This window comes from Clostridium ljungdahlii, assembly GCF_001636845.1.
GTDB classification, from domain to species: domain Bacteria; phylum Bacillota; class Clostridia; order Clostridiales; family Clostridiaceae; genus Clostridium_B; species Clostridium_B ljungdahlii_A.
On the sequence record NZ_LITT01000046.1, the window covers coordinates 1 to 230686 of the forward strand.

Annotated in this window: 180 protein-coding genes, 8 pseudogenes, 2 CRISPR repeat arrays, 11 riboswitches and 4 other annotated features (1 of these 205 cut by a window edge); of the genes and pseudogenes, 37 read left to right on the plus strand and 151 right to left on the minus strand. The window is 32.1% G+C overall.

What is annotated here, in order from left to right; translation table 11 throughout:
* Positions 1–421 precede the first annotated feature (421 nt).
* A complete protein-coding gene (locus WY13_RS14235) occupies positions 422–1066 on the minus strand; it encodes a hypothetical protein (RefSeq protein ID WP_242866511.1) in 645 nt (214 codons plus the stop codon).
* A gap of 86 nt (positions 1067–1152) precedes the next feature.
* Positions 1153–1536 (minus strand): helix-turn-helix transcriptional regulator, encoded by a 384-nt coding sequence (locus WY13_RS14240; RefSeq protein WP_063556281.1) that lies wholly within the window; start codon positions 1534–1536, stop codon positions 1153–1155.
* A 192-nt stretch (positions 1537–1728) separates the two neighbouring features.
* On the opposite strand from WY13_RS14240, the pseudogene pduB reads away from it, so the two are divergent.
* Positions 1729–2463: pseudogene (gene pduB / locus WY13_RS14245) on the plus strand (propanediol utilization microcompartment protein PduB); the annotation flags it as partial.
* A 212-nt stretch (positions 2464–2675) separates the two neighbouring features.
* Here pduB and WY13_RS14250 read toward each other — a convergent pair.
* The 4 genes from WY13_RS14250 to WY13_RS14260 all read right to left on the minus strand — a co-directional run bounded on the left by WY13_RS14250 (position 2676) and on the right by WY13_RS14260 (position 5327).
* Positions 2676–3257: a YdcF family protein gene (locus WY13_RS14250; RefSeq protein WP_242866512.1), complete on the minus strand. Its 582-nt coding sequence runs from the start codon at positions 3255–3257 to the stop codon at positions 2676–2678.
* A gap of 247 nt (positions 3258–3504) precedes the next feature.
* Positions 3505–4428, minus strand: coding sequence for an aminoglycoside phosphotransferase family protein (locus WY13_RS14255; RefSeq protein WP_063556284.1), 924 nt, complete (start codon positions 4426–4428; stop codon positions 3505–3507).
* A gap of 134 nt (positions 4429–4562) precedes the next feature.
* Positions 4563–4802, minus strand: a complete 240-nt coding sequence (locus tag WY13_RS21385; RefSeq protein ID WP_192845044.1) for a hypothetical protein — start codon at positions 4800–4802, stop codon at positions 4563–4565.
* Between the two features lie 174 nt (positions 4803–4976).
* Positions 4977–5327, minus strand: a complete 351-nt coding sequence (locus WY13_RS14260; RefSeq protein ID WP_063556285.1) for a four-helix bundle copper-binding protein — start codon at positions 5325–5327, stop codon at positions 4977–4979.
* 391 nt (positions 5328–5718) lie between these two features.
* Here WY13_RS14260 and WY13_RS14265 point away from each other — a divergent pair, with 391 nt between their 5' ends.
* The 3 genes from WY13_RS14265 (at position 5719) to WY13_RS14275 (ending at position 9013) form a co-directional block, all read left to right on the plus strand.
* Entirely contained in the window at positions 5719–7767 is a 2049-nt protein-coding gene (locus tag WY13_RS14265; RefSeq protein WP_063556286.1) for a methyl-accepting chemotaxis protein, read from the plus strand.
* A gap of 170 nt (positions 7768–7937) precedes the next feature.
* Positions 7938–8462 carry a peptidylprolyl isomerase gene (locus WY13_RS14270; RefSeq protein ID WP_063556287.1) on the plus strand — a complete coding sequence of 175 codons (525 nt, stop codon included), beginning with the start codon at positions 7938–7940 and terminating at the stop codon, positions 8460–8462.
* Between the two features lie 29 nt (positions 8463–8491).
* Positions 8492–9013, plus strand: a complete 522-nt coding sequence (locus WY13_RS14275) for a metal-dependent hydrolase (protein ID WP_063556288.1) — start codon at positions 8492–8494, stop codon at positions 9011–9013.
* A gap of 118 nt (positions 9014–9131) precedes the next feature.
* On the opposite strand, the gene WY13_RS14280 is transcribed toward WY13_RS14275, so the two are convergent.
* Complete coding sequence (locus WY13_RS14280) at positions 9132–10847, minus strand: methyl-accepting chemotaxis protein (RefSeq protein ID WP_063556289.1); 1716 nt, start codon at positions 10845–10847, stop codon at positions 9132–9134.
* 53 nt (positions 10848–10900) lie between these two features.
* On the opposite strand from WY13_RS14280, the gene WY13_RS20665 reads away from it, so the two are divergent.
* A complete protein-coding gene (locus WY13_RS20665) occupies positions 10901–11095 on the plus strand; it encodes a winged helix-turn-helix domain-containing protein (protein ID WP_242866527.1) in 195 nt (64 codons plus the stop codon).
* Positions 11086–12465, plus strand: a complete 1380-nt coding sequence (locus WY13_RS14285; RefSeq protein ID WP_063556290.1) for a sensor histidine kinase — start codon at positions 11086–11088, stop codon at positions 12463–12465. Before WY13_RS20665 ends, WY13_RS14285 begins: the two co-directional genes overlap by 10 nt.
* Before the next feature lie 17 nt (positions 12466–12482).
* On the opposite strand, the gene WY13_RS14290 is transcribed toward WY13_RS14285, so the two are convergent.
* Together WY13_RS14290 and WY13_RS14295 are read right to left on the minus strand one after the other, a co-directional pair.
* Complete coding sequence (locus WY13_RS14290; RefSeq protein ID WP_063556291.1) at positions 12483–12929, minus strand: TM1802 family CRISPR-associated protein; 447 nt, start codon at positions 12927–12929, stop codon at positions 12483–12485.
* A 139-nt stretch (positions 12930–13068) separates the two neighbouring features.
* Complete coding sequence (locus tag WY13_RS14295) at positions 13069–15486, minus strand: type IA DNA topoisomerase (protein WP_082848526.1); 2418 nt, start codon at positions 15484–15486, stop codon at positions 13069–13071.
* 274 nt (positions 15487–15760) lie between these two features.
* Here WY13_RS14295 and WY13_RS14300 point away from each other — a divergent pair, with 274 nt between their 5' ends.
* Positions 15761–16870, plus strand: a complete 1110-nt coding sequence (locus WY13_RS14300) for a DEAD/DEAH box helicase (protein WP_063556292.1) — start codon at positions 15761–15763, stop codon at positions 16868–16870.
* A gap of 368 nt (positions 16871–17238) precedes the next feature.
* Here WY13_RS14300 and WY13_RS14305 read toward each other — a convergent pair whose 3' ends face one another.
* The 11 genes from WY13_RS14305 to WY13_RS14355 form a co-directional block, all read right to left on the minus strand.
* Positions 17239–18372 carry a nitrogenase component 1 gene (locus WY13_RS14305; RefSeq protein ID WP_063556293.1) on the minus strand — a complete coding sequence of 378 codons (1134 nt, stop codon included), beginning with the start codon at positions 18370–18372 and terminating at the stop codon, positions 17239–17241.
* On the minus strand, positions 18369–19715 hold the full coding sequence (locus WY13_RS14310; RefSeq protein WP_242866513.1) for a nitrogenase component 1: 1347 nt from the start codon (positions 19713–19715) through the stop codon (positions 18369–18371). The genes WY13_RS14305 and WY13_RS14310 overlap by 4 nt, the downstream gene beginning before the upstream one ends.
* Positions 19688–20458, minus strand: a complete 771-nt coding sequence (locus tag WY13_RS14315; protein ID WP_063556295.1) for an AAA family ATPase — start codon at positions 20456–20458, stop codon at positions 19688–19690. Before WY13_RS14315 ends, WY13_RS14310 begins: the two co-directional genes overlap by 28 nt.
* A gap of 206 nt (positions 20459–20664) precedes the next feature.
* Positions 20665–21033, minus strand: a complete 369-nt coding sequence (locus WY13_RS14320; protein WP_063556296.1) for a four helix bundle protein — start codon at positions 21031–21033, stop codon at positions 20665–20667.
* A 241-nt stretch (positions 21034–21274) separates the two neighbouring features.
* On the minus strand, positions 21275–22279 hold the full coding sequence (hypE, locus tag WY13_RS14325; protein WP_063556297.1) for a hydrogenase expression/formation protein HypE: 1005 nt from the start codon (positions 22277–22279) through the stop codon (positions 21275–21277).
* Complete coding sequence (hypD, locus tag WY13_RS14330; RefSeq protein WP_063556298.1) at positions 22272–23330, minus strand: hydrogenase formation protein HypD; 1059 nt, start codon at positions 23328–23330, stop codon at positions 22272–22274. Before hypD ends, hypE begins: the two co-directional genes overlap by 8 nt.
* The gene (locus WY13_RS14335; protein ID WP_023161800.1) at positions 23330–23536 is read right to left on the minus strand and encodes a HypC/HybG/HupF family hydrogenase formation chaperone; all 207 of its coding nucleotides are present in this window, start codon (positions 23534–23536) and stop codon (positions 23330–23332) included. Before WY13_RS14335 ends, hypD begins: the two co-directional genes overlap by 1 nt.
* Entirely contained in the window at positions 23499–25898 is a 2400-nt protein-coding gene (hypF, locus tag WY13_RS14340; protein WP_063556299.1) for a carbamoyltransferase HypF, read from the minus strand. The genes WY13_RS14335 and hypF overlap by 38 nt, the downstream gene beginning before the upstream one ends.
* Positions 25895–26956: a nitrogenase component 1 gene (locus tag WY13_RS14345; RefSeq protein ID WP_063556300.1), complete on the minus strand. Its 1062-nt coding sequence runs from the start codon at positions 26954–26956 to the stop codon at positions 25895–25897. Before WY13_RS14345 ends, hypF begins: the two co-directional genes overlap by 4 nt.
* On the minus strand, positions 26957–28261 hold the full coding sequence (locus WY13_RS14350; RefSeq protein ID WP_063556301.1) for a nitrogenase component 1: 1305 nt from the start codon (positions 28259–28261) through the stop codon (positions 26957–26959).
* Complete coding sequence (locus tag WY13_RS14355; RefSeq protein ID WP_063556302.1) at positions 28258–29019, minus strand: AAA family ATPase; 762 nt, start codon at positions 29017–29019, stop codon at positions 28258–28260. The genes WY13_RS14350 and WY13_RS14355 overlap by 4 nt, the downstream gene beginning before the upstream one ends.
* Before the next feature lie 424 nt (positions 29020–29443).
* Between WY13_RS14355 and WY13_RS14360 the strand changes: the two genes are divergently transcribed.
* The gene (locus WY13_RS14360; RefSeq protein ID WP_063556303.1) at positions 29444–30010 is read left to right on the plus strand and encodes an isochorismatase family protein; all 567 of its coding nucleotides are present in this window, start codon (positions 29444–29446) and stop codon (positions 30008–30010) included.
* A gap of 78 nt (positions 30011–30088) precedes the next feature.
* Here WY13_RS14360 and WY13_RS14365 read toward each other — a convergent pair whose 3' ends face one another.
* The 12 genes from WY13_RS14365 to WY13_RS21885 form a co-directional block, all read right to left on the minus strand.
* Positions 30089–30649 (minus strand): hypothetical protein, encoded by a 561-nt coding sequence (locus WY13_RS14365; RefSeq protein ID WP_063556304.1) that lies wholly within the window; start codon positions 30647–30649, stop codon positions 30089–30091.
* 113 nt (positions 30650–30762) lie between these two features.
* Positions 30763–31644 (minus strand): DUF4351 domain-containing protein, encoded by an 882-nt coding sequence (locus WY13_RS14370; RefSeq protein WP_242866514.1) that lies wholly within the window; start codon positions 31642–31644, stop codon positions 30763–30765.
* 449 nt (positions 31645–32093) lie between these two features.
* Positions 32094–33736: a CRISPR direct-repeat array (repeat unit 30 nt; unit sequence GTTTCAATTCCTCATAGGTATTCTAAAAAC).
* A gap of 173 nt (positions 33737–33909) precedes the next feature.
* The gene (cas2, locus tag WY13_RS14375; protein ID WP_063556305.1) at positions 33910–34173 is read right to left on the minus strand and encodes a CRISPR-associated endonuclease Cas2; all 264 of its coding nucleotides are present in this window, start codon (positions 34171–34173) and stop codon (positions 33910–33912) included.
* A gap of 3 nt (positions 34174–34176) precedes the next feature.
* Positions 34177–35169, minus strand: coding sequence for a type I-B CRISPR-associated endonuclease Cas1b (gene cas1b, locus WY13_RS14380; protein WP_063556306.1), 993 nt, complete (start codon positions 35167–35169; stop codon positions 34177–34179).
* Between the two features lie 9 nt (positions 35170–35178).
* On the minus strand, positions 35179–35670 hold the full coding sequence (gene cas4, locus WY13_RS14385; protein WP_063556307.1) for a CRISPR-associated protein Cas4: 492 nt from the start codon (positions 35668–35670) through the stop codon (positions 35179–35181).
* Positions 35671–35680: 10 nt separating this feature from the next.
* The gene (locus WY13_RS14390; protein ID WP_063556308.1) at positions 35681–37993 is read right to left on the minus strand and encodes a CRISPR-associated helicase/endonuclease Cas3; all 2313 of its coding nucleotides are present in this window, start codon (positions 37991–37993) and stop codon (positions 35681–35683) included.
* Between the two features lie 11 nt (positions 37994–38004).
* The gene (gene cas5b, locus WY13_RS14395; protein ID WP_063556309.1) at positions 38005–38727 is read right to left on the minus strand and encodes a type I-B CRISPR-associated protein Cas5b; all 723 of its coding nucleotides are present in this window, start codon (positions 38725–38727) and stop codon (positions 38005–38007) included.
* Positions 38728–38738: 11 nt separating this feature from the next.
* Complete coding sequence (cas7b, locus tag WY13_RS14400; protein WP_063556310.1) at positions 38739–39614, minus strand: type I-B CRISPR-associated protein Cas7/Csh2; 876 nt, start codon at positions 39612–39614, stop codon at positions 38739–38741.
* A gap of 1 nt (position 39615) precedes the next feature.
* A complete protein-coding gene (locus WY13_RS14405) occupies positions 39616–41535 on the minus strand; it encodes a TIGR02556 family CRISPR-associated protein (RefSeq protein WP_192845038.1) in 1920 nt (639 codons plus the stop codon).
* Between the two features lie 395 nt (positions 41536–41930).
* Positions 41931–42707, minus strand: a complete 777-nt coding sequence (cas6, locus tag WY13_RS14410) for a CRISPR-associated endoribonuclease Cas6 (RefSeq protein WP_063556312.1) — start codon at positions 42705–42707, stop codon at positions 41931–41933.
* Positions 42708–42961: 254 nt separating this feature from the next.
* Positions 42962–43180 carry a DUF4351 domain-containing protein gene (locus WY13_RS21880; protein ID WP_063556313.1) on the minus strand — a complete coding sequence of 73 codons (219 nt, stop codon included), beginning with the start codon at positions 43178–43180 and terminating at the stop codon, positions 42962–42964.
* 50 nt (positions 43181–43230) lie between these two features.
* Positions 43231–43389, minus strand: a complete 159-nt coding sequence (locus WY13_RS21885) for a hypothetical protein (RefSeq protein WP_242866516.1) — start codon at positions 43387–43389, stop codon at positions 43231–43233.
* A 464-nt stretch (positions 43390–43853) separates the two neighbouring features.
* A CRISPR array of direct repeats spans positions 43854–47112; the repeat unit is 30 nt; unit sequence GTTTCAATTCCTCATAGGTACTCTAAAAAC.
* Between the two features lie 684 nt (positions 47113–47796).
* Positions 47797–48012: a binding site (T-box leader), on the plus strand.
* 304 nt (positions 48013–48316) lie between these two features.
* Here WY13_RS21885 and WY13_RS14420 point away from each other — a divergent pair.
* Complete coding sequence (locus WY13_RS14420) at positions 48317–49738, plus strand: sodium:solute symporter family protein (protein WP_063556314.1); 1422 nt, start codon at positions 48317–48319, stop codon at positions 49736–49738.
* A 36-nt stretch (positions 49739–49774) separates the two neighbouring features.
* On the opposite strand, the gene WY13_RS14425 is transcribed toward WY13_RS14420, so the two are convergent.
* Positions 49775–51157, minus strand: coding sequence for an FAD-binding oxidoreductase (locus WY13_RS14425; RefSeq protein WP_063556315.1), 1383 nt, complete (start codon positions 51155–51157; stop codon positions 49775–49777).
* A gap of 171 nt (positions 51158–51328) precedes the next feature.
* Positions 51329–51530, minus strand: a binding site (T-box leader).
* Between the two features lie 217 nt (positions 51531–51747).
* Between WY13_RS14425 and WY13_RS14430 the strand changes: the two genes are divergently transcribed.
* Positions 51748–52725: a 3D domain-containing protein gene (locus tag WY13_RS14430; RefSeq protein WP_063556316.1), complete on the plus strand. Its 978-nt coding sequence runs from the start codon at positions 51748–51750 to the stop codon at positions 52723–52725.
* Positions 52726–52822: 97 nt separating this feature from the next.
* Here the strand turns inward: WY13_RS14430 and WY13_RS14435 are convergent, their stop codons facing one another.
* From WY13_RS14435 to WY13_RS14450, 4 genes are all read right to left on the minus strand, one after another.
* Positions 52823–54454, minus strand: coding sequence for a M20/M25/M40 family metallo-hydrolase (locus WY13_RS14435; protein ID WP_063556317.1), 1632 nt, complete (start codon positions 54452–54454; stop codon positions 52823–52825).
* A 145-nt stretch (positions 54455–54599) separates the two neighbouring features.
* On the minus strand, positions 54600–55673 hold the full coding sequence (locus WY13_RS14440) for a 2,3-butanediol dehydrogenase (protein WP_063556318.1): 1074 nt from the start codon (positions 55671–55673) through the stop codon (positions 54600–54602).
* A gap of 190 nt (positions 55674–55863) precedes the next feature.
* Entirely contained in the window at positions 55864–57804 is a 1941-nt protein-coding gene (locus WY13_RS14445) for a sigma-54-dependent Fis family transcriptional regulator (RefSeq protein ID WP_063556319.1), read from the minus strand.
* Positions 57805–57813: 9 nt separating this feature from the next.
* Entirely contained in the window at positions 57814–59121 is a 1308-nt protein-coding gene (locus WY13_RS14450) for a ClC family H(+)/Cl(-) exchange transporter (protein WP_242866517.1), read from the minus strand.
* Positions 59122–59474: 353 nt separating this feature from the next.
* Between WY13_RS14450 and WY13_RS14455 the strand changes: the two genes are divergently transcribed.
* Together WY13_RS14455 and WY13_RS14460 are read left to right on the plus strand one after the other, a co-directional pair.
* Positions 59475–60200 carry an ABC transporter ATP-binding protein gene (locus WY13_RS14455; protein WP_063556320.1) on the plus strand — a complete coding sequence of 242 codons (726 nt, stop codon included), beginning with the start codon at positions 59475–59477 and terminating at the stop codon, positions 60198–60200.
* Entirely contained in the window at positions 60193–61857 is a 1665-nt protein-coding gene (locus WY13_RS14460) for a putative ABC transporter permease subunit (protein ID WP_063556321.1), read from the plus strand. Before WY13_RS14455 ends, WY13_RS14460 begins: the two co-directional genes overlap by 8 nt.
* A gap of 45 nt (positions 61858–61902) precedes the next feature.
* On the opposite strand, the gene WY13_RS14465 is transcribed toward WY13_RS14460, so the two are convergent.
* The 6 genes from WY13_RS14465 to WY13_RS14485 form a co-directional block, all read right to left on the minus strand.
* Positions 61903–63168 (minus strand): efflux RND transporter periplasmic adaptor subunit, encoded by a 1266-nt coding sequence (locus tag WY13_RS14465; protein ID WP_063556322.1) that lies wholly within the window; start codon positions 63166–63168, stop codon positions 61903–61905.
* Between the two features lie 3 nt (positions 63169–63171).
* On the minus strand, positions 63172–66312 hold the full coding sequence (locus WY13_RS14470; RefSeq protein WP_063556323.1) for an efflux RND transporter permease subunit: 3141 nt from the start codon (positions 66310–66312) through the stop codon (positions 63172–63174).
* A 33-nt stretch (positions 66313–66345) separates the two neighbouring features.
* On the minus strand, positions 66346–66804 hold the full coding sequence (locus WY13_RS14475) for a MarR family winged helix-turn-helix transcriptional regulator (protein ID WP_063556324.1): 459 nt from the start codon (positions 66802–66804) through the stop codon (positions 66346–66348).
* A gap of 492 nt (positions 66805–67296) precedes the next feature.
* The gene (locus WY13_RS21390) at positions 67297–67452 is read right to left on the minus strand and encodes a hypothetical protein (protein WP_192845039.1); all 156 of its coding nucleotides are present in this window, start codon (positions 67450–67452) and stop codon (positions 67297–67299) included.
* A 131-nt stretch (positions 67453–67583) separates the two neighbouring features.
* Positions 67584–70001, minus strand: coding sequence for a VIT and vWA domain-containing protein (locus tag WY13_RS14480; protein WP_063556325.1), 2418 nt, complete (start codon positions 69999–70001; stop codon positions 67584–67586).
* A gap of 219 nt (positions 70002–70220) precedes the next feature.
* Positions 70221–71036: a DUF166 domain-containing protein gene (locus WY13_RS14485; RefSeq protein WP_063556326.1), complete on the minus strand. Its 816-nt coding sequence runs from the start codon at positions 71034–71036 to the stop codon at positions 70221–70223.
* Positions 71037–71198: 162 nt separating this feature from the next.
* Positions 71199–71258: riboswitch (Fluoride riboswitch) on the plus strand.
* Positions 71259–71306: 48 nt separating this feature from the next.
* On the opposite strand from WY13_RS14485, the gene WY13_RS14490 reads away from it, so the two are divergent.
* Both WY13_RS14490 and crcB read left to right on the plus strand, forming a co-directional pair.
* Positions 71307–71762 carry a fluoride efflux transporter FluC gene (locus tag WY13_RS14490; RefSeq protein WP_063556327.1) on the plus strand — a complete coding sequence of 152 codons (456 nt, stop codon included), beginning with the start codon at positions 71307–71309 and terminating at the stop codon, positions 71760–71762.
* A gap of 27 nt (positions 71763–71789) precedes the next feature.
* Positions 71790–72152 carry a fluoride efflux transporter CrcB gene (crcB, locus tag WY13_RS14495; RefSeq protein ID WP_063556328.1) on the plus strand — a complete coding sequence of 121 codons (363 nt, stop codon included), beginning with the start codon at positions 71790–71792 and terminating at the stop codon, positions 72150–72152.
* Between the two features lie 119 nt (positions 72153–72271).
* Here the strand turns inward: crcB and WY13_RS14500 are convergent, their stop codons facing one another.
* From WY13_RS14500 to WY13_RS14530, 7 genes and pseudogenes are all read right to left on the minus strand, one after another.
* Entirely contained in the window at positions 72272–72502 is a 231-nt protein-coding gene (locus WY13_RS14500; RefSeq protein WP_063556329.1) for a hypothetical protein, read from the minus strand.
* Positions 72503–72556: 54 nt separating this feature from the next.
* Positions 72557–73000 carry a C-GCAxxG-C-C family protein gene (locus WY13_RS14505; RefSeq protein WP_063556330.1) on the minus strand — a complete coding sequence of 148 codons (444 nt, stop codon included), beginning with the start codon at positions 72998–73000 and terminating at the stop codon, positions 72557–72559.
* A gap of 45 nt (positions 73001–73045) precedes the next feature.
* Positions 73046–74026, minus strand: coding sequence for an arsenosugar biosynthesis radical SAM (seleno)protein ArsS (gene arsS / locus WY13_RS14510; protein ID WP_063556331.1), 981 nt, complete (start codon positions 74024–74026; stop codon positions 73046–73048).
* A gap of 11 nt (positions 74027–74037) precedes the next feature.
* Positions 74038–74370, minus strand: a complete 333-nt coding sequence (locus tag WY13_RS14515) for an arsenosugar biosynthesis-associated peroxidase-like protein (protein WP_063556332.1) — start codon at positions 74368–74370, stop codon at positions 74038–74040.
* Between the two features lie 191 nt (positions 74371–74561).
* A pseudogene (locus WY13_RS22220) lies at positions 74562–75065 on the minus strand (methyl-accepting chemotaxis protein); the annotation flags it as partial.
* Positions 75011–75442, minus strand: a pseudogene (locus tag WY13_RS22225) (MCP four helix bundle domain-containing protein). The pseudogenes WY13_RS22220 and WY13_RS22225, both read right to left, overlap by 55 nt.
* Positions 75443–75609: 167 nt before the next feature.
* Complete coding sequence (locus WY13_RS14530; protein ID WP_063556335.1) at positions 75610–76023, minus strand: CGGC domain-containing protein; 414 nt, start codon at positions 76021–76023, stop codon at positions 75610–75612.
* Positions 76024–76128: 105 nt separating this feature from the next.
* Between WY13_RS14530 and WY13_RS14535 the strand changes: the two genes are divergently transcribed.
* Positions 76129–76785 (plus strand): PLP-dependent aminotransferase family protein, encoded by a 657-nt coding sequence (locus WY13_RS14535; RefSeq protein WP_082848528.1) that lies wholly within the window; start codon positions 76129–76131, stop codon positions 76783–76785.
* A 172-nt stretch (positions 76786–76957) separates the two neighbouring features.
* Here WY13_RS14535 and mnmA read toward each other — a convergent pair whose 3' ends face one another.
* Together mnmA and nifS are read right to left on the minus strand one after the other, a co-directional pair.
* Positions 76958–78034, minus strand: coding sequence for a tRNA 2-thiouridine(34) synthase MnmA (gene mnmA, locus WY13_RS14540; RefSeq protein ID WP_063556508.1), 1077 nt, complete (start codon positions 78032–78034; stop codon positions 76958–76960).
* 32 nt (positions 78035–78066) lie between these two features.
* The gene (gene nifS / locus WY13_RS14545; RefSeq protein ID WP_063556336.1) at positions 78067–79236 is read right to left on the minus strand and encodes a cysteine desulfurase NifS; all 1170 of its coding nucleotides are present in this window, start codon (positions 79234–79236) and stop codon (positions 78067–78069) included.
* A 169-nt stretch (positions 79237–79405) separates the two neighbouring features.
* On the opposite strand from nifS, the gene WY13_RS14550 reads away from it, so the two are divergent.
* Together WY13_RS14550 and WY13_RS14555 are read left to right on the plus strand one after the other, a co-directional pair.
* Positions 79406–79792, plus strand: a complete 387-nt coding sequence (locus WY13_RS14550) for a hypothetical protein (RefSeq protein ID WP_063556337.1) — start codon at positions 79406–79408, stop codon at positions 79790–79792.
* A gap of 80 nt (positions 79793–79872) precedes the next feature.
* Positions 79873–79989: riboswitch (THF riboswitch) on the plus strand.
* Positions 79990–80120: 131 nt separating this feature from the next.
* Complete coding sequence (locus tag WY13_RS14555) at positions 80121–80912, plus strand: folate family ECF transporter S component (RefSeq protein WP_063556338.1); 792 nt, start codon at positions 80121–80123, stop codon at positions 80910–80912.
* Between the two features lie 51 nt (positions 80913–80963).
* Here WY13_RS14555 and ilvB read toward each other — a convergent pair whose 3' ends face one another.
* From ilvB to WY13_RS14570, 3 genes are all read right to left on the minus strand, one after another.
* Entirely contained in the window at positions 80964–82640 is a 1677-nt protein-coding gene (gene ilvB / locus WY13_RS14560; RefSeq protein WP_063556339.1) for a biosynthetic-type acetolactate synthase large subunit, read from the minus strand.
* 203 nt (positions 82641–82843) lie between these two features.
* Positions 82844–83043: a binding site (T-box leader), on the minus strand.
* A 181-nt stretch (positions 83044–83224) separates the two neighbouring features.
* Positions 83225–84643, minus strand: coding sequence for an amino acid permease (locus WY13_RS14565; RefSeq protein ID WP_063556340.1), 1419 nt, complete (start codon positions 84641–84643; stop codon positions 83225–83227).
* 469 nt (positions 84644–85112) lie between these two features.
* Positions 85113–86525 (minus strand): amino acid permease, encoded by a 1413-nt coding sequence (locus tag WY13_RS14570; protein ID WP_063556341.1) that lies wholly within the window; start codon positions 86523–86525, stop codon positions 85113–85115.
* Between the two features lie 965 nt (positions 86526–87490).
* Between WY13_RS14570 and WY13_RS14575 the strand changes: the two genes are divergently transcribed.
* Positions 87491–88165, plus strand: a complete 675-nt coding sequence (locus WY13_RS14575; protein WP_063556342.1) for a hypothetical protein — start codon at positions 87491–87493, stop codon at positions 88163–88165.
* An 88-nt stretch (positions 88166–88253) separates the two neighbouring features.
* On the opposite strand, the gene WY13_RS14580 is transcribed toward WY13_RS14575, so the two are convergent.
* The 23 genes from WY13_RS14580 to ygeW all read right to left on the minus strand — a co-directional run bounded on the left by WY13_RS14580 (position 88254) and on the right by ygeW (position 118232).
* A complete protein-coding gene (locus WY13_RS14580) occupies positions 88254–89429 on the minus strand; it encodes an iron-containing alcohol dehydrogenase (protein ID WP_063556343.1) in 1176 nt (391 codons plus the stop codon).
* Between the two features lie 58 nt (positions 89430–89487).
* Positions 89488–91692 carry a DNA topoisomerase III gene (locus tag WY13_RS14585; protein ID WP_063556344.1) on the minus strand — a complete coding sequence of 735 codons (2205 nt, stop codon included), beginning with the start codon at positions 91690–91692 and terminating at the stop codon, positions 89488–89490.
* Positions 91693–92205: 513 nt separating this feature from the next.
* Positions 92206–92685, minus strand: coding sequence for an S-ribosylhomocysteine lyase (locus tag WY13_RS14590; RefSeq protein WP_063556345.1), 480 nt, complete (start codon positions 92683–92685; stop codon positions 92206–92208).
* 60 nt (positions 92686–92745) lie between these two features.
* Positions 92746–93312 carry a class I SAM-dependent methyltransferase gene (locus WY13_RS14595; protein WP_192845040.1) on the minus strand — a complete coding sequence of 189 codons (567 nt, stop codon included), beginning with the start codon at positions 93310–93312 and terminating at the stop codon, positions 92746–92748.
* 124 nt (positions 93313–93436) lie between these two features.
* The gene (locus WY13_RS20685) at positions 93437–93595 is read right to left on the minus strand and encodes a YezD family protein (RefSeq protein WP_081442060.1); all 159 of its coding nucleotides are present in this window, start codon (positions 93593–93595) and stop codon (positions 93437–93439) included.
* A gap of 84 nt (positions 93596–93679) precedes the next feature.
* Positions 93680–93789, minus strand: a riboswitch (SAM riboswitch).
* A 264-nt stretch (positions 93790–94053) separates the two neighbouring features.
* The gene (locus WY13_RS14600) at positions 94054–95406 is read right to left on the minus strand and encodes a nitrogenase component 1 (protein ID WP_063556347.1); all 1353 of its coding nucleotides are present in this window, start codon (positions 95404–95406) and stop codon (positions 94054–94056) included.
* Positions 95407–95417: 11 nt separating this feature from the next.
* Positions 95418–96929, minus strand: coding sequence for a nitrogenase component 1 (locus WY13_RS14605; RefSeq protein WP_063556348.1), 1512 nt, complete (start codon positions 96927–96929; stop codon positions 95418–95420).
* A gap of 38 nt (positions 96930–96967) precedes the next feature.
* On the minus strand, positions 96968–97795 hold the full coding sequence (nifH, locus tag WY13_RS14610) for a nitrogenase iron protein (protein ID WP_063556349.1): 828 nt from the start codon (positions 97793–97795) through the stop codon (positions 96968–96970).
* A 96-nt stretch (positions 97796–97891) separates the two neighbouring features.
* Positions 97892–99163 carry a nitrogenase cofactor biosynthesis protein NifB gene (gene nifB / locus WY13_RS14615; RefSeq protein ID WP_063556350.1) on the minus strand — a complete coding sequence of 424 codons (1272 nt, stop codon included), beginning with the start codon at positions 99161–99163 and terminating at the stop codon, positions 97892–97894.
* Between the two features lie 566 nt (positions 99164–99729).
* Positions 99730–99830: riboswitch (SAM riboswitch) on the minus strand.
* Between the two features lie 75 nt (positions 99831–99905).
* Positions 99906–101129 carry an NAD(P)/FAD-dependent oxidoreductase gene (locus WY13_RS14620; protein ID WP_063556351.1) on the minus strand — a complete coding sequence of 408 codons (1224 nt, stop codon included), beginning with the start codon at positions 101127–101129 and terminating at the stop codon, positions 99906–99908.
* A 5-nt stretch (positions 101130–101134) separates the two neighbouring features.
* On the minus strand, positions 101135–101542 hold the full coding sequence (locus WY13_RS14625; RefSeq protein ID WP_063556352.1) for a 4Fe-4S dicluster domain-containing protein: 408 nt from the start codon (positions 101540–101542) through the stop codon (positions 101135–101137).
* Between the two features lie 5 nt (positions 101543–101547).
* Positions 101548–103644: a molybdopterin oxidoreductase family protein gene (locus WY13_RS14630; RefSeq protein ID WP_431602468.1), complete on the minus strand. Its 2097-nt coding sequence runs from the start codon at positions 103642–103644 to the stop codon at positions 101548–101550.
* A 50-nt stretch (positions 103645–103694) separates the two neighbouring features.
* A complete protein-coding gene (locus WY13_RS14635; RefSeq protein WP_063556354.1) occupies positions 103695–104987 on the minus strand; it encodes an MFS transporter in 1293 nt (430 codons plus the stop codon).
* Between the two features lie 31 nt (positions 104988–105018).
* Positions 105019–105966 carry a sulfite reductase subunit C gene (asrC, locus tag WY13_RS14640; RefSeq protein ID WP_063556355.1) on the minus strand — a complete coding sequence of 316 codons (948 nt, stop codon included), beginning with the start codon at positions 105964–105966 and terminating at the stop codon, positions 105019–105021.
* 15 nt (positions 105967–105981) lie between these two features.
* Entirely contained in the window at positions 105982–106773 is a 792-nt protein-coding gene (asrB, locus tag WY13_RS14645) for an anaerobic sulfite reductase subunit AsrB (protein ID WP_063556356.1), read from the minus strand.
* A complete protein-coding gene (gene asrA / locus WY13_RS14650) occupies positions 106774–107775 on the minus strand; it encodes an anaerobic sulfite reductase subunit AsrA (protein ID WP_063556357.1) in 1002 nt (333 codons plus the stop codon).
* A 166-nt stretch (positions 107776–107941) separates the two neighbouring features.
* Complete coding sequence (locus tag WY13_RS14655; protein ID WP_063556358.1) at positions 107942–108631, minus strand: Crp/Fnr family transcriptional regulator; 690 nt, start codon at positions 108629–108631, stop codon at positions 107942–107944.
* Entirely contained in the window at positions 108612–110024 is a 1413-nt protein-coding gene (gene hydA, locus WY13_RS14660; RefSeq protein WP_063556359.1) for a dihydropyrimidinase, read from the minus strand. The genes WY13_RS14655 and hydA overlap by 20 nt, the downstream gene beginning before the upstream one ends.
* 401 nt (positions 110025–110425) lie before the next feature.
* Positions 110426–111376: a carbamate kinase gene (arcC, locus tag WY13_RS14665; protein ID WP_063556360.1), complete on the minus strand. Its 951-nt coding sequence runs from the start codon at positions 111374–111376 to the stop codon at positions 110426–110428.
* Between the two features lie 18 nt (positions 111377–111394).
* Positions 111395–112603, minus strand: a complete 1209-nt coding sequence (locus WY13_RS14670; RefSeq protein ID WP_063556361.1) for a YgeY family selenium metabolism-linked hydrolase — start codon at positions 112601–112603, stop codon at positions 111395–111397.
* A 27-nt stretch (positions 112604–112630) separates the two neighbouring features.
* Positions 112631–113959: a putative aminohydrolase SsnA gene (ssnA, locus tag WY13_RS14675; RefSeq protein ID WP_063556362.1), complete on the minus strand. Its 1329-nt coding sequence runs from the start codon at positions 113957–113959 to the stop codon at positions 112631–112633.
* Between the two features lie 30 nt (positions 113960–113989).
* Positions 113990–117004 (minus strand): putative selenate reductase subunit YgfK, encoded by a 3015-nt coding sequence (gene ygfK, locus WY13_RS14680; RefSeq protein ID WP_063556363.1) that lies wholly within the window; start codon positions 117002–117004, stop codon positions 113990–113992.
* A 31-nt stretch (positions 117005–117035) separates the two neighbouring features.
* On the minus strand, positions 117036–118232 hold the full coding sequence (gene ygeW / locus WY13_RS14685; protein WP_063556364.1) for a knotted carbamoyltransferase YgeW: 1197 nt from the start codon (positions 118230–118232) through the stop codon (positions 117036–117038).
* 733 nt (positions 118233–118965) lie between these two features.
* Between ygeW and WY13_RS14690 the strand changes: the two genes are divergently transcribed.
* The 3 genes from WY13_RS14690 (at position 118966) to WY13_RS14700 (ending at position 123866) form a co-directional block, all read left to right on the plus strand.
* Positions 118966–120321: a nucleobase:cation symporter-2 family protein gene (locus WY13_RS14690; protein ID WP_063556365.1), complete on the plus strand. Its 1356-nt coding sequence runs from the start codon at positions 118966–118968 to the stop codon at positions 120319–120321.
* A 394-nt stretch (positions 120322–120715) separates the two neighbouring features.
* Entirely contained in the window at positions 120716–121897 is a 1182-nt protein-coding gene (dpaL, locus tag WY13_RS14695) for a diaminopropionate ammonia-lyase (protein WP_063556509.1), read from the plus strand.
* Positions 121898–122261: 364 nt separating this feature from the next.
* On the plus strand, positions 122262–123866 hold the full coding sequence (locus WY13_RS14700; RefSeq protein WP_063556366.1) for an N-acyl-D-amino-acid deacylase family protein: 1605 nt from the start codon (positions 122262–122264) through the stop codon (positions 123864–123866).
* Positions 123867–124019: 153 nt separating this feature from the next.
* Here the strand turns inward: WY13_RS14700 and WY13_RS14705 are convergent, their stop codons facing one another.
* The 35 genes and pseudogenes from WY13_RS14705 to WY13_RS14870 all read right to left on the minus strand — a co-directional run bounded on the left by WY13_RS14705 (position 124020) and on the right by WY13_RS14870 (position 173306).
* On the minus strand, positions 124020–124838 hold the full coding sequence (locus tag WY13_RS14705; protein WP_063556367.1) for an FAD binding domain-containing protein: 819 nt from the start codon (positions 124836–124838) through the stop codon (positions 124020–124022).
* Complete coding sequence (locus WY13_RS14710) at positions 124832–125299, minus strand: (2Fe-2S)-binding protein (protein ID WP_063556368.1); 468 nt, start codon at positions 125297–125299, stop codon at positions 124832–124834. The genes WY13_RS14705 and WY13_RS14710 overlap by 7 nt, the downstream gene beginning before the upstream one ends.
* On the minus strand, positions 125299–127413 hold the full coding sequence (locus WY13_RS14715) for a xanthine dehydrogenase family protein molybdopterin-binding subunit (RefSeq protein WP_063556369.1): 2115 nt from the start codon (positions 127411–127413) through the stop codon (positions 125299–125301). The genes WY13_RS14710 and WY13_RS14715 overlap by 1 nt, the downstream gene beginning before the upstream one ends.
* Before the next feature lie 168 nt (positions 127414–127581).
* Positions 127582–130147: pseudogene (gene xdh / locus WY13_RS14720) on the minus strand (selenium-dependent xanthine dehydrogenase).
* Between the two features lie 106 nt (positions 130148–130253).
* Positions 130254–131180, minus strand: a complete 927-nt coding sequence (locus tag WY13_RS14725) for an NTP transferase domain-containing protein (RefSeq protein ID WP_063556370.1) — start codon at positions 131178–131180, stop codon at positions 130254–130256.
* 76 nt (positions 131181–131256) lie between these two features.
* Complete coding sequence (locus WY13_RS14730; RefSeq protein WP_063556371.1) at positions 131257–131844, minus strand: TetR/AcrR family transcriptional regulator; 588 nt, start codon at positions 131842–131844, stop codon at positions 131257–131259.
* A 79-nt stretch (positions 131845–131923) separates the two neighbouring features.
* Entirely contained in the window at positions 131924–133633 is a 1710-nt protein-coding gene (gene ade, locus WY13_RS14735) for an adenine deaminase (protein ID WP_063556372.1), read from the minus strand.
* 245 nt (positions 133634–133878) lie between these two features.
* Positions 133879–135303, minus strand: coding sequence for an NCS2 family permease (locus WY13_RS14740; protein ID WP_063556373.1), 1425 nt, complete (start codon positions 135301–135303; stop codon positions 133879–133881).
* Positions 135304–135368: 65 nt separating this feature from the next.
* The gene (guaD, locus tag WY13_RS14745; RefSeq protein WP_063556374.1) at positions 135369–136652 is read right to left on the minus strand and encodes a guanine deaminase; all 1284 of its coding nucleotides are present in this window, start codon (positions 136650–136652) and stop codon (positions 135369–135371) included.
* 472 nt (positions 136653–137124) lie between these two features.
* Complete coding sequence (locus WY13_RS14750; RefSeq protein ID WP_063556510.1) at positions 137125–139035, minus strand: sigma-54-dependent Fis family transcriptional regulator; 1911 nt, start codon at positions 139033–139035, stop codon at positions 137125–137127.
* A pseudogene (gene cobC / locus WY13_RS14755) lies at positions 139035–139621 on the minus strand (alpha-ribazole phosphatase). The gene WY13_RS14750 and the pseudogene cobC overlap by 1 nt, the downstream one beginning before the upstream one ends.
* Positions 139614–140720: a DVU_1551 family NTP transferase gene (locus WY13_RS14760; protein ID WP_063556375.1), complete on the minus strand. Its 1107-nt coding sequence runs from the start codon at positions 140718–140720 to the stop codon at positions 139614–139616. Before WY13_RS14760 ends, cobC begins: the two are co-directional and overlap by 8 nt.
* Positions 140707–141765 (minus strand): XdhC family aldehyde oxidoreductase maturation factor, encoded by a 1059-nt coding sequence (locus WY13_RS14765; protein WP_063556376.1) that lies wholly within the window; start codon positions 141763–141765, stop codon positions 140707–140709. Before WY13_RS14765 ends, WY13_RS14760 begins: the two co-directional genes overlap by 14 nt.
* A 2-nt stretch (positions 141766–141767) precedes the next feature.
* Positions 141768–143081: a DVU_1553 family AMP-dependent CoA ligase gene (locus WY13_RS14770; protein WP_063556377.1), complete on the minus strand. Its 1314-nt coding sequence runs from the start codon at positions 143079–143081 to the stop codon at positions 141768–141770.
* 506 nt (positions 143082–143587) lie between these two features.
* Entirely contained in the window at positions 143588–143776 is a 189-nt protein-coding gene (locus WY13_RS21905) for a C-GCAxxG-C-C family protein (RefSeq protein WP_242866519.1), read from the minus strand.
* The gene (locus WY13_RS14780) at positions 143773–143979 is read right to left on the minus strand and encodes a DVU_1557 family redox protein (RefSeq protein WP_063556378.1); all 207 of its coding nucleotides are present in this window, start codon (positions 143977–143979) and stop codon (positions 143773–143775) included. The genes WY13_RS21905 and WY13_RS14780 overlap by 4 nt, the downstream gene beginning before the upstream one ends.
* A gap of 2 nt (positions 143980–143981) precedes the next feature.
* Positions 143982–146255 carry a pyridine nucleotide-disulfide oxidoreductase/dicluster-binding protein gene (locus WY13_RS14785; RefSeq protein WP_063556379.1) on the minus strand — a complete coding sequence of 758 codons (2274 nt, stop codon included), beginning with the start codon at positions 146253–146255 and terminating at the stop codon, positions 143982–143984.
* A gap of 514 nt (positions 146256–146769) precedes the next feature.
* A complete protein-coding gene (locus WY13_RS14790) occupies positions 146770–149493 on the minus strand; it encodes a molybdopterin-dependent aldehyde oxidoreductase (RefSeq protein ID WP_063556380.1) in 2724 nt (907 codons plus the stop codon).
* Positions 149494–149687: 194 nt separating this feature from the next.
* On the minus strand, positions 149688–151586 hold the full coding sequence (locus WY13_RS14795; RefSeq protein ID WP_063556381.1) for a sigma-54-dependent Fis family transcriptional regulator: 1899 nt from the start codon (positions 151584–151586) through the stop codon (positions 149688–149690).
* Between the two features lie 103 nt (positions 151587–151689).
* Positions 151690–152769 (minus strand): XdhC family aldehyde oxidoreductase maturation factor, encoded by a 1080-nt coding sequence (locus WY13_RS14800; protein ID WP_063556382.1) that lies wholly within the window; start codon positions 152767–152769, stop codon positions 151690–151692.
* Positions 152770–152823: 54 nt separating this feature from the next.
* Positions 152824–154203, minus strand: a complete 1380-nt coding sequence (trsS, locus tag WY13_RS14805) for a radical SAM (seleno)protein TrsS (RefSeq protein WP_063556383.1) — start codon at positions 154201–154203, stop codon at positions 152824–152826.
* Entirely contained in the window at positions 154200–154661 is a 462-nt protein-coding gene (locus tag WY13_RS14810) for a DVU_1555 family C-GCAxxG-C-C protein (protein ID WP_063556384.1), read from the minus strand. Before WY13_RS14810 ends, trsS begins: the two co-directional genes overlap by 4 nt.
* Positions 154654–155388: a DVU_1556 family methyltransferase gene (trsM, locus tag WY13_RS14815; protein WP_063556385.1), complete on the minus strand. Its 735-nt coding sequence runs from the start codon at positions 155386–155388 to the stop codon at positions 154654–154656. The genes WY13_RS14810 and trsM overlap by 8 nt, the downstream gene beginning before the upstream one ends.
* Positions 155388–155594, minus strand: coding sequence for a DVU_1557 family redox protein (locus WY13_RS14820; protein WP_063556386.1), 207 nt, complete (start codon positions 155592–155594; stop codon positions 155388–155390). Before WY13_RS14820 ends, trsM begins: the two co-directional genes overlap by 1 nt.
* A gap of 2 nt (positions 155595–155596) precedes the next feature.
* Positions 155597–157870, minus strand: a complete 2274-nt coding sequence (locus WY13_RS14825; RefSeq protein ID WP_063556387.1) for a pyridine nucleotide-disulfide oxidoreductase/dicluster-binding protein — start codon at positions 157868–157870, stop codon at positions 155597–155599.
* Positions 157871–158084: 214 nt separating this feature from the next.
* Positions 158085–160814, minus strand: coding sequence for a molybdopterin-dependent aldehyde oxidoreductase (locus WY13_RS14830; protein WP_063556388.1), 2730 nt, complete (start codon positions 160812–160814; stop codon positions 158085–158087).
* Between the two features lie 347 nt (positions 160815–161161).
* Positions 161162–161326 (minus strand): annotated as a pseudogene (locus WY13_RS20690) (helix-turn-helix domain-containing protein); the annotation flags it as partial.
* A 524-nt stretch (positions 161327–161850) separates the two neighbouring features.
* Complete coding sequence (gcvPB, locus tag WY13_RS14835; RefSeq protein WP_063556389.1) at positions 161851–163308, minus strand: aminomethyl-transferring glycine dehydrogenase subunit GcvPB; 1458 nt, start codon at positions 163306–163308, stop codon at positions 161851–161853.
* Entirely contained in the window at positions 163308–164651 is a 1344-nt protein-coding gene (gene gcvPA, locus WY13_RS14840; protein ID WP_063556390.1) for an aminomethyl-transferring glycine dehydrogenase subunit GcvPA, read from the minus strand. Before gcvPA ends, gcvPB begins: the two co-directional genes overlap by 1 nt.
* A 5-nt stretch (positions 164652–164656) precedes the next feature.
* A complete protein-coding gene (gcvH, locus tag WY13_RS14845; RefSeq protein WP_063556391.1) occupies positions 164657–165037 on the minus strand; it encodes a glycine cleavage system protein GcvH in 381 nt (126 codons plus the stop codon).
* Between the two features lie 16 nt (positions 165038–165053).
* Positions 165054–166160, minus strand: coding sequence for a glycine cleavage system aminomethyltransferase GcvT (gene gcvT, locus WY13_RS14850; RefSeq protein ID WP_063556392.1), 1107 nt, complete (start codon positions 166158–166160; stop codon positions 165054–165056).
* A gap of 66 nt (positions 166161–166226) precedes the next feature.
* A riboswitch (glycine riboswitch) is annotated at positions 166227–166320 on the minus strand.
* Between the two features lie 168 nt (positions 166321–166488).
* Positions 166489–167757 carry an NAD(P)-dependent oxidoreductase gene (locus WY13_RS14855; protein WP_063556393.1) on the minus strand — a complete coding sequence of 423 codons (1269 nt, stop codon included), beginning with the start codon at positions 167755–167757 and terminating at the stop codon, positions 166489–166491.
* A 302-nt stretch (positions 167758–168059) separates the two neighbouring features.
* Positions 168060–170354: a hydratase gene (locus WY13_RS14860; protein ID WP_063556394.1), complete on the minus strand. Its 2295-nt coding sequence runs from the start codon at positions 170352–170354 to the stop codon at positions 168060–168062.
* Between the two features lie 42 nt (positions 170355–170396).
* The gene (locus WY13_RS14865) at positions 170397–171230 is read right to left on the minus strand and encodes a DUF6282 family protein (protein ID WP_063556395.1); all 834 of its coding nucleotides are present in this window, start codon (positions 171228–171230) and stop codon (positions 170397–170399) included.
* A 642-nt stretch (positions 171231–171872) separates the two neighbouring features.
* Entirely contained in the window at positions 171873–173306 is a 1434-nt protein-coding gene (locus WY13_RS14870) for a gluconate:H+ symporter (protein WP_063556396.1), read from the minus strand.
* A gap of 1209 nt (positions 173307–174515) precedes the next feature.
* Between WY13_RS14870 and WY13_RS14875 the strand changes: the two genes are divergently transcribed.
* Positions 174516–175499 carry a sugar-binding transcriptional regulator gene (locus WY13_RS14875; protein ID WP_063556397.1) on the plus strand — a complete coding sequence of 328 codons (984 nt, stop codon included), beginning with the start codon at positions 174516–174518 and terminating at the stop codon, positions 175497–175499.
* 143 nt (positions 175500–175642) lie between these two features.
* On the opposite strand, the gene WY13_RS14880 is transcribed toward WY13_RS14875, so the two are convergent.
* The 7 genes from WY13_RS14880 to WY13_RS14910 all read right to left on the minus strand — a co-directional run bounded on the left by WY13_RS14880 (position 175643) and on the right by WY13_RS14910 (position 183456).
* On the minus strand, positions 175643–176941 hold the full coding sequence (locus tag WY13_RS14880) for an SLC13 family permease (protein ID WP_063556398.1): 1299 nt from the start codon (positions 176939–176941) through the stop codon (positions 175643–175645).
* 429 nt (positions 176942–177370) lie between these two features.
* A complete protein-coding gene (locus tag WY13_RS14885) occupies positions 177371–178366 on the minus strand; it encodes an NADH:flavin oxidoreductase (RefSeq protein WP_063556399.1) in 996 nt (331 codons plus the stop codon).
* A 178-nt stretch (positions 178367–178544) separates the two neighbouring features.
* Positions 178545–179396 (minus strand): transporter substrate-binding domain-containing protein, encoded by an 852-nt coding sequence (locus WY13_RS14890; RefSeq protein ID WP_063556400.1) that lies wholly within the window; start codon positions 179394–179396, stop codon positions 178545–178547.
* Positions 179397–179428: 32 nt separating this feature from the next.
* Positions 179429–180751: a CapA family protein gene (locus WY13_RS14895; RefSeq protein WP_063556401.1), complete on the minus strand. Its 1323-nt coding sequence runs from the start codon at positions 180749–180751 to the stop codon at positions 179429–179431.
* A gap of 130 nt (positions 180752–180881) precedes the next feature.
* Positions 180882–181640, minus strand: coding sequence for an amino acid ABC transporter ATP-binding protein (locus WY13_RS14900; protein ID WP_063556402.1), 759 nt, complete (start codon positions 181638–181640; stop codon positions 180882–180884).
* A complete protein-coding gene (locus WY13_RS14905) occupies positions 181633–182355 on the minus strand; it encodes an amino acid ABC transporter permease (protein ID WP_063556403.1) in 723 nt (240 codons plus the stop codon). Before WY13_RS14905 ends, WY13_RS14900 begins: the two co-directional genes overlap by 8 nt.
* Positions 182356–182746: 391 nt before the next feature.
* Positions 182747–182857, minus strand: a riboswitch (SAM riboswitch).
* A 215-nt stretch (positions 182858–183072) separates the two neighbouring features.
* The gene (locus WY13_RS14910; RefSeq protein WP_063556404.1) at positions 183073–183456 is read right to left on the minus strand and encodes a hypothetical protein; all 384 of its coding nucleotides are present in this window, start codon (positions 183454–183456) and stop codon (positions 183073–183075) included.
* A 352-nt stretch (positions 183457–183808) separates the two neighbouring features.
* On the opposite strand from WY13_RS14910, the gene WY13_RS14915 reads away from it, so the two are divergent.
* The gene (locus WY13_RS14915; protein ID WP_063556405.1) at positions 183809–185176 is read left to right on the plus strand and encodes a sigma-54 interaction domain-containing protein; all 1368 of its coding nucleotides are present in this window, start codon (positions 183809–183811) and stop codon (positions 185174–185176) included.
* A gap of 131 nt (positions 185177–185307) precedes the next feature.
* The gene (locus tag WY13_RS14920) at positions 185308–186096 is read left to right on the plus strand and encodes a dimethylarginine dimethylaminohydrolase family protein (protein WP_063556406.1); all 789 of its coding nucleotides are present in this window, start codon (positions 185308–185310) and stop codon (positions 186094–186096) included.
* Positions 186097–186148: 52 nt separating this feature from the next.
* Here WY13_RS14920 and WY13_RS14925 read toward each other — a convergent pair whose 3' ends face one another.
* The 8 genes from WY13_RS14925 to WY13_RS14960 are packed head-to-tail and all read right to left on the minus strand — an operon-like array spanning position 186149 to position 195315.
* Positions 186149–187297 (minus strand): RuBisCO large subunit C-terminal-like domain-containing protein, encoded by a 1149-nt coding sequence (locus WY13_RS14925; RefSeq protein ID WP_063556407.1) that lies wholly within the window; start codon positions 187295–187297, stop codon positions 186149–186151.
* A gap of 23 nt (positions 187298–187320) precedes the next feature.
* Entirely contained in the window at positions 187321–188328 is a 1008-nt protein-coding gene (locus tag WY13_RS14930; RefSeq protein WP_063556408.1) for a transketolase family protein, read from the minus strand.
* 15 nt (positions 188329–188343) lie between these two features.
* Positions 188344–189270, minus strand: a complete 927-nt coding sequence (locus tag WY13_RS14935) for a transketolase (RefSeq protein ID WP_063556409.1) — start codon at positions 189268–189270, stop codon at positions 188344–188346.
* A 22-nt stretch (positions 189271–189292) separates the two neighbouring features.
* A complete protein-coding gene (mtnA, locus tag WY13_RS14940; protein ID WP_063556410.1) occupies positions 189293–190342 on the minus strand; it encodes an S-methyl-5-thioribose-1-phosphate isomerase in 1050 nt (349 codons plus the stop codon).
* A gap of 19 nt (positions 190343–190361) precedes the next feature.
* A complete protein-coding gene (gene mtnK, locus WY13_RS14945; protein ID WP_063556411.1) occupies positions 190362–191585 on the minus strand; it encodes an S-methyl-5-thioribose kinase in 1224 nt (407 codons plus the stop codon).
* A 23-nt stretch (positions 191586–191608) separates the two neighbouring features.
* Positions 191609–192610 carry an ABC transporter permease gene (locus WY13_RS14950; protein WP_063556412.1) on the minus strand — a complete coding sequence of 334 codons (1002 nt, stop codon included), beginning with the start codon at positions 192608–192610 and terminating at the stop codon, positions 191609–191611.
* Positions 192611–192613: 3 nt separating this feature from the next.
* The gene (locus tag WY13_RS14955) at positions 192614–194128 is read right to left on the minus strand and encodes a sugar ABC transporter ATP-binding protein (protein WP_063556413.1); all 1515 of its coding nucleotides are present in this window, start codon (positions 194126–194128) and stop codon (positions 192614–192616) included.
* A gap of 35 nt (positions 194129–194163) precedes the next feature.
* Positions 194164–195315, minus strand: coding sequence for a sugar ABC transporter substrate-binding protein (locus WY13_RS14960; RefSeq protein WP_063556414.1), 1152 nt, complete (start codon positions 195313–195315; stop codon positions 194164–194166).
* A gap of 272 nt (positions 195316–195587) precedes the next feature.
* Positions 195588–195697: riboswitch (SAM riboswitch) on the minus strand.
* Between the two features lie 333 nt (positions 195698–196030).
* Positions 196031–196139: riboswitch (SAM riboswitch) on the plus strand.
* A gap of 173 nt (positions 196140–196312) precedes the next feature.
* Between WY13_RS14960 and WY13_RS14965 the strand changes: the two genes are divergently transcribed.
* Both WY13_RS14965 and WY13_RS14970 read left to right on the plus strand, forming a co-directional pair.
* Positions 196313–197713, plus strand: a complete 1401-nt coding sequence (locus tag WY13_RS14965; RefSeq protein ID WP_063556415.1) for an APC family permease — start codon at positions 196313–196315, stop codon at positions 197711–197713.
* 33 nt (positions 197714–197746) lie between these two features.
* Positions 197747–198481: a cyclase family protein gene (locus WY13_RS14970; RefSeq protein WP_063556416.1), complete on the plus strand. Its 735-nt coding sequence runs from the start codon at positions 197747–197749 to the stop codon at positions 198479–198481.
* Between the two features lie 108 nt (positions 198482–198589).
* Here WY13_RS14970 and WY13_RS14975 read toward each other — a convergent pair whose 3' ends face one another.
* Positions 198590–199741, minus strand: a complete 1152-nt coding sequence (locus WY13_RS14975; protein ID WP_063556417.1) for a metallophosphoesterase — start codon at positions 199739–199741, stop codon at positions 198590–198592.
* The gene (locus WY13_RS14980; protein WP_063556418.1) at positions 199735–200073 is read right to left on the minus strand and encodes a winged helix-turn-helix transcriptional regulator; all 339 of its coding nucleotides are present in this window, start codon (positions 200071–200073) and stop codon (positions 199735–199737) included. The genes WY13_RS14975 and WY13_RS14980 overlap by 7 nt, the downstream gene beginning before the upstream one ends.
* A 156-nt stretch (positions 200074–200229) precedes the next feature.
* Between WY13_RS14980 and WY13_RS14985 the strand changes: the two genes are divergently transcribed.
* A complete protein-coding gene (locus WY13_RS14985; RefSeq protein WP_063556419.1) occupies positions 200230–200634 on the plus strand; it encodes a pyridoxamine 5'-phosphate oxidase family protein in 405 nt (134 codons plus the stop codon).
* A gap of 69 nt (positions 200635–200703) precedes the next feature.
* On the opposite strand, the gene WY13_RS21910 is transcribed toward WY13_RS14985, so the two are convergent.
* From WY13_RS21910 to WY13_RS15000, 4 genes are all read right to left on the minus strand, one after another.
* Positions 200704–200922: a hypothetical protein gene (locus tag WY13_RS21910; RefSeq protein WP_242866520.1), complete on the minus strand. Its 219-nt coding sequence runs from the start codon at positions 200920–200922 to the stop codon at positions 200704–200706.
* A gap of 30 nt (positions 200923–200952) precedes the next feature.
* Complete coding sequence (locus WY13_RS14990; RefSeq protein ID WP_242866521.1) at positions 200953–201642, minus strand: sugar kinase; 690 nt, start codon at positions 201640–201642, stop codon at positions 200953–200955.
* A 2-nt stretch (positions 201643–201644) separates the two neighbouring features.
* Positions 201645–202664, minus strand: coding sequence for an SPFH domain-containing protein (locus WY13_RS14995; RefSeq protein ID WP_063556420.1), 1020 nt, complete (start codon positions 202662–202664; stop codon positions 201645–201647).
* A 260-nt stretch (positions 202665–202924) separates the two neighbouring features.
* Positions 202925–204337: an APC family permease gene (locus WY13_RS15000; protein WP_204377969.1), complete on the minus strand. Its 1413-nt coding sequence runs from the start codon at positions 204335–204337 to the stop codon at positions 202925–202927.
* Between the two features lie 187 nt (positions 204338–204524).
* Positions 204525–204632, plus strand: a riboswitch (SAM riboswitch).
* 189 nt (positions 204633–204821) lie between these two features.
* On the opposite strand from WY13_RS15000, the gene metA reads away from it, so the two are divergent.
* Complete coding sequence (gene metA, locus WY13_RS15005; RefSeq protein WP_063556421.1) at positions 204822–205739, plus strand: homoserine O-acetyltransferase MetA; 918 nt, start codon at positions 204822–204824, stop codon at positions 205737–205739.
* Between the two features lie 100 nt (positions 205740–205839).
* Here the strand turns inward: metA and WY13_RS15010 are convergent, their stop codons facing one another.
* A complete protein-coding gene (locus WY13_RS15010; RefSeq protein WP_063556422.1) occupies positions 205840–207375 on the minus strand; it encodes a methyl-accepting chemotaxis protein in 1536 nt (511 codons plus the stop codon).
* A 407-nt stretch (positions 207376–207782) separates the two neighbouring features.
* Positions 207783–207870: riboswitch (cyclic di-GMP riboswitch) on the minus strand.
* 218 nt (positions 207871–208088) lie between these two features.
* Positions 208089–208209, plus strand: a riboswitch (SAM riboswitch).
* Between the two features lie 170 nt (positions 208210–208379).
* Between WY13_RS15010 and WY13_RS15015 the strand changes: the two genes are divergently transcribed.
* Together WY13_RS15015 and WY13_RS15020 are read left to right on the plus strand one after the other, a co-directional pair.
* On the plus strand, positions 208380–209000 hold the full coding sequence (locus tag WY13_RS15015) for a hypothetical protein (RefSeq protein ID WP_242866522.1): 621 nt from the start codon (positions 208380–208382) through the stop codon (positions 208998–209000).
* 218 nt (positions 209001–209218) lie between these two features.
* Positions 209219–210721, plus strand: a complete 1503-nt coding sequence (locus WY13_RS15020; protein ID WP_063556423.1) for an amino acid permease — start codon at positions 209219–209221, stop codon at positions 210719–210721.
* Positions 210722–210801: 80 nt separating this feature from the next.
* Here the strand turns inward: WY13_RS15020 and cysK are convergent, their stop codons facing one another.
* The 9 genes from cysK to WY13_RS15065 form a co-directional block, all read right to left on the minus strand.
* Positions 210802–211716 (minus strand): cysteine synthase A, encoded by a 915-nt coding sequence (gene cysK / locus WY13_RS15025; protein ID WP_063556424.1) that lies wholly within the window; start codon positions 211714–211716, stop codon positions 210802–210804.
* A 34-nt stretch (positions 211717–211750) separates the two neighbouring features.
* On the minus strand, positions 211751–212893 hold the full coding sequence (locus WY13_RS15030; RefSeq protein ID WP_063556425.1) for a bifunctional cystathionine gamma-lyase/homocysteine desulfhydrase: 1143 nt from the start codon (positions 212891–212893) through the stop codon (positions 211751–211753).
* Between the two features lie 160 nt (positions 212894–213053).
* Positions 213054–213692 carry a class I SAM-dependent methyltransferase gene (locus WY13_RS15035; RefSeq protein ID WP_063556426.1) on the minus strand — a complete coding sequence of 213 codons (639 nt, stop codon included), beginning with the start codon at positions 213690–213692 and terminating at the stop codon, positions 213054–213056.
* Between the two features lie 98 nt (positions 213693–213790).
* Positions 213791–214042 (minus strand) — a binding site (T-box leader).
* A 221-nt stretch (positions 214043–214263) separates the two neighbouring features.
* Positions 214264–214467 carry a hypothetical protein gene (locus tag WY13_RS15040; protein WP_156499058.1) on the minus strand — a complete coding sequence of 68 codons (204 nt, stop codon included), beginning with the start codon at positions 214465–214467 and terminating at the stop codon, positions 214264–214266.
* Between the two features lie 49 nt (positions 214468–214516).
* Positions 214517–215347, minus strand: coding sequence for a carboxylating nicotinate-nucleotide diphosphorylase (nadC, locus tag WY13_RS15045; RefSeq protein ID WP_063556428.1), 831 nt, complete (start codon positions 215345–215347; stop codon positions 214517–214519).
* Positions 215348–215353: 6 nt separating this feature from the next.
* A complete protein-coding gene (gene nadB / locus WY13_RS15050) occupies positions 215354–216919 on the minus strand; it encodes an L-aspartate oxidase (protein ID WP_242866523.1) in 1566 nt (521 codons plus the stop codon).
* A gap of 25 nt (positions 216920–216944) precedes the next feature.
* Entirely contained in the window at positions 216945–217859 is a 915-nt protein-coding gene (gene nadA / locus WY13_RS15055) for a quinolinate synthase NadA (protein ID WP_063556429.1), read from the minus strand.
* Positions 217860–218074: 215 nt separating this feature from the next.
* On the minus strand, positions 218075–219229 hold the full coding sequence (locus tag WY13_RS15060) for a methyl-accepting chemotaxis protein (protein WP_063556430.1): 1155 nt from the start codon (positions 219227–219229) through the stop codon (positions 218075–218077).
* A gap of 141 nt (positions 219230–219370) precedes the next feature.
* Positions 219371–220147, minus strand: coding sequence for an N-formylglutamate amidohydrolase (locus WY13_RS15065; RefSeq protein ID WP_063556431.1), 777 nt, complete (start codon positions 220145–220147; stop codon positions 219371–219373).
* Positions 220148–220244: 97 nt separating this feature from the next.
* Between WY13_RS15065 and WY13_RS15070 the strand changes: the two genes are divergently transcribed.
* From WY13_RS15070 to WY13_RS15095, 6 genes are all read left to right on the plus strand, one after another.
* A complete protein-coding gene (locus WY13_RS15070; RefSeq protein WP_156499059.1) occupies positions 220245–220514 on the plus strand; it encodes a hypothetical protein in 270 nt (89 codons plus the stop codon).
* Between the two features lie 190 nt (positions 220515–220704).
* Entirely contained in the window at positions 220705–221250 is a 546-nt protein-coding gene (locus WY13_RS15075) for a biotin transporter BioY (protein ID WP_063556433.1), read from the plus strand.
* The gene (locus WY13_RS15080) at positions 221244–221642 is read left to right on the plus strand and encodes a DUF1284 domain-containing protein (protein WP_082848531.1); all 399 of its coding nucleotides are present in this window, start codon (positions 221244–221246) and stop codon (positions 221640–221642) included. Before WY13_RS15075 ends, WY13_RS15080 begins: the two co-directional genes overlap by 7 nt.
* A 123-nt stretch (positions 221643–221765) precedes the next feature.
* Positions 221766–222245: a dihydrofolate reductase gene (locus WY13_RS15085; protein WP_063556434.1), complete on the plus strand. Its 480-nt coding sequence runs from the start codon at positions 221766–221768 to the stop codon at positions 222243–222245.
* A gap of 13 nt (positions 222246–222258) precedes the next feature.
* A complete protein-coding gene (locus tag WY13_RS15090) occupies positions 222259–224064 on the plus strand; it encodes a DUF2207 domain-containing protein (RefSeq protein WP_063556435.1) in 1806 nt (601 codons plus the stop codon).
* Between the two features lie 113 nt (positions 224065–224177).
* Positions 224178–225407 carry a 4Fe-4S binding protein gene (locus WY13_RS15095; RefSeq protein WP_063556436.1) on the plus strand — a complete coding sequence of 410 codons (1230 nt, stop codon included), beginning with the start codon at positions 224178–224180 and terminating at the stop codon, positions 225405–225407.
* Between the two features lie 43 nt (positions 225408–225450).
* On the opposite strand, the gene WY13_RS15100 is transcribed toward WY13_RS15095, so the two are convergent.
* From WY13_RS15100 to WY13_RS15110, 3 genes are all read right to left on the minus strand, one after another.
* Positions 225451–226407 carry an anti-sigma factor domain-containing protein gene (locus WY13_RS15100; protein WP_063556437.1) on the minus strand — a complete coding sequence of 319 codons (957 nt, stop codon included), beginning with the start codon at positions 226405–226407 and terminating at the stop codon, positions 225451–225453.
* The gene (gene sigI, locus WY13_RS15105) at positions 226397–227083 is read right to left on the minus strand and encodes an RNA polymerase sigma-I factor (protein WP_063556438.1); all 687 of its coding nucleotides are present in this window, start codon (positions 227081–227083) and stop codon (positions 226397–226399) included. The genes WY13_RS15100 and sigI overlap by 11 nt, the downstream gene beginning before the upstream one ends.
* Before the next feature lie 148 nt (positions 227084–227231).
* On the minus strand, positions 227232–229184 hold the full coding sequence (locus WY13_RS15110; RefSeq protein WP_063556439.1) for a GTP-binding protein: 1953 nt from the start codon (positions 229182–229184) through the stop codon (positions 227232–227234).
* 129 nt (positions 229185–229313) lie between these two features.
* Here WY13_RS15110 and WY13_RS15115 point away from each other — a divergent pair, with 129 nt between their 5' ends.
* Entirely contained in the window at positions 229314–229835 is a 522-nt protein-coding gene (locus WY13_RS15115) for an excisionase family DNA-binding protein (RefSeq protein WP_063556440.1), read from the plus strand.
* 123 nt (positions 229836–229958) lie between these two features.
* Here the strand turns inward: WY13_RS15115 and WY13_RS20695 are convergent.
* The 4 genes and pseudogenes from WY13_RS20695 to WY13_RS15120 form a co-directional block, all read right to left on the minus strand.
* Positions 229959–230156 (minus strand): annotated as a pseudogene (locus WY13_RS20695) (TrmO family methyltransferase domain-containing protein); the annotation flags it as partial.
* Positions 230157–230183: 27 nt separating this feature from the next.
* Positions 230184–230318: a hypothetical protein gene (locus WY13_RS22125; protein WP_278321794.1), complete on the minus strand. Its 135-nt coding sequence runs from the start codon at positions 230316–230318 to the stop codon at positions 230184–230186.
* A gap of 33 nt (positions 230319–230351) precedes the next feature.
* Positions 230352–230456: pseudogene (locus tag WY13_RS22130) on the minus strand (XdhC family protein); the annotation flags it as partial.
* A 27-nt stretch (positions 230457–230483) separates the two neighbouring features.
* Positions 230484–230686 carry the 3' portion of an ABC transporter permease gene (locus WY13_RS15120; RefSeq protein WP_063556441.1) on the minus strand. 520 nt of this gene lie beyond the right edge of the window, so 203 of the gene's 723 nt are visible here — the last part of the coding sequence; its start codon lies beyond the right edge, outside the window — the gene reads right to left on this strand; the stop codon is at positions 230484–230486.

Genomic DNA, 230686 nt, shown 5'->3' on the forward strand with positions numbered 1-230686 from the left:
TTATAATATAGGTAATCTGATTTTATTATAGGACTTGTTAAAAATCTAAATATTCTTTTTATCTTGCTGGCTTCACCAGCTTCTGTATAATCATTTTTCAGTTTCTCTGATATTTCTGATAGTACAACTGATTTTGATAGTACTATTCCTACTACAATATATACCAATTTTTTTAGTTTGTTGGATGATATGGGTAAAATGTTATATAGTATTTTTCTTAATTATGTTGTAATATATTCTTGACTGTTTAGCATAGCTAGTCCTCCTAATTTAGTTTTATAACTCATATTTTAGGACTTGGCTATGTTTTTTTGTACCATTTTTTATTGGTAATTTCAACTCATGTATGTGTTTTTATCCTTTATTTCTAAACTTACCTTTTTTACTGTCCGTAGGTCAGATGGATGTCCCGCGTCTGAACCTAAAAATCACTTGATATTTCATATTCTGCATCTTCAAATAGTTTTCTTATACTTTTTACTGATAATCCACGACTTTTTTCAGTATTGGATATACTATCTCGAGGATTAGCACCTGCTTCAGCATACAACTGATTTACTCCACAAATTAAACTCATCTGAATGGTCTCATGTGCATTCATAGCCCTATGAGGTCGTGTAACTATTCTTGTAACTGCCGCAATTTTAGAAAGCTCAACCGATGAAATTTGGCCCTTTTCATACAAAGGAGTCCCTTTAACTGGTATTCTTCTCATGGCAGCCATAACTCCTACATTATAATCTCTAGCTCTTAACATTTCATCAACTATTTCCTCATAACTGTGCTCTGGACCAATAGGTTCTACACAATAATATAATTCCAATCCTGCTTTTTTTATTGAATCGAGAGTTGCAATTCTAGTTTCAGGTTTAATAGTTGTGTCTATTCCTTCCCTTAAACGCTTAATGTGGTATGCTCCAGTAAATCCCACCTCTTTTAATTTAATTGCTGTATCATAGTTAAAGTCTCCAATATTGGCTACTAATCTTACATTTTTAGGCAAAATGTTTCTTACATTTTTTGCTATGCTTAAAAAATCATTTATTGGATAGTCAGCAGTTGTCATTAGGAATTAGTCATATAGATCCCTCCACCCATTAAAATAATTTGTACTAATAAAGTATTCACTTTGTAATGCAAAATGATATATTTTTACTTGGCTGATTTGTCATTACTAATAACACTTTTTACTTCATTAAGAAATGTGTCAATTGTATTTTTATAGTCTTCTAATGTTGAAATCCATGTACATAAGCATTGATAGCCATCTTCTGTAATTTTAAAAATTCTTTTAGCTGGACCAGAATTATTTGTATCCCAACTTGATATAATGAGTCCCATACTTTCCATAGTTTTTAAATGGCGATATACTCCTGTCGGGTCAGGTTTATTTCCATTGAACATGGCTGTTTGTGCAATTCTCTGGATAATCTTATAACCGTGTAATTCTTCTTTTACAAGAGCTGCAAGTATAGCGGGCTGAATCATTTTATCCAAATTACTACCTTTACATGGACACTGCTTTAAATTGTTCATTAGATCACCTCCTGTATTAGATTTCATCTAATAACAAATATAATTATACTATTTATATTCTTCATATACAAATTATCTTAACAAGCTAAACTTTCATAGAGTAGTTTTAAAAAAATTTGACTCTGAAGAAATAAATTAGTAAAATTATAAAATCAACACATAAAAATTTAACAGAGGTAAAAAAGCACAAGAAAGTATCGACCTCAAAAGGAGACATATGTAATGAGTGTACTATCATCAATAACTGAATTTGTGGGAACAGTAAAATATGGAGATACAGTAGGTCTTGTTATAGCAAATGTGGATAGTTCTTTGCATGAGAAGATGGGATTAGATAAGAGACATCGTTCAATAGGAATTATAAGTAACAGGACAGGAGCAGGTTCTCAAATCATGGCTGCTGACGAAGCAGTAAAGGCTACTAATACAGAAGTTGCAAGTGTTGAACTTCCAAGAGATACAAAAGGTGGGGCAGGACATGGTTGTTTGATCACACTTTCAGCAGAAGATGTATCTGATGTAAGAAGGGCAGTAGAAATCACCCTTAGTAAAACAGAAAGAAATTTCGGAGATGTTTATGGATTTGATGCAGGTCATATTGAATTACACTATACTGCAAGGGCGAGTCTTGCTTTAAACAAAGGTTTTGGTGCCCCTATTGGAAAAGCTTTTGGAATAATTGTAGGTGCTCCAGCGGGAATTGGTGTAGTAATGGCAGATACTGCACTTAAAACTTCAAATGTTGAACTTATTAGTTATTTAAGTCCAAGCCAAGGAACTGCTCATTCAAATGAAGTTATCATAACTGTTACAGGAGATCCAGGTGCTGTAAGACAAGCGGTAATTGCTGCTAGAAAAGTAGGATTGTCTATTGCCAGATCAATGGGTCAAAGCCCTGTATCCACTACAGGAAAACCTTATATTTAATATAGTATTTATCCGATGACTACCTGCTCTAATACTCCCACGCACACAGCGAAAGCGACTATCACCAAATTAAAAATTTGGGATATCTGCAGCAGCTACGTCTCTGGATAACGATTTTTCCTAAAGGATAACGCATTCTAAATGCTGAAGCACTAAGAAGTCTGTTAATAAGCATAAGGTGTCAAAACTCCACCTAATGCCAAGAACTCTGTTTATCTATCAAAAATAAAAGATTTAACAACCCCAAAATATTCTCTTACACAATAATTAGGCAGCAATAAATAGTTTACAGGTGCAGGAACACCTTCAACTTGAAATCCATATCTTTTAGCCAAAAACTTAGCTCTAAAAACATGAAAATTACTTGTAACAACAGCTAACTGTATATTTTCCCTACCATCTATTTTCTTCAAAATCTCCCTAGTATATTTCATATTTCCCAAAGTATTTTGGGATTTTTCTTCCTTTATTATATCTTCATTCTTTACTCCATGCTGAACAAGATATATCCTCATAGCTTCTGCTTCCGATATATCTTCTCCACGTCCTTGTCCCCCTGAAGCAATAACCTTTATACCTGGATTTTGTTTTATATATTTAAGTGCTTCTTGAGTCCTCTGAAGCTGAACTAGAAGCATATTTCTTCCGCTGATTCCACCACCTAAAATCATAATATAATCAGGCTTCTTATTATGACTTTCATTAGCACTTACAAAAATGCATCCTTCAACAAAAATAAATGAAATAATAATTATGGATGTAAATACTTTTAAAGCTGTCAAAAATCTTTTCATCACTTTATTAAAATTATTTTCATGAAACCTTATTTTATAAATTCCTAAGATCACGCAAACAATTCCTAACACAACAAAAAATTCTGAGAAATTCACAAACCTGCTAAATGCTATGAAGCAACTAATAAAATATAGTATGTTAATTATTCCAAAGGCCACTAGGAAGTATCCTATACCCTTGTGATTTTTTAAATTTTTCACGCTAAACACCATCCTAAAACATAATATTTTACTATTAAACTATATATCATAACCTGTATTTGTCCTTATTTTGTGAGTACCATTTTGGAATTGTCAAGTTGAAGTCATCATAATCTCGAAAGGCTTGAAAACATCTTTTCTTCATTTCATAGACTTGTTCTTGTCCAAATTTCTCTGCCCATTTAATAGAATACAAAGATGAATGTGCCACATATACCGCCTGAGTTTTCCAAAAATCGATTGGTGGATCTCCCTTAAAATATCCTTGAATTTGTCCTACTGAAAAAGCAATGCTATTTTCTATATCAAAGCTTTGAACCTTGTAAAATTCTTCGTATCTGTCACCACATTCCCAACGATTAAAATCTATAACTCCTATATTTCTATCTGGTGTATATATTAAGTTTCCCATATGAAAATCACCGTGTTCATAAACTGGATATAATCTGCACATCATATGAATATTATTTTTTATAAAGTCTATAGCAATTTCATCATTTGGAATGCGAAGGGATGAATTTTCATATCTCTGCAATTGTAACAATTTTTTAGGAATTTTGTTTACAAGGGCAATATCTTCTCGATCAACCGGAATGCTGTGAATTGCTTTCAAAATTCTACCTGCTTGTACCCCAAGTTCATATTGTTCCACTTCAGGTAAAGAGTCCACCTTTTCTTCAAGTGAAGAGCCTTCTACCCAACTTAAAAGCATGTATACATTTCTACATTCATTGAAATATCCAAAATCTATAACCCTAGACATTTCAAAATCAAGATTATTGAACTTCTTAATTACTTCAACTTCTTTCTGTTTCTGTTTATAACTATCTCTAGTGCATACACGAAGCAAGTACTTCTTGCTTTTATCATCCTCTATATAATATTTTTCATCACAAGACCATCCATAATCTATTTTCTTTACCTTTACCCAGTTTTTTGAACCATCTACATCATTAAAATTGTAATCCATCATATCCCTCCAAAACTATATTCACTAGATTTTTTATTTTTATACATTTCCATTATATACTATATTGAAGCAGTTATAATAGTAAAAATATCTAGAATATAAGTCAAAATTTTATATGTGTGAAAGTTGAGTTATTAATTTATATAACATCTCATACAAATATCTGCTGTAGTTTGTAAATTTTTATACCATTCTACATCATTTCTTTTTAAATAAAACAAATCAGTTCCAACATTAGTAACTACTTTATCGTTAGGTCTGGGAGTACCAATAGTTAAATAATAGCTGCTCATAGTAACTATATAATACTCTTTAATAGGGACAAAATTCCAAGGTTTAATAAAAATACTACAAAAACCTCTTCGTGAAAACACAAAGAGGTTTCTTTTTTGTCACTATACTTTTATCCGATGACTACCTGCTCTAATACTCCCACTTCTCCAAGTGTGAATAAAGAGCAGCTATGTCCCTGGATAACGATTTCTAAGCATCAGATGGAGTCAAAACTCCATCTGATGCCAAGAACTCTGTTTATCAATAAGTTATTTTTACATAGTTCTCATTCTTCTGCACTCATCAGCACATTGACGACATGCATCTGCACATATTCTACAGTGTTCATCGTTGAATTTGCTGCATTCGGATGCACATTCATCACAAATTGTTGCACACAAATTACAAATATCATTTGCATGATATCCTCTTCTAGCCATAGTAGTTGCAGCTGTTCTACAAATTTCTGCACAATCAACTAAATCAACTATACAATGCTCTCTTGCCTTTACATCTGGCTCTGACAGGCACATTCTGAAACATTCCTCACATAATTGCATACATTTATTACAAGAATCAATACATGATTGATACTGGGCATTTGGAGCCATTAAAGTTGAATTCATAATCTAAACCCTCCTTAAAATTTTTATGTCTATATCTTATAAACTTTATTTTTCTCTAAATATTTAACTTTATGCATTTAATAGAATCTCTTATTACTCTTGTACATTCTAAATTCAGTAGATAAAGCAGCCTTAATATAATAAAATAAACAATTTTCATGACTAAATTTAAGAAAATGTTAACAAATATAGAATAATTGTTACAATATATTTGAAAATATATACTTTCTTTCAAATATAATTGAGTTAAAATTTCCCTTATGATATGGTAGAAAGGGGATTTTATAATACTAAACTAATTGCACTTTTATATGTACAACCCATAAATAATATACGCAATCTACATTAATATTAAAGAATCCATAATAACATTTGAAAAGAGGTAATTTAGTTGAAATTAAGAAATATGCAAGGAAAAATTTTAGCATGTATCTTACCATTAGTTTTCCTAGGAACATCTATAGTATCCTTTATAGGATATACTAATTCTAAAAACATGATTAATTCTCAAATTGATGAAAAAATGGACTACAAATTACGTGAGTCTGTAGAAAACATGCAGAAGCTTCTATTAAAGAATGGTAAAGTAGCTGAAACATTAGCTAAAGTAGCCGAAACTTCAGGGGGCACTTTAAGCCAAGATGCTTATAAATCTTTATTGGAGAATTTTGTAAAAACCAATGAGGAAACATACGGTTCAGGAGTCTGGTATGAGCCAAATAAATATAATACAACTCTAAAATATTATGGTCCTTATGCCTATAGAGATAATAGTAATATAGTATATACTGATGAGTATAGTAATGAAACTTATGATTACTTCAAATATGACTGGTATAAAAACGCAAAAAATACTAATAAGAGCTTAGTTTGGTCTCTACCATACTATGATGACACTAGTAAAGTTACCATGGTTACTGCAGCATCACCTTTCTACGACCAAAACAAGCAGTTTATAGGTGTTACTACAGCAGACATGGATTTAACTAGTCTCCAAAAAGCTGTACAAGATATGAAGTTTGGTACAAGTGGTAGAGCTTTTCTTTTAAGTAGTGATGGTACATATATATCAGCCCCAGATAAAAGTAAAATTATGAAAGTTAAAATTTCAAATGACAGTAATAGTAGTTTAGCAGCTATTGGAAATGACATTGTAAAACAAAAAAGCGGTGAAAACACTTTCTACCAAAATAATGATAAATATAGAGTGTATTATACTACAGTCCCAGAAACAGGTTGGACAATAGCTGTAACTGTTTCTGAATCAGAATTATATACTCCACTTAGGTCTTTTCTTTTTAAAACAATACTTACATTTTTGATAATTATTGCGTTAAGCATACTTGTAGCAATCTGCTTTAGTAGACAAATTAGGAAAAACATATCAAAAGCCAATGAGTTAGTACATGCTGTTTCTAAGGGAGATTTAACAAAAACATTAGAAATAAATACAAAAGATGAGTTAAATATTATGAGTAAAAATTTAAATAGTATGACTGCAGGCTTAAAAAATATGATTTTAGGGGTTTCTGAAAGTATAGAGCAAATAGTTTCTATTTCAGAGGAATTAGCCGCTAGTTCTGAGCAAACAGAAACCACTGCAAGTCAAATAGCAACATCTGTCTCCCATATAGCTGAAGGCAGCAGCAGTCAAGTAGCAGATGCAGATAAAACAGTAAATAGTATGACCAATATTTATGGAGATATAGATAAAATATCCGAAAAGGTACAAGACGTTACAAATCATTCTGTTCAAACTTATAAAAAAGCCGAAGAAGGTACAAGCGTAGTAAATAATGCTGTAGAGCAAATGGAAATCATAGATAATAATACTACAGTATTGTCAAAAGTTGTAAATATACTAAATAGTAAATCAGGAGAAATAGGAAATATAAGTTCTATTATTATAGATGTATCAGAACAAACTAATTTACTTGCCTTAAATGCAGCTATAGAAGCTGCCAGAGCTGGAGAACATGGAAAGGGATTTGCCGTTGTAGCAGAAGAAGTCAGAGTATTAGCAGAACAGTCATCTAATTCATCTACTCAAATTAATGTACTTATTAAAGAAATTCAAAATGAAATTCAAAAAGCAGTTACTTCCATGCAAGAAAGCAGTAAATCAGTTAAAGTGGGTATTAATTTAGTTAAAAATACAGGAGCTTCTTTTGATGAAATATTAAAAGATATAAGTAGTGTTTCTAATCAAATACAATATGTAGCTAAGGGAGTACACCAAATTACAACTTCTATACAGGATATGGTTAATTCAGTAAACAAAATATCAGATATTTCTAAGGAATCATCAGAAAGTATACAAAGTATAGCAGCTTCCTCCGAAGAACAAATGGCTATTATGAAAGAAGTCGCAGAAGTATCAGAGAATTTATCTAATATGGCTGTAAAATTAGGCTCAGATATAAATAAGTTTAAGATATAAAAATAATTGATATATAAGAACGTGCCTAGATTAGTGTAAATTAAATCTAGGCACGTTCCTCTTTTCACTTATTAAATATTCATTTTATTTGCCATATTACTTACTTGACAGAAGCTGTAATAAAACTTATTGTATAAATACATACAAATTTAATGAAAGAAGGAACATAAATGAAAAATCCTATAGTTACAATTAAAATGGAAAATGGTAAATTAATAAAAATAGAACTTTATCCTAACACCGCTCCAAATACAGTAAATAATTTTATATCATTAGTTAAAAAAGGATTTTATAATGGTACAATTTTTCACAGGATTATACCTGGATTCATGATTCAAGGAGGAGATCCTGAAGGTACAGGAATGGGCGGCCCAGGTTACTCGATTAAAGGTGAGTTTTCAGCAAATAATTTTGAAAATAATTTAAAACATGAAAAAGGTGTAATATCTATGGCTAGAACTATGGCTCCTAATTCTGCAGGCTCACAATTTTTTATAATGACAAATACTGCACCTCATCTTGATGGTCAGTATGCTGCTTTTGGAAAAGTTGTAGAAGGAATTGAGGCAGTAGATGAAATCGTAGCACAAGAAAGAGATTACAACGATAAGCCTTATGAAGACCAAAAGATGAAAAATGTAACTATAGATACTTTTGGCAAAGAATACGATGAACCACAAAAGACAAATGATTAAAATAAATAATTAGGTTAGGAGATAAATATATGGTTTTTTTCGGACACCTTGGCCCCACAACAGCAGTTTTCAAATTCTATGAAAAGATGAGTAAAAAGGAAACAATTGATTATAGATTTGTTCTTGTTGGGGCAATACTTCCTGACCTCATAGATAAGCCCATAGGAGCATTTCTATTTCGAAATACCTTCCATAATAGTCGTATATTTGGACATACCCTTTTATTTTCCCTTTTGCTTCTATTAATAGGTATAGGTCGTATTAAAAGGAATAAAGGAAATCGTGTTTTCACACTTGGCATTTCAACTTCAATCCATCTAATACTTGATAGTATGCAGCTATATAAAGGAATACTTTTTTGGCCATTTTTAGGACTTAAATTTCCTGAAAGACCAGAAGGAAATTGGGCAGAAGGAACACTTCAAAGACTTCTCACAGATCCCTCCTACTACCTAACTGAAATAGTAGGCTTTGTAATTATTATGTATTTTTTTATAAAGCTTATAAAAAATAAAAGATTAAATGAATTCATACGAAATGGTAAACTTTAATTAAACACAGCATAAGAACTCTAAATCGCTGAAGCTCAAGAGTTCTTATATCTCCCACTTTGATAGAAGTGGGAGTGTTACAGTAGATAACCATCAGATAAAATAAATTTTTAAATATCTATACAGTAAATTTATGAATCATTTCATCAAGATTTTGTGCAAGTTCCGATTGAGTTTGTGCAGATTTTGCTATATCCTGTATTGCAGTGGAAACTTCATTTACACTACCTAATATTTCTTCAGACCCTGATGCAGATTCTTGCGTAGTTGAGGATATATTATCAATAGCTGCTGTTACTTGATCTACAGTTTGACTCATTTTATTTGCAGCTGATGCTATACCTACAGCCATATTATTCATCAATTCAGAATCCCTATCATATGCTATACCTGTTTCCAGAAGCAGTTTCTGACTTGGTTTTACATTATTATTTATGTACTCCAGTATATCTTTTGCACTGTTAGATAAATTGTTAAAAGCATCTTGAACTTGTGTTACCATACTCTGAATTTGTGTAACAGCCTTTGCTGATTCCTCTGATAGTCCCCTTACTTCTTCCGCCACTACTGCAAATCCTTTACCGTGTTCTCCAGCACTAGATGCCTCTATTGCTGCATTTAAAGCCAATAAATTTGTCTGTTCTGCTATATCTCCTATGGAATCAGCCATTACTTTTACCTTATCAACAACTTTTCCTGCTTCTATGGCATTTATAATGTTCTCATGCTTTTCACTATAAATTTTATCTCCATTTTCTATATCCACTTTAGCCTTAGCTTTCACCTCAGCTGCCCGTATTTTTATTTCTTTTACTGAAGATAATGCATTATCAGCCTTATTTGCAAGTTCAGCTGTAGTTGAGTTTATTTCCTGAACAGCAGCATCTACTTCTTCTGTTACAGCACTTAAATTTTCATTCCCCTTTGCTATTTGTTCAGTGGACTCATTTACAGTTTCTATACTGGCATAAACTTCTTCTGTTGTTGCAGACAGTTCTTCACTAGAAGCACTTATATCTGTAGAACTATTACTAATTTGTAAAATTAAATTTCTTATATTTTCTATTGACTTATTTAAAGCTTCAGCAAGCTTACCAATTTCGTCCTTACTATTAACATTTATTTTTTGCGTTAAGTCCCCTCTTCCAATAGCTTCTCCCAATTGTAATATCTCTTTTACTTTCTTCGATATCAATTTAGCTATTAGTATTCCTAGTAAGACAGTAACAACCAACCCTAAAACAGTTACAATTACAATAAAAGTAAAAGCACTCGCTGTCATCTTATCATTAACTGCATCCTTATCATCAGCGTCCTCGATATTTATCTTGATTATACTGTCTATCTGATTATTTAATTTTTTTCCCACAGGTGTAATCTTTGGAAAATCTTTAACTGCTTTATCATAGTTATTTTCACTAACAAGTTCTATAGTTTGACCACTAATATCCTTATATTCATTTACTGACTCCTGCAATTCTGTAAATATCTTTTTATCTCCAGCACTTTTAATAGAACTTTTGTAACTATTCATTACTTTAGTATTATCTTTTTCTAAATTATTTATTTCATTAATTGTTTTGTTAAATCCAGCTCTATCTCTTTTATATACAATAACTAGTAAATCTGCTCTAATTTGTGTTTCATTGTCTTTTAAAGTTTTAATAGCATTTACTTTAAATAAATTATTATTGTACATACTGGCGGCATTATTACCTATTTGTTTTATATAAATTCCTCCAATTATGCCTACTATTATTATAAATAAAGATGTTAAAATAGATAATGACATTATTTTTTGAGCCATCTTTAAATTGTTAAACCACTGTTTCATTTAAATTATCTCCTTTTTTTAATATAATATCTATTTTAATAAATGAATATAATATTTGCGAATTTTTAGCGCTTAATCGAGGCAAAGTATTTACAAAGCAGGCAATTTTTGAGGCAATTTATGATTTGGACAGTGACACTCAATTTTCAGTAATCACTGAATATATAAGATTAATCCGCAATAAATTTAAAGAATATAAATGTTTTCCTATAGAAACAGTGTGGGGAGTTGGATACATGTGGAAGTAAAAAAAACATCCTTTCAAATCTATATTATCAAATTTATCTTAAAAGTGGGATTTTCTTTTATTATACTTTTACTCGCTTTACTTTTTATTTTTAGTTATATCTCTAATAATAAAATGCTGCTGCCATCTAAATATTCAGAGCAATTAGTGGAAAAAGTAACGCCAAGTATAAAAAATGCTAAAGAAGTAACTTCTGAATTAATACCTGAAAATTTAAAATATATGATTTTAGACAAACAAACTTTAGATGTAAAAAAAAGTACCATGAATAAGTCCCAAATTAAAAAAGTAAAATTACGTATTAAAAATCACCAATTTACAGGAGCTGATTTTTTCGGAAATGTTTATGCTGTAATCGAACGTCCAAAAGAATACTGCGTAATTCATTACAAATTGATCATGCAATTTGCAAACCCAACTCTTCGGAATCTGATACCTTATCCTGGATTAACTATTACTTTGCTTTTTACTATTATTTTGTTAATTATACTGTATTTTCTTTCACTGCAGTTTTCAAATAAGATAAAAAGAGAATTAAACAATTTTAGTTTCATTACTCAAAAAATTGAAGATAAAGATTTGGATTTTGAGGTGCAAAATTCTTACTTTATAGAACATCAAAAAGTTATGGATTCCTTAGATAGTTTACGCCACAGCCTTAAAAAATCCTTAACCTGCCAATTTGAGCAAGAAAAAAACAAAGGTGAACAAATTGGTGCATTGGCTCATGACATTAAAATACCTATTACTGTCATTAAAGGAAATGCAGAATTATTAAGTCTTACACAAAAAGAGGAAAAGGCATTAGATTATACAAATGAAATCATAGAAGCAGCAGGTGAAATAGAGCATTATACTGAGCTTTTAATTGAAGCTTCTAAAAATGATCAAGCCATTGCCCTGCACAAAGAAAAAAGCAATGTAAATAAATTTTTACATGTAATTGAAAAGGATACATTAGCCTCTATTGGAAACCGTCATATTCATTTTATACTTGACATCAGTATTCCAAAAGAACTAATGTGGAACATTGACCTTTCCTCAATGAAACGAGCATTTATGAACATCATTATAAATGCACTTGAGCATACTCCAGACGAAACATCCTTAAGTTTGCAGGTCCATTTGAAAAACAATTTAGCTTCTTTTATATTTACTGACTCTGGAAATGGATTTTCACCTGAAGCACTCAAAAAAGCTGCAGAACTATTTTATACTGATAATAAAAGTCGAAGTCAAACAGGTCATTATGGTATTGGATTAACTTTTGCAGATAAAGTAATTAGGGCTCACAATGGCAGTCTTCATATACAAAATGATGCATATATGGGCGGTGGGCAAATTGTAATTTCATTGCCTATAGAGCTGTAGATCTAAAAACTTAAATGTCAAACTGCCCTCTTCCCCTTTTTATCACTTAACATGATGCTTGCTGTATTGTATACATAACCGGACAATACATAAAACAAATTTTCCTGCTTATTCATCTTCCACTTTTTAATATTTGAATCTAGAATTCTCTTTAGTTCATTAAAAATTGCCCTAGTATATCCTCTGACTTTTCCTTGTTCTAGCTTTTCAAAAATTTCTTTAGTAAGTCCCATTATTTTTATTTCATTTATGCCAGTACAATTGAGTTTATTAAATATAGATTCCCTATCTTCTGCATTAATTGAATTTTTTTGAGAATTTTTATGGATATCTTTCCATTGTGCATTTCTCATTTCTCCCATAAGATACCCTAATAAAAACATAGCTACTTCTTCTTGGTCGTATTCCATTTTTTCTAAATAACTTTTAATGTCGCCCTTTAGGTGGAAACTTCCCCTATCCATAACCTTTCCTCCTTCATATACCATTTTTGCTTCTCACTATGTTCCTATATTTTCAAATAATATAGGAACATAGTCTATGACTTTACTTGTATTATTCTATAAATAACCATGTTTTCCTTCTTTTTGTTATATAAAACTACTATTTTGTTATTTGCATTTTCCACTTATATGGATATTTATCCTTATTTTCATTTTCATTTTTTATTAACATAAAATAGGCATCAAAAATATTTCCATCTTTGCTTTTTAAACCTTTAATTTTAACCTTACCATTTTTGAGAAGTTCCCTAACTACAGTTTTAGTAGGTTTTTTGCCCATACAAGCCAAATACTTATCATCCTTCCATATAGTAAACTTGCATCCTTCTTTCCAATTACTACATCCAAAAGCCTTTTTCCCTTCTACAATATCGTGTCCGCAACATGGACATTTTCCTAAAACTTCATTTTCAAAATTAAATACAATTTTTCCTTCTTTATCAATTACCAAGGAAGCATTAAACTTCTTTCCGCTTTTACTCTTAAATCCTTTTATGACGTTGGTTCTACAATCTTTAATAAGTTTTTTTACATGGGTTTTTAGAATCTCTTTTCCTGCTATTTTATTGCCTACAAAAAACTTACAACCTTCTTTCCATCTATTACAGCCATAACCTGATTTATTTTCCACAACTTCTCCTTCATGACATACAGGACACTTTCCAATGCTTTCTATTTTAATTTTACTATCTAATTTATTGTTATATAGATACAGCTTTTCTATTTTAATTTTATTACCATTTTGGACAATGCTATTTAATTCATCTTTTACTTTATCTATTATTTCACTTATTCCTATTTCCTCTTTATAAACTTTTTTAAGCTGCTTGCCAAATTCAACTGTTTTTTCTTTATTCAAATCAATCTTTAATTTTTCAAGTGCTTCTATAAGTTTTTTACCCTTATTCTCACATTCTAAGTGACCTTTCAGCTCTTTTATATACTCATATTTTTTTGCATTTTTAATTATCCCTGCCCTTGTTGCAACAGTGCCTATCTCACAACCTTCAAGTATCAGTTTGTATTCTTCATCATCATTTTCACCCTGTAAATCTTCTACCTCCTGCTTTTTAAAAGGATTTTTGAGGAAATTGTTTAGTTCAGATTCTGTTACTCTACCAGGCTTTTGGGTTTCTTTCTGATCTACTGAGAATTTAGTATCTAACTCCTCTCCTTCTACAAATTGAGGCAATTCATTTTCCCTTTTAGATTTTTCATATTTTAAAAAACCAGGACTTTTTATAACATTTCCCTTTAATTGAATAATTTCATCATCTATTTTTATTACTACACTTGTTTCTTCTATTATTGTTTCTTCATTTAAAAAATTACTTATAAATCTATTTTTTATTGCAGTATAAACCTTTTTTTCACCTTCCGATAATTTTTCCTTTGGTGGAATTTTTATGGTTGGAGTAATTGCACTGTGGCTTTCTACTTTTTTACTATTAAAAATTTTCTTGTTATCTTTAAAAGATATATCTGCATTAAAATTTTCTTTTACTGCTGCAATTACACTTTTTATTCTATCCTTTTCATTTTCCGCCAGATACTCTGTATTAGTCCTTGGATATGTAGTATATCCATCTTCATATAGTTTCTGCAAATTTTTTAAAGTATCATCCAAAGACATTTTTTCTTCCTTAAACATTTTATTTTGTAAAGTATCCAATGAAAAAAGCTTAGGCGGCTGCTTTTTAACTTTTTTCTTTTCAACTTTATCAACTATAGCTTTTTTATCTTTCAAGTTATCCAATAATTTTTCAGCTTTATCTCTTTCATTTGCTGCAAATTTTCTATCCTTTAATTTAGCTTTTATATGTAAGTTATCCTTATTTATGACAGCACCTATCTCAAAATAAGTTTCTGGCTTAAAATTTTCAATTTTTTCATCTCTATCATATACATATTTCACAATAGGAATTAAAACACGTCCTACAGGTAAAAATGAACCCGATTTTATACTTAAATACCTGGTTAAATTTATTCCATAACTCCAGTCTAAATATGTTCTTGCCAGTCCTTCATCATATAGATTTTTGTATTCTATATCATCTCTTAAATTTTTTAAATTTTGTATAATTGTTTGTCTTGTTTGTTCTGGCAGCCATAATCTTTTAACAGGTTTAGTAACATGTTCTTCTTTAAAAGCTCTAAATATTATATTATTTACAATTACTTCCCCTTCTCTATCTGCATCACCACAATTCACTATCTCCTGGGCATCATTTCTTTTTATTAGTGATTTTATTATTTCATATTGCTTTTTTACTCCTTCATCTTTTCGTAATCTAAATTTAAATTCTTTTGGTACAAAGGGCAGTTCTTCTAAACTCCACTTTGTCTTTTCTCTTCCAAAATAATCATCTACGTCATAAAGTTGAAGTAAGTGACCATAGGCAAAAGTAACTATATAATTTTTATTTTCAAAATATCCATTATTTCTTTCCATATTACCAATACTCTTGACAATGCTCATTGCCAGGCTTGGTTTTTCAGCTATAATAAGTGACTTCAATTTAGTTGATACCTCCAAAGTTTATGTCTTTGACTTTATTTACAATAAATTTATCCAATAATAATTATAAATAATAAGTTCCCATATAAAAATATACCATTGTACTATCATAATGTAAAAACTTAAGGGCAAGATTAGTATTAATTGCAGTAATATGCTATTATTAATTGACTTAACTAAATAAAAATACACATTAGGCATTTGAAAGAAAATAGACTAGCATACTGACTGGTTATTTCTTTGAAAATGCCTTAATAATGAAAGGTATGAAAAAATGGATTTTAAGGAACTAGAACTTAGTGAAAATATAATAACTGAATTAAAACACATGGGAATTACTAAACCAACACCAATTCAACAGAAGAGTATTAATTTTATTATAGAAGGAAAAGATGTTATAGCTGAAGCACAAACGGGCACCGGAAAAACTCTTGCTTTTTTGCTTCCTATTTTTGAAAATATATCACCTAATATAAATTCAACTCAAGCACTGATTGTAACTCCTACAAGAGAACTTGCTATTCAAATAACTGAAGAAGCTCTAAAACTTAAAAAAGCTAAGGATATAAATATTTTAGCTGCATATGGTGGGAAAGATATAGGTTCTCAGTTAAAAAAATTGAAGAGAAACATTCATCTAATTATTGCAACTCCAGGTAGACTTTTAGATCATCTTCATAGAAAGACTATAGATCTTAGCAAATTAAAAACATTAGTATTAGATGAAGCAGATCAAATGCTGCTTATGGGATTTAAAAATGATGTAGAAGATATTATAAAAGAAGTCTCTAAAAAACGTCAAACATTGTGTTTCTCTGCAACTATGAATTCTGATGTTAAAAAATTAGCTTATAGATACATGACTGACCCTTTAGTGGTTTCCATTAAAAAAGAAGAGGTTACACTTAGTAATATTAAGCAATATGTAATAGAAACTACTGATAGAAAAAAGCAAGATGCCTTGTGTAATATTATGGATCAAGATAATCCATTTATGGCTATTATATTTTGTAGAACTAAAAGAAGGGTAGACAATCTTGAAATTGCACTATATCAGCGTGGATATAATTGTAAAAAACTGCATAGTGATATACCTCAATCAAAACGTGAAAGAATAATGAAAGCTTTTAGGAATGCAGATATTCAGTATTTAATAGCTACAGATGTGGCCGCTAGAGGACTAGATATAAGTGGAGTTACTCATATATATAATTATGATATTCCGGAAAATGTAGAGTCATATATACATCGTATTGGTAGAACAGGAAGGGCTGGTGAAAAAGGCTGTACTTGTCTATTTGTAGATCCAAAGGATAAAAGAACTTTAGAGGAAATAGAAAAAGGTATAAAATCTAGGATACCCAGGAGAGAGTTGAACATATAAAATTTTGACTTAATATAAAAAAATTACGAAGCAACTTTTTTGAGAGGACAGAGGACAATTGACAGTGGACAGTGAAGGTAGATTTTTTTCCATTACACTACGAAAAATCTTTAATTTAAAAGAAATTCACGTTTTTTGTTTCTAAGAAGTACTTTATGAGCAAGCAATTATCTAAAAATCGCAGATTTTAGGGCCTGTTTAAGGGATGTTTTGCATTAGCAAAACATCCCTTAAAAATAAATTAGTTTTCTGACGTAAGGAGGAAAACTCACCTTCATTGTCCTCTGTCATCTGTCAATTATCCTCTTGAAAAAGTTATGTCGTAATGTTTTTAAACCGTGAAAATTTATATATAATCTTATACCAATTCACTTTATTATATCTATATTATCAACCAAATCGGGAATATCTTTTCTATAAATTCTTCCTGAAAAAGCTTCATGTGGAAGTGATATAAATTTAGTACCAGGCTGAATAATCCTGCGGTAAATAGGATCTGCAATAACAGCTTTTGCATTCTTCAAATATGTCATAATACTATCTTCATCTTCTGCCACAACATCCTCTTCTAATAACAAATCAGCTTCCGTTTCCAAAGGACATAAGACTTTAGCTTTCATATTCTTTTCAAGTGCAAGTGCTGCAGCTAATGATTCCGAATAAATGCTTTCTCCAATAATAACCGTGTCACCACCACACATAGCTCGTTTATCATATGCAATTTGGGATTTTCCTGTATCAATTGCCTTATCCAGTGATTTCATTACTACATCTGAAAACTGATCTCCCATTGGAACGCCCACAACATATGGTGTTCCAAACTTTTTCTGTAATTCTTTTGCTGCAGGAAGTCCAGTAGAAGAAACAACCAAGTTTACTTCTGCAGCTCCAGCTTGTTTCATTTGCTCCAGTGTACTTCCCATTGCCCATACAGATAAAACCTGAAAACCAGCTTCAGTTAATCGTCTTCTAATGCTATCTACACTGCTGTTTACTGAATAATCCAAGGGAGTAACTCCAAGTACATTTATACTTTTCGTTCTTTTAGGTAAACCGTCCAAAGTAAATCGTTTTACTATTTCAACAAGAGCTTGTCCTACCCCACGTATGTAAGAGTGCATTCCATTTGTTTGAACAGCAAATGTAGGAATTTTAGTTTCATTTTCAATCACTTCTGCAATAGCTGGAAAATCTGTGCCTATCATCATTGGAATAGGTGTACCTGCAATAGCTATAAACTTAGGATGTAACTCATTTGCAGCTGCCACAATATCATGTATTAATTTTTCATCATCACCCATGATAGCTTCCATTTCAGAAAGTCCTGTAATATAGATCATACTGTCCATATCATACCAACGTGGTTCGTCATGAGTAGTATATGTTGAATTGCACCCTGATGCATCATGCATTACAGTCATCCCGCCTAATTCATATAGTGCGGAACAAACACCTGACACATCTGCGGTATATGTTGAAATAAATGCTGATGCCTGTTTCATAAGCAGCAACCACACCTCCATCCTTTGATTTGTATAAGCTTTCGTACATCTTTAGGATATGTAAAGGCTTCTTTCATAAGTCCAGCAAGTCTCACAATTCCATCAAAGCCGTACATGCCGCCACCTTCTACTATATTTACAAAGTATTCACTTCCTGTAAAATAAGCAGCCTTTTGTCCTATTGCAAGGCTCTTTTCACTACATTTTCTATCCAGAACACCCATCTTTGCATGTACTGTAGCATACACTTTAATCTCAGGTTTGTTTTTTACAAGCCAGTCAAAATCTGTCTTGTCCCATTTTGTAAATGAATCTGCATACAGCCTGTCCACATTAAATCCATTTTCTACAAGCAATCGTGCAAGTCCACAAGGTCTTGGAACAGATGTATAATCTATGGAAATCTTTGCACCACCAATAACTTTTTTTGCTTCTTTCAAAGCATTTAAAGCTGTTACCTTTTCATCTGTGTATTCTTTTTTTGGTAATCCCAAATATTCGTTCAATGTATTCAAATTTTTTGTTATTTCATCAAATCCATAACATAAAGGCAAATGCAGGTGCTTCTGTCCTAATTTATCTTGCAAATAGTCTCCACCTGGTATTGCAACAGGCAGATAGGATATGTTTGTACAGCTTTCAGCCATATTAAGATATTCATCATAGGTCTTGCAAAGAGTAATATCTTTCAGTTCATATCCATTTTCACGAATTGTCCGTATAAGTTCACTGCTTTCATCCGTAGGAATATTGTTACCAATGATATTAATGCTTTTTTTGTTAATTTCCATTGGTTGAAGGATGCTGTATAATTGACGTTTCATTTTCTCATCCGGAGTCAGGCCACTTTTTCTCATAATTGGATCCATATAACAATCCGTGAAAGCTACATCCGGATATCTTTTTCGTAATTCTGTGTAAACTAGCTCCAAATCACATCCCATAAAATAATGTATGCAGGCAGTAAATATTAGAACTGCCGGAGGTTTTTGTGGAAGTTTATTAAGTATATCCGATACACCCTTAATGATAAGTTCCTCCATATCACCTTCAAGCACATTATTTTCCTGCACAGCTATAGTTGAGAATCTGTCCAATGTGCCCATTTCTGCTGCTGTAAGAACAACTCCTCTTAAACAGTTTGCTGCACATACATATATCTGATGCGACTTTGGAATAAGCATTCCAACATGAACTATATTCCATACTCCCCTAGCAGGAGCGTTATATTGCAGGCCAGATACAAATGGCTCAGGAAATGCGGCATCTTTTATTAAAGTACAGGTACCTGCCTCATCAACGTGTCCAGATACATTTATAAGCATGATATCTCCTTTCCACATATCCTCATGATAATCTCTGCCAGCTTTCTATACTGTTTTGCCATATCACTTTCAGGAAATGCTTCTATTACCGTCTTGTTCAAAGTTTCTGCTTCCTGAACGACTTCACTTCTATCCAGGGTACCAACTATTTCTGAATGAATATCCTCTGCCAATTCGCCTACTTTTTCGTATTCATTCTTCACATCTTTTCTGTTAAGAATAAGCCCTCCAAGGCCAGCATAACCTCTGTTTTTAAAATTTTCTATAGCCATTGCAATATTGGCGGCTGCATGAATAGCCATGTTTTCACCTGAGGTTATAATAAATACTTTATCTGCATAGCCCTTACGCATTGGCATAGAAAACCCTCCGCATACTACATCACCCAATACATCATATATTACCACATCTGGTTTATATACTTCATATGCACCTTTTTCCTTCAATTTTTCTAGTGCTGCTATAATTCCCCTTCCTGCACATCCAAGGCCTGGATTAGGTCCACCTGCTTCCACACATATGACACCATTGTAACCAACAGTGACCATATCTTCTAAATCAAAATTATTCTTCTTTTCCCTTACAAGTTCAAGCACTGTATTCACGTTTCTTTTATCATGAAGTGAAACTGTAGAATCAGCTTTAGGGTCACATCCTATCTGCATAACCCTTATTCCTCTATCAGAAAGTGCGGCTGATATGTTAGAAACTGTTGTAGATTTTCCAATACCACCTTTTCCATACACTGCAATTTTTATCATAATGTGTTTCCTCCATACTCTAACTCAAATTTCTCACATACAAGATTTGACTTAATATAAACAAAATGCGAAGCATTTTTTAAAGGACAGAGGACAATTGACAGAGGACAGTGATTGTTGCTTTTCCTACGTTACACTACAGAAAACCTTTAATTATTTCTCATAACTAGATACCTTTGTTACAAGCCGTTAGGCTATATCAATTGTCAATCCTCTATGATTTTTAAATTTTTCTTTGTGGTTTTAACAATAGAGTTTAAAATTTTATTTAGTTCCTTACATTTAATAATAAATTTCTCTGATGCGTTAACATCAATATATTTAGTAGCAATTAAAAGTTCTAACCAATACTCTGTTTCAGATGCTTCTTTAAGGGCTATATTCATCTTATTCAAAAAATCTCTTCTACTTTGAGCTTCTAGTCCTTCTTTTACGTTTGCTCCTATACTTATTCCTGATCTAAGAACCTGCTTTGAAATAATGTATTCTTTCTTCTCTTCAACCAAATATTTATATAAGTTAACAATTTCTTTTGCAAAAACAAAGTCTTTTTTATAAGTTAAGTTCTCTTTCAATCTTTAACCTCCTAAATTTATCAATTCATCTAAAATATTAGACTTATTCATATAAACTTATTCAGCTTTTAAAAAATATAAAATCTAGATTTATAAATTAAAGATTTTTCGTAGCATAGCGAAGAAAAATTCTCCTTCACTGTCACTTGTCCTCTGTCATCTGTCCTCTCAAAAATAATGCTTCGTATTTTTTTAACTGTAAAAGTTGAGTTTTAATTTACTAGTGTTTTACTCTATTGTATTAGCATATTCTTGGAAGCAATTCTCCTCCCGGAGGCGGCAGCAATGTTTCAGCACCAATTTCTGTTTTTACAATAACACGCCCTGGCATATCACAAGTGACCTCACCAATAATGGCCGCATCTTTGGAATATTTACCTTTATGTAATGTATCCACAAGTTTCGGAGCAATTTCTTTTGGAGCAAAAACCACAAGTCTTCCTTCACATGCAAGATATAGTGGTTCCAGCCCCAGCATGCCGCATACGCCTTTTACACCATCTGCTACCGGTATACTCTTTGAATCCAGTCTAATTCCGACTTTGCTCTGCTCAGCAATTTCATATAATACCGTACCGACACCTCCACGTGTAGCGTCTCTGATTACATGAATATCTTTTGACGTATCAAACATAGCTTTTACTGTACCCCATAACGGTGCACAATCACTGGTTACATCTGCTTCAATTCCAAATTCATTTCGTGCCAGTAAAACAGTACATCCATGTCGCCCTATATCACCAGTTACAATAATTGCATCACCTGGTTTTGCATTAAAGCCAGAGGTGTTAGCGTCATCCATAATCTGTCCTATACCTGTTGTCGTTATAAATACACCATCGACTTGTCCTTTTCCAGCCACCTTTGTATCTCCTGCGGCTATTTTAACCCCTGCTTCCTTTGCAGTCTTTTCCATAGCTGCTGCAATTTTCTCTAACTTGTCCATTGGAAAGCCCTCTTCAATAACAAAAGCACAGGATAAATACAGAGGTTTCGCTCCCATACAGGATAAGTCATTTACTGTACCACAAATGCTCAATTTACCAATATTCCCACCTGGAAATTCCGATGGAGAAACAATAAATCCATCTGTTGTAAAAGCTAGTTTTCCGACCTTAATGTTCAATACTGCAGCATCATCTGCTGTCAGGTCAGGATTCGAAAAATGAGCTCTAAAAACCTGATCTATTAATTCTGATGTTTGTCTTCCTCCAGCTCCATGAGCTAGTGTAACTGTTTTATCCATTTATTTTTCCTCCATACTGATAATATGCTGAACATGCTCCTTCATTAGATACCATACAGGCTCCAACGGGATGTAGTGGTGTACATCCTTTGCCAAATACTTCGCAATCCGATGGCTTGCATTTTCCCTGCAAAACATCACCACATCGGCACGCCGGATTGCTTCTTCCCTCTACTTTTCCTAAATGAAATTTGTCTCTGGCATCAAACTCTTTATAAGCTTCTTTCAATTTAAGACCTGAATTTTTGATAATACCAAGTCCTCTCCATTCAGAATCACAGTCCTCCATGACTTCAGATACAATAGTCTGAGCCGCTTTACTGCCTTCACGCGTTACAACTCTAGGATAACAGTTTTTAAAAAAGCTGCCTCCTTCTTGTAATTTTGTGATTACTACAGCAAGTGCTGTCATGATTTCATTTGCAGTAAAACCTGTTACTACTCCGCTAACACCTTCGTTAACTAAAGACTCACACAACTCCGTACCTGTAATCGCATGTACATGGCCAGGATATAAAAATGCATCTGCGCTATTTTTTAGTGTCTTGTATACTCCCGGCATGGTTTTGTTTGCCGTAAGTAATGCAAAATTTTTAAGTTCTGCACCTTTTGCCTTTTTTACAGCCAGACAACTGGCAGGTGTGGTTGTCTCAAATCCTACTGATAAAAATACTACCTGCTCATCAAGGTGGTCTCTAGCATACTCATAAGCATCAATAGGTGAATATACTATTTGAACTTTGGCGCCTTTTGATCTAGCTCCAGCAAGGTTCATTTCTGAACCAGGCACTCTTACTAAATCTCCAAAGGTACATATGGTGACATTATGGTCAAGAGCCAGCATAATAGCTTCATCAATAAAGCCAACAGGTGTAACACAAACCGGGCATCCCGGTCCTGATATGAGTTCAATGTTTTCCGGTATTATGTTTCTGATTCCAAGTCTGAATATCTCATGGGTATGAGTTCCGCAAACCTCCATAATACGGATCTTTGGTCCGTCGTAGGATTCAATAATCTCCTTTGCAGTTTTTTTTATGTTCTCAGCCATTATAATTCCTCCATGATTTTATCTGTTTCACTCTGATCATCGTTTGTAATTTTTGAAATGGCGATTCCTGCATGAACCATAACATAATCACCTGGTTCCAATTCGTCGATTAATTCTGCAGATACCTTTCTTTTTGCTCCCGAGGCATCAATTAGAGCCATTCCTTCTTTAACCTTTACAACTCTTGCTGGTAGACCTACACACATAGTTATTCTCCTCTCCTCTTTTTAATTTATTTATATGTTCCATTGCCGCTACTGCCTGACCTAGTGCTATTCCACCATCATTTGGCGGCAGCAAACTATGAATTAAAACTTTAAATCCAAGTTTTCTCAGACGATCTAAGCTCATTTTTAATAATAGCTGGTTTTGATATACTCCTCCGCTTAACGCTATGGTTTTGATTCCAGTGTTTCTAGAAGCTTGTATACATCCAGCTGCAATCATGTCTGACAATTTTTCATGGAAAAAGTAAGCAAGCATCGCTGCATCTTTTCCAACTAAAGTTTCCTCTATAATTTTCTTTACTAAAACATCCGTTGCCAAAATTAACTGTCCATCTGAATTCTCATAAACAAGATTTGAAAGTTCAATACTATCTACATCAGAAATTTTGATGCCACTATTATGAACTGCACGTTTTTCTTCATAAGCCTCTGCTGCAAATTCAAGGGTAGTAGAAGCTTCCCCTTCAAAAGATGATTGTTTTCTGATATTCAAGATAGCACTTACAGCATCAAACAAACGCCCTGCGCTTGTAGATGTTATGCTGTTTATTTTGTTATCAGCCATCATAAACTGAACATCGCAGTTCTTCTCATCACATAATTTAAGCTGTTTTACAATTTCAGCTGCTTTTACTTTATCTTTGTATATGCTGTAAATCATGGATACTGCAATTCGCCAGCCCTCTTTAGCTGACATGTCACCACCAATCTGGACAAATGGTTTTATGCTGCCAAGCCTTTCAAATCCATCATAAGTAACTTCTAATAGTTCTCCACCCCAAATGGTTGCATCTGTTCCATATCCTGTTCCATCAAATGAAACACCTATAACTGGATCAGAATAATCATTTTCAGCCATACAGGATAGGATATGTGCATAATGATGTTGAACCTGCAGTACGGGAATTCCAATTTCCTGTGCGACGTACGTAGTATTATACTTTGGATGCATGTCACATGCCACAATTGTTGGCGTCGTCTCAAGCAAAGTTTCCAATCTCGTAATAGACTCTTTCAATGCTTTTACTGTTCTCAAATCTTCCATGTCACCAATATAGGGTGATTGATAAAACAAATCATTTTTGCCTATACAAAAAGTATTCTTGAGTTCACCGCCAACTGCCAGTACTTCCCCTTTAAATCCCTTTGAAACCATAAACGGCAGCGGTGCATATCCTCTGGAACGCCTTATCATATAAGGTTTTTCTTCAAAGAAATCCATAACCGAGTCATCTGCACGAATGCGAATCATTCGGTTATGTGATAAAATAACATCACACATCTTTGATAATTCTGTTATTGCATCATTGTCATCCCTGCATATTGGTGCACCTGATGTATTGCCACTTGTCATGACAAGACAATCCGGCATGACTATATCATCATCATATGTAAATATCAAAAGCTGCAAAGGAGCATAGGGAAGCATAACTCCAACTTTGGGATTATCAGGTGCCACAGCATCACAAACCATTCCATTTGGCTTTCTTTTTAGAAGTATAATTGGTTTCTGATGTCCATCCAATACTTCTTTTTGAACTTCTTTAACTTCACATTCACGTTCTGCAGTTTCCATGTCCCGCATCATAACTGCAAATGGTTTTGCAGGTCTTATTTTTAATTTTCTAAGCCTCTCTACAGCTTCCTGATTTGTGGCGTCACAGCAAAGATGAAAACCTCCAATTCCCTTTATAGCTGCAATCCCTCCATCATGGATTACTTGTCTTGTATAAGTAATTGCAGCCCTGCCCCTCTCACTTCTTCCAATTAAGTAAACCTCCGGGCCGCATTCATTGCAGCATACCGGCTGTGCATCATATCTTCGAGTTTCTGCATGAGTATATTCATATTCACACTCCGGACACATTGGAAATTCTCCCATGCTGGTACGCACACGATCATAAGGCATGGAATCTAAAATAGTAAGTCTTGGTCCGCAGCACGTACAGTTTATAAAGGGATGAAGATATCGTCTGTTATTCTTATCAAAAAGTTCCTTTTTACACTCTGGACAGATGGCAATATCAGGAGATACAAAAATCTCACCCTGCACATGTTCACTTTCAATAATTTCAAAGTTCTGAAATTTTTCTGATTCTTCCTCTTTATGCACATCAATTTTTAATATTGACGAACGCTTTGGCGGGTTGTGTTCTAAATCGTACAAAAAACCTTCTAATTCACTTTCACTGCCCTGAGCCCATATTTCTACATAAGGTCCTTTATTGCATACACTTCCCCGTATATGGTTTTTATCTGCATGACGACTTACTGTAGGTCTAAATCCAACTCCCTGTACAATACCATAGACTCTAATGGATAAAGTTTTACAATCTTTCATATCATACACATCTTTCCCGAAACTGCAAAATGTGGTGTACCCACATACCTTCCCTTGAAGTTAGGTATTGCACGTTTCAATATATTATCACCTACAATTACATCGTAATTTCCTTGTTCTATAAGTTCTACAAACTGATCCTCTTCTGTAAGAGAAATATCCTTTGCTTCTTTAAGCTCGTCCTTTAGCATAAACCAGGAAGCAACTGTTACATCTGAGTTCACATTTTCATTTATTTTATCTCTGATAGAATTTGCTATAACCTGCTGATGTATTACTAAAACTTTCTTACCTTCAAAATATTTAAACTGTTCTTTCATCTCATCCTGTAACATATCTCCTACCAGCGGATAATAAACTTCATAAGGTGTCCCAAATCTATCTTTTAAATACTGTGCAGCTTTTAATCCAGCAGGTGATACTACTATATTTTTAAATACACTCCCTGCAGCCTCTACCTTTGACAAATCTGCACCCATACCATAACAGTAAACATTTTTGAAGCCCTCAGATTTTAGTGTCATTTCTATTTTATCTGCTGCCTTTAAATCACTTACATCAAGTGGGATTGTACCAATTACACCAATACCTTCTTTATCTACTGTGAGGCCATCCTTTGCAAAGGTCTTAAACGTTTTAAGATAAGCTTTTTCAGCGCCCACATCATATAAGTCCATACCAGTAGTTTCTATAGTAATAACCGGTACATCAAGTTTCCTTTCTGACATTTTCTTTATTGCTTTGTAATCAGTAGCAATAACTGACGGTACCGGAGTTCCGATAATTGCTGCAAATTTAGCTTCCACTTTTTTAGCAGCATCTGCAAGTTTTGCCACGAGCCTGTCATCACGCCCAAGTATGGCATCCATATCACGAAGACCAGCACTGAAAATGGCACTTTTTTCTGCAGCCCATCTAGGCTCATCGAATCCACATACGTTACCAGCACATCCCCCTGCATCGCAGATAACTATAATTCCCCCAAGCTTATAAAGAACAGATGCTGCACCAGACTGATCTGGTGCAAAAGGTGGTATGTATTTTCTTAATCCTTTCATCTATGCCTCCTTACCAAAACAATCCAGCGAATGTTTCAATTCCTCAAATAATTTTTTTACACCAGCATACCCAAAGGGCTGAATGTCCTCATTCCAAGGTACATTTACACAATCAGGATGGTAGTACTCTGCATCCTTGCCAATGGTTATATCAATCTTTTCTTCACTGCAGTCATAATAAATCATGGTAGGTTCAAGATTGGAATAAATCTTAGTATCAGGACTTAATTTTGCAATTTTTCTGATATAAACAAAGTCTTCAGCCGTAAGACTAGCATATATTTCAGCTACTTTAAATCCATATCTTAAAAGTGCCAAGGAAAGCTCAAAAGAATTAGCATTCATTGCTTCACCTACTGCAAAAGTTATATCAGGATAAGCAGCTTTTAATTCATCTATGGCCCTTTTTGCTTCATCATAATACTTTTGATCATCAAAGCTTGTACCAAGAGCATTGGTAAAAATTTTGTATTGATTCTGCACTTTATCTATCTGGTACAATCTTATAAGCTCTGCTGATGGAATATTCAGTCGTTTCATAATATCATCTGCTGCAAATCTTGCTTCTGGATTCAATACAAGATTAAAATTTGCCTCGCCCATATGCATATATTCATCAAAATCTTTACAGCGGGAGATCTCATTTATTTTCTTCATGCCAATATGGTGCAGCAAATCATATAGTTCTGAGGTTTCCATAAGTGGAGCAAAATATCCCAGTATATTAACTGTATCCGGCTTTTTTTCCATTGGTTTAAGAAGCGAATAAATGGACTGCCTTACATGTACCATAGGAGGCTTACGACCTTCTCTTGTTAATGCATACATATAACAGGGCAGAACAGGAATATTCACCCTATCCATAGCTTTTCTGCAAACACGTTCCATGTCTGTTCCGAGAAGTGCATCAACACATGTAATACAAATCATAACCACTGATGGCATACTTGGTGTACACTTACAAATCTCTTCAACTGCCTGTGGAATATTCTTCAAATGAGCTCCAGTAACAATATCAGTTTCATCCATTACCAAGTAGAACATTCTCTCACTATATCCACCCTGTTCACTTAATGTTGTTGTATTCCTTCCGCAGCACCCAGGAGCTACTAAAAGCATAACTGACCCTGGTATTGCCAAGGCTGCACGCTTAACTCCAAACCCTTGCGCACCAGGTGAATTAAAAGAAAGAGTTGCTGGTGAACTGTAAATCAAATGGGTATTTGAAATAAGTTCTGCAGGAATATTACTTTTGCCTGCTGCAGCTAAGTTTTCCGCTGTAATACAATATGACTCTTTTTTCATTTCATTTCCTCACTTTTAATCAATAATTTGGCTAAATTGAAAAAGCACTTACTTATTGGAAGGTTAGGGTCTCCTTCAATAACTGTTTTCCCCATCTCCTCAAAGTGATTGATATTGTTGTCTCTTGGGATATCACCTACAATAGGAAGATGTTCCTTATGGGCAAAATCTTTTACTTTTTCTTCTTCATTTTCAATATTTCTATGATTGAATACGATACCAAACACCTTTGCATAACCTCTATCTGCAAAATTTTTAACTGCACTATTTATATTATTGGCTGCATAGAGGGCCATTTTTTCACCAGAAGTAACAATGAGTACTTTTTCAGCATATCCTTCACGAATAGGTGCTGCAAATCCACCACAAACTACATCGCCTAAAACATCATAAAGTACAACATCTGGCTTGTATTCTTCAAAAAGATTTAAATCCTCTAATAAGTTAAATGTAGTAATAATTCCTCTGCCTGCACAACCAAGTCCTGGTGTAGGGCCACCAGTCTCTATACACAGAACGCCGCCAAAGCCTACTTTTGAAATATCTTCAATTTTTTCTGGATCTGCATCAAATTCTCTCATATAATTCATTACAGGCATTAATGCTTTTCCTCCAAGCAAATTGCTATTGGAATCCGCTTTAGGATCACATCCTATCTGAATAACTTTTTTCCCAAGCTTGGCAAAGGCTGCTGACAAATTACTGGTAATTGTAGATTTGCCAATACCGCCTTTGCCGTATATAGCTATTTTCAGCATTTTTTAACCCCCTATGTAACTTCATTTTTATCTTCTTATGTAAAAAAGCTCCTCCCAAGTTTGGGAAGAGCTTAAATGCGGTCATAATATATGAATAATACACAATATATTAATTTTTCACTGCCCGCTCTTTATCTCAGGACACCTTCGCTTCAGAGTGACAAAAATATTAATTTTTAATTAATACATCAAATAAACATTTTCTAAATTTTTTATATATTTAGTTTATCACCTAAAATTGGTACTGTCAAGAAATTACACCAAATTTTTCATGACAAATATATAACTATGAAGTTTGAAGAAAATTGTACATTTTACATATTTATTTTGATCAATAAACTTCAAATTGAGCAAAATAAATTTGATGAACTTATAATTAAGCAGTAGATTGGTAATAATTAAACGTTAATTGGAGGTAAATATTATGAGTAAAAAATCTTTATTAGTCATCGATTGTCAAAATGATTTTATAACTGGCAGTCTTGCATGTAAAAATTCAGAAAATGCTATACTGCATATTATAGATTTTATAAGTAAAAACCCTGATCTTAATGTATTCTATTCCTGTGATTCTCACAAAATGACAAATAGGTCATTTCAAAAAAATGGTGGAATGTGGCCCATTCACTGTGTAGAAGACACTGAAGGAGCTTTACTTTCTGAAAAATTCACTCTTGGAATAAAGGATAAAAATAAATCTCCACAAAATCCTGAAATTATTTTTAGAAAAGGTATGAACGATGATGTTGAAGAGTATTCAGCTTACAATGCAATAAATATTAAAAATAAAAAACTCCACGAGGTACTTGACAAAAACATTATAATATGTGGAATCGCCAGCGAATACTGTGTTAAAGAAACGATACTTGATCTCGTGAAAAATGGATTCAACGTGACTATTCTTGCAAATGGCCTTGGTTATGTAGATGAAACTGAACATATAAATACTCTAAATGAGTTTAAAGAAAAAGGCATGAGCATTATCTTCTAATTTTCTTTACTCTGAAGCTATTGCAATAACTTCAGAGTTGTTTATTATCATGATCTTTCATACATATCACCTTTCTTTCTAATAAATTCTAATTGCAAATAATATATCTATAAGGAAGTAAAATACGAAAGCATATTTAAAGCATTTATAAAAATAATCCTTTTTTATTGATCTTAAAATTAATAATAAAAAAATAAATACAGCTATAAAAAAACCATATACCTGCCATATTGGTACATTCAAAAATTTTGCAATCAAACCTTCGTCATTAATTGGAAACATATTGTAAGGATTGATAATTATAAATAATAGATATGCAATTAACCTTGTAAGGCACATAGTTATAGTAAAATACATACCTATATACACTTTTTCTCTATTTCTAAAGATATAGACAATAATGCATCCAATTACTGCTAATATTAAATTAATCGCTGGTCCTCCAAGACATCCCCATAAATTTTCCAAACCATTTTGAGACTCTGTATAGCTAAAAGCAAATTTTGCAGGTATTTCACTTAGCTTGTACCCTATTAAATGTCCAAATTCATGAATTGGCGTAGCAATTAATGTGATTGCCAAGAAAACAAGCTTGCTTAACCTAGAGTCAATGTCCATATTAACTTCTTTAATACTCATATCATTTAACTCCTCACCATTTAAAACTTATCACTAATTCACTTTTTTAAGATTCGTCGACTCCTTAAGCTTTTTGCACTATTAAGGGCCAACGAAAAAAATACATACAATTCCTAAAAATATTTTTTCAAATCCTCCACACTCTCCATGTCAAATATATCCGTTGCTACACATTCAAGTGTTTCATCTGAAAGAAACTTTATCCTGTCAATATACTCCTCAGGAACTTTTTTAAACTTTTTCACCAGTAGTCTTATAATTATCTCTGATTTTCCTTTAGTTTTTCCCTTTTCTATACCTTCTTCTATACCTTCGTCCCTTATCATCTTCCCTATTTCCGTCATAGTTATCATCTCCTTTAATTTTTTTCTACTAATTTTATCTCCAAATTTATCCAGTAGAGCATATAACAAGCTCAAACATCGAAGCTTATTTTCACTGTCTTCGAGATTATCCGTAAGCTCTATACTTTCAATTGCTCTCTCGCTCCTGCTTCCCTTTCCACTCATAAGTGGCAGCATTGTAAGTGTGAGTATATCTTCATTGCTTAATTTTTCTCTTCTTTCTATCTTTTTCTTTAAATATTCAAGTTTTTCATCCCCATCAAATTGTTTCATGTAAATTGCCTCTACTCCGTACTTTATAGTGACCGCATCTATATATTCATCTGCCTTTCCTATATCTGCAGAATATATCACTACAGTTCTAACCTTTTTCTTATCTCTGTAAAAAAGTGAGGCATCATAATATAAAAATCTCTTTATATCATCTCTTTTGTCAGTGGTTTGAAATTCAAAATGGAGGTAATTTCCATCGTCAGTATAAAATAAATAGTCAGTATAACCAGTTTTTATTTCTATATTCTTTATTTCCGTCTCTGCAGGGGCAATTATTTTAGTATCTATGTTAAAAAAATTTACTGCGCTCTGCCCGAATATACCAAGTGCTTTTTTTAGTACTGCATCTTCAACTTTATTATAATCCACAGCAATCATATCTTTCCACTAAAATATAAACAGAGTTCTTGGTTTCAGGTGGAGTTCTTTTCTCCATCTGAAACTTAGAAATCGTTATCCAGGGGCGTAGCAGCCGTTATCCCCCACTTTATAAGAAAAGCAGATATTCCAAGTTGCTTTCGCTGTGTGCGATGGGGGTATTACGGCTGGTAGCCATCGGATAAAATTTAGTATTAGTTTTGCCATGAATTACAATTCTATACAAACTTATGTTCTTTTTTATTGCATATAAGGATAAAGTAAAAAAGCACCCTAATCCATTGTAACTAATAGATTATGATACTTCAAAAATCTAATTCTTGACTATTTAAAAATAAATAACAAAGTTCAAAGTCTAAATATCAATTATTGTTTATTCTTTGTTATTTCAACTCTATACTTTCCTCAATTATTAATTTATACTTATCACTTTTAAACTTAGAACTAACTTCTTAATCCCTCATAGGTATTCTAAAAACTTATTAAGAACCGCGGTAGAGTAAATATTTATGAGATGTTTCAATTCCTCTTAGGTATTCTAAAAACGATATATTTACAGGCAGTGTTATTTCTACAAAACCTAAGTTTCAATTCCTCATAGGTATTCTAAAAACTTCTTCCTTTTAAAAAGTATGAAGTGTGGTCAAGATTGTTTCAATTCCTCATAGGTATTCTAAAAACAAAATATGCAAGTTATTCCAACAATGCAGGAAGAATGTTTCAATTCCTCATAGGTATTCTAAAAACTAAATGTCAAATGAAATATTAAATCAAATAGTCCAAAGTTTCAATTCCTCATAGGTATTCTAAAAACATCATAACCATACTCTTTTAAAAGTAGCTCCTGACTAGTTTCAATTCCTCATAGGTATTCTAAAAACTAGACAAGTTTTGCCTTGAAAATGCAGCTTTAAATAGTTTCAATTCCTCATAGGTATTCTAAAAACTCCCATTGTATCCCTCCTAATTATCTATTTTGTTCACCAGTTTCAATTCCTCATAGGTATTCTAAAAACCCAAATACACCATGGAAGAAAAAGAGAAAGGTTACTGGTTTCAATTCCTCATAGGTATTCTAAAAACTATGCCTGCTTTTAAAAATACAGTTTATGGTGAATTGTTTCAATTCCTCATAGGTATTCTAAAAACGTTGTTCTTTTTAGGCTTAGATGTTCTAGGTACATAAGTTTCAATTCCTCATAGGTATTCTAAAAACCTCTATTTTTCTTTGCATATTTTTTATTCTGCTATCCAAGTTTCAATTCCTCATAGGTATTCTAAAAACGTAATAGCTAGTACAGCACACATAGACCTTTTAAAAATGTTTCAATTCCTCATAGGTATTCTAAAAACCCACAAACACAGGTATGAAAGAAGCTATAGCAGAAGGGTTTCAATTCCTCATAGGTATTCTAAAAACTATGTTTTCTTGCCCAATCTTGGCAAGGTTTTTCTTTGTTTCAATTCCTCATAGGTATTCTAAAAACTAATCTCTGCAAGATTTTTATCCTCAGTATCTTTGTTGGTTTCAATTCCTCATAGGTATTCTAAAAACTTGCAGGCATCCCTGAGCAACTCAAGTTCATCCTGTGAGTTTCAATTCCTCATAGGTATTCTAAAAACATGTAGATAGAATGGAACTTGCAAAAGAATTAGACATGTTTCAATTCCTCATAGGTATTCTAAAAACGTTAATGGGCACCAAGATGAATATGTTGCTGAATTTAGTTTCAATTCCTCATAGGTATTCTAAAAACTTCCCATAGCAATTATAATTGAAGCGGTACTAAAAGCGTTTCAATTCCTCATAGGTATTCTAAAAACGATGCAGGGCAAAAATAAAAAGTGTACAAGAAAAAGGTTTCAATTCCTCATAGGTATTCTAAAAACTTGAAATTGCTGAACATGACGTTATAGACGATGGCTCGTTTCAATTCCTCATAGGTATTCTAAAAACAATGCTATAAATCAGAAAGTAAGCCAGACAGATTAGTTTCAATTCCTCATAGGTATTCTAAAAACTTTTCATACCATTCCATACTTCCACAAATACTTGTTTAAGGTTTCAATTCCTCATAGGTATTCTAAAAACCCATCGAATATAGAATACATCAGCATTTATAAAAATGCAATATTTGAGAAAACTTTTGTAAAAATGATAAAAATCAATCTGAAACCGCTAATTGCCTACAAACATAAAAATCGTCGACCCCCGGTGTTTTTTGCACTATTCAGGGTCGACAACATAAAACTAACCAATACATTTTATAAAAATATATCCTGTTGATTTTTTGACACCCCAAGTACCTCTCTATTAGAATACCTGGTACTTTTAAAACTATATATTATTACCGAATCTTCACCTTTTACCATAATATCAAAAAGCTCACACTTTATCTTTTTTAAATTAGCTGCACTTATGTCCCCTTCAAAAACAGAATTTTGAACCCAGGTTAAATATTTTCTACATTTTTTAAGAGCACGCCCAACACGTTTCTCCCCAAAATCATAAACAAGTATTACAAACAACGCCTACCACCTCGCAACAAAACCATCGTATGGCTCATCTTCAGTTATATATTTTTGAAGTTTATACAATTCAAGCCTTATTATACGTTTGTAACTAACAGTAGTTCCAATTTTAGGATGCTTTATTGTTCTTAAAAGTTTATTATTATATTCCTCTATAAACTTCTTTCTTCCTTTATCATTTAACATTATACCATTGAGATCAGATTCAAAATCCTTCTCTGTCAATTCATTTCTATTCAAAATAGTAAAAATAGTTCTATCCACTATTATAGGCTTGAATATTTCAGCTATGTCAAGATTAAGTGAAAAACGCCTCATATTTGTAGAATGAAGATATCCTATTCTTGGATCTAGTTGTGTTTGATATATTTCCCCTAAAACAGTTGTGTACATCATAGAGTTTCCAAAGCTGATCAATGCATTTATCTTATCCCTTGGAGGCCGCTTGCTTCTTACTTTAAATGCAAATTCAGGATTTTTTATTATTTTTGAAAAACATTCATAATACTCCTGTCTCATGTTACCTTCAACTGCCATAAGTTCTTCTATGGTTTTACAACATTCCATAAGTTTCTTCTTTTTCACTATATTCTTAAGTTCTAATTCAGCATCTACTCCCCTGCCATTATAATATTTTAAAATTACAATTATATTTTCTGCTGCAGTTTCTATTATCATTTTAGCTATTTTAAGTCTCTTTTCATAATCGAGATAATTTTCTGCCTGCTTTAATATCACATAACCAGAATTTAAGTGTTCTCTCGGGTAGAAAGTTCCTGTATAATATCCATAATAATTAAAAAAATGTATACATATTTCTTTTTGAGAAACAAAATCAAGAAATTTCTTATTTAAGTTAATTTCACCAAACACCCAAATATTATTGAGTTCCTCTACAGGTAAGTACTTTTTCTTGCCGCTGCTTTCAAAATATACAGTATTATCTTTTCTCTTTAAATCTCCATCATTAAAAATATAAATATCCTTTTTCATCTCTGCCTCCTATGAATAACAATATTCCCTATAAGCACACTTTTTACAAAATGGTACCTTTTTAACAGAAGGGGAACGTTTAAGTGCACATATTTTTTCTATATCCAAACACATTCTTTGGAGCTCTTCCTGAGATTCATCAGTTAGCTCTATTTCTGTCCTCTTTTTCTCCTCTGGATAAAGCAAAACTCCTTTTGCATTTATGCCGGCATTTTTTAACTGATTTAAATAATACATAAGCTGCCATTTTGAAGCTTCAGCATATTTTGAAGTCTTTTTCGTTTCTCCAATTGTTATCTGATTTTTAGATTTAAAAATGACATCAAACTTAACATTTCCAAAGCTAACTTCTTTATTGTTTCTCTTGTACGTGCGTTCATGTATAAAACGACCTATATCTACATTTTCATCATGCTGGTCGGGCACTATTGATCTTGACATAAGCCACACTTCCCGCCTGCATACGTTGTAATACCAGAGCATTGTTCCATTGACATCCATAATATCACCTCTACATAATAAAAAAGTCTTCTTCCTCTTCTCTCTTATAACCTGTCATATCGTCATAATATACTTCACATGCACTTTTAGGCAAATTCAATATAATATCATCTTTGTTATTTACTCTATCAACATATTTGAGTGGAATAGATAAAGTGTATTCTCTAACTTTATTTTTTATTTCGAGCATCTTTTCACTCTTAGTTTCAATTTCTTTAATGCTTATAGCATTTAAAAGCTTATTGTATATTTCTTCAGCTTCATCATTAATTCTAAAAAACACATCCACATAATTGTCATTTTCCTTTATAAGCGAAAATTTATCTATACTGTAGTCTTTATCACTAAAATACATTTTTATAATTGATTCTTTAAATTTTTCAGAAACCTCATGCGATTTATTTTTATCAACTTCAATAAAATACTTTCCAATAAGATCAAAATATTCTCTTTCCTCTATGCACTTTTTATCATATAAAATGCCTTTACTTATATCTATTAAGGTATGTCCATAAACTCTCGTTCCATAATATGAACCACTATTATCAATCATAGAATAAACAAACACATTTCCACCTTTCTTTTTCCCATTTCTGTTGCATCTACCTGCCGCTTGTATTATTGAATCAATAGGCGCTATGTCCCTTATTACAACATCAAAATCAAAGTCAACTCCTGCTTCTACAACCTGGGTTGAAACAAGTATTATTTTTTCATTATTTTCCAGCATCTTTATTACTTCATCTATCCTTTTCTTCCTATGACACGGCAAAATATTAGTTGACAAATATAAAACTTTTCTGCCACTATTTTTAAGTTCTTTATAAATTTTTAATGATTGTGCTATGGTATTGCATATTATAAGGTAGGATTTATCTTCCATATTGTCGTAAAATTCTTCTATAAAATTTTCTATCTTAATTGGTTCAAGCCTTGGAATAATAGAAGTTCTATTAAACATATTAAAGTATTTTTTATTATCACTTAAAAGTTCCACTGCATCTAAAAGTATGAGTGGTTTAGTTGCAGTCATCATTATTATCCTACAATCGAGATATTTACTGGCTGCAGCAAGGATAAATTCTACAAGCTTTAAATATTTTATATCTATAGCTTGTACCTCATCTAAAATAATTATTGATTTATCTAGTGTATTGAATTTTTTAAGCATCCTATTTTTATTGCCTATTAAAGTTTCAAGGAGCTGGACAAAAGTTGTAATTACTATTCCGCTGTTCCAATTTTCTATTAACATTTCAGCTTTGACTTTTGTATAATCCTCATGTTCACTACTGTATTCAATGTCTGCAAGGCTGTGATGTTTTATTATATACTCACTGCTTTCATTTTCAAAATTAGGTATATTCTTAAAAAGTGAATATATTGAAGAATAGTTTTGATTTATTATAGATGTAAACGGAAGAGAATATATTATTTTTCTGTCTTCTCCCAAAAGTTCTTTAAGTTTTAAAGCTGCAAAAAATCCGCAATAGGTTTTGCCTGTCCCTGTAGGTGCTGTTATGGAAAATATTTTATTACCTTCGTAAACGCTTTTGATTTGCTCTTGAACTTCATCAAATATTTGGCTTCTAATTAAATTCATATTATTTCTAGAGTTATTTTTGAATTTCCTATTTTTAGTTTCATTTAGTATATTGAAATTTGCAAATTTTATTTCCGGGAGTTCTATATTTGAAGCACTGATTTTGTCCGCTGCAATAAGTGAACTGTATAACATCTGACTTATGAAATAATCTTCTTCACTTTCATTACAACGATCAAACTCATGCTCTATCTTTCTTAGTTTAATTAAAATTTTTTCAAATGGCTTTTCAGCTGTGAATTCATCAAAATACTTACTGTATCCAATCTTTTCATAATCACTTCTTATAAATTCTTTATTTTTTTCTATATCCTCTATTTGCTCACCAGCAATATCAACTTTAATTCTAAGTTCAGGCTTATCTATTTTGCGTATTTTAAAATTTTTAGGTAAATTTATATTAACATTTTGCATACTTCCATGGTGATGTAGTATACAATTGTATACTATAACAGGCATCATATTGTCACCATATAAATCAAGGGCAATAAATGCCCCGAACAAAGCAGAAATAAAGCCATGGCTGTTCAAATCATTTTTAGTTTTATCTTTACTAAAAATGTATTTTTGAAAAAAAGTTGTATACTTGCCGAAATCATGGGTAAAGCTCAATATTTCTTCTGCCTTTTTATATTTTTTATCACAATAAGCCCGGGATATTTTATTAACCTCCATAAGATGAGTTAGAATCAATTTATCTGGATGTGAATAAAATTTCATACTACCATCTCCTACATAAATACTATGTTTTCATCTTCGAGCTTTACAAATTCAGCGTTAAGTTTTAATTTCAAAGGATGTCCATTTTCGTCATAAATATAGGAAGCCATATCTCCTATTTCCCTATCCTTTAAAAATTCTACGGGCATTCTTTCTTTTAAAAGCTTAAGATTGTCATCTTCAAATATGTCTATGCTTCCAGGAGCAATGTATTTTGAATTTACAGGCGTGGATACCTGTATCAATTCATTGCTCTTTTCAAGTTGTACATCAAGTCTATTACAAAATTCAAAGCTGCAATTAAAAGGTGCAGCTCCTAAATATGGAGAATAAACATATTTGTTGTCCTTTACTCTACATTCCAATTCATCCATCAAACCTTTATCTTTGCAGTTTATATAAATAGTATACTTGACTCCATCATCTCCAGTTAAAATTTCTACAGGAATCTGGGTATGATCTTTGGGACAAAATATACTTTTAGGACTCGTAGCTTTAATATAATTTACACTTTGCATTATCTTTCTTATGCAGCCATCCTTTTTTATGGATACATTAAAATTTTTTTTAGAAAAAAGTTCATAATAGCTATCCCTTTCATAACCTAGAACAGCTGCTATAAGACCTACCACAGTCGTCCTCGGAGGTACAGAATAGGAAAGTGAAGATGAATTGGTATAAAATTTTCTAAAGTGCGCAAATTTTCCTTTCACTTTTAATATCAATAAATCCATTTTTTTTCACCTTACTTTACTTCATTTAATGAGAAACCAACAAATGCCTCCTTGAAATCAACCTTTTTTCCATTGAGCACAAGTTTTAATTTTTCATCTGCAAAATAATACAGCTTAAAAATTCTATCTTTGTTTTTATTTAGGAATTCTACAAGTTCTGTTATATCCAGAGTTACTTCTTTTATATCCCTTACACTTTCATCTTCAGAAGAAAATTTTAAATAGTCTCTCAAGTCTCCAAGTATAGTTTCATTATCTTTATATTCAGCCCTCAAATAAAGTCTTGGATACTGTCCTATTTTACTCCTTGTGGCAAGTTCCGGTATGGCATATCTCATAGCCTTATCTAAAACTGCGACATCTTCTTCTTTTAATTTTGTATGCTCTGCCCTCTTTCCACTTATAACTCCACTAAAGGCAATGAATGAATACTTAACTCTATAGTCTTTTCCTATAGCACCCTGCTTATTTCCTTCTCCTGATGCAAAATGTGATGTTATACTTGCCTCCAGCACTTCTACTTTATTAAGTGAATAACCCCAATTGAATTGTACAGGTCCTATAAAATTCTTATTATCTTTTTTTATAGGAATAGTTGCCCCAAAAAGCCTTACATCTATAAGCTTGTCCAGTATTGTGTCCACATCGCTGCTTCCAAGTTCTTTTATTCTGCCCTCTGCTGTTACTGCTTTATCATCAACTTTTGAAACAAACAATTTATATCCTTTATCCAACAGATAATCCCTTATGTACCTTTTAATTCTCAAATCAGAAACAAGATTTATATCCCTTTCATAATCCATGCGGGGCCTGTTTTCCTCATCCGGATCTCCGTTGGGATTAGTAAGCTTCGCGTCATATAGATATAAAATTTCACTATTGTTCATTTTATTTTCCTCCCTTATTTAACATTGCTTTTGTAGTATCATAACTGTAACCAGATAATATATAAAATAAATTTTCATGCTTATTCAATTTCCATGAATCTTTATTGGCATCCATAAGTCTTTTGCACTCTGAAAAAGTAACTTCATTGTATTTTCTTATTTTTTCCTGAATAAGTTTGTTGAAGACTTCATTTGTAAGCCTTATAACTTTGTTCCTGTCAACTCCACCAAAATTAAGTTTATTCAAAATCGGCTTTCTGTCTTCGCCCATCCTTTTATATTGTGCATTTCCTATTTCACCTATAAGACATCCAAGTAAAAACATGGCACTTTGCTGTTCATCATATCCCATGTTTAAAATATAAACTTTCAAATCATCTTTAATCTTCAAATTAGAAATATCCATTTTTTCTCCTTCCTCTACACATCCCATATATTCTAAAAACTTTATACAAAAATTAGCTTTAAGTATAGTGTTATATATGCCTGATTTTCCATTTACGTTATAACCCTCTTCATCAAAAAATTCAATTTTAGTGCATGAAATAACTCCCTTTATAAATTCATCCAATTTTAAACTTCTTTGTGTTAAAATGGCATCATACATCTGGAGAAGTTTCCTGTAATTCATAGGCTCGGAATTTTTAAGTCTGATAGGTGTCATAAAGTAAAACGTTTGCAAGTCTATGTTGAGTTTGTAATTCATTCCCATGATTTTTCTACCTAATTTTGTAACAGTATAAGAATTATCCATAATTTCCTGAAATACAGACGGATTTACATCTTTAATTAACTTTTGAATTTTTGTTGCCTGATTGGATTTTTTATAAAACATTATATTTATTAAAAAATACGTATCTTCACTATTCATTTGAATTTCATTTTTAAAATCATCTACCCCAGTTATATTTTTTACCGTATTAAAAGAATGCTGAATATTATCAGATACTTTGTCCAAATCTTTTTTGTTCATGGGACTTCCCACTATGAAATGAGGAATTAAATAAACTGTAAATCCCACAAGCCTGGTATTTAATTTATTTTTTATATAATTTTCTCCTGATATAAGCTTGTTGAGACAATTGCCACATAAAAGCATATTTTTATTATAACTTTTAAGTTCACTTGCAAATATAATCTGGTTTGTAGTGTAATATTTTATTTTCATCATGGATAAGTCTGACGTTAAATTTTCACTGCTTCCACACATACTGCAGAAGCCTTTGATTTTCTTACTGCTTTTGTTTCCTTGTTTGCTTTTTAGAATTGCTTGTCTATATTCTTTGAAATCACTTAATGGTGTGCCATCTATTAAAATAGTATAAAGACCTATTTCATCCTTTTTTATATCAAATTCAGTTTTAACATAATTTTCAAATTCCCTGGAATAAGCTTTTTTTAATGATGATGTTATATTCTTATACCTTTGTTTCTCATCTCTTTCGGTTTCTTCTCCTTCAACTTTATCTAATGTTTCCAAGACATCTTCTTCTCCAACTCCATACTTTTTGTAATTTAAAATATATCTATTTTTAGGTTTAAATTCATCTCCCAGGTCAACATAATAATTTTCAAATATAGCTTTTAGCTTTTTATTTAATTCTTCTCCCAAATCCACTTTAGTCAAATTACTTAAAGTTTCAGTTATATGGTATAAATATGAACTACTGGTTGCAAACCATTGAGGAGATGCAGGACCATCTGCAGAACCTATAAATGCATATTTTAAAGCTGTGCTGCTGTCAATTTCTTCTCTGGCATCCAATTTAAATTCGTCTTTTTGTGTATTAAAACAGAATTTTAACACATGCATTTGCTTTTCCTTTCTATTTTTGGATGGTACATCTTTGACTAGATTGGAAATCATGTCTCCACCACCAGAAAGCATGGAATTTCCTATTTGAATTATCCCTTCAATCATAACCTCCATCCCTTTCCATCATTTTCTTAAATGCAAATAATTTAATGAAATCGTTTTTTACAACAGAATAAAGTTTTATAAACATCTTAAGCTTATAGTAATATAATATCTTTCGCAAAAAAATACCATCTTACTAATATAAAAATAATTACTCCTTTTAGGTATTCTAAAAATATGAGATTTCAATTATTCATAGTTATTATATAAAATATACTAATATCTATCAAAAAACAATATTTTTCAAATTTTATGGTAGTATCCTATTAAGCATTGGTTTTGCGCAAAAGTAGTTTTCGTCAGATCCTGTTTTTTTCACACTGCTCAAGATCAATAAAAAATTTATAAGAATATATTCCGTTCATTTTTGATACCTCAAGAACATCTTATAGAATTACTTACTTGAATACTTCTTCAGGCATTATTTTGACCTCTTTATCTTTACACTTTGATATGCAGCCAAACCCCTGGGAATTTTTTGAGCCAAGTCCGGAATTGTATCCAATATTTATGAGTTCCTTTGAACCATTTAAAACAAACTCCCCAACCCATCCCTTTATGACTGTATCTTTATAAATCACAACTTTCTCTTTTAATTTAGAATTTTTAACATAACTTATTTCAAAACTGTCATCTTCAGGACATTTATTATACATAGCTTCATATTTCTTTATAAGGTTTTCTCTTATAAGCTTTGAAAATTCGTTTTCAAAAGGGCTATAATAATAAGTTTTCTTTTTATCTAAAATTTTAAAGGTACTATATACCGTAATAGGAGATTTAGTATATACCTTTGAGCCGGAATCTAAAATATAATTTATACATCTTATATTTTTTATATGTACAATATTATTACCAATCTTGACATTATCTTTTATAATAACTCCATTTACAAGATAGTTTAAAAATTTATCATCCTGGGATGCAACTTCAAGTTTTGCTTCGTTATAATAGGTAATTGTCCCTTGACCAAGATCTATATGGAACCTTCCCTGAAGTCTCGAAAATGTATATAATTTATATCTTCTATTTCCAATTTCATATCCAGTATCATGTATAAATCTTTGATAATTTTCATCATTTAACCAGTTAAGAAGCACAGCTTGTATTATGTGATTGTATTGTATATTAAGCACAAGCGGTTTATTAAATTCAAAAGTTATTATTATTCTCATTTTTCCTCCAATATTTATATATTACATACTTATATATTCTTTTACTAAACATTTCTACAAAAGAAAGCAATATCCTTTATTTTTATTTAAATTTCAATTCGTCATAGGTACTCTAAAAAACGTAATATTTGAGAAACTTCCATAAAAGTGGTAAAAGTCAATCTCAAACTGCTAATCGCCTACAAACATAAAAATTGTCGATCGCCGGAGTTTTTTTACACTACCTGGGGTCGACGGAAAAAATTATACCACTTCTAAAAATATTTTTTCAAGTCCTCCACACTTTCCATGTCAAATATATCAGTTGCTATACATTCAAGTGTTTCATCTGAAAGACACTTTATTCTGTAAATATATTCCTGAGGAACTTTTTTAAACTTCTTTAAAATTTGTCTTATAATTATCTCTGATTTTCCTTTAGTTTTTCCTTCTTCTATACCTTCGTCCCTTATCATCTTCCCTATTTCCGTCAACCTTATCATCTTCTTTAATTTTTTCCTGCTAATTTTATCTTCGAATTTATCTAGTAATGCATATAACCAGTTTTTATTTCTATATTCTTTATTTCCGTCTCTGCAGGGGCAATTATTTTAGTATGTATGTTGAAAAAATTTACTGCACTCTGCCCGAATATACCAAGTGCTTTTTTAAGTACTGCGTCCTCAACTTTATTATAATCCACGGCAATCATCTCTTTCCACTAAAATATAAACAGAGTTCTTGGTTTCAGGTGGAGTTCTTTTCTCCATCTGAAACTTAGAAATCGTTATCCAGGGGCGTAGCAGCCGTTATCCCCCACTTTATAAGAAATGCAGATATTCCAAATCTTTGATTTGGCGACAGTTGCTTTCGCTGTGTGCGATGGGGGTATTACGGCTGGTAGCCATCGGATAAAATTTAGTATTAGTTTTGCCATGAATTACAATTCTATACAAACTTATGTTCTTTTTCATTGCATACAGAAATAAAATAAAAAGTACCTCAATCCATTGCAATTAATAGATTATGATACTTTAAAAATCTAATTCTTGACTATTTAAAAATAAATAACAAAGTTCAAAGTCTAAATATCAATTATTGTTTATTCTTTGTTATTTCAACTCTATACTTTCCTCAACTATTAATTTTATACTTATCCTAACTAACTTCTTAATTCCTTATAGGTACTCTAAAAACTTGGTGATACAGAGGGGACATGGTACAGAGTTTATTTGTTTCAATTCCTTATAGGTACTCTAAAAACTTTGCACCAAGTGAGATTATACACATCTATATAGAGTTTCAATTCCTCATAGGTACTCTAAAAACAATCACTCCTTAACTATTGTGTTTTCGCAGGTTTCGTGTTTCAATTCCTCATAGGTACTCTAAAAACTAATTGTGGTAGTCAGGACGTAAAAATGGTTGACTAGTTTCAATTCCTCATAGGTACTCTAAAAACACGTTATTACAACCATTATTAGATGCAGGATATGTAGGTTTCAATTCCTCATAGGTACTCTAAAAACTAGACAATATTAAAGAAAACATAGAGAACTGGGAAAAGTTTCAATTCCTCATAGGTACTCTAAAAACACTTAGATAAAATTCCTTTGGCCAGGAGCAGAAACAAGTTTCAATTCCTCATAGGTACTCTAAAAACACTTAGATAAAATTCCTTTGGCCAGGAGCAGAAACAAGTTTCAATTCCTCATAGGTACTCTAAAAACCTCTCTCCAAGTTTTCCATCCATTTCTTTTTGCAAGGTTTCAATTCCTCATAGGTACTCTAAAAACTGTCTAATCCTTCCCATTCTTCGTCACTTACCCAAAAAAGTTTCAATTCCTCATAGGTACTCTAAAAACTTGCAAATGTAATAGGTAAAGGCTTAAGGAGAAAACAGTTTCAATTCCTCATAGGTACTCTAAAAACAAACTAAGACCGGGGGATGATGAAGAGTCTGAACCCGAGTTTCAATTCCTCATAGGTACTCTAAAAACATAACCCTAGAGGTAAAATTCTCCATCCAATCTAAATAGTTTCAATTCCTCATAGGTACTCTAAAAACCAAAGTATGGCGACCTATTGATGAACATTTCACAAAAGTTTCAATTCCTCATAGGTACTCTAAAAACATTTATAAAGATTTCATATAACTTATAGCAACTGCAGTTTCAATTCCTCATAGGTACTCTAAAAACTCGAAATTACTGAAGCTATAAATAAAAATATAATAGCGTTTCAATTCCTCATAGGTACTCTAAAAACATATAAAGGTTATCGCTTACTATTGCATAGAAAATATGTTTCAATTCCTCATAGGTACTCTAAAAACATTTATTATCCATAGTACTTCCTCCTTATTTTCTAAGTTTCAATTCCTCATAGGTACTCTAAAAACACAGAAGCTTTAATATTAGGAGGCCTATATTTTACTAAGTTTCAATTCCTCATAGGTACTCTAAAAACAACTGAGTATATGCATCAGACACTAGGGATTTTAAAGTTTCAATTCCTCATAGGTACTCTAAAAACAGAATCAAACATAGTTGATGTACAGCCTATAGAATGTTTCAATTCCTCATAGGTACTCTAAAAACTAGAGTTTTCTTAACGGCTTCATGAGTGCCATGAAGGTTTCAATTCCTCATAGGTACTCTAAAAACACTATCTCATTACCAACTTGAAGCTCTCTATCAGTAAAGTTTCAATTCCTCATAGGTACTCTAAAAACAACATAAGACCTAGATGTGTAAAAATAATATCAAAAGGTTTCAATTCCTCATAGGTACTCTAAAAACTATTTGAACTACTTTATAGTTTGCATCAATTCCCATGTTTCAATTCCTCATAGGTACTCTAAAAACACAGAACAATGGCGTATGCTTGCAAGAATGGTACTTAGTTTCAATTCCTCATAGGTACTCTAAAAACACGCATATATCCTACTATGTTATCTACATTCTTACTCAAGTTTCAATTCCTCATAGGTACTCTAAAAACGAATGGTTGAAAAAGCTGAAGCCCCTATAAAACAGGGAAGTTTCAATTCCTCATAGGTACTCTAAAAACCTACAAAATCTTACTCTATATATCGAACAATTTACACTAGTTTCAATTCCTCATAGGTACTCTAAAAACAGAGATTGGAAATTATATATTGGAGCAGAGAACTACAAGTTTCAATTCCTCATAGGTACTCTAAAAACAACACCCAAGTCCAATATTAGAAAAGATAGTATTTGAGTTTCAATTCCTCATAGGTACTCTAAAAACCCTGTACTGGCAAGCAAAGTAAGAGAAGTTTTGGACTAGTTTCAATTCCTCATAGGTACTCTAAAAACCATAAATTTTGTAAGAACTTAGAGGGAAGCCTATATAGTTTCAATTCCTCATAGGTACTCTAAAAACATGAATTATGATTTTAAGGAGGAAATTTAATTGCAAAGTTTCAATTCCTCATAGGTACTCTAAAAACATCAATTGGTACTGTGTAGCAACGTTAGTATCAACAGTTTCAATTCCTCATAGGTACTCTAAAAACCCAATCATAGTCCTTATTTTGTTTTATCTGAAGATATAGTTTCAATTCCTCATAGGTACTCTAAAAACATTGGCTTAGAAATGCTATGAATCCTCTTTATTTTGGGTTTCAATTCCTCATAGGTACTCTAAAAACTTACAAGGGAAAATGTGACATTATCTCTACTAGCCAAGTTTCAATTCCTCATAGGTACTCTAAAAACGTTAGGCAGCAACTATCTAAGAAATATAGAGGTTTAAAGTTTCAATTCCTCATAGGTACTCTAAAAACATATTATTACTTGTTACAGGTTCAAATACATCACCAAGTTTCAATTCCTCATAGGTACTCTAAAAACGCGCCTAAGAAAATAAGCTATTCCATTATAGGTACAAGTTTCAATTCCTCATAGGTACTCTAAAAACGAGAATAACTGCATACTGGAAAGCAGACCAGTACACAGAGTTTCAATTCCTCATAGGTACTCTAAAAACTCTGCTTTCTGTTGTCTGCTTTGTGCCTGTCTTTTTTCGTTTCAATTCCTCATAGGTACTCTAAAAACCTGGTTATTCTTATAGTTATTTAAATCAACTTGAAAATAAGTTTCAATTCCTCATAGGTACTCTAAAAACAAAATGTGTAAAAGTAGAATGGGAGACAATGGATTCGTTTCAATTCCTCATAGGTACTCTAAAAACGTACAGGGTGATGTTGATTCTATAGGTGAGAAGTGGTTGTTTCAATTCCTCATAGGTACTCTAAAAACCTATTCAGGGTGGTTGGACTGATGATGGAACTTTTTTTGGTTTCAATTCCTCATAGGTACTCTAAAAACTACATTTGCGGTGATACCGGAGAAGCCGGAGAGAAATAGTTTCAATTCCTCATAGGTACTCTAAAAACCCATCGAGTATAGAATACACCTGCATTCTTCAAAAAGTCAATATATTCCACTTATTAGGGCAATTCCTGTCAAGCATTGATTTTACTCAAAAATAATTTGCGTCGACCTCCCGGGTTTTTTGCACTACTGGGGGTCGACGACATAAAATTTTATCAGTTTCAATAATTAAATCTCAATTGCTACCTTCTTTAATTTTACTACAAAACTTATATATTTAGATTAATTATAACAACTTTTATCTCAATTTAACATCATTTTTTTATTATTCATATATCTTACATCCACTTAAAATATATATAGAGTTTCCAATTGAAATTTAAACTTATGCATAAAATGTAATGACAAAATTGAAAGCACCTTTAAAAACTTTTCCATAAGTCTTAGCGAGGCATTTTAGAAAATCCTAGGAGCTTAGATATGTTTGAGGTACGAGTTTAGCTAAGGTTCTTAGATTTTCTAAATACCGAGCTTTAGACTTGTCAAAAGTTTTTATGGTGGTGAAATTTGCCATTACATGACTTGTATACATTGATTTTTCGTATAGAAACTCTATACTGACTTTTGTTTTGAAATAGTCCGTAATCAATATCTACAGCTAGATATTAATAGCAACATTAATCTATTTATCCAAAAACAGCTATTTTGAATTTTGTATTTACATAAAATTCAATCTATAATACATCTTACAAGTTATGATGGAAAGAAGTAATTAAGTACGTTACAAAGAGAGTCAGTGGTTGGTGTAAACTGATTGACGTGCTTTATGAAATACATTTCTGAACTGTAGGCTGAAATCTTTTAAAGTAAGCTGATCCGGGTAACTCTCGTTAAGAGTAAGAGATGAGCAATAAATTTACTTTGTTCAAATAGGGTGGTACCACGATTATTTCGTCCCTTAATCGCAGGTGCTTTTTTTATTTTTCAAATTTATTTTGCTCAAGTAGGGTGGTACCGCGACTTTTTCGTCCCTTGTGTAGGGGCGTTTTTTTGTACAATTTTTAAGTAATTTCAATTAATATTTACCACAGCACTTTAGTATTAAATACTTTTACAGTGTACACTGTAATTCTGTACATTGTTACTGTACAGAAATCACTTGCAACTTGCAGCTGAAACTTACTACTGAAACTTTTCAATTATACAATGTGTGAATTATTCAATGTGAATTGTGAACTGTGAATTAAAAAAATAGGGGGTTTTAAAATGAACGTATCTTTAATAATCATCATCTGCTATATATCCATGTTATTTGTAATAAGTTTTATTGCTAAAAAGAAAGCTCAAGGTGGTGGCGAAAGCTATACTTTAGCCAGCAGGCAGCTTACAACTCCACTTGTAACCTGTTCACTTATAGGCCTTGCTATTGGCGGTGCTTCAACCATAGGGGTCGCTGAACAAGCTTACGATGTAGGACTTTCAGCAGGTTGGTACTGCACAGCCTGGGGAATCGCAGCTATAGTTATGGGACTTGCAGCTGCAAGTAAATACAGGGAATTCAATGTATCTACTGTTCCTGAATTGTTTTCAAAATTTTATGATGAAAAAGGTGTTGCTGTCTGTGTAGCATGCCAAATAATTATTCTCATTGTAATTGTATCTCTTCAATACATTGCAGGTGGAGCTATTTTATCTTCACTTTTGCCTGGTATATTCACTATAAAAACAGGTATGATAGTAAGTGCTTGTGTATTTGTTGGTATAACCTTTATAGGAGGAATGTGGTCTGCCGGATTATGTAATTCATTTAACGTTCCTTTAAAATATACAGGAATTATACTATGTACTATACTAGCTGTATCAAAAAGCGGAGGAATTCAGAATATAAAACTTCATCTTCCTCAAAGCATACCTTATTTCAGCCCTGTTAAAGGAGTTGGTACATGGGTAATTTTAGGTTGGATACTTGTTATGACTACCCAGGTTTTGTCTATGCAGGGACCTGTACAATTGGCCTTTGCCGCTAAAGATGCAAAGACTGCAAAAAAGAGCTTTATAATTGGCGGTCTTCTTATGATTCCAATAGGTTTTTTATGTGCCCTTATAGGTATGGCTGCAAGAACTACTTTTCCTCATGTAAGTGCTACTATGGCACTTCCTAAAATGATTTTGTCATTAAACCCTGTAGCAGCAGGAATAACTTTAGCAGCGCTCTGGGCAGCAGATGTTTCTACAGCCTGCAATTTGCTTTTAGGTGCATCTACCTTATTTACAAATGACATATACAAAAAATATATAAATCCTAAAGTAAATGACAAAAAGCTTTTAATAATGACTAAATCCTCTGTAGTTCTTTTAGGTATATTTACTTTTATACTTGCCCTTTCCATGTCAGGTATATTAAAAACTATATCCATGGGCTTAAGTCTTTCTACTGCATTTACACTTATATTTTTATTTACCATGTTTGCTCCTAAACTTTGCAAAAAAAGTTCTGCTTTTTTCACTACCCTAGCAGGAGTAGCAGCCCTATTTTTATGGCAGCTAGTACCTTCCTTTAGAATATTTCCTCATGTAATATTCATGGAATGGCTTGTATGTCTTGTAACCTTTATGCTTACATCAATACTTGATAAAAGATCAATTATGAATATAGATACCATAGATGAAATAAATGAAATGGTGTAAAAAAGTAAGGAGATAAACCTCCTTACTTTTTTACACTCAATCAATTATAGTACCTGGATTTAAAATCTCATTTGGATCAAATACTTTTCGTATCCCCTTCATAATTTCAAGCTCTCGTTTTGTAAACTGCAGCGACATATGTTTCTTTCTTGTTTTTCCTGTACCATGTTCTGCTGTTATTGTACCACCATATTTTAGTGCAGTTTTATACATTTCTTCTTTTAATTCTTCATAATATGAAGGCAGTTTACCGTTATCCCCCATAATAAAATTGTGTATATTTCCATCTGCTATATGTCCCAAAGACAAAATGTGATTTCCATATTTCTCTCCAAGTGCCGTTATGTCATCAAAAAAATCCGGTACAGTTGAAGGTGGAACTGCTATATCAAGTGCATCTGCTATATTGTCCTTATAAGGTCCATATGCATTGCTCCTTATTGCCAAAATATTTCTCTGTTCCTTTGTAGTCTCCGCTATTATGCTGTCCACTGCATTGTGTTCTTCACATATTTCTACAATTTTTTCACTGCTGGCATAAAGCCCATCTTCTGTAGGTTCATCAATCATGAAAATTAAATCTACAGATCCTTTATTGGCAGGCCATTTAGTTCCAAGCTGCTGTGCAGCATTTTGTGCAATGATTTTATCCATATACTCCACAGCAAGCGGCGTAATTCCCTCCTGAAGTATAGAAGGTACTGCATCACAGGCTTCACGCCTCGTATTAAATGAAACCAAAAGTGTTCCATTATACTTATTTTGTGCATAAAGCTTTAATGTTACTTTTGTAATTATACCTAAAGTTCCTTCACTTCCAATCACCATATGTAAGAGATCATATCCCATATTGTTTTTTATAAGTTTTCCTCCTACATTCACTATTTCACCTGTAGGTAAAACTACTTCCAAAGCTTTAACATGGTTTCTCATGATTCCGTGTTTTACAGCTTTTGTTCCACCAGCATTTGTTGCTACCATACCACCAATTTGAGCTCCCTCATCACCAGGATGTATAGGAAAAAATAGCTTGTCCTGCTTGTTTAGTTCTTCCAGTAAATCTGCCAGGGTAGCTCCTGCTTCAATCGTAATCATCAAGTTTTTTTCATCAAGTTCCACAATTTTATTCAATCTTTCAAGAGATAAAATTATGCTGGATTCTGTAGGAATGACTCCTCCAACTACTCCTGTACCGCCGCCCCTTGCAACTACAGGTGTCAAAGTTTTATTTGAATATTTTAATATCTCTGATATCTCTTCTGCAGAACCAGGTTTAACTACTACACAGTCCTTGCATGCTTCCGGACGAAGCAAAGGTTCTGTCTCATCGTAGAGATATCTCTGCATCTTAGACAAATCATCTGTAATCCAATCTTTTCCTACAATACTTTTTAAACTTTCAATTATTTCACTTTTCAATGTTATTTCCCCCTTTTTATTCAACAAATTCTTTTATCTAGCCTTTTATTCAATTAATTAAATCTTATAATATTTTACATTTGCAGCGCCCCAATTGAATAAAATAAGTAAAAAAAATACATCAGCTTATCTTTGCTGATATATTTTAACGTATAAAAAAACAGCTCTTTTCGCTGGGGCGAAAAGTCTGCCGCGGTACCACCCATTTTTCTTACTTAATTAACATAACGGTCAAACAACCGATTAGGCCTACTAAACATTCAACCTACAGCTCCAGGGTGAGTTTCAATATGCATATTTATGGGTTTTCACCTTACCCCACTCTCTGTAAAAAAATACTAACACATTTAATTAATCCTATCATAGCTTTTACCTTTAAGGATGAGTTTACTATAAGTTTTGGTTACTGTCAATAGCCTAAAAATAAAATTTTTTTATAGTAGTCAATCTCGCTTATAGTGTGCTCTTAGCTATCCTCCATTTGCATACAAAATTCATATAAACTTGAGTTTTTGTATACATTAATGGTATAATAAAAAACATTAGTAAGTTTTCTTTAAACTTAATAGTGTTTTAAGGGGGAAAATACATTGAATAAAAAAGCCTTATCTGTTATTATAACGTTTGCGTTAGTAGGTTCTACTTTCAGCAATGTTTTCGCTTCTTCAGCCAGTGCGTCTGAAGAATTAACACAAACTCAAAATAACAAAAAGGAACTCCAGGTAAAAGTTGATGCTTTAAATAAGCAGATTGATGGAGTAATCGGGAAAATTGAAAGCAATAAAAAAGATATGAATTCTATTGCTAAGAACATTAAAAATACACAGATCAAATTGTCAAAAGCACAAGATGCTTCAAAATCGCAAAATGATTTATTTAAAAAAAGAGTAAAAGCTATGTACACAACCGGTACAAACGGTTATCTCCAGGTGCTTTTATCTTCAAACAACTTAAGTGATTTTATATCCAGAGTTGACTCAATCTCAAGAGTAATGAAATTTGATAATCAAGTTATTACAAAATTAAAAGGAAATGAACAAGCTATACAAAATCAGCAAAAAGCTTTAAGTGCTGAAAATACTAAGCTAGAATCTTTAAAAGTAAGCAATGAATCTACTTTGTCAAAATTAAATACTGACATACAACAACAAAAAGAACTGTTAAGTCAGGCTACCGCAAAGGAACAGCAGTTAATAGCTCTTCAAACTGCTCAGAAGGCTCCTCAAATACCTGAAATAAAAACTTCTTCACCTACCTTATCTCGTGGTGGATCAGGTTCACTTTCATACTCACAAGCACTTACTATGGAGGCAACTGCATATTGTGGAGATGGTGTCACAGCATCAGGTTCTGCAACTGTAAGGAATCCAAATGGATACAGCACCATAGCTGTTGACCCTAGAGTTATTCCACTGGGAACAAAAGTTTATGTAGAAGGATATGGATATGCCGTCGCTTGTGATATCGGTGGAGCTATAAAGGGAAATATAATAGATTTATTTGTAAATTCGGAGACAGATGCAGAAAACTGGGGCAGAAGATCTGTAACTGTATATATACTTAATTAATATGTACAGATAGTACTGTGCTGCTATTTTACCTAAAAAGGTAAAACACTTGGGGAGACTTTCTCTCCCCTACCTTACGAGAAATACATATTTTTAATCAACTTAGCACATAGTAAATCATGTGCCTGTAAAGTTCAGGTATCACCTCAAAGGAATAAGGTACATTTAATCTTTCAGTATATTTGTGCAGATCTTTTCCCTGCCCACCAAAAATCACTACAGGAATGTTTAACTTAGACAGTTCTCTTACTGGAAGTTTATATATTATATCATATCCAACTATATTCGAAATCAATTCAGTAAGTGGTATATCTGGGTTAATTCCTGTATAACTCGCATCAGATATACCCATGAAATAATTAGTTTTTATGATGCTTTCCTGAAATTTTTCTCCTGCATACTTAATTGTACTATCTACGGCATTTATAAATTTGCCATCCTCACTATTTTCAGCTTTTAAATGTTTATGCGGATAATAAGGAGGAATAAATGAAATTATAATCATAGGTCTTTTATTCTCGTATAGTTCATAAGTTGCCTTTACTATATTTATAGCTATAGTTTGGTTATCCAATTTCTCATTTTTCCATTCTTTTACCTTTTCATCTATGTACTTTTCAAAATCCTTATGTGTGCTTTTAACTTCATATAACATCTCTTTATAAGTAATAACACAAGCTTCTATATTATCAAATTTCAATTTTTGTGAAGATTTCTTTGCAAATTTTTCTCTCTTTTTTGAAATATCCTTTAAAACATTCTCAAAGGCATTCTGAGCCAGTTTTTTTAAATTAGATAGTATTTCATCATAAGATGCCTGAAGAGTCAATATATTATAATATGCTGTGGAATACAATGGGCTCTGTACGGAATACATCTCCTTTAAATCCATTTGCTTTAAACACATAGGCGGCGGAGTTACAGTATCATAAATGCTGTCTGAGAGATCTGGATTACATTCCATCAATTTGTTTATCTCCGAAACTAGCAAATTTGGATTCAATCCTCTTAAAGATTCCCCTACATGAGTTTCTTTTCCCACACAAAAAAATAAAGGCATAATTTTACCTACACTACCTATATATAATCTCTTGCTTTCTTTTTCTCCTCTTTCAGGTATACTTGGCTCTGATATTATCATACCACAGTAATTATACTTTCTCTCTTCCTTTAATTTAAGAAGAAATGGAGCTGCAGCAATCATTCCTTCGGAGTTACTCTCCTCACCCGGAACTACTAAAAGCAATAAGTTTCCCTTAAAGTTTCTCTCTTTGCTGAATTCTCTTAAAAGTTCCATATTGAGGGCCACTCCAAACTTCATGTCTGCAGTTCCCCTTCCAAATATCCAATCTCCTGATTTAAAATCCTCCAGGGCATCTTCATCTAAATTCAATTCTGAAATTCTTTTAGTACATTCATCTACATCAAAAGCCATAGATTTTAAATGTCCGAATTCTTCTACTCCAACTACATCTAAATGGCCTGAAAGTATAAACGAATTTGGTGAATTTTCCTTTCCATTTACTACTGCCCATACAAAGCTTCTCCCTAAAGGATCATCTTCAATTTGCTCTATGCCTAGATTTTCAGGATTGTCCTTAAAATAAGGTATTTCCAAAATTTTTTCATATATTTTTTCTGCTGCCGTGCACTCTTCTTTTGTACCAGATATGCTTGGTACAGATATTAGTTCCCTCATTGTATCGTATACATTTTTCTTAAAGCTCATTTTTGTCCTCCCTAATATAACTGAAAATTTTCAATTACATCTAAGTATACCATTGTTTTTATATAAATGTTAATTTACAACAAAAAAATGAATTCAGCCACATAATTTGCTGAATTCATTTTTTTATCAATTTTACAAGTACTTTTTACAATAATGATTTATCAGGAGTTACAATTATTTTTACATGTTTTTTCTTTTCAGGTCCTGTAAGTGTTTCAAATCCTTCCTTTACAATGTCCTCAAGTGCTATTCTCTTTGTAATATATCCATCTGTCTTTATTCTTCCATCATTCATAAGTGCTATTGTAGAAGGAAATTCATGTCTGTAGGCAAGAGTACCAACTATTTTCTTTTCTGTAAATACAAGATCATTTGGATTGATTTCTGCATCTTTTTCCCATACGCTGGTTATTACCGCAGTACCTTCATATTTTAAAGCTTGAATTGCCGTATTAATCCCTACATTTGCGCCTGTTGTTTCAAAAGCTGTATCTACACCTACGCCGCCTGTAAGTTTTTTTATTTCTTCAATTACATCTACCTCATTTGGATCTAAAACTACATCTGCTCCAAATTTCTTAGCATATTCCTGTCTTACAGATTTTCTCTGAAATACAATTACAATTCTTGCCCCTGCTGCCCTTAAACACTGAATAGTTGCAAGTCCTATAGGTCCTGCACCTAAAACCAAAGCAGTATTTCCTGTAGTAAAGTTTCCAACTCTTAGGGAATGAAGGGCAACTGCCATAGGTTCAACAAGTGCAGCCTTCTCATAGTCCATAGTATCTGGTATCTTATGGACAAAATCTTCAGGAAATACTGTGTATTCAGCAAATCCGCCGCCGCTTCCACAAAGTCCATGAAATCCCAAAGCTTCACATAAATTATATTTTCCTTCAAGACAAGCAGGACACTTTCCACAGGCAACTATAGGTTCTACAATAACTCTATCTCCTGCCTTAAATTTTGTAACCTTACTTCCTATTTCCACTACTTCTCCTGAAAACTCATGTCCTAAAACTACTGGTGCCGTACTTTTGCTTAAAGGATGCGGCGTACCTACTGGAATAAATATAGGTCCTCCTAAATACTCATGTAAGTCAGAACCACATATACCACACCATTTCACTTTAATTTTTACAGCATTTTCTTTTACCTTAGGTTCCTCAATTTCCTCTACTCTTACATCTTTTTTATCATACCACAATACAGCTTTCATAATTATCTCTCCTTTTTTATAATAGTATGGCAATATTAAAATTTACATATACCTGTTAATATATTCACTATATTTTATAAGCAAAAGCCATACCAAAAACAAGAAACCTATTAAAAAGACATTTAAAGGCACCATGTGTCATCATGACACATATTTAGTGTCCTATTTTGAGAATTTTACTTTTTTCTGGTCATCTTGACACACTTTTTATTCCATACTTTTTCATTTTTCTATACATGGTAGATCTACTGATATTTAAAGATTTTGCAGCCCTTAATATATTTCCATTACACTTCTCAAGTGCATTTTCAATATTCTCTTTTTCTAAAACCTCCATTGGAAGCACACTAATATTTACTGGATCAGAGGAGGCATTTTTTTCATAAACTTCTTTTTCTAAATAATCCAAAGGAACCATCTTATCCTCACTTAAATAGTAATCCCTCTCTATTACATTCCTAAGTTCTCTAACATTTCCAGGCCAATCATAAGCTTTAATCTTTTCTATATATGCTTTTTCTACTACTTTCTTCTTACACAAACTTTTAGAATTCAATTCTTCCATAAAATATTTAATTAAAAGCTCTATATCTTCTTTTCTTTCCCTAAGTGGGACAGTTTTTATATTCATCACACTCAATCTATAGTAAAGGTCACTTCTAAAATTTTTCTTTTTAATTTCATCCTTGAGTACCCTGTTTGTAGCTCCTATTATCCTTACATTTAGTTGTTTTTCATAAGTTCCCCCAACTCTTGTAATCTTATTATTGTCAAGAACCCTTAAAAGCTTTGACTGTATATCAAGGGGGAGCTCTCCTACTTCATCTAAAAAAATAGTTCCTCCATCTGCTAATTCAAATTTCCCAGGTTTTCCTTGCTTTAAAGCTCCTGTAAAAGCTCCTTTTTCATAACCAAAAAGCTCACTTTCTACAAGTTCTCTAGGTATAGAACTACAATTTATAGCTACAAAAGGGCCTTCACATCTTTCGCTATAATTGTGAATAGATTGAGCTAAAAGTTCTTTTCCAGTACCACTTTCCCCTTCTATTAAAATATTACATTCACTTCTTGCTGCTTTTTTAGCAAATTTTATTATTTCTTTCATTTTAGAATTAACAGTAACTATATTGTCGAAATTATAAGAAGCCGTATATCCCATAACTTTTTTAACAAGTTTGTGATAATATTTGTATTCTCTAAAAGTTATAACTATTCCCATTATTCTATTTTTCACTTTCATTGCCAATACACTTATAAGACATTTGATTCTACTACCTTCCACATAGAAATCACATTCTATATCATTACAATTGTCTGCCCTGCCATTTAGTATATTTTTAAAATCCACATTATGTATAATACTCGTAATATTTAATTTTATTGCTTTTTCACTTTTCAGGTTTAAAATATTTAATGCCTTATCATTTATCTTCTTTATATTTAATTTGTTATCAAGTACAATCATGCCTTCTGTTACTGAGTCAAAAGTGGTATTCATAAGTTTATTTGAAATAGTAAGGTCAAATTGAGTTTCTATAGCATGAGCTGCTACTGTAACAATACCCAAAGTATGCAAATGCGCATCATAATAATTTCCCGACATATTAATACACCCTACTACATCCCCATCTTCATTGTGAATAGGTGCTGCAGAACATGTCCATGAATGCTGTTTTACACCATAGTGTTCTGCTCCAATAGTTTGTATAGGTTTATCAAGATACAATGCAGTGCCTATAGCATTAGTTCCTACTTCCCTTTCTGTCCAGAGAGAACCTACTACAAATTTCAATTTATCTGCCCTTTTCAGTATTTTACTATCCCCTAATGCTTCTATAACATATCCTTCTTTATCCACTAGCATAATTACAAATCCAGACCCTGCTACAATATCATATAGGCTTTTTACTACAGGTTTTGCAATAGAAATTAGATCTTCATTTTGTTCCAGTCGATAAGTAATACTGCTGCCTGTAAGAATACTATTTCCTCTACCATTTAGGGGATCTACCTCATAATTTTTGCACCTTTGCCAGGATTCAGCAATTTCAGGCCGTACTGCACTATTTAAATATCCTTTTTCTATAAAGTCTTTCCAGGCCTTAGCTATAAATTTTATATAGTTTTCCATAAGCATCACCTAATTAATTAAAAGTTTTTCCAGTAAAGTTTCATATATTGGTTTAGACTTTAATATATAAGCAGTCAAATATGAAACTACTGCAATAATAGCAACAGGTAAAAGATTGCTAAAAGCTCCTGTCATTTCTATAACAAGTATGCTGCCGCTCATAGGCGCCCTTATAACTGAAGAAAAATATCCTGCCATAGCAAGAATTATAAAGATTCCAATGTAAGAACTATTAATATGAAATAAGTAAGCAGCGGCTCTTCCATATATAGCTCCTATTAAAGCGCCTACAGTAAATAATGGGAGAAATATACCTCCTGGAGTTCCTGAACCACAACATATCATTGAGAAAATAAATTTGCAAACAAGTAAAATCACAAGCATTTTTATTGCAATATTACCTTTTGAAAGAGACATTATAAGCATATTTCCTTCTCCTAAAATCTGAGGCAGTGAAAAGCCTATAAAGATGGATATTACTAAACAAAACATTGGTCTGAACTGTATAGGAAGCCATTTTTGCATAGAAAATATATTTTGTGTTTTTACTAACGCTTTATTAAAGACAGCTCCTAAAACACCTATAATAATTCCAAGTACAATAATAAATAAATAACAATTTAATGGCAACCTGGGTACATTTCTAAAATCAAAAACAGGCTTAAAGCCAAAAATTTGATAGGAAATAAAATTTGAAGCCACTGCAGCAGAAAATGCTGAAATCAAAATTGTAGGCGACAGTTTTTTTGAAATTTCCTCTAGTGCAAACATCGTTCCAGCCAGTGGAGCATTGAATGCAGCAGCGATTCCAGCACTAGTACCACTTACAATAAGATATTTTTCTTCTATTTTTATTCTTTTTAAAATTTTTGAAAAGCCCTGTCCAACTGCTGCACCTAATTGAACAGAAGGTCCTTCTATTCCAAGTGAAAGGCCTGTCCCAATAGCAAGAAAACTTCCTACAAATTTTCCTAATATTACTTTCCACCATGTCATATCAAGTTTTTCAAGTAATACACCTTCAACTTGTGGAATACCACTTCCCCTAATTGCAACATTCTTTTTTGCAATCAAACCAATTATATAACCTATTATAATTAAAAATATAATCCAAACTGGAATTAACCAATGCTTAAAACCAATTATTTTATAAGCATCTGCTAAAAGGTATCCTGATTTATCCACTAAAAATCTCAAAAAAGATATTATAACACCTGTTAACATTCCAACAATAATACTTTCAAATATCCTTTTCAATTTAAAACTATTTTCATTAAATAATGCTGCATATTTATTTCTTTTATCACTTATTTCCATCTAATTTTCCATTTTCCTTTCTAACTAACTAAATATGTACATATATACTAATGTCATGTTCCTGCACTTCATGTTCATTGTATCATAAAATGGAGCATATTTTATTCTGTTTTTCCTAATAATATTTTTATTTCAATTATTGAAGTATCACAAGCTATTATTTGATTTCAAACAAATATAGATTGTCCTCCAATTGCTTTTAAGTAAATTATTAAATATAATACTAATATAACGCTATACTACAGGTTTTCTAACTTGAAAGTTAGCTTATGTGCAAACATATTTCTACAATATAGTATAAGTTTAAATTTCAGTTGAAAACTCTATATTTAAAATATAATTGGAGGGAAATTATGATTGAATTATTAGGGGTAAACAAAAGCTACAATTCATCTTCAAAAGCAGTAGCCAATCTAAATCTAAGTATACCCGATGGAGAAATATTTGGATTTATAGGTCCAAATGGTGCTGGAAAAACTACCACCATAAAAATGATGACAGGAATAATAAAAGCAGATAGTGGAACTGTAAGAATAAACAACATAGATATAAATCAAAAACCAATAGAAGCCAAATATCAATTTGGTTTTGTACCTGATAGCCCAGATATGTTTTTAAGACTTAAAGGTATAGAATACTTAAATTTCATGGCAGATATATATGGAGTGAAATCGGAAGAAAGAACAGCTAAAATTAAAAATTTATCCAAGAGGTTTGAAATATCAAATGCTTTAGGAGACCAGATTCAAAGTTATTCCCACGGCATGAGGCAAAAAATAATAATTGTAGGTGCTCTAATCCACAATCCAAGCGTTTGGATATTAGACGAACCTATGACAGGACTTGATCCTAAATCCTCATATACATTAAAAGAAATGATGAAAGAACATGCAAGTGCAGGAAACACCGTATTTTTTTCAACTCATGTTTTAGAAGTTGCAGAGAAATTATGTGATAGACTTGCAGTTATAAATAAAGGCTCTCTCTCATTTTCCGGAACTTTTCAAGAGTTAAAAAATAAGTTCAATGAAAATGAAAGCTTAGAAAATATTTTCTTGGAGATGACTGGCAATGAATAATTATATAGTTTTAACTAAAGTATTGTTGAAAAACGGAAGTAATTCTACAAGTATGAAAAAAAATAGTAATATTAAAAAAGCCGCCCTCTGGATAATTATTTTACTAGCCCTCTTACCTACTATAAAACTATTTTCTCTTTTTATATCGTCAGCTTATGACTACCTCTACAAAATAGGTCAGCAAGGCTTAATTCTATCTCTTGGTATATCTTTTACGAGTGTATTTATATTCTTTTTTGCCATATTTTATTCTATAAATGTACTGTATTTTTCAAAAGATATAGACCTTCTGCTGCCACTGCCCTTAAAGCCTTGGGAAATTCTACTTTCCAAATTCACTGTAATACTCATATATGAATATCTTACTGAAATTTTTATACTACTTCCCATTTTGCTAATCTATGGATATAAAGGAAGTTATAATCCGCTTTATTTTATATACAGTGCAGTACTATTTTTAATAGTACCTATTATACCTATAGCTGCAGCTTCAATTTTAAATATGGTAATAATGAGTTTTACAAATATAGGTAAGCATCGTGATATTTTAAAAATTTTAGGTGGAATTTTTGCAATGTTATTTGCAATAGGTTTAAATGTAGTACTTCAAAAAATGACTGTATCCTCCCAAAATTATGAAAACATATTTAAGATGATAAATGAAGGAAATAATTCTCTAGTATCTCTTTCAAACAGATTCTTTCCTGGAAGTACATTGTCTGCAAGTTCTCTAGTATATAGTTCAAGCTTTAGGGGATTTGAAAACTTAATTTTATTTATAGTGTTAAATATTCTTGTAATTTCACTATTTTCAGTACTTGGTCAATATTTGTATTTTAAAGGTGCTCAAGGAGGCAGTGAAATTTCTGCAAAGAGAAGAGAACTGGATTATTCAAAATTAAATAAAACTTCCTCTGCAAATTCTAAATTTAAAGCTCTACTACTTCAGGAAATGAAATCTATTTTCAGAACACCTGTGTATTTTATGAATTGCATTTTAGCAAATATCATAATACCTATTGTACTTTTTATACCATTTTTAGTTCGACCGGATTCTTTTCACGAATTAAATGTTCTAGTGAATATTAAAGTAACCTCAACTACTACAATGATTTGTATCGTAGTATCTTTAGCTGCAGGATTAATTTTAGGAGCTTCCAATTCCATAACTTCCACAGCCATATCAAGGGAGGGAGAAAACATATTTGCAAAAAAATATTTACCAGTTTCCTACAGTACTCAAATTATGGCAAAAGTGATTTCTGGTGTTCTTGTTGGAATTACAAGCATATTTCTAATCTTAATAGGATTGACTTTACTTGTAAAACTGCCTATATACTTCTCAGTTATTTCACTTTTAGTTAGTTTTATAGGAATACTGCTTACCTCCATGACTGGAATTTTAATTGATTTGAGGTTTCCAAAGCTGCACTGGGATAACGAAGTAAAAGCTGTAAAACAAAATTTCAATACTTTTATAAATACGATAATTAGCTTTATATTCACAGGTATATTAATATTTTCAATGATTAATTTTTACAGCTACATAAATGAAGTAGCTGTCTTGGGACTTTGCATAATAATGGCAGCAAATTTTATATTATATAAAGCTATATGTTCAAAGGGAATCTCTATGTTTAAAAATATAGAAATATAATCAAAGGACTGACATACTCGTAAATTAGTATGCCGGTCCTTTTTACTAATACAATACTTTAACTTTATCTCCGTTATTTAAGAATGTTTGTCCTGAAGTTATTATCCTATCCCCAGCTTCTATGTTAGAAGATGTTATTTCCGTAACTTTATCATTTGAAAGTCCTGTAGTTACAGCTATTTTCTTTACTTTATTGCTTCTTACTGCAAACAAATATGAAACTCCATTTTCAACTTTTATAGTTTCATTAGGTACCGTCATCACATTATTTTTAACCTGGTCAGGAAAGGACACTTTTGAATACATTCCTGATGTTAAGCTTGCATCTGAATTAGGTATTTTTACTTTAATCAGATATTCTTGAGTTTTGCTGTCTGCATTAGGTGTTATAGTATCTATAGTTCCTGTCAATTTTTTATCTGAAAGAGAAGGAATTGTTACAGGTATAGATTGTCCAACTTTAATTTTTGAAAGCATAGTATCTGGCACATTTACTTCAGCCATAATTGAACTTGAATCTACTATATTTACAGATGCCTGAGAACCTGAAGTAATTTCTCCTTGGTGTATATTTACAGCAGATACAACACCAGAAATAGGTGATTTAATTACAGTATCATCAATTTGACTTTGAATTGATTTTAGTCCAGCTTGTGCCTGATTCACCTGAGCTTGAGCTACTTCCACCGATTCAGGACCAACTTTTTGCCTGGTCAAATCTAAGTTTTGTTGTGCTGCAGAAAGCGAAGCTTCTGCATTTTCTAATTTTGTAGTAGCATTATCTAAATCCTGTTTTGGTGCAGCCCCCGCAGAATATAAGCTTTGTTCCCTATCATAGCTATTTTTAGCATCATCATAATTTATCTGTGCTGTACTTAATGCCTGCTGCTGCTGTACAATCTGCTGTTCAACTCCAGAGCTTTTGGTTTTATCCAAATTCGCTACTGCAGATTGTATACTTGCCTGCTGCTGCTGAAGCTGTGCCTGCAGCGAAGTTGAATCAAGAGTAAAAAGTATATCTCCAGCTTTTACCGTACTACCTACTTTTACGTTTAAAGCTTGAACTTTGCCTGGTGCTTTAGGAGATATGGACACATCTTTATCTGAATTTAACTTTCCCGAATAATCTACAGTTGTTGTTAAAGAATCTAGTTCTGCTTCAGCAACATTTACATTTTGGATTTTGTTTTGTGACTCTACTTTTTTATTTTTAATTACGTTATGAGCTATAGCAGCTACCATTAAAACTACTAACAAAACAACTACTATTTTCATAATATTTTTTTTGGATTTTAAAATGTTAAATTTCATAAATTACACCTCCTGCATTTCTGGCTGTTTTTTTCTTTTTTTAAAAATACGATTTTTCAAATTGTCCATCATCAAGTAAATTATAGGCAGTATTATAGGAGTAAAAATAGTTGACGCGACCATTCCTCCAATAACTAAAACAGCCATGCTTGACTTCAACTCACTGCCTTCACCTATAGATAACGCCGATGGCAGCATACCAACAATCATAGTTAAAGAAGTCATAATTATAGGTCTTAATCTTCTTTCACCAGACTCAATTAATGCCTCCCTTAAACTCTTTCCTCGCTTTATAAGAGTATTGGTATAATCTATCAATAAAGTACCATTTTTAGAAGCCAAACCATCAAGCATAATAAGTCCTATTAACGACATCATATTTAAAGTTTTACCAGTAATGGCAAGTATCCCAAGAGCTCCAACGAGTGCACAAGGTAGTGATATCATTCTAATAAATGGTGTTAAGAAGGATTCATAAAGTACAACAAGTATCATATAAATAAGTATTAATGATACTCCCAGTGCTTCTCCAAGAGAAGTAAAGCTATCTCCCATACTCTTCTGATCGCCGCCAAATTGAATTTTATAGCCTTCTGGTACAGATAGTGAATTTAGCTTTTTACCTATTTCCTGGCTTATAGCTCCAAGGGATCTTCCTTGAATATTTGCAGAAATTGTAGCTACATCCTGTTTATCCTTTCTTGATATAGATTGTGGACTATCAGTTTTTACTATAGATGCAACTTCACTTATTGGTATAGATTGTCCAGATTGACTTAACACTTTTATTCCACCTATATCCGAAGGAGTCTTTATATCCCCATCATGAAACTTCACTGTTACATCATAATCATCATCACTAGTACTATATGTACCAGCAGAAGAACCTTGAATTGCTGTTCTAAGTGTAGAAGCTATATCTGATATAGATACGCCATACTGTACTGCAGCAAGCTTGTCTACTTTAACTCTAAGTTCACTTTGACTTACCTTTGTAGAGTTATCCACATCTGCAATTCCCGGTATACCTTTTACTATTTCCTCTACCTTATTTGATATTTCACTTACAGTATCAGTATTATCACCTAATATTTCAATTGATATAGGTTTACTTGAACCTGATCCTCCAGCTTCAGATTCACTCACAGAAAAATCTGTTCCAGCTAGATATGCATTTCCCCATTTTCTAACTTGTTTCGCCACTTCAGTTTGAGATCTTTTTCTATCATTTTTAGGATAAAGAGTTACATACATAGTTGCAGAATTTGAAGAACTACCCATCATTACGCTGCCACTGCTAGACCCTACCATGGAATAATATGTACTAACTTCAGGTACACTATGTAAATAGTTTTCTACTTGTTTAACTTTCTTATCCATTTCATTTAAACTGGTTCCAGAATCAAAAGCCATATTTATACTAAAATTACTCTCATCTGTAGTTGGCATAAGTTCCGTACCTATGGCACCTATAGGTATCAAAGCAATAGTTCCTACTAATACAACTGCACTTATAGCAAGTACTCTTTTCCTATGATCCAGACACCATATAAGAAATCCTTTATAAACAGCTGTCAATCTGTCTATAGATCCTGAAATTCCATCAATCATCCTATAAAATATGCTTTGCTTAAATTTGCTTTTTAATTTTCCTGATTCTGCCTGTCTATTTCCTTCTGGTTTAAGAAGTCTTGATGACAGCATAGGTGTTATAGTAAATGCTACAAATAGGGAAAATAATGAGGCACAAACTATAGTAAGTCCGAACTCCCTAAAGTAACTCCCTACCATACCAGTCATAAAAGAAACAGGAAGATATACAACTACATCACAAAGAGTTATAGCAATAGATGCAAGTCCTATTTCTTTTCGTCCATCTATAGCTGCAGATTGTGGATCTTTTTTCATAGCCAGATGCCGCTGTATGTTATCCAGTACAACAATTGAGTCATCTACAAGAGTACCTACACAAAGAGATAATCCCATAAGAGACATTATATTCATAGTAAATTTCAAAACATACATCATAAAGAAAGTTGCAATAAGAGATGTTGGTATAGCTACAAGTATTACAAGTGAAGATCTCCAACTCTTTAAAAATATTAGTAAAACTAAAGCAGTTGTTATTACACCCTCTATTAAAGTATGCTTTATTTGAGAGATAGAAGAATTTATAAATGTAGTACTATCATATGCTGTATCCAATCTAATATTAGATGGCATACCTTTTTTCAGCTGAGTAATTTCCTTTTTAATGTTATTTACAACTTCAACTACATTTGCATCACTTTGCTTTTGAATACTTATTCCTATAGTATTTTTTCCATTCATTCTTGTATGTTGATCCTCTTCAGGATATTCCAAATTTACATCTGCTATATCCCCTAGACGGACAGTACCGTTTCCTGAAGTAGGTATAAGCAAATTTTTCACTTCATCTATGCTTTCAAATTTACTTATAACTCTTACAGACTGATTCAATTTGTCCTGCTTTATCTGCCCTGCAGGCATATTTATATTATCTGACTGCAGCTTAGAAGTTAAAGTATTTAAATTTATTCCATAAAATTCTATAGCAGATTTATTTAATTTTATTATCAACTGCTTTTTTTGTATTCCTTCAAGAGATACATTTCCTACACCTTGAACTTTTTTTAGAGCCTCAGTTATATTATTTGCCTCATTGTAAAGTTCATCATAAGACAGATTTCCAGATACGGATAACATTAAAGCAGACATAGCACCTGTATCTAACTTGAACAAAACGGGCTTATCCGCATTTTTAGGAAGTTTACCTTGTACATTATCTACAGCTTTTTGTACATCCAGAAAGGCTGTATTCATATTTGCGCTGGATTTGAATATTATAGTAGTTTGTCCCATTCCTTCTCTAGCTGTAGAATTAATTCTATCGATGCCACTTATACCTGCAACCGCATCCTCCATAGGTTTTACAACATCCTTTCTTATGTCTTCGGAACTAGCACCAGAATATGTAGTTGATATAGTAATTACTGGTATGTCCATGGAAGGCATAAGGTCTGCGCCAAGATGTGTGTATCCAAATATACCAAGCCCCAGCAAAAATAATATAACCATTGTTATTGCTGCCGGCTTTTTTACAGATAGTTCAGTTAAATTCATCTTTTTCCTCCTTTATAACAATATAGCAATCTGTTATTTTCTATTTTTATACTTTTGGAGAGCATAATTCAATTTTAAAAAGCTTAAACTCATATTTTTTAAATCATCATTATTCAACTCCGAAAGTGCTTCTTCCCAAAATCTATATTTTACTTCACTCATTTTTTTTAGAAATTGTTTTCCTTTATCTGTCAAAGATATCATAACTACCCGCCTGTTGTCTTCTGGTCTAAACCTATTTATAAATTGGCTTTCAACTAATTTATTGCTTAAATTTGTAACAGCTGAAGGAGTTATTCCAAGTTTTTCAGCAAGTTCACTAACTTTGTAGGATTCACTTTCTTCAAGTAAATATAAAAGAAGCAACTGCGAAATAGAAAGTTTTTCTTCATAATTTATCTCATTGATCATAGATCTGCTTATGATAACAAAATCATATAAGCTTTTTTTTACATCTTCTATAAGTGATAATTTATCTTTTGCACAGTTCATTAAAATTCTCCTTTACTACCCTACATAATATAGAAAAGTTTAAAATTTAAACATTTTAAGCTTTAAATATTTCATAGATATATGAATACATAATGTAAATTATATATTTATATTTTATAAATATCAATAATTTATAAACAAATTTAATATAATATTAAGAAAAATACTCCAGATATATTTTCTGAAGTATTTTTTCTAGTATTACTGTTTATGTAAGTTTTACCTTTTCTGTAAGTTCATTACGAACATTATGAGGATTGTTAAAATCTGAAAGAATCTTTTCTACATCTCCTGCACGATTTAAATAACCATAACCAATTATAAAATCTTTTTTACTTAAATACCAATGACCAAGACGCCTGTACAGTTCTTTAATATGTGCTGGTTTAAAATGTTGTTTTATTCTTAAGAAATCCAGAAGAACATTGTGAATTTTATAGGTTTTATTTACTTCATCATAAAAAACAAAGGCATTTTCCTGGCGAAGTTTTTTTAGTATCTTATCTGTTCTTTCCTCATGAGTAACAAAAAAGCTTGCTTTGCTGTAAAACTATCCATTATGGAAAGTTCAAGTAAAAAATTCTGAATGTAACCATCATAGGTGTCAAATAATGTATTTTCAACTAAATCTTCGATAGTATTATTCATACCTACAGGAATGCCCTTTTCTAGTCCTAAGATAACCCTATATGTGAGTGATATCCATCTATCTCCTACAACTTAAGTTTAAATGTATGAAAAATATATTTTATCAATATGATACCACCTAATAATTCTTTTTAATTCTTTAGTGCCTTAAGTACTGCCAGTTTTGCCATATTAAATATGGAATTTCTCTCCTCAACTATAGTTATTTCTTCTTCTATATATTTTCCACCTTCGCTTGATTTAAAAAGAGATGCTACATTTCTTTTAAAGGAATTATCCATTAAATTCTTTAATATATGCTTTGTATCTTCTTTAGGGTATAAACTTTCACATAATTTCTCTATTATATGATCAACTTTTAAAACATATTTGTCCTTTATTATTTTCTTCTTCTTTATATTATTCAGTGCCAGAATAGACATTTCTAAAATATCATCTCTCACATTAAAATCAACCTGATCATAACTGTCACATATGAAAGCTACAGCTTTATTTAATTGATTTGTATATATGTCTATATTTTCCCTTCCAATTATAAACGCCAGCATTACCATGGAAGTGGTTTCTATTTTATCCTCTAGATTGCTATCTTCATAATCTACAAAAGCTCCATCTGCAAATTGATTTTTAGCTATTATTCGTATAAGCTTTTCTCTAGTATACTTTTTATCCAAATATAAATTGTCACTGTCATATTCCTTCTCTTCTTTATCACCGGTAAAACTTCTATACAAGAACCCACTTTCTAAGTTTTCATCTATTTTTTCACCTAAAGTGCTTTCACTTACTTTTATTGGAATTATATTTTTAAGCTGAATGCCAAGTACTGGTTCTTCTCTTAATTCCATCAATATAAAAGTAGTTTCAGGACTTATGAAGCCACTTTTTTTAGAAAGTTCTATTAACTTTCTTTTCATTTCTTCTTTCTCTTGTCCCCTCTGTGCTTTCATATTCATTTCTAAAGATTTCATTTTTTTTCTAGCCCAAACCTTTCTAAGTAAGCTGGCATTTTCCTCTGTGCTAAAATTGTCAATATCTATCCTTCTCAAATATTCTTTTCCATCCACATACCCTTTTAAAGTTATTCGTCCCTCTACTTCTCCAGTAACACTTGCAAATATAGAAAAAGGTTCCCTATCATACATATATTCAATAGTCCTTGGATAAGTAGAGTTAACTTGTAACCTTCCCCAATCTATATCTATACCATCTACCTGAGGACTTTGTATTCTATTAAACTGCCTTAAGATCACATCTTCAATTCTTTGACCTATATCTATAAACTCTGCTTTTCCATAACTTTCATGGGCTAACTTATTCAAAAAATAATTATTTGCACAAGAATCTATTCCAAAAGTAAATATTCTATTATCCCCAATACTTTCATTCACATAGGAAAGTATTTTTTCCTCATCATCTACCGAATCATCTGTAAAAAGAAGTATAGTATTTTCAGATCCTTCATTTTCAAGGCTGTATTTTATCCCTCCAAATATATCCGCATCTTTTTCCGTTTTTAAACTATCTATCCACTTAGATGCTTCTCTTAGTGAATCTGCATTAAACTCTATCAGTCCATTTTGAGAAAAGCTAATTAGTTTATTCCCCAGGGCTATTATGTCAAAGGTATCTCCTTTTGATAGATTTCTTATACAAAGTTGAAGTGCATTTTTAGCTTGTTCTAACTTTTCACCTTTCATTGTATCTGAAATTTCAATTAAAAATACATAATGTTCTGTAATATCTTCTTCATAGGGGTCAAGTTTAGGAATCATTCTCATATAAACTATCCCTTTTTCCTCATCATTTTCCTTATACTCATATATCATTCCATCTGCTTCTAAGGTTTCTCTTTCTCTCATAAACAATATAAAATCCTTATCTGTTAAATAGTAGTTTTCTTCTAAGCTTATTTTAGCTACTGTATCACCTTCCCTCTCCACCTTTATATTATGGTAGGGACACCTAAAATCGACTTTACTCAAGGATTCCACTATTATGTTTACCTTAAATTCAAAGTTCTCTTCCTTAGTTTTTCTTATACCTAATTTATTTACTAGGTTATCCTTTAGTTCTTCGATTTTAGATCTGTTTCTTATTATCTTAGGTTGTGAAATTGCAGGTATTGTAAGTTTAAATGTACTATCTTTATAATCTAGTTCCTCTATGTAGGAAAGTTTTATTTTAACAGTTTCTCCGGAAATTATTTTTCCTATGCTTATCTTAAATAAGTGGGGACTGAATTCTTCTAGTGAAAAAGTGCTGTCTCCTCTAAGCTTTGCATTTTCATAAATTTGAAGTGCCTTATCTTTTTCTTCAACTACTGCCTTTAAAGTTCTTCCACCTATTTCTGCTTCAAAACCAGATATTATAGCTGCAGCTGGAAGCGGGAAAATGTAAACTCCTTCTATATTTTCATTACTGCAATTTTGATAAATCTGATTTATAAATATCTCACCATACCCTGCACATAAATTTCCATTAATATTAACTTTTTTTAATAAAATTCCCTCATCAATTTTAGTATCTCTATTAGCATAAGATAACATATATCCTGACCTCCTTTTCAATTTCACTTTATCTACAAAAATACATATTAAATATTATTTTCCATTAAAAATAATTACTAACTATATATTTACCACATCTTAATAATATATTCATACTAAAAATATCTATTTTGTATTATTATATCATATATATGGTAAATTATTTTAAATAAAATTACCTCTGATCTTAGTTTTAATTCTAAAATCAGAGGTAATTTTTCAAACCTTATGGTTTCTAATTATTTGTGCATTTTCAAGAGCTGCATAGTGGGTATATCCACTTATATGAAGAGGAGTATCACCAAGTTCTGGATCTATATGCATATCTCCAAGGCATGGATAACTGTGCCAAAATTTAGCCACAGATTTCTTTGCTTCCTCTCCTAACTTTTTTCCTAAAAGATGTCTTGCAATATTGTACCCATTTCCACAAGGTGCAGATATTATAACTTCTGCTTTTTCTATCACATCTTCATCATTTACATAGAGTCTAAATTTGGGCTTTCCTATTTTAAATAAATCAATAAATTCATTTATGAGAGGAAATTTCCCATATTTCAATGTGCAAAAAGGTTTAGGAAAAGCATACTGTAGATTATATTTTTCACATTCCTCAATAAGTTTTTCCCTGGTCCATTTTGATACCCAGCTTCCACTTTCACAGGGAACTATCATAGCTTTTCCACCACTTTCGGCTATTAGCTTTGGCAATTCAATTATTATATCTTCATGTACTCCTATAATTACAGCTGTATCATGTTTCTTAAATTTTTGTGGCAAATACTTTAATGGATTGTCTTCAAATAATTCATATATATCTGGAAGTTCAATCACTTCACTTACACTTTCTTTAAAATTCAACTCATATTTTCCCCTACACCAAACGCATTTCTTACCGCATACAGTACAAGCCTCCTTAAAATTTTGTATATGTGGTATAAATTTTGTACCTGCAAATCTACTGTCAGTTTTTGTGTAAAATTCATTTTGAGGCAACTTTCCGCTCTTTTTTGAACAAACTATAAGTATTTTCAATCTTTTTTCCCCCTATATAAAAAATACAAATATAACTTACCCAATTAATATGATACATTATTCTATATAAATTATCTGTAACCGTTGTTACGATTTTATATATTTTTTATTTGCAAAAAATATAATGTAGGTAGTATAATGAAAATATATATTGTAGAAATCTATTTTATAGGTGATGGAGCTCACCTTTAATTGCCTATGGCTGATAGCCCCTACTTTAATCAAAAAGTAGGAGCATTTTTTGTAGTCAAATTCACAGGGGGTATTAAATTGAAAAAATATATTTACATAGGAATAGGTGGTTTTTTAGGTGCCATTTTAAGATTCACCTTGGAAAATATAAAAGTAAGTACCTATTTAACCCTAATTCCTATAAATACTTTATTTATAAATATAACAGGAGCCTTTATCCTAGCCTCCGTAACCACCGCTGCTGTTTATACTTCAGTTGTATCTTCAAATATAAAGCTCGCAATATGTACGGGATTTGCAGGGGCTTATACTACCTTTTCTACTTTATGCAAAGAAACTGTATCACTTATAAATTCAAACCACCTTATTTTAGCTATATGCTATATTTGTATTTCTTTAATTTTGGGACTTGCCTTTGCTTATCTTGGAGAATTTACTTCTATAAAATTAGTTTCAAAATTAAATCTCAACTACTCTGTTGATTTAAATGAATTAAAGAATACTGATTATAAAAATAAAGATGATTCCATTTGAAATATAATATAACAGGAGGACGTAAAAATGAATTTTTTAATAGTTGGAATTGGTGGTATAATTGGAAGCCTAGCTAGATTTTGTCTTGGGAACTTGGTAAATAAAAAATTTAAGTCCCTATTTCCCCTAGGAACTTTTATCATAAATATAACAGGAGCCTTGCTGCTTGGAATACTTAGCAGTTCTCACATTTCTAGAAACTTCTATATTCTTTTGTGTGACGGATTTTTGGGAGCCTATACCACCTTTTCTTCCTTTATGTACGAGGATTTTAAACTTTTCCAATTAAATTATAAATTACATGCATATACATATGTAATTATGACAACACTAATTGGACTAGCTTTCTATGTCCTTGGAACTAAAATAACCTACTATGCAGGATTCTAATTAAAAATTAGGAGTTAAAAACTCAACTTTCGCACATATAAAATTTTGACTTAATATAAAAACTTTGTGAAGCAATTAATTCACAATGCACGATGTACATTTCAGTACATGGTGCCTATTTAATCCAAGGAACGTGTCTTTACAAGATACTCATAATCCAAGGGAATCTTACTTTCATCGCCTCTACATATGTTAGTAAATCCACACTCAAATAACATTCTGCGGCAGCATGCCATATCCATACCACGATTTTTAGAAGTATCAATCTGACAATCACGAGGATTTGCTCCGCTCTCTGCAGTAATAATATTTTCATCTTCTCCTTTTTTAGTAACATTTTTATTAAACATTTAACACATGAATGTGGATTTAAGTTTTTTCATTTTTACAGAAATTGTTATTCATCATTGAACATCCTCTGATAATATCTCAGTCAAAATCTCTGTGACATAAGCCACTAACTTCGGGCAAAAACTAAAGAGTAATCCCTTTTCCAAAATAATTTTCATTTCTTCAGGCTTGCTGATGTCATACCCTAACAGTTCCTTGCAAACTGTAGAATCATACCTCATTAAAAATTTTTCTCTAAACTCAGTTACTTTCGCTATATTTTGATTTTTGGTGTTAGGGGTATCCTTCAAATAGTGGCCATATTTCAAACCAATTGCTATCAAGGCACCGATAACTGCACCACAGGTTTCTCCACAGAACATGCCTCCTCCAAAACTGGCAGCAACCTTATTTGCCTGTTCTGTATCCATACCCAACTCTTTTGCAAAGTTGGTCAGTACTACCTGTCCACAGTCAAAACCCTGTTTAAACAATTCTGTAATTTCATCTTCTCTCATTGGCATTTCCCCCTATTTTGAAATAAATTTATTCTATATATTTATTTAAGTAGTAACCCCTCCACAGCTAGAGCCACTACCAGCCGTACAGGCATAGCAATGATTTCCAAAAACAATTTTTCGAGCAGTCACAGGTGTCCCTTTTAAATCTTGAATTCGATGAACACCCTCTGTCGTCCATCCGCGCGCCTGATTAAAATCACAGTCATACAATAATCCGTCCCAACCCACCGACAACTGGCTGCGGCACATCATATTTTCTAGTGCTGCAGGGTTAAAGGCAGACACCAAACGATTCATATAAGACTTTAGATTTCCACTTCTTTCTAAAAATTGACCAAACCGACCAATGGGATTATTTGTAATAGTATATAACCTATTGAATGTAATTCCGTATTGTTCCATCAGTTTCTTTTTGTACTCCATGGTCAAGCTGTCCTGCTTTGGTGGTAAAAAAGCGCCACCTGGATTGTATACCAAATTCAGCACTAAGTCTTGTATTTTACCATATCCAAGTTGGTTAAATTTCTTCAGCATATCAATGGATGCCTTAAAAACCCCAACGCCTCTTTGTCGGTCAGTATCCTTTTCAGAGTAGTATGGCAGAGATGCTACAATTTCCACCTTATGCTGAGCATATAACTCTGGCAAATGAGTATAACCTTTTTCCGTTAGAATAACCAAATTAGATCTAACTATAGTATGTATACCCTTTTTCGATGCTTCCTCTACCAGCCATTGAAAATTAGGGTTCATTTCAGGTGATCCTCCTGTAATGTCAAGCACAGAAAAGTTATTTTCTCCAAATACCTGCAGACAATCTTTCATAGTTTCACGGCTCATGATTTCTGTGTGTATGGGACTGGCATCCACGTGGCAGTGCTTACAGGCTAGATTGCAACGATTGCTGATGTTTATTTGCATGATATCTAATTGAGGCTTTGTCATACAAAAGTCCTGACCTTGAATCCTTTTAGAAAAAGAAGGGATTCCATCAATCTGTTCCAAACATAAACTTTGTTTCATATCTGCTCCCCCTAAAGTTCCAGTTTTTTAATTACATTTTTTGCTTGCATACCGTGGGCTAATGTAGCTCCTCCCCTAATAGCTGCAGCAACGTGAACAGCCTCAATCATTTGTTCCTGATTTGCACCCATTTCCAAAAGTGCCTGTGTATAAGAATCAATACAATAGGGACATTGAATAGCATGTGCCACCGCAAAAGCAATAAGTGCCTTTTCTTTAGCTGTCAATGCCCCCTCAGCAAATACCTGACCATAATAAGCCATAAATTTTTCCCACATTTCAGGTGCATCTTCACCCATATTTCCAAACTGAGGTAAATCTTCTGGATTGTAATAAGTATTCATTATTTTCCTCCTCATAATAGACTAAATAAATTATTAGACTTTGTCTAATAATTATGCTATAATATTATAATATTATGAATAATTTGTCAACATCTTTTTGAAAGAAGAGCCTTGATACTATTAATACTGGACTACCAGCTTGAAATATTCGATCTTTTTTGTATGGATTTCATAAATACAGTTAAAAGGTGTTACAACTTAAATTCATTAACTATTTCATTAAGATTTTGAGTAAGTTCTAATTGACATTTTGCAGTTAAAACCACCTGCTGTGTTATTGACTTCGTAGTTTTACTTATCTTTGTTTCCACTAGTTTGGCACTTTCTGATGATTTTTGTATTGTTTCAGACATACTTTGTACAGCTTCACCTACCTGTCCAGTTGTGGCTGTAATTTTCTCTGACATAGACGCTAATTCTTCTGACATTCTACTTACAAAATCGGAGTCATTGTAGTATTGTTTTCCCATCTTTCCAAACTCCTCAAATTGTGGATCAACGCTTTCATTTATAAATTTTAATACATCACTGCCATTCTCAGAAAGATTTTTAAATGCATTTTGAACTTTTATAATAGTATCTTGTATATTTGTTACTGCTTCTGAAGATTGCTCTGCAAGTGCTCTTACTTCTTCTGCAACTATAGCAAAGCCCTTACCATGTTCGCCTGCTCTAGCTGCTTCAATAGCTGCATTTTTGTCTCTGCATCTTTAATATTTGCAGCTATAAGTTTATCAAGATTATCCGTCACTGAATTTTTTAAATAAGTTATTTGTTTTAATTGATTAATTGCTTCATCAAATTTTCCTGCATCAATAGATTTTGCTATATCTTCCCTTAAAATACTATATTTCTGAAGCTGCTTTTTTAATATTAGCCACAGTTGCTTTTCTTTATCACCAATAGGCAATTTTTCATAGGCATTAACGTTATTTTTAATATTCTTTTCCAAATCAGGTTTTTATGGAGAGTTTCTTACATAAACCAAATCTGTAATATCACCTTCTATTTCTGTCAATATATATTTTATATCAGTCAAAATATAAACACTTTGTAAGTTACTGCTGTACATTTGCTGAGAATTTTTATCTATAGTTTTTGAAAGTGTTATATTAATGTTATATTAGTGATACCAATTAAGCTAACTAGTACAACAATAATGGCAAAAAATAGGATTAATTTTGTTTTAATCTTTACGTTTTTCAAAAAATTCATTATAATCTCCTCCATTTTCTGTCCTTACTCATAGCAGTCATATATACCTTCCTTTCTCTTTCTTGCTGCATTAGCACTTATATAAGATCCTTCCACTACATTTTTATAACCTTTCTTTATGATTATACTTTTAATATAGTCCGCATGGGGACATCTATTGGAATGATAATTATCATGTACCATACAAGATGATAAGTGAACTACAACTTCATCTTTAGTAATATCAGTTTTTTTATTTAATTTTTTGGACAAATGCTCTAATTTAGCAGCAATTCCTTTTCCACTGCATCCACCACAGGTAAAAGAAATATATCTTACAGCAGCATCATAATCTTTAAATGCTCCCTCTTTATTATAAAAAGCATTTGTGCATGCAAATCCACTACACCTTCTCTGTACAATATCACATTGGATAATAACAACACATTTAATATTCACAATTATTCCTCCCTCTTTTCTATTAATTATATTTTTAATCTGGTATAATATAAAGTACCAGTTTTAATATATTTTATGGTATCAGTTATTGGAGGATGTAAATAAATGATTGAAATCATGCCCATTTGGGATTACTCAAAAAATACTCCACTTTATGTGCAATTATATGAATATATCAAAAATGAAGATGATTATGATAGTGAATTTAGATATAAAGGGAAACCAGTTCCTTCTTTACAGGGACTAAGCAACAGTGAAAATGTTATTTATATGGGTACATTTTCAAAATCTTTAATTTTCTCAATTAGAATCAGTTATTTAGTTTTACCCCCCAAATTAATTCTAAAATATCAAGAACATTTTAAAATATACAAACAAACAGTCTCTAGGCTTCATCAAAATACACTCTATATATTTATGAGAGAGGGATATTTATCAAGGCATATAAATAAGATGAGAACATTATATCGAAAGAAGCATGAAATACTTCTTTCTGCAATTGACAAGTATATGAAAGAAAAAGTCGAAATCATTGGATCAGAATCAGGACTCCATATTTTATTAAAAGTTAAAAATGGAATGACAGAACATGAATTAATTCAATCTGCTCATAAGATGAAAGTAAAAATTTATCCAACTTCAATTCATTATGATCAATGTATACCAAATGAATTTCCTATGATTTTACTCGGTTTTGGTGGTTTGACCGAAATACAAATTGAAGAAGGCATTCAGATATTAAAAAAAGCATGGCTTATTTAATATCTAATTCACTTCTAGTTGCCATCTCTTAATTTATCGATATGAATTTTCTAGCTTAAAAATTACTTTATTCGCAAAAACATTTTTACAATAATGAGACACATTTAAATATTTAATGGTCGAATATTGCAAAAAATATCCAGAGAATAAAGTAATTTTTAGCTTGCAAACTCTAATGTAAGCTGTCTATGACTCCTCCACCAACAAGGATATCTCCATCATAAAATACTACAGACTGTCCTTTTGTAATAGCTCTTTGATTTTCATCAAACTCAACCTTAACCTTGTCTTCATCTATGGCACTTATAAGTGCATCAGCAGGCTTAGCTGAATATCTTATCTTTGCCTGTATCCTCATAGGCGTATTCAATTTTTCAAAAGGCATAAAATTTAAGTCCTTTGCAATTAATTTGTTTTTAAAAATATCTTTTTCTCCACCAAGAACAACTTCATTTTTAAGTGGATTTATGTCTATGACATACATTGGAATTCCAAATGCTATTCCAAGTCCTTTTCTCTGTCCTATTGTATAATAAGTAATTCCTCTGTGCTTTCCAAGGACTTTACCATGTTTATCTACAAAATTTCCTTCTTTCACCTTATTGGGAGCAACTCTTTTTATATATGAACCATGGTCGTTATCTGGAATAAAACATATTTCCTCACTGTCCTTTTTGTTGTGAACTGCAAGCCCTATCTTCTTTGCTATTTCTCTTATTTGTTCTTTTTTATAAATTCCACAGGGCATTAAAGTATGTTCTAGTTGAAATTGAGTTAAATTATATAATGCATAGGTTTGATCTTTTTTACTATCCTTTGACTTTTTAAGTACATATCTATCATTTACTTTTTCCACTGTAGCATAATGTCCTGTAGCCACGTAATCTGCCCCTAAATCCATAGCTCTTTTTAAAAGTTCATCAAATTTTATGTATTTATTACACGCTACACAGGGATTTGGAGTTCTTCCCTTTGTATATTCATCTATAAAATAATCTATTACACACTTTTTAAACTCATTTCTAAAATTCATAACATAATATGGAATGCCTAGGTTATACGCTACAAGTCTTGCATCATCTACAGCACTTAAAGAACAGCATCCACCTTCCATTCCTTCATAATATTTATCATCCTGCCATACCTGCATTGTAACTCCTATAACTTCATATCCTTGCTCTTTTAAAAGGTATGCTGCAACGGAACTATCAACTCCACCGCTCATACCTACTACTACTTTCTTCTTCATTTTATCACCTATTCTAATCAAAGTATTTTTAATCAATCTTTTATTTGCTGCCATTTTTTATTATTTTCTCTTAATTTTAAAACCGTATTACCTATTTCATTTATGACAAATTCCACTTCATTTTCTGTAGTATTTGCTCCTATAGTAAGCCTCAATGAACCCTTTGCTGCATCTCTTGATAATCCTATAGCTGTAAGTACATGAGATGGTTCTATTGCCCCTGCTGAGCAGGCGCTTCCAGTAGACACGCATATTCCGGCTCCATCTAAAGCCATAGCCAAAATCTCACCCTCTATAGAATCAAAAGTTATGTTTACGTTGCCTGGCAATCTATTGCTTTTATCTCCATTTAGTTTAGTGCCAGGTATTTTTAAAAGTCCTTCAATTAACTTATCTCTTAAATAAATCAGCCTATTACTTTCACTATCCATATTTTTTACAGCAATTTCAATAGCTTTTCCCATTCCAACTATTCCTGCAATATTTTCCGTTCCTGCTCTTCTTCCTCTTTCCTGTGCTCCACCATGAATTAAACTATCTATCTTAACTCCTTTTTTTATATAAAGAGCTCCCATACCTTTAGGTCCATAAAATTTATGGGACGCCATAGACAATAAATCTATATTCATAGCTTTAACATCAATCGGTACATTTCCCACTGCTTGAACTGCATCCGTGTGGAACAATATTCCCTTTTTTCTACAGAGACTTCCTATTTCTTTTATAGGTTCTATTGTACCTATTTCATTATTTGCAAACATAACAGATATAAGTATAGTATTATCTGTTATACTTTTTTCAATTTCATCTAAATTAGCTATTCCATATTCATTTACAGGAATAAAAGTTACTTTAAAACCATGCTCCTCTAAATACTTACAGGTATTTATAACTGCATGATGTTCTATACCTGTAGTTATTATATGATTTTCTTTACCTGCATTTGCAGATGCAATTCCCTTTATAGCCCAGTTGTCAGATTCAGAACCTCCATTTGTAAAAAATATTTCATCTCTATTTGCATTTATGGCATCTGCTATCTTTCCTCTAGCTTCAGTTATAGCCATTTTACTTTTTCTAGATATGTGATAAATAGAGGAAGGATTGCCAAAATACTCGGTAAAATATGGACGCATTTCTGCTGCTACTTCTGGTTTTACAAAAGTTGTAGCTGCATAATCCATATAGATTTCTCTTTTCATTATTACCTCTCCTATCAAGTGTACTTTTTATGTAGAAATCATAGTGATATACTATAATATACTATATCATATTTTTAAATATTGCTTTTGTCAACCATAGTTAATTGTATAAAAAGCTTAAATTATGATATTATAATTTTTATCAAGTATATAGGAAGGGATTTAAACTATGGGTTCAAAAATTAAAATTAATATATATGGAAATAAGGATGCAATAATAACTGGTGATCGCTGCAATAACAAACACAGTGCTTGTTCTGGAAAATGTGCAGGTTGTAAATCTACTAATGGCAACAAAAAAATACAGGTAAAAACTTTAGATTTATACTACAATCTAATAAATTTTTTAACTATAAATCATATGGAAGAAAATGTAGATATCCACTTTATAGAATTAGGTAAAAGCTCTCCTATAAATGAAGAATCCATAAAAGTGGAGAACCTGATAAAAAAGGGATTTGAACCACCTATAACAGTAATCGATGGAATAATAAGATATTATGCTGGTATATCCAATGTCTTAGTCTATAGAGATGTACTGGAATTAATCGAATAAAAGTAATATTTTGAAAAATTAGAAATTATACAAAATGTGTGGACAATAATGGAATTATTTTGTATAATTAAGACAAAGGTAGCAGAGTAAATATTATGCGTAAAGTGTTAGAGAATGGGAGGTTGTCTCTAAACGAAAAGCTTAAATAATTTTACTTTATAATTTAAAGCTTACGATATGATATTGCTTCCGCTGTTACATTAAAGAGATTTTGTACTTACCTCTTTTCTCTTTAATGTGACTACATTAAAGAGAAAAGAGGTGTTTCTATGTAAATTTTTAGCTCTGTGTAAATTAATTCAATATTATAACACTGGGGGTAAAAAATATGAAAAGTAGAATGAACACAAAATTTCTTGTTACTACCGCTGTTTTTGTTGCAGTTGCAGTTGTTTTGAGATCGTTTTCTATAGCACTAGCTGCAGGTGGCATACTCACTATGAGAATAAGTTTTGATGCCATATGTTATATAATGCCCGGTATCTTATTTGGACCATTATATGGAGGAATTTCAGGTGGATTAATCGATATTCTTGGCTATATAATAAGACCTATGGGTGGATATATCCCTTTGTTTACTATAACTAATATAGCAGCTGGTATTTTACCTGCACTTATATGGAGATATATTAAAAATACTGAAGAATATAAAGTAAGAAATTGTTATGTTGCTTTCTTTGGATTGCTCTTGGTAATAGGCTTTTTTAATTTTATCATAATGAAATTTGCATATCATACTACTTTAGGACAACTACTATTATCTTTAGGTAAAAAATCACAATATCTTAGTACCGGACTTCTGTTAATAGGTGCTATAGGCGTTATTATATTTATAATAAATGTATTTATTAAGAAAAGTATGGTAAAATCCTATGATTTTGTAAACAACAATTATTTCAAATTAATAATTGCAATTGGTATATCTGGAGTTTTAATATGCACTATAAATACTTATATATTGCTCATATTTACTCCTGCTCTCATGGCCAAAGGCTTTATGTTCTTATGGGTGCCTAGAATAATTGAAGCTCTTCTTATGACTATAGTAAATTCCTATATAACCTGTATGATTATGTATTGTTATAGTTTATTTCAAGGTAGGGTAGTAAAAAAAGCTTAAAATGTAAAAGAAATGGGATCAACCAAATGACCCCATTTTTTATTTCTCTGTTTACTCTTCTACTAGATCCGATATAGCTGCTCCTGGAGGTACAATAGGAAATACCTTTTCTTTCCTATCTATATCACATTCTATAATTACAGGTTCATCTAAGTCAAGAGCTTCCTTTAAGCATTTCTCTACCTGGCTATTGTCTTCTATCTTAAACGTCTTTATACCATACGCTTCTCCAAGTTTCATGAAATCAACATCTGGTCCAAGTTCTGTATTTGAAAACCTCTTGCCATAGAACATATCCTGCCATTGATACACCATTCCTAATGCACGATTATTTAAAAGCAATTGTACAATAGGAAGTTTATATTTGGCAACAGTAGCAAGCTCTATAGAATTCATTTTAAAACTTCCATCTCCTGCTACATTTATTACCTTTTTACCTGGATTACCCATAGATGCTCCTATAGAAGCTCCAAGTCCGAAGCCCATAGTTCCAAGTCCACCTGAAGATACAAATGTTCTTGGCATTAAGAATTTAAAATATTGTGCAGTCCAGATTTGATTTTGGCCAACTTCTGTAGTAACTATGCAGTCTCCTCCTGTAAGATTATACAAGGTATCCATTATAAACTTAGGACTTAATTTACATTCTTTAAAAGGTTCACACTGTTCACTTTTCCACTGTTTTATTTTCTCCATCCAATCTCTGTGGTCAGCCTTTTTTAACTTGCAATTAAGCTTTTGAAGTACCTCTTTCACATCTCCCTTTATTGCCACATCTATATCCACGTTTTTGCCAAATTCCTTAGGGTCAATGTCTATGTGTATTATTCTTGCTTTTGGAGCAAAGGCACTTACCTTGCTTATAACCCTATCACTAAACCTAGCTCCTATAGCTATTAATAAATCACAATTACTTACTGCATAATTTGAACAGCGGCTTCCATGCATTCCAACCATACCCATATAATATTCATTGTCTCCCGGGAAAGCTCCTATTCCCATAAGTGAACACGTAATTGGTGAATCTATTTTTTCTACAAGTTCCATCAATTCATTTTGAGCTCCTGATGTGACAGTTCCTCCACCTGAATAAATTACAGGTCTCTCACTCCTATTTATCATATCTATTGCCTTATTTAAATTATTTCCATACTCATCTAAATTAAAATATTTCTTTTCTTTAATTTCAGAAAGCTTGCTTCTAGAAGGCTCATATTCTACTTCAGCTGATTGTATGTCTTTAGGTATATCTACCACTACAGGTCCTGGCCTTCCGCTAGCTGCAATTTGAAATGCCTCTCTTACAGTATCAGCTAAATCCTCTACCTTCTCTACAATACAACTTTTCTTAGTTATGGAGGTAGTAATGTCTTTAATATTTACTTCTTGAAAGGAATCCTTTCCAAGAAGACTTCTCGCAACCTGTCCTGTAAATACTACGATAGGTACAGAATCCATATAAGCTGTAGCAATTGCTGTAACCGTATTAGTAGCTCCCGGTCCTGATGTTGCAATTACAACTCCTACCTTTCCTGTTGATCTTGCATATCCATCTGCAGCATGAGCAGCCCCTTGTTCATGTGAAGTAGATATGTGAGTTATTTTACCCTTAGCAGCATATAGTGCATCATAAATAGGTAAAACAGCCCCTCCCGGATATCCAAATACAGTATCTACACCTTGCTCCATCATACATTTTAATAGTACTTCAGCACCTTTTATTTTCATATCTAAGTCCCCCTTTTATTTATATATTGATCAATTATTTTATCAAAAATATAATAATTTATACTTAGTTAGATTAAGAAACAAATTGTTTGTTATTTTTTTCACATACTTATTTATTCTTTTTTTACACTTATTTACTTGCTTAAGCTAAAATTGCACCTTTTATATTATATTTATATAATATAAAAGACCAAACTTCTACCCTCTGGGGCGAGAAGTTTGGTCCGCGGTACCACCCAATTTTTTACTTAATTCAATTAACGACTTTGCCGGTATAACTTACTTATATTTCAGTTAAACAACTCCAGGGTGATTTTCACTAGCTAATAATTTATGAGCTTTCACCTAACCTCATTCTCTTTGAAATCCTTCACTAATTACTCTTCCCTATCCTAATTTTTACTATTTAATTTTCAATTTAATTACACTTTCACATTTAGTATATATTTCAATAATACTATTTTATTTTTTAAATGTCAATAACTTTTCTAAATTTTTAGAAAATAAATTCAAAAATATATGTGAATCCCTAAGCTGCTAAAAAATCAGGCCATGCTACATAAACATGGTCTGATAAACAGAATTTATTTTGCTGCATCTTGTGTACTTGCAAAATCTTCATCGTTCATAACACTATGACTATTCCCATATACAAAGTATATTATAAGTCCAATAACAAGCCATACTGCGAATCTCACCAAAGTTACCTTTTGCAGATTGATTATTAAGAAGGCACAAGCTATCATAGCAAAAATAGGTGTAACCGGTGAAAATGGAACTTTAAATGATCTAGGTCTATCTGGTTCTCTTTTTCTTAAAACTATAACTGATGCAGATACTATTATAAATGCTGCTAGTGTACCTATATTAGTTAGTTCTGAAACAACACTTATTGGTGTAAATCCAGCTATTATCATAGTTATAATACCAACAAGTAAAGTACTTTTTACAGGTGTATGGAATCTTTGATTAACCTGTCCAAATATTCTAGGTAAAAGTCCATCCCTTGACATTGCAAACAATACACGAGTTTGACCAAATAACATAACAATTAAAACTGAAGTCAATCCACAAATTGCACCAACTGAAACTAAAGCTGATCCCCAATTTATTCCTACTTGCTGAAGTGCAAAAGCTACTGGAGCTGCTGTATCTTTAAATTTCAGATATGGAACCATTCCTGTTAATATAGCTGATACTGCGATATATAATACAGTACAAATTATCAAAGATGCTATAATTCCTCTAGGTAAATCCTTCTTTGGATCCTTTACTTCTTCTGCTGCAGTGGAAACTGCATCAAATCCTATATAAGCAAAAAATATTACTGATGCCCCTGAGAAAACTCCCTTCCATCCATAAGGCATAAATGGATGCCAATTTGCAGGATGAACATGTCTAACACCTAATACTATAAATAAAAGTACTACTGCTAACTTTATAGCAACTATTATATTATTTGTAGCTGCACTTTGTTTTACACCTGCTACCAATATGCCTGTTATTACTACAAGTATAGCTACTGCTGGTAAGTTTATTAGTCCTCCTTCAAAAGGTGCTTTTGTAATAATATTGGGAAGTTTTATACCCAAATCCCCTAAAATACTAACAAAATATCCACTCCATCCAATTGCAACTGTACCAACTGAAAAAGCATACTCAAGAATTAAGTCCCATCCTATGATCCATGCCCAAAATTCTCCAAGTGCCGCATAACCATAAGTGTATGCACTTCCTGCTACAGGAACCATCGCTGCTATCTCTGCATAGCAAAGTGCTGCAAACCCACAAGCAAGTCCTGCTATAATAAATGAAATTACAAGTGCTGGTCCAGAATATTTTGCTGCTGCTATTCCTGTCAGTACAAATATCCCTGTACCTACTATTGCCCCTATACCTAACATAGTAAGCTCGAAAGCTCCCAATGATTTCTCTAAGGAATTCTTTCCCTTAGTCTCTGCCAAAAGACTTTCGATGGGTTTTGTTCTAAAAATATTTTTCATACGTCAATTGCCCCCCTAAATTTAACTGAAAAACAATACTGCAATTTTATAATGCCATGCCAGTATTATTTCTAAAAATGAATTTATTATTAATAATACCACCATTTTTTATACAATTCAATATAATTTTATGATTTTTTTATATATTTTTTTAATGTTTAATAATTTTAGTGGGTGTATATTTATAATTGTTTAATATACATATATGCATTGAAATGTATACTTTTTATTTATTCAATTATGCAAAATGCACTGATTATACAATTTATTTACGAATTGTATTTATCTGAATATTTAAAAAATAAATTAATTTTATACTGTTCTATACAGTATGTGAATTTTTTATGTTCATTATTAGTTGTATATTGTTTTCATAATAACAGTAAAAAAACTAGGTATAGTAAATTTACTATACCTAGTTTTTTAGGTGGAGCTAAACTCCACCTAATATTAAATTTTATATGTTTCTTTATATAGCGCTTTCATCAATTGAATCGTCTCCATTTACAGCGCTGTGTTTATACCCATATACAAAGTATAATACAAGTCCTATAACAAGCCATACTGCAAATCTTACCAAAGTTATCTTTTGCAGATTATATATCAAGAAAGCACAAGCTGCCATGGAAAGAATAGGTGTAACCGGTGAAAATGGAACTTTAAATGATCTAGGTCTATCCGGTTCTCTTTTTCTTAAAACTATAACTGATGCAGACACTATTATAAATGCTGCTAGTGTACCTACGTTAGTCAATTCAGAAACAACGCCTATTGGTGTAAATCCAGCTACAATCATAGTTATAACGCCAACAAGTAAAGTACTTTTTACAGGTGTATGAAACTTTTGATCAACGTGTCCAAATACTCTAGGTAAAAGCCCATCCCTTGACATTGCAAATAATATACGAGTTTGACCAAACATCATAACAATTAAAACTGAAGTCAATCCACAAATTGCACCAACTGAGACTAAAGCTGAACCCCAATTTATTCCTACCTGCTGAAGTGCAAAAGCTACTGGAGCTGCTGTTTCTTTAAATTTCAGATATGGAACCATTCCTGTTAATATAGCTGATACTACAATATATAACACAGTACATATTATTAAAGATGCTATAATTCCTCTAGGCAAATCCTTCTGTGGATTTCTTACTTCTTCTGCTGCAGTGGAAACTGCATCAAATCCTATATAAGCAAAGAATATTACTGATGCTCCTGAGAAAACTCCTTTCCATCCATAAGGCATAAATGGATGCCAATTTGCAGTATTAACATGGCTAACACCTAATACTATGAATAAAAGTACTACTGCTAACTTTATAGCTACTATTATGTTATTTGTAGTTGCACTTTGTTTTACACCTGCTACCAATATACCTGTTATTACTACAAGTATAGCTACTGCAGGTAAGTTTATTAGTCCGCCTTCAAAAGGTGCTTTTGTAATAGCTGTCGGAAGTTTTAGTCCCAAATCAGCTACGATAGTAGTAAAGTAACCACTCCATCCAATTGCAACTGTGCCAATTGCAAAAGCATATTCAAGAATTAAGTCCCAGCCTATAATCCAGGCCCAAAATTCTCCAAGTGCCGCATAACCATAAGTGTATGCGCTTCCCGCTACAGGAACCATAGCTGCTATCTCTGCATAGCAAAGTGCTGCAAATCCGCAAGCAAGTCCTGCTATAATAAATGAAATTACGAGTGCTGGTCCAGAATAATTTGCCGCTGCTATTCCTGTTAATACAAATATACCCGTACCTATAATTGCGCCTATGCCTAGCATAGTAAGTTCAAAAGAACCTAATACTTTGGACAAACCATCCTTTCCTTTAGTCTCTGCTAAAAGACTTTCAATAGGTTTGGTCCTAAAAATATTTTTCATACAGTATTTCCCCCTTGTAAATAAAATGAATAATGAATTATTTTTAAAATGAATATTTTATTAATCATATCATCATTTTTTGTATAATTCAATATTATTGAATAAAATTATAATAAAAAATAATGGGTATTTTTTATTATATTGTGAAATAATCCTTATATTTTTATACTTATTAAAAAATATACTTATATTTTTTGAATTGTAAATTTTTGTTTTATTCAATAATTTCTCTGTTATCTATTATATAATTTCTCATTTTAATTCAACTTATACATGAAAATCTCTTACCCATTAATTCATAAAGTGTAATAAAAATTAATAGTTATAGATGATTTTCCTCCCTTAAAACTATAGGACTTAACTTTCACAGTTTAAAAACTTTGTAAAGCAATATTTTCAAGAGGACAATTGATAGAGGATAGTAAAGGAGGATTTTAAAAGAAACTCATGTTCTTTTTGCTTCTCTTTGATACTTTCTAAGTAAGCAATTATCTTAAAATAATAGATTTTAGATACCTGCTTAAGCGATGTTTTGCATTAGCAAAACAAGCTTAAAAAAATAAATTAGTTTTCTGACATAAGGAAGAAAACTTACCTTCACTGTCCTATGTCCTCTGTCAATTGTCCTCTAAAAAGTTGTGTCGCAATTTTTTATATTAAGTCAAAATTTTATATGCGTGAAAGTTGAGTATAAGTAATTTAAAATATAGTTTTAAACTAGAAACTATATTTTAAATATGCAAGTTAAAGTCCATCATATTCCTTATTGGAACCATAATTGGACTTTTAATGCTCATTATAATCAGTCGAAAGTGTTATTTTATATACTATTGTCTATCACAAATTGGATACATTATATTTTTGGTAAAAAAAATATGAATAATTTCATATTTTTGCTTGCAATTAACCTTATATTTTAATATAATATAGTTATGAAATTTAGATATTAATGTGAGGTGAGGCAAATGAATATAATTTCTAATTTTAAGTTTCAATTAAATAAAGATAGGGTTATAAAGATGGTGCAGTCTTATGGTAAAATGCCTCAATATAATGAACTAGATAAGATGTACAAAAATTTACTACCTATACTAAAAGATCATTCAAATCCACTGGGAATTTTTAAAATGGAAGAAAAAGATGAAAGTATTAATTTAAATATGTTATCTAAATGCAAGTTTACAATATATTGTCTAATAACTTTAGGAGAAAAATGTACTAATAAAATAAATGAAATGTTTGAAAGTGGCAACTTTTATGAAGCCTTGCTACTAGATTCCATGTCTAGTAATTACCTATTCAACATGAGCTCTCAACTACATCATATTATATGCAGCAAAGCTTCTAAGATAAATTTAGGTATTACTCATAAAGTATCTCCTGGCGATGGAGAAATAGAATTAGAGTATCAAAATAATATTTTAAGCAAACTGAAAGATGCTGAATTTCACAATGTTAAAATGGTAAATAATTGCGTATATCCTCATAAATCCTTAACTTACGTTTATGGAGCCGACGCAAGCATATCTGTAAATGGAGATGACCACTGCTGTTCAAGGTGCAGCAATATATTTTGCAGTATGCGTCACATAGAAAAGGAAAATAATTATGCTGTAGAAAAGGCTATTAATTGTGCTTAATTAAGTTATTACTATAACATGCATTAAAAATGGCATGGCATATTTTAATAAAATGTACAATACCATTTTTAATGCAATTTACTCAATATCATTTAGCTAAATTTAATATTTTTACAATATCATCTTTATTTAGTTTTACAAATTGTCCTACAGTTTTAGTCCCATTATCCGTGCACTTATTAGCCATTTCTTCAATTTTATCTTCTCCTATACTTCCTTCTTTTAAAGTTACAGGTAACCCCATGCTCTTGAAAAATACTGTCATTCTCCTTATGCCTTCAAGTACAATATCTTCACAGGAACTATAAGATAAATCTACATCCCATACCCTTACTGCAAATTGTACAAATCTATTAATATCATGTTTATATACATATTTCATCCATGCAGGAAATACAATTGCAAGTCCTGCTCCATGTGCAATATCTGTTTCCCCGCTCAATTCATGTTCAATTTTGTGAGAAGCCCAATCACCTATTCTACCTGTACTAAGCACATCATTATGAGCTATAGTACCAGTCCACATAATTTCTGCCCTAGCATCATAATTTTTAGGATCTTTTAAGACTATTGGGGCATTATTTATAACATTTCTAAGTGAAGCTTCGCAAAGCCTATCAGTTAAATCTACATGTTTCACATTTGTAAAATATCTTTCCATTATATGTGCCATAATGTCACAAGCACCACAAGCAGTTTGATACTCTGGCAGTGTAAAAGTAAGTTCAGGATTCATAATTGAAAAAGCAGGTCTTATAAGTACCGTATTTAATCCTTTTTTAAACCAACCATCTTCATTCATAATAACAGAACTATTGCTAGATTCTGTACCTGTAGCAGGTAATGTTATTACAACTCCTACAGGAAGAGCCTCTTTTACTTCAGCTTTTCCCGTATAAAAATCCCATACATCTCCTTTGTAAGGTACTCCTACAGCAATAGCTTTAGCCGTATCTGCTGAACTCCCTCCTCCTACAGATAGTATAAATTTTATATTATTTTCTCTGCATAGTCTTATACCTTCTTTAACAGGTCCTAATCTTGGATTAGGTTTAATTCCTGGAAGTTCTATAAATTCAATGCCATTTTCTTTTAAGGACTTTATAACTCTATCATAGAGACCAGATCTTTTTATGCTTCCTCCCCCATAACAAAAAAGTATTTTATCTGACTTTGAATATTCCTTTACTTTACTTCCTACAAGATTTTCGGTATCCTTACCAAAAATAATTTCTGTAGCATTTTTAAAAATAAAGTTTTCCATAATAACATCCCTCACTTATTAATTTTTCTGATTATGCTAAACAATAAAATAGCCTTTATTATTTTAATTTCAATTTAGCCAATGCATCTGCTAAAGCTGAATTCATTGGAACTTCACTTTCTTTTTTCATCTTCTTCATATAATTTGCTACATCTCTTTTACTGTTCTTGCCTTGCTTATTATCAAATCTTTTATTAAAGGATGATGCCTTCTCTCTAAAATTACAATTATTATTTATACAAACATAAACTTGGCCGTCTCCATGTCCTCTAAGTTCCAATTTTTTATGACATTCAGGACATCTTGCATTAGTTAATTTTGCTAAATTTTCTCTATGGCCGCAAGCCCTATCTTGGCATACAAGCATTCTTCCATGCTTTCCATTTACCTCAAGCATATATTTACCACATTCAGGACATTTAGTTCCTGATAAATTGTCATGTCTAAATTTATCATGGCTTCCTTTTACATCTTCCACAAGCTTTACTGAATAATTCCTCATATTACCTATGAAGCTTTTATCATTTAGTTTTCCCTTACTTATCAAATTCAGGTCAGTTTCCCATTTTGCAGTTAAGAGTGGCGATTTTAAATCTTCTGGAACCAATTCCACAACCTGCTTTCCTTTAGAAGTTGGGATTATTTCCTTACCTTTTTTCTCTATATAAAAAGTATTAAACAATTTTTCAATTATATCAGCTCTTGTAGCAACTGTTCCAAGTCCACCTGTTTCTCCAAGAGTTTTTGCATATTCCTTATTCATATTAATATATTTTTGTGGATTTTCCATGGCAGATAACAATGTTCCTTCATTAAATCTTGCAGGTGGTTTAGTCTGTCCCTTATGCATTTTAACTGCTGTAAGCTTTATACTATCTCCTTTATTCAAGTCCGGAAGTACCTGTTCCTTTAATTGATTTTCATGCAGCCCATCATTATCATCAAAGTCTTCATCCTTATCATATACAGCTTTCCATCCCTTTGATTTAATTACCTTTCCACTAGCTGCAAAATTCTCTCCATTGATTTCTGCCTTTACAGTTGTTTGCACATATTCAAAAGGAGGAAGCATAACACTTAAAAATCTTTTAACTACTAAATCATACACTTTTCTTTCTTCATTACTTAACCTTGAAAGAATAACTCTTTCCTCTGTTGGAATTATAGCATGATGATCTGAAACCTTGCTATCATCTACAAAGCCCTTATGTGCTCTTATTTTTCCTCTCATAATCTCCATGGCAAATTTGCTATAATTTCCTACTGATATTGCTTTTAATCTCTCTGGCAACGTAGGTACTATATCAGCTGAAATATATCTTGAATCCGTTCTTGGATAAGTTAAAAATTTATAATTCTCGTATAACCTTTGCATTATAGAAAGTGTCTGCTTTGCAGAGTAACCAAAAAGTCTATTGGCATCTCTTTGAAGCTCTGTTAAATCATAAAGTGCTGGTGCATATTTTTTCTTATCGCATTTTATTACATCAAGTATTTTCCCATTTTGGCCATTAACTTTTGATACTACTTTATTTGCAAAGTTTTCATCAAAAGTATTAAAATGTCCATTACCATTTTGCCATTGAAGAGTATATCCATTGGCATTTCCAGTTATACTGTAGTAATCCTTTGGTTTAAAGTTTTTAATTTCCTCTTCTCTATGAACAATCATAGCTAGAGTTGGAGTTTGAACTCTTCCTGCTGAAAGCTGAGCATTATGCTTACAAGTTAATGCTCTTGTAACATTAAGTCCCACAATCCAATCTGCTTCCGCCCTACACTGTGCTGCTCTATATAAGTTATCATATTGTGAGGAAGGTTTTAAATTCCTAAAGCCTTCATTAATAGCTTTATCTGTTTGAGAAGAAATCCAAAGTCTTTTTATAGGCTTATTTACTCTAGCCTTTTCAATTATCCATCTTGCTACTAGTTCCCCTTCTCTTCCAGCATCTGTAGCAATAACAATTTCTGTTACGTCTTTTCTATTTAATTGTTCCTTTACTGCATTAAATTGTTTGCCAGTTTGTTTTATAACTACAAGCTTTAAATACTTAGGAAGCATTGGTAGATCTTCTAGCTTCCAAGTTTTATATTTATCATCATAAGCTTCTGGATCTGCTAAAGTAACTAGATGGCCCAAAGCCCAAGTTACAATATACTTTTCCCCTTCTAACCATCCATTGCCTTTTTTACGACATTTTAAGACCCTCGCAATTTCTCTTCCTACAGAAGGCTTTTCAGCCAATACCAATATTTTACCCATATTTATTTCCTTTCATGCTTTATTAATATCATTATATTTGTCTTTATTTATTAAATACAAAACAATGTTGGTTTAAAATTTACTATATTATTGTAAAAACTTCTATTTCATATTATACGATTTATTATACCTCTTTACAAGTTGAGCAGCCTGAATAGCTTCAGACTTCTCATATATAGGATTTATAACTTGAAAGTTAACTCATGCGATATTTTTAAAGAACAAAGTTCAAAGTTCAAATATCAAATAGGGATAATTTTCTTCCTAACGTCAGAAAATATTAAAATTATAGATTTCCTGAGGTACGATAGAAATCGTCTTTATCTGTTCTTTGTTATTTAAACTTTGTTCTTTTTAAAAGCTTTGCTTAAACTGCAAAACAAGGCTTTTAAGTATAACTTCAATTTTGTCATTACATTTCATGTATAAGTTTAAATTTTTAATTAGGCTAACTTAAAAATCAACTTATACGTAGTATAAGTTGATTTTTTGTTTAAAATATATTTTCAAGCATTAGTCTGGGTAATTCAGGTTTTTATCTGTGATATTTGTTAAAACTTCCTTTAGGAATTTATTTGCTAGATATTTTGCCATAGAAAGATTCATATCTAAATAATTTCCACAATCCTTTGCAGCTGCTCCAGGTACGTCTCCTTCAAAATCTGCAATAAACTTATACATTTCTTTAAGTAAGTCCACTACATCTTCTGACTTATAATCTCCTTCTAGTATTAAATAGAAGCCTGTCCTACACCCCATAGGTCCAAAGTACACAGTTTTAGATCCATACACTTTATGATTTCTCAAAAAAGTCGCACCTAAATGTTCAATAGTATGAACTTCTGCTGTATTCATAACAGGCTCAAAATTTGGTCTTGTCATTCTTATATCAAAAGTAGTCAGGACTACATCTTTAAACTTATCTTTTCTCGATACATAAACACCTGGCTGTAATTTTAAATGATTAACTGTAAAACTTGCAATTTTTTCCATTGCCTATCGCCTCCTAAAACTAATTGTATATTAGCATTTATATCCTTTTGCGTCAAACGATTATCTCTTTTCAATTGCAATGATCATAGGCGGATTATTAACCTGATTTGTAAAACATAAATTGACTACGTTATATTCCTTTTGATTTAATTTTTCTGTATATTTCTCCAGTTCTTCTTTTTCAAACTTTCCCTCTTCATGTCCATAATATACAACTAAAATTATTATTCCATTTTTACATATTAATTTCAAAGTTTTTTTAAGTGCAGCCAGTGTAGTTGCTGATTTTGTTGTAACAGAATGTTCCCCTTTAGGCAAATATCCCAAATTGAAAATAACGAGATTTACTTTATCTTTTACATATTTGTTCATGTTTTCATGACCATCATGTATTAATTTTACCCATTCAGATACATTGTTTTTCATTAACTTTTCCTTTGTATTTTTAAGGGCAGTTTCCTGTATATCAAAAGAATAAACTTTTCCAGAGCTTCCTACAAGTTCTGCTAGAAGTTCCGTATCATTTCCATTTCCCATAGTAGCATCCACTGCTATATCACCTTTATTAAGTTTTCTTTTACATATATCCCTAGCTATATTAACTGCATTTGTAAAATAATTTTGCATCAAGTACCAGCTCCATAACTTTTACTAAAACATTATAGTAATAATTTCTATATCATATTATACATCTAATCTGTAAATTTAAAAGCCCATACTTTCCTTTATCTATATATGAAGTAAAAATATATCATACCAACCTAACTTTTTCACTTTTTTCTATTTGTACAACTTTACCATCTTGAATAACTAAAGTTATTGATCCATAGTTAACTACTTTTAGCATATCCAACAATCTATCCAGATCCTTTTCTGAAATACCCCTGCAGAGTCTTTTTTTATCCACCATTATCCCTCCCCAATATCGCTTTATATTTGTTAATAAAAAAACTTCCTGCAGATGAAATGCAAGAAGTTATTAATTCTCTCTAATCTCTCATCTTTCAGGTATATTCCTGTTGGAATTAGCACCTTGAATATATTTCACTATATCCAGGTTGCCGGGCATCATAGGGCCAGTCCCTCCGCCGCTCTTGATAAGAATAATATTAAATTATTATAATTATACAATATTATTATCCATTTATCAACGTCTAATTTTTCTCTCATTTTATTTATGATTGAATTGTGATAATGTTTAGTATATCGTATTTGATTATATCCTAAGTAAATTAATAAAGTTAAATAAAAACCCTTTTTCACAAAATAAATTTGATAAAAAAGGGTTATATCTACTGTAGTTACATGACTTCCTCTCTCATCTTCCTTCAAGTTACTTCAACCAAATGTTTTGGGCAGTTATATAAACTAAGCACTGGCACTAACTATAGTAGTATATATTTTTTCAAGCAAGGTAAGAGCTCCTCTGTAACCTATATATGATTTTGATATAACCACCTCATAAGATGCTGGGAATCCTATTTCCACTATAAATCCCTTTAATTCTTTAGCCAAATCTCTTTCCCAAGTAGTACCAAAAATAATAGGAGGCTTGTGTCCAAAATCAGTTTTCCTCAACTTATCATGTATTGTATAGCTATCTTCTTCAAATTCCACATCTGTTGAAACATCCTCTGCTATATTTTTATACTGCTCTTTTATAAGATCTCTGTATTTTTCTGGTGGATTATCAGTAATAATTTGTTTTGCAGGTATAAGTCCAAGCTGATTTATTAAAAATTTTGTTACCGCCAAATTATAGGCGCTGTCACCTACAACTGCAAATTTAGCAGGTAGTCCCCACCAATACTCTGCATAAAAGTCAGAAAAATCTTCCAGATACTCATAATATTTTCTTTCTTCCTTCTCAATAAATTCTTCTGCCTTATTTTTATCTATGCCTGCAAAATCCACTACCTTTCTTAAGAAACTGCTTGTTTCCTTTGCTCCTATAGGGATTGTAGGAATATGCAGATATGGCTGTCCATACTTCTTTTTTAAATGTTCTGCAGTTTTAAGTCCAAGCCATGGGGAAAGCACAAGGTTAAACTGTGCCTTTTTGATATTTTTCCATTCTGAAACTCCACTACTCTCATGTCCAAATAAAATATTGACTTCAAAACCTACACCTTCCAGAATTCTTTTAATTTCTGTAAGGTCTCCCCTCCAAAAAGTATTATGATATGGAAGAAGTGACCAGACATTTACAAGTCCTTTTTTCAAAGGTCCCTTATAATCTCCTACATACTGATCAATAATAGCTTCTGTTACAAGCTCATGCCCAATAAAATTATTTCCTTTGAATCCTCCTGTTTCAGCATATACCACAGGAAGATTTCTATCTTGAAATTCACTTACTACAGCTCCTACATCATCTCCTACGGTATCTGGTATGCATCCTGTCATAACTACGAATAAATCTGCATCAAGAACTTTAAAGGATGATTCAATTAATTCCCTCAGTCTATCTTCGCCTCCAAATACAACTTCTTTTTCATGTATATTGGTGCTTGGTACAACAGATGCTCCTCCATAGCCTCCTCCTTGAAATCCATTATAAAAAGATATATTGGAAGTTTGCTTATCTGCACATCCAGGACCGCAGTGAGTAATTGGAATAACCCTTGGAATTGCAAAGGCACTGTGCATTGCCCCAATGGCACATCCATATCTGACCTGTTCTATTGAATTTGATTTCTCTACATTTTTTGTATTTGTCACTATTTTCACTCCTATTCCACTGCATAATTTTGCTTTTCAAGTATATATGGGTCTTTCTGATCAAGCCACCATTTTGTATAAGGCAATTTTACATGTTCTTTCAAATCTTGATGAAACTTTTTGTGAGCTAATATTTCAAGAATTGTTTCCCCTAAATTTAAAATTCCCTGATAACCTACAGCATGATGTTCATCCCCAAGTGGTGCTGCTGGAATTCCCATACGAGATGCAAGAGGTGCCAATCCATTATGTCTTATAAGAATAAAATCTGGATTAACTTCTTTTAATAGTCCATAAAATTGATACTGCTGTCTGTTGCTCACACTAAATTTAGGAACATCATCATAGTTATCTACTAAAAATTTCAGAGAATCCTTATTTGGATCATTGCTGTCATATACAGGATCATGGTGAAATACAAGAGAACCATCCACTTGAACTCCTAGTTCTTTAAGTACTGCAATAAGTCCATGGGAATATGCCGAACCTGTAGCTGCATAACCTTTTTTCCCTTTTAGAAGTTCTCTAAGCTCTTTTAGCCTTGGTGCTATTCTCTTATGTTCTCTCTCTATATAAGCTTCTGCCTTTTCTTCCCTATGGGTAACCTTGGCAATTTCTCTTATCCAGGCATCAGTTCCTGCAATTCCATAAGGCTGTGGAGCTTTAACCTCCGGTACTCCAAACTGTTCTTCCAGAACAGCTGCCATATAAGAAGACAACGTATGACAAAATGTAACAGTTGCAGCAGCCTCTGAAAGCTTCTCCAGATCTTCTACTTTAGCTAAATCAATAACATAATTTACTTCAAGACCAAGTTCTTTTAGTATAGGAGTAAACACATCACTTCCCCAAAGATTAATTACATTTATAAGATTTTTTTGTTTTTTAGGATTTTTATTTACTATTTGTCTTAAAATACCGTGTTGTGTAGCATCAAAACCTGTGCTCCAGTGCTTTGACATAAAGCCTTCACATGGCATTGGTATAACAGGTATTTTAAGTTCTTCTTGCATTTTAACTGCAACGCTGTCTACATCTTCACCTATAATTCCAGAAGCACATGAAGTGCCAACAAAAATTGCTTTAGGGTGATGTCTATTCCATGCATCCCTTATAGATTGCTCTAATTTGCCAAGTGCACCAAATACCATATCAGTTTCTTTTATATTAGTATTTATTATTTGTATATTTTCAATAGGTAAATTTCTAATGGCAAGACCATTTCTATATATTGAATTATATGCTACCTGTCCTGTTCCACAACCTATTGGTGCATGTTGAATTAATACTGCATCTCTTACATTTCCAGCCTGACATTCTACCATTTGTTCACTGCAGGTTGAACCTTGTGTAAATGGCCCTGAGGCTTCACACAATCTTTTTCCTCCATTTCCCTTGCAGCCTGCACATGTATAGGCAGAATCCCTGGAAAGCTCAGAAGCTTTTCCAGTTTTCCATCCAATAATAGTTCCAAGTCGCTGCTCACGTGTTTTTACTACTGAAGTTTTAAGATTAAATTTCATTAATTTTACCTCCTCATTGAATTTCTAATGATGATATCTTATACTACCTGCTCTACCAGTCCATGAGCTAAAAATATTTCTTCCAGCTTTTTTTGTGACATTGGCTTTGGAATTACAAAATTTTCATTCTTTTCTATTGCCTCTGCCAGGGATCTATATTCTCTTGCCTGGTTTGATTCAGGATCAAATTGTATTACTGTTTGTTTATTGATTTCTGCCCTTTGAACTACATTATCTCTTGGTACAAAATAAATAAGCTGCGTACCTAGTTCCTCTGCAAATGCCTCCAAAAGCTCTTCTTCATTGTCTACCTTTCTGCTGTTGCATATAATTCCACCTAATCTAACTCCACCTTTATTTGCATACTTTTTTATTCCCTTTGATATATTGTTTGCTGCATACAGTGCCATCATTTCACCACTTGCTACAATATATATTTCCTTTGCCTTTCCTTCACGAATTGGCATAGCAAATCCTCCGCATACAACATCTCCTAAAACATCATAAAAAACATAATCCAGATCTTCTGTATACGCACCCAGTCTTTCGAGCATGTTTATGGAAGTTATGATACCCCTTCCTGCACACCCTACACCCGGTTCAGGTCCTCCTGATTCTACACATTTTATACCATTAAAACCTTCTTTTAATATATAATTTAGATCTACGTCTTCACCTTCTTCTCTCAACGTATCAAGTACTGTCCTCTGTGCAAGTCCTCCCAAAAGCAGCCTTGTAGAGTCTGCCTTTGGATCACATCCAACTACCATAACCTTTTTTCCTATTTCAGATAAACCTGCAGTTAAATTTTGTGTAGTTGTAGATTTACCTATTCCACCTTTTCCATAAATAGCTATTTGTCTCATTTATATATTCCTCCTAATTTAAAAATAAAAAAATAGAGACTAAATAAAATATAAATTTCATTTAGCCTCTGGTTTTCCAGTCAACTAATAATTAATTTACTCACCTTTTTTAAGTAATTTTGCAGCTTTTCTTATGCCTTCATTTATTTCCTGGTACATTTGAAATAATCTTATGCCCTTTTCATGCAGTCTATCTATAGGTTCAAATCCTGCTCTAACTACAAGTACTGCATTACAGTCAATTACACTTTTTATTATATTTTTTATTCTATCCTCATGTTCTCCACAGTCATATCCCCCACTACAGTATCTATTTACCTTTCTCTTTTCCCTAAATTTAATTTCATCATTTATCACGTCATATATATAAAATTCCGTTGCATGTCCAAAATGTTCATCTATACTTACACCTGATTTACTTGCAACAGCAAATCTATACTTATAGCTTTTCAATTGAATTATATTTTTATCCTCTAAGTTGTTTTCACTATTTTGTGAACTTTCTGTGCTTTCTCTGAACTCGCCTGATACATCATTATCCAAGGTTCCTATAGCATCTGCCCTGCACTGCCTGCAGTGATACATCTGTTTTAATGTTAACTCACAATCTCTTCTCATATCATTCAATTCCACTTCAGTTACTGTAGGATTATTCTCAAATACACTTCCCTTAACAGGTATGAGAGGCATAATATTTGTCATATATGCTCCACATTCCTTAACTTTCTTTACTATTTCAGGGATATGCAGATCATTAATTCCCTTTATCATAACTATATTTACTTTGCATACTATTCCTTTTCGTGCAGCATATTTAAGTCCTGACAATTGATTATTTAAAAGTACTCTTCCTGCCTCTTCTCCAACAAAAACATCTCCTAAATAGTTTACAAATTTATATATTTTCCCACCTATTTTAGGATCAACTTCATTTATAGTTACAGTCAAATGTGTAACTCCTAATTCTATTAATTTGTCTGCATAAAAAGGAAGCATTAAACCATTAGTTGAAAGACAAAAAGTAATATCTTTTGATTCTTTCTTTATTAATTCTATGGATTTTTTAGTCTCATCAAAATTTGCAAGAGGATCACCAGGCCCTGCTATACCTACTACTGTCAAATTCTTTACCTTATCCCTTACTATTTTAAATTTGTCTCTAGCTCCTTCAGGTGTTAATACTTCACTTGTTACTCCAGGTCTGGTTTCATTTACACAATCATATTTTCTATTGCAAAAATTACAACTTACATTACACTTTGGAGCCACAGGTATATGCATTCTTGCATATTTATGGGCAATACAATTATAACAAGGATGTGTAAGTGTCTTTTCACTAATAGGTTTTATTGCAAGCTCTTTACTCATATTTTATTATCTCCTTTTCTACATCAAGTGATTCTTAGGTTCAGGTGGAGTTTGCTTATAAGGAATACCTTTTCTCCATCTGAACCTTATTAACAGTATTCTTAGTGTCTTTAGCACTTAGAATACGTTATCCTTTAGGGGAAGAACTTATCCAGGCGCGTAGCAGTGCTTATCCCCGACTTTGAAAAAGATGGGGGTGTTAGCAATGGTAGCGATCGGATAAAAAGGGCCAAAGCAATATTTAAATTACTTTAGCCTTCAGTTTTCTGATCAACTAAATTTTTACTTAACTACATATTAATCCATTAATTATTTCAATAAAAAAGGCCAAGTTTCACACCATAGAAAAATCTTGCCCTCGAAATTTTTCTATGTAGATAAATGAAACTTGACCTCTAGTTTTCTAGTCAACCAATAGACATTTAATGCATTATTTTAAATAAAACTTCTTATTTTAAAATCGGATGAGTGCTCAAAGAGTAACGAGCCATATTAAAATATTTAACATGTCTTATTAAAGATAAAAAACTTCCTGTCAGAAACTACAGGAAGTTATGTCCTCTTGTTTCTCATCTCTCAGGTTTTACCTGCTGGAATTAACACCTTGAATATAAATTCAGGTTGTCGGGCATCACAGGGCCAGTCCCTCTGCCTCTCTTGATAAGAAATTTATTTGTTTAATTGTACTATAGTGTAAACTATATTTATTTGTTTGTCAACCATAAATTTCCCTTTATATTTTTTAGAAAGTATACTCTAAATTTTCCTTTATATTAAAAAAATCTGAATAATCTATTTCAAAAATGGATTTCTTAATAGATGAAATATTTATTTTTCTCCTAATAAGTTGAGTCAATATACCTGCGTAAGATAAATCCCCTTGAATTATGGCACCGTATATTATACCATCTTTATGTATTACTTTTTTGTAATTACCATCTTTAGTTTCTATTTCTTCTTTATAGCTTTCATCTGGAACTGATACATTTCCCAGAGACATAGTTGCTAGTCCTAAAAAATTCATGGTATTTTTACTTCCAAAGAAATCTGTCATTAAAAGGTTTTTTCCTGCCATATTACTAGCTGCTACAATCCCTTCCTTAACAGCTGTAGGCCAAATTGGATTTCTTCCAGTTACATCACCTGCACCATAGACATCATCCATATTTGTCTGCCCTCTTTCATCAATGATAAGTCCAAACTTGTCAAATTCCACATTACTCCCCTGCAAAAAAGCAGTATTTGCTCTAACTCCTGCTGATACAACTACAAACTCACAGGGAATTAATTCGCCTGTATTTAAAAGCAATTCTTTAGGATTATTAGCTTCATCAACTAAAAGCTTTTCTGCTCTAACTCCTAATTTTAAATTTACTCCATTTTTTTTAAATAAATCTTCATATCTGCCCGCTGCATATTTATCAAGCTGAACTGCTAAAATCCTGTCGTTCATTTCTACAACTGAAATATTCAATCCATAACCTAAAAGCCCTGTAATTGCATCAATTCCTATAAGGCCTGCTCCAAGTACAACTATATTTTTTACTTTTTTAGCTGCATCCTTTATTTTTTGTGCATCTTCCAAATTTCTAAGTCCTACTACATTATTTGCTCCTCTAAGATTTTCCACGGGAGGTATGAAAGAACTTGCTCCACTTGCTACAAGAAGCTTGTCATAATTTAACCTGCTTCCATCTGAAAGCTCTATTTCATGCTCTTCATCTTTTAGCTTATCTACTGCAATTCCTTTCATCCATTTTATGTTGTACTTTTTAAAATAATCCTTTTCCGAAAAATTGAGTGCATCTATATTTCTTTTATTACTAATATAATGGTGTAATATACACCTGGAATAGACATATTCATCTTTTGAAACCAATATTATATCTGCATCAGGTTCAAGTTTTCTAAGAGTTCTTGCACCATTTATACCAGATGCAGAAGCCCCTATTACAACGTAGGTCATATACACTACACCTCCTCTAAAGTAATAGCATGCATAGGACATCTGGCTACACACTGCGGACTTTTACTTTCCGTATGCTGACACATATCACATTTCATAATTTCTCTATTATTTTCACTATCTGCCTTTAGCACTCCATAAGGACATGCCATTATACACATAAAACAGCTTGCACATTGATTTTTATCGTACTCTACAATACCGGTATCTGGGTTTTTTCTCATAGCACCAGTCATACACGTATATACACATTCTGGTCTGTCACAGTGCCTGCAAAATATGGGAGCGTATTTTCCTTTACTACTCAGCGTAATTCTACTTCTATTATCAACACAATCATGTGAAACAATACAGGCTGTGGTACAAGTAAGGCATCCAATACACTTACTTCTATCTATCTTTATTCTCTTCAAAATTATCAGCTCCTAACTTGTGAAACTTTTTCAATATTTACAGGCACATATTTATAAGAAGGTTCTTTTGAGTAAGGATCAAATATGGATGGAGTTAATGAATTTGTTTCTATATAGTGAATTGGAGCATATAATTGATCTTCTTTTACATTTCTTGTCAGTACAACCCTAAATTCATTTTTATGTCCATTTGCCGATAAAATCACAACTTTTTCATTTTCCTTTATATGCAGCTTTTCAGCTAATTTATAGTTTATGAAAATATAAGGATCTGTGAAGCAGCTATTTTTTACAAATTCAATTTCCCTAGTTCTAGTCTGGGTATGCCATTGTCCCACAGTTCCCCTACCTGAATTAAATATATATGGAAATTTCTCTGTTTGGGTAAAGGGTTTTTGAGCTACATCTTCATAAATGAGCTTTACTTTTTTGTCTGCCGTAAAATATTTATTATCTTCAAACAGCCTTCTCTCATCACCAGTTAATATATCCCCCTCTTTAAAAGGCCACTGTATTCCTTTTGATGAAACCAGCATATCATAATCAATGCCAGTTATATCACAAGGCATTTTACTGCTAAATTGTTTTATAAGCTCAAAAGCATGTCTTGGAGTCTTCCACTTTTCTAAGGGTTTTCCTACTTCCAGTGCTCTTCCTATTCCAAGTAATATATCATAATCTGTAAGTTCACCTTTTTCTTTTTTTAACACTGGAGTTACAGCTGACAAACGCCTTTCCGTGTTTATAAGAAATCCTTCTTTTTTGAGAGCTGAAACAGAAGGTAAAAATAAATCACATGATTTAGAAGTATCCGTATCATCATATATATCTTGGACAACCAAGAATTCTAATTTTTGAACTGCTTTTTCAAATTCCTCATTATTAGCCCAGGAATGTCTAGGATTTGTTCCAATTACCCACAATGCCTTAATTTCTCCACTGTTTATTTTATCTATAATTTTATTGTAAGGTATGGTTGGCTTTTTGGGTATCATCTCACAAGAAACATCTAAAATAGAAGCAATTTCTTCCCTATGCTTTGGATTGTCAAAGTCTCTGCCTCCATATAAAGCTGTAGTATTACTGTATATTCTTGAACCCATAGCATTACATTGGCCTGTTATTGAATTTGCTCCAGTACCTTCTTTTCCTATGTTTCCGGTAATAACTGCAAGGTTTATTATTGATTGTGCAGTTCTAACTGCCTCATATCCTTGGTTTATTCCTATAGTCCACCAAAATGAAACTCTTTTCCCGTTGTGAATTATTTCTGCAAGTTCCATTACCCTTTTACTCGAAATTCCAGTTTTTTCTTCTACATTTTCTAAAGTATACTTTTTCACATGTTCCTTAAATCCTTCAAAGCCTTCTGAATATTTCTCTATATATTCTTTATCAATCCAGTTCTTTTCTATAAGTACATTTGCAAGGGTATAAAAGAGTATAATATCGGATTTCGGCTTGATATCTATCCATAAATTTGAGTTAATTGCTGTTTCGGATTTTCTAGGATCAATAGTTATTACTATAGCTTTTTCATTTTTTCTTATATGACTCCACATAATAGGATGGGCGACCACAGGATTTGCTCCAATTAATATAATAGTGTCAGAAATTTCAAAATCTTTCAGTGTATAAGGAGGTGCATCAAATCCAAAGCTCTGTTTATGTGCTACAGCTGCCGTAGCCATACAAAGTCTTGTGTTTCCATCCCCGTTTATTTGCATACAGCACCTGCCTATAAATCCCAAGAGAGCCATTTCTTCTGTTGTTATTTGACCGGTACTCAAATACGCTGCACTTTCAGTTCCGTATTTTTCCTGAATAGATCTCATTCTGAAAGCAAAAGTTTCAAAGGCATCCTCCCAAGAAATTACTTTCATCTTCCCACTTTCATCTTTCAAAAGTGGCAACTTACTGGATTTAAATTTTCTGCACTGCTTATTTAAATTTAATCCCTTTATACAGCAAAATCCATCATTTACCGGATAACCTTTAGTGGGAAGTATTTTCTTTATTTTATTATCTTCAACATAAAAGTCCAGATTACATCCAAGTGCACAATAATTACAAGTTGATTGTTTTACTTCCACGTAATTCATCTCCACTTCTCAATATTTTTTACTAAAAATACACGATTTAAATTTCAAAATCATTTACCCTTTGAAGTAGATTTCAACAAACCTATAATAAGAAGGGAAATCAAAGCAAGTGCTATAAATATTACAAATCCTCTAGAATAACCACTTAAGCTTTTACCTGTCTTATCTATAAAGGATGCCATTAAAGGCGGTATAACAAAACCTCCAAAAGCTCCTAATCCACCGACCCAACCAGAAGCACCTCCAATAGCATGAGGAACTTCTTTAGGAAGTATTTTAAATACAGCAGCATTTGTCACACCCATTCCTACAGCTAAGAGTAAAATTCCTATAACAGCTAAAGGCATTGAAGAAGCAATAAACATGCATATTGTACCTGCAAGCATTATAAAAAGTGCTGTAATTGATGTAGATTCTCCTCCAACTTTATCTGCTATCTTTCCACCATAAATTCTTACAACAGATGTAGTAATTGAGTAAATGGCAGTTAATAAACCTGCAACTTTCAAGTTCAACTTAAAAAAGGTTGTCCAATATGTTGGAAGCCAGCTAGTTAGTGCTAAAAAGCCTCCAAATGTGGTAAAGTACACTATAACAAGTGCCCAAGTTTTCCAGGCCTTTGCAGAAATAATAAGACTTTCACTAACTTTGTCATTTGGAAACAGTTCCTGCCCATATTCCTTTGAAGCTGTCATCTTTGCTTGTTCTCTTCCCACTCCTGCATGAATTAGTTGAAAATACCAAGCATTTTTTCCTATAATAAAATATGTTATAGTTCCTGCTATTAAGAATATCAACCAGGCTAAATAAGAACCTGATAATCCTAAAAGTGGCAGTGCTACGTTTGGAAGCAAAAGTGTAAATATTCCAGGTGCTAGATTTCCCACTCCACCATATATGCCAAGTGCAACTCCCTGCTTATTTTGTGGAAACCAATAGGACGATTGGCTAACTCCTACAGAAAAGGTAGCTATACCACAGCCTGACAGTGCCCCAAATATCAAAAGCAGGGAATAGCAGTTACTTAAATCCTGCTTAAAAAAAGCCATAACTATATAGAGTCCCGTCATACCGATTATTGAAAGTATAAGTAATGTAATAAAGGGTTTTCTTCCTCCATCTACGTCAACCCAAGCTGCAAATGGAATCCTAAGCAGTGATCCTGATAAATTTGGTATTGCAATAAGAAGCGCTAGTAAGATAGGATTCAAATCTATAAAACTTTTTTTAAACACAGCAGCTGTGGCACCATAAAGTGCAACTGCTGCAAATCCTACAAAAAAACCTAAGGTTGCTCCTGTTAATCCTTGTTTGGAATTTCCTTTAACACTTACAATATCCATTATTTCCCCTCCTATTTGTGATTTAAGTGCTTTACCAATTTATAGTTTCAGCAACTTCAGCTTTAAGGTCTAAATTTACATCTTTTAAAGCCCACTTTTTAAATTCCTGATACCCTGTTCTATCTACGATATATCCTATATGTTCTTTTCCACCAGGAGCATTTTTGTCTATATATTTATCTATATATTCATAGGTATTTAAAATTATCTTCACAATGCTATCTTCATCTACCCATTTAATGAAATCCTGACCTAATCTTGGATTTTTCTTTCCCGTTCTACCAAGGATAGTCAATTTAAAATACTTCTTACTGCTTCTTGTCCATGCCCCCATTGGGCATTTGTCCACACATTCACCACAACCTATACACTTTTTAGCATCCCTCAAGACCTTAAAATTTTCAAATTTGAGTGCATCTGCAGATCTTAGTTTACAATTTTTAACACAAGCTTTACAGCCCACACATCTATAACTTTCATACTGCGGTTCTGTCATGCCTATAATTCCAAAATCATGCATTCTCACTTTTACACAATCATTTGGACATCCAGTTAATGCTACTTTTACATGGTAGTCATTTGGAAATATAACCTTTTCTATTCTCTTTGCAAAAGCAGTGGTGTCATAATTTGCAAAAGGACAGACTTTATTTCCTATACAAGCAGTAACATTTCTTGTTCCTGATGCTGAATATCCATTTTTAGGATCAGTTTGATTTATTTCAAGTCCTTCTATAACAGGTTGTATCATCCTATTTATCTCAGGAATGTTTTTCATATCAATTCCAGGTATTTCAAAGCCCTGTCTTGTAGTAATATTAATTGTTCCATTTCCATATTGCTGTGCAACCTTTTGAATTATTTCAAAATATTTTGCTTCTATATATCCACCTGGTACTCTAATCCTTATGGCCGTCTTTCCTCTTTCCTTAGTTACTCTAAATGCATTCTTTTTTAGAACTTTTGTATTGATATCCATAATCGTCCTCCTTTTTTAATCCATTAAAAGTTTGGCTTTAACATAATTAAATACCGGACCGTCAAGGCAAATATATGTATCGTCCATTTTACAATGACCACACTTTCCTAAACCACAGCACATCTTTCTTTCATAAGAAACCCAAATGTTTTCCTCTTTAATTCCCCTCTTCAAAAATTCTGCTATAGTAAATTTAAGCATTATTGGAGGACCTACTACTACTACCTGTACTTCTTCCACATTATTTATATTTAAATCTTTAATATAAGTAGTAATTAAGCCTACATTCCCACCATAACTTTCATCAGCCTTGTCCACTGTTAAAGTAACACCAACATTTTTTCTCCATTCTTCTATATTCTTTTTAAACAATATATCATCTGGTGACTTAAATCCCATTAAAACATTAAAATTTGTAACTTCATTTCTATTAGCAGCAAAGTAGTCTACAATACCTTTTACAGGTGCTAATCCAGTTCCTCCTGCAGCTACAATAAGTTCTTTTCCCTTATATGTATCTAAGTCAAAACCGTTTCCATAAGGTCCCCTCATAAACAGAGTATCTCCTACAAAAAAAGTATGAATGACATCTGTAACTACTCCCACACGTCTTATAGTTAGGCCTATATACCCATCTCCTATTTCACATACAGATATAGGAGCTTCTCCATATTTAGGTATGGAAATTTCAAAAAATTGTCCCGGCTTTACATCTCCTTCAAATTCCATTTTAAATGTATAATCAATATCCGTATGTTTTGTAATATCTAATATTTTACTAGCCTTTGGCAAATATACATTTTCCATTTATTTCACCTCTCCCACTGTATCATTTAACTTATTCACACAATTTGAAAAAGATATATATTCTGGACATGCATCATCACATCTTCCGCATCCAACACACATGTTATATCCAAATCTTTTCTTAAAGTCATAAACTTTATGCATAACCTTAAATCTCATTCTCTGTCCTTTATCCTGTCTAAAGCTGTGTCCTCCAGCTATATCCGTATACCCATCAATCTGACAGGAAGTCAACACTCTTCTTCTCTCTCCTACATTTTTATTGTCTTTATAGAAAATGTCCTGCATATTAAAACATGTGCATGTTCCACAAACAAGGTTACATCTTCCACAAGAAATACATCGTGAGGAATACTCTTTCCACAGTGGAGCATTAAATACACTTACATCCATATTTTCAGGAACTTTAACCTTTACATCGTTTTCTGTGACAAAGTTAGGTTCTACATTACATTCTGTCATTCCATCAAAGTAATTTTTAAAGCTTTCATCTTTACACTTTACTGAAACTTTTCCATCTTTATATTTTATAAATAGGTCATAGTTTTCTGTCTTATTACTGCCCATACTTACGCAGAAACAGTTTTCAAAGCTGTGTTCACATTCCATAAGTGCAAATTTTACTTTATCTCTTACTTTTTTATAATAAGGATCCTCTACACCATTTCTCAAATAAATTTCATCAACTCTCCTTACAGCATTGATGTCACAGCTTCTTAAAAATATCAATATCTTTTTGTCATCCACTTTTGGTTCCATTACAGAATCTTCTGTAAAATAAAACAAGGTTTTAGTTATTGGAAGCATCACTTCTTTTGGTGAAAAGTTTGATTTTTCCTCAAATATTATTTCTTCAATAGTATTTATCTCTGCATACCTAACTGTATCTGTATCCGAAAATCTTCCCTTACCTTTTAATTTCACTGGAGCATAGATTTTGTACTCTTTTTGCAGCTTTTTTAAAAAATTATCAAATTCCACATTACTAATTTGAAACCCCATTTGTCAATTCCCTCCTTAGAATTTTTGTAACCCTAACAGCATGTAATCATCGTTGTTATATATTTAACATATCATAAATATAAAAAATTTAACGTGATACAAATCACGTTATGGCCAAAAAATAAAAAACTGCATTTGCATCATTTTCTACAAATACAGCCTTCCTCTAAATTCCCCTGAAATACATTGACAGCACCTTGGGATCTATAACTATTATCTTTTTATGATGAAATTTTATCATACCTTTTTTTTCAAAATTATTCATGCAGCGTGAAATAGTCTCTCTCGTACTACCAAGCATTTCAGCTAAATATGTTATGCTTATATTCAAGTCAATAACTGTACCTTCTTTTGTTTCCACTCCGTAATCCCTTGATAGCTTCCAGAGTTTTGCTGCAAGTTTTTTATCCATTTTTATAGGTACTGTATTTTTCAATTGCCTGTAGAGTCTTCTTATTTTTTTAGCCATAGAATTAATTATAATATGCGTAAATTCAAAATCTTCTGCCATTATTTTTAACAAATCATTTCTAAAAAAATACAATATATAACTGTTTTCAAAAGCTTCACAGCTTATGGATGCAGGTAAATTGTCAAAAATGACTTCATTTATAAATTCTCCTCTGCCTAAAATATATACAACCCTTTTTTGTCCATCTTCTGATATCTTATACATAGTTACTTTTCCACTTAAAACAATATAAATTTTATCCACTTTGTCTTTTTCGCAAAACAATTCTTCACCTTTAGTAAGTTTTATCTTAAGAGCCTTTGCTTGCATCAATTTCAACGTAGATTTATTTACTTTTTCAAATAAGGAAAGTCCATTAAAATCATCATCGGAAACTTTTGTCATAACTTATACCTTCTGGCTGCGTTCTATACAAATACTTTCCAAGAGGTTTATCTTCAATGAATTTTCCATTAGATATAACCTTATTTCCTCTCAAAAAAGCATGCAGTACTCTTCCCTTCTGTTCAAAACCTTCATAAGGAGTATAGTCTACATTTTGCATTTGATTTTTAACACTAATAGCTTTAGAAAAAGCAGGGTCCCATACTACAATATCAGCGTCACTGCCCACTGCAATAGTTCCTTTCTGTGGAAAAAGTCCAAATAATTTAGCGGCATTAGTTGAAGTAAGTGCAACCATTTCATTCATACTTATTCTGTTTTTTAGCACTCCATAAGTATACATAAGCCCAATTCTATGTTCTACACCTGGAGCCCCATTTGGAATCTTGCTAAAGTCATCAATGCCAATTTCTTTTTGACCTTTATAATTAAATGAACAGTGATCTGTCCCAATGGTCATTATCTCTCTGGAGCTTATCCCCTTCCACAATGCATCATTATCATATGCTTTTCTAAGAGGAGGTGACATTACATACTTTGCTCCCTCAAAATTATGGCTGTTCTTATCTCCATAACAGGAATCGTCCAGCAGCAGATACTGAGGACAAGTCTCCGCATAAACTTTTATTCCCCTCTTTTTAGCATCTAAAATACTTAATAAACCTTCTCTAGTACTTAAATGTACAATATACACCGGTGTATCTGCAATTTCTGCAATATTAAGCAGCCTTACAATCGCCTCTTTTTCAACTAAAGCAGGTCTTGTCAACGGATGATAATAAGGGGAGCTGTCTCCCTTTGATTTAGCTTCATTTATAAGTGCTTCTATAATATCACCATTTTCACAGTGAAAAGTTATCAAGCTCTTTAACTCTTTACTTCTTTTTAAAGCTTCAAATATTACACCATCATCTACCTGAAGCGTTTTTTTATAGGCCATATATAATTTAAATGAAGTTACACCTTCTTTAACCATATCTTCCATTTCACAAGATGTCTTATCATTCCAATCCGTAATACCCATGTGAAACCCATAATCACAATAGCAAATTCCATCTGACTTTTTATGCTGCTTTCTTAAGGCTTCTTTTAATGTCTCTCCCTTGTTTTGTGTAGCATAATCTAATATTGTAGTGGTACCTCCAACTAAAGCTGCTTTTGTTCCAGTTTCAAAATTATCTGCAGTTACTATAGAACCACTTTCCAAATCAAAGTGAGTATGAGTATCTATACCACCCGGTAAAATATAGCATCCTTTTACAGATATGACTTCATCTCCACTCTTTTCTATATCATTTCCTATTGAAACAATTCTTTCATCTTCTATTCTTATATCTGAACAATAAGAATCCACAGCAGTTACAATTTTTCCTCCTTCAAGTACTATGCCCATAAGCAAAGCCTCCTTTTTATATATTCTAACACAAAAAATATAAAGTATAATTAACTTAACTTTCACAATTTAAAAGTAATGCGACACAACTTTTTGAGAGGACATTTGACAGAGGACAGAGGACAATGAAGGTGAGTTTTCCTTCCTTACGTCAGAAAACTAATTTATTTTTAAGCTTGCTTTGCTAACGCAAAACAAGCTTAAAATTTATATAAGTCATCAATATTTCGCTTTAGCGAAATGAGTCATTAAAAATTTAATCAAAGATTTTTCGTAGTGTAACGGAGAAAAATCCTCCTTCACTGTCCTCTGTCAATTGTCCACTGTCCTCTCAAAAAAAGTTGCTTCGCAATTTTCTTATATTAAGCAAATTTTCCTATGTGCGGAACTTCACCAATTAATTATCTATCTAAAGTAATAACTGTTCCTGTCTTACCTTCAAGGGCATCTTCACCTTTATAAAGTGAAGTAATTATTGACTTGTGGCGGGAGTTTGCCTTTGCAAACATCAATGCTGCCTCTACCTTTGGGAGCATTGATCCTTGAGCAAAATGGCCTTCTTCAATATACTTTTCTGCTTCTGCCACCGTAATGTGATTAAGGTCAATCTGATTAGCTTTCTTAAAATTAAGTGATACTTTTTCAACTTCTGTAAGTATCATAAGAATATCTGCATTTACATCTTCTGCAAGTCTTTCAGCTGCAAGATCTTTGTCTATGACTGCCGCAACACCTTCTAATGATCCATCTTCCTTTTGGGCAACAGGAATGCTTCCACCTCCAGCTGCTACGCAAATAGTAGAATCCCACAACACTTTAATTGCTGGGAGTTCAACTATTCTCTTTGGAACTGGTGAAGCCACTACTCTTCTCCACCCTCTTCCAGAGTCTTCTTTCATCACGTAACCTTTTTCTTTCTTAAGTTTTTCCGCCTCTTCCTTACTATAAAAAGTGCCTATGGGTTTAGTTGGGTTTTTAAATGCAGGATCATTTTTATCAACTACTGCCTGGGTTATAAGTGTCACTACAGGTACCTTCTTTTTTCTCTTATCTAAAGCCTTTCTCAGTGACTGCTGAATGTGATATCCTATATATCCCTGACTCATGGCACTGCATACGTCAAAAGGCATAGATGGTGTAACACTATTAGCTGCTTCCGATGCAAGTAAAATCCTTCCCACTTGAGGACCATTTCCATGAACTATTACAAGCTCATATCCCTTACAGCTTATATCTGCAATATATTCACAAGTTTTTTTTATTACTTCTAGTTGTGCCTCAGCTGTAGCTTTCGTACCAGGTTCTTGAAGTGCATTTCCACCTAATGCTATAACTAATTTACAAAATTCCATTATAATTCCCCCATATAATTATTTAGTCACATAGGATATTGGAATAAGCGCATACATTGCTGCACATTTTACTAATTCATCTTTCCATGTCTTTTCATTAGGTGCATGTGCTTGATCTTCGTGGCCTGGTCCAAAACCTATACATGGTATTTTATATCTTCCCATAATGGAAACTGCATTCGTAGAGAATGTCCATTTATCTACCTTTGGCTCACTCTTAAATAAATCCTTATAGCAAGTTACAACATTTTGACATACTTTGTGATCTTCAGGCAGTACCCAGGTTGGGAAGAAACATTCCGTTGGATATTTTAATCCTGTATAAGAAGGCCTTTCATAAGTGTACATTTCAACTTCAGCCTTTGCAGCCTTAACTGAAGGTAAATTCTTAATCTGCTCAATTGCATACTCCCAGGTTTCACCAGCAGTAAGCCTTCTATCAACAGAAATACTGCATCCATCTGCTACAGCACATCTTGAGGGTGATGAAAAGAATATTTCAGATACAGTTAATGTACCCTTTCCTAAAAATTCATCATTGATTAATTTTTCATTTAAATCCTTTAGCTCATTTAGTATAGGAGCCATTTTAAAAATTGCATTATCTCCTCTTTCCGGTGCAGAACCATGGCAGCTAATTCCATGGGTTGTAACTTTTATCTCCATTCTTCCCCTATGCCCTCTATATATATTTAATGAAGTTGGTTCTGTTATAACTACAAATTCCGGTTTTACTTTATCTTCATTGACTATATATTGCCAGCATAAGCCATCACAATCTTCTTCTTGAACAGTACCTGTTACTACTAATGTATAATCTCCTTCAAGTCCAAGATCTTTAATTATCTTGCCTGCATAAACCATGGAGGCCATTCCTCCCTCTTGATCTGATACACCTCTTCCCAAAATAACTTCGTCATCCTCATATCCTTCATAAGGATCATATTTCCATAGATTTCTATCTCCTATACCTACTGTATCTATATGGGCATCCATGGCAATGAGATGTTTTCCATGTCCTATATATCCAAGTACATTGCCTATGGGATCTATTTCTACTTTGTCAAAACCTACTTTTTCCATTTCCTCTTTTATTCTCAGTATAACTTTTTCTTCACCGCAGCTTTCGCTTGGAATTCGAGCCATGTCCCTTAAAAATCTACATATTTCAGGTTTATACTTTTCTGCCATATCCAATATTTTTTCTTTATTCAAATCTAATGCCATTTAAAATTCCCCCTATTTTACCTATCTTTAGAAACGCTTCCAGAGATCTTGTGCTAGTTCCCTGCTTCTTGCCATAATTCTTTCTTCATCAATGCCTACAAGTTTTCTATCTTCCATAATAACTTTACCATTTATAATTGTTGTATCTACACAACGTCCATTAATGCCAAATAGTAAGTGTGAATTAATATTGTTTTCATTTATTGGTGTAGGCGCATTGTAATCTACAATAATTATATCTGCCAATGCACCTTCTTTTAAAATACCAATTTTTCCATCAATAAATCTTTCAACAATTTTTCTATTATTATAGAAAAGCATTTCTGGAATTTCAGTCCAAGCTACAGTAGAATCTCCAGCAGCATGTTTATGAATAATATTTCCAACCTTATAAGATTCCATCATATCTGCGGTATAGCCATCTGTACCAAGGCCTAATAGAATTCCTTTTTTATACATTTTAAGTACAGGAGATACACCTACAGCATTACCCATATTGGATTCAGGATTGTGAACAACTATTGCATTTTTTTCTTTAATCAAGTCTAGCTCTTCATCCGAAACGTGAATACAGTGGACTAAAATTGTCTTATCAGAAAGTGCTCCTGCATCATACCATCTCTGTACAATGCCCTTGCCATATTTTTGTTTAGTTATTTCCAGGTCCTGTATTCCCTCTCCTGTATGAATATGAAAACCTGTATTTAAATTTTCTATGGCATCCATACATTTTTCCAAAGTTTTATCTGAAATTGTCATAGAAGCATGAAGTCCAAACATGCCTTTAATCATGTCATCTTTTTTATCATTACAATACTTAATGAAGTCCACATTTTCAGCAATACCTTCATCAGTAATTTTTTCTCCATCTCTATCTGAAGTTTCATAGCACAGACTGCTGCGGATACCTATCTTTTCTGCAGCCTCAGCTATCTTAAATAAGCTGCCTTTAACTGAATAAGCGCTTGCATGGTGATCAAAAGCAGTTGTAACACCATTTCTAACTTCATCAATCATCGGTACAATAGCACTATAATAAATATCCTCTGGAGTTAATACCTTATCAAGTCTCCACCACAATCCTGTAAGTATGTCCATAAGATTTTTTGCTGGAGGACTGTCATTGGCCATTCCTCTGGCAAAAGTGCTGTAATAATGCATATGGGTATTAATAAATCCTGGCATAACAAGCCTACCCTTTGCATCAATAAATCTTGCATCTTTATATTTTTTCTTTAATCCTTCTGTCAAGCCAATTTCAATAATTCTATTTCCAGAAACAGCAATACATCCATTATCAATAATTGGCCTAGCATCATCCCTAGTAATAAGCTTACCATTTCCAATTAATAGCATACATTTTCCCTCCTAAGTTTTAATATTAGGTCACAGCATATAACTGTACTTATCTATGCAACTTTTAATTATACATTTCATTTCTTTTGAGATAATATTTTTCTCACCAATAGTGTAAATGGCAACTTTGCCGCTTTCCTCTCTAACTTTACAAACGCCTTTTTTTATATCAATAACACAAAATCCCTTATTTGTACTATTTTCGAAGTCATTTTCATTCCAAAAGACTGTCACTTTATCTTTATATGGATTTCCTTTATATGGACAGAAAACTCCACAATTTCCACATTCGTTGCACATACCATCCAAATGTATAATCTGATGAGAAGAGGAAAATTCTCCTACATCAATAACTACATTTGCCCTATTTGGACAAACATCAACACACAATTCGCAAATATTACTGCAGGAAAGGCATCTTTCATGTTCTTCTTCACAGCTTCCAGGATCCTTTAGTATACCCTTCCTACTATATATTTGTTTTTCGTCTATAGGGATAACTTTTTTCTCAAAATCATTGTCCAATTTTTCTTTTGACAATATATTTTTAGCAACTGCTTTTCCATCTGCTATTGCCTTGACAATAGTAGCCGGTCCGCACTTAGCATCACCTGGAATATATACATTGGAAATATTAGTTTCACAAGCTTCATTCAGTTTCGGAAAATCCTTAGAATCTAATTCTATTCCATTTCTTTTTAACAAATCACTATCCACTTTTTCTCCTACGGCAGCAATAACCGTATCTGCATCTAATACAACCTCTTTGCCAGTTGAAACAGGACTTCTCCTGCCTGAAGTATCTTTTTCTCCTAATATCATCTCTTCACAAAGCAATTTATTATCCTTAATAGATATCGGTGCAAGAAGTTCTTTAAATACAATGCCATCAGAAATAGCTAGCTTTAATTCTTCTGAATCTGCAGGCATATATTCCTTGGTTCTTCTATATACAATTGAAACAGTCTCCACTCCAGCTATTCTCTTAGCTGCCCTTGCTGCATCCATTGCTACATTTCCGCCTCCAATAATGCAAACATGCTTTCCTAAATCAATGTTTTCTTTTTCTGCTTTATATCTTTCAAGAAACGCAATGGCATTCACTGCTTTTTCCTTACCTTCTTTTAAAGATAATTTTCCTAGTTCCCAGGCACCTATTGCTAAGATAATATAATCATATTTTCCTTTCAATTCATCTATATTAAAATTCCCATTAATTCCAAATTCAAATTTCACTCCTTGTTTCTTTACAAGCTCAAAATCCTGGTCAATCATCTCAGATGGAATTCTAAAATCCGGGATAACATACCTTACTACACCATAAGGTTTTTCTCTTTTATCCATTACAGTTACATCCATACCATTTCTTCTCAAGAAAAGAGCTGCTGAAAGTCCCGCAGGGCCTGCACCTATAACTGCTGCTTTTTTATTACTTCTTATATCTTGAGGTTTGATATTTTCAATGTACTTTTTTTCAGCATGTAAGACAGCAACTTTTTTCATGTCCCTAATTAGAACAGATGAATCGTAGTCCAATCTAGTACATTTAAACTGGCAATTATGATTGCAAATAGTTGCTGTAATTGCCGGTGAAGCATTGTCCTTAGCAATTATAAAAAAGGCTTCATCATATTTCTTTTTACCTACTAAGGCCACATATTCAGGAATTTGTTGATTTATAGGACATCCTATGCTGCAAGGTGCCGTCATGCAATCATAAGTAGGAAGTTCTACAGAAAGTTTTCTACTTTCTACAGTTCTTGAGTTTTTAAGATGATGATCATCTTTTAAAGCTTCTTCTGCCAATTTTGATAACATGTCTGTATCTATTCCTGAGAATTTACCTTTAAGCTTTCTCTCTACCTTCTGAGCCATTTGCGTTATTCTCTCATATCCACCTGGCTTTAAGATAGTAGTTGCAAATGTCACCGGCTGAATTCCTGTAGTTAAAATTTTATCCACATTAAAGAAATCTGCTCCTCCTGAATAGGATACCTGTAAATCTCCACCAAATTCTTCAGCTAATTTACTTGCCAAGGATATTGTAAGAGGGAAAAGAGAACGTCCTGACATGTACATTTCTTCTCCAGGTAATTCTTTGTTTTCAATTTTAACTGGTAAAGTATTTGTAAGTTTCACTCCTATTTCTAAATTCAACGTCTTTGCAGCACCTTTCAAACGCTGGAGCATTGCCACAGCGTCCCCATACTGTAAGTCATTTTTAAAATGATCTCCATTTAAGGTTATATAACCATATCCCATTGTGTTAAGCGTATTTCTAACAAATTTTTCTCCTAAAAGAGTTGGATTCATCTTTATAAAAACATTTAACTTTTTTTCTTTCAGTAAGTAATTTGATATCTTTTCTATTTCCTCTGGAGGGCATCCATGCAGTGTAGATACTGTAATAGAGGAACAGACAATTGGGGATATTTCTTCTAAATCTTTTTCATTAAAATTGGAGAACAAATTCATATGAGAAGTAATTACTTTTTTACATTCATTCCATACTTTTGTATTAGAGGCATTTCTCATACCTTCAATATATTTATCTATTTTAGGAGATTTAATACCATCTAAATCATATCCTACACTCATGTTAAACATGAAATCTCTTTGCTTACTTAGATGAAGTTCCTTCATTAAAATATGAAGCAAGAGCCAGGCTTTTATATACTCACAAAAAGCCTCAGATACTTTTAGTTCTGTAGACCATTCCACGTTGTAACATTCATCTTGTGCACGAATACAAGGTTTAGCTACTGGTAAGTCTTCTCCATCAATAACTTGTACTGTTTTTAATTCAATAAATCGGCTCCCAGTCAAATAGGCAGAGACAATGTTCTGAGTCAATTGAGTGTTTGGCCCAGCAGCAGGTCCAAGGGGTGAAGATAGCTTTTCACCAAACACTTCAATTGATTTTCCTCTTTCATTTTTATAAAATTTATCTTTATGAATTCCAAAAATAGATCCCTTTTCTTTTAATTCTTTTATAACCCAAATAAGCATTTTTTCAAAAGAAATAGGGCACATTCTATCACTCATTTATATTCCCCCTAAGATATACTTTTACATTCTATTTTGCTAAAAATCTCGGTGGCTTTGAATCAATGATCTCTGTAAGTGTTTTTACAGGATCTTTCACCTTACTTAAGAAAATCATTGAAGCAACAATATAAGGTTTATATCCTGCCTGTTTATAAAGTTCTTCACGATAACGATCAAATACAGAAGCAGCTACTTCACCTTGCTTGCAACTTACTCCCGTAATATCTGCAGGTAAACAGTGCATATATAATGCTTTAGAATCTTTAGTGAGCTTCATCATTTCTTCTGTGCATTCCCAATCCTTACAATTTGCATTTTGATTTAACAGCTCTTTTTCAAGTACCTCTATTTCATCAAATTTACCTTCTCCATATAAGTTAGTACGCTTTTCCATGGCTGCAAATGGAGCCCAACTCTTTGGATAAACTATATCTGCATTCTCAAAAGCTTCTTTCATGGAGTTAGTTTTAATAAATTTACCTCCACTTATCTCAGCATTTCTTCTTGCAACATTCTCTACTTCTGGCAATATATCGTACCCTTCCGGATGTGCAAGTGTAACTTCCATACCCATTCTCGTCATTAAACCAATAATTCCTTGAGGTACGGATAATGGTTTGCCATAGGAAGGAGAATAAGCCCAGGTCATAGCTAGTTTTTTGCCTTTAAGATTTTGAGCTCCACCAAAATAATGAATTAAATGAAGTAAATCAGCCATACATTGAGTTGGATGGTCTATATCACACTGAAGATTTACAAGCGTAGGACGCTGTCCAAGTATCCCAGCTTTATATCCCTCTTGAACTGATTCTGATACTTTATGCATATACTTGTTTCCTTTGCCTATAAACATATCGTCCCTAATGCCTATAACATCTGCCATAAAAGAAATCATATTTGCTGTTTCACGAACAGTTTCTCCATGGGCAATCTGTGACTTTCCTTCATCAAGATCTTGAACCTCCAGGCCAAGTAAATTACATGCACTTGCAAAACTAAATCTTGTTCTTGTGGAATTATCACGAAACAGGGAAATTGCTAGTCCACTATCAAATATACGCGGTGATATATTATTCTCCCTCATCTGGCGTAAAATATCAGCAACTGTAAAAACTGCTTTAAGTTCTTCGTCTGTTTTTTCCCAGGTTAAAAAGAAATCATTACTATACATATTTTTATAATCTAGTTTTTTTAAATTTTGAATAAGTTCTTTTAATTTTTCCATAAGATATGCCTCCTAATTGCAATGATTGAATTAGTATATTTTAAAATTTTAATATAAATATATTTCGTCTTAGATATGGTATATTTAAAAGTTGGACTAACTAGTTAGTATAATTTGATTTTATAATAATAAAATATCTTTGTCAACGTTAAAATATTTTTCTTTTAAAGTAAAATAATGTCTAATATTACTTACGGCTTCTATATTGTACAGTTTTTTCTTAATATTAATATTGACAAAATACCATTAATATTATTAGAATAAATTATACTAACTGGTAAATCCATCTTATATTTACAATACACTACAATGCTTTGCTGTAATGTGTTTACCTATTACTTGTCAGATACAGGGATCTTAGATATCAAGTTCAACTCTTACTCCCTTAAAAAACAAAAGCCAAAACTCATCATTTTTACTAATTTCTTTCATGGTATATATAAGGTTGAGTATTAGAGCAGATAGTCATTAATTCAACTTTTGCAGTTTTAAAATAATGTGAAGCAGAGCTTCGTAAGTTAAGAATTAATAATGAAAAATTAATAGTGAAGGATGATTTTTAGCTGTCACAAAAAATCCTTAAATTTATATGAACCAGCCATGTTTCGCTTTAGCGGAGCGAGCTATCAAAAATTTAATCAAAGATTTTTTATAGTGTAACGTAAAAAAATCCACATTAACTATTAATTTTTAATTCTTAACTATTAAATAAATTAAATAGGGGGTTTTACAAATGTCAGAACAATCTGTAAAAAATGTAGACAAAGTAAACGAAATGCTTCCTCTTCCAAAACTCTTTACTTTAGGACTTCAACACGTACTTGCAATGTATGCAGGCGCTGTAGCCGTACCTTTACTTATTGGTGCTTCTGTGGGTTTGACGCCCAGACAATTAGAACTTTTAGTAGCTGCAGATTTATTTACTTGTGGTATTGCAACTTTAATTCAAGCAATTGGCATAGGCCCTTATGTAGGCATTAAGCTACCTGCAATTTTAGGATGTACCTTTGCTGCTGTTGGTCCACTTATTATTATCGGCAAAAGTTATGGAATGCCAACAGCCTATGGTTCCATAATAGTAGCAGCACTTGTTGTGGTATTAATTGCACCAATATACGGAAAAGTGTTAAGATTTTTTCCAACAGTTGTAACAGGTACAGTAGTCACTATGATAGGTCTTTCTCTAATTAACGTTGGCATTAATAGCATTGGTGGTGGTTCAGGAGCTAAAGATTTTGGAAGCATCTCCAACCTTTTACTCGGTGCATTTGTAATGATAGTTGTTATATTCTCCAATAAATTCTTTAAAGGATTTTTTCAAGCAATTTCTGTTTTAAATGGCATTATTCTAGGCACAATAGTTGCTGCATTTATGGGGAAAGTAGATTTCTCAGTAGTTGCAAGTGCAAAATGGATAAGTTTTGTTCGTCCATTAAATTTCGGCATACCAAAATTTAATCTTGCCTCCATTATTATGATGACCTTTGTCATGCTTACAGTAATGATCGAATCAACAGGCACATATCTTGGAATAGGTAGAATATGCGAAAGAAAAATTACAGAAAATGACATCGTACGAGGTCTTAGAGCTGAAGGACTTGCAACAATTCTAGGTGGTATCTTCAATTCTTTTCCTTACACAACATTCAATCAAAATTTGGGACTCCTAGCTTTAAGTAAAGTAAAAAGTCGTTTTGTTGTAATCGTTTCCGGCATTATTCTCATATGTCTTGGATTGATCCCTAAATTTGCAGCTTTAGCTACAATCATTCCCCAACCTGTTATAGGTGGAGCTACAACCATAATGTTTGCAATGGTAGCCGTAGCCGGTATACAAATGCTCTCAAGTGTAGACTTTGACAAAAATTCAAATATGCTGGTTGTTGCCTGCTCTATTGGCATAGGTCTTGGAGTTACCATTGTTCCTACTATACTTGATCATACTCCTCAATTTTTCAAATCAATCTTTAGTAGTGGTATAGTATCTTCATCTGTAGTTGCAATAATTCTCAATGCATTTTTAAATCATGGTGAAAAAAACGTTACTAATATTGAAGTCTCTTCTGAAAATACTCCGCAAAAATATTAGTAGTTCTTATTAAAAGCATGCAATCTACTATTTAAAACCATTCATGTCAATATATTGACATGAAGATAATTCAGAATTATAATAAAAGTGGATTAACTAGTTAGTAATATTGTTTAAAATTAATTTATCCGATGGCTACTAGCCGTAATACCCTCATCGCACACAGCGAAAGCGACTATCACCAAATCAAAGATTTGGGATATCTGCTTTTCTTATAAAGAGGGGGATAACGGCTACTACGCCCCTGGATAACGATTTTCCCTAAAGGATAACGCCTTCTAAGTGCTGAAGCACTGAGAAGCCTGTTAATAAGTTTCAGGTGAAGAAAAAACTCCACCTGAAACCAAGAACTCTGTTTATTATTAAAAATTTATAATTTGGAGGCGACTTGTTGTTGAAATGGATTGTTAATAATAAAAAAGATGTTAAAGCACATACACCTTTATTAAGTAAAAAAAATTTATGTGAAGTTAAAACTTTCCATGAAAGTTTTGAACAATATAAAAAAACTCCTCTTGTTAAGTTAGATGGATTAGCAAACTTTTTAGGACTATCTAATATTTTTGTAAAAGATGAATCTCTTCGTTTTGGATTAAATTCATTTAAAGTGCTTGGGGCTTCCTATGCCATCGGAAAACATCTTGCACAAAAATTAGACAAGGATATATCAGAACTTCCTTTTTCAGTACTAAAATCTGAGAAAGTAAAAAGTGATTTAGGGAACCTTACTTTTGTTGCCACTACAGATGGCAATCATGGCCGTGGGGTCGCCTGGATGGCAAAACAACTGGGATACAAGTGTATTGTGTACATGCCTAAAGGAAGCACTCAAAACAGATTAAATAACATAGCTGAATTTGGTGCAGATGTCAGTATAACCGATTGGAATTACGATGATGCAGTACGTTTTACAGCTAAGCAAGCTTCTAAAAATGGATGGGAAGTCATTCAAGATACAGCTTGGGAAGGATATACTAAAATTCCTACATGGATCATGAAAGGATATTCTACTTTAGCACAGGAAGCTATTGAACAGTTACATGGAACTGTTCCAACTCATGTATTCTTACAAGCAGGTGTAGGAGCCTTTGCTTCTGTTATAGCAAGCGTATTTGTTTCTAAATTTGAAAAAAATCCACCAAAAATTATTATTGTAGAACCTGAAAAAGCTGATTGCTTTTATAGATCCTGTAAAGCAGGTAAAATTGAGGCCGTCACAGGAGAAATGAATACAATAATGGCTGGACTTGCCTGTGGTGAACCCAACCCTATGGGTTGGGATATCTTGAAATACTGTGCTGATGTATTTGTGTCAGTCCCTGATTGGGTAACAGCAAGAGGAATGCGTGTCTTAGGAAATCCTCTTAAAGGTGATACTAGAATAATATCAGGCGAATCAGGTGCTGTAACAGCAGGACTCCTATCCATTTTTTCAAAGGATAAATATAAGGACTTACGTGAAACATTGAAGCTTGATGAAAATTCTAACGTTTTACTCATTAGTACAGAGGGAAATACTGATCCGAAGGTATATAGAAACATTACTTGGGATGGTGACTATCAAAGTTTAATATAGAATTTTCAAACGAAAAATCAACTTATACTCCGGATATTTTTTACAATCTTCAGCTCATTAAATATTTTGATAAGGCTAATAAAAAAATTCAAAAAAATACTGAGAACTTTTGAAAACTCGTACCTCAAACAATTCAAAAGTTCTAGATTTTTTAAAAATTTTTTTCTAAGCCTTATATACAAAATATTTAAAAGAGCTTCATCATTGTAAAAATATACCTGCGTATAAGTTGATTTTTAAGTTAGAAAACCTATGCAGTGATTGTAATTGAAATTTGTCATTACATGATTTAGTATGAATCAACTACCATGAAATATGTTGTCAATATTTACTGCGTTAAAATTTTGAAAAAGAGGTAATTTAAATGTTAGACATTTTAATAAAAAATGGGTTAATTGTAGATGGTACAAATACTACTCCTTATAATGCAGATATTGGAATTAAGGATGGCAAAATAGTAAGTATATCTAAAAATATATCAAGTGAAGCAAATGACATTATTGATGCCTCTGGATTAGTAGTTTCCCCAGGCTTTATTGACGTACACAGTCATAATGATCTAGTACCTTTTACTTGTGAAAGCCTTAGAAATTCAAAGTTACTTCAAGGGGTTACTACTGAACTCGTGGGTCAATGTGGCTTGGGAATTTTTCCCTATATAGAAAGTCAGAATAATACATGGAAAAATTATGTTGTTGGAATAGTTGGAGGTGCTGATCTAAAATGGCACTTTTCTGACCTAAATGAATATATGACTAAAATCAATTCAATGGGATTAAAAAACAATTATGCTTCATTAATTTCTCAGGGTGCTGTCAGGACAAGTGTAATGGGATTTAACCCTAGAACACCTACGCAATATGAAATTGACCACATGTGCAAATTAGTGGATGATGCTATGAGAAAAGGTGCTTTTGGAATGTCTCTAGGTCTTCAATATATGCCAGGTATTTTTAGCTGCAGGGATGAATTAATTGCTATGTGTAAAGTTGTAAAAAGTTATAATGGAATTGTTATGGTTCATGTTAGAAATCACGATAACACTATAAACAATGCTTTAGAAGAAATTATATCAATTGCTAGAGAATCTAAGGTAAAGTTTCAGATTTCCCATATGAGATCTTATAACTCAAAAGAATTAGGCTTGAATGCTGACTCACTTATTAAAATTGTACAAAAAGCAATTGATGATGGTATAGACATTACTTTTGATGAACATCCCTATCTCTCCGGCAGTACCTTAATGACTCAACTTTTACCACCCTGGCTTACAAAAGAAGGAGAAGGTACCTTATTAGAAAAATTAAAGGATGTTCAAGTATTAAATAGAGTTAAAAATGAACTTTCTAATACAAAAATTCATTACCCTGCGTGGGATAATTACAGCGCAATAGCTGGTTGGGATGGTATCCTCATCACTTCACTTAAGAAAGATAAAAATTTGAAGTACATTGGGAAAACTGTTGGAGATATTTCAAAGGACTTAGGAATACACCCGGTAGACTTTATATCTAAACTACTTACTGAAGAAAATGCAGGAGTTGGAATAGTTACCTTAAATATATTTTCAGAAGAAGATACTATAAAACTCATACAGCATCCCCTACAGATGGTATGTTCAGATAGTATACCTGCAGGTGTTCCACATCCACGTTTTTATGGTAATTATCCTCTTTTTATAGGTAAATTTGTACGAGAAAAAAAGGCTATTAGCCTTGAAAATGCCATATACAAATCAACTCTATTTCCTGCAGTTACTCTGGGTTTAAAAAATATAGGTAAATTAGCTCCTAACAATATAGCAGACGTCACTATATTTGATTTTGACAAAATCATAGGTTATGAAGATTACAATAATCCAACTAAACCACCTGTTGGTGTAAAATATGTATTGTTAAACGGAAAACTTGCTGTAAAAAATGGGGTTGTATGTAAAGGAAATTACGGTAGAGTTATAAGGCACACGTAATTATAGTGTTGAAATATACTCAGGATATGCTACCAGATTTCAGCATATCCTTGAGTATAAATTTAAATTTTTTGCTTAGGCTTATCAAAATATTTAGCCAAACTGAAGGTTGTAAAAATATTCATAGAGTATAAAGTGATTTTTACTTAGAAGTTAAATTCCATTGCTTTCAAGGAAATCACGAAGTAAATTCATACATACAGTCTTTCTATATTCTGCTGAAACCCTTCCTTTTATAGGAATAATAACCTTATCATATGCTGCAAGGTACTCTTTCTTAACAGCTTTTGCTTCTTCAATAGTCTTGCCAATGAGCATTCTATCAATAACTGGCAGCCTTATAACAACATCTTTAACTGCACCAAAGGCTGTGCTGCAATTACAGATTTTATTGTTTTCTACATTAAAAATACCAGCAAAAGATACCCTGGAAATCGCCAAGGCATTTCTTGCCCCTACCTTCTTATAATAATAATTGTCAAATCCTTCTTTATTCATGAGAATTTCAACAAGCAGTTCATCTTTTTTGAGGGAAGTCTTTTTTCTACCAAGATAAAATTCATTAATAGGAATAACCCTCTCCTCTTTACTACTTACAATACGCAGTTTAGAATCCGTAACAAAAAAGATAAGTGCACTATCTGCTTTAGGCGAGCCATTACATATATTACCGCCAACAGTACCTAAGTTTCGAATTGCAGGTGCTGCAATTTGTGATACTGCTTCTTTTAAAATGGCAGGAGTCAATTCATTTTCAATAATATCTGTAAAAGTACATCCCGCACCGATGTGAATATACTTTCCATCCTCTACTATATTTTTCATCTCAGATACTTTATTTAGAAACAAATATCTAGCATTTTCATCTGCCTTAATCATTAAATCCGTACCTCCTGCATAAGGAGTAACCTCCTCTTTTGCAAGAATATCCAATGCTTCCTTTAAAGATGATGGTCTATAACTATTTACCATAAACCTTTCCCCTCCTTTGCTGCAATATAAATAGCTTTAACAATAGCATTATAGCCAGTGCATCTACATAGATTTCCAGAAATACCTTCTCTAATCTCTGCTTCTGTAGGATCTGGATTTTTTGAAAGTATACATTCAGATGCAAGTATCATACCTGGAATACAAAAGCCACACTGTACAGCACTAACAGAAGCATATGCCTTATCAAGGACTTTAAAACGTTTGGTTTCACGATATCCTTCAATAGTCATAACCCTACTACCTTCTATACTGCCTACTGCTACCATACATGAATTAACTAGTTTGCCATCAAGTATAACAGAACAGGCACCACATTCACCTTCCTTACAACCACACTTTACACCTGTAATGTGTAACTCATTTCTAAGTACATCAAGTAAGCGCTCACTTCCCCTGGCAGTAGATGTAACTTCTTTTCCGTTAAGAATAAATTTTATCATTACTTAAGCACCTCCTGCAAAACCTTCATAGTATCCTCTTGAGTAAATGGAGCTTTATTTAAGTTTACATCAAGTGCATTCTCCATAGCTTCCACATACGCTGGAGCTGCACCAACAAGAGGAAGCTCACCAGCACCTTTAGCTCCATATGGGCCACAGTTATATGGATTATCTACTATTTCAGTTACAAGATTCGGAACATCTACTGCTGTAGGAATAATGTAATCACTATAGCTATTATTACGGATTACACCTTTATCATTGCATTCCATCTGCTCCATAGATGCATATCCAATGCCTTGAAGAAAACCTCCCTGCATCTGTCCTTGTATAATGTTCATATCAATAGGAACACCAACATCAAAAATACCCCATGCTCCAGTTACCTTTGTAATGGCAGTAAGTGTATCCACCTCCACTTCAATGACATTAACAGACCAGGAAAAGGTTGGATAGGCATCTCCTTTGAATTTTTCAAGACTAAATGGAATTATAAAGTCAGGCTCCACAAAATGTTCTTCTACAATCTGTTCTTCTCCAGTTTTCCATTCTCCTTTCAGTTTCTCTGCTGCACGCCTAAGCAATTCTCCAACTACCATTAAAGAACGGCTTGCTACAGTAGGTCCTGAGTCAGGTACATGATCTGTATCCGGATTATTTATAAGCACTTTATCATAAGAAATACCAAGGGTATCTGCAACAATTTTAGAAAAAGTAGTTTTAATACCCTGACCTATATCCGAATTGCTTACTAAAAGTTCCACTGTATCATCTGCATTTTTTCTAATTTTTACAACAGCTTTTATGAGATCACGTTCTCCACTTCCTGTAAAACCACATCCATGAAAAAATAATGACATGCCAATACCCTTTCGGTATCGTCCCTTTTGATTTTTATACATCTGACGTTTTTTACGATAGTCAGCAAGTTCATCAGCTCGCTTGATCATTTCAGGCAGTGATACATGGAAATGATACTTTCCACTTGTAGAAGTAGAATCGCCCTGTTTAACAATATATTTTTCCTTCAGTTCAAGGGAGTCAACACCCATTTTCTTTGCAATGTGATCCATCATCATCTCTACTGCAAAGAAAGTCTGTGGAGCACCAAAACCACGATATGCACCACAAGGTACTGTATTTGTCTTAACTGCACGTCCTACAACACACAAGTTTTCTACCCGATATACGCCGTTTGCACAAATTACTCCACGCTGTAAAACAACAGGAGAAAGGGTTGTATATGCACCACTATTGAACAGTATATCAATATCCATACCTGTAATTTCACCATCTTTAACTGCTACTTTATAAGTACAGATAGATGGGTGACGTTTTGAAGTAAACTCCATGTCTTCACGTCTATCAAATATTACTTTCACTGGTTTATTTGCCTTTTTAGCTGCCACTGCAGTTTGACACGCAAGTATAGAAGGAAAATCTTCCTTACCTCCAAAGCCTCCCCCAGTAACATCCTGAATAATCTGAATATTCTTTTCGTCATATCCCAAAGCTTTGGAAACAGCACCGTACACATAGTAAGGGCACTGCATAGAACCACGTATTGTCATTCGCCCATCATGTGGATAAGCAATTATCCCCTGAGTTTCAAGATATGCCTGTTCTTGATAACCAGTTTGAAATGTTTCAACAAAAACCTGATCAGCTTCTTTTAAAGTCTTACAAATGTCTCCTTTTTCACACTTGTAATGGAAAAAGACAGTATTAGATTTTTGCATATCCAGAACAGGAACCTGTTCTTCATATACTACAATAATTTCATTTAAAATTCTATTGACTTCTTTAAGGCTAGGTCCCACAACCATTAAAATAGGTTCACCTACATATTCCACAGTATCTTCAGCATAAACGGGTGTATCATTTTCCACAATTGAAACACGATTTACACCTGTTACATCATTTTTGTCAACAACAAAATAACCATCAGGTAATTCAGGAATACTGATATCAGTAATTTTTGCCCTTGCTTTTGTGGAATGCAATAGTCTGCCGTAAAGCATATCATCCATCACATGATCATCTACATAAAGGGCACGGCCACTTATTTTTAATTCATGATCTTTTTTCTTTACAGACTTACTAATATTTTTCATACAATACCTCCCTATATTCAATTCATAAACAAAGTTCTTGGCATCAGATGGAGTTTTGACTCCACCTGATGCTTAGAAATCGTTATCCAGGGACGTAGCTGCTCTTTACTCCCACTTGAAGAAGTGGGAGTATTAGAGCAGGTAGTCATCGGATAAAAAAGTAATATACTATTTTTTTAGTTTTTTATAGAATGTCCCTTTTAATGGCAGCTGACTACGGAATTTACCATCTAATCTATAATATGCATGAGAACAAGCTGGCGCTGTCGGAATCAAACATAATTCTCCACAACCTTTTGCCCCATAGGCTTCAGGAATCTTTCCTTTACTTTGTACAAGAATAACTTCAAGTTCTGGAGCATCCGTTGATCTCATAAGTCCTAGTGTACCTAGTTTTGTCTTAGGATAGCCGCCTTCAACCTTAAATTCTTCTGTTAAAGCATATCCAAGTCCCATAACAATACCGCCTTCAATTTGTCCTTCAACAGCCTGAATATTGACAGGTGTTCCAACATCATAAGCTGCAACTACTTTTTCCACTTTTCCTTCTTCATTCAATATAACAACCTGAGCTCCATAACTGTAGCTTACATGGCTTACTGGATTTTTCTTTGGAGATCCCATTGGATCTGTCTTTGCAGAATATTCACCATAAAATTCTCTTCCTTCTAAATCAAAAAGAGTCAATCCTTTGTCCAATTCTGCTTTTAATTTTTCAGATACTCGTCTTACAGCTTCCCCAGTTACCACAGTCTGTCTAGATGCGGTGCTAGTTCCTGAATCAGGTGTATGAAAGGTATCTGCTCTTTCATGGACAGTAAGTGCTGGATTTAAGCCAGTTGTTTCACATAATATGGTAGTACACATTGTTGCAATTCCTTGTCCCATACAAGCTGCAGAAGTTTTAATATGGACTTTTCCATTTTCTACAGATAAAATGCAGCGACCAATATCCTTATTTCCCACTCCAGTTCCACTGTTTTTAAAAGCTATGGCAATTCCTGCATAAGGATTTGATTCATATACATCTTTAACAGATTCCAAACATTCTACCATGGCAACACTTTCATCTGCTATTTGACCATTTGGAAGTACCTGTCCTGGACGGATTGCATTACGGTAACGTATTTCCCAAGGTGAAATGCCCACCATCTCTGCCAATAAATTAATATTGTTTTCAGTAGCAAAACAGCTTTGTGTTACACCAAAACCACGAAATGCCCCCAGCAACCACATTATTTGTATAAACTGACATGCCTAAAATGTCAATATTCTGATAATTATATGGTCCTGCCGCATGAGTACATGCTCTTTGTAATACAGGTCCTCCAAGGGACGCATAGGCACCTGTGTCTGCAATAATTACACCTTTCATAGCTGTTAAATATCCATTTCCATCACAAGCTGTCGTAAATTCCATTTCCATTGCATGACGTTTAACATGATAATCTAAGCTTTCCTGCCTTGAAAACTTTACCTTTACCGGTTTTTTTGTATACCATGCCATTAATGCTGCAAGATGCTGAACACTCATGTCTTCCTTGCCGCCAAATCCCCCTCCAACAAGCTGGGAATGACAATGTACTTTTTCTTTTGGAATTTTAATCATATTTGAAATTTCACGCTGCTCATCGTAAACAGATTGTGAGCCAGAATAGAGTAAAATACCATCTTCTCCTTCAGGTGCTGCAATTGCACACTCTGGTTCCATAAATCCGTGTTCCTGAAATGGAGTTTTATATTTTCTCGTCACTACATATTTAGAATTTTTAATTGCTTCATCTGCATTTCCACGTTGAAGAATAGAACGACTCATAATATTTCCATCTGAATGAATTAAGGGTGCATCTGCTCTTAGGGCATCTTCAGGAGAAGTAATCGGTTCCAATTCCGTGTATTCTACATCAACTAATTTACACACTTCATCCAGCTTATCCTTATGATAAGTTGCCACAAGTGCCAGTGAATCTCCTATATATCTGGTTGTCCCACCTTCTGGAATCATTACATCCCAATCCTGTTTTATATGTCCAATAATATTATTGGGAACATCCTTTGCCAGTAAAATTTTCACACAATCCGGGTGAGCTTCTGCCTTGCTTATATCAATTTTATTTATAATAGCCCTTGGGTATTTAGATCGAACTGTTTTGGCATAAATCATTCCAGGGAGTTCAATATCATCTACAAAAATACCTGTTCCATTTACCTTTTCGTCTACATCCACACGCTTAAATTTCTGATTCATCTTCAATTTACCTACAGGAGCTGGTATCTGAAGATTGTCCCTAAAATATTTTGCTGCCATTAAAATAGCTTCTTCAATTTTTTTATATCCAGTACAGCGACAGATATTACCTCTAATCGCCTTTTTTACATCTAACTTTGTTGGATTAGAATTGACATCTAATAGAGCTTTTGCACAAATTACCATTCCAGGAATACAAAAGCCACACTGTACTGCACCTGCTTCTCCAAAACAATATTCATAAACTTCCTTTTCCCTGTCACTTAATCCCTCAATTGTTAAGACTCTTTTTCCTACAAATTTTGATACTTTTTGTACGCAAGCTTTTACTGCTTTTCCATCTACTAAAATAGTGCATGTTCCACATGCACCTTCGCTGCAACCGTCCTTTGCAGAAGTGATTTTCAAATCATCTCTTAAAAAACGCAATAGGGGTTTATCAGTATTCGAAGCTACATCCTTACCATTAATATTTAATGTAAACATAAATAACCTCCTATTTTATAAAAATTTAACAATTTATTGTTATAATTATTATAAAACGGAGGCTAACCTTTATCAAATTCTTTGTGAAAAGAACTTGCTTTTTGCATTAAAATAGTCTATCAAATTCATCTTTTGCATACTGACGGACATTGTGCTCAAATTGCTCATACTTTTTTAAAAATTCCATACCTTCTTCGGTTAAATAAGTTTTTCCACCATTTCGTCCACCATGTTTCCTTTTAACCACTGCATATCCTAATTCTTCTTCCAACTGATTCAGCATGTTCCACGCTTTGCTATAAGAAAGTGCCATGTGTTTACATGCATTTCGTACAGAATGTGTATTCTGAATTAAAATCAAAAGCAACTTTGTTCTTGAATTAAAAAACAAAGATTCCTTTTCAATGCTTATTTTAACAAAAGGATGTAAAATACGCTGGTTATGTTCTTTTAGGAGTTTCTCCAATTGGCAAGGATCTCCTGTATCACTTAAAATTCCTTCATCTTCCACATCCATCAACTGTCTTTCAACTCCAATGTTTTGGATAGCTCCCTCCATCCCTCCATTACCATCATATTTTAAAACTTGAGGGATTAACTTAGAAGATATCAAAAGAGGGTGTCCAATTTTTCCATGATAAGATGGTGATAGTAACTGCTTATTACATTCTATCATCTTTTGAATAGTTTCTGGTGTAAATAGCGGGGCACTTACTGGATTAAATATTACCTGATCACATTTATTTTTTAAAAAATCTAATCCTATTTTTACAGAATCAAGCATTTGTGAATTTTCATATTTTTCATTATACAAAAATATAACTCCATAATAAGCTAAATTATGCTCAATTTCCTCAGATTTATATCCGGTAATTACCACAATTGGTGAAACTCCAGCCTTTTGAAAGGTTAAGACAATTCTTTTCACTATAGTGATAGAACCAATTTTGCGCAGTGGATATGTTTCATTTTTCTCTGACGTTTTTCCTGCAGCAGCAATTATACCTCCTGTTATTTTTTTCTCTTTCTCCATATTCTACTCCTTATCTAGCTGCAACTTTCATATATGTACAATTTAAGACTATATGATCTTGCTTAGTATAAAAATACTAATTTTCTTCTTTTAAACACTGTTCAATAAGCCTTTCGGCTACATCAAAATACTTTTTTAAATCAAACTTGCCTTCATCAATAAGATACTGTAGTGACGCCCCTAACATTAAAGATACCATTATATATGTTAGCATATCTTTATATTCATTATCTACATTATCTTTAAATTCCCCTTTATTTAAAACTTCACCAATACTACTGCGCCATATGTTAAAGGTTTTCTGAAACTTTTTCCTTATCTCCTCATTTACTGTACCTTGAACCCAATAATCAAGCTGTACATAGTCCAATTCTTTATTATTTAAAATGTCATCTTCCTTTTGTTCAAAAAATCCCCTCATATTTTCCAAAACACTTTTATTGTCTAAATCAATATATTTCTTACGGTTCTCTGAAAATTGCTTTTGTATATCATTTAAAAGGGCTATCATTATATCATTTTTAGTGGGAAAATAATAATGCAAATTAGCCTGACTTCTATCAGCTTCTTTTGCAATCATATGCATACGGGTACCACTTATTTTTTCTCTGGCAATTACTTTCATAGCAGCATTTAATATATTCTTTTTTGCATCTTTTAGCATAGTATAACCTCTTTCTCGTAACAATTATAATCTACTATAAAATTATACTCTAAGTTTAAATTTTACGCAAAATTTGTATTTAAATATCTATAAATAAATCTATAAAACTAAATTTAGAATAATCAAATAATCCCCTTGAAGTTATTTTTATCTCTGGAATTACGGGAAGTGCCATAAACCCGAGTGTTATAAATGGATCAACTTCTTTTTTAATTCCAAACTTTACTGCTAATGAATTTAATTTTATAATTTTATCTACTACAAAAGATGGATTCTCAGATGTCATAAGTCCACCTATTGGCAATTTTAAATACTCTAGCAATTTACCTTCAGATACAAATACTATACCTCCATTATTGCATATAATGTTATTCACTGCTATCTCCATATCTTTATCATTGTCACCTAATACAATTATATTATGAGAATCATGGGCAATTGTCTGGGCTATGGCCGCTTTTTTGAGTCCTAGGCCTTCTATGAACCCAACAGAATGTTTTCCACTGTTTTTGTGTCTCTCTATCACAGCTATTTTATTTACATCTTCTTCCTTACTTTCAACACATTCAACTAACCCTTCATTTATTTTAACTTTTCTCTTTTCTTTTTTAGTAACTAGCCCTCCTGGCTGCACCTTTATTACATTTACAAATTTACCTTTAGCCTTAATCTTAAATAAGTCTTCTTTTATATAATCTACATTTACTGAGGGCTTAGCAAAAATATCTTTAAACATATGATTATTTTTATATATTTTACCATCTTTAATCACATTTTTAATTTTCAATTTTTTCATATCTTCAAATATTACCAAATCAGCCTTCATGCCAGCTGAAATAGCACCTCTATCTCTTAAGTTATAACAATTAGCTGCATTAAATGATGCTATCGTATATGCCTTTATAGCATCTAATCCTTCATCTATAGCAGTTCGTATACAATTATCTATACTGCCCTCATCTACTAAATCCTCAATATGTCTGTCATCAGTACAAAACAAAAACCTGCTATAATTTTTGTCATTTACTGCAGGTAATAATTTTTTCAGATCTCTAGCTGCAGATCCTTCCCTCAGCATTACATACATTCCATTTCTCACTTTTTCTAAAGCTTCTTCATAATTGGTACATTCATGATCTGTTCTAATGTTAGCACATAAATAAGCATTAAGTTCTTTATCATTAATTTTAGGGCAATGTCCATCTAAACTTTTTCCATACTTGTTTACCATTAAAATTTTTTTCAGCATCTTTTTATTTCCTGAAGTAACTGCATTAACATCCATTACTTCTCCAAGTCCTAAAACTTGAGGATCTTCAATAAACCTTTCTAAATTGTCTGCTTCAAGTACTGCACCATTATCTTCAAAATCTACTGCTGGAACACAAGACGGAAGCATAAAAAATATATCTGCATCACCTTTTTTACTGTTTTGAAGCATAAATTCTATACCTTTCTCCCCTAAAACATTTGCTATCTCGTGGGGATCTGCAATAATTGTAGTAACACCTTTTTTAATAACTAAATCAGAAAATATTTCTGGAGTTACCATGGAAGATTCTATATGAACGTGAGAATCTATAAACCCTGGCGCTACAAAAAAACCACTACAATTAATTTCATGGTTTCCCTCATACTTACCCATTCCTATAATTATGCCATCATTTATTGCAATATCCTTTTTTTCAACAGTTTGAGTAAATACATTTATTATAAAAGCATCTTTCAGCACAAGTTCTGCTTTTATCCTGCCCATAGCAGCATCGATTTTATTTGTCAATTCATTCATCTACTCACTTCTCCAATCTATTAAAATTCCCTATTATGATCTTACTTCCACAGTTTAAAAATATTGCGAAGCAACTTTTGAGAGGACAATGAAGATAAGTTTCTTTTAAATTGAAAATTTTTCGTAGCATAGCGGAGAAAAATCATCCTTCACTGTCCTCTCAAAAATATTGCTTCGCATTATATTTAAATTAAATCAAAATCTCATATGTGTAAAAGTTGAATATATAATATATATATATTACTCTACTCAAACGGAAGTAGTAAATACCTTAGCACAAATAATACAGCAAGAACGTACACTATTGGACTGAGTTCTTTACCTCTACCAGTAGCTACTTTTACTATAGGATAGATGATCATTGCAACTGCGATACCATTTGCTATACTATAACTAAAAGCCATTAATGAAATAGCAAAGAAACATGGTAATGCTTCTGTAAAATCACCAAAATCTATATTTTTGATTACTCCCATCATTAAGGCACCTACTATAATAAGTGCTGGTGCTGTAGCCTGTGAAGGAACTACTCCAACAAGTCCTGAGAAGAATAATGAAAGAATAAATAATATACCTACGGTTACTGCTGTGAGACCGGTTCTTCCTCCTGCTGTAACACCAGAGGTTGATTCAACATAGGTATTAACAGTACTTGTTCCGAAAAATGACCCCGCAGTTGTTGCTACTGCATCACAGATAAGGGCTTTTTTAAGTCTTAAAACTTTACCGTTTTCATCTACCATTCCTGCTTTCGTGGCAGTTCCAACAAGTGTTCCAATAGTATCAAAAAGGTCAACCAAACAAATTGTTATAACAACCATAACAAAACTCAAAATTGCTCCTGCTATAGAAGTACCTCCTTTTGAAAAAAGGCCTGAAAAATCAAAAGCTGCAAAAGTAGGAGCAAGAGAAGGTGGTGCACTAAAGATGTGTAAATTTGCAAGAGAAGTAACTTTAAGTGGTATACCTATTATTGTAGTTAAAACAATACCTATAAGAATGGATCCTGTAACATTTCTTGCCATAAGTACACCAATTATTAAAACTCCTATTATGGTAAGCAATGTTCCTGGCTCTGCAAAATTACCAAAACCTACAAGTGTCGCCTTATTTGAAACTATTATTCCGCCGCTCTTCAAACCAATAAGAGCAATAAAAAGTCCTATACCACCAGACATAGCATATTTTAAATTTTGGGGTATAGCATCAACAATTTTTTCTCGTATGGATGTAACTGTAATAATTATAAACAAAATACCTGAAGTCAGTACTGCAGTAAGAGCTTGATGCCAATTAAAACCTAATGTCAAACATACCGTGTAAGTAAAGAATGCGTTAAGACCCATACCTGGAGCTTGAGCAAAAGGTAAATTTGCATAGAACCCCATTATAAATGTTCCAACAGCAGCAGCTAGACAAGTAGCAACAAATACCGCTGATACGATAGGATCAGAACCTACATTAAACTTTGAAGCTGCATCTCCAACTACACCTGCTGAATTCATACCTGCTATTCTGAGAACACTTGGATTAACAAATATTATATAGGCCATAGTAATAAAAGTAGTGAATCCAGCAAGGATTTCTGTCTTTACATTTGTGTTGTTGTCTTTTAACTTAAAGAATGATTCTAGAAATGAATTTTTCTGTCCATTAACTCTACTTTCCATAAATTAACCCCCATTATAAAATTATTTAAAGTTCTCGAAACTTGTTAAGCTGAAGAACTTTATTTTTAATAACACTTAGGCTCTTTTATTTTTTTCCCAGCTACATATCTCTCTTTAATATTTCTGTCATCTCCAGTATAAATAAACTTTTGCAGCCTTTCTTCTATTGACAATTGTCTAAATATAGCTAAACTGCTGTCATCAATAACAAGAGCATCAAACTCATATCCTTCTTGAAAACTTCCTACTTTACCAAAAAATTTTCCTCCACCTTTTGTCGCCAGATAAAATAATTCTGCAGTACTAAAAGGCTTATCTACTTTACTGCTTTCAAGCCATTTTAACTTTGATACCTGAGCACTATTTACAATTACATTTGTCATTGACAAACTATGTCCTGCAGATATATCACTTCCAAGCCCTACAGGGATACCTCTTGTAATTAACCTTCTAATAGGTGCAATACCACTTGACAAATTGCAATTTGAATTAGGATTGTGGGCAATAAATATATTTTTTCTTTTCATCAATTCAATTTCATCTTCATCTACCAAAATACAATGAGCCATAATAGTAGGCACATCTCCAAACAATCCAGCGCTATCATATACCCTTGCATAGTTTTTACACTCTGGATGTAACTTTTTAACAAATCTAACCTCATCATTATTTTCACATAAATGTGACTGTACTGAGACATTGTACTTTTTAGCTAAATTTCCTAAGCTCTTCAATAACTTCATACTGCAGCTTGGAACAAATCTAGGTGTAATTATAGGCTTTACAAGTTCATATTTTGTAGAATATTCCTTCAATATTTCTTCCGTATCATAGATTGAATCTTCTGTATTTTCTACCAAGTATTCTGGTGAATTTCTGTTCATATTTACTTTTCCCACATATGCTGATAATCCTGACTCCGCAAATAAATCCATTAAAAGTTTTGTTGAATCTTTATGAATGGTTGCAAAAACACATGCCCTTGTGGTACCAAATCTCCACAAATCTCTTATTAAAGCTGAGTACACCTTTTTTGCATAGTTAATGTCTGCATATTTTGATTCCTCAGGAAAAGTATACTCTTGAAGCCATGGCATAAGTTCTTTGTCAAGTCCTAATCCTAAGTTTCCATATTGTGATGCATGTAAATGCAAATCAACAAATCCTGGTATTATAATTGCATCTCCATAGTCTATAACCCTTATCTTACTAAACTTTTCAGGAAGATTTTTATATACACCTTTAACGCACTTACCTTCGACTACAATATACCCATTTTCAAATACTTCAAACTTGCCAAAAGTTTTAGTAAAGATAATATTACCCTTAACAACATATATGCCCTCCATTAAGTTTGCCCCCTTTTAAGTTATTGTAATTTTTGCATTTAAAGATTAGAAATAGAAATTTAAATAAGATATTAATACATTATTATTAAAAATGATTGTAAATTAGAATACTGAAGAGTTAAATATGATATAATCTATACTTAAATAAGTTAATTTAATATATCGTAAAATATAATATGTGATTGTATAGTATTGTTTTTGCTTATACTAACTAGTTAGTCCACTTTTATTATAATTCCCAATTATACTTATGTCAATATATATTAATTTTGTAATAATATATTATAAAATTAGGTAAAAATTATATAGGTCTTCTATATGGAAAATAAACTTATACGCAGAAATTTTTTACAATAATGAAGCCCATTTAAATATTTTTCATTTGGACCTATCAAAATATTTAACTGGGCTGAAGGTTGTAAAAATATTCGGAGTATAAGTTTATTTTTTGCTTGATAACCCTATATTTCTTTCACATTTCTATTTTATATTTTTTAATCTTGCTGTACAAAGTATTTCTCCTAATTCCCAATGCTGCTGCCGAATGAGTTATATTTCCCTTAAACTTTTTCAACACCTTTACTAAATGTTCCCTTTCCACGTAATCCAATTTTAAGCAATCTTCATTAATATTTACAAGTACATCATTATTACAACTTTCTTCTGAAAAATAACCTGCAGGTACAGATTCAGTATTTATAATTAACTCCACTACATTTTCCAATTCCCTTATGTTTCCAGGCCAACTGTAGTTAATCATTTTTTGTAAATATTCTCCTGGTATAATTGGTTGTTTCTTATTTAATTTTTGTGATATATTCTCGACAAAATATTGAATAAGAAGCGGTATATCCTTTTTTCTTTCTCTAAGTGATGGTAAATATAAAGGCAGTACATTTAATCTATAATATAAGTCTTTTCTAAACCTTCCACGCTCCACTTCTTTTTTTAAATCTCTGTTCGTGACAGCTACAATCCTAACATCCACAGGTATAGATTTTGAGCTCCCAATTTTCGTTATTACGCCTTCCTGTACAACTCTTAGAAGCTTTGTCTGCATATCAAGAGGCATTTCTCCAATTTCATCCAGCATTATAGTTCCGCCATCTGCCAACTCAAATTTTCCAAGGTTTCCACCCTTTTTAGCACCTGTAAAAGCTCCTTCTTCATATCCAAAAAGTTCTGACTCTATAAGTTGTTTAGGAATAGCACCGCAATTTAAAGCTATAAACGGTCCATCTACTCTACTACTGTAATTATGAATAGATTGTGCAAATACCTCTTTTCCTGTACCGCTTTCTCCCATTATAAGTATAGTTGATTTACTATCTGAAATCTTTTTAGCATACTCTATTATTCTCATAAAGCTTTCATCTTGGCCAATTATTTTATCAAAAGTATAGTAAGCCTGACCATCATTTCTTTTTTTTACTATTTTGATTTCTTCAAAAACATATACTATCTCAATGTTATCATCTTCACAGTTATATATAGAACTGGTAGTTAGTTGATATCTAGTTTTATTTCTCACAGCCACTATGTTTGTTTCTTTTGAAGTACCTTGTCCTAAATATATGGACGTCTTTATATCATTCCAGTTTTCTATAATATCTTCCATTTTATCTGCTTCTAACGTATTACCTCTTATACCAAACATATCTTGTGCTTTTTTATTGCAAATTTTTATTTTTCCATTTACATCGGAAGTTATTATAGCAACGGGGCTTGAATTAAATATATTTTTTATATGCTTGTAATTCATATTTTGAATCTTATTGCATTCCTTTACTTTAAGCATTTCTTCTATGGCATTTGACGCTGCTATAACCATTCCAAGGGTATGAGAATGTACAAATTCAGCATACCCAGTAAGATTCAATACACCTATAAGTCTTCCTTTACTATCTTTTATAGGTGCTGCAGAACACGTCCATTTGTGGTATGCTCTAATAAAATGATCATCTCTAGAAATTTGAACTGGCATTTTAGTGCTTATAACCATACTCATAGAGTTAGTTCCAATGTTTTCTTCATTCATAAAAGCCCCTGGTACCATTTTTAAAGAAAAAGCTTTCGAAAGTATTTTTTCATCTCCCAAGGCATTTAATATACACCCTTCTCCATCTGTAAGTAAAACAAAAAAATTAAATCCCTTTACAAAATTAATTAGCTGCTCCATATAAGGTGCCGCGGTCAATATTAAATTTCTGTTAGCTGCAAATCTTTTCTGTAATTCATTATCATATAAAATTTTTTTACTAAAAACTTGGTGTGAATCAATACCGAACTTTTTACATCTTTCATGCGAAAGTTCTACATCCGTTTTATATAAAACTTCATTATCTAATTTAGAAGTAACTGTATTCACTATAATCCCCCCCATTATAATAACAATTTCCAATTCCACTTCCCATTACTAAAGGAAAGCTCATTTATACACCCATAGGGTTGATTTATTTTAAATATGTCCTGCATAGATATTGATAAAATATTCTTTAGTATGACTCTATTAACTCCTGCATGGGAAATTATAATTATATTACCACTAGTGCTATTTATAATAGATTCAAAAGCAGGGATAACTCTTTTCTCAAGATTTTTAAAACTTTCTCCCCCTGTTGGTACAAAACCTCCTATATCTTCTCCTCTATTTTTAAACTGCTCTGGTAAAGAACTCTTAATAAAACTAAAAGTTTTTCCTTCCCATTCTCCCATATTTATTTCCATTAACTCATTTACTATAATTTTTTCTATATTTCTATCTTCTAAAATTATATGTGCTGTTTCAACACATCTTTTTAGAGGACTTAAATATACTTTCTCTATGTTTATTTTTTCAAAAAACTTTTTAGCTTTAGTACTTGTAAAGTACCTTCTTCATTTAAAGGTATATCTGTTATTCCTATGTAACGTTTCTCATTGCCTACATTTATTTTACCATGTCTTATTAAATATATTTTTCTACTCATAACTAAAATCTTTCCCCAATACACTCTTTATCTTTTTTTCAATTTTTCTGGCTTCCCCAAACCTTTTTCTCACTTTGTTTAATGCTTCAGGATTATTTGAAAATTTTGAAGAATATTCAGAAAATCTTTTTTCTAATCCTACTAATTCATCTTCCTGAACAACTTTATCTGCCAAGTACAGTAGTTCTCCTTCTGTAATATTATCTTCTTCATTTACCTCTATATCCATGTGAGTTGCTATTATTTTAGCTATATTCGGGTAACCCAAGTCACTTAATATTTTTGCCCCTTCTTTAGCATGATTTTTTTCTTTTCTAGCCAAATCATGCAAAAGTCCTGCAGCTAACATTGTATTCTTATTGAAATTATATTCTTTACTATTTAACTTATTTAAAACATTTAGAGCTATTTCTGATACCTTATTACTATGTCTCCTTATATTACAAGGTACACCATATAAGTCTAAAATGCAATAACATTCTTCCAAATTAGGTGCTTTTAAATAGAAATATTCTAATAACTTTTTATAGTCTTCTTTAATATCCATATCCATCAATATTCCCTGATCTGGAACCGAAACTCTTATAGAATCATTGTCAAACTTTTGAAGTATTCTCTTCAGTCCCCCTTCACCATCACTTTTCATTATTTCTGATCTATATTTACAATCTATAAAGGGTGGATGCCCTGATTTTTCATTAAACTTGGGATATATAATACCCTTACCACATTCCATATATTTATCTTTTAACATATTTACAGTATGTGTTTTTATGAGAGGTATATCTACAGGATTCATAAAAAAGCCTTTTACATCCTCTTGTAATACTTCCATACCCTTTACTATGGAAGAAAACATACCTTTTGAATAATCTTCATTTTTTACCCACTTAACTCCTAAGTCTTTAATTACATCTATTACTTCATTTTGTCTGTGGCCTACTATTACTACAATATCATCAATTTTTGAAGCCTTAAATGTATTTATTAGCATTTCCACTGCAGTACATTCTCCAAATTTCAAAAGTGGTTTAAAGTCTCCCATCCTTGAAGAATATCCTGCTGAAATGATAATGGCCCCTAATTTATCTTTTTCCATTAAAAGTCTCCCTTTTTACTTTTATTAGTTCTGCCACAACACTTATTGCTATTTCTTCAGGAGTTTGTGCATATATAGAAACACCTATAGGACTATGTACCCTTCTCAAATCTTCCTCTGTATATCCTTCATCCAAAAGACTCTCATAAACGAACTTTCTTTTGCTCTTGCTTCCTATCATCCCTATATACTTTGCATTAGTCTTAAGCATCTGCCCTAATACTTCCTTGTCATAAGCATGGCCTCTTGTAACTATTACTATATAACTATTACTATCTACTTTTATATATTTAAGAATATTTTCAAAAGAAGGAATTGCTTTTACTTCTTCTACATCTTTAAACCTTTCCCTATTTGCAAATTCCTGTCTATCATCTATAATAACAATGTCAAAATCTAGACTTTTAGCTACTTCTGCAATTTTTTGTGCTACATGTCCCGCACCTATTACATATATGGTTTGAGTATTTAAAACAGGTTCTATTAAATAATGTTCCTCTTCTATATCAGTATACTGCATAGTAACATTTTTAAAATTTTCTCTTATTTTTCTAATTATGTGCTGAACTTTCTCATCCTCTTTTCCATAAAATGATGCCTCACTGCAAATCCATTTATCCGTACCCTTTATGCTTTTTCTTTCTTCAGGTATTCTAGTTATAATAGCAAAATTATCACCTTTTCTCTTCAGCTTCTGCACATTTTTATACATTTCCACCATGTCACTGTCTTTATAATCTACATACTCCAGAAGCAATTTAAGATCTCCACCACATGCAGCACCTAAAGCCTCTGCACCTTCATTTGTAAGTGAACAATTTTTAATTATATAAGCCCCATTTTCAAATATCCTTGAAGATAATTTTATGGCCAATGCCTCAAATATGCCTCCACCTATAGTTCCTATAATAGAAAAATCCCTTTTTATAATCATCTTGGTGCCTTCTTCTCTAGGTGCAGATCCAGATTTTTCTAGAATAGTGGCCAAAACAAAATCTTCTTTTTTATCTAGAAGATTATTTATCACCTCATATATATCTTCCACATTTATCCCCTCCATCTATAATCATGTATTTTTCTCTTTACCATACTATTTTTTATTTCTGTATTTTTTTTCATATAACCTAATACAATTTCCAAAGTTCCATCAATTAATGCTTCCCTTACTGATGGAATTTTTTCTACACTATCTTTAATATGTCCTTTTAATTTGTAAAAATCCTCTTTCTCTTTTACAGCAATATCTATATACAGAATATTTTTCTTTTCAATATAAACATTATAATTTATTACCTCTTCAAAAGACAAGATTATTTCATCCAAATCTCTCATAGATAGGAATTTATTTTTACCTATTACAATTTTATTTTCCATCCTTCCATGAACTCTTTCCATAGTCTTTAAAAAAGTACCACAAGCACACAAATCTGCTTTAAAACACCCTATATCACCTGTTTTATATCTTATTAAAGGCATTCCTTCTCTTGTAAGAGTTGTAAATACTATCTCACCATACTCTCCATCTTTTACTATTTTGCCTGTAAGTGGATTTATTACTTCAAAATACAGATCATTTTCTCTCATATGGTAGCCACTTAAAGCCTCGCATTCTACTCCTCCTCCATACCCCATTTCCGTCATGCCATAGTGTGTAAAAACTTTACAGTTAAATTTATGTGTAATTTCTCTTATTAATGTTTCTGGCACATAATCAGCACTTAGAAGAATTTTTTTTATACTGGCTTTAAATGTTTCAGATTCCACTCTGGAAAAATACAGTACCTGCAGTGGAATCCCAACTATACAATCTATACCTTTTTCCTTTATAAATTCTGCAGTATCCTTAGGATTTACAAGTACACCTTGAACATAACATGTTATATCTATATCCTTTAGCGCTTTTTTTAGTAAGTCTCCTATACTGCCATGACTATTTCCTGGTAAAAGCACCAATACTCTGTCATTTTTATTTACAATACACTGCATGCCATATTTAAAAAATTCTACAGTAAGATCTAAGTCCTTTTCCGTAAAATATATTCTTTTTTCTTCTCCACTTGTTCCCGAAGTTCTTAACGTTACTATCCTCGCAATATCTCTTTGAGGTACGCATAAAAAATTATTTGAGTTTTCTTTTATATGTTCTGGCAATGTAAAAGGAATTTTTTCAAAATATTTAAGGGATTTTATATCATTTTCCTCAATATTTTTTAAATATTCCTTATAAAACTTACTATATTTTTTTCCATAATCTATAACTTTTCTTATTTTATTTAACTGATAATTTTCTAAAGCTTCTCTATTTTTTTCCTTTATCCCCGTTTTATCCACTATCCATGCTTCAAGTGGTGTCAGCTTCATTTTGCCCTCTCCCCCTTTAACTCCACAATTTCTGTAAATCCACATTTCAAGCGTCTTGAAATGCCATGGTAGATATACTAAAAGAATAGCTATTTATCCGATGACTACCTGCTCTAATACTCCCTCTTCTCCAAGTTGGAGTAAAGAGCAGCTACGTCCCTGGATAACGATTTTTCCTAAAGGATAACGCCTTCTAAGTGCTGAAGCACTAAGAATCCTGTTAATAAGCATCAGGTGGAGTCAAAACTCCATCTGATACCAAGAACTCTGTTTATATTGTACAATATTTTATCTCAACTGTTAATTTTACTAATCATCCCTATTTCCAAATTCATATCCATACTTACATATTATCTGCTGGATCTTCTCATAACTTTTCAATAAAACATTTCCGCACTTTACAGGATAATTTATATTACCATTTTCATCAGTTATTTTTTAAATTTCTATTATATCTCTGCACTCTGTGCTTTCAAATTCTTCTTTAAACCAATCTATATATTCACTTAACATAAGTTGAAAATTTTCCCATAATATTCTCCACGTTCACCTTTTCCTGGATAAAGTTCTATAACAGCTATACCTCCAGTTAAAATTCCGCAAACCTTTTCATAAGATCCTAATCCCCAATAAAGGCCATTTAAGGCCTTTACTAAATCTGTGTTTTCTTTATCCTCCTTCTCTGCTATTATCACTTATCTTCCAGTCCCTTTTCTACTTCCTTCATTTTTCCTAATGCAAGCTTCTCATCTATAATTACCATTTTACATTGAGGACACTGCATGAGTTCAACTTCAAAATTTCCTCCAAGATATAGAACCTTTACCTGTCTAAGTTCTAATTCCTTATTACATTTATCACAAATCCATGGAGTTTTCTCTTCTTTATCAATATTCATAGCTATTCCTCCACTACTTCCATCCTATGGCTGTAAACATCCTTAACAAAAACCTCATTTTCATTTTTTTCATATTCTACCCAATAGGTAACACTGCCAATCCTAAGTCTGCATAAATAATGAGAATTTTCAGGATTAAAAAACCTCTCTTTATTTTTTTGTGCATTATCTACCGCTTTTTCTATATCTTCAAGCAAAATCAATCTTTCTTCCATTTGATTTTGCACATTGTCCGGTATATTTAATTTAAATCCATAATCCTTCTTAAAGTCATTTATTTTCTCATTCCATATTTCTTTTAAAAGTTTCTTTTTAACAAGTACTCTATTTTCATGCCGCTTTGAAAGACTTGGAACTTTTCTCAGTCCGGCTTCCTCTAAATTGCTGCTATAGATTAAGTCCAAGATATGAAATGTTTTTTTACCTTCATCTATAAATAGATCCTTACACATTGCACAGTAAACTAAATAATCCAGGTTACTTTCACCTATCCTATCTTTTGCAAATTCCCTAGACTGCTCTCTATTTGCAAAGTATACTAAGCCTCCATAGCCACAGCACTTAGTTTTTTCTTTTGAAAATTTGAGTTCTTTTATTTCATATCCTAATTTGTCTGCTATACTTCTTATACTTTCGTGAATTTCTTTATTATGCCTTGTTGAACATGCATCTTGTACAGCTAACACTTTCTTTTTCTCTGTTTTATTATTTTCTCTAATGCCATACTTATCCATAACTTCCCACAGAGAAATGAGTTTAATGTCCGGCATATATTTTTTAAAGTTTCTATAGCAACTTGAGCAGGCTAAAATAAAAGTTGGCTTTCCTGCTTTTTCCCATTTATCTTTCATATCCTCCACATTCTTCTTCACTAAATCCTGTCTTCCAGCCCAATCTGCTGGTGCACCACAGCAGCCTAGCATTATTCCAACTCCATCTTTAATATTTTCCATAAGATATTTATATATTTCAGGTATATATTCAGGAGAAGAAGCAGGCAGCTGACATCCAGGATAAAACATATACTTCACCTTTTCATATCCCGGCTGATTTTTTACCATAGAAAAATGTTTACTATTACTAAATTCCATATCTCTAAGTCCAAAATCATGAGCTGACACAGGCATTTTTTCTCTTTCTACCATGCTTTCACGAGTCTCTTGTATTACATCTTTCATATCCAAATTGGAAGGACAAACTTCACCACAAAGTCCGCAAAGAGTACATGAATTAATCATTTCGTTTGCATAGTGATCTCCTAGTACGATGTTTTCATTGTGATTTATCTGTCTTATATATTTTCTAGGTTCAGTATTATACCTTCTTAAATGTGGACAATTTCTAGCACATTGTGAACATTCACATTTCAAACATCTTTGTGCTTCTTCTATTGCCTCCTTTTCATTATACACTGAAGAGGTCCTTTTAATAGGTTCTACAGCTTCTATATCATCCAATTGAAGTTTTAAGGGAGTATCATAAGAGCCTTCATTTTCTCTAGCTGCTGTAAGAGAAGTTTTTTGAAGATATCTGTCAATGGATGTAGCTGCCCTTCTTCCAGAACTTATGGAAAGTATAACTGAATCGTTTTTGTTTACAACTCTTCCCCCTACAAACAAAGAACTATCCTCCACCTGGAAAGTTTGTGGATTTACTTTTAAATCTTTTTTCCAAGTTCCTGTCCCCATGTAAACTGCATCATAGGTATTGAGTATATCCTCCAATTTTTTTTCATCTACAAATTCATTGAACTTAATTGTTATATCATCTTTATTCATTATTTCTAATTCTTCTTCTATTGTTTTCTTTGAAAGCTGCTCCCCCTGGAAGTTCCACAATCTGCCGCCTATTTTATCACTTTTTTCGTAGACAGTAACTTGATATCCTTTTCTATCCAAGTCGAAAGCAGCAACAATACCACTTATGCCTGCACCTATTACTGCAACCTTTTTCCCATTTTTGGGTATAGAAATAGACCTTTTGGGGGAAGAAAAACCTAACTCTATTGCTGCCCTCTCAAGCTCATGTATATTTATGCCTCCGCCTAATTTATTTCTAGGACATACACCCTGGCAAGGCTCATCACATATACTTCCTATTATTCTTGCAAAAGGAATCTTCTTAGACATAATTTTATAAGCTTTTTTAAAGTCTCCCTTTTGTATTTCTTCAATAAAAGCTTTCACATCCATGTGTAAAGGACATGCTGCTATACAGGCTGAAGGTCTGTCTCCAATACATAACTCTCTTCTATTCAGTAGTTTATTTAAATCCATAGAACTTCTCACCTTCCTTTATAGATTATTAGCTCTAGAACTAAACTTATAAAATTATTTTCTTTTGCTTAAAATTTTCGCAATATTCATTTCTTCATATATATTTTAAATCATCTAATAATGAAATGATACTGGATAAGTTTAGTCTCAATGTTAATTATCTATAACAAAAAGGAATCAGAAACTTTAAAAGAACACTTCAATATAAAATGTAGAAATTATTTGCTTCTGATTCCTTTATCCGATCGCTACCATTGCTAACACCCCATCGCACACAGCGAAAGCGACTATCACCAAATCAAAGATTTGGGATATCTGCTTTTCTATCAAAGTGGGTGATAAGCACTGCTACGCACCTGGATAAGTTCTTCCCCTAAAGGATAACGTATTCTAAGTGCTAAAGACACTAAGAATACTGTTAATAAGGTTCAGCTGGAGAAAGTCATCTTTATAAGCAAACTCCATCTGAACCTAAGAATCACTTGATAGAGATATGCCTAATATATGTTATCTCTTATTTCTTAAGTGCTGCTAAAACCTTCTCAGGTAAAGCTGGTAATTTAGTAATACGGGCTCCACAGGCATTATATATTGCATTAATTATTGCAGCATGTGGTGCTGAAAGCGGCATTTCTCCCGATCCTGCTGCTCCATAAGGGCCATTTGGTCGTGGTGTTTCCTGATGAATAAGTGTTATATTGTCTGGAACATCTTTTATTTGAGGTATTCCACAAGCTGTAAGTGTAACATGTTTCTTTAAATCTTCAAAATCTTCACTTAAAGCGAGTCCTATACCTTGAACTAATCCACCATAAAGCTGTCCTTCAATTACTATTTTATTTACTATAGTACCGCAATCTGAAACCATAGTAAGATTTTCAACTTTAGTCTTTCCTGTATTGACGTCGACTTCTACTTCTGCCATAAGTACACCATACATATATACAGGGAATGGATTTCCTTGACCTGTCTCTACATCACAAGCAGTACATGGTGCAGTCCACTCTCCATCATATTTTACTGGAAGACCTTGAGACACCATCTCATCATAAGTTCTATAAGTCCCATCTTCTTTTTTCAAAGCATTTACTAAGTTTTCACAGGCAACTCTTGTAGCATTACCGGTTAAAACATTAGAACGACTTCCACCTGCAGGACCACTATCTGGCGTAAATTTCATATCATTCATAACAAGTTTGATTTGTTCAGGTTTTATTCCTAAAGGTTTTAAAGTTTCATGAGCAATTGTGAGTGTTCCCATATCGGCACCTTGGCCGTGATCTTCCCAGGAGTTTGCTACAGTAACACCTTCTGGAGTAATTTCAGCCCAAGCTCTTGATGTATCTGGACCGTCTAGGCCACATCCATATATGAGAAGTGAAACTCCCACACCATATTTTTTATCTCCAGAACTAGCATTATTTTTATCCTTAGCTCTCTTTTTTGCTTCATTATAGAATGGCCTTAATTTATCTATTGCCTGAGGCAGACAAATTACATCTGGAGGACATCCATTTGGAGTTGTATCTCCTTCTCTATAAACATTCTTATATCTAAATTCTAGAGGATCCATTCCAACCTTCTCAGCTAACTCATCAACTGCTACTTCTGATGCAAAGAGGGATTGAGGTGAACCATATCCTCTAAATGCAGAACCCCAAGCATGATTTGTAGCTACGGTACGACCTGCACCTCTTATATTCGGGACATTATATCCAGCACCTATAAATTGAGTTCCTCTCATTGTTAAAAGGTCTCCAAATTCAGAATATGGACCGTGATCTACACTCCAATCTGATTCCAGTGCCTTTATCTTTCCATCTTTATCTGCACCATATTTAACATGCATGAAGAATGGAGATCTCTTTCCTGTATAAGTTATTTGTTGATACATATTGAATTCCAGGTATACAGGTCTTTTGGTTACCATAGCAGCTACTCCAAGAAGACCTTCCATTGTTGGACTAAATTTATAACCAAATGTACCTCCTGTAGGATTTTGAACTATTTTAAGTTTTTCAAGTGGTATTCCTATTCCATCTGCAACCATTGCTGCATGTATGTGTATTCCAACGCTCTTTGAATGTACCATTAAATCTCCATCTTCATCAAAATATGCGAATCCAACATCTGGTTCAAGTGGTAAATGTGGTTGTCTTCCAACATAAAAATCATCTTCAACAACATAAGGAAGCGAATCCATTAAAGGTTTTGTATCTCCACCTTTTTTAGTACCACATTCAAAGTAAATATTAGGAGTTCCTGGATGAATTTCTATAGCATCTTCTGCCATAGCAGCTGGTGCACTCATATAAGCTGGTAACTCTTCTAACTCTACTTTAACTTTTTCCACCGCTGCTTCAGCTATAGCTGGATTCTCTGCCAAAACCATAGCTAAAGCATCTCCAAATTGGAAAACCTTCTTATCATTTAATATAGGTCTTTCCAGTCCATCACCTTTATTGGATGGGAAAGCCAAACCGTTTATTCTATTACTACCTGGTACATCTTTATATGTTATTACTTTATATACCCCAGGCATTTTTTCTGCTTCTGAAGTATCTATAGATATTATATTGGCATGGGATACCGTTGCCTGAACTAATTTAATGTGCAATGTTCCTGGTGGAAGTTCTAATCCAAGATCTGCTCCGAATTCCCATGATCCTGTTACTTTTGCAAGGGCAGATGGACGTACTACACTCGAACCAAGCAAAGTTCCATCTTTAGGAAGTTTAGCCCATATGTCTTCCTTTCTTATTTCTCCCCTCATAAGTTTTGCTGCTTCCATTACAGAATCAACTATTGGTTTGTATCCCGTACATCTACATACATTTCTATGTTTTTGGAACCAATCTCTTACTTCTTCCCTAGTTGGATTTGTGTTTTCATCTAAAAGTGCCTTTGCAGAAACTATAAATCCAGGTGTACAGAATCCACACTGTGCAGCACCATGAACCATCCATGCTAGCTGCAGTGGATGAAGATGCTCATTAGTGCCGACCCCTTCTATAGTTATAATGTTTGCTTCATCAGGAACTCTTTTAAATTTAGTTATACAAGCTCTTACAACTTTTCCATCTAAGATTATAGAGCAGGCACCACATTCTCCTTTTCTACATCCAACTTTTGTTCCAACCAGATGTAATTGTTTTCTCAAAACATCTGCTAAAAATGCCTCAGGATCTGCTATAACAGTCCTTTTAACTCCATTAATAATTAAGCTCTTTTTTAACATATTGTACCTCCTTGATTTTATATTATTGGAAGAAATACTAATTTCACTATTATTATGAGCAATAATTAATATCAATATTCAAAATGTTGGACTCGCCTACGTTTTCTTTAAACCTTCTTTTTGAAATATAATTAGAGGGTTACCAACAACATATCTGTAGGTAACCCTCTCTCTTTCTTTTTTGAATAAAAATATTACATTTGTATATTATACTTTTTTATCTTGCTGTATAAAGTATTTCTCCTTATACCAAGTGCTTCTGCCGAATGAGTTATATTCCCCTTGAACTTCTTCAATACTTTAATTACATGTTCTTTTTCAATATAATCTAACTTTAAACAATCATCGCTAATATCCACAAGTACCTCATTATCACAGTTTTCTTCTGTAAAATAACCTGCTGGTATAGATCCTGTATTTACAATTAGCTCAACCAAATTTTCCAATTCTCTTATATTTCCAGGCCAATTATAGTTGGCCATTTTCTTAAAGTATTCTTCTGATATAACTGGCTCTTTTTTATTTAACTTTTGTGCTATATTCTTAACAAAATATCGAATAAGAAGAGGTATATCTTTTTTTCTTTCTCTAAGTGGAGGCAAATATAAAGGCAGAACATTTAATCTGTAATATAAATCTTTTCTAAATCTTCCACATTCCACTTCCTTTTTTAAATCTCTGTTTGTAACAGCTATAATTCTTACATCTACAGGTATAGACTTTGAACTTCCAATTCTCATTATCACGCCTTCCTGTACAACTCTTAGAAGCTTTGTCTGCATATCAAGAGGCATTTCTCCAATTTCATCCAACATTATAGTTCCACCATCTGCCAATTCAAATTTCCCAAGGTTACCACCCTTTTTGGCACCTGTAAAAGCTCCTTCTTCGTACCCAAAAAGCTCTGATTCTATAAGCTGTTTAGGAATAGCCCCACAATTTAAAGCTATGAAAGGTCCATCTACTCTTCTACTATAATTATGAATGGATTGTGCAAACACTTCTTTTCCCGTACCACTTTCTCCCATTATAAGTATAGTTGATTTACTATCTGAAATCTTTTTTGCATAATTTATTACTTTTGTAAAGTTTTCATCCTGACCTATTATTTTACCAAAGGTATAGTAAGCCTGGCCATTATTCTTTTTGTTTACCTTTTTAGCTTTTTCAAAAACATAAACTATCTCAATATTATTATCATCATCACAATTGTATATTGAACTAGTAGTTACTTGATACCCAATCTTATTTCTTAGTGAAACCATAATTGTTTCTTTTGAAGTACTTTCTCCTAAATATATAGATGCTTTTATATTATTCCAGTTTTCTATAATATCCTCCATATTGTTTGTCTCTAACTTATTTCCCCTTATGCCAAACATATCTTGTGCTTTTTTATTGCAAATTTTTATCTTACCATTTATATCCGAGGTTATTATAGCAACAGGACTTGAATTAAATATATTTTTTATATGCTTGTAATTCATATTTTGAATTTTATTGTACTCTTCTACTTTAAGCATTTCTTCTATAGCATTTGACGCTGCTATAACCATGCCAAGTGTATGAGAATGTACAAATTCAATGTACCCAGTAAGATTCAATACACCTATAAGTCTTCCTTTACTATCTTTTATAGGTGCCGCAGAACATGTCCACTTATGATATGCATTAATAAAATGATCATCTCCAGAAATCTGAACTGGCAATTTACTTTTTATAACTACGCTCATAGCATTTGTTCCAATATTTTCTTCATTCATAAAAGCTCCCGGTACCATTTTCAAAGAAAAGGCTTCCTCGAGTATTTTTTCATCACCTAACGCATTTAATATACATCCTTCTCCATCTGTAAGTAACACAAAAAAATTAAATCCCTTTACGAAATTAATTAGCTGCTCCATATAAGGTGCTGCAGTCAATATTAAATTTCTGTTAGCTGCAAATCTTTTCTGTAATTCAGCATCATGTATTATTTTTTTACTAAAGACCTGGTGTGAATCAATACTTAACTTTTTACATCTTCTATGTGAAAGTTCTATATTAGGCTTGGATACAACTGCATTGTCCAATTTACAAATAGCTGCATTCATAATAATCCCCCCGTCATAATAACAATTTTCAATTCAACCTTGCATTATTATAGGAAAGTCCATTAACATTCTTCTATTCTTCCATTGTAGAAGAATATCGTACTTAAATAATCATGGCTTCAACTTTATTTTTTCGATTAAAAGACTCCCTTTGAACTTTTATAAGTTCTGCTACAATACTTATTGCTATCTCTTCAGGAGTTTGCGCAAATATAGTAATACCTATAGGACTATGTACCCTTTTTAGGTCTTTCTCTGTATATCCTTCATTCAAAAGACAATTATATACAAATTCTCTTTTGGTTTTACTTCCTATCATACCTATATACTCTGCATCAGTTCTAAGCATTTGCCCGAGAACTTCCTTGTCATAGGCATGCCCCCTAGTAACTATTACTATATAACTGTTATTATCTACATTTATATATTTAAGTATATTTTCAAAAGAAGGAACTACTTTTACTTCTTCAACATCTTTAAACCTTTCTCTATTTGCAAATTCTTTTCTATCATCTATGACAATAGTTTTAAAATCCAATATTTTTGTTACTTCTGCGATTTTTTGTGATACATGCCCTGCCCCTATTATATATAATGTTTTACAATTTAAAACAGGTTCTATTAAATAATGTCCCTCATCTAAATCAATATACTGTATAGTAACATGCTTAAATTCTTCTCTTATCTTCCTTATTACACACTGAACTTTCTCGTCTTCTTCACCATAAAGTGATGATTCGCTGCAAACCCATTTATCTATACCTTTTATACTCTTTCCTTTTTCAGGAATCCTAGTCACAATTACAAAATTATCACCTCTTCTCTTTAACTTTTGAACATTCTTATACATTTCTACCATTTTGCTGTCATTACAATCCACATATTCCAAAAGCAGTTTAATGTCTCCACCACATGCTGCTTCTAATTTTTCAGCTCCTTCACCGATAAGTGAACATTTTTTAATTATATATTCACTACTTTCAAAAACTTTTGAAGACAATTTTATAGCTGCTGCTTCAAATATACCCCCACCTATAGTTCCTATAATTGAAAGATCCTTTTTTATAATCATCTTTGTGCTCTCTTCTCTAGAGACAGCTCGTGATTTTTTTAAAATAGTAGCTAAAACAAAGTCTTCCCTTCTATCTAAAAGCTCATTTATTTTTTCATAAATATCCTCCATAATTACCCCCTCCCTCTATTATCATATACTTTTTCTTCATCAAATATCTATGCTTTAAGGGATATTATTCATTTTAACTTTGCAATTTCTATAAATATAATTTCCTTCTGCATCTGTAATATTATACATACAAAATGGTATAAGTTTTCCTTCTTCACTTACTACATGGATACAGCAGTCCTTCACTCTTTCCAAATCCACATTCCAGATATCTTGAAAGGCCATACCAGATATACTAAAAGAATAATTATTTATATTGTATAATATCTTATCCCAACTATCAATTTTACTAAGCTTCACCTTTGTATTAGGATTAGTCATTTTTCTAGAAGACCAGTTTCGTGAAACAAATTCCTTGGCTTTTTTTGCCCCTTCTTCTGCCTTCTCATTTTTGCTGCAGCAGCTTTTAGAGTTATTTGTAACATTTATCAATTCTTTCTTATCTTTATATATATAATTGCCATGAAAAGAGCAAAGTGCATTTTCACATCCAGGAGGTTTCATACTTTCTATTTTAAATTTTCCAGATGTTTGTTTTTCTATATTTTCTATGATCTCAGGTAGGGTAATTCTTTGTTCTTCTTTAGGAATAAATGGTACCCTTCCAAAATAACTCACAGGTTGAAAATGCACTCCCCTTACTGCCGGCATATTATTCAATCCAAAATTTATAATTTTCCCTATATTATCCTCATTTATTTCGGGAACTATAGTTGGCACAAGAACTACACCTATATTATGCTTTCTACAGTTTTCTATAGCTTTTACCTTAAGGTTCAAAAGTTCAGCTCCCCTTAATTTTCTATATATCAAATCCGTTGTACCATCAAATTGTAAAAAAATCGAACTAAGCCCTGATATCTTTAATTTTTTAACATACTCTTCATCTTGTGCCATGCGTATACCATTGGTATTCACCTGTATGAACTTGAATCCAAGTTTCCTTCCTAATTTTATTATATCAGGCAAATCATCTCTAATCGTAGGTTCTCCACCTGACAACTGTACATTACAGTTTCCAGAAGACTCCAGTAATTTTTCATACATAAATTTTATTTTTTCTATGGAAATATCTTCTTCCTTACCTGCATAAGAATCTGCAAAACAAAATTTACATTTCAAATTACACCTTTGAGTAACTTCTATTAAAGCTGTACATGTATGCTGCCTATGCTCACTGCAAAGACCGCAGTCAAATGGGCATCCTTTTTGAACATTTGTAGAAGGATTTTTTATATAAGCCCTTTCCTTATTTCTAATCCATTTCTTCATGGAAATATTGCCTTTCCATAAGATAGTCCTAAATTGTCCATGATCTGGACAATATTTTTCCATATAAACTTTATTACCATACAAAACTTTTTTTGCATCAATCTTTTTTAAACAAATTGGACATAAACTTTGAGTTTCAGAAATTATATCTACACTTTTCACACATCATCATCCCTATCTCCAAAATCATATCCATATTTGCATATTATCTGTTGAATCTTTTCATAACTTTTGAGAAGTATTTCTCCACACTTCACAGGATAATTTATATTACCATTTTCATCAGTTATTTTTTGAATTCCTATTATATTTCTACACTCAGTACTTTCAAATTCTTCTTTAAACCAATTTATATATTCACTTAACATGGGTTGAAAATTTTCACTGTGATATTCTCTCGGCTCGCCTTTTCCTGCATAAAGTCCTATAACAGCTATACCTCCAGTTAAAATTCCACATACTTTTTCATCGGAGCCAAGTCCTCCGCAAAGTCCATTTAAAGCCCTTATCAAGTCTGTGTTTTCTGTTTCTTCATCCTCCAAAGCCAATTTAAGAATTATTTGAGTACAACAAAACCCCGATGAAGCTAATTTATATATACGGAAAGCAGTATCATTCATAACATTCATCCTCCTTTTTCGCTATCATTATAAAATAGCCAGGCTTACAATTTTTTAATAGTTGCTGAAATTCACAACCATCTATAGAACAGCTAGACACTTTATTCCAAAATATACTCATGGACCCATAGGTAAATATTGTCTTTACCATAAGTTCTTTTAACAAATCACTGCAGTCTTCCAAAAGTTTCACATGAAAACCTACATTTTTAACTGTATTTTTAAGTTCATCTAAATTATGAAGACCTCTCATGCAACTATTAACTGAAATCTCATGAAGTTCATGGATAAATTCTGTTTTTCTGGCATACACATCTGTAATAATAAACCATCCGCCAGGTTTCAATATTCTAAAGACATCTCCTATAACATTATTTAAATTTTCCATAAGGGAAAGGGTGCATTCTGCAAAAACTCCATTGAATTCTTGATTATGAAATGGAATTTTTTCACCTTTCCCACAGATAAATTTTAAATTTTTATATATTTTTTTGCCTTTGTTTATTAATTTTTGAGAAGGATCAAGCCCAACTGCACTTATATTATATTTTTCACACAAATAATTTAACGTAGCTCCAGTACCGCAGCCTAAATCCATTATAGAATCTTTTGAAGAAAACTTACAAAATTTCACTGCTTTATCTGTCAATGTAAATCCACCAGGCCTTAGAGTTTCTCCTGTAATATTTTTCATATCATCACTTTCATAAGCATTACAGCATTTCATTATTTATCCTCCAGTCCTTTTTCCACCTCCAGCATTTTACCTAAAGCTAAATCCTCCTCTATAATTACCATTTTACACTTAGGGCACTGCATAAGCTCCACTTCAAAATTTCCACCAAGATAACAAACTTTTACCTTTCTAAGTTCTAATTCTTTATTACATTTATCACAAATCCATGGAGTTGTTCCTTCTTTGATAACATTCATAATTATTCCTCCACTATTTCCATTCTGTGACTATACACACTTTTGACTAAAATTTCATCCTTGCCTCTTTCATATTCTACCCAATAAGTTACATTACTAATTCTAAGCCTGCATAAATAATGTGAATTTTCAGGATTAAAAAATCTTTCCTTATTTTTTTCAGCATTATCTATGGCTTTTTCTATATCATCAAGTAAAATCAGTCTATCTTTCATTTGATCTTTTACATTATCAGGTATGTTTAATTTAAACTCATAATGCTCTATTAAATCATTTACTTCCTCATTCCATAGTTCTTTCAAAAGTTTAATTTTAAGAAGCGTTCTATTTTCATGCCTGCGTGAAAGAGTAGGCACTTTTCTTAAAGCAGCTTTCTCTAAATCATCGCTATAAATTAGATCTAAAATATGAAAAGTCTTTTTACCCTCATCTATAAATAAATCCTTACACATTGAACAATATACTAAATAATCTAGGTTACTTTCATTTATTCTATCTTTTACAAAATCCTTTGATTGTTCTCTATTTGCAAAATATACAAGTCCACCATAACCACAGCATTTAGTTTTTTCTTTTGAAAATTTAAGTTCTTTTATTTTATATCCCAAGGAAGTTGCTACATTTCGTATACTCTCTTGAATTTCTTTATTATATCTAGTGGAACAGGCATCATGTACAGTCAATATCTTGTTTTCTTTTATTTTATTGCCCTCAGGCACTCCATATTTATCCATGACTTCCCATAGAGAGATGAAATTCATATCCCCCATATATTTTTCAAACATGCTGTAACAGCTGGAACAGGCTAAAATGAAAGTTGGCTTTCCTGCTTCTTCCCACTTATTTCGTATATCTTTTATATTTTTCTCCAATAAATCCTGTCTTCCAGCCCAATCCGCCGGTGCACCACAGCATCCCAGCATTATTCCAACTCCATCTTTAATATTTTCCATAAGATATTTATATATTTCAGGTATATATTCAGGAGAAGATGCAGGTAATTGGCATCCCGGATAAAACATATATTTAACTTTTTCATATCCCGGCTGATTTTTTACCATTGAAAAATATTTGCTATTGCTGAATTCCATATCCTTAAGTGCAAAATCATGAGCTGATACAGGCATTTTTTCTCTTTCTACCATACTTTCACGAGTTTCTTGTATTATATCCTTCATATCTAAATTAGAAGGACATACTTCACCGCAAAGTCCACAAAGAGTGCAGGAATTAATCATTTCATTTGCATAATGATCTCCTAATATTATAACTTCATTGTGATTTATTTGCCTTATATATTTTTTAGGTGTAATATCATATTTTCTTAAGTGAACACAAACATTTGAGCACTCTGTGCACTGACATTTTATACATCTGCCTGCTTCTTTAATAGCTTCTTGTTTATTATATTCTAAAGAATTTTTTTTAATTGCTTCTACGCTTTCTATATCATCTAATTTAAGTTTTAAAGGTGTATCATAAGCACCTTCATTTTCTCTTGCCACTGTAAGAGAAATTTTTTGAAGATACCTATCAATAGATATGACTGCTCTTCTTCCAGAGCTTATTGAAAATATAACTGAATCGTTCTGATTTACAATTCTTCCTCCTGCAAACAAAGAACTATCTTCTACTTGAAAAGTTTGCGTATTTACTTTTAGATCTTTTTTCCAAACACCTGTTCCTATATAAACTGCATCATAGCTATTTACTATTTCTTCTAATTTCTTCTCATCTACAAATTCATGGAACTTAATCTTTATATCTCCCTTATTCATTACTGCTAATTCTTCTTCTATTGTTTCATTTGAAAGTTGATCTCCTTGGAACTCCCATATCCTGCCGCCTATCTTATCACTTTTTTCATAAATAGTAACCTGATATCCTTTTTTATCTAAATCAAAAGCAGCTGTAATGCCGCTTACACCTGCACCAACTACTGCCACTTTTTTCCCATTCTTAGGTATTGGGATCGTTCTTTTTTTAGAAGGAAGACCTATTTTTACTACAACCCTTTCAAGTTCATGTATATTTATAGATCCACCTAATTTATTTCTTACACATGCCTTTTCGCAAGGGTGATCACATATACTGCCTACTATTCTAGTAAAAGGCATCTTTTTAGCCATAACCTTATAAGCTTTCTTAAAGTCATCTTGCTCTATTGCATCAATTAAGGTCTTTACATCCATGTGTATGGGACACGCAGATATACAGGCCGAAGGTTTATCTGCAATACATAAATTTTCTTTATCTAACAATTTATTTAAATCCATATAACTCCTTCCCCCCTTTTAAATAAAAATGAACCAGAAACTATGAAAACATTATCTTGTAATTTTTAACATCAATAGATTTCTTTGCATCAGATGGAATTTTAATTCCATCTGATGGCTATTAACAGACATTTTAGTCTTTTTAGCTCTTAGAAATCATTATACCATTACTTGTTTCTGATTCATTTAGAGAGATATTTAAATTGTTTTCTTACTATTTTTCTAATTCTTTAAGTGCAGCTAATACCTTTTCTGGACGTGCAGGTAATTTTGTTATCTGTACTCCACAAGCATCATAAATTGCATTAACTATAGAAGCATGAGGTGCTGAAAGTGGCATTTCACCTGCACCTGAAGCACCATAAGGGCCATTTGGTCGTGGTGTTTCTTGATATATTATTTTTATATCATCAGGTACATCCCTAATTTGTGGTATTCCACAACCTGTAAGTGTAGTATGTTTCTTTAAATCTTCAAAATCTTCACTTAAAGCAAGTCCTATACCTTGGGCTAACCCACCATACATTTGACCATCAACTACTAGTTTATTTACTATAGTTCCTACATCAGCTATCATAGTAAGTTTTTCTACTTTAGTCTTTCCTGTAGTAGTATCTACTTCTACTTCTGACATAAGGACACCATACATATAAGTTGGGAATGGATCTCCTTGACCAGTTGCTGGATCAGGAGCTGTACAAGGTGCTGTCCATTTTCCAGCATATTTTAAAGGTTTTTTTGCAGCTACCATTTCATCATAAGTCATGTAAGTACCGTCGTCCTTTTTCATAGCTGCCAGTAAGTTTTCGCAAGCAACTCTAGTAGCATTTCCTGTTAAAACGTTAGAACGGCTTCCACCTGAAGGACCACTGTCTGGAGTAAATTCCATATCATTCATAACTAACTTAATATCTTCTGGCTCTAATCCTATTGGTCTTAAAGTTTCATGAGCTATAGTTAACGTACCCATGTCAGCTCCTTGGCCGTGATCCTGCCAGGAGTTTCCTACAGTAACCCCTTCTGCAGTCAATTCTGCCCATGCATTTGAACTATCTGCACCATCAAGGCCACAGCTATAAATTAATAAGGAAGTTCCTACTCCATATTTCTTATCTCCAGAATTAACATTTTTATTTTTAACTCTTTCCTTAGCATCCTTATATAATGGACGTAACTTTTCAATCATAGTTGGCAAGCATATTACATCTGGGTCACAACCTGTAGGAGTTTTATCTCCTTCTCTATAGACATTTTCATATCTCAATTCAAGAGGATCCACTCCCATTTTCTTAGCCATTTTATCTACTAAAACTTCTGAAGCAAATAAACTTTGTGGTGAACCATATCCTCTAAATGCTGAACCCCAAGCATGGTTTGTAGCAACTGTTCTTCCTTCTCCTCTTATATTTGGAATATTATATCCTGCACCCATAAATTGTGAACCTCTTGTAGTTACAAGATCACCAAATTCACAATATGGACCATGATCACAAGACCAATCAGTTTCTAATGCAGTGAATTTTCTATTCTTATCAGCACCTAATTTAAGATGCATAAAGAAAGGTGATCTTTTTCCAGTGTAAGTTATTTGTTGATACATATTAAACTCAAGATATACTGGTCTTTTAGTTACCAGGGCAGCTACACCGAGAAGTCCTTCCATTGTTGGACTAAATTTATATCCGAAAGTACCACCTGTAGGATTTTGAACTATATAAAGATCCTCTAAAGGTACTCCTATACCATCAGCTACCATAGCTGCATGGCAATGAAGTGCTACACTCTTTGAATGTACAATTAACTTTCCATCTTCATTAATATATGCACATCCAACATCTGGTTCAAGTGGAAGATGCGGCTGCCTTTGTACATATGAATCATCTTCAACAACGTAAGGAAGAGAATCCATTAAAGGTTTTGTATCTTCACCTTTTACAGTACCACATTCAAAATAAATATTTGGTGTTCCAGGATGAATTTCTATAGCATCCTCAGCCATAGCTGCCGGTGCACTCATATATGCTGGAAGCTCTTCTATTTCAACTTTTACTTTTTTTGCTGCTGCTTCTGCTTGACATGGTGTATCTGCAAGTACCATGGCTATTGCATCACCAAATTGGAAGATCTTTTTATCATTTAATATAGGTCTCTCAAGTCCATCACCCTTATTTGTAGGGAATGCCAATCCATTTATTCTATTTGTACCCGGTACATCTTTATAGGTTAGTACTCTATAAACTCCCTCCATTTTTTCTGCTTCTGAAGTATCTATAGATAATATGTTCGCATGAGATACTGTAGCCTGTACTAGCTTAATGTGTAATGTATTTTCTGGCATCTTTAATCCTAAATCTGCTCCAAAGTCCCAGGTTCCTGTTACTTTTGCAAGAGCAGAAGGACGTATAGCTTCTGAACCTAAAAGGCTTTTTCCCTTTGGAAGCTTATACCATAATTCTTCTTTTGTTACTTCACCACGCATAAGTCTTGCTGCTTCCATTACTGCATCAACTAATGGCTTATATCCTGTACATCTGCAAACATTCCTATGTTTTTGGAACCAGGCTCTAACATCTTCTCTTGTTGGATTACTATTGTGTTCAAGTAATACTTTAGCTGAAATTATGAATCCAGGTGTACAATAACCACACTGTGCTGCACCATGAATCATCCATGCTAACTGCAGTGGATGAAGATGTTTTTGATCGCCAACTCCTTCTATAGTTATAATTTCTGCTTCATCTGGAACCCTTTTCATTTTAGTTATACAAGACCTTACTACTTTACCATTCAAAATTACGGAACAAGCACCGCATTCTCCTTTTCTACATCCAACTTTTGTTCCAGTAAGAAATGCTTGTTTTCTTAAAGCATCTGCCAAAGATCCCTCTGGATCTGCTATAATAGTTCTTTTAACTCCATTAATTATTAAATACTTTTTTAGCATACTATACCTCCTCAATTTTTATCTATAACTTGCAATTTAAAGTGCATTCATATTACAAATTGTAGATGTGTTTTAATGTTGGTTGAAATATTTAATGTTACTATTTATATAAGCAATATGTATGCCAATATTGAAAGTGTCCAAATTAGGTAGTGTTTTAATGATGTTTATTATCTTGTGTTCATTTTTAGATCAAATCAATTAAAAAACGGTGTTCATTTTTTGATTACTGTTCGCTTTTTGGTCATAGTTTTCCTTTCCACATATATTCCATATTAATAAAAACATAATTATAGGACTACCAACAATATATTTATAGGTAACCCTCTCTTTTTTGAATAAAAATATTACATTTGTATATTATGCTTTTTTATCTTGCTGTACAAAGTATTTCTTCTTATACCCAGTATTGCTGCCGAATGAGTTATATTCCCCTTGAATTTCTTCAATACTTTAATTTCATGTTCTTTTTCAATATAATCTAACTTTAAACAATCATCGCTAATATCCACATAACAATTTTCAATTCAACCTTGCATTATTATAGGGAAGTCCATTAATATTATATATAATTGGCATAAAAACCAAATATCTTAATAATAATTAAATACTAAAATTTGGAATCATCATTTACTTATAAGCTATATATATGTTATTGTTTAAAATCCCCAAATTAGGTAGTTTCTTTTATATTTTTATTATGTATGTTCGTTTTTTGAACGCATTGTAAATATCATAATTTATTTACAACCTTCAGTTCCACTCTATATAGAATTAAATATACAAGTTCTATAACTAAAAAATAAGCTTATGCATAGAAATGTTTTACAATAAACAAGTACATTTAAATATTTTGTATATAAGTTTTAGTAGAAAATTTGTAAAAAAACTTAGAGCTTTTGAATTGTTTGAGGTACGAGCTTTCAAAAGCTCTTAGCTTTTTGCAAATTTTCTGCTTAGACTTATCAAAATATTTAATGTACTTGTGGTTGTAAAATATTCGGAGCATAAATTTATTTTTAGCCTAGAAACTCTATTACTTTTTATTCCACTTAACTACAGGTTTCCTTGCTGCTTTTACTTCGTCTAATCTTTTAATTATAGTCGTATTTGGTGCTGATTTTACTATATCAGGATTTTCCTTAGCCTCTTTTGCAATACTTATCATATCATCTATGAATTCATCCAGTGTTTCCAACTTTTCATTTTCTGTAGGTTCTATCATCATTGCTTCTTTCACAATTAACGGAAAATATATAGTTGGAGGATGGTATCCATAATCTAAAAGTCTTTTTGCCACATCCAAGGTTGTAACTCCGTTTTCATCTTCTTTCAAGCCACCAAGTACACATTCATGTTTACAAACTGTATCTATAGGTATATTATAATAATCCTTAAGCCTTTCCTTTATATAATTGGCATTTAAGACTGCATCTTCACTAACTTCCCTTAAGCCATCTGCTCCCATACTCAAGATATAGGAAAATGCCTTTACCATAACTCCAAAGTTTCCATAAAAGCTTCTTACTTTTCCTATGGAATAAGGTCTGTCATAATCCAAATAATATTTGTCTTTGTCTTTAGAAACTACAGGGACAGGTAAAAATTCCATAATTTCCTTTTTAACTCCTATAGGCCCACTTCCTGGTCCGCCGCCGCCGTGAGGTGTTGAAAAGGTCTTGTGAAGGTTCATGTGACATACATCAAATCCCATATCTCCAGGTCTTGTCTTTCCCATATTGGCATTCATGTTAGCACCGTCATAGTAAAGAAGTCCCCCTGCTTCATGGACAAGTCTAGCTATTTCCATAATATTTTTTTCAAAAAGTCCAAGCGTATTAGGGTTTGTAAGCATAAGTCCTGCTACTTCATCACTTAATATGGATTTCAAAGATTCAATGTCCACTGTTCCATCTTCATCGGATTTCACTTCTATTATTTCAAACCCTGCACAAGAAGCTGAAGCTGGATTTGTACCATGAGCTGAATCAGGAACTATAATCTTTTTTCTCTTAAAATCTCCCCTTTTTTCATGGTAAGCTTTTATAATCATAAGTCCTGAAAGTTCTCCATGAGCTCCTGCTGCCGGCTGCAAAGATACAGTTTCAAAGCCTGTTATTTCAGCAAGCTTTTGACTTAATTCATACATAAGTCTTAAAGCTCCCTGGGTAGTCTCTTCTGGCTGATAGGGATGAAGCTGAGTAAATTCTTTAAAATCTGCCATATCCTCATTTATTTTAGGATTATACTTCATAGTACAGGAACCAAGAGGATAAAATCCTGTATCTATACCAAAGTTTTTATTGGAAAGCAGTGTAAAATGTCTTATTACGTCTACTTCACTTACTTCTGGAAGCTCAGGCTCCTCTTTGCCTATAAATTCTTCAGGCAGCAATTTTTCAATGCCTTCTTCTGGTACGTCACATTTAGGAAGGGAGTAGGCCTTTCTGCCTTCTTTAGAAAGTTGAAAAATAAGTTTATTATATTCTTTCATTACTCAATTCCCTCCAATACAGAAGTTAATTTATCAATTTGATTCTTTGTCCTCTTTTCAGTTACACATAAAAGCATGGAATTTTTATAAGAAGGATATTGTTTCTCCAGATCATATCCACCTAATATTTTATTTTCAAGCAGTGTCTTATTTATGTCTTCTGCTGAATTTTTTGAAGCAACTACAAATTCATTGAAAAATGGTTTGTCAAATACAGCTTTGTATTTTCCGTTTTCAGTAAGTTTTTTAAATGCATAATGAGATTTTTGGACATTTTGATAAGCCACTTCTCTAATTCCCTTTTTACCCAGGGTAGTTAAATATATAAGGGCTGTCAGTGCATTTAATGCTTCATTGGAGCATATATTTGAAGAAGCCTTTTCACGTCTTATATGCTGTTCTCTTGCCTGAAGTGTTAGCACATAGCCTCTCTTACCTTCTGAATCCGTAGTTTCACCTACAATTCTTCCTGGAATCTTTCTCAAATATTTTTTAGTAGTAGTTAAAAAACCAAGATAAGGGCCACCGTAATTCATGCTGTTTCCAAGAGATTGTCCTTCACCTACAACTACATCTGCTCCATACTCTCCAGGGCTCTTTAGTATTCCAAGGGAAATGGGATCACAAAATACTATTAAAAGGGATTTATTATCGTGAACATACTTCTCCACATCCTGCAGTTCCTCTATTAGTCCTAAAAAATTTGGTGTTTGAACTATAACTGCTGCTGTGTCTTTATTAATCTCACCTTTAAGTTTGTCTATATCAGTAACTCCACCTGCTTCATCTATTTCTATTAGATTTAAATCCTTAAATCTCAAATAAGTTTTAAGTACCTTTCTAACTTCAGGATTTAAAGTTTTTGAAACAACTATATTTTTACGTCTTGTTACATTTGCAGCCATTTGTGCTGCTTCCACACAAGCTGTAGCTCCATCATACATTGAAGCATTTGAAACTTCCATACCTGTTAAATTAGCCATAACTGTCTGATACTCAAATATAGTCTGAAGTGTACCCTGGCTTATTTCAGCTTGATAAGGAGTATAGGCCGTATAAAACTCAGACCTTGACGTTATGTGCTTTATCACAGAAGGTATATAGTGGTCATAAACCCCTGCACCTAAAAAGCAGGTTAGATCATCACAGCTTTTATTTGATTTTGCAATGTCTTTAATATAGGACTCCACTTCAAGCTCAGACATCCCATCATTTATATTCAATTTTCTATTTAAACGAACACTTTCTGGTATATCGGAAAACAGATCATCTATACTGCTTACTCCTATTTTCTCCAGCATAATTTTCTTGTCTTCTTCTGTAAGTGGTAAATAAGGATGCATATAAATCACTCCTTATCACATATTTTTTCATAGTTTGCCGCATCAAGTAAGTCTTTCAATTCAGCTTCATCTGATACTTCAATTGAAATTATCCAGTTTTTATAAGGATCTTCATTGAGACCTTCAGGACTATCTACAAGTTCCTCATTTACTTCTAAGACCTTACCTGAAACTGGAATACACAAATCTGATGCTGCCTTTACAGATTCAACTGTTCCAAATACATCACCTTTTGAGAATTCTGAATCCACCTCAGGAAGTTCAACAAAAACAATTTCTCCTAAAGAATCCTGGGCAAAATCTGTAATACCAACATAAGCTTTGACCCCATCAACTTTTATCCATTCATGATCTTTCGAATACAATAATTCCTTTAAAGTTTTCATTTATAAATCCTCCCCGCTATTTGTTATAATTTTTATTATAAAATTTTTTGCTAACCACTTCGGCTTTCAAAAGCTTATTTCTCACCTTTATAGAAATAGAAGTTCCAATAGGTGCATATTTAGAATCAATTAAAGCAAAACCTATATTTTTATTTAAAGAAGGTGAACGATATCCAGTAGTTACCTCTCCTATTTTCTTGTCATCTGCAAAAACTTCATATCCATGCCTTGAAATTCCTCTTTCCTTCATTTCAAAACCAACTATTTTTCTCTTTAGTCCTTCTTTTTTCTGCTTTACAAGAGCATCTTTGCCTATAAAATTGTCTTTATCTAATTTCACAAAAATTCCTATACCTGCTTCAAGAGGTGTAATTGATTTGGATAATTCATTTCCATAAAGGGGCAGGTTAACTTCAAATCTCAAAGTATCCCTTGCACCAAGTCCTACTGGTTTTATGCCATCTTCTTTACCTGTTTCAAGTATTTTATTCCACAAATACTCTGCATTTTCGGTTCCTGAATAAATTTCAAATCCATCTTCTCCTGTGTATCCTGTTCTTGAAACCATGCACTTTTTTCCTGCAACTAGTACATCTTTTTTAAAGAAATAGAACTTGATGCTATTTAAATCTGTATCCGTTAATTTTTGAAGTATTTTTTGTGCATTTGGCCCCTGAATTGCAAGCTGTATAATTGAAGGAGATATATTTTTTATATCTACCTGGAAATTTTCCTTATTTTTTATCATCCAGTCAATATCTTTATCTGTATTGGCAGCATTTATTACGAGAAAAAAGTGCTCATTTGTAAATTTATAAACAAGTATATCATCTACTATTCCACCTTCTGGATAGCACATAGGTGTATATAATATTTGGTTTTCTTTAATCTTAGCTGCATCATTTGTTATTAAATTTTGAACAAATTCTAGTGCATTTTTTCCCGTTATATCTGCTTCTCCCATATGTGAGACGTCAAATAATCCTGCTTTTTTACGTACTGCTTGATGTTCAGCTGTTATGCCTTCAAATTGCACTGGCATATCCCATCCTGCAAAATCTATTATTTTTGCACCGTATTTCTTATAGGAATCAAACAGTGGAGTTTTCTTTAATTCTTCCATAACATAAGACCTCCTTCATATTTTTGCGCATTAAAAAAGGATATGGAGACTATTTACCTAATAGTCCACATATCCTCTGTTTTTTTACCTGAGAGTTTCGATATTAAATATCTTTCACCTTTGGTACTGTCTTGACAACAGCTTTTTCAGAGTTTTGTCCTACAGCGCTCCTTCTACCTGAGAGTTTTTGATATAGCCGTGGCGGCATATCATTGCTTCTTCGGTTAACAACTAGATGCTATCTCGCACTGTATTCATCCAATTTATATACTTTTTACTACATTATCAATATACACCTTAGAATATGGAATTTCAATAAAAATATTTTTTAATTTTTATCTGAATTTTCAAATTTTTTATCCATACTCTTTATATACTCTTCCATAGCATTTACAAGGTGTTTTGAAACCTCTACTGCTTCAACAACAGTTTTGGCACCTGTTACCACATCACCTGATGCAAAAACTCCAGGCCTCGTAGTTCTTCCTGAATCATCTGTCTGTATAAGTCCTCTGGAATTCACTTCTATCCCTTCAGAATTGTTTACTATATTTGCCTTAGGTCCCTGGCCTACAGCAATTATTATAGAATCTGCATTAAAAAGCTTTCCTTCCTCATCTTTTAGCATTACTTTCTTTTTCCCGGTATTTTCATCAAAGGATACCTCAGTTGGAACTATTTTTATTCCATCATCTGTTATTTCAACTGGTGCCATTTTATAGAGAAATTTCACTCCATCAAGTTTGGCATAATCAATTTCTATATTGTCTGCTCCTGCATGTTCTTCATCACTCCTTGCAATGATAGTTACGTCATTTGATCCATTTCTAATTATGGTCCTTGCAGCATCCATAGCAACATTACCTGCACCTATAATTGCAACTTTATCTCCTAAATTATAGGACTCAGGATTCTTAAGATAATCTATGGCATAATTCACATTACCATAAGTTTCTCCTTTAAGTCCCAAGTTCCTTGGACTCCATACTCCCGTTCCTATATAAACCGCCCTGTATCCATCCCTAAACAAATCTTCAACAGTTATCACAGGTCCTATAAGAGTATTAGGCCTTATCTTAACTCCCATATGAAAAAGTTTATCCTTAAGCCTGTCCAAAATATCTTTCGGAAGTCTAAAGGCAGGTATACCATATCTCAAAACTCCTCCTATATCTTCATGGGATTCAAATATAGTTACATCATATCCCTTTCTTGCCATTATAAAAGCAATACTCAATCCCGCTGGACCTGATCCTACTACTGCAATTTTTTTATTCAACTTTTTTATATCAGCTGACGTTATAAAATTAAGATAAAAGTCCGATATATATTTTTCGATAAGTCCAAACTTTATAGGAGTTCCTTTTTTACCAAGCACGCAATGGCCTTCACAAAACTTTTCATGTGGACAAACTTGTGAACAAATAGCTGACATGGGATTATTTTCAAAAAGAAGTTTCCCAGCTTTCTTTATTTTATTCTCTTTAAAAAGTTTTATTACTTCATTTATAGGGGTACTTACAGGGCATCCTTTTTTACATTGAGGCACTTTACATCCAAGACATCTATTAGCTTCACCAAAAACAATTTTATCCAATCCTTTTTCCTCCCTTGTGTGTAAATAAATTCTATAATGTTTTATTTACCATCTGTACTATTTTTCATTAATATTCTGTACTAATATTTATGCTACATATATATAATCATATATAATAGAAATTCTCAATATTTGTTACCTGTATCTATATTAATAATCTTCTGTATTCCTTAATGCATCTTAAAAATGCTTGAGATTTCATAAGATTTATAATAGTTTATTGTATTTTAAATAAAAAGCTGCATTAGCTTGAAGTTAATTCTTCATCTAATGCAACTTTTCTTAAATGATATTATACTAAATTATTTATCTGTTTTATTATAATTTATTAAGCATCCATCTAACAAGATATTTACTTCTTTTTCAGTAAGTTTGTCAATTTTTACGTTGAACTTTATAAGATCATCCTTTACTATATAGGCATCTATTTCAGATGGTTTTTCAACAACAGCCTTTCTTATATTAGAAATAAATATATAATCTCCGCATTCAAATTGTGGTTCATCTTCCATAACAAAAGGAAGTATACCCCAATTAATCAAATTTGAACGATATCTTTTAGTAGCATATTCTCTTGCAATATTAGCATATCCGCCTAAAACTTTTTGGCAACTAGCTGCCTGTTCTCTAGCAGAGCCATCTCCAGGTTTTACTGCATATATCATGCTTCCTATGCCTGTATTACTTGTATTTATACTGCCAAACTTTTGTTTTATTACACTAAATACTTTTTCTAGATCCCTATTTGCATCAAAAGGAGACTTACCTGCAAGTCTATCTTTTTCCGATTTTTGAATTTGTTTTGATCTTCCAACATATTCTGGATCCTTGCGTGACAACGTAAACTCTGAAAGTTTTAATGGATTAGACCTATAAGAAGATGTATCTCCTGAAGGTATCAATTCATCTGTTGTAGTTACAGGATCTTTGATTAAAGAACATACTTTCAGTATTAAGTTGTCTGAAAGCTCAGGCATATCTGGCCAGTTCTTTATATTAGGTCCAAATCTTAATTCTACGTCACTATTTCCTTTATCAAAAGCATTATAAACACGGTTATCATAAATGGTCTTGTTAAAATAATATTTAGGTATATTATAATCTACATCCAAATCTGTAGCTGCTGTAACAAATCCCTTATTAGCAGCTGTTGCTGCTATTGAACGTGCATCCATAAGTGCTGCATAAGAAAGCTGATTTTCATTAGGTTTTGAACCTTCACGATTAGGGAAGTTTCTAGTTGTATGTCTTATGCTGAGTGAATTATTAGCAGGTGTGTCTCCTCCTCCAAAACATGGTCCGCAGAAAGCTGTCTTAACTATTGCTCCTGTCTGCATCAATTCTGCAGCTATTCCGTTTTGAGCCAAGCTATAATAAACAGGCTGGCTGGAGGGATAAACATTTAATGTGAATTCATCATTTCCAATAGATTTTCCTTTTAATATACTGGAAGCTTCACAAATATTTTCATAGTTACCTCCGGCACATCCAGCTATACATCCTTGTTCTACATATAACCTATTATCTCTTATCTTTTCTTTTAAAGAGAAATCAAGATTTTTGTTAGACATTCTCCTTCTGGCATCTTTTTCTACCTTGTCTAATATGTCATAAAGGTTTGTGTTAAGTTCTTCGATAGTGTATACGTTACTTGGATGGAAAGGCATTGCTATCATAGATTTTATTTTTGACAAATCAACATATACAATTCCATCATAATATGCAACGCTTCCAGGATTTAATTCTTTATAATCTTCTTTTCTTCCATGTAATTCAAGGTAATCGCAAACTTTGTCATCAGTTTTCCATATTGAAGTCAAACATGTAGTTTCAGTAGTCATTACATCTATGCCATTTCTATATTCTACAGATAAGTTTTCTATTCCTGGTCCTACAAATTCCATTACCTTGTTTTTAACAAAGCCATTTTTAAATACTTCACCAATTATAGCTAGGGCAACATCCTGTGGTCCTATACCTTTTTGTGGTTTCCCGGTTAAATAAATTCCTATAACTCCAGGATAAGATATATCATATGTCTGTGACAGCAACTGTTTAACAAGTTCTCCACCGCCTTCACCTATTGCCATTGTACCAAGTGCTCCGTAACGGGTATGACTGTCTGATCCTAAAATCATCTTTCCACAGCCTGCCATCATCTCACGCATATACTGATGAATAACTGCTAAATGAGGTGGAACATATATTCCTCCATATTTCTTAGCAGCAGATAAGCCAAATAAATGATCGTCTTCATTAATTGTTCCACCAACAGCACAGAGACTGTTGTGGCAATTAGTAAGCACATATGGTATTGGAAATTTTGTAAGTCCACTGGCACGAGATGTTTGTATAATTCCTACAAAAGTGATATCGTGAGAAGCAAGAGAATCGAATTTAATATTTAAGTTTACATTATCTTTTGATTTATTATGATTCTGCAGTATAGAATAAGCTATAGTTTGTTTTTTAGCTTCTTCCTTGTTAACATAATCTTTTCCTAATTTCGCTTTAAGTTTTCCATTGTATTCTTCATTGTCAAAGTACAATTCTTCTCCATTTAATAAATATGCACCTTCGTCATGTAATTTAATCATAACTTCCTCCCTATTATAATGTAATAAAATTTCATTTATTGCCTAATCAAGATCTAACATTTTTGCTGGATATATTTTTGTCATATTATTAACAGCTTCTTCAGATAATCCTGAATTTTTTAAAAATGATATATACTCATATAATTCTTCACTCCACACAGGATTCTCAATTTGACCTCCATCAGTAGATATGATTGTGGATTCATATCCTAAGCTTTCAATTGCTCTTAAGTTGATTGAAAAATTCTTCTCATATTTACCATTTACACGATGTGCGTAACATCTTTCAAAATACACCCCATATTTTATTAATGCTCTTTGATCATCCAAAGACATATCTACAGTAGGCCATTCAGGGTGATTTATTAAAATTTTCTTTACACCTATTTCTTTTGCTTTTTCAACAACTACTCTAATTTCATATGGCGATAAATGGCCTGTAGCAAGAACAACATTATGCTTTGCAATTAGCTTTAAAATCTCTACAAGTTCAGGAACAATTTGTCCATTATTAATTACTTCAACGCCATCTGACATTCCTTTTTGTTTACGTTCATTAGCAGCAAATGAAGTTGGTAACCAAATAATTTTTGCATTCATTTTAATAGCATTTTCTACTGCTGCTATATTCAGCCCTCCCATTTGAGGATTTAAAACAATTCCACCAAACACATGAATTCCTTTAACTAATTGTTGTGCAATCCATGCTCTATCCATTGTAGGCACTACATGTGATTTTAAAACAACAGCACGTGCACCAACTCTCTTTGCTTCTTTTACTAGTTCAATGTCATTTAATCTTCTTTCCCTAATATCAGGTGCAGTATGGATATGTAAATCAATAACATCTTCTAAAGCATTATCTTCACACTTCATTTTTTCCTCCTGTATTAATTAATTTTATTTCTAATATATATCTAAGCAAATGTTTACATTTTACAAATTACTACATATCTCTATTTACTAAGAATTAGAATAGAATATTTCACCAGCTAATAGGTATATACTTAATTTTTAAATTATTTCACTACAATTTAATAATATCAGATTCATTTTGCAAAGTCAACATTAGTTTATATTTTATACAAATGTTTTAAGATTATTTCTCAAAGCAAGTTATATATTAATATTAATCTTTATATGTTAAGTTTTTTATATTATTTTTAAAACAAATGTTATAATTTTATACTTTTGTCAATAGTCGCTTTTTCTTTACTATCAATGGATCTTACTTAGCAGGAAAAGCAGAGAACTTAAATCTCTGATTTAAAGTGAATCGCTTTCTCTTTAGAGTTTTGTTTCTCCCACTAAGTTTAGATGAATTATCTAGGGGCGTAGCTACTGTTAGCTCTCACTTTGATAGAAGGAGTGTTACAGTAGGTAGCCATCAGATAAAATTCAGAATCAGCAGTAAAATACTAATTTAATTAAAATCAATACTTTTATTATGTAAAATTGTAATTTATTTGTATATTTATAAAGGTAAGTGCAAATATTTATATACTTCTCTTTAATTTTTTAAAAATGAGGCATGAAATTCAACAATAGCGTCATTGCTAATCCAACCAATCCTACAATTGATTGAACAACCGTAATAGTTTTAAAGGTTTCACTCATTGACATGCTAAATGACTCCTTTACTAACCAAAAACCTGCATGATTTGCATAGTTAAAGAATAACGATCCTGAACCAATGGCAATTACTAGTAATTCCTTACTAATGCCCGGATTAAACACAGTAAGCGGTGCTAACAAGCCAGTTGCACCAACAATACCAACAGTAGCAGACCCTGTTGAGATAGATAATAAAGCAGCAATCAGCCATCCTAATAAAATAGGAGAAACATGTATTCCAGATGAAAGGTGATTGATAGCAACTCCAACGTTAGAATTAGTAAGCACCTTTGCAAAGGCACCTCCGCCAGCGATAATTAATAAGATACCAGCAATTGGTTTGAGACTAGCGCCGAGTTCATCATGAAGTTTTTTTGTATCTACTCCCCGTGCATATCCCAAAAATATCATTCCTACTAATAGCCCGATTAATAAGGCTATTACTGGATTACCAATGAATCCTGTTATTTTATTAAGCAAGACTGCTTGTTTAAAGAATGTTTTTGCAAGTGCATCGGCCAACATCATTAACATTGGCAGTAATGCAACGATAAATGAAGTTGCTGATGAAACCGGATGTTCAACGGTTGCAGCCATATATTTTGAAGTATCATCTAAGGCTGCAGTTTTTTCTTCTGAAGTAATTGAAGATCCTGCATATAGTTCTAACAGTTGCCTATCAGGACGAACTGTCATTCGTGGTGCAATAAATTTACCATATACCGGTCCTGCAATAATTATTGCAGGGATTGCACAAATAATACCATAAATCAATGTAATCCCAAGATTTGCTTTAATACCTGCAATGGCAGTCAAAGGACCAGGGTGCGGTGGAACCATACCATGCATTGTTGCTAAAGCTGCTATAACCGGAACCCCAATATAAATATATGCTGATCCTTTTATATTTCCTTGCTTTTCAAGTTTTGCAGCAACACTAAACACTATTGGCAAAAGCATAATTAGCCCTACTTCAAAGAACATTGGAATTCCGATAATAAACGCCACTGCACTCATAAACCATGGTAAAGTTCTGTTAGTAGAACGTTTTAAGATTGTTGAAGCAATTTTGTCACTTGCACCTGAAATGCTTAATAGTTTTCCTATCATTGCCCCAAGTGCAACTTGCAATCCCACCCCTCCTAGTGTACCACCAGCACCATCTGTAATTGATTTTACTATTTTATTCATATCTAGACCAGCTGTAAGTCCCACGCCAACTGAAACTACTAATAGAGCTACCATAGGATGAAAATGTAATTTTGAAACAATGAGAAGTACCAACACCACAACGCTGCATAATGCAATAGTAAGCAATAAAATATCATGACCTGTCATTAAATATTCACCTCTTATTAAATTTTAATATTGTATTAGAAAACTCATAAGGCTTCATTTTCTACATCACCACCACTGGTGATTTTTTATTCCACATTAAAAGCTTTCTTGTTTTAAAATTATTTATATAAAAATACATTTAGATAGATTAGTAAAAAATCAGTTACAATTAATAATAATCGTAAAAAATAGTACCTGACTTTTCCAAATCACCTCCTAACTATAAAATAGCCTGCACCTATCAGGAAAGTAATTTTGACATTTTGGGCATTTATACAAAATGTGTAAAAAAAATTTTTCTAATATATCGTTTACAAGCATAAAATTGCAAAAGTGAAACTGGGAAAATTACGAAAAAAATACTGATTCGCCACATAATAACCTGTGAAATCTTTAAATTTAGTTTCGCACATTAATTTTACCTGTTCTGAAATTGGTTTTAATCCCTCTACAAACATTCCTGACATCTTTAGTATGAGAAGCATAAATGGCACTATAAGCAATTAAACATTTGCTTATTCAACATAATGGCTTTATGTTATTTAAATTTTCAATTATATCACTATATAGCTTTAATAAAATATTAATGGTATTTTTGCAGTAACGTTTACATTGAAAATTAACCACATTTAGTTGTATTTAATCTTCAAGTAACCTTTATGGAATTTAATATTAACAAAGGTTATTAATCTCCACATTAGTTTATAAAATTAATTTTCAATATTAATGTAGAATTGTTTTCCAATATACATGTATACGCCTAATTTTGCAATCATTTGACTACGATTTCATAATAACAGATTTGTTTAGTAAAGTCAACATTAGTTCGTATATTATACAAATGTTTTGAAATTATCCTGTAAAATTAGTATTATACGAATTTCAGTCTTTACATAATAAAATTAATATATCATTAGTGAAGCAAGAGTTAATTTTGCATACTTCTGTGTTAGACTCACATGATTTACTTACGAATTTCAGGGTTTATGGTAAAGCATTAATTTTATTAAAATATTTACTTAATTTAATAAAATTGTAAATTAAATTTTTAATGTTCCACCATTGTCTTGAAAAACCAAATTAGTTCTATTATAATTAGTTTGTATATATAGGATTATCAATAGTTTTCTTTAATAATATTATTTCTAAGTTTAATTAAAAGTTGTTTTTAAATTTACACTAAATATAAAATTAGTTGAGAGGTTAAACATGATAGATGAATTTGAAAAAATAAATGAAGCTGAAAGATTAAATTTTCTTGCCAAGTTGTCTGATATGTATTATGAACTAAATATGACTCAAAGTGAAATAGCAAGCAAATTATCTACTACTAGATTTAAAGTTTCCAAACTACTTCAAGAAGCTCGTGACAAACATGTAGTAGAAATCACCATAAACAAACCCCACAGTAGAGTTCCTAAATTAGAAAATATTTTAAAAGAAAATTTTGATTTAAAAGATGCCCTCGTGCTTGATAATAAAATGCTTGCTTATGAAGAAACCTTAAGTACACTAGGAAAATTAGGTGCTCAATATGTAGACGATTTAATTAGCGAGAATTCTATTATAGGTGTACTTTGGGGTAAAACCCTTTTAAATTTGATAAAAAATTTGAAGCCAAAAAAGAAGCTTCCAATAACTACTGTACAGGTAGTAGGCTCTGCTGCTAAGGATAATACTATTGTAGATTCTCAAGAACTCATGAGACGTATGGCAAGAATATATGGAGGTAAATGCAAATATTTATATGCTCCTCTTTATGTAGATAATGATTATGCCAGAAAGGCACTCATGCATGAACCTGTATTAAGTGATACAATATTCTTTGCAAATAAATCAGATATAATTCTTACAGGAGTAGGTACAATAGATGCTATGTTCTCTTCTTCCCTTTGGGCAAATTATTTAGAAAGAGTTAAACAATACAATTTAGATGATCTAAAAGCTGTAGGGTGCATTTACGGACGTGTTTACAATGATCTCGGAGAAGAAGTAGATATTGACATAAACCAAAAAGTCATAGGAATAGATACTTCTACTATACGCCAAGCAAACCATGTAATAGGTATTGCTGCTGGTAAATTTAAAGCCAAAGCAATTTTAGGAGCCCTACGCGGAAAGTATATAAATACACTTATTACTGACGATGCTACAGCTTCAAAAATACTTTCCTTAGCCAAAATACAATTTTAAAGTCACAGCAACTAAAAAGTCTGTAAAAGGCAGCTTTCATAATAAAACATAGAAGGCTATTTTATCACAAAAGAAGGTAAATCTACATTAACTGAAGATTTATCCTTCTTTTTTTAATACCTTTCATTCAATTTTAATATAATTTATCTGGCAACAAGAGAAATAATTATACTTGCTACCGTCGCAATTCCCATACACATAGGAGCTGCAATAAAAAGCAATCTTGGAAATAATTTAGTACGTTCTTCTTCATCCGAACAAGAACCTAATACAATGCTTCCCCCTGAAGAGAAGGGTGAAATAGAAGCTGACTGTGCCCCAATAACAATGCACATGAAGAGAATAGCTGGACTTATACCTGTTGCCTGTGCAATAGATGGAACAGCCGGGAAAAGTGCAGGAACAACAACACCAAGTGTACTGCTAATAGCTGCCATCAATCCCCCTACTATGCTGAGTACTATAGGTACTGCAAAAGCAGGTAAATTACCACTAATCCAACTTGCAAGTAATTTTATAGTTCCTGCTTTGATTGCAACTGATATTAACATACCAACACCGCAAATCATAATGAGAGTACTCCATGGTACCTTTGCAATGGCCGCTTTCTGATCAGCAATTTTAAGCATGAGAAGGATAACAGAAAAAATAATTGAAACAAGCCCAACATCCATTTTAGAATTTATGAAAGTAATAACTGCATTTTTAGGAACAATCAAATGTAAAACTGGAGGTGCAAGAACTATAACTACCATAGCAATAATAAGATAAAGATTTATTTTTTGTTTCTTATCAAATGGTTCTGGTTTTTTTATATTTAATGTTTTTCCTAAATTTCTTAAATTTTTTGAAAATATCATAAAAGCTAAAATTACTAAAATAGGAATAATCATAGTAATAATAAATATATATGCCGTATATAGAAATGATAAATCTTTAAAACCTGCTGATTCGATAAAACTTTTAAATACAATACCACATCCGCTTGTCATAAAATTAGCACCTGACAATGCACCATAACTTAAAATAACCGCTCCTATCATTGTATCCATACCTGTTTCTTTACAAAGTAGTAATGTAAGAGGAGCTAAAAATACCATTACTGTAAAATAACCTGCGCCCAAGCCTGAAATCAATACTGCTGCAAAGAAAATAACAAATGGAAGTAATTTCGGCATCTTGCGGCATCTATATAAAATATGTAAAGAAAGTTTTTCCAGTGTACCGTTTACAAGTGCAAAATTATAAAAAAGTGAAACTGAAAAAATTACAAAGAAAATGCTTATTGGCCACATCGCAATGACCTGTGAAGCTTTCAAATTTAGAACAAAACATCCAATTATATACGCAAACCCCATAGCAAAAAATCCTGTATTAATCTTTGTTTTATACCCTAGTGCAATAGAGATTACTATTGCCAATACTACAATTAAACTTATCATAAATACTTCCTCCCCAAAATAAATAGTTTATAAAATACTTTTATGAAGCTTGTACATATAGATATAACATTTAATGCATTAAGTTAATTTATTAATATAAAACGATTTCTTTATGCTCTAGCATCATAACAAATTTATTGTATCAAACTTTTCTTTTTTTGTCAAAACATTTGTTAAAAATAAAACCATATGTTTTAAGTAAATTTACAAAGTTCACCATTTATTTTCCTTTAAAGAGCTCATAAGATTGTATTCTACATTATTTACATGATGTTTTATTTATCACTTGCAAATAGGTTAAGCATTTGTACATACAAACTTAAATGTAAATTGAATAATATAAGACATTTATGAAACTAAAATAAGGAGCACACCTAGATTTATGTAAATCAATCCAGATATGCTCCTGAAATATACTAGTTTGCTAAGTTAAAAATTTTCAATGGCCCTTTTAGCCCACTCTGAGTCTTTATAGATTGCTCTTCCTACACCTATGAGATCAGCTTTTACATCTACAAGCAGTTCCTCTGCAGCCTCAGCTTTTGTAATACCTCCAGTTAATATAACAGGTATTGATACAAACTGTTTCAAGCTTCCACTGAGTTCTGAAAAATATCCCTGAGAGTTATTTCCCGGTATAGTAAATCTGCAAAATCCTCCTGAAATATCTAAAACATCCAGTCCAGCTTTTTCAAATTCACAAACCGCAACTTTACTATCTTCAAGTGTAGTTCCACCTTCCATGTAATCAGAAGCTCCCAATCTCATGAAAATTGGAAATTCAGGTCCTACGACTTCACGTACTGCCTTTATTATTTGTAGATGAATTTTAATTCTATCCTTTACATTATCTCCGCCGTATTCATCAGTCCTTTTATTTGTAAGGGGAGAATAGAATTGATTCAAAAGATATCCATGAGCAGAGTGAATTTCTACTCCATCAAAACCAGCTGCCTTTACACGAATAGCAGCATCACTAAAGCTTTTAACTATATCCTGAATTTCATCATAAGTAAGTTCCCTTGGAATACCCGATTTCATAAAAGGATTTTCCACAGCTGAAGGCGCTAACAAAACACTTCCTGTAACTGCCATAGTAGTTGCGCTCCCCGCATGATTGAGCTGCATAACTGCCTTGCAGCTGTTTTTATGAATGACACTAGCTACTTTTTTTAGACCTTCTATTGTACTATCATCTGCCACAGAAAGCTGGTTCTTACTAGCTTTTCCCTGTTGTGCAATAAAGCTGTGTTCGACTATAATGAGTGATAAATATCCTCCCCTAGACTTTTCATCATAATGTTCTAAGAGCTTATTACTTACCTTTCCATCATCTTCAGATTTCTCTGTAGCCATAGGCGGCATAATTAATCTATTTTTTAAAACTAATTTACCACTGTTTAGTGGCTCAAGTAAATGTGTCATAATTTCCCTCCTGCATCTAAATTTAACTTAAATTTTATCATAGCAGACATTAAAAAACAAGTAATGCTTCCTTACGACAAATTTAGTGTTTAAATTTCAGTAGAAAATTTTATCAACTTTTTCAATATAACAAATTACAATATACAAAACAAGTGGTTCAAAATATGATTTTTGCCTGTTACTTTTCGGAAACTGGTAGATTCCTAGAATAATCTTTTCCGTTAAACCATTTTTTTGACAAATTTGATAAAGTTCCATCTTGTGTAAATTTCTTTAACACTTTATCAACTTCATCCCTTAATTTTTTATCATCTTGATTATAAAAAATCCACGCTGGGGAATTGCCATTTAATTGTTTCTGCTGTTCTGGTGACAAGTTTATTATTTTATACTTATATCCATATTCTTTTTCAACATAATCAACATATGTTTCACTATAAATTGCTGCGTCATATCTGTTGTTGTGCAAATCAATTAAAAGCTGATCAGCTCCTGAATCAGTATAATTTATTTTTACGGGATTGTTAGAATTCTTTTTATTATAGTCTTCTAGAAAAAGTGCATTCGCCCTACCAGATCCAGCTGGGATTCTTAAACCACCAATGTCATCAATTGACTTAACATTTTTGTTATCTTCATTAACTATTAAAACTATTGGAGCTTCAAAATAAGATTGTTTGGAAACAACATATTTAGCTTCTCTTTCTTTACTTCTAGAAAGGTTATTAATTACCAAATCATATCTCTTTGAATCCAAACCTGGAAACAATGAACCAAATTCTGTCACATTATATTGAAAGTCATAATCAGGTAATTGTTCATCAATTTTCTTTAATAAATCTATTTCAAAGCCTGTAGGTTTATTGTCGCTTCCAACAAAATTAAATGGTTTCGGTGTACCAGAAGTTGCTACTTGTATTTTTTTTACGCTTTCATTGCTGCTAGATGAAGGTTTCTTCCCACATCCATATACACTCATTACTAAAGCTCCTAAAACAAATGCTATCATTACTTTTTTTATTTTTTTCATATAAATCTCTCCTATTTATAATAATTTAAAATTTATTTAATTGAAATAGTACCATCCTCTTCATCATAATCGAATCTTGTACCATAACATTGACTTAAATTGTTTAAATCTTTAGTAATTTCTCTTCCAACTGAATTACTAGCTATTACTGGCAGCCCTCTATCTAATGGTCTTTTTCGATTAAGCCCTAAATCAATAGGTAATAGCTTAAATTCTAATTTATCTTCTACATAATCAAAAACTGCTATACAGTGTTTTGAATAGCGCCTGTCTGCATTAAATCCAATAAAATTTCCATCTTTATCTTGTGAACGAGCACAATGTAAATCAGAAGGCAAAGCATCTTTACCTAATCCATATGCTTCATACATCTCTGGTGCAATTTTTGACTCTCCAGCCTCAAATTCTAAAAAAAGACTTCCTAAGCTATAAAAAATAGGTCGTTTTTTATATAGCTCTACTCCTCGTAAAAAATGCGCCCCATGTCCAACAACTGCACTAGCCCCAGCATCAATAGCTTTTCTAGCAAATTCCTCAATAAAAGCTGCTGGTTCAGGTGAATACCAATTTTCTGCTGTGCCCTCGTGAGTATGTATACTTACAATCGTAATATCTGAACGTTTAGAAGAATCACTTATGTTTTTCAAAATGGCATCTCTATCCTTTTCATTTACAAAAGTACGAACATGGGCATAATTTCCACGTTCAATTTGTAGGTTTCCCTCAAACAACGAACCAAACTTAAATTTATCAGGCTTTGGTTCAGGCAGCGTTTCAACTTTTAAACATTCTAACATACTCGCTTCTGTACCTAAAACTTTATTAATATGTTGTAACTCGGAAAATTCTTTATCAGGTAATACATATGCTTGTCCCCAACGCAATGGATTTAATCCAGGCCTAGCTGCAATACCAGCTCCAGGCAAACTAGCTGCAAATACTTCTGAACGTGTTGATCCTGTTGCAACTACACCAATTCTTCCTTTTGCAGTATCTAAAAAACGAGCTGCCCTAGCTTCTTCTAAACTATGACCTATTCCACAATAAATTATTTTTCTCTCTTGAGCTGCTTCTATAGTATCAACGACTCCCTGCCAACCATAATCTCCAGTATGATTATTGGCAAATGAAACTAATTTCATATTCAAGTCAACAAACTCATCTAATGTTTCTGGCTTTACAGATGTCATAAACCCTCTTCCAGCAGCTGGAGGTGTTGTATATTGTGGCGTACAAAATTCAGCATTTGTAAACACTGCATCCGCTTCAAGAAACTTTTTAACAATTTTTTGATCTAACCTCTTTGCTAAATTACGACTAGAAAAAAGAGATTCTCCACAAACTAAAATTCTCATAAATTTTTCTCCTCATATTAAAAATTATTTATAATACGCTAATTTATATCTATTTTTTACCATTAATTCTATAATATTTTTTTGTTTTTGCAATTATTGTTTATTTAATAGATTATTTTTATAGTATTATTTAATTTTCTAATCTATAGTTCAGTGGATCCATAGTTCTCTGTAAAAATTGTTTTGTTCTAACCTCCTTTGGTCTTTCAAATATTTCCTTTGGACTTCCACTTTCAAGAATACTTCCTTCATCAAAAAAAATGATCTTATCAGATACATTTCGTGCAAATGACATTTCATGAGTAACAATGATTGAAGTTATTTCTCCTCGAACCACTGATTCAATTACAGACAATACCTCTCCCACCATCTCTGGATCTAGGGATGATGTTGGTTCATCAAATAAAATAACCTTTGGATTTATCACAATTGCTCTTGCTATACCCACACGCTGTTGTTGCCCACCAGATAATTGATGAGGATAATAGTTAAATCGTTTTGACAATCCAACTTTACTTAAACTTTCTTCCGCAATTTCTCTTGCTTCTTTTTTGTCCATCTTCTGAACTACAATTAAGGCTTCCATAACATTTTCTATTGCTGTTCTATGTTTTAGCAGATTGTACGATTGAAAAACCATAGCTGTATTTCTTCTAATTTTTAGTATATCCTGTTTAGTTGCCTTTTCCACATCAACTGAAAAATCATCCAGTGTTATTATTCCAGAGTCAGCTCGTTCCAGAAAGTTAAAAGTTCTAAGCAAAGTAGATTTTCCTGACCCACTAGCTCCTATAACACCCACTACTTCACCACTTTCAACGCTCATACTAACATCTTTAAGGACTTGATTATTTCCATAGCTTTTTTTTATTCTTTCTACCTTAAACACTGGTATCAACTCCTTTCTCTAAAATATTAAATTTACTTTCAAGTCTTTTTAAAGCAACTTCAATAATTATACAAACTATCCAGTATATTAAGGCGGCTGCTATGTATGTTTCAAAGAAGTGCATATTACTTCCAGCAATAACCTTAGTGGCTCCTGTAACATCTAATACTCCAATGGTAAAAGCCAAAGAAGTAGATTTCACTAAGCTAACAAGACTATTTCCCAAATTAGGAATTGCTACAATCATTGCTTGAGGTATAATTACTCTTCTCATCAACTGACCATTATTCATTCCAAGTGAATATGCAGCATCAATATCTTTTTTATCCACAGACAAAATTGCAGCCCTTATAGCTTCAGAATTATAAGCAGCTTCATTTAATGAAAATGCTACAAAAACAAAAACTAGTGTTGGAATGTTATTAACGCTTAAGTTCAAGTGATACTTTGCATTAAGCAGTTCTAACAATAACGGAATTCCATAAAAAGATAAAAATAACTGAACTAATAGCGGTGTTCCTCTCATAAATGAAACATATATAGTTGCTAATTGATAAAATATAGGTATCTTTTTTATTCTTAATAATGCAATAATCAATCCCAAAATCATACCTATTAAAATTGAAACTACTGTAATTAATAACGTTACATTTAAACTCGGCAGTAATTTTATAAAAGATTCATAAATAATCTCACTTTTAAAAATACGTTCCATTTCTTCCTCCAGTAAAATTATGACTTTATCTGATAGCTACCTATTTGGGATATCTGCTTTTCCCACTAAGTAAGATTCATTGATAAACCCAATTGGTTTATTTTAATTAAAACAAAAGCAATCATTTTATATACCATTCGTTATGTATCAACATTAAAATTTACACCTCCTTGCATGCAAACATATTTTGGTAATTAAAAAAGGCCAAGCTTCAAAAATACAGAGATTTTCACATAAAAATTCTCTATGAATAAATGAAACTTGGTCTCTAGTTTTTCTAGTCAACCAATGCGTAATTACAGTATTCTATTTTGCACTCTATAATAAAATATTTCTTCAAAAGCAAAAAAACTTCTCACAGAGAAAATGTAAGAAGTTATATTCTATACCTTTCTCATCTCTCAGGTTTCTCCTGCTGGAATTAGCACCATTAAACACATTTCATTTGCATTCAGGTTGCTGGACATCATAGGGCCAGTCCCTCCGTCACTCTTGATAAGAATTATTATTTAGTTAATTTAAATACTAATCTCTAGTTTTTCTAGTTAATTAGTCCAAAAAATAAAATAATTTATATATAATATACAATCTTTTATTTTTTTGTCAACAAAAATTCTAATTTTTTCTGTTTAAACGACATAAAAATGCTTTCTTCTAAGTAAACAAGTTTTTATTATTTCACTTGTCTACTCATAAGGAAACATATGAGTTTTCCCATTATGCTTCTAATTTTAGTTTAACCTTTTCCTTATAATAAATAATTGACTTCTCTTCATCTTCAGTAATCAAACCATTAATAATTAAAATATTTTCTATATCTACCATTTTAAAGTGCTTTGTATCTTGATTATAAGCGTCACATATTTTAATTCCTAATGTTCTATCTTCTTTATGCCCAGTTTTGATAAGAAATAATACATTTTCTTTTAAATCAGAAATATCTTTAAACTTATCAAAATCTTCTTTCATAAACAATGTTTGCATAATATCCTTTTTTAAGTCTCTATTAATAATCGCTATAGTATTTTTATGTGTAATAAAATACTCTGAAATAAAGTTAACTATTTCCTTTTTTGAATTAACTACTTGTACATTACCCATTTATAATTTTCCCCCTTTAAAATGTAAACTGTATTTAGAAACTCTTAGTCATTCACTTATCTTAATCTCGGGGAATACACTTATTATTCCTCAAGGATTTCAAAAAATCGAAATAATTTTTACATATATAAGTTTTGCTTGTTAAGATTATAGTTCCATTAAATACATATGTCAACATATTTATGCATTTTTTAGAATAAATATTCAGTCACTTTTTCATTCATATTTTAGGTAACTTTAAAACGGTTGTAAAATGGTGTAAAATTATGATTAAATAAAGTTTGAATTTAAAATTTAATGTTACTTTATACATTTAATTTCAAATATAAGATAATAAATTGAGGTGACTAAAATGTTACAGAACTATATTAAGCAAATATTGAGTTTATACAATTATATTGATGCAATAGTACTGATAGATAACAATGGAATAATTAAGTATTCTGATAACTTTAGAACAGATATTTACAACCTCTATGCTGAAGAAGTAATAGGAAAATATCTATGTGACATATATCCAGATTTAAATAAAGATAACAGTAGTTTACTAAAAGTATTAAGAACTGGCAAGGCCATTCTTAATAGAACTCAACATCTTGTAAATTATAAAGGTATTGAAATAAATGCAGTAAATTCAACTTTTCCAATAAGGTCCAAATCTGAAACAATTGGTGCTGTTGAAATTTCAGCATATATTGATCCTAAAAAGCAAAGAAAGGATATAACACTACAATTAAAAGAAAAAGATAAAAATAGGAGCAAATATTATAACATTGATGATATAATTACTTGTGATGATACCATGATAAACATAAAGAAAAAAGTATTAAAGGTATCAATATCTGATTCACCAGTCTTAATTTACGGACATACAGGTACAGGAAAAGAAATTATAGCTCAATCCATCCATAGAAATAGTAATAGGTCTTCTAATCCTTTTATATCGCAAAACTGTGCAGCCATTCCAGCAACACTTCTTGAAAGTATTTTATTTGGTACATTAAAAGGGAGTTATACAGGAGCAGAAAATAGAAAAGGATTATTTGAAGCTGCTAATGGCGGTACTCTCTTTCTTGATGAAATAAATTCAATGGAAATATCTATGCAAGCAAAACTTTTAAAGGCAATTGAAAACCAAGAAATACGAAGAGTTGGTTCAGCTGAAAGTATAAAAATAAATGTTAGAATAATTTCAGCAGTGAATGAGCCTCCTTTAGAATCTATAGTTGAAAACAAGCTTAGGGAGGATCTTTTTTATAGAATTGGAGTTATTCAAATAAACTTACCTGACTTGAAAGATAGAAAAAATGATATTGAGCTTTTATGTGATTATTTTATAAAAGAATATAATAATAAGATGGGAAAATCTATTAAAGGAATTGATAGTTCTGTTAAAAATATATTTAAAAATTATAAATGGCCAGGAAACGTGAGAGAATTAAAAAATGTTATAGAATCTGCTTTTAATTTAACATATAACGATATTATAACCGTAGAAGATTTACCTGATTACATTTTTTCTATAAAAAGTACCCACCCCAAAATCACGAATATTACAATGTCTGAGAAATCCTTAACGGAACTTGTTCAAGATTACGAAAAAAGCATTATTCAATATGCTATAAAAAACACTGTTAACACAACTTCCGCAGCAAAACTGCTCAAAATATCGAGACAAGCTCTTAATTATAAATTGTCAAAATATAATATAGATAGATAAAGCGAAAAAATTTTTTTTAAAAAGCAAAAAAATTTTCGTTCTTTTAGAAAAAAATAGCGGTATTAGTGGATTCCAATATTGGCATAAGTTTTGCTCTAATTAATTGTTAAAATTATAAGGAGCTGATCATTATGATAAAAAACGTAATAGTAAGAAAACCAAGTAAAAATTTTGCAGATGGAATAACTACGTCAAACCTTGGAAAACCTGACTATAAAAAAGCATTGAAGCAACATGAACAATACATTAAAGCATTAGAAAAATGCGGATGTAGTGTTACTATACTAGATGCTGATGAAAAGTATCCTGATTCAACATTTGTAGAAGATGTAGCAATTGTAACTGAAAAATCTGCTATAATAACAAAGCCCGGTGCAGAGTCGAGAAAAGGCGAAGAAAAAGAAATAATTGATGTGCTTAAAAAGTTTTATAATAACATAGAATTTTTATCTGGTGATGCATGCCTTGATGGTGGAGATATATTAAGGGCTGAAAATCATTTTTATATAGGTCAATCAAAAAGAACAAATGCCGAAGGTGCAAAACAGCTTACAGAAATACTAAACAAATATGGATATACAGCTTCAACAGTACCTGTAAAAAAAATACTTCATCTTAAAACAGGAATAGTTTATTTAGGGAAAAATACCTTTATTGGAACTGGTGAATTTATAGATAATGATTCATTTAAAGATTTCAAAATTATAAATGTAGATGCTGATGAGGCATATTCAGCAAACTGTATAATGATGAATGGTAATCTTATAATTCCAAAAGGATTTGAAAAATCAAAGAAGAATTTGGTAGATGCAGGTTATAAAATTGTTGAAGTTGAAATGTCCGAATTTCAAAAAATGGATGGAGGACTTACATGCCTTTCATTAAGAATACCTGTAAGTGCTGCTAATAATTTAAAATAAAACTTAAATCAGGTGAGATTCTTATCTCACCTGATTTAAAAAACATTTCTGATCATATAAGATTTTCAACTAAATCCTTAAAGTACTTGCAGGTATTAGCTATACTATGTCCCTTTCTAAACAATCCTCCACCAATTAAAAATGCCACATCATCACCATAAGCCTTATAGGATTCTGGTATATTTTCAAGGTTCATTCCACCTGAAGGGCAAGGAAGTATAGATTTTAATTTTCCAAATTCTTTTTTACAATTTTCAGAAACTCCAACACATTCCTCCCGGGAGAAAGAAAATCTACCTAAAAAATTAGGATAAATAGTAGCATCAGCTCCAGCAAGTCTTGCAATATCGCCAAATAATACCTTATGGGCTATACCTTCATTTCCTAGGACAAAGCTCCCCTGAAATGCAGGATGACTTATAACTGGAAGGGCTATACTGTCATCATCTGCAACTTGTCTCATCGCATCAAAACCAGTAAGTCCAGGTGCAATCAAAACTCCTCCAGCTCCAAATTTTTTCGCAATTCGTGCCCTATCTAAAATCTCACCTGCTGGTGCAGTTATATTTGGTACATATATTGTATTCCTACCTGTTTTATCATTTGCCCTTTTTACAGCTTCGCTGCACAATTTAACTCTCTTTTCATAAGGACAGAAAGGTTGATTTGTAAGTCCGTGATCATCTTTTATTATATCAATTCCTCCAACTGCAAATTCATATGCAATATGGGAGAGTTCCTCTGCACTCACTCCCATGGGCTTTAACGCTGTAAATAAAAGTGGCCTCTTAGGCACATTTAATAATTTTCTAATACCTTTTATACCAAAACGAGGTCCTTTAAAACTGTCAGTTATTTTTTTCGACAAATTAACTTTTTCAACCCTTACACCTGGCTTTATGCTTGTGTTTCCAAATATAACATTTATAAGTTGCGTAAGCTCATAGGCAGTAGCATCTTCAGGGTAACTTATATTAACCTGAAATACTCCCTCTTCTAATTTATTAAAAGATTCTATTTTGCCAACTATGTTATCTTTTATTATTCCTTCTGGTACGACATCCTCTGGAAATTCCACTGTCTGTTCTATACATATATCCTGTGCTTTTCTATAGGCTTCTTTTTCATCTCCCTGTACTTTATATGTTACATTAAACCTTTCCTGTGGAAGCTTCAAATCACTTTTACCAGTAAAAAACATACTTATTTCCACCCCTTTTAAAATTACAACGCTTCTGCCTTAGCATCACTATGAACTGCTGCTACAAAAGCTTTGTCAAGATCTTCTTCCTTTATATTAAAATTCTGTCCTACCAACTTTTCAACTTCTTCTATAAGAGCTTTTGCATCTATCCTATACTCTTTCATCAAATATTGTTTGCTGGCGCCATGGACAAAAGTATCTTTTATTCCTATTCGTACAAGTTTTTTTCCTATACCTCCTTCCGCTAATTTTTCAGCTACAATTGTGCCAAGTCCCCCAATTACAGAGTGATTTTCAATAGTTATTACACCATACTTTGATTTTGCTATAGCTTCAATTACCGAATGGTCATTAAATGGTTTTAAGGTGGATATATGCATATGCTGAATGGAGAGTCCCTTTTTCTTTAATTCTTTAATTGCCCTTATAGCTTCTTCCGTACATATACCGCTGGAAAGCACAACTACATCGCTTCCTTTACTAAGTACTCTTGCCTTTCCAAATTGCATAGGTTCTGAAGCCTTAAAGAGCCTTGGTATTTCGCCTCTTAACATTCTTATATAAGCAGGTCCATTAATAGCTTTTGCTACATCAAGAACGGATTCAACTTCAGTGGCATCCCCACACTCAAGTATAGTCATATTAGGAAGTGAGCGCATTACTGATATGTCCTCAATGGCTTGGTGCGTAGCTCCACCTGGAGATATAATTCCAGGTAAAAATCCAAACATTTTTACAGGTAAATTTGGATATGCCACAGACATAGCTATCTGATCATAAGCTCTCCTATATATAAAAACTGCAAAAGTGTGAACAAAAGGTATAAAACCTTCTCTTGCAAGTCCGCCTGCAAAGCTCAACATATTTTGCTCCGCTATTCCCATTGAAAAAAACCTATCAGGATAGGTATCCCTGAAGGTATCAACTTCCACAGAACTAGTTAAGTCAGCAGATAAAACTAATATTTCAGGTTTATCCTTAGCCCATTTTATAAGATTCTTTGAATGTACTTTGGTTTCTATTTTCATAAACTTCAACCTCCTTTATTGAAACTTCTTACTCAATTTCTTGAATTCTCTTCTGTAACTTTCTCTTTCATCTTCAGTTTTAAATCTTACATAATGGAACTTAGGTTTTCTCTTATTTAGTATATTGATTCCCCTAGAAGGATTTGTATCACATAATATAAATGTAGGTCTTCCATCAGGTTTTAAATTTCCAAGGGCTGAAATAGCATCTACATCATGTCCATCTATTCTGAACACCCTGGCTCCAAAAGCTTTTAGTCTTTCATGGAAAGGTTCTATATTCATTACTGTAGTCATTTTTCCATCACACTGATATCCATTTATATCAACATAAGCTATTATATTATCTAGTTTGTGATAGGAAATAGCCTGTACTGCTTCCCAAAATTGTCCAGATTGACATTCACCATCAGATAAAAATACAACTACTCTTCCCTTCTCTTTCTTCAATTTACGTGCAAGGGCAATACCACCTGCCTGGCTTATGCCCTGTCCCAAAGATCCTGTAGTAACCTCCATACCTGGAGAATGTTCTGCACCAATCATTTCAACAGAACTTCCATCCTTATTGAACTCATCAAGACCAGAAGTATCCATACGTCCAACTTCTATTAGTGCTGCATATAGTACAAGTGCATACTGTGCTGGAGAAAGTATAAATCTATCCGTATCCTTCGATCTTTCTCCATTATATATGCCACCATTAAAATAACTTTTGTTATCAGGTCCCGGAGTACCAGGAAACTTTGGTGGAACAATAGGCTTTTCAACTTCATTTAAATTCAACACTTTTGAATAAAGAGTTGAAAGTATTTCTGCTGAAGAGCAGGCCTGACTCAAATATCCTCCATTGTTTTCTATAGTGTGTTTTAAAACTCTAAGTCTTATTCTGTTTGCCACTTTATAAACTTCATCTTCCCATGTATCCTTTAATTCTTCCATAACTTCCTCCTTAATAAGCTTTTTATAAGATTTTCTTCAAATTTTCACTAAAAGGTGGATATACTATCCCCTTTTCAGTTATTATTGCCGTTATAAGTTCTTTATCCGTTACATCAAAAGCAGGATTGTAAGCTTTCACTCCTTCAGGTACCATAGGCTTTGTATACCACTTTGTAGTTATTTCCTTCTCAGGTCTTATTTCAATCTTTATGTCTTCACCACTTTTGCAATCTAAATCTATAGTGGAGATTGGAGCACATACATAAAAATGTATGTTATAATATTTAGCAAGTATTGCCACAGAAGAAGTCCCTATCTTATTTGCAGTATCTCCATTTGCTGCCACCCTGTCACATCCTACTAAAACTGCCTGTATTTTTCCTTCCTTCATAACAATGGATGCCATATTATCACATATCAGTGTAACATCCACTCCTGCCTGTTTTAATTCCCAGGTAGTAAGCCTTGCCCCTTGAAGCAGTGGTCTAGTTTCATCGGCAAATACTTTAAAATCATATCCTCTCTCATTTCCTAAATATATAGGTGCAAGAGCCGTACCATATTTAGCAGTAGCTATAGTACCTGGATTACAGTGAGTTAAAAGTCCAAAACCCGGCTTTAGAAGAGAAAGAGCATATTCTCCAATGGATTTACATACTTTTTCATCTTCCTTATATATGTTATCTGCTTCTTCCTTTAAAGCAGTTTTTATCTCAGCAATAGTATTTTTAGATTCTTTTTTCAACCTTTCTTCCATACGATTAAGAGCCCAAAATAGATTTACTGCAGTTGGCCTTGAAGATGCTAAATATTCCTTTGTATTTTTAAAATGTTCATACAATTGTTCATAACTTTGTGGATCATATTTTTTTACAGAAAGATATATTTCATAAGCTGCAGTTATGCCTATGGCAGGTGCTCCCCGAACTTTAAGTTCATAAATAGCATTCCAGACATCTTTTTCAGTTTTTAATTCTATAAATCTTTTTTCTCCCGGCAGGAGAGTTTGATCAAGTATTATAAGAGAATTATTTGCATCATCTAGAATTACAGATTGTATAATTTCTGACATTTTTTCATCTCCTCATATGCTAAAACTTGTTTTCCGCATCTTTAATTACCTGTATAAAGTCTGCTCCACTTTTTACATTTTCTCTGTCCAATATAAACTTTTTCGAAGATAGAAGGCATATCTTTTCTGCCCTTGTTCTCTTTTCAATGTCTTTTATAGAAACTATATCGCTCACATGGGCAAGTCCAATGATTCTCCTTGCAAGTTCTAGGCCAACTACAGCTGAGGTATCCTTTAATATATTTCCTAAATAATATTCTAAGAAGCCCTCATAATTTGCCACCTTCTCGGAAACATTTTCTTTCCATAAAACTTTAAACTTTTTAGAAAATAAATCTATAATATCAATTATTGTAACCTCCAGCCATCCTTTATAATCTTCCTTTTCTTTTTCAGCCAATATTGTAGCTTCTGCATTTTCATAAGCAAATATCAAATTTGCAATTACATTTCCAATGTCATAACCTGCAGGTCCATAAAAAGAAAATTCGGAATCAAACACCTTGGTGGAATCTGGTTTTACAAAAATTGAACCTGTATGCAAGTCTCCATGTATAAGAGACTGGGCATTTGTCATAAACTCAAATTTCAATTTTGCAGTTTCTAAAAGAAGTTTTTTATCATTCCACAAATTAGAGGCTGCAAATTTTTTTGTTTCAGGTAATAAATCGTTTCTTGGGCAATCATAAAAAGGCTCAGTATAAACAAGATCTTCTGTTATTTCACAGAGCTCTGGATTTATAAAATCTTTTACCAATTCCTTTTTTTTCTTATGGTTTATTGCTGCGTCCGAAGTTAAAAGAAGAGTATTAACTAAAAACGTGGTAATATGCTCTGCAAACCTTGGAAATTTTTCATGTTTATTTAAAGCTGTACACATTATTTCATAATCAGATAAATCTTCCATGGCAAAACAATTCATTACACTGTCATATTTATAAATTTTAGGTACAAGACCCCCAGAAAGCTTATATTGAAGCTCTAATATTTCACTTTCAATTCTGTTTCTATCCGGAGATACCTTAAATTCATCAGAAATTCTAGCTACAGGACCTGCCTGTTTAATTATTATGGATTTATTACTTTTTTTATCTTGAATTTTAAATACATAATTTAAATTTCCATCTCCTATTTCCTTAGAAGTAAGCTCTGCATTCCCATCAAAAAAATCTAACTGCAGTTTTGCATATTGGAGTACATCCTTTTCAGTCATTGTAAAATATTCATCTGTAAATTTACCCATCTTTCATATCTCCTTTCTCAAAATTATTTCTTTTTATAATAAGTGAGAGCCAGTGCAAAGGCTAAAACTATACCTTTTACAATGTCCATTGCATAATATGGAACCGACAACATAACAAGTCCATTTTGAAGTATTCCTATAAGAACTGCTCCTGCAAAGGTTCCAATGGCATTGGGTTTTCCTGACCCTCCTACAGAAAATCCTATAAATGTTGCTGCCACCGCATCCATAAGATAAGGTGAGCCCGCATTTATTTCTGCAGTTTGAACCCTTGCTGCCAGCATTATTCCTCCAACACCTGCAAGAAAAGCAGATATTAAATAGGCATATACCCTATACTTGTTTACCGGTATCCCAGAAAGTCTTGCTGCTTCCATGTTTCCACCAATAATGTACATATATCTTCCATGTTTGGTTTTAGTTAAAAATATGTGTACGATAAGAACTATAATTATCATTACTATAATAATCCAGGGAAGCTGTCCTAAGGTTGTAAACAATTGGGTGAGTTTACCTTTTGCAAAATTTCCATTTGCCATTACCATGTTCTGAGATATGGCAGCCCCCCTTGTATAAGTAAGAGCCACCCCTTGAAATACAAACATAGTAGCAAGTGTCATAAGCATATCAGGTACTTTCACTTTCACAATCATTATGGAATTTATAACTCCTACCACAAGAGATGCTAGTATGGCAACTATTATAGAAGTAACACTATCCTGGTTATGCCATATAAACATGGCCATAACTACGGCTCCAGATAGTGAAGCAGTAGAGCCTACAGACAAATCAAATCCTCCTACAGTTAGAGAAACTGTAACTGCCACTGCAATTATTGTAACAATGGAAATGGAACGCAGTATATTTACCACATTACTTGGCTCAAGAAACTTTCCTCCCATAATTCCAAAGAAAATGATGAGCAGTCCGATTGTAATCAAAGTCCCATATTTATATAAAAAGTCAAATATATCAATTTTTTTCTTATCTACAGTTATATCATTTTTGGTGTTTTCACTACTCATTTCCTACATTCCCCCTGTTGAATAATATAAAATATCTGATTCATTAGTTTCTGCCGTGTTTAATTCCTTTACTATTTGTCCATTATAAATTACATAAATTCTGTCTGTAATACCCATGAGTTCAGATATTTCACAACTGGCATAAATTATCGACTTCCCCTTTTCAGCTAATCCTTCAATTAATTGAAATATTTCTTTTTTAGCACCTATATCCACCCCTTTTGTGGGTTCGTCAAAAATATAAACTTTAGTATCACTTACGAGCCACTTGCCTATAGCCACCTTTTGTTGGTTCCCACCAGATAAAAGCCCTACTTTCTTGTTTTCATCCAAAGTTTTTATATCTAAATCCTCTATTATTTCTCTTGCCTTTTTATTTTCATTTTCAACATCCAATACATTTCTAAATTTACAAAACTTATTTAAACTAGAAGAAGTAATATTTACAGCTATACTTTCTTCAATAAATACCCCTTGTTTTCTTCTCTCCTCAGGTATCAGTGCGATACCTGCATTTACAGCATCATAGGGAGATTTTATTTCTATCTTTTTACCCTCTATAATTTTATCCCCCGACACTGTTTTAGATGCTCCAAATATGGCATTGCAAAGTTCCGTCTTTCCTGCCCCTACAAGTCCTACTATTCCAACTATTTCACCGCTTTTTGCATATATATTTATATCTTTTACTTTTTCTCCATCACTTAAATTTTTTATTTCTACTAATTTTTTTCCCGGCTTAATATGCTTTTTTTCATAGCTATTTTCAAAATTTCTGCCAAGCATATACCCCACTATTTCTTTTTGACTGGTAGCTTGTATTTGTTTTTCCACTACAAATTTACCATCTCTCATAACTGTTACATCATCACATATGGAAAAAAGTTCAGGCAACCTGTGAGATATAAATATAATTCCTACATTTTGTTTTTTAAGTTCATCCACAATACTAAATAATTCTTTTATCTCAGAGGTACTTAAAGGTGCTGTAGGTTCATCCAATATTAAGAACCTGCACTTCATTGATATGGCTCTGGCTATTAATACCATCTGCTTCTGGGCAAGGGTAATTTCACTTATGAGTTTTTTAGTGTCAATTTCTATGTTGAGCTTTTTTAAAATTTTTTCTGCCCCATCATTTATATTCTTAAAATTTACAAACTGTTTTTTACCCATATGGTTTACTATATTATCAAGCATTATATTTTCAGCTACAGATAAGTATGAAATAAGTGAAGTATCTACTTCCTGATACACAATTTGGATGCCCAGATCTTTTGCATCTTTTGGCTCTCCTATATGAACTTTTTCTCCAGCTATAAAAATTTCTCCAGTATAATTTGCATAAGCTCCAGACAGAATCTTCATAAGTGTAGATTTACCAGCTCCATTAGCCCCTACGATAGCATGTACCCTACCTGCGTTAGTAGAAAAATTAACTTTATCCAGTACCTTTACTCCTGGAAATTCTATTGAAATATCTTTCATGTTTAAAAATGTACCTCTGTTCGTATCCATATACACACCTTCCAAATTACTTTCAAATTCATATTTTATTTGCTGCTATGCTGACTTTTCAAAGTATCCATCCATGGCTCTTCAAAAGCATCTGATTTGCCCCAGCTTGGAATTAATTTTGATAAGTTCTCCATGTTGACAGCAGTACCTGAATTTACTATTTGATCTTTTTCCACGGATGATGCTTGAAGATCGTAATATTTTGGTGTTTTTTCTCCTGCTATCTTTTTAGTAAGAAGTCTTACATCTACATCACCTATAAGCTTTGGATCTACAGCTGTTGTAATTGTCCATGGACTGTTTTTATCTTGAATTGCCTGAAGGTCTGCATTTGATACATCTATACCATATACCTTTATTTCATTACGTCCGGCTTCTTTAACTGCCCTAGTTGCACCTATTGCAAAAGCGTCCCATGAAGCATATATAGCATCAATAGTTCCTTTAGGATGTTTTGCAAGCATTGCAGTTACTGCGTTTTGTGTCTGAACTGAGGTATCAGATGATGCTACTCCAAATCTTTCAACTTCTTTTATATCAGGATATTTCTCAAGCATTGCCTTATACATTCTATTTCTATTTACCATTGGTGCAAATCCATCAACCCAAAGATATATTATATTTGCCTTGCCGTTATGGTCTTGAACTAATTTTTTAAAGGAAGTGAGTGCTAAAGTTTCATCATCCTGTTCTGTTATAGTAATACCTTCTACCTTTGCTACTTCAGGATTAGAATCAAAAGTTACTACTGGCTTGCCTTTAGCTATAATTTTTTTAACATCATCTACAGTAGCACTATCATCACCATGGGATATTATAAAACCATCATAGTCTTTTTGAAGTGCCTGACTTATGGCATCATGAAATTTTACACTATCTCCATTGGCACTAAAAGTGTCCACTTTAAAACCTAAACTTTCCCCTTCCTGCTTTACACCTGCTAAGTATTGTGCTGTATTGTCATCTCCACCTATTTTACGAATTACCATTATCTTTATCTGCTTACTAGAAATTTTAGATGGAACTTTTGTGCTGCCTGATTTTTTACTACTGCTATTTTGAGTATTTTGGGAACTCTGTGATTTAGAATTATTCGAAGTATTTCCACTGTCCTGGGAACACCCGGTAAAAGCAACAGCAGCTATTGTAAATAGCGCTAAAATTATAGTACTTATTTTTTTTCTCATTTTTATACTCTCCTCTTTTTGAAATATAAATTTTTATTAGCTTTTATTCTTTGATTTTGCACCTCCCATATATGAATATTTTTAGTAAATAAAAAAGACCAAGCTTCATAAATATAGAGTTTTCTCTATAAATAAATGAAACTTGGTCTCTAGTTTTTCTAGTCAACCAATGCGTAATTATACTATTCTATTTTGTACCCTACAATAAAACAATTTTTTAAAAAACAAAAAACTCCTCACAGAGAAAATGTAAGAAGTTATATTCTATACTTTTCTCATCTCTCAGGTTTCTCCTGCTGGAATTAGCACCATTGAATACAATACATCGTATTCAGGTTGCTGGACATCATAGGGCCAGTCCCTCCGTCACTCTAGATAAGAATTCTTTATTCGATTATAAAGTTTAAATGCTAATTTCTAGTTTTTCTAGTCAATCAACAAACATGTAAAATAATTTATATATAATATACAATCTTTTATTTTTTTTGTCAACAAAAATTCTAATTTTTTCTGTTTAAGTATGATTGATTTGTGATAATGTCTTAGTATACCGCATATGATTATGTCCCAAATAAATAAGTTTATAGTATAATAAAACCCCATTTCTTTCATTATAAAGTGTCAATAAATTAAAATTTTTTCAACTTTAATCTTTCAAAAAAACTATTGACAACAGGACAATCTTGGTAGTATACTACTAAATAAATTAAATAAAATCTTATCAAGAGAGGTTGAGGGACTGGCCCTATGAAACCCAACAACCAGCATTTTTCATTTGAATGTATTGGTGTTAATTCCTGCAGATTATTTCTGATAGATGAGATAACTAATTTTAATATCATGATATTAAAAGGTCATTTTTCTTATCTTATAGAAAAATGACCTTATTTTTTTATAAGATAAACCATTCGATTTGCGCAAATCAAATATTCTGATAAGATTTCCATTTGATTAATAAAAATACAAATAAAAACCTATTCGCTAAGGAGTGAACAGTATGAGCAAAGAAAACTCTAAAGGCATTAATGCCCTTAAAAAAAATCAGCTTAATTTCGTAGAAGTTATTGCACTTTCAGTTGCAATAATAGCACCTACTTTTGCTATGTCAATGAATGTAGGACTTATGGCATCAACAGTATCTTACTCTGTAAGTGCAGTATTTGTTATATCAACTATACTAATGGGCTTTGTAGCCGTATCTTTTATAAAATTCAATGAATATTTTCCATCTGCAGGTTCGGTTTATACATTTACAGAAAGATCTTTAGGTAAAAAAGCTGCCTCAATATCAGGATGGGCTTTACTGCTTACCTATATAGGATTTTCTGCTGGATGTTCTTCTGCTTTTGGATCTCTTTTTTCCAGCTTTATTAAAGAATTAACTGGAGTAAGCATATCCTGGATTATATTTGCACTAATTTGCGAGGCGTTTATATGGTTTGTATCTTATAGTGATGTAAAATTAAGTACAAACATTATGCTTGTCATAGAAGCTGTATCAATTCTCCTCGTAATATTACTTTCAGTAGTCATTCTTGTAAAAGTTGGTTCAACAAAAGGATTAAGTTTAGTTCCTTTTAAAGGAAATGGAAATAAATTTTCAAATTATGGTGCTGGAATCGTATATGCAATACTATGCTTTGGTGGTTTTGAGGGGGCATCAAGTCTTGGTGAAGAAAGTAAAAATCCTAAAAAATCAATACCTCTTGCAATTGCAAGTACAGTTGTTGTAACCGGACTTATATTCGTATTCGTAAGTTATGCTGAGGTTATAGGATTTGGAGTATCGGCTTCAGGAATAGAGGCACTAACTAAGTCACCATCTACTATAGTAGACCTTTCTAAAAATTATATAGGAAGTGTATTTACTATATTAATTACACTAGCTATCAGTATTTCTGCTTTTTCAACTGCTTTAGGATCTATGACTGCAGGTTCAAGACTCCTATATTCAATGAGTAAAGATGGTAATGTTCCACAAATTTTTTCTCGCGTACACCCTAAACACCATACTCCTTATGTGGCATTAAACATCATACTTGCAATAATAATAATTCCTGTTTTAGCACTTTTTAAACATGATGGAGTAGAAGTATTTGGATATATAGGAACAATAGGTGCACTTGCATTACTTATTGCTTACTTTATAACAAGTTTAGGCTCACTTATATACTTTGGAAAGAAAAAAATATGGACTTGGCAGCTTATTATACCTGTTGTAGCTCTATTTGTTTTGGCATTCACCTTTTATTCAAATATTTATCCTATACCAGCCTTTCCTAATAATATATTTCCTTATATAGTTTTGGTATGGATAATAGTAGGTTTTAGTATTACTTCTATTTATAAAAAAGGATCAGTTTTATCTGCAGCTTCTAAAGAGAATGTTGCTAATTAATATACTATTTAATTTGGAAGGAGATTATATATTATGACTAATAGTTTATGGAATACTTTAAATGATTTAAAAAAACACCAATGGGTAGATCTTACCCATGAATTTGGACCGGACACTCCAAGATTTGCAAGCTTTAATCCTGCAAAATTTGAAACTATTTTCACTCACAAGGATGGATTCTTTGTAAAACAATATACATTTGCAGGACAATACGGAACTCATCTTGATCCTCCAATACATTTTGCAGAAGGAGGAAGATACATTGATGAATTAGAACTTCAAGAACTTGTTTTACCTCTTGTAGTTATAGATCTTTCAGAGAAAGTAAAAGAAAATGATGACTACGTACTTACAGTAGAGGATATTTTAGAATGGGAAAAGCAATTTGGTAAAATACCAGAAGGTTCTTTTGTAGCATTTAGATCCGACTGGAGTAAAAGATGGCCTGATCAAGACAAATTTTTAAACCTTGATGAAAAAGGCGATGAACACTATCCTGGATGGTCATTTGATGCACTCAAATTCTTATATGAAACTCGCAAAATAGCAGCAAACGGACATGAAACTTTTGATACAGATGCACCAATAGAACAAAAAATAACTGGATTTCAGGGAGAATATTATGTATTAAAAAAAGATCATTATCAAATTGAAGTTATGACCAATTTGGACAAAGTACCTCCAACTGGAGCAATAATCTTCAGCATAGTTCCTAAGGCTCAAAAGGCACCGGGTTTCCCTGTTCGTTCATTTGCTATTCTGCCTTAAATTTACAATATATTACACATAATTAACTTAATCCCCCCTTAAAGAAAAGTGAGACAAATAAAATATATGTTTTACTTGTCTCATTTTTCTTATTCATAATTCATGCACCTAGTGCTTAAACTTAATTTTAATGTTTACTATTTCACCTTTTGTCCCAATTCTTATGGGAGGTCCCCAGGTGCCATAACCAGAAGTAACTATTAAATTAAAATTGTCCTTTTTAAGGTATCCATAGTCATCTTCATAAATAAGCCTTGTTATAAGATTATTGGGGAAAAATTGCCCCCTATGAGTATGCCCTGAAAGCTGTAAATCCACATTTTCCTTATGAACTTCCTCAAGATCAACCGGTCTATGATTTAATTCTATAATAGGTAGGGATTTGTCTGTATTTTTCAAAATTTCATTTAGTGGTTTTATCTTTTCACCACTAGCAGTATCCTTTCTACCTACCACATAAAAACTATTGTCTATTTTAACTGCCTTATCTTGCAGCACTTTAACCTTTGCTTCATTCATATAACTAATTGTTTCAGATAAATTTTCTCCATATTCATGATTTCCTGTAATGTAATACACACCATACTTTGAATTTATCCCCTTAAAAGCTTGTCCATAATATTTCTTTAGCTTTGTAGTGGTACTTTCATCAACCATATCTCCACAAAAGAAAACTATATCAGGTTTTAATTTATTTATGGAATTTACCATTTTATCGATGCCTTTTTCCTTAATCATTATACCCATGTGCACATCTGACACCATTACCACGTTTAGTGAATTGATTTTACCTGCACTTTTATTTATATCTATACTATAATTTGTTACGACTGGATGAAGGGCATTCCACATGCCAAAACAAAAAATAATTAAAACTATTATAAAAATTGAAATTCCATCATCATATATGGCACTTATATAATTTCTAATTTTCCCCTTAAATCCTACCTTTTTTAAAACAAATTTTACCACATCTGTGAGCAGAAATAATATAAATAAATAATAAAAAATGCCTAGAGATACTGCTCCTATTATTGTTAATAGAGAAGCAATTATGTTGTTTACTGATACAACACTTTTAAATATAGAACTTATAATATAAGAAAAAGCTATGAACCAAAATGCAATCCAGTACAGTCTCTTTTTTAAATTTTTATTTTTCTTTAAAAATACCCCTTTTACTTTTCTTCCAACGTAATACCATACTATTATGTATAAAATCAAAATAAGTATAAGTAAAATAATATTTTCAATTAGCATAAATGATTACCTACACTACATTTCTTATATTCTTCTCCCCAACTCCACATGACATCGAGTATTGGCTTTAAACTAAATCCAAGGTTTGTCAGTGAATATTCAACTCTAGGTGGAACCTCGGCATATACTTTTCTATTTACAATGCCATCCTGCTCCATCTGTCTTAGATTTTGAGTCAAAACTTTTTGCGAAATACTTCCAACCGACTTCTTTAATTCTCCAAATCTTTTGGTACCTGTAAGCAAATCTCTAATGATTAAAACTTTCCACTTATCACCTATGAGTGAGAGTGTAGTTTCAACTGGACATGCAGGCAAATCTTTTTTATCCATAAAAGTTTCTCCTTTAAAAGTGTTATAAACACACAATAGTATACTTTAGGTAACTACAGTACTTTTAAGTGCTTACTTTACATTTGATATTATGAATATTATTATAAATTTGTAAGCAGCAAATTGCAAGTTCAATTTTAAAGGAGGTTCATTAACATGAACGAAGTAGTAAAATTTTTAAAAGAAAATCCAGTGCAATATTTTGCAACTGTAGGATTAGACGGTAAGCCCAAAGTACGTCCTTTCCAATTTATGCTTGAGAAAGAAGGAAATCTATATTTCTGCACAAACAATAAAAAAGACGTTTTTGCCCAACTCCAAAAATATCCCTATGTTGAAATTTCAACATCAAGTCCAAAATTTGCATGGATAAGATTAAAGGGTAAAGTTGTGTTTTCAAATGATATGGAAACTAAAAAAGCTATTATAGAGAACAGTTGCCTAGTAAAATCACTTTACAAGTCAGCAGAAAACCCAATTTTCGAAATTTTTTATCTTAAAGATGCAAAAGCTGTAATAGCCGATTTTTCAGGTAATCCGCCTAAAGAATATGCTCTTTAATTTTAAAGGCTAAATTAAACTTCCGGAAGTTAGTAAAACATTTTTATTTCTACTTAGAGTTTTATAAAATCATATCACTAGATGTCCCTTTTTTTCAGCAAGTGTGATTGTGGCTTCTATACCAGAGTTAAATTTGAGATAGTCACTTTCAATGCCATCACTGAATATAACTCCATTTTCAGGCATTTGAGATGATATCTTTAGTTGAGATCCTTTTTTAATTCTTCCAAAAACTATATCTGCTTTTGTAGTTCTACCTGGAAAAGGCTCACGTACAGAAAAGTACAAATAATCAATATCCCAAGCTGGATTATTTTTTTACTTGATTTTAAGATCTGAATTGGATGTATTATTTATAATATTTATAGCACCTGTAAGTATACTTTTGAGCCATCCTGTTGAACCAAGACCTGTAGATACAATAACTCCGCTTGAAGATTGATGTTCTTCAGCGTTGCCTAACTTTATATTGTACCTAGCAGATACATGACTTTTTTGTCCTATGAACAAGTCATTTACAGCATAAATACTCTGTCCATCATTTAAAGCTGCTTTTGCCATGGAAACTTCCTTAATTTGTCTTTTTACATTAAAGACATCTTTAACAACCAATTTAAGATCATCAACTTTAAATGGGAGAAGTACTCCATCCCACCTTGAAGGATCAGGATTTACACCAATTAAAAGCTGATTTGAAAGATACTTTAAAGTATTTGCCACAAGACCATCCTGCCCTATAACTACCACTAAATCATTATCCCCAAATATAAAATTAGGTACAAAATCCCTATCCACAATTTGAATTCTGCCTAATTCCTCAAATTGGCTTTGAGCTTTAGCTACCGCTTGTTTATAAATTTTATCTTCAGTTATATAATCTGAAAAGTCACTTCCAAGATGTTCGATATAAAACTTTGCCTGTTCAATTGTATTATATCTTACAATTAATTCTTCAAGTCCTGTCTTCCTCTTTATTATAACTATCTTATTTTCAGTTAATCTTACCATAACTAATTTCTCCCTTTAAGTATTTCTTGAAAAAGATCGGGTGATATATTGAGCTGTCCAATTTTTCCTGCATTCTCTGCTAGTTCTTGAAGGGCAAGTGCTGCTAATTTATTTGGCTGCATCCCAATACTTGCAAGAGATTGTATTACATTAGAATCTATTCCTTCTAGCGACTTCATAACAGCTGACAACTCATAAGCTTTTGCATCAGCTCTAACTTTTGAATTTTTTACAGAAATATCAACAAGTGATCTCTTTTTTTCTTCAAGTGCAGTTTCAAAATTCATCTTTTCTTGTTTGAGTTCATTTTGCTTTTGCTGAAAAGTCCTCTCTGCTTCAAGTTGGGTTTCTCTAACTTGTTTTTTCTTGTTTTCAACTGCTATCTCCGTATTGTATTCATTTTCCTTTACACGTCTTTCCTGTTCAATTGAAGCATTTCTTCTCTCATAAATAGCTTCATCTGCTTTCTTCAAGATTTTCTCTCTTGTCTGAGCTTCTAATGCCCTTGCAGTTTCTTTATTTGGAACGATATTTAATATTGAAAGTCCAAGTATCTCAATTCCAAGAAGTTCTATCTCCTCACTTTTTTTAATCTTACTCAATATCTCACTTGCAAGTACTTCACTTGATTTAATAGCATCTTTGAGCTCCAAATTTTCGATTGTCTTTTTAGTTAGCACCCTTACAATATTTATTACCCTCTGCGGAAGTTTTTGAGGATCATCGGAAACATAGCCCTTTCCTTTCTTCATATCAAGTGTGTAATTTAAAACTCCTGCAATTTTCTTTTGGTCAACAATTCTGAAAGTAACCTGTCCTTGAACTGTAACCGTCTGAAAATCTGAAGTAACTTCTTCAAAAATAAGAGGTGAATCCACACTTCCAACAGGAACAAGAACAATTGAAGTTGTTGGAACATAATAATAAAATGATATTCCAGCACCTTCCCTTACAATTTTACCATTCCTATACTTTAACACATACTCACTTGGTTGAAATTTTATAAATTTAAATCCAAACATAATTTATTCCTCCTAAAAAATATTATTAAATTTACAGAGTTTACATGATCTAAGGCTTTCATTTTGAAATTGCTTTTATCCATATTATCACCTACATGTTTAAAATCTGTTATTATCTATTTGTTATTAACATAATATTACTAACGTGTGTTTATGTCAATACCTTTTTTGATATAGATATCAAAAAAATACAAAAACAAAGGGCTACATACTTTAACCCTTTGTTTTTATATTTTTTCTTTATGCATTCAATTCTATTATTATCCAGCAATTTTTTCTTTAGAAAACATAGCCCCAAAAATCATTACAACTGCAAAAACGATCAGGTATGCAACAACCTCCATTTTATGAGAAAAACAAGCAGCAATTATCATAAAAATACATCCAGCTAGAGAAATAATAGGTGCTATAAATCTCTTAAATGAGTTTAAATCTTTTTCTTTTTTCATCATCATAATAAAAATAGGTATATACAATGCATAAATAGTAACTATAGGTAATTCGGAAGAATCAAAAGAGAAAAATCCAAACCAAGGCTTTGTCAAGTTAGCACCATAAAAGTATAATAACCATATACCACAAAGAAGCAATCCAAATACAGATGAATTAGTAGGCATATTTGTTACATTATCAACTTGCTTAAATACATCTGGTTTTGGTCCAATATTCCTTGCTGCCAATGAATAAATACCTCGAGTACATCCCAGCATTAACCCATTTAAAGTTCCGAGGCAGGAAATGATAACAAATACAAATAGCAGTGAACCACCTAATGATGAAAAAACTGTTTGGAAAGCCAATTTAGCCCCTGCTTCTCCGCCAGTCATCATAACCTTATTTGTTACTGCTCCAGCTAGTCCTACATAATAGAGTATGTAAATAATCATAATTACAAAAGTTCCTCCAACAAGAGCTAATGGAAGATTTTTCTTTGCATCTTTTAACTCAGCATTAATACTTGTAGCAATGATCCATCCTTCATAAGCAAAAGCTGTAGCAACAACAGCTGTAAATAACGCATTAGAAGTATTAACTTCTTTTACTACTGTTGTAAAATTATATGCAATCATACCATTACCCACACCTACAACTGTTCCAATTACAGCCATTAAAGCTAGTGGAATAAGTTTTATAATAGTTGTGCTAACTTGAAATTTACCTGCTAAAATTGGTGACAGTGAATTTAATGCAAAACTTGCTATCAAATATACACCTGCAATAGTCATACACTCTCCACCTGTAATTGAGAATCCTAGTAATACACAAGTATATCTAGCCGAAACCCATGCTAATACTGATGTCAATGTCGGATAGTAAATGAGTGCCATAAACCACCCAACATAATATGCATACTTTTTACCCAAAGTAGCTTCTGCATAATCTACTACACCGTTTACATATTGATACTTAGTTGCCATTACTGCGAAAGTATAGGCACAAGAAATCATAATAATACCACCTATAACCCAGGCCAGTATACCAAGTGTAAGATTTCCGCCTGTTGCAGTTAAAACTTTTTCTGCCTTAAAAAAGACACCACTACCTATAACAATTCCGATAACCATAGCTATAGCCGTAATAAGGCCATACCTTTTTCTAACTTTGCTTCCATAATTAAATACCCCCCTCTTTGATTTATTAATATTGTAATGAATATTGCTTTTATACGTCATGCTATCTAAGCACTACAAACAGCATGAAATATTAATTTTTATTGTACCACAGAATTAAACATTTACCAACATTTCTTTTTCTTCATTGTTATGAATTTTCAAATTATTTGTTGATATTGAAACATTTGTATTTGACAAAAGTCTAGTATTAGTATATTATATAATAAATTAAATAAAATCAATTTAAATCTTATCAAGAGTGGTGGAGGGACTGGCCCTATGAAACCCGACAACCAACATTTTTCATTTGAATGTATGGTGTTAATTCCAGCAGATTATTTCTGAAAGATAAGGAAAATAGTTTCTATAATTAGTATTAAAAGTTGTTTTTCTTATAAAAACAGCTTTTTTATTATACAAATTATTTAAATTAACCTATTCCTTTATATAGTTATCTATTACGTAAATGTTGAAAATAAGATTTTTATTTGATTAAGGCATTTGAAAGAAAATAACAAGCCATTATATAAAGGAGGATTTTTTTATGCCAATAAATATACCTAATGACCTTCCAGCTTCTAAAACATTAAAAGCTGAAAACATATTTGTAATGAATGAAAAACGTGCGTTAAAACAAGATATAAGGCCACTTAATATAGTCATATTGAATCTAATGCCGGTTAAAACCGTTACGGAAGTACAACTTTTAAGGTTACTTAGTAATTCCCCTATTCAAGTTGATATAACATTAATGTATCCTAAATCCCACAGATCAAAAAATACTTCAGAACAATATCTTCTCAAGTATTATGAAACTTTTGATGAAATAAAAGATAGAAAATTTGATGGTATGATAATAACAGGAGCACCTGTTGAAAAACTGAAATTTGAAGATGTTGACTATTGGAATGAATTGACTGAAATAATGAATTGGAGTAAAAAAAATGTATATTCAACTTTACACATATGTTGGGGTTCTCAGGCCGGACTTTACCACCATTTTGGTATTCCAAAATATACTTTAGATAAAAAAATGTTTGGTATCTTTTCACATATAATAAATGAAGAAAATACACAGTTACTTAGAGGATTTGACGATATATTTTACGCACCTCATTCAAGACATACCTGTGTAAAAAAAGAAGATATTGAAAAGGTACCTGAACTAGAAATACTTTCAGAATCAAAAGATGCCGGGGTCTATATAATCTCAACAAAAGGTGGCCGCCAAATTTTTGTAACAGGCCATCCTGAATATGATACCTTAACATTAAAATCAGAATATGATAGAGACGTAGCAGCTAATTTGCCCATAGATATTCCGAAAAATTATTTTCCTGGTAATGATACAACCAAACATCCTAAAGCAACTTGGAAAAGTCATGCCAACCTTTTATTTCTAAACTGGCTGAATTACTATGTATATCAAGAAACCCCTTATAATTTGGATAGTCTTCAATAATATAGGAAAATGGAAATGACCTTTTAATAAAATAGTATCATTTCCATTTCTCTTTTATAGATCTCTATAATTTCATAAATAGGTTCGAAATAATCAAAATTTATTTAATAAGTTTATTCATATTTTCAGCAACATTTCTAAGTTCATTAATGTTGGCTTCTATTTCTTCACTAGTGGCAGCATTTTGAGATATTGCTTCCGCTATCACTTCATATTTTGATATTGTATCTCTCGTCATATTTGATACTTCTTCATTAAATTGAGCTACATTTTTAGTTTTTGTAAATAATGTAGTAGAAGCGTTATTTATATCCATAATATTATTACTAAATAATTTCAAATTGGAAGTCATAACATTTATTCCTTTGACTGTCTCATTAATAATACTATTACCAGTCTGAGACTTTTCGTTACTATGCGTCATTTGTTTTTCAACTACATCAATTTTATTTTTTAGTTCATCCACTATTGTACTTGCTTGATTAAGTGATTGTTTTGTTCCTTCAGCTAATTTTCTTATTTCATCTGCTACTACTGCAAACCCCTTACCATTTTCACCTGCTCTTGCTGATTCAATTGATGCATTTAACGCAAGAAGATTAGTTTGTTCTGATATATTTCCTATAATATTTAATATCTCATATACTTGTCTTGATTTTTGTTTCAAATCTTTTGTAGACTTAAACGTATCCTCTATACTATTTTTTATATCCATAATAATTGAAAGAGTATCATTTAAAGATTTCTGATTTTTATCTGTAATATTGATAAAATAATTTATTTTATCTTCACTATCCTTGGTTTTTATAGTAACAACCTCATTAGCATTTAATAAAGTATTTAATATTTCTTTATTCTTATTTGATTTATCAAGCATTTCACCAGAACTTTTTGATACAGATTGACTTGTTCCTGAAACTTCTAAAAGTGAACTTGTTTGCTCTTCAATAGCTGCACTTAAGTTTTCACTTGATGATAAAACAGTACCAGAAATTTGAGCTATATTCCCAAATAAATCTAACAATTTTTGCTTTTCCTTTTTTAACTCAACTTCCTTATCACCAATTGACTTTAATAGATTAGACGCAAAATATACAACTATGAAAATTAATGCCAAAGTTATAAAAATAGTGATGATTTTCATAGCCGCTTCTGCAATAATCAATTGTTTATCTTGAAAGATTGAAGGATTATTTACAAATACTATGATTTGACATAAAAGGCTTAAAGCTATTGACTCTATAATCATTTTTATATCAAAAAACAAGGCTCCAAGAATAACGAAAAAGAAAACTATAAGCCACATGGAATTTAAGTGCATTGTAAAGTTCAAATATAAATACTGAAAATAAGTTATTATTAAAAGTACAATTTTTGTTATATTAAATGCTTTCATATTAAAGCCATTTTGAGTAATGATGCATTTATAACATTTATAAAATATAATACCATAAATTGAAACAAATATTCCAAGCATAATTAAAGAAATCACACTTATGTTGTCATTAAGCCCAAGCAATTTTATTGAAGAATAAAATAAGAATGATAGAACACAGCATACCATATAAATTATTAGCACAACTTTAAGTGATTTTTTATTAAAAGTTATTTGAAAGCTCTCTTCTTTAGTGTTCATTTTATGTCCCCCTAAATATATTAATTTTTTTATATTTTTAAGTGCAAACTGAAATTTCATTTCAAATTTGCTTTTTCTGATAAAAACTTGAAAACTTTTACAAATTAAAAATGTACCTATTAATACATAAATAGGTACCAGACTATAAGTATAAACAGATTTCTAAACATCAGGTTGAGTTTTAACTCCATTTGATGTTTATTAACAGGATTCTAAGTACTTCAGCACTTAGAAGGCGTTATCCTCTAGGAGAAATCGTTATCCAGACGCGTAGCAATGCTTACTCCCCACTTTGATAGAAAAGCAGATATCCCAAATCTTTGATTTGGTGATAGTCGCTTTCACTGTGTGAGATGGGGTATTAACAATGGTAGCGATCGGATAAATATTGATTATTAAAACTATAATTTGGTAACCTGGCAGTCATAGAAAATAATTTCCTTTAGACCCATAGCTTTGCGACTTTATCTTTCGATAAATGTGCTATTATCAATGTAGTAATATAAAATATATTACACTAAAATTTTACAAGATTCAATGGTAATCGCATATTATTGTAATTTATGTATAAAATATTTGCATATTTTGCATAAACATTTAATTCAATCATATTGCCCTGTAACATAATTAGATTTTTATTGACATTGAAAAACATAACATATATAATACATATTAGTTAATAAGAATTTTACAAAAAATTAAAATTAAATAAATCCTTATCAAGAGAAACTTAGGGACTGGCCCTATGAAGTTTCAGCAACCTCATGTTTCGCCATGCGTAAACATGTAAAGGTGCTAATTCCAGCAGATCATAATAATTCTGAAAGATGAGGGAGAGATGTTTTTTTAATAAACTCTCGTAATAACTTATGCTATTTATCCTCTTCTTTTTGGGAAGAGGATTTTTTATTTTTCAGTAAAAAATTCATGAATTTAAAATACATTACTTAAAGAGAGGAAGTGAATAATGTATTTTTGCATATTAAAATACATTAGTACAAATTATGGACAAACTTACATCAAAAGAAATTATAAAACTTGGACTAAAAACTGGAGCTTCTCTAGCAGGCATTGCAAATGTTGAAGACCTAAAAAAAGCCCCTGCCTTTACTGTAGTACCTAAAATGCCTAAATACAATGGTGTTGGAACTTATATGCGTGGCGAAAAAGATAAATTTCTAACAGAAGTTCTATGGCCCCATGGAATAAGAAGTGTACTTATTTTAGCTTATCATCATCCTGTAGACAATCCTGCTGTAGATTATTGGATTGAAGATCACAATACTATAGGCAATAAAAAATTAATTAGTATTACCAAAAATGTTAAAAGCATATTGGAAAAGGAAGGTATAGAAACCTATTCTTTTAATTATCATGTGGAAAAGGGTGGAATATTTTTAAAAGATTCAGCAGTAGTGGCTGGATTAGGATGTATAGGAAAAAATAACTTATTGGTGACACCTGAGTATGGTCCACACATAAGATTACGAGCACTTGGTTTAAATTTAGATTTACAATCAACCGGACCTTCTGGATACGATCCATGTAAAAGCTGCAAAATTAAGTGCTGGGAAAAATGCAAAAAAGTGCATTTGCTAAAAAAATATATTTTTCTTCAGAATTAGGTAGAAGTGAACTTCCTGGAAGGGTTGGGAATTTTGATAGGACCTTGTGTAATATACAAATGGAAGAAGATGTAGCTAGTATTAAACCTATGAATATACCTGAAGTTTCCACAGAAGAACCCGTTAATATTATAAAATACTGTAGAACATGTGAATATGCGTGTCCCATAGGTAAATAACTATATGTTTTATTGTTAGACAAAAGGAGGAAGTTTAAAATGGACACAAATTCAAAAACAAATGAACAAGGTCAACTTAAAAGGACTCTAAAAGCCAGGCATATGAACATGATTGCCATAGGAGGATCAATTGGAACTGGTTTATTTTTTGCCAGCGGCAGTGCTGTTAGCACAGCTGGACCTGGCGGTGCTGTTTTAGCTTATGTAATTATGGGAATTTTAGTTTATTTTTTAATGACATCTCTTGGTGAGATGGCAACACTGCTGCCTATATCAGGATCTTTTGAAACTTATGCTACAAGATTCATTGACCCTGCACTAGGTTTTACCCTTGGATGGAATTACTGGTTTTGCTGGGCAATATGCGTTGCAGCTGAATTGGTTGCAGGTTCAATGATTGTTAAATTCTGGCTTCCAAATACCAATACTACTTTATGGAGTATGTTATTTTTAGTAATAATATTTATCTTAAATATTCTTTCAGCCAGAATTTACGGTGAAAGTGAATATTGGTTTGCAAGTATTAAAGTTGTGACAATTATAGTATTCCTTATAGTCGGTGTTCTCATGATATTTGGCATTTTAGGTGGAAAATCACCTGGATTAAGTAATTGGGTACTATCAGATGCTTCTGGAAAGAAAGGGCCTTTTGTTGGCGGAATATCTGCTATTATTAATGTATTTTTGGTTGCAGGATTTTCTTTCTCTGGAACAGAAATAGTTGGCCTTGCCGCAGGTGAATCGGAAAATCCTGAAGAAAATGTTCCTAAAGCTATAAAAAATGTTTTCTGGCGTATTTTACTATTTTATATGGGGGCAATTATAGTAATTGGGTTTTTAGTCCCTTTCACTGATCCAAACTTATTAAAAAGTGGTGCAGATAATATTTCATACAGTCCTTTTACCATGGTATTTAAAAGATCTGGCCTGGCAATTGCAGCAAGTATTATGAATGCAGTAATTTTGACATCAGTTCTCTCCTGTGGTAATTCAGGCCTTTATGTAGCTTCACGTATGCTTTATTCCCTATCCAAAGAAGGAAAAGCACCTAAATTTTTATCAAAAGTAAACAAACATGGTGTTCCTACTACTGCTTTATACGCTACAACTGTTATTGCTTGTTTTGCTTTTTTCGCCTCTCTGATTGGAGATGGAAAAATATATTACATACTCTATAATGCTTCTGGTATCACAGCCTTCTTTGCATGGTTAGGTATAGCTATCTGCCACTATAGATTTAGAAAAGCATACACTGCACAAGGCAAAAATTTGAAAGATTTAAAATATAGGGCTAAGTTATATCCATTTGCCCCCATTATATCTATCATACTTTGTATAATTGTTATATTTGGTTCTAACATATGGGTATTTCAAGCTAAAACATTTAGCTGGTTTGATTTTGTAACAAATTATCTGTGTATTCCTATATTTATATCTTTGTATCTTGGATACAAGATTATCAAGAAGACAAAAATAGTACCTCTTAAAGAATGTAACTTTGAGTATAATGAAGATAATAATAAAAGAAAAACTTTATCCTAATATTAAGGTTATAAAAAAAGCAGACAATAGATACATATACCCATTGTCTGCTTTTTTTATATTTTAAATGGAATTTTTATTTATTCATATAAATTTTTGCTAAAATACCTGTCTCCTCTATCTGGAAATACTGTAACTATATTACCTTTATCTATAGTTTTAGCTAACTTTAACGCAGCTGCAATTGCTGCTCCAGAAGATGAACCTACTATCAGTCCCTCACGTTTAGCCAGTTCCTTAACTAGTGAAAAGGCCTCCTCATCATTTACCTTTATGACTTTATCCACTAATTTCAAATCCATAGTATCCGGCAGGAAATCATTTCCTATACCTTCAATGGCATAACCGTGTTCTTCAGTGCCGCCACCAAGAGTAGATCCTTCTGGATCAGCTAATACAGCTTTTACATTACTATCTTTTTCTTTCAAATATCTTGCTATGCCTGTAAAAGTTCCCCCACTTCCAGCTCCAGCTACAAAGTAATCTATCTTACCGTTTAACTGCTCATATATTTCAGGACCTGTTGTAAGGTAATGGGTCTGTGGGTTATCTTCATTTTCAAATTGACCAAGTGATATGGAATTGGGAATTTTGCTTAGAAGTTCTTTTGATTTTTCTATAGCACCTCGCATACCATCTTTTTCAGGAGTATGCACTATTTCTGCACCAAGTGCTCTCATAAGCACTTGTTTCTCTATGGAAAATTTCTCTGGAACCGCAAATACTACTCTATATCCCCTATTGAGTGCTCCAAGTGCGATTCCAAGTCCAGTATTTCCTGCTGTAGCTTCTACTATAGTATATCCTTTCTTTAACTTTCCCCTTTTCTCTGCCTGCTTTATCATATAATCCCCAATTCTGTCTTTTACACTTCCTCCTGGATTAAAATTTTCAAGTTTAGCATATATATTAACACCATCTTTTAAATCAAATTCATTTATCTTTAATATAGGAGTCTTTCCTATCATTTCCTTTATATCATCAAAGACTTCCATTTAAAAATCCTCCAATCAAATTATTTATCAAACTTTATTTTGAAAGCTCTATTGACTTTTTTAAGTCCTTTACCAAATCTTCTTTATTTTCTATTCCAACAGAAAGTCTTGCCAAATTATCTACAATTCCAACTTTTTGTCTTATTTCATAAGGTATTGCTGCATGAGTCATAGTAGCAGGATGGCACATTAAAGATTCCACTCCCCCAAGACTTTCTCCAAATGTTATAAGTTTTAAATTCTTGAAAAACTTCTTTATATCTATATCCTTTTTCAGTACAAAAGAAATTATAGCTCCATAACCTCTAGCCTGTTTTTTTTGAATTTCATGACCTTTATGGCTCTCAAGTCCTGGATAATAAACTTTTTCTACAAAAGGACTTTCATTTAAAAATTGAGCTACATAACCTGCATTTTCAAGGTGTCTATCCATTCTAACTGACAATGTTTTTATTCCTCTTATCAAGAGCCAGCTGTCAAAAGGTCCTAATACTCCACCTGTTGAATTTTGTATAAAATACAATCTTTCAGCTAACTTTTCATCATTTACAACAACAAGTCCCGCAACTAAGTCGCTGTGTCCCCCCAAATACTTGGTTGCACTGTGAAGTACTATATCTGCTCCAAGTTCTATTGGTTTTTGAAGATAAGGCGTCATAAAAGTGTTGTCTACAATAGTCAAAAGATTATTTTTCTTTGCAATTTCAGATATCTTCTTTATATCTGTTATATCCATAAGTGGATTAGTTGGGGATTCAATATATATTGCCTTTACTTCTTTTGTAATACTCTTTTCAACTTTTTCCAGGTCACTTGTATCAATCAATTCATAGTTTAAATCAAAATTTTTAAATACTTTATCAAGTACCCTGTAAGTTCCACCATATACGTTGTCTGATATTATTATTTTATCTCCACTTTTGAAAAGTGTAAGCACAGCGGTTATAGCTGCCATTCCGGAGGCAAATGCAAATCCACTTTTAGCTCCTTCAAGTTCTGCTATAAGTTTTTCAAGTGCCTCTCTAGTTGGATTTCCCGTTCTTGAATATTCATATCCTTTGTTTTCTCCAAGTCCACTTTGCTTATAGGTTGACGTCTGATATATTGGAACACTCACTGCTCCTGTAGTTTTATCCCCATCAACCCCACCGTGTATTAATAATGATTCTATATTCATCTTTTTATTCTCCTTTCTTAGGCATTTTCAAAGAAATAACTAGTCAGTATGCTAGCCTATTTTTTATCATACTACGTTGGCAGAACCCTTAGATAGGATTCACTATCTGCGGAACCTACCCCCTTGTCTGATAAAAAATATCCGTCGCATCTTTAACTTGTTATTTTCTTTCAAATGCCTTAATTCCCTTAGCCATAAATATTCCCGGTTCAGTACACTCACCTTTGCTAGAATATCCTGTACATTTAAGTCCTGTACTTTCAACTTGTATATCTTTAAATCCTGCATTTTCTGTCCAGTCGCTTATCATTTTATGAGAAAATCCAAGCCACTCATCGTGCATTTCAATTTTTGCCCATTCTCCATCATGTTCCTCTACGTCACATATGACAAAAGTTCCATCCTTTTTAAGCACTCTATAAATTTCATTAATTGCCTTTTCTGCATCTACTACATGATGGAGAGCCATATTTACAAATACAGCATCAATAGATTCATCAAAAAGTGGTAAATCCGACATAGAACCTTTTATTGGATATATATTCTTAATTGATTTATCTAAAGCTTCACTATGAAGCTGTTTTAACATGTTTCTAGAATTGTCCAGAGAAAATACAAGTTTTGCATCCTGTGCCAGTGCCAGTGATATAAATCCTGTTCCACAGCCCAGATCTGCACAAATTTTATCCTTTATATTAAATTGTGAAAGTGCTATATATTTTAATTTATCCTCAAAATAATCTTCTCTTATTACATCCCATTTATCTGCAATTGAATCAAAATATCCTACAGAATTCATGATTATTGCCTCCTTATAAATAATTTCAATATAAAAAATTTTCAAATATTATATTTTTGAGTTCCGGATTCTCAAAAACAAAAAACCTTCTGCCTCAATTCAGAGGCAGAAGGTTTACTTCCGCGGTTCCACTCTGTTTATCCTATAAAAATACATATATAGGACAACTTAATTTTTGGTACAATCATACCTCAATGCTTTAACGGGCACATACGCTGAAGTCTACTAAACTTCAATTCAGAGCTCCAAGATGCACTTCAATTATCATCAACTAAGATCTCCTTTCATCCAAGGGAAATCCTCTCTGTAATAGTCAAATTATAACCTACTCTTCTTATCATCGCAATTCATAGTTATTTACTAAGATTTAATTTAAATCTATAATACTACGTAATTTAAATATAATCAAGTACTATTTTTAATTTTTATTTAACTTTTTTACTTTATATCTATGTATTTATGGAGCTGTTACACTGAGTAATTTACATACAATATGTTGGTTCGTAAATCAAGAACTAATACAACATATTGTAGTATTCATGCTTAGTGTGACAGCCCCACTTTAAACTTATTATATATCAATTTTATCCAACAGTTTTTCAATATACTCAAGTATAACCCTCTGTTTTATATCTTGAAACATCTCATCAGTATCCCATATCCTATCTTTAATACAAAGACTGTCTTTTATACATATACTTTCTCTTAATCTAGTTGCATCCAGTTCCAATTGACTTTTTAACTCTTTCAAGTTTTCTATAGCCAATGTCATCACCTCATTTGTTCCTCTTTATATACTATTCATAACTCTAGAATTGGGAACTCTATATAAATCTTAAACTTATATCCATTGCTTTTACAGAATGTGTAAGAGAACCTATGGATATTATATCAACACCAGTAGACGCAATATCCACTATAGTATCTTCGGTGACATTTCCTGAAGCTTCTAAAATAAACTTTTTATCTACAAATTTCACAGCCTTTTTCATAGTATCTACATCCATATTATCCAACATAATCACATCAACTTCAGTATTAACCGCTTCTTTCAGCTGATCCAGATTTTCTACTTCTACTTCTACTTTAGCTGTAAATGGAATTTTATTTTTTATTCTTTTAACAGCTTCCGTTATAGAACCTACTGCCCTTATATGATTATCCTTAATCATTACAAAATCAGACAAGTTCAGCCTATGATTGTATCCTCCTCCTGCTGTAACAGAATACTTATCCAAAATTCTAAATCCAGGAAGAGTTTTTCTTGTATCTACTATTTTCACATCATAATCTTTTACTAAATCAACCATCTTATTAGTTTTAGTCGCAATTCCACACATTCTTTGAAGTATATTAAGGGCAACCCTTTCTCCTTTTAATATGGATTTAGAATTTCCTTCTAATTCTACAATAACATTACCTTTCTCCACTTTGGAACTATCTTCTACCTTGATCTTGAATCTTATACTGCTGTCCACAATTTCAAATACTCTTTTAGCCACATCAATTCCAGCAATAACACCTGAATCCTTTGCAATAAATTTTCCTTTTGAAACTTCACTTCCCAAAAGCAAATTATCTGTAGTAATATCACCATAATTTATATCTTCTATAAGAGCATTTTTTATTAATTTATCAACTATTAAGTAATTCAAATTCAATCACCTCAAAACTACATTATCTTTAGAATAATCTTTAATATAATTACTTCCTATGGAAGTCTTACTTTCCAAAGTAGCTATAATTATACTTCTAGCAACTTCATACATATTATAAACTTCTACCTGTTCTATACTTTTAAAATTTATATACTGAATTTTAAAGAGGACTTCATCTACAACCTCTAATGCACTTTTAATGTTATCAATTTTTCTAACTATTCCCAAGTTATTTTCCATTAATATCTTCAGATTTTGTTTAAGTTTTGAAAAGTCCATGTTATTTTCTTTACATTGAGGAATAAATACACTGTCTTCAAAATTATCTTCATCTATAACTTTTACTTTATTTAAGATATCCTCTGCAGCTCTTTTCCCAAATACCAGAGCTTCCATTAAAGAATTACTGGCAAGTCTATTTGCCCCATGAACTCCAGTACAAGCACATTCTCCAACTGCATAAAGGTTTTCCATACTAGATCTTCCAAACAAATCCACCTTAATACCACCCATAAAATAATGCTCAGCTGGAGTTACAGGTATGTAATCCTTATATATTTCTATACCATTGTCTTCACATTCACTATAAATCTTATTGAATCTATTTTTCAAAAAACTTTTTTCGTACATAGTTGCATCCAAATAAACATAATTAGAATCAGTTTTTTTCATTTGATCACTAATTGCCCTAGCTACAATATCCCTAGGAGCAAGTTCCATCCTTGCATCATATTCTTTCATAAACCTGTTCCCACATTTATTTTTTAGCACGGCACCTTCCCCTCTTACAGCTTCAGATATTAGGAACATTTTTTCCTCATTATTTTTAGAGTATAAAGCTGTAGGATGAAACTGAATGTATTCCATATCTTCTAAGGTTACCTTTGCCCTTATTGCCATGGCAATTCCATCTCCTGTAAGTACCTCTACATTCGTAGTTTTAGAAAATAACTGTCCAATTCCACCAGAGGCTATTACACAGCACTTTGACTTTAAATAAACAAATTTATTTTTGTAAAATGTCATTATACCACAACATTTGTTTTTGTTATCAACAATATCCAGGGCAAAGATATTAGATATTATTTCTATATTGGAAGCATTTTTAGCCTGGTTTACAAGAACCTCCATTATAGCTTTTCCTGTAGAATCTCCGTTTACATGAAGTATCCTTGGAATAGAATGATTTCCCTCAAAAGACCTATAAAAATTACCTTGGGAATTTTTATCAAATTCAACTCCAAGACGAACCAAATCATTTATAGCTTTCTCAGATTCATTTACAAGTACATTTACAGCTTCCAAATCATTAATATAGCATCCTGCATTTATAGTATCCTTTGCATGAAGCTGCCTGTCATCATTTTGTATACTTGCTGCAATTCCTCCTTGAGCCAGGTATGAATCACAATCATATACATCCTTTTTGCTTAAAACCGCTACTCTTAAACTTTTAGAAAGCATTAACGCTGTATAAAGCCCTGCTATTCCTGCTCCAATTATAACTACATCAAAACTCTTGCTCTCACAGGAATTCATGTTATAGTTTGCTAAATATCTTCTTTCCACTTTACATCACCAGCCTATATAGAATTTATTCAATACGTAACATTTTCTCAAGGGAACCCAATGCCTTTATTCTCATTGATTCAGGAATAAATATTTCATGTTCCATATTTAAAAGAGAATTGTGGACATCTTTTAGTGTAGTCATTTTCATATTTTGACATACAAGTCTTGGACTTAATAAATAGAATTTTTTCTCAGGATTATCATTTTTCATTTTATGAAGTACCCCTATTTCAGTACCTATGATGAATTCCTTATTGGGCGATTTCTTTGCATAGTCAATTATCTGTGACGTACTTCCAACAAATTCAGCACTATCCCTTATTTCTTTTGAAACTTCAGGATGTACTAACATTTCAGCTCCAGGATGCTCTCCTTTTATTTTTTTAACATCTTCTATAGTTATTCTGGCATGAGTTATGCAGTGGCCACCTGACCAAGGTATGATTTTTTTATCTGTAACTTTTTCGGCTACATAACTGGCAAGATTTTCATCTGGTACAAATAATATCTCATCCTTATCCATGCTTTCTATAACTTTAACTGCATTAGAAGAAGTACAACATATATCACTTATAGCCTTAACCTCAGTAGAAGAGTTTATATAACACACCACAGCTGCCTCTGGATGCTTTTCTTTTTCCTCCATAAGTTGTTCTTCGTCTATACACTCTGCTAAAGGACATCCTGCATATTTTGAAGGAAGTAAAACTCTTTTATTTGGTGATAGTATTTTTGCACTTTCTGCCATAAATTTAACCCCACAAAATACTATAATTTCATTATCCATTTTAGCAGCAGCTCTACTTAGTGCAAAAGAATCCCCTACAATATCTGCTATATCTTGAACTTCTGGCAACTGATAATTATGCGCTAATATGCAAGCATTTTTTTCTTTTTTCAACCTATTTATTTCATTTATTAAAAATGTTTTGTCCATATTACACCTCTAAAATAATATTTTTGTTTTATAATATATTGATATTTTTATACCATACCAATATTTTTATACCACAAGTTAATGTATATACACCAGTATATACTATTTTTTATATTTTAACAACATACAATAGAAGTACTACTAAATTCCACCTTTACAATTACATTAAAAAAAAGCATGGATCATAATCCATACTTTTAGTAAATTACTATAATTTACAATTTATTTACAATTTGATTTAAATTTTCTGACATAGATGTAATTTCTTCTATACTAGCTGTGATTTCCTGTGTAGCCGCTGCCTGCTCTTGACTTGAATTCAGTGAATTCTGACTCATCTTGCTAGAAGATTCAACCTTTTCCCTAATATTATCTGTTAACTTTGCAATTTTAGGAACTGTGCTTCTTGACTGTTCTGATAATTTTCTAATTTCTTGTGCAACTACCCCAAAACCCTTTCCAGCATCTCCTGCCCTAGCTGCTTCAATTGAAGCATTTAATCCAAGCATCTTAGTCTCGTCTGAAATACCTTTTATTAAAGAAGATACTTCATTTATCTCTTCTGACAAAGATATTATTTGTTTTATTTCATTATCTAGATTCTGCTCATTTGTATGTATTTCAGATGCTGAGGCAGCTAATTCCTCAATAGTAGAGGATACTCCTGTAATATTCTCCGTAAGATCATTGGACATATTCTTCAAATTCACTGTAGCCCCTCTCGGTATAATCATTCCAAAAGTACCCACAACATCACCTGTATCCTCATCGCATAATGGATAAGTTGCCATTCTAACAGGTACTCCCAAATTTCCTAAAGTATCTATGTCCTCTGATGCAAATTTTTTAGTTTGAATTGCCTTACTTACTACAGTTGCAGGATTATCTAAAAACGAAACTCCCGGCTTAATAGCAGGTACATCAAATTTTTCAGATCGCTGTACACTAGTCACTTTTTCTAAGTCAGATAAAATAAAGAAAGCTCCTTCTGGAAACATTTCAACTAATCTTGGTGCAAAATCTTTAAACGCCTTTTCTACAGGATGTGATTTTGAAAATACAGAACAAAATGCCCCGATAACTTGCCCTTTTTCATCAGCTATAGGTTCTTCAAAAATTTTAAGTGCTCCATATTTAGACTTTGAAATATCCTCTGTAACATTTTTCTTTTCCTCTAATACTTTTAATCTTAAATTATGTTCACTTAAATCAAATCCAACATCCATTGATTTCATATCAAATATCTTTGATTCCTTTTTCCAAACGACTTTATTTTTCTCAGTAACAAAATATACTACCCCACCTGGTATCATTTCTGCTTGTAATTCACACATACGTTTTAAATAATCTAATTCATTTATAGAAATCATAAAAATCTACTCTCCTTACATTATCTTTAAAAATTATATTAACTGTTATTTTTATTATAGTTAACCAGCAGAACTTAATCAATAAATTTACTATACTTATTTCCTCATTTTCCTACTTTTTACTAAACTTATACATAATATTCAATTTTCTAACTTATTTCTTATATAACATAAAACATTATATAGACGTCTTTTAGTACTATAAAATAGGTTATTATCTACATTTTTAACTTCTTCTTCACCGAAATATCTATTTTCTATATAGGCTGTATATCTTATTTCAATTTGTATAGCTTCCACATTTTTCATAGAACTGTAATGAGATACGATGTATCCTCCTCTAAGTCCCTTTTCATCAACTTTTACATTAAATCCATGAAAAGTAAATGCGTCATATACCACCCTTAAAAATTCTTTAGAACAAGTTTTTCCTTCACGGGTTCCAAGTATTATATCTGCTTTTGACTGCTCAAAAAAACTGTGTAAATCTATCAAGTAGACTTTATTCTTTAATTTCAAAACTTTTTCTAGTTCCCTTTTCAAAGAAAAGTGATAGGGATTATAGATATTCTTTATTCGTTCCTCTATTACCTCCATCTCCAATGGCTTGTCATAAATTTTTCTGTCAAAGGTAGTGTTGTAATAAACTAATGATTTTGTATATTTCCCCTGTATGAATTTATTTTCAATATTTCTATTTACGTCTATAACATATCTGCTGTAATTAGCCGACACTACAGTTATATTTAACTCGTGTAAAAAATCATAAAGGTCATTTAAAAACCAGTCATTGTTTGGAAGCACCACCCCTTTTCTCATGCTTTGTTTCATTTCCAAAGTTATTTTACTAGATCCATGAGGAATACTTGCAATTATATTACATGGATTTTCACTATTTATTATATTAACCGGATTCATCAACATCCCTCCAAATTATACTAGAATGATAAATTTGTATCATAATACAATACATGTTACTATTGTATTATAAATGATATTATATATGAAAGGTGATATGTTGATTATTAAAAAAATATTTTCATTATCCCTCGTTGCATCATCTATAATGCTACTCTCTACTTTCACATCAACTGCAGCAGCTGATTCCTCCTATTCTCCTAGAAAATCACAGGTAATTCAGTGGGAAAAGCATACAGATATAAGTACACTTAAGTGCTGGACTATAAAATTTAAATCACCAGCAGATGAAAATTCTCTTCTACTCCCGGGAATAATTACTGTAACAGACTCAAAGGGCTGCTTAATTCCAACAAACTTTTTTTGACAATAAAAACAGCTATGTATAAGCCATTTTAATAAATTCCACATACTTCAAAGGAAAATGGAAAAATGCCATTTTTGAACAATTGTTAACATCAATATATGTTTTATGTTGACAATTCATTAAATAATTATTATAATTTTATTGTCAACATAAATAGTATATTGGTTAACAATTATTGAGGAGGGAAAATATGAACTTAAAACTTAGAGAAATAACTACAACAGCTATATTTACGGCTTTAACAGCTATTTTAGCTCAAATTTCTATACCACTACCATTTAGTCCTGTACCTATAACCTTTCAAATACTAGCAGTTTACATATCTGCAGTAATCTTAGGAAGCAAACTTGGTGCATTATCTCAATTGGTATATGTACTTTTAGGAGCAGTCGGCGTACCTGTATTTGCAAACTTCCATGGTGGTTTAAGCGTAGTATTAGGACCGACAGGAGGATATCTCATAACTTATCCCATTATAGCTTACATCATAGGAAAAATTTCAGAAAAAGAACTGTCTTTTGTTAAATCAATTATAGGTTTAATTATTTCATTAATATTTTGTTATGCAATTGGAGTACTTCAGCTTTCATTTATAACAAAAATTTCAATAGAAAAGTCCATATTTGTAGGTGCTCTTCCATTTATTCCTTTAGATACCATAAAAGTTATAATTGCTTATATATTAGGTAGTAGAGTTCGGGAAGCCCTCATAAAAACAAATCTTATAAAATGTTAACATTAAGAGCTCATCATCTATTGTGTATCCAGGGATATAGGGGTTACGGTTATAGTAAAAATTTCACTAAAAATATGAACAATATCGTTTGTTCTTTAAAAATGGACACTTCCATACAGGTAAAAATTATAACAAAAACAGATATCATTTGTTCTTGCTGTCCCAATAATGTAACTGGTAAGTCTTGTTGTTACCAATGTAAAGTCAGATATTTGGACAAGAAGGTGCTAGACTTGCTTCAACTAGAAAAAGATAAAGTATATTATTATAAAGATCTTTTAAATATTATCCACAATAAAATAACTTATGAAAGCTTCAAAAATATATGCGGTATATGCCAATGGTTCCATTATGGATATTGTAAAAAAGGACTAATAGCTAACAATATATAGAGTTTCTAATAAAAATGCACTATTTCATATAAGTGCATTTTTATTTTTTGAAAAATTTGTGAAAAATTGTGATATACTATTTACATATACTTTAGTATTAAATAAGCAGGAGGTAATCGTATAATGTTACATATAATTGCAGCTTTAAATGAAGATTATGTGCTTGGCAGGGACAATAAACTAATCTGGCATATACCAGAGGATCTAAAAAGATTTAAAGACATCACCTACGGTAAATCCATTATAATGGGAAGAAAAACTTTCGAATCCCTCCCATGTATACTTCCTAAAAGAAAACATATTGTCATTACAAGAGATACAAACTATAATATTTTGGATGAAAGAGTAGAAATACTCCATCATATTGAAGACGTTTTAAAATATAAAAATTCCCCTATAGAAAGCTTTGTTTCAGGTGGAGGAGAAATTTATAAGCAATTACTCCCCTACTGCAATAAATTATACCTTACAAAAATTCACTCTCATGAAAAAGGCGATACTTATTTCCCTAAATTTGATAAAAATAATTACCATGTAATCGAATTCAAAAAACACTGTTATGGCAATATAAAATACAGTTTTATAACTTATGAAAAAAATTAGTAGGAGAATAATAATGAATTTTTTTAAAAAATTTTTAATAAGTACCTTTATATTACTTTTTACAATTTCCATTCACTCTTTTAAAGTTTACGCTTCAGATGGAGTGGACTTATCCATGTTCAATATAAACACCTCTATAAAAGAAGATGGTTCTATAGAGGTAGAAGAAATTATAACCTATAATTTTAGAGATAACTATAATGGAGCCTATCGGGATATATCTACTATAAAAACCAAAGGTATAGACAACCTTAAAGTATCCCTTATATCACATAATGGTAGTGAAGTTCCATTTAAAAAAAGTTCTAATGTTAGAAACGGAGACAATGGTGTATTTGAAATATTATCAAAAGGTACAAATTTATATGGAATTAAAATTTACTGTCCTTCAAAAAATGAGGAAAAAACTTTTAAAATAACTTATACTATGAAAAATGTATCAGTAAAATATAATGATATTGGTGAATTTTACTACACCTACTGGTCAGACTATAATGAAGCTAAAATAGACAATTTAAAAATACACATTAACCTTCCGCAAAATATTGGTAAACAATATATAAAAGCCTATTATCATGGTATTTCAAATGGAGAATGCAATATAAAAAATGGAAATGTAGATTACTCCTTTCCTCATGTGAAATCAAAGGAGCTTGTTCAGGTAAGGTTGCTTTTTCCAAGCAAGTTAATACCTTTATGTAAAAATGTAAATAATAGAAATATGCTAAATACAATTTTAAGTCAAGAAGCAAATTATGAAAAACAAAAGCAAAAAAAAATAGCTCATACTATATTTGTAAGAAATATATTAAACATTATAGGTGTAGTATTGTGTTTTCTTTCCCTTTTCTTGATATTTAAGACATCAAAAAAGCTCAACAAAATTGAAGATACATCTTATAGTGTATATTCTCCCGTTGAAATTCCTGAGGATTGTACACCTGCAGTTACAGCTTATTTAGTTGCGAGAACTATAAACGGCAGAACTATCTACGCTACAATACTTGACTTATGGAGAAAAGGTTACTTAACTATTGAGAAAAACATATTGGATAGTGCTAAGAAAAAACTAAACTTCTTAATTATAAAAAATAAAGAACCCGATTGGCTGCTATTAAAACACGAAAAATACTTTATGCATTGGATATTTGACATAATGGGCAGCGGCCAAAATGTAAGCACCCTGGAAATTAAAAAACATTGTAAAAGATCCTCATCTCATAGTAATTTTGCAAACTGGCTAAACCTTATAAAAGAAGAAGCCAAATCACGAAATTATTATGATGTTGAAGCTTCCAAAGCAGGAATGTTTATAATTATTCTTGCTGTAGTTGAATTGATCTTTTCAACTATTTCACTTATGACTGAAGCTCATACAGGTATTTTTAGTTTAATCATATCAATCTTCATGATTGTCTATGGATCAATGTGCTGCTGTAAAAAGAGTGCTTATGGACAATCTCAATATAAAAAATGGATGAAATTTAAATCTCATGTACAAAATATGGACTTAGAATATAATATGGAAAATGCCACCATTGAAACCTATATTCCCTATGCAGAAGCCTTAAATATAAAACAAAATAGTATGTCTAAGCTTAAAAATTCTTTTAAAACTCCTCCAGAGGATGATATGGGGTGGCTGTACTACTATTTAATTTTTGACAGTTCTACCTTTGACAAAGACGATACCTTTAGAAACAATATATACAGCTCTTTTAACACAGGATCTTCAGGTAATTCAATTGTTTCATCAGATAATTCCTCTGGAAGCAGCAGTGATGGGGCTGCTGGGGGCGGCGGTGCTGGAGGATTTTAAACAAAATTATTTAATTTTAATCTATTTTTAAGATTGCCTTTTTATAATAGCTCTATAATAATTTAATTTTGTAGTGAAACACCGAAACTATAAATTGAAAAGGAGCTATAAAGATGACAAAAAAAATAAGGAAAATACAAATTACAAGGCACATTGTACAATTAATTTTATTTTTTTTACTACCTGGCCTTTATATAATGGCCTTTAGTGAACTAAAAAATATTTTTCAGATGATTATTAAAGGAAACTTTAATTTCATTCAAGTATTTCCACAGTTACTGGAGTTTTCAATATGTATACTATTTACTATTTTTGCAGGCAGATTTTTCTGTGGATGGTTTTGTGCCTTTGGTACTTTTAATGATTGGGTTCATATTATATCGAAAAGAATATTTAAAATTAATTTTAAAATAAGTGAAAAACTAGACTCTAAACTAAAATATGTAAAATACGTAGTGCTGTTATTACTTCTAATTGCTGGATACAATAGTGGAAGTAATTTTTTACAAGGTACAAGTCCCTGGGATGCTTTTGCTCAAATAACGGATTTTTCTAAGGTTATATCAACTTTAACTATAGGTTTTGTACTTTTAGTTCTAATAACTTTAGGAGATATTTTTATTGAAAGATTTTTTTGCAGATACTTGTGTCCCTTAGGTGCTGTATTCTCCCTGTTCTCTAAAATAAGTATATTCAAAATCAAAAAACCTAATGATAAATGTGGTAAATGCAGGGTATGTACAAATAATTGTTCTATGGGATTAAAACTTTATAGTACAAGTAGTGTAAGAGGCGGCGAATGTATAAATTGTTTAAAATGCATAGAGGTATGTCCTAGGAAAAATACAAGTGTAAATATAATTGGAGAAAATGTAGATTCAAAACTTGCATGTTCAGTTGCTCTAACTCTATTTGTTGGGATTTACGGTCTTGTAAACCTGGGAAATACTATGTTAAGTAGACAAAATACCTCTTCTATAAATAATGCAGCTACTACTCAAACTATGGTTCAGAAAAATAATTTCAATGGGAATACAAGTACTTCTCCTTCTAATACAGTACAAGGTAAATATAAGGACGGAACTTATACTGGAACTGGAACAGGCTTCAGAGGAGGTACAACAAAAGTTTCTGTTACTATAAAAAATGGTAAAATTACTGATACTCAAACAATATCTACAGAAGATACACCTAGATTTTATCAGAATGTAGAAAGTACATTGCCCAATGAAATAATTTCAACACAATCAACTTCTATTGATGCAGTGTCTGGAGCTACCTACAGCAGCAAAGGGTTTACAGATGCAGTACAAAATGCGCTAAACCAAGCTGTAGAAAAGTAAAAGAGTAAGACCTGTAAGATTATTTTCCACAGGTCTTGCTCTTTTATTTTTTCTTATTTCCATTAGAATTCTGCTGGTGCGAATTATCTTTATTGGAATTATCATTTTGCTTGCTGCTCATATTTTCATCAGTTTTTTTATTTGAGTTTTGATTTTCTTTAACTTTACTGCTATCCGAGTCTTGTGACTGTTTTACATTATATTCACCTTTGTCTTTTTCTTTATACGAGCTAGAATTACTTTCACTTGAAGAATTACCTCCACTTGATGGATTATTTTCATTCTTAAATTTATTTTCGCTGCTGGTGCTATTATTTAATGTTTTATCCTCTTTTTTATCACTTAAATGTTTTTCACTGCTTGGAGTACTCTCTTCAGCAGCAGCTTTATCACTGCTATTTAAGTTCTTGTTATTAGAATTATCCTTTGGTTTATTATTTAAAATAATATTACCATTAGTTTCAATTTTTACACTTAGATTAGAAGATTCCATATTTGATTTGAAATCAGAAACATCTATATTTTTACCACTAATGTCAATTGATATAGTTTTCGCATAATTCTTATCAATAAATTTATCTTTCTTAGCTTGATCAATTATTATTTTTAAAGCATTATTTATATTATCATTATTTATTTTCACTTCACTCAATATTTTATTTCCATCACCATTTAACCCTTTAAAAGAAATGATTTTATTTAAAAAATTCACCTTTAGCTCAATGCTAGGATTTATATTTACTAAAACAGTAGCTGCAGGAGTATAGTAGGCTTTTACGCCACCACCTACTAATAATACAAACATTATACAAGCTGCCGCTATTATCTTTCTTGTATTAAAAAAACTTAATCTGTGAAGAATTTCATCTCCCTCAAATTTTTCGCCAATATGGAGCCTTTTGCCACTACAATTTACTTTTATAAATTCACCATAAGGAGTAAGTAAATTAGCATATTTTCCTTCTACACTTACTACTATGCCTTCTTTTTTACCCATCATTCTCACCCACTTTTACATTTAAATAGGACCTTATATACATAAAATTTTCGCTGCTAAATAATATAAATAAAGCAATAATATACCTTCTCCACTTGTCAATAAATTTTTTGTTACATCCAGCATATATACAAATTTGCTTAACGGGCAGCTGCTTTTTATTCAATATAAAATTACTAATTTCACTATTGTTGCATACTTTTAGCACAAGTTTTAAAATACTGTCTCTTGTATCCTTATGCTTTGGACTATTATTTACAAGACTAATAAAATCGATTTTATATTCCATAAGTTTTTTATTTAATTCAATAATTTCATCTGCTCTATTTTTATTTTCCACTTCCAATTGAAAACTTGTTATAGAATTGGCATTATTTAATTTTTCCATACTGCAGTCACTATCGTCAAAAGTAAGTAAAGGTGAATTTTTATTTTTTCTAAAATAATCAATTAATGCATTCCTAATTATAATTTTTGCATATGCGTAAAAATTTCCCTTGGTTTCTGTATAATTATCGCAAGCTTTGTTAAACGCAATCAAAGCAATGCTCAGTTCATCATCATTTTCCCATTGAAGATATCTTTTTGAAATAGTATAAGTACATTTATATATAAAATTTTTATTTTCACTAATGAATTCATCTCTGTTTTCATGGAGTAAATGAGCAATATCTGCCATTACATCACCTCATCTATAAAATTATACGAAGCAAATAAGAATTTTAAGGGAGTCCCCTAAATTATATTTAATCATCGTATATTCCACTGAATAATTAAACGAGATTGATGTAAAAGTACAAGTAGATTTATGGCATCTCAGGATATATCTACTTTAAGCAGTGCATATATTCTCTTGCTCTATCTCCTTTTACTAAAAAGGGCTGTCCTTTAGAACAAAATACCGAAGTAGATGTATATTCAATATCCGCATTTTTATCATAGCCCATCTTTTCAATAACTTCTTCTTCATTATGGCAAATATCATATCCATCCAATACAAAATTAATTTTACCTCTTCCTTTTGTAAAAGAGGTAAATTCCACAGCATAATTCATAAATGTAGATACTGGCCCTCTGCCTGTTATAATAACTTCACCATTTAAATTATCGGGATTTTCAAAAGAGCCTTTTAACTTTTGTATATCAGATAAAACTCTTCCCATATAATCTGAACTTACCTTAATCTTAAATCTATAATAGGGTTCTAAAAGTATGTTTTTCACACCTTCAAGTCCCTGTCTAAGTGCTCTAAAAGTTGCCTCTCTAAAATCTCCCCCACAGGTATGTTTAACATGTGATCTTCCTGTAATAAGTGTAATTTTTATATCTGCTATTGGAAAGCCTGTTAAAATACCGTGATGATCCCTTTCATAAATGTGTTTTCCTACCAATTTCTGATAATTTATATCTAAGTCATCTGTGCTGCACTCATTGTAAAATGAAATACCACTATTTCTCTCTCCTGGCTCCAATTTAAAGTGTACTTCTGCATAATGTCTTAAAGGTTCAAAGTGTCCACAGCCATAAGAAGTTTCTATTATAGTTTCTTTATATAAAATTTCACAAGGTCCAAAATCTACAGGTAAATCAAATCTTTCCTTTACTAATTCTTTAAGCACTTCCAGCTGAATTGTTCCCATAATATTTACCTGTATTTCCCCTAGTTTTTCATTCCAACTTACTTTAAGCGCAGGATCTTCTTCTTCTAAAACTTTAAAACAAGCTAGTACATCTTTTTCATTTAAACTTTTGTCAAATATTACTCTTGATTTTAACGCTGGAAGCATCTCATAATTAACTTTTCTATAGCAATTTCCAAGTCCACACCCTACAATTGAATTTGATAGGCCTGATACTGCAGCAAGTTCTCCTGCTGATGCTTCATTTACTGTTTTGAATTTGTCACCATTACAGATTCTAATTTGCGTTACTTTCTCAAAACAATCCTGAGATGTATTTACTGCAATTTCATCTCTAACTTTTAAAGTACCTCCTAGTATTTTCATATAAGTAATTTTATTTTTTTGCCTGTCATGGCATATTTTATATACAATTCCTTGAAACTTTTCTCTATTATTGTATTTTGTAAAAGTTAGCCTATCTAATTTTTCTAGAAATGCATCTATTCCCTTATCTTGAAGGGCAGAACCACTCATACAAGGAAATAACTTACTTTTATATATCATGTCTCTTATAGAATCCAGCCACATCTGATTTGTAAAATCTTCTTCTATATATTTTTCAAGAAGTTTATCACTCCGTTCTGCTGCAAACTCCATAATTTCTTTATTGATTTTATCTAACTGAACAGATTCAGGAATAAAACATATATCTTCTGTTAAGTTTACTCTAATATCTTTAAGTATACCTTCTACATTTGCTCCAGCCCTATCTACTTTATTTATAAAGAAAAATGTAGGTATACCATGCTTTTTCAAAAGCTGCCACACTATTTCAGTCTGTGCCTGAACCCCTTCAACTCCACTTATGATAACAACGGCATAATCCATTATTTCAATGGTTCTTTCCATTTCGGATGAAAAATCGGCATGTCCAGGTGTATCTACCAAATAATAAGTAGAAGATTTATACTTAAATACAGCTTGATCGGAAAATATGGTAATTCCTCTATTCTTTTCTATGTCATTATTATCTAAAAATGAATCCTTATGGTCTACTCTTCCTAAATTTTTAATACTCTTTGTATGATACAAAATCTGCTCAGCTAAAGTAGTTTTTCCTGCATCTACATGAGCAAATAATCCAATTGTCTTATTCATATACTACACCTCTTAAAAAATGTACAATGTGTGTACATTTTGTTCTAATATATTGTAGCATAAAAAATTTTTTCTATGCTACAATGTTATAATATAATAATAAATAAAATACAAAAGCAGGTGAGTTGAATGAATGAAGAAATTTTATATAAACCAGAAGAGATTGCACAAAAACTTAAGTTAACAAAAGGTACTATATATGAGATGATTAAACGTGGAGAGCTTCAAGCTCACCATATAGGAAGATATATTCGTATATCTGACACTCAGTTTGAAGCCTACCTTCTAAAATCTAATGGCTATGAAAATATATATGAGGCAACCTTAAGCCATAAAAACGGTGAAACCTTTGCAAATATTGGATTCGTCAGCATCTGTGTTAACTCTAAACTTGAAGGAAATGTTAAAATTTCTATCCGCCCGGAAAATATTATATTAGCTAAGGGGACATTTGAGAGCAGTGCAAGGAACCTCCTTAAAGGCAATGTAATTGACATTATCAATGATGACGACAGTGCAATGGTGGTTGTCAATATTGGTATCCCAATAAAAGCACTTATAACTACGAAATCTTTAATTGAAATGGGGATTGAAAAGGGAACTGAGCTATATGTAGTTTTCAAAACAATGTCTGTAACAGTTTATAAATAAATTCTTTGATAAAAAACATCCTCTGATATAGGAACAGTTTCAATTTGCCAACCTGGGGGACATTTTTGAAACAGTATACTCAGAGCCTCCACCTTAGTCTTACTATTATTCAAATCTAACATATTATTCACCTTCACTTTCCTGTGACATTGTATTTTTACAATTTAAATCTGGCTCCCGATGAGATAATACTATATCATTCTTAAAGTAAGGCTTAATATCAAGAACAGGTGTCTCATTAATAACATCAAGACCAGTAACATAAAGAATGTTTCCTTCAACCCTTTCCAATTTAACCAAACTCAATGCGATTGGATTAGGTCTAGCGGGTTTACAGAAAGTGGACGATCAAACCATATGAATCGTAACTTTTCTTTCTGCATCATCGGATTTAGTCACTGGCTCACCGGTGAAATCCTTAATTTGTGAAGAATTATTAAATGCTGCATTAATTGCTGCCATTCCAAGTGATGCTTCAAGCAAACGCTGATATTTTGCAACTTGAATTTCAGCCATCACTGTCAGAGCAATCTCATCTGTTCTTTTTCCACCAAGATCAAGACCTATAGGTGAATGAATCTTTTTTATAAGTTCGTCCGTAATATTAATCGTTTTACGGATTTAATTTTATTGTCAGTTAAATTTAATTTATACTCCATTTCTATTATATACATAAGCAAAGACCAAGGATGAACCTACTATCCATGCAAAAATCACAAATATATTATAACCTGAACCTTCAAGTATATTTTTGCCATCAAAAACTTTTTTAAGAATTATCATTGAATTGTAATTTGGCAGCAAAGTGGCAATTTTATAAAAAGTTTTATTTAATCCTGAAAGCAAAGGTA

Coding starts and splice junctions, on each gene's coding strand:
- hypF (WP_063556299.1), bottom strand. CDS start 25,898: ATGAAAGATTGTAAAACTTTATCCATTAGAGTCTATGGTATTGTACAG.
- WY13_RS14750 (WP_063556510.1), bottom strand. CDS start 139,035: ATGGGGGGGATTATAGTGAATACAGTTACTTCTAAATTAGATAATGAA.
- WY13_RS14880 (WP_063556398.1), bottom strand. CDS start 176,941: ATGATAAGTTTAATTGTAGTATTGGCAATAGTAATCTCTATTGCACTA.
- cysK (WP_063556424.1), bottom strand. CDS start 211,716: ATGGAAGTCTTTGATGATATAAAGGAAATGATAGGAAAGACTCCTATA.
- WY13_RS15095 (WP_063556436.1), top strand. CDS start 224,178: ATGACAAAAAAAATAAGGAAAATACAAATTACAAGGCACATTGTACAA.
- WY13_RS14255 (WP_063556284.1), bottom strand. CDS start 4,428: ATGGATTACAATTTTAATGATGTAGATGGTTCAAAAAACTGGGTAAAG.
- WY13_RS14700 (WP_063556366.1), top strand. CDS start 122,262: ATGTTAGACATTTTAATAAAAAATGGGTTAATTGTAGATGGTACAAAT.
- WY13_RS14985 (WP_063556419.1), top strand. CDS start 200,230: ATGAACGAAGTAGTAAAATTTTTAAAAGAAAATCCAGTGCAATATTTT.
- WY13_RS15075 (WP_063556433.1), top strand. CDS start 220,705: ATGAACTTAAAACTTAGAGAAATAACTACAACAGCTATATTTACGGCT.
- WY13_RS14435 (WP_063556317.1), bottom strand. CDS start 54,454: ATGAGCTTTAAGAAAAATGTATACGATACAATGAGGGAACTAATATCT.
- mtnK (WP_063556411.1), bottom strand. CDS start 191,585: ATGGGTAAATTTACAGATGAATATTTTACAATGACTGAAAAGGATGTA.
- gcvPA (WP_063556390.1), bottom strand. CDS start 164,651: ATGCATCCTTATTTACCACTTACAGAAGAAGACAAGAAAATTATGCTG.
- metA (WP_063556421.1), top strand. CDS start 204,822: ATGCCAATAAATATACCTAATGACCTTCCAGCTTCTAAAACATTAAAA.
- WY13_RS14790 (WP_063556380.1), bottom strand. CDS start 149,493: ATGTTAAAAAAGAGCTTAATTATTAATGGAGTTAAAAGGACTGTTATA.
- WY13_RS15020 (WP_063556423.1), top strand. CDS start 209,219: ATGGACACAAATTCAAAAACAAATGAACAAGGTCAACTTAAAAGGACT.
- WY13_RS15035 (WP_063556426.1), bottom strand. CDS start 213,692: ATGAATTCTGTAGGATATTTTGATTCAATTGCAGATAAATGGGATGTA.
- WY13_RS14730 (WP_063556371.1), bottom strand. CDS start 131,844: ATGCTAAAAGATGCAAAAAAGAATATATTAAATGCTGCTATGAAAGTA.
- WY13_RS14605 (WP_063556348.1), bottom strand. CDS start 96,929: ATGAAATTTAATCTTAAAACTTCAGTAGTAAAAACACGTGAGCAGCGA.
- WY13_RS14500 (WP_063556329.1), bottom strand. CDS start 72,502: ATGTTTAATAAAAATGTTACTAAAAAAGGAGAAGATGAAAATATTATT.
- WY13_RS15010 (WP_063556422.1), bottom strand. CDS start 207,375: ATGAACACTAAAGAAGAGAGCTTTCAAATAACTTTTAATAAAAAATCA.
- WY13_RS14335 (WP_023161800.1), bottom strand. CDS start 23,536: ATGTGTGTAGGTCTACCAGCAAGAGTTGTAAAGGTTAAAGAAGGAATG.
- WY13_RS14345 (WP_063556300.1), bottom strand. CDS start 26,956: ATGAAAGGATTAAGAAAATACATACCACCTTTTGCACCAGATCAGTCT.
- nifH (WP_063556349.1), bottom strand. CDS start 97,795: ATGAGACAAATAGCTATTTATGGAAAAGGTGGAATAGGTAAATCTACA.
- WY13_RS14885 (WP_063556399.1), bottom strand. CDS start 178,366: ATGACACATTTACTTGAGCCACTAAACAGTGGTAAATTAGTTTTAAAA.
- sigI (WP_063556438.1), bottom strand. CDS start 227,083: ATGGCAGATATTGCTCATTTACTCCATGAAAACAGAGATGAATTCATT.
- WY13_RS14710 (WP_063556368.1), bottom strand. CDS start 125,299: ATGATAAAATTTATTCTTAACGGAAAAGAAGTTACATCTACTGCCAGG.
- WY13_RS14925 (WP_063556407.1), bottom strand. CDS start 187,297: ATGTTTTTTACTGGTAAAAGTGATTTGAAGCTTCCACAGGAAAGGTTT.
- WY13_RS14800 (WP_063556382.1), bottom strand. CDS start 152,769: ATGGAGGATATTTATGAAAAAATAAATGAGCTTTTAGATAGAAGGGAA.
- hypD (WP_063556298.1), bottom strand. CDS start 23,330: ATGGCTGAGAACATAAAAAAAACTGCAAAGGAGATTATTGAATCCTAC.
- cas4 (WP_063556307.1), bottom strand. CDS start 35,670: ATGGATGTCAATGGAACAATGCTCTGGTATTACAACGTATGCAGGCGG.
- WY13_RS14480 (WP_063556325.1), bottom strand. CDS start 70,001: ATGTTATCTTATGCTAATAGAGATACTAAAATTGATGAGGGAATTTTA.
- WY13_RS14630 (WP_431602468.1), bottom strand. CDS start 103,644: ATGAATTACGTGGAAGTAAAACAATCAACTTGTAATTATTGTGCACTT.
- WY13_RS14585 (WP_063556344.1), bottom strand. CDS start 91,692: ATGGGTAAAATATTGGTATTGGCTGAAAAGCCTTCTGTAGGAAGAGAA.
- WY13_RS14275 (WP_063556288.1), top strand. CDS start 8,492: ATGGTTTTTTTCGGACACCTTGGCCCCACAACAGCAGTTTTCAAATTC.
- WY13_RS14935 (WP_063556409.1), bottom strand. CDS start 189,270: ATGGAAGAATTAAAGGATACATGGGAAGATGAAGTTTATAAAGTGGCA.
- WY13_RS14635 (WP_063556354.1), bottom strand. CDS start 104,987: ATGGATATTGTAAGTGTTAAAGGAAATTCCAAACAAGGATTAACAGGA.
- WY13_RS14740 (WP_063556373.1), bottom strand. CDS start 135,303: ATGGAAAGTAGAGTTAATGGACAGAAAAATTCATTTCTAGAATCATTC.
- WY13_RS14535 (WP_082848528.1), top strand. CDS start 76,129: ATGATTGAAATCATGCCCATTTGGGATTACTCAAAAAATACTCCACTT.
- WY13_RS15015 (WP_242866522.1), top strand. CDS start 208,380: ATGGACAAACTTACATCAAAAGAAATTATAAAACTTGGACTAAAAACT.
- WY13_RS14290 (WP_063556291.1), bottom strand. CDS start 12,929: ATGGATAGGGGAAGTTTCCACCTAAAGGGCGACATTAAAAGTTATTTA.
- cas5b (WP_063556309.1), bottom strand. CDS start 38,727: ATGGATTTATTGATATTAAAAGTGAAAGGAAAATTTGCGCACTTTAGA.
- WY13_RS14865 (WP_063556395.1), bottom strand. CDS start 171,230: ATGAAGTGTGAAGATAATGCTTTAGAAGATGTTATTGATTTACATATC.
- WY13_RS14810 (WP_063556384.1), bottom strand. CDS start 154,661: ATGAATGATACTGCTTTCCGTATATATAAATTAGCTTCATCGGGGTTT.
- WY13_RS15100 (WP_063556437.1), bottom strand. CDS start 226,407: ATGATGGGTAAAAAAGAAGGCATAGTAGTAAGTGTAGAAGGAAAATAT.
- WY13_RS14235 (WP_242866511.1), bottom strand. CDS start 1,066: ATGACAACTGCTGACTATCCAATAAATGATTTTTTAAGCATAGCAAAA.
- cas7b (WP_063556310.1), bottom strand. CDS start 39,614: ATGAACAATAGTGAAATTTTATATCTATATGACGCGAAGCTTACTAAT.
- WY13_RS14715 (WP_063556369.1), bottom strand. CDS start 127,413: ATGAAAAATATTAGTAAGTCTGTAAAGAAAAAAGATCATGAATTAAAA.
- WY13_RS14970 (WP_063556416.1), top strand. CDS start 197,747: ATGACTAATAGTTTATGGAATACTTTAAATGATTTAAAAAAACACCAA.
- ilvB (WP_063556339.1), bottom strand. CDS start 82,640: ATGAAAATAAAAGGTGCTGAAGTACTATTAAAATGTATGATGGAGCAA.
- WY13_RS14310 (WP_242866513.1), bottom strand. CDS start 19,715: ATGTGGAAAGGAGATATCATGCTTATAAATGTATCTGGACACGTTGAT.
- ssnA (WP_063556362.1), bottom strand. CDS start 113,959: ATGCTATTAATTGGAAATGGTAAGCTTATTACTAGGGATGATGCTAGG.
- WY13_RS14955 (WP_063556413.1), bottom strand. CDS start 194,128: ATGGATACGAACAGAGGTACATTTTTAAACATGAAAGATATTTCAATA.
- WY13_RS14975 (WP_063556417.1), bottom strand. CDS start 199,741: ATGCTAATTGAAAATATTATTTTACTTATACTTATTTTGATTTTATAC.
- WY13_RS15080 (WP_082848531.1), top strand. CDS start 221,244: ATGTTAACATTAAGAGCTCATCATCTATTGTGTATCCAGGGATATAGG.
- gcvPB (WP_063556389.1), bottom strand. CDS start 163,308: ATGAAAGAATATAATAAACTTATTTTTCAACTTTCTAAAGAAGGCAGA.
- WY13_RS14450 (WP_242866517.1), bottom strand. CDS start 59,121: ATGGAAATAAGTGATAAAAGAAATAAATATGCAGCATTATTTAATGAA.
- WY13_RS14820 (WP_063556386.1), bottom strand. CDS start 155,594: ATGAATGTTATCAAAGAAGGAACAACTCCATGGATTTGTGATAAATGT.
- ade (WP_063556372.1), bottom strand. CDS start 133,633: ATGAATGAATTGACAAATAAAATCGATGCTGCTATGGGCAGGATAAAA.
- WY13_RS14620 (WP_063556351.1), bottom strand. CDS start 101,129: ATGACCTACGTTGTAATAGGGGCTTCTGCATCTGGTATAAATGGTGCA.
- arcC (WP_063556360.1), bottom strand. CDS start 111,376: ATGGAATTTTGTAAATTAGTTATAGCATTAGGTGGAAATGCACTTCAA.
- ygfK (WP_063556363.1), bottom strand. CDS start 117,004: ATGAGTGATAGAATGTGCCCTATTTCTTTTGAAAAAATGCTTATTTGG.
- WY13_RS14440 (WP_063556318.1), bottom strand. CDS start 55,673: ATGAAAGCTGTATTGTGGTATGATAAAAAAGATGTAAGAGTAGAGGAA.
- WY13_RS14455 (WP_063556320.1), top strand. CDS start 59,475: ATGATTGAATTATTAGGGGTAAACAAAAGCTACAATTCATCTTCAAAA.
- WY13_RS20685 (WP_081442060.1), bottom strand. CDS start 93,595: ATGGTGGATAAAAAAAGACTCTGCAGGGGTATTTCAGAAAAGGATCTG.
- WY13_RS14860 (WP_063556394.1), bottom strand. CDS start 170,354: ATGATTAAATTACATGACGAAGGTGCATATTTATTAAATGGAGAAGAA.
- WY13_RS14445 (WP_063556319.1), bottom strand. CDS start 57,804: ATGGAAAACTATATAAAATTTATAGCTAAGGCCTGGAAAGACTTTATA.
- WY13_RS14920 (WP_063556406.1), top strand. CDS start 185,308: ATGATAAAAAACGTAATAGTAAGAAAACCAAGTAAAAATTTTGCAGAT.
- WY13_RS14405 (WP_192845038.1), bottom strand. CDS start 41,535: ATGATTGAAGGGATAATTCAAATAGGAAATTCCATGCTTTCTGGTGGT.
- WY13_RS14580 (WP_063556343.1), bottom strand. CDS start 89,429: ATGGAAAACTTTATTTTTAAAAATGCTACAGAAATTATTTTTGGTAAG.
- crcB (WP_063556328.1), top strand. CDS start 71,790: ATGAATTTTTTAATAGTTGGAATTGGTGGTATAATTGGAAGCCTAGCT.
- WY13_RS14280 (WP_063556289.1), bottom strand. CDS start 10,847: ATGAAACAGTGGTTTAACAATTTAAAGATGGCTCAAAAAATAATGTCA.
- WY13_RS15110 (WP_063556439.1), bottom strand. CDS start 229,184: ATGAATAAGACAATTGGATTATTTGCTCATGTAGATGCAGGAAAAACT.
- WY13_RS15070 (WP_156499059.1), top strand. CDS start 220,245: ATGTTGATTATTAAAAAAATATTTTCATTATCCCTCGTTGCATCATCT.
- guaD (WP_063556374.1), bottom strand. CDS start 136,652: ATGGAGGGCATATATGTTGTTAAGGGTAATATTATCTTTACTAAAACT.
- WY13_RS14990 (WP_242866521.1), bottom strand. CDS start 201,642: ATGGTAAGATTAACTGAAAATAAGATAGTTATAATAAAGAGGAAGACA.
- WY13_RS14980 (WP_063556418.1), bottom strand. CDS start 200,073: ATGGATAAAAAAGATTTGCCTGCATGTCCAGTTGAAACTACACTCTCA.
- WY13_RS14250 (WP_242866512.1), bottom strand. CDS start 3,257: ATGAAAAGATTTTTGACAGCTTTAAAAGTATTTACATCCATAATTATT.
- WY13_RS14420 (WP_063556314.1), top strand. CDS start 48,317: ATGAACGTATCTTTAATAATCATCATCTGCTATATATCCATGTTATTT.
- WY13_RS15090 (WP_063556435.1), top strand. CDS start 222,259: ATGAATTTTTTTAAAAAATTTTTAATAAGTACCTTTATATTACTTTTT.
- WY13_RS15000 (WP_204377969.1), bottom strand. CDS start 204,337: ATGACGTATAAAAGCAATATTCATTACAATATTAATAAATCAAAGAGG.
- WY13_RS14795 (WP_063556381.1), bottom strand. CDS start 151,586: ATGAATGCAGCTATTTGTAAATTGGACAATGCAGTTGTATCCAAGCCT.
- WY13_RS14705 (WP_063556367.1), bottom strand. CDS start 124,838: ATGGTAAATAGTTATAGACCATCATCTTTAAAGGAAGCATTGGATATT.
- WY13_RS14890 (WP_063556400.1), bottom strand. CDS start 179,396: ATGAAAAAAATAAAAAAAGTAATGATAGCATTTGTTTTAGGAGCTTTA.
- WY13_RS14995 (WP_063556420.1), bottom strand. CDS start 202,664: ATGTTTGGATTTAAATTTATAAAATTTCAACCAAGTGAGTATGTGTTA.
- WY13_RS14725 (WP_063556370.1), bottom strand. CDS start 131,180: ATGGAGAAAGAGAAAAAAATAACAGGAGGTATAATTGCTGCTGCAGGA.
- WY13_RS21390 (WP_192845039.1), bottom strand. CDS start 67,452: ATGAATAATACTATCGAAGATTTAGTTGAAAATACATTATTTGACACC.
- WY13_RS14760 (WP_063556375.1), bottom strand. CDS start 140,720: ATGGAAAAAGATAAATTAGGGGCCATTATCATTTCAGCAGGATATTCT.
- cas1b (WP_063556306.1), bottom strand. CDS start 35,169: ATGAAAAAGGATATTTATATTTTTAATGATGGAGATTTAAAGAGAAAA.
- WY13_RS14570 (WP_063556341.1), bottom strand. CDS start 86,525: ATGAAAAATATTTTTAGGACCAAACCTATTGAAAGTCTTTTAGCAGAG.
- WY13_RS14565 (WP_063556340.1), bottom strand. CDS start 84,643: ATGAAAAATATTTTTAGAACAAAACCCATCGAAAGTCTTTTGGCAGAG.
- WY13_RS14360 (WP_063556303.1), top strand. CDS start 29,444: ATGAGTAAAAAATCTTTATTAGTCATCGATTGTCAAAATGATTTTATA.
- WY13_RS15065 (WP_063556431.1), bottom strand. CDS start 220,147: ATGAATCCGGTTAATATAATAAATAGTGAAAATCCATGTAATATAATT.
- WY13_RS14910 (WP_063556404.1), bottom strand. CDS start 183,456: ATGGGTAATGTACAAGTAGTTAATTCAAAAAAGGAAATAGTTAACTTT.
- WY13_RS14870 (WP_063556396.1), bottom strand. CDS start 173,306: ATGACAGGTCATGATATTTTATTGCTTACTATTGCATTATGCAGCGTT.
- WY13_RS14475 (WP_063556324.1), bottom strand. CDS start 66,804: ATGAACTGTGCAAAAGATAAATTATCACTTATAGAAGATGTAAAAAAA.
- WY13_RS14505 (WP_063556330.1), bottom strand. CDS start 73,000: ATGAGAGAAGATGAAATTACAGAATTGTTTAAACAGGGTTTTGACTGT.
- WY13_RS15085 (WP_063556434.1), top strand. CDS start 221,766: ATGTTACATATAATTGCAGCTTTAAATGAAGATTATGTGCTTGGCAGG.
- WY13_RS14825 (WP_063556387.1), bottom strand. CDS start 157,870: ATGGATTTAAATAAATTGTTAGATAAAGAAAATTTATGTATTGCAGAT.
- WY13_RS14315 (WP_063556295.1), bottom strand. CDS start 20,458: ATGATAAAAATTGCAGTGTATGGAAAAGGTGGTATTGGAAAATCTACA.
- WY13_RS14950 (WP_063556412.1), bottom strand. CDS start 192,610: ATGAGTAGTGAAAACACCAAAAATGATATAACTGTAGATAAGAAAAAA.
- WY13_RS14575 (WP_063556342.1), top strand. CDS start 87,491: ATGAATATAATTTCTAATTTTAAGTTTCAATTAAATAAAGATAGGGTT.
- mtnA (WP_063556410.1), bottom strand. CDS start 190,342: ATGTCAGAAATTATACAATCTGTAATTCTAGATGATGCAAATAATTCT.
- WY13_RS14350 (WP_063556301.1), bottom strand. CDS start 28,261: ATGAAAAAAGAGTCATATTGTATTACAGCGGAAAACTTAGCTGCAGCA.
- WY13_RS15030 (WP_063556425.1), bottom strand. CDS start 212,893: ATGAATATAGAATCATTATTAATACACGGTGGGGTTGATGGGGATAAA.
- WY13_RS14770 (WP_063556377.1), bottom strand. CDS start 143,081: ATGAAGCTGACACCACTTGAAGCATGGATAGTGGATAAAACGGGGATA.
- WY13_RS14960 (WP_063556414.1), bottom strand. CDS start 195,315: ATGAGAAAAAAAATAAGTACTATAATTTTAGCGCTATTTACAATAGCT.
- WY13_RS14780 (WP_063556378.1), bottom strand. CDS start 143,979: ATGAATATTGATAAAGAAGAGAAAACTCCATGGATTTGTGATAAATGT.
- WY13_RS15115 (WP_063556440.1), top strand. CDS start 229,314: ATGAATGAAGAAATTTTATATAAACCAGAAGAGATTGCACAAAAACTT.
- cas6 (WP_063556312.1), bottom strand. CDS start 42,707: ATGAGAATAATAATAACTTTTGAATTTAATAAACCGCTTGTGCTTAAT.
- mnmA (WP_063556508.1), bottom strand. CDS start 78,034: ATGAAGAAGAAAGTAGTAGTAGGTATGAGCGGTGGAGTTGATAGTTCC.
- WY13_RS14550 (WP_063556337.1), top strand. CDS start 79,406: ATGGGTTCAAAAATTAAAATTAATATATATGGAAATAAGGATGCAATA.
- WY13_RS14370 (WP_242866514.1), bottom strand. CDS start 31,644: ATGATTGCTGTGGATTATAATAAAGTTGAAGATGCAGTACTAAAAAAA.
- WY13_RS14305 (WP_063556293.1), bottom strand. CDS start 18,372: ATGAAACAGGCATCAGCATTTATTTCAACATATACCGCAGATGTGTCA.
- nifS (WP_063556336.1), bottom strand. CDS start 79,236: ATGAAAAGAGAAATCTATATGGATTATGCAGCTACAACTTTTGTAAAA.
- WY13_RS14895 (WP_063556401.1), bottom strand. CDS start 180,751: ATGAGAATTTTAGTTTGTGGAGAATCTCTTTTTTCTAGTCGTAATTTA.
- WY13_RS14830 (WP_063556388.1), bottom strand. CDS start 160,814: ATGCTAAAAAAGTATTTAATAATTAATGGAGTTAAAAGAACTATTATA.
- WY13_RS14260 (WP_063556285.1), bottom strand. CDS start 5,327: ATGAATTCAACTTTAATGGCTCCAAATGCCCAGTATCAATCATGTATT.
- WY13_RS14555 (WP_063556338.1), top strand. CDS start 80,121: ATGAAAAGTAGAATGAACACAAAATTTCTTGTTACTACCGCTGTTTTT.
- WY13_RS14875 (WP_063556397.1), top strand. CDS start 174,516: ATGATAGATGAATTTGAAAAAATAAATGAAGCTGAAAGATTAAATTTT.
- WY13_RS14460 (WP_063556321.1), top strand. CDS start 60,193: ATGAATAATTATATAGTTTTAACTAAAGTATTGTTGAAAAACGGAAGT.
- trsM (WP_063556385.1), bottom strand. CDS start 155,388: ATGAAATGCTGTAATGCTTATGAAAGTGATGATATGAAAAATATTACA.
- WY13_RS14300 (WP_063556292.1), top strand. CDS start 15,761: ATGGATTTTAAGGAACTAGAACTTAGTGAAAATATAATAACTGAATTA.
- WY13_RS14240 (WP_063556281.1), bottom strand. CDS start 1,536: ATGAACAATTTAAAGCAGTGTCCATGTAAAGGTAGTAATTTGGATAAA.
- WY13_RS14515 (WP_063556332.1), bottom strand. CDS start 74,370: ATGAATACTTATTACAATCCAGAAGATTTACCTCAGTTTGGAAATATG.
- hypE (WP_063556297.1), bottom strand. CDS start 22,279: ATGGATAAAACAGTTACACTAGCTCATGGAGCTGGAGGAAGACAAACA.
- asrB (WP_063556356.1), bottom strand. CDS start 106,773: ATGGAAAATGTATATTTGCCAAAGGCTAGTAAAATATTAGATATTACA.
- WY13_RS14670 (WP_063556361.1), bottom strand. CDS start 112,603: ATGGCATTAGATTTGAATAAAGAAAAAATATTGGATATGGCAGAAAAG.
- arsS (WP_063556331.1), bottom strand. CDS start 74,026: ATGAAACAAAGTTTATGTTTGGAACAGATTGATGGAATCCCTTCTTTT.
- WY13_RS14930 (WP_063556408.1), bottom strand. CDS start 188,328: ATGAAAATAGAAACCAAAGTACATTCAAAGAATCTTATAAAATGGGCT.
- gcvT (WP_063556392.1), bottom strand. CDS start 166,160: ATGGAAGAATTAAAGAAAACTCCACTGTTTGATTCCTATAAGAAATAC.
- WY13_RS14785 (WP_063556379.1), bottom strand. CDS start 146,255: ATGGATTTAAATAAACTACTGAATAGAAGAGAGTTATGTATTGGAGAC.
- WY13_RS14365 (WP_063556304.1), bottom strand. CDS start 30,649: ATGAGTATTAAAGAAGTTAATATGGACATTGACTCTAGGTTAAGCAAG.
- WY13_RS14655 (WP_063556358.1), bottom strand. CDS start 108,631: ATGACAAAAGTTTCCGATGATGATTTTAATGGACTTTCCTTATTTGAA.
- WY13_RS15060 (WP_063556430.1), bottom strand. CDS start 219,229: ATGATTTCTATAAATGAATTAGATTATTTAAAACGTATGTGTGAATTA.
- ygeW (WP_063556364.1), bottom strand. CDS start 118,232: ATGGAAAAATTAAAAGAACTTATTCAAAATTTAAAAAAACTAGATTAT.
- WY13_RS14465 (WP_063556322.1), bottom strand. CDS start 63,168: ATGAAATTTAACATTTTAAAATCCAAAAAAAATATTATGAAAATAGTA.
- asrA (WP_063556357.1), bottom strand. CDS start 107,775: ATGGGGTTTCAAATTAGTAATGTGGAATTTGATAATTTTTTAAAAAAG.
- hydA (WP_063556359.1), bottom strand. CDS start 110,024: ATGGGCATAGTACTTGAAGGAGGAAAAATTGTAACTGCTGTGGATTCT.
- WY13_RS14470 (WP_063556323.1), bottom strand. CDS start 66,312: ATGAATTTAACTGAACTATCTGTAAAAAAGCCGGCAGCAATAACAATG.
- asrC (WP_063556355.1), bottom strand. CDS start 105,966: ATGGATATCAATACAAAAGTTCTAAAAAAGAATGCATTTAGAGTAACT.
- nadA (WP_063556429.1), bottom strand. CDS start 217,859: ATGGACAAAACATTTTTAATAAATGAAATAAATAGGTTGAAAAAAGAA.
- WY13_RS14690 (WP_063556365.1), top strand. CDS start 118,966: ATGTCAGAACAATCTGTAAAAAATGTAGACAAAGTAAACGAAATGCTT.
- nifB (WP_063556350.1), bottom strand. CDS start 99,163: ATGAGTAAAGAGCTTGCAATAAAACCTATTAGTGAAAAGACACTTACA.
- WY13_RS14390 (WP_063556308.1), bottom strand. CDS start 37,993: ATGAAATTTTATTCACATCCAGATAAATTGATTCTAACTCATCTTATG.
- WY13_RS14595 (WP_192845040.1), bottom strand. CDS start 93,312: ATGCAAAATTATTTTACAAATGCAGTTAATATAGCTAGGGATATATGT.
- gcvH (WP_063556391.1), bottom strand. CDS start 165,037: ATGAAAACTTTAAAGGAATTATTGTATTCGAAAGATCATGAATGGATA.
- WY13_RS14915 (WP_063556405.1), top strand. CDS start 183,809: ATGTTACAGAACTATATTAAGCAAATATTGAGTTTATACAATTATATT.
- WY13_RS14270 (WP_063556287.1), top strand. CDS start 7,938: ATGAAAAATCCTATAGTTACAATTAAAATGGAAAATGGTAAATTAATA.
- WY13_RS14905 (WP_063556403.1), bottom strand. CDS start 182,355: ATGGAACGTATTTTTAAAAGTGAGATTATTTATGAATCTTTTATAAAA.
- WY13_RS14590 (WP_063556345.1), bottom strand. CDS start 92,685: ATGGAAAAAATTGCAAGTTTTACAGTTAATCATTTAAAATTACAGCCA.
- WY13_RS14355 (WP_063556302.1), bottom strand. CDS start 29,019: ATGCTGAAAATAGCTATATACGGCAAAGGCGGTATTGGCAAATCTACA.
- WY13_RS14965 (WP_063556415.1), top strand. CDS start 196,313: ATGAGCAAAGAAAACTCTAAAGGCATTAATGCCCTTAAAAAAAATCAG.